The sequence below is a fragment of the Empedobacter sp. ULE_I140 genome, from assembly GCF_053482575.1.
The window spans coordinates 634,384-865,069 of sequence record NZ_JBQMTX010000001.1 but is presented as its reverse complement, the minus strand read 5'-3'; the positions used below and the strand labels follow the sequence as shown (position 1 = coordinate 865,069).

The following is a 230,686-nucleotide window of genomic DNA, read 5'->3' as shown; positions in this document are numbered from 1 at the left end:
AATGATAAAATAGTATAGTAATTTCATTATAAGGTTGTTAATTATGATGAAATTACTATAAATATTTTTATTCTACAAATATAGTATTAATTTATTTTTAAATTATTTATCACGTCAACCAACTTTTTAGTCAAGTTTTTACGGTTGAATTGTTGAACTTCCTCTTCGTTTGTTTCAAATTTTTGGTTTGGATTTTTCAACCACTGATTGTATATGGAAAGAATGTATGTTTTGATTTCATTTACTTGTTGATGAGAAAAATAATCGCCCGCTTTTGTTTTTTGAAGTATTTTTTCGACATCAGCATCTGCTGGACCAACCGCTAAAATAGGATTTCCAGTTGCCATATATTCGAATAATTTTCCTGGAATAATTCCTTTCGAAGCTACATTATCAAAATTTGTTAACAACAGAATATTTGCAGAATTAATCGCATTTAACGACTCTTGATGCGAAACATATCCGTGAACAATCAAGTTATTTTGTAAACTTTGTTCAAGAATTGATTGTTTGACATCATCGGCTAAAGAACCATAAAAATTAAGTTTAAAATCTTCTCGAAACGATTGATTTTCGTTGCTAATTTCGGCCAAAGCTTTCCATAAAACAATTGGATTTCGAAGCATTTCCAAACCTCCAGAATACGTCAAATGAAAATAGTTTTGATCTTTATTTGTTTGTTGTTTTACTTCTTCAAAACCATTTGTAATTACTTCTACATGTTTTGCACCAATCTTCTTGAAGTTCTCTCCATCTGCATAACTTGTTGCTAAAACAACATCTGCTTTTTGCATTACTTCACGTTCCAAATCTTTGTGTTTTTTTGCAGCCCAAGAAGTTAATTTCAATTCTTTGTGATAACTAATTTGCGTCCATGGATCACGAAAATCTGCTAACCATTTGAGATTTGGCATTTGTTTTTTCAGCTTCAAGCCAATTAAATGAAGACTATGAGGCGGACCAGAAGTTACAATCGTATCGATATTTTCTTTTTGTAAAAAGTTTTTTAAATATTCAGCAGAAGGATTTACCCAAAACTTACGTGCATCTGGAATAAAGAAATTCCCTCTTACAAAAACCGACAACTTCGACATAAAAGATTGATTTTCTTTTTTCTCGAAATGTCCACCTTTATAAGCTTTATTCTTTGGATTCAGTTTTTCTGCTAGCTGATAAGGTTCCCAAATTTTATTCTTGACGATTTTAACTTTTGGATTAATATCCTTGGCTAATGTTTCATCAAGAATTGGATAAGAAGGATTTTCTGGAATATAAACATAGGTTTCATATCCAAATTCAGGAAGATATTTTGTGAATTTCAACCATCTTTGAACACCAGGACCTCCCGCAGGAGGCCAGTAATAGGTGATGATTAATATTTTTTTCATTCTAAAATTAAGCCTTTTCTGCGGCTAAGTTTAAATTCTCTTTTATAGAACATTTTTTATATCCCAAATAAATACCTCCAGCCACAACGATTAAAAGTAAAATATTCGAAACTATCACAATCATATTTCCAGTAGAAATAACTTGTGGTTTAAATTCCATCACGATTGTATGATTTCCTTTTTGTACAGGAACTGCACGCAAAACATAATTCGCTTTTTCGATCGGAACTTCTTTTCCATCAACCGTTGCAATCCAACCGTGCGGATAATAAACTTCTGAGAAAACAGCAATTTGATCTGTATTAGAAGAAGATTTATACGTCATCTTCATTAGTGAATAATCAACCAATTCAATTTTCGCATTAGTATCTGCCGAAACATTCATGTTTTTATTCTCAACCAAATCTTTACGTAAAATTACCGTGTTATTAATTGGAGTAGAATTTATCGCTAAAATTTCATCATTTGCATTTTCTGTCCATTTGATATTTGAGGCTAACCAAACACTTCCCAAAGCTGTAGGATTTTGCTGTACTTGCGGCTCCGTTGGACTTCCATGAATAATGTATTTCGTATTCATCATATTCAATACATTAATCAAACCTGTTTCATCTTTGATTCCATATTTTTTCAATTGCGGATCTTGAGAAAAATAGATATCCACAACATCTTGGTATTTTCCTAATTTCGCCGCATGATAACCACCAATTGAAGGAACAAAATATGAAGTTCCAGCTTCATTAAATGTACTCAAAACCGTATTGTACACACGGAAATGTGATTTATCTTGTTTTGAAATATTTAATAATAAATTATTCAATGGAACTTTGTAAGCAATTTGCGCTACATTATTGTTGTTCTCTGCTTCAGTTTGTAAACGAGGCGACATTTCAGTTGGGAAAGGATTATCAACAATGTATTTAGATACAAAATTATCTTCGTTCAAATATCTTTTATTCACCGTAAATCCGTCAATAAAAGCCAATGCACCAATCGCTAAAATGACGATAATTGGTTTTTTGATAAACTTGAATAAATAAGCCAACAACAAAGCCATTGTGAACAAAACAAAAATCAATGTGCGAACTGTATCCGCTTTAAACATAGAAATTCTATCTTGAATTAATGCTTCATCTAATCGTTTTATTAATCCATCCCAAAGTCCGATTGCATTTGGATTTGCTTGCTGAATTTGTCCGATTAATTGTTCAGTCATTAATTTTTCATTCTCTGATGTAAATGGAAAAATCATTCCACCGAATAAGAAGAAAATAATTAGAATTCCGACTGTAGAACCACCAGCTATATAAAGTACTTTCTTTTTGAATTCATCTGATTCGTCAGAATTAAAGAAATAATATAAAGTCAAAATTGCTAAGAAAGGCATTGTAAATTCGGCAATTACCAAGATTGATGATACAGCGCGGAACTTATCATACATCGGGAAATAATCAATGAATAAGTTGGTAACGAATGGTAAATTTTTACCCCAAGCCAAAATGAAACTTAGAATCGTTGCTCCAACTAACCATTTTTTATAGGTCGCGTATTTTCCACGTACCATAAACATTCCGATAATAAACAAGAAAACGACTACAGCTCCCTGATATGCAGGTCCGGAAGTTCCTGGCTGATCTCCCCAATATGCACTTCTCGGTTGACTTGCCACAGCTTGAAAAACTTGCTGATTGAACTCGTCTTCACCAAGGCTATATTGAGTATTTTGTAATTCTGATGTATAATTCTTTAAATCTTCTGGATTCGTTTGCGAACCACCACCCATCAAATTTGGAATAAAAAGATTTAATGTTTCTAATTTTCCATAACTCCATTGTGTGATATAATCGTGATCTAATCCGTTCGAATTCTTTTTCAACAAGGTCATCTCAGATTTTCCACGAGTTGTTTCTTTACTGTATTCGTAAGTTGACAATAATCGATTTGCATTCAATCCTGCTGCAATAATTAAAGCGACAACTACTAATGCAGATGATTTTAAGAAATCTGGTAATTCTTTTTTCTTTAAACTATCAATAAATTGAACAATTGCAAAAACCAACATCGCTAAAAACAAATAGAACGTCATTTGAATGTGATTGGCTTGTAATTGCAATCCCATAAACAAGGTTGTAAGTACAAAACCTGCAATGTATTTTTTACGATACAATAAAAGAATTCCGGCAACAAAAGGCGCGAAATAACCAATTGTATGGAGCTTTCCGTTATGCCCTGCTGCAATCAGCTCAAAATAATACGAACTAAAAGCAAAGAAAATTGCACCAACTAAAGCATATTGCCATTTTTTGAAAAGCGTTAAGCCAAGAATAAAAAATCCTGTAAATAACAAGAAAATATAATCTGCTGGACGTGGTAAAAATCTGAAAACACCATCTATCGTTTTGATAATATCAAAATCATATTTTGCTCCAGTTTGATAGGTTGGCATTCCACCAAACATCGCATCAGACCAATAGACATTTTCTCCTGTTTTGTCTTGATACGTCAACATTTCTTGCGCACTACCCCTGTAGTTGATAATATCAGGTTGAATAACAGATTTTCCCGATAAAACTGGTGAACAATACACCAATGCAATCACTGCAAAAAGCAGCAATGAGATAAGAACGTAGAGTAAATTCTTTTTATTTTTCATCCTTTTTTTCTTCGATTATTTCGTAATCCACCGTTTCGGCGTCTATATTATATTTCGGTTTGTCGAAAGATGTGTTTGGTTTCGATTCGTTGTACGAATCATTTGAGTTTTGGTTCTGATTATAAGCATTTCTTTGCTGATTAATTGCTTCTTGAAAAACTTTTTTCACTGCAAATACTTTTCTTAAAAATCTAAAAATAGTTAAGAAAATAATACTTAAAATTATAATCCAAATAATTGTTTTCATTTTAGTTAACTGTTGTGACAGTTGTAACCGACTCAGTCATCGTTTGTTTTTGACCTTGCGCTTCTACTGTACGTTTTAATGTTTCCTTTTTCGTTAAATTAACTTTGTTGATCCAACCAGATTTAGTGTCCAACAAAATTTTTCCATCTACATTCGCACTACTATTCGCAGACATTGTAACACCTTGTTGCGACTCATTACCTTTCAAACTTTGCGTTCCATTTACAGTAATTGTCGTATTTGCAGGCTCAACACTTGCTAAAGTTCTTTTCATCGAAATATTTCCTTTCATTGGACCTTGATCAATTTTTTGACTATCGCTCCAAGATTCTTTAAGCGCTAAAGTTTTGTTAGGGAAAATATTCATCGTTTCTTCAAATTGAGAAGAAATTGCTTGTTTGTTTAATGAATTGTCGATAATCTGTGTAAAGAATTTAAACTCTTCTGCTGAAACTTGTTTCTTCACAGAGTTAAGAATTGAAGTTTTGATTCCTTCTAATCCATCAACGCTTACAACTTTTCCTTTCTGATCAACTTTCATTGTATACGTTTTTCCTGTCATAGCTTTGTAAATCGACCAAGAAACCGCAATATCTTTGTTCGCTGGTTTTGCAGCATTTGTGTCATACGAAATTGATTTTCCCGAAGGATCTGTCATTTTCTCGCTATATTGTTTAGATTTCACTTCTAATGTATACACACCATCTTTGAAATCTTTTACCGTATAATCAATTTGTTTTTTACTTTCACTTGACATTTTTTGAGATTGTTTCCCGTCCGAAGCCGTGTGAGTTGTTTTAATTCCCAACGTCATTGGATAAGTCTTTCCTATCTCCAAATTGTATTTGTATGCATATTTGTCATCTGCACCTTTTGTTATTGCAACAACTTCTGTTTCAGCAGGCGTTTCAGCGATTTTCAAAGAATCTGTTGTTTCTATTTTGGCAACTGTATCACCTTTTTCGTTCACAATTAATTCTTTTCCATCTTTATCTTTTCCTACGACTTTATCATCTTTTTTACATGAAACAACTGCCATTGCGACAGCCATCATGAATAGTAATTTTTTCATATCAATTTTATGTTTGATAATTGGTTTATTGCCAAAATCAATCCAAAAATAAGGATTTTAGTTGATTTTTTAACATTAAGATTTTAAAACAATCATATCTAGAAAATTAGATGATTGAAAAGAATTTATTGTCAATCTAGAAAATTATAAAGTATTACAAATTGTCATAATTAATAAATACAAAAAAAGCCTCCCAATTTGGGAGGCTTTTTACTATATAATCGAATAGATTATGCTTCTTCTGTACTTTCAGTTTCAGCAGCTGGTGCAGCTTCTTCTGTTTTAGTACTTTTTTTACTACGACGTGTAGTTGCTTTTTTCTCTACTTTCGCGTTAGTGTAGATATCATTGAAATCTACTAACTCGATCATTGCAGTATCAGCACCGTCACCTAAACGGAATCCAGTTTTGATGATACGAGTGTATCCTCCTGGGCGATTTGCAATTTTAGGAGCTACAGTTCTGAATAATTCAGTTACAGCTTCTTTATCTTGTAAGTATGAAAATACAACGCGACGGTTGTTAGTATCGTCTGTTTTAGACTTTGTCAATAAAGGCTCAACATATGTTTGTAATGCTTTAGCCTTTGCTACTGTTGTGTTAATTCTCTTGTGAGTAATCAACGCTATAGCTAAATTAGATAATAAAGCTCTTCTATGAGAGGCAGTTCTACCTAAATGGTTAAATTTTTTTCCGTGTCTCATTTTTTAATAAAATTATTCTACGTCTAACTTATATTTTACGATGTCCATTCCAAAGTTAAGACCTTTGCTGTCCACCAATTCTTCTAACTCTGTAAGAGATTTCTTACCAAAGTTTCTGAATTTCATTAAGTCAGACTTAGCGAAAGAAACTAATTCGCCTAATGTTTCAACTTCAGCTGCTTTTAAACAATTTAATGCTCTTACTGATAAATCCATATCTACCAATTTTGTTTTCAATAATTGGCGCATATGTAATGCTTCTTCATCATAAGTTTCACCAGATGCAACTTCTTCCGCTTCTAATGTTATTCTCTCATCTGAGAATAACATAAAGTGGTGAATTAAGATTTTAGCTGCTTCAGTTAAAGCATCTTGAGGTGTTATAGAACCATCTGTTGTAATTTCAAAAACTAATTTTTCGTAGTCAGTTTTTTGTTCTACACGATAGTTTTCAATTGCGTATTTTACATTCTTAATTGGAGTGTAAATTGAGTCAATTGCTATAGTACCGATTGGCGCAGAAGCCTTTTTATTCTCATCAGCTGGTACGTATCCTCTACCTTTTTCGATTGTAAATGTAATTGTTACGTTTACTTTAGCGTCTAAGTTAGCGATAACTAATTCAGGGTTTAAAACTTGGAATCCAGAAATAAATTTCCCTAAATCACCTGCTGTTAATTGATCTTGCCCTGAGATAGTAGCAGTTACAGTTTCAGCATCTGATTCATCAATTTGTTTCTTAAAACGAACCTTTTTCAGATTTAAAATGATCTCTGTAACATCTTCCACTACTCCTGGAATAGTTGAAAATTCGTGCTCAACTCCTTCAATTTTGATTGAAGTGATCGCATATCCTTCTAATGAAGAAAGTAACACTCTACGTAGAGCATTTCCAACTGTAATCCCGTATCCTGGCTCTAATGGACGGAACTCGAATTGTCCGAATTTAGAGTCAGACTCTACTAAGATTACTTTGTCAGGTTTGATGAAATTTAAAATAGTCATTTTATTAGTCTGATTTTAAGGTTTATTTAGAATATAACTCGACGATTAATTGCTCTTTAATATCTTCTGGAATTTGAACTCTTTCTGGAGCTTTTGTGAAAGTTCCTGATTTTTGTTCGTCGTTCCAAATTAACCAATCGTACTCGCTACGTGCGTGTAAAGAGTTTGTGATTGCAGCTAAAGATTTAGATTTTTCTCTAACAGCGATTACATCACCAGCTTTTAATTGGTAAGAAGGGATGTTCACGATTTCTCCGTTTACAGTTACGTGTTTGTGAGATACTAATTGACGTGCAGCACTACGTGAGTTTGCGATACCTAAACGGTAAACTACGTTATCTAAACGAGATTCACATAATTGTAATAATACTTCACCTGTAATTCCTTTAGAAGCATTTGCTTTTTTGTATAAGTTAGCAAATTGACGCTCTAAAATACCGTAAGTATATTTTGCTTTTTGTTTTTCAGTTAACTGAATAGCGTATTCTGATTTTTTAGCTCTTCTTTTGTTAGGTCCGTGTTGCCCTGGAGGATATTTCTTTTTCTCAAAAGATTTATCGTCACCGAAAATTGGTTGTCCAAATTTTCTTGCAATTTTAGTTTTTGGTCCTGTATATCTTGCCATGATTTGTTACTATTAAATATATTAAATAATTAAATTGAGAAAAATGATTATACTCTTCTCTTTTTAGGTGGACGACATCCATTGTGTGGTAATGGAGTAACATCAACGATTTCAGAAACCTCGATACCACCGTTATGAATTGTTCTAATAGCAGATTCACGACCTTGACCTGGTCCTTTCACGAATACTTTTACTCTTCTTAATCCTGCTTCGTATGCAACTGTTGTTGCATCTTGAGCAGCTACTTGAGCAGCGTAAGGAGTGTTCTTTTTAGATCCACGGAATCCCATTTTACCTGCTGAAGACCAAGAGATAACTTCACCGTTTTTGTTTGTTAAAGTAACGATAACATTGTTAAACGATGCTTGAATATGAGCTTGTCCAGTAGCTTCAATAACTACTTTTCTTTTCTTTACTACTTTCTGATTTTTTGCCATGATCCTATTTATTATTTAGTGGCTTTTTTCTTGTTAGCAACTGTTTTCTTTTTACCTTTTCTTGTACGTGAGTTATTTTTTGTTCTTTGACCACGTAATGGTAAACCTAATCTGTGACGAATACCTCTTTGACATCCGATATCCATTAAACGTTTAATGTTTAATTGGATTTCTGATCTTAATTCACCTTCTACTTTGAAAGTTTCATTGATCGATGCACGGATTGCGTTGATTTCTTCATCAGTCCATTCGCTAACTTTTGTATCTTCTGAAATATTATTTTCAGCTAAGATTTTAGAAGCACTGCTTCTTCCGATCCCGTAAATGTATGTAAGTCCGATTACCCCTCTTTTGTTTTTAGGTAAATCTACACCTGAAATTCTTGCCATAATTCTAAATAATTAACCTTGTCTTTGTTTAAACTTAGGATTCTTTTTGTTGATCACATACAAACGTCCTTTACGACGCACAATTTTACAGTCAGCACTTCTCTTTTTAATGGATGCTCTAATTTTCATCTTTGTAAATTTATTTATAATCCGATAGAGTTAACGTATCTACATTAACTCTATCACCAGTCGTTATTATTTCTTTTAGTATCTGTAAGATATTCTACCTTTCGTTAAATCGTAAGGAGACATCTCTATTTTAACTCTATCACCTGGTAATAATTTGATATAGTGCATACGCATTTTACCAGATATGTTACATGTTACAACATGTCCATTTTCTAATTCGACACGGAACATTGCATTTGATAATGCTTCTGTAATCGTACCGTCTTGTTCAATATGTTTTTGTTTAGCCATAAATCTTTTTAATAAAATCTTATTAGATATCTCTTGAAGTTCTACCTGAAGACATTAAACCATCGTAACGGTGATTTAATAAATATGTATTAATTTGTTGTACAGTATCTAAGATAACTCCCACCATAATTAACATTGATGTACCTCCAAAGAACATTGCTAAGCTCTGTTCTACACCTAATAATTTTACAATCGCTGGCAAAACAGCAAGCAAAGTTAGTAAAATTGCTCCAGGTAACGTAATTTTTGATAAAATTTCGTCTAAAAAATTTGCAGTTTCTTTTCCAGGACGGATTCCAGGGATGATTCCTCCGTTACGTTTAAGATCTTCTGCCATTTGGTTTACTGGGATTGTGATTGCAGTATAGAAATATGTGAAGATAATAATTAGTAATCCGAAGATCAAATTGTATTCCCACGTAAATGGATCTGCCATTTTCGCGAAGAATGCTTTTACTGGACTTCCTTCGTCTAAGAAATAGTTTGCCAATGTTCCTGGTAAAAACATAATTGCTTGTGCGAAGATAATAGGCATTACACCTGCTGCATTTACTTTAAGTGGAATATATGAACGTACAGAGTCTGTAACTGATCTCATATATGAACTACTTGAAGTTTGCGCTCTTCTTACATATTGTACTGGTACTTTACGCACCGCTGCAACAATCATAATACACATTGCAATAACTAGGATTAACCCTAACATTTCTATCAAGAAGAAAATACCGTTTGAAGGGTCAACTTCAAATGCATTAAATATTGCTTTTGGTAAGTCGGCTAGGATACCAACCATAATTAAGATTGAAATACCGTTACCTATACCTTTGTCAGTAATTTTTTCTCCCATCCACATGGCAAAGATTGTCCCTGTAATCAAAATGATTGTTGAAGGGAACCAGAACCAAAAGTTGGTTGGAGGAATTACATAGATAGCATATGATGAAGTTGGATCGTAAGGTAAAATTTGAGAAGTTACTAATGTAAGGTATGCTGGTGCTTGCACCAAACAAATCCCGATTGTTAACCATCTCGTAATTTGGTTTACTTTGTTACGTCCGCTTTCTCCTTCTTTCTGTAGTTTTTGGATGTAAGGTACTGCTAATCCCATCAATTGTATAACAATCGAAGCAGAGATATAAGGCATAATTCCTAACGCAAATACGGAAGCTCTCTTAAAAGAACCTCCGGTAAAAGAGTTTAATAATCCTAAAATTCCTGAATTTGCATTTTCTTGGTCTGCAACAAAACGATTAACCTCGTTAATATCGACACCTGGAAGTGGAATATGAGAACCGAATCTATAAACCAACAATAGAAGGATAGTTACAAGTAACTTATCCTTCAATTCTTTTATGCTCCAGATATTTTTTATGGTCTGTATAAACCCTTTCATCTATAAAATATATTCTTAAGCGTTAACTAATTCTACTTTACCTCCTGCATTCACAATAGCTTCTTGAGCTGTTTGAGTGAATTTATCAGCAGTAACATTAACAGTTGCTTTTAACTCTCCACGACCTAAAATTTTCACTAAGTCATTTTTGTGAGCTAATCCTAACTGAACTAATGTTTCTTTATTTAAAGTATCTGTAATTTTGTTGTTATCAACTAATTGTTGAATTGTATCTAAATTGATTCCTGTGTACTCAACTCTGTTGATGTTTTTGAAACCAAATTTAGGTAAACGTCTTTGTAAAGGCATTTGTCCACCTTCGAAACCGATTTTTCTTGAATAACCAGAACGAGATTTAGCACCTTTGTGTCCACGACCTGCTGTCAAACCGTTTCCACTACCTTCACCTCTACCTTTACGGAATTTATTTTGTACTGAACCAGCAGCTGGTTTTAAATTACTTAAATTCATTTTTAATAATTTTTAAAAGGTTAAAAGCGATTAAGCTCTTTCTACTACTACTAAGTGTGAGATTTTACGGATCATTCCTTCAATTTGAGGAGTTGATTCGTGCTCAACAACTTGATTCAACTTTTTTAAACCTAAAGCAACTAATGTAGCTTTTTGAGATTTATCACGGTTGATTGCACTACGTGTTTGTTTTACTCTTACTTTGCTCATTTTACTTTTTTTTAACCGTTGAATACTTTAGTTACAGAAATACCTCTTTGACGAGCAATAGTCTCTACAGAACGTAAGCTTAATAAAGCGCGGAATGTAGCTTTTACTGCGTTATGAGGGTTAGAAGAACCTTTTGATTTTGATAATACATCATGTACACCAACTGATTCTAATACCGCACGTACTGTACCACCTGCAATTACCCCTGTACCTTTAGATGCTGGACGGATGAATACTTGCGCACCACCGAAACGAGCTTCTTGTTCGTGAGGAATTGTGTTGTTAAATAACGGGATACGTACTAAGTTTTTCTTAGCGTCTTCGATAGCTTTAGCGATTGCAGAAGCTACGTCTTTAGATTTCCCTAATCCGTAACCTACTACTCCGTTTCCGTCACCTACTACTACGATTGCAGAGAAACCAAATGCTCTACCTCCTTTTGTTACTTTAGTAACACGTTGTACTCCAACTAAACGATCTTTTAAATCTAAACCTGTTGGTTTTACTCTTTCTACGTTTTTAAATCCTAACATAATTTCTTTCTCTTTTTTAGAATTTTAATCCACCTTCTCTAGCACCATCTGCTAAAGCTTTGATTCTACCATGATATACGAAACCGTTACGATCAAAAACTACAGTTTCAATTCCTTTTGCAATAGCTTTAGCAGCTAATGCTTTACCAACTGATACAGAAACTTCAGATTTTGTACCTTCTACAGCAACACCTTTTTCACGAGATGATGCAGAAGCTAAAGTTACTCCATTGTTATCGTCAATAATTTGAGCGTAAATTTCTTTGTTAGAACGGTAAACTGATAAACGAGGCTTAGTTTCTGTTCCAAAAATATTTCGACGCACGCGTCTTTTTATTTTTTGTCTTTTTTCTACTTTAGATAATGCCATTTTTCAATGATTTTTATGCAGATTTACCTGCTTTTCTTCTAATAATTTCTCCTACGAATTTAATTCCTTTTCCTTTGTAAGGCTCTGGCTTACGGTAAGAACGAATTTTCGCTACAATCATTCCTAATAATTGATTATCATGAGATGATAATGTAATAATAGGATTTTTACCTTTTTCTGTTAAAGTTTCAACTTTAATTTCAACAGGTAATTCAATAACGATATTGTGAGAGAAACCTAATGACAAATCTAATTTTTGTCCGTTGTTAGATGCTCTATAACCAACACCAACTAATTCTAATTGTTTTTTAAAACCTTCTGTTACACCAGTAATCATGTTATTGATTAATGAACGGTATAAACCATGTAAAGCTTTGTTATCTTTAGAATCGTTTGGACGAACTACAGTTAAAACTCCGTCTTCGATTGTTAAATCAAATCCTTCTTTTAACTCTCTTGTCATTGTAATGTTGTTACCTTTTACAGTAACTACGTTATCTTTAAATTCAACAGTTGCTGCTGCAGGGATGTTGATATGTGCGTGTCCTATTCTTGACATAATTTCTTAATTTTTTAAAAGATTAATAAACAAAACATAAAACTTCACCACCTACATTCTCTTGACGAGCTTGTTTATCTGTCATCACACCTTTAGAAGTTGAGATGATAGCAACACCTAAACCGTTTAATACACGAGGTAATTCTTTAGATCCTGCGTATTGACGTAAACCTGGAGTTGAAGCTCTTTTGATTTTACGGATAGCTGGCTCTTTAGTAACTTTGTCGTACTTTAAAGCGATTTTAATTGTTCCTTGAGGTTGATCTTGTCCTTCGAATTTGTAGTTCAAGATGTAACCTTGTTCAAATAAGATCTTAGTGATCTCTTTTTTAATTTTAGATGCAGGAATTTCCACTACTTTGTGTCCTGCCATCATTGCATTTCTAACGCGAGTTAGAAAATCTGAAATTGGATCTGTATACATAAATAATTCTATAGTATAGCGCGTAAGCACTACTTTTAAAATTAAACTTTTACCAAAATGCACTATGCATTTGGGTTGCAAATATATTGCATATTTTTTAATTACAAACTATTAATCTAAATAATTTATTTTTAATCGTTTTATAACTAGGGATTAAGACAAAACATGAAACTCAATCTTTATATTTATTTATCTTTTTAATCGATCTCAACAATTAATTCTTGATGTAATCTTCTATTTTTATTCTTAAAAAATAGCTGAAAGTCAAAACAATTTATATAAATTTGATTTGGCTTTAGGGGTATTCTGAAAAGAATTGAGAGAGTCCCTTTGAACCTGATACGGTTAACACCGACGTAGGGAAAAGCAATATCTATGCAATTATTTAATATTTGCAACGCTTTATTTTCAAAGAAAATCCTCTTTAGCCATTAATTGTTTCATCTAAAAAATTATCAATTAATGGAAAATCTAATTATTCAAAATTTACATGCTGTCCGGACAAAAAATCCGCTTGTTCACAACATCACCAATTTTGTGGTGATGAACAATACTGCAAATGCTCTTTTGGCAATTGGAGCATCGCCTGTTATGATACATGCACACAAAGAAGTGGAAAATATCGTCAAAATCTCAAATGCATTAGTCATCAATATCGGAACTCTTGATGATTATTGGGCAGAAAGCATGCTAATTGCAGCAAAAAAAGCAGATCAACTGAATAAACCTTGGGTATTAGACCCTGTTGGAGCTGGAATTTCAACTTTCAGAAATGAACTTATAAAAGAACTGCTTCGCTATCATCCTACTGTCATAAGAGGAAATGCTTCAGAAATTTTAGCTTTAGATACCTTCAAAGCTGTTCAGGGAAAAGGAGTCGACAGTACACATCAAAGTAATCAAGCGATAAAAGCAGCACACAATTTAAACCAGAAAATTGGATCTGTTGTTTGCATTTCAGGTGCTTCAGATTTTATTGTATCCAACAATCCGATAATTGAAATTAAAAATGGTCATGAATTGATGACTAAAGTTACTGGTTTAGGTTGTTCAGCAACAGCTAGCATCGGTGCTTTTATTGGCCTTAATAAAAATCCTTTCCTCGAAACGGTTAGCGGCATGGCCATATTTAGTTTAGCAGGTGAATTGGCACAGAAAAAAAGTAATGGCCCAGGAACCTTACAAATGAATTTGTATGACACGTTATACCATATATCTGCAGAAGAAATTCAAACAAATTTGAAAATCTCAGTTTATGAAGATTAATCCAACTTTTCCTTATCCTTTGTATTTAGTCATTTCTGAAAAAGATTGTACGCATCTTCATTGGTTAGATGTTGCAGAGCAAGCAATTATAGGTGGGGTTGATATCATTCAGCTTCGGGAAAAAAATTGCACTGTCAGCGAGTATATTTCAAAAGCTACAATATTAAAAAAAATTACGGACCACTACAATATCCCTTTGATTATTAACGATTCATTAGAAGTCGCAACCGCTGTTAATCCTTGGGGAATACATGTCGGGCAGTCAGATATATTACCTTCTGAAATTCACAAAAATGCACAAGCTCTAAAAAATATTGGTTGGTCTTTAGAAATTATCAAACAGTTGAATGATGATGAAATGAAATATGTACATCATTTAGGGGTAAGTCCAATATTTTCGACTCCAACAAAAACCAATACGATTACTGAATGGGGTTTTGAAGGATTAAAATTTTTGAAAACTAAAACATCAAAACCATTGATTGCAATTGGCGGAATTAATGAAAGTAATATTGCTAAAATCATACAAGCCGGTGCAGATAGTGTTGCAATTGTTTCTGCAATTTGCGGAAGCAAAAATCCAAAAAAATCTGCCCAAATTTTAAAACAAATTATTAACGAAAATGAATACCATCCAAAAAGCATATAGTGTCTTAACAATTGCCGGATTTGACGGAAGCGGTGGCGCTGGCATACAAGCTGATACCAAAACAATTTCCGCTCATGGCTGTTATGCAACAAATGTATTGACAGCCTTGCCTGTTCAAAATACACAAGGCGTACAAAATATTTACGAAATTCCTGCACAAGCAATTCGTGAACAAATTCAATCCATATTAGAGGATATTTATCCTGATGCAATAAAAATTGGAATGGTTCATAGTGTTGAATTGGTTCATATCATTTCAGAGGAATTAAAAAATTACAATAGACCGATTGTTTATGACCCTGTCATGGTTGCGACAAGTGGACATCGGTTAATCAAAGAAGAAACACTTGAAGCTTGCATAGAAAAGCTTTTTCCTTTGGCCACGCTTATCACGCCAAATCTTGATGAAGCAAGTATTTTGGTAAATCATAAAATTGATTCTGCTGAATTGATGCTTTCTTATGGAGAAACGATTTTAAATTTAGGTTGTCAGAATCTTTTATTAAAAGGCGGACATCTTCAGCAAGAAAAAATTATCAGTTATTTATTTCAAAAAGAACAACCTGTACAAAGTTATACCTCTCAAAAAATAGAGACAAAAAATACGCATGGTTCAGGCTGCACACTATCTTCTGCAATTGCGTGTAATTTAGCTTTGGGGGTTTCACTCACACAAAGTGTACAACTAGCACAAGAATATGTTGAACAAGCAATATTAGGAAGTAAAGACCTAACAATTGGAAAAGGAAATGGACCTCTTAATCATTTATTTAATCCACAAAAATTAAAAACCTATGACATTCACAACTAAAGCTTGGGAAACCATCGCGCCTATTTACAATGATATTCTAAATATGCCTTTTATAATTGAATTGCAAAATGGGTCATTACCAATAGAGAAATTTCAGTTTTACATGTTACAAGATGCAAAATATTTGGAACATTTTGGGCGAGTATTAGCTGCCATTGGATCAAAATCTGAAGACAATCAACAAGCCATTGACTTTTTCGAATTCGGAAAAAATGCATTAATTGTTGAACGTGCTTTACACGAATCCTATTTTGAGGATTTTGGATTATCGCAAAACATCATCATCGAAACACAACCTGTTTGTCACCATTATTCACATTTCTTAAAAAGTACAGCTGCATTCGAACCTATTGAAATTGCATTAGCTGCTGTTTTGCCTTGCTTTTGGATTTATAAAGAAGTTGGTGATGAAATCATCAAAAATCAAACAAAAGAAAATAATCCATATCAAAAATGGATTGAGACCTATAGTGGAGATGAATTTGGTGAAGGTGTAAAAAAAGCGAAAAGTTATGTTGATAAGATTGCAGAAGGAGCAACTGAAAAAATAAAAGAACAAATGCTAGAAGCTTTTGTCAAAGCAAGCGAATTAGAATTTCAGTTTTGGAATGCATCTTATGAAAATATCACATGGGAAAGAAAATAAATGCCATCTTTTTTGATTTTGATGGGGTAATCGTAAATAGTCAACAATTATGGGAGCTGATGTTTGATGAAGTCATTAAAATATATCGGTTGGATACGATATGTTTGGTAGAAAATGACGGAATGAATTTCACAACAAATGAAGCAATCCAATTGATGTTAGAAAATCAGCAACGCTTTACAAATCATTTGTACGAGGAAATAATCGATTGGACAGAAAAATTTTATGTCGAAAACTTTCATCAGTTTGTACAATTAAATGACCACGTTGCTGAGATGTTGGAACATTTAAAAGCCAATCAAATTCAAATTGTTCTTGTTTCCAATTCCTCTAGAAGACAAATTAAGTATGCTTTTCAACAATTAAAACTTCATTCCTATTTTGATCACACTATTTCAGCAGATGATGTTTCAAAAGGCAAACCAAATGCAGAACCTTATTTAAAAGCTTTATCATTATGCGAAAAGCAAAAGGAAGAAGTTTTAGTTATCGAAGATTCACTCACCGGAATTAATTCAGCAAAAGATGCTGGTTTAAATTATAAAATTTACAACAATTCAGATTTTTGTCTTCAGCCAAATTACATAGCTGATTTTAGGGAATTGATCAAAGAAATATAAACCTTACAAAAACAAAAAAATCCTTACTCAATAAAGAGTAAGGATTTAATATTTCTAAAGCTATTGGTAAATTACCAAGACGCTTTTTTAACACCTGGGATTAACCCTTCGTTCGCCATTTCGCGGAAAGTTACACGAGAGATCCCGAAAGTTCTCATGTATCCTCTTGGACGACCTGTTAATTTACAACGGTTGTGTAAACGTACAGGAGAAGCGTTTTTAGGTAATTTTTGTAATGCTTCGTAGTCACCAGCTTCTAATAAAGCTTGACGTTTCGCAGCATATTTAGCAACTAATGCTTCTCTTTTGCGCTCACGCGCTTTCATTGATTCTTTAGCCATGACTTCTTATTTTTCTTTAGTAAATGGTAATCCGAATTTAGATAATAAAGCTTTTGCTTCTTTATCTGTGTTCGCTGAAGTTACAAAGGTAATATCTAAACCTTGAATTTTCTTGATTTTATCAATATTAATTTCTGGGAAGATAATTTGCTCTTTGATACCTAAGTTATAGTTACCTCTACCGTCGAAACCTGTAGAAGAAATACCGCTAAAGTCACGTACACGTGGTAAAGCTGCAGATACTAAACGATCTAAGAATTCGTACATTTTCTCACCACGTAAAGTTACTTTAGCACCAATTGGCATTCCTTTACGTAATTTGAAAGCTGCTTCATCTTTCTTAGAAATTGTTCCTACTGCTTTTTGACCAGTGATTAATTCTAACTCTTCGATAGCGTAATCAACGATTTTTTTGTCAGCTGTAGCCGCACCTAAACCTTGAGATAAAACAATTTTCTCTAATTTAGGAACTTGCATAATAGATTTGTATCCGAACTCTTCTTTAAGAGCAGCTACAATCTCTTCTTTATATTTAACCTGCGGACGAGGTGTGTATGTTGTTGTACTCATCTTAGATAGCTTTTCCTGATTTTTTAGCAATTCTTACTTTTTTCCCTCCTTCTTCTTTGATCGCTACTTTCGTTGCTTTCCCAGTTTCTGGATCTACTAAAGCCAATTTACATAAATAGATTTGAGCTTCTTTTTCAACAACTCCACCTTGTGGATTTTGTGCGCTTGGCTTTACACGTTTTTTTGCAATATTAACCCCTTCAACGATAGCTTTAGCTTTGTCAGGGAATACGCGTAACACAGTACCAGTTTGACCTTTGTTAGATCCTGATAAAACGACTACTTTGTCTCCTTTTTTAATTTTTAACTTTGCCATGTTGTTCTATTATAATACCTCTGGGGCTAATGATACAATTTTCATATATTCTTTATCACGTAACTCACGAGCAACTGGACCGAATACACGAGTACCACGCATTTCTCCTTGAGTGTTCAATAATACACATGCATTATCGTCGAAACGGATATATGAACCGTCTTTTCTACGAACTTCTTTTTTAGTTCTAACTACAACAGCTTTTGATACAGCACCTTTTTTAACGTTTCCTGAAGGTGTAGCTTCTTTGATCGCAACTACGATTTTGTCACCTACTGATGCGTATCTTCTTTTAGTACCACCTAAAACGCGGATTACTAATGCTTCACGAGCTCCTGTGTTATCTGCAACTTTTAATCTAGATTCTTGTTGTAACATAACTTATCTTATTTAGCTCTTTCAATGATTTCTACTAATCTCCATCTTTTGTTTTTAGACAAAGGACGAGTCTCCATGATACGCACTGTGTCACCTTCGTTACACTCGTTATTTTCGTCGTGCGCTGTATATTTCTTCGTTTTTAAAACGAATTTCCCATAGAATGGGTGCTTTTGCTTCTTAGTTTCAGCTACAACAATGGTTTTTTCCATTTTGTTTGATGTAACTAAACCTACTCTTTCTTTTCTTAATTTTCTTTCCATCAGTTACAGATTACTGTTATGATTGTTTTTCGTTTAACACGGTATTCAAACGAGCAATTGTTCTGCGTAAGTCTCTAATACCGATTGGATTTGCTACAGGAGAAACAGCGTTTGTCAATTTTAATTGATCGTAGTTCGCTTGTTCTTCAGCTATTTTAGCTTGTAACTCCTCAACACTTAGATTTCTAATATCTGCTGCTTTCATTTTTTCTTAATTTTTGAAATTATTAATTTTGGAAATCACGTGCAACGATAAACTTAGTCTTAACAGGTAACTTCTGAGCTGCTAAACGCAATGCTTCAGTTGCAACCTCTACTGGCACACCTCCTACTTCGAATAAGATACGACCTGGTTGTACAGGAGCTACCCAATATTCTGGTGCACCTTTACCTTTACCCATACGTACCTCTGCTGGTTTCTTAGTAATTGGTTTATCTGGAAATATTTTAATCCATAATTGACCCTCTCTCTTCATGAAACGAGTTGCAGCAATACGAGCTGCCTCGATTTGACGTGCTGTAATAAACGCTTCGTCTAAAGATTTGATCCCGAAAGTCCCGTAAGCTAATTGAGTTCCTCTGTGAGAAACACCTTTCATCTTACCTTTTTGGGTTTTTCTAAACTTTACTCTTCTCGGTGATAACATATCTACTTAATTCTTTATGTTAGTTGTTAAACTAAATTATCGCTTTCTATTATTAGATCTTTCACCTCCCTTTCTGTTGTTGTCAGACTTTTTTTGTTTTTTCTGTAATCCAACTAAAGGAGATAATTCTCTCTTACCATATACCTCACCTTTCATGATCCATACTTTGATCCCTAAACGACCATAAGTTGTATGAGCTTCTGAAATGTGGTAATCAATGTCTGCACGGAATGTAGACAAAGGAATACGTCCATCTTTATAAGTTTCAGAACGTGCCATCTCTGCACCGTTTAAACGACCAGAGATTTGAACTTTGATTCCTTCTGCGTTCATTCTCATTGCTGATTGAATTGCCATTTTAATAGCACGACGGTAAGAAATACGATTCTCAATTTGACGAGCGATACTATCCCCTACTAAGATTGCATCTAATTCTGGTCTCTTAATTTCGAAGATGTTAATTTGAACCTCTTTACCAGTGATTTTCTTTAACTCTTCTTTTAATTTGTCAACTTCTTGTCCACCTTTACCAATAATGATACCTGGACGAGCAGTAGTTACAGTTACTGTAACCAATTTTAAAGTACGATCGATGTAAATACGAGAAACTCCGGCTTTAGACAAACGTGCTCTTAAATAAGTACGAATTTTTGCATCTTCTGCAATTTTATCACCGTAATCATTTCCACCGTACCAGTTAGAATCCCATCCTCTGATGATTCCTAAACGATTTCCGATTGGATTAGTTTTTTGTCCCATATTCTTAATCTTGTACTTTTTGTTTATCTTCTTTAGTTCCTAAAACCAAAGTTACATGGTTTGAACGTTTTCTGATTCTATGTGCTCTACCTTGAGGTGCAGTACGAATTCTTTTTAATTGACGTGCACTATCAACAGAGATTTCTTTAACATATAATCCAGCTTCTTCAACATCAGCTCCTTCATTTTTGATTTGCCAGTTAGCGATAGCGCTTAATAACAATTTCTCTAAACGGATTGAAGCGTGGTTTTTAGTATATTTTAAAATACCTAAAGCTTTTTGAATTTCAACTCCACGGATAATATCTACTACTAATCTCATCTTACGAGGAGAAGTAGGAACATTATTTAATTTCGCAAAAGCTACCTGCTTGTTAGCTTCTTTGATTCTTTCGTTACTTAATCTTTTTCTAGATCCCATGGCCCTTTACTATTTTTTTCCTTTGTTTTTAGCTCCGGCATGACCTCTAAAAGTACGTGTAGGAGCGAACTCACCTAATTTATGACCTACCATATTCTCAGTAACATAAACAGGAATAAATTGCTTTCCGTTGTGTACTGCGATTGTTTGACCAACAAAATCAGGAGAAATCATTGATGCTCTTGACCATGTTTTGATCACGTTTTTGCTACCGCTTTCTACGTTAGCAAGAACTTTCTTTTCTAATTTATAGTGGATGAATGGTCCTTTTTTTAATGAACGTGCCATAAATTATTTTTTTCTTCTTTCAACAATATATTTGTTAGACGCTTTCTTCTTGTCACGAGTTTTGTAACCTTTCGCTGGAATACCGTTACGAGAACGAGGGATACCTCCTGTCGCACGACCTTCACCACCACCCATTGGGTGATCTACAGGGTTCATAACCATTGGACGAGTTCTTGGACGACGACCTTGCCATCTAGAACGACCAGCTTTACCAGAAACTTCTAACTGATGGTCTGTGTTAGAAACAACACCTACTGTTGCTTTACACTCCACTAAAATCATTCTTGATTCACCACTTGGTAACTTAACGATAGCATATTTACCATCACGCGCAACTAATTGAGCATAAGTACCTGCACTTCTTGCCATAACTGCTCCTTGCCCTGGACGTAATTCAATACAAGAGATTACTGTACCTAATGGCATATTTTTAAGCTTCATAGCATTACCTACTTCTGGTTCTACGTTTTCACCTGAAACAATTACTTGTCCAGCTTTCAAACCATTTTGAGCAATAATGTAACGTTTTTCACCATCTTCGTAAGATAATAAAGCGATGAATGCAGTTCTGTTTGGATCGTATTGTACAGATTCTACAGTTGCAGCACCTTCTTTATCACGTTTGAAGTCGATGATACGATATTTTTGTTTGTGTCCACCACCGATATAACGCATTGTCATTTTACCAGTGTTGTTACGTCCACCCGATTTAGATTTTCCTTCAACTAATGTCTTTTCTGGCTTAGCATTTTTATCTACTGCCGCAAATTCATTAACCACTCTAAAACGTTGTCCCGGGGTGATAGGTTTTAATTTTCTTACTGACATTTTTTAATTCTTAAATTATCCGAACAACTCTATTTCTTGACCTTCAGCTAAGCTAACGATCGCTTTTTTCAACTTATTTGTTTTTCCAGTTTGAAAACCTGTTTTTGTGTAACGAGTTTTTACTTTTGGAGCAGATACTAAAGTACTAACAGAAACTACAGATACACCGTAAGTTTTTTCTACAGCTTCTTTAATTTGAATTTTGTTAGCTTTTGTGTCTACATAAAACGAATATTGCCCTAACAACTCACTGTTATTAGTTGCTTTTTCTGAAATTACTGGTTTAATTATGATTCCCATTTTCTTCGTCTTATTTTGTTAAATTTTCTTGAACTGTTGCTAAAGAACCTTCTAAAAATACGATTTGAGAAGCATTGATTAAATCAAATACATTTAATTCCTCAGTTGTAACAACTTTAACTTTTTGTAAGTTACGAGAAGATAAATATACATTGCTATTAGATTCACCTAATACGAATAATGATTTTGTGTTCTCTAATCCTAAATCAGTTAAAACAGTTTTGAACTCTTTAGTTCTTGGAGCTTCGAAAGAAAAGTTTTCAACAACTTTGATTTCATTCTCAGCTAACTTTTGTGATAAAACTGATTTTTTAGCTAATCTCTTTTGTGCTTTGTTTAATTTGAAAGAGTAGTTTCTTGGACGTGGTCCGAAAACTCTACCTCCTCCTCTAAACACTGGAGATTTGATAGAACCAGCACGAGCTGTACCTGTTCCTTTTTGCTTTTTGATTTTACGAGTTGATCCCGCAATCTCAGCTCTTTCTTTTGCTTTGTGCGTTCCTTGGCGTTGAGCTGCTAAATATTGTTTAACTTCTAAGTACACTGTGTGTGTAGAAGGCTCAATTCCGAAAACTGCCTCGTCTAAAGATACTGTTCTTCCAGTTTCTTGACCTTTGATGTTTAATACTACTACTTCCATCTTCTAACGATTACGTATGAATTTTTAGGACCTGGGATAGCACCTTTAACAATTAAAAGATTTTTCTCAGTATCCACTTTAAGTACTTTTAAGTTCTGAACAGTAACTTGTTTACCACCCATTCTTCCAGCCATACGCATTCCTTTGAATACACGAGATGGATCTGAACCAGCACCGATAGAACCTGGAGCTCTTAAACGGTTATGTTGACCGTGTGTAGCTTGACCTACCCCACCGAAACCATGACGTTTAACAACACCTTGGAAACCTTTTCCTTTTGAAGTACCTGTAATACTTACAAATTCTCCTTCGTTGAATAATTCAACGTTAACTTCTCCTCCTAGAGTTAAAGAGTTCACGAATTCTTCACCGTAAAACTCAACTAACTTTCTCTTTGGAGTCGTTCCTGCTTTTTTAAAGTGACCTTTTAAAGCATTAGTCGTGTTTTTTTCTTTTGCGTCATCGAAACCAAGTTGAGCAGCAACGTACCCATCTTTCTCTACGGTTCTGACTTGAGTAACCACACATGGCCCAGCCTCTACGATTGTCACAGGAATATTTTTCCCGTTCTCATCAAATAAGCTAGTCATCGCGATTTTTTTACCAATGATACCTGACATTTGATTAAAATATGTTAATAATTTGTTTAATATTTCAGAGAATGTGGACTTTCGACCACTAGAGATCTTCTCTAAAATTAGCATGCAAATGTATGAATTAATTTGTAAACAACAAACTTTCAATTGATTATTTTTCAAAAGTTTACAAACAGCGAAAAATATCAATCAAAGCATTCTTAATAGCAATTCATAAAAAAACCCTGAGATGTGCACGTCTCAGGGTTTATATTTATTTAAAATACAGCTAACTATACTTTAATTTCTACTTCAACACCACTAGGTAATTCTAACTTCATTAAAGCATCAACTGTTTTAGATGAAGAAGAATAAATGTCTAATAATCTTTTGTGAGCTGATAATTGAAATTGCTCGCGAGATTTTTTGTTAACGTGTGGAGATCTTAAAACTGTAAAGATTCTTTTGTGAGTTGGTAATGGAATTGGTCCATTAACAACAGCTCCTGTAGCTTTTACAGTTTTTACGATTTTTTCAGCTGATTTATCAACTAAAGAATAATCGTAAGATTTTAATTTTATTCTAATTTTTTGACTCATTTTTCTTGAATTAAGCGTTACCTTTTGCTTTAGCGATTACAGCTTCAGACACGTTTGTTGGTGCTGGAGCGTAGTGATCGAATTCCATTGTAGATGTAGCACGACCAGAAGATAATGTACGTAATGAAGTTACATATCCGAACATTTCTGCTAATGGAACCATAGCTTTAATAACTTTAGCGTTATTTCTATCATCCATTCCTGATACTTGACCACGACGACGGTTTAAGTCACCTACAATATCACCCATGTTTTCTTCTGGAGTTAAAACCTCTAACTTCATGATAGGCTCTAAGATTTGAGCACCAGCGGCTTTTGCAGCAGCTTTGTAACCCATTTGAGCAGCTAACTCGAAAGATAATTGGTCAGAATCCACAGGGTGGAAAGATCCATCTTTTAAAGTAACTTTTAACGAATCCATTTCGAATCCTGCTAAAGGTCCATTCTTCATTGCAGCTTTAAAACCTTTCTCAATAGAAGGGATAAATTCTTTAGGAACGTTACCACCTTTAATTTCTGAAACGAATTCTAAACCTACTTTTCCTTCATCTGCTGGTCCCATTTCGAAAACGATATCAGCAAATTTACCACGACCACCTGATTGTTTTTTGTAAACCTCACGGTGATTAGCTGGACGAGAGAATGATTCTTTGTACTCTACTTGAGGCTCACCTTGGTTAACCTCTACTTTAAATTCACGTTTTAAACGGTCAACGATGATATCTAAGTGTAACTCACCCATACCAGAAATAACTGTTTGACCAGAAGCCTCATCAGTTTTTACTTGGAATGTTGGATCTTCTTCAGCTAATTTAGCTAAAGCCATACCTAATTTATCAACGTCAGCTTTCGTTTTAGGCTCAACTGCGATACCAATTACTGGATCTGGGAAGTCCATAGACTCTAATACGATAGGGGCTTTTTCATCACATAAAGTATCTCCTGTTTTGATATCTTTGAAACCTACTGCAGCTCCAATATCACCTGCTTCGATTCTCTCGATAGGCTCTTGTTTGTTAGCGTGCATTTGGAAGATACGAGAAATACGTTCTTTGTTACCAGAACGAGTATTTAATACGTAAGATCCAGCGTCTAATCCACCTGAATAAGCACGGAAGAATGCTAAACGACCTACGAATGGGTCAGTAGCAATTTTGAATGCTAATGCTGCGAATGGCTCATCAACTGAAGGTTTTCTTGAGATAGGCTCGTCAGTTTTTGGGTCAGTTCCTGGGATCGCTTCTTTATCACTTGGTGATGGTAAGTAACGACATACAGCATCTAACATGAATTGTACACCTTTGTTTTTGAACGAAGATCCACAAGTCATTGGGATGATAGACATATCTAATGTTGCAGCACGTAATGCAGCGTGAACTTCTTCTTCAGTAATAGAGTTTTCGTCCTCCATGTACTTCTCTAATAAGTTCTCGTCATACGCAGCTACTTCTTCAATTAATTGACCACGGAATTGTCTTACATCGTCAACCATATCAGCTGGGATTTCAACAACATCAAATGTAGAACCATGATTCTCATCATGCCATACAATTGCACGGTTTTTAATTAAATCTACAACTCCTTTAAAGTCTGCTTCGTCACCGATTGGTAATACAATAGGAACAGCATTTGACCCTAACATTTCACGTACTTGACGACATACATTTAAGAAGTCAGCTCCTTGACGGTCCATTTTGTTAACGAAACCTAAACGAGGAACTTTATAGTTATCTGCTAAACGCCAGTTTGTTTCAGATTGAGGTTCAACTCCATCTACTGCTGAGAATAAGAAAACTAAACCATCTAAAACACGTAAAGAACGGTTTACCTCTACTGTAAAGTCAACGTGACCAGGAGTGTCGATAATATTAAAGTGGTACCCTTTAGCGTCTGGTAATGGTTTACCTTGTTCTGTTGGGAATGTCCAATCTACTGTTACAGCTGCAGAAGTAATTGTAATACCTCTTTCAGCTTCTTGCTCCATCCAGTCAGTTGTAGCTGATCCTTCGTGAGTTTCTCCAATTTTGTGATTCTTACCTGAATAGAATAAGATACGCTCTGTCGTTGTAGTTTTTCCTGCATCGATGTGAGCAGCAATACCAATGTTTCTTGTGTATTTTAAATCTCTTGCCATCTTGTATTAGAATCTAAAGTGAGAGAATGCTTTGTTAGCTTCTGCCATTTTGTGAGTATCTTGACGTTTTTTAACGGCAGATCCTTCCTCTTTAGCAGCTGCAATAATTTCTCCAGCTAATTTTTGAGCCATCGATTTCTCGTTTCTGTTACGAGAATATTTGATTAACCATTTCATTGCTGTTGAAATTTTACGGTCTGGACGAATTTCCATTGGAATTTGGAATGTAGCTCCACCAACACGGCGAGAACGTACTTCTACGTGAGGCATTACATTAGATAATGCTTCTTTCCAAATGTCTAATGAAGTTTTTTCTGCATCTTCTTTACGAGAATCTACGATTTCTAACGCATCATAGAAAATTTTGAATGCTACAGATTTTTTTCCGTCGTACATTAAGTTGTTTACGAAACGAGTTACTAACTGATCATTAAATTTAGGATCTGGAAGTAAAGGTCTTTTTTTAGCTCTTGTCTTTCTCATCTTACCTTAAATTTATTTTTTAGCATCTTTAGGACGTTTCGCTCCATACTTACTTCTACGTTGAGTACGTCCGTTTACTCCCGCAGTATCTAACGCTCCACGTACAATGTGGTAACGCACACCTGGTAAATCTTTAACTCTACCTCCTCTAACCAATACTATCGAGTGCTCTTGAAGATTATGACCTTCACCACCGATGTACGCGTTAACTTCTTTCCCGTTTGTTAATCTAACACGAGCAACTTTACGCATTGCTGAGTTAGGTTTCTTAGGAGTTGTAGTGTAAACACGTGTACAAACACCGCGGCGTTGTGGACATGATTCCAATGCAGCCGATTTACTCTTCTTGGTTAGTTTTTTTCTACCTTTTCTAACTAATTGTTGAATTGTTGGCATACTAATTAAATTTCCTTTTAAATTTGGATTAAACCCATTTTTTGGGCATGCAAAACTACAAATAATTTATACAAAAACAAATAATAATGGATTTATTTTACATTGATTTATAATTTTTTAAAGAATTATAAACTATATTTTACAGAATTTTAATTCAAGAATAACAAAACAAGTAAATTATCAATAAACCTAATTTTTGATAAGTGATAGTATCTTATCTACATCTATTGACAACAAAATTTATTAAAACTTTATCCTATATTATTTTTCTCTAAGCTAATAACTTTTCGTATTTTTAATTAATCTGAATATCATATAATTATCGATATATTTTAATAAAAACGTTCGCATAATATTTATTTAATGTTAATTTTACATTAGAAAAATTAATTTTGCACTTCAAAACATTATTGAATGTCGGTAAACTCATTTTTTAAATTATTTACTCCGAAGGATAAAGTATTCTATCCTTTGTTCGAGGAAGCTTCAAAAAGTTTAATCAAATTAGCTGAATTGTTACATGAATGTGTAAACGCTCCAGTTGAAGAACGCGAAGATTACATCGCGCAAATTTCTAAGATAGAAAGCAAAATTGAATATCTTACTCAAAAAACAAATTTAGAGTTAAGCAAAAACTTTATCACACCTTTTGACAGAGAAGATATTTATCAATTAGTAAAATCTATCGATTATGTTGCAGATAATTTAAATGGAGCAGCGAATCGTATCAATATTTATCAAGTAGATAAAATTACAAAATCTATCCGCAAAATTACAGCTGTTAACTTAGAGGCTTGTCAATTAATCGGAGAGGGAATTGAGCAATTGAAAGATTTGAGAAACGTAAATCGTATTTACGAAATATGTGAACGAATCAATAAATTAGAAAATAAATCGGATCGTATTTTTGATAAAGCAGTTCAGGAAATTTTCGAAAACGAAACTGATGTTAAAAATATCATCAAGTATAAGGAGGTTTTATCTTCATTAGAATCTGCAACAGACAAGTGTAAAAGTGTTGCTAACGTATTGGAAGCTGTAGCGGTAAAACATTCATAACCAAAACTTAATCTAAAAGATTATGACAGATTTTTTTTCAGCGTTTTCGAGCATGTTATCGTCTACGCCAGGAATGTTATTGATTACTATTATCGTCTTAGCTTTTGTTTTTGATTATATTAATGGTTTTCACGACGCCGCAAACTCAATTGCTACAATTGTTGCAACTAAGGTTTTAACGCCTTTTCAAGCTGTACTTTGGGCTGCCGCATTCAACTTTGCTGCTTACTTTATTTCAGTTTATTGGATTGGAGAATTTAAGATTGGTAACACTATTGCAAAGTCGATTAACGAGCATTTTATTACACTAGAAGTTATTTTAGCTGGAATTATCGCTGCAATTTCTTGGAACTTATTAACATGGAAGTTTGGTATTCCTTCTTCTTCTTCTCATACATTAATTGGTGGTTTCATTGGAGCTGCATTAGCTCACGCCGGTGGTTTTTCTGCTGGTGGAGAAGATGTAATTGTTTACAAAAAAGTAATTCCAATTATTTGCTTTATCGTATTAGCACCATTAATTGGTATGATTATCGCCTCGATATTAACCATAATCACGCTTCATATTTGCAAAAGAGCCAAACCTGCAAAAGCAGAATGGTGGTTCAAGAAATTACAATTAGTTTCTTCTGCTCTTTTCTCTTTAGGACATGGTATGAATGATGCGCAAAAAGTAATGGGTATTATTGGAGCAGCGGTTATCTTTTATCACATTAATGTCGATTTTGATCCTGAATATTTAAAAGCTGAAGATAAATTTCAATATTTTGTAGAACATTGGGGATGGGTTCCCATTACATCTTTCATCGTTATCGCATTAGGTACAATGGGTGGTGGATGGAAAATCATCAAAACAATGGGTTCTAAAATCACAAAAGTAACGCCATTAGAAGGTGTAGTTGCTGAAACATCTGGAGCAATGACGCTTTATATTTCTGAACATTTCGGGATTCCAGTTTCTACAACACATACAATTACTGGTTCTATTATTGGTGTAGGTTTAACGAAACGTGTTTCTGCAGTTCGTTGGGGAGTAACAATTAGTTTACTTTGGGCGTGGATACTTACTATTCCTGTCTCAGCATTATTAGCTGCATTAATCTATTATGTTGTAACGTTATTTATTTAAAATATCATTTCTAAAGGAGCTTAAATTAAGCTCCTTTTTTATTTTTGAAATAATTTTCGAAATTGATAAATGATAAGTTTAAGAAAGTTTTAAATTTGCGCCATGCAATTAACTGTATTATTTATCATTATCGGTTTAGCCATTTTATTTGATTTCTTAAATGGTTTTCACGATGCCGCAAACTCTATTGCAACCGTTGTTACTACAAAGGTTTTAACTCCAATTCAGGCTGTTATTTGGGCTGCATTTTTCAATTTTGTTGCTTTTTTCATTGCCAAATTTATCATTGGAGAATTCGGAGTTGCAGACACAATCGCTAAAATTATCAAAGAAGATGTTGTTGTCGCATTTGGCTCTAATCCATCTTTAGTTGTTATGGCAGCACTTTCTGCCGCTATTACTTGGAATATTTTAACTTGGAAATTAGGAATCCCTTCTTCCTCATCTCACACATTGATTGGAGGATTAGCTGGAGGTGCATTAGCTGCGACAGGTTATGATTTTTCTGCGATTAATAGTACAATTATCTTAACGATTATCGCTTTTATTTTGGTCGCTCCAATTATTGGTTTAGTCGCTGGTAATGTTATTTACATCATCACGCTGAATCTTTGTCGAAATGCAAAACCACATAAAGCAGATGCTTGGTTCAAGAAATTGCAATTAGTTTCTTCTGCGATGTTGAGTATTGGTCATGGTTTGAATGATTCTCAAAAAGTAATGGGAGTGATCACGTTTGCTTTACTTGCTAATCAAACTGCAATTGTTAATACGGATATGAATGATTGGATTTTGAATGATGTTTTCAATTGGAAACATTGGTTCATCACAACAAGTAGTACTGATATTCACGATTGGGTTCCGATTATGTGTTTCTCTGCAATTGCTTTAGGAACTTTAGGTGGCGGAATGAAAATCCTAAAAACGATGGGAAATAAAATTACAAAAATTACTCCTATCGAAGGTTTCACTGCTCAAACAGCTTCAGCTATTACATTATTTTTTACTGAACATATCAAAATGCCAGTTTCTACAACTCACGTGATCACAGGATCTATTATTGGTGTTGGAATGGTAAAAAGAGTTTCTGCCGTTCGTTGGGGAGTTACAATTAGTTTATTATGGGCTTGGATTTTGACAATTCCAGTTTCTGCATTTATTGCAACAGGTTTTTATTATCTATTTTCAATGTTTTTCTAACATTAAAATTTAATCATATAAAAAAATGGCTGTCAATTTTGACAGCCATTTTCTATTTATTTTAATATTTATTCTTGAATAATTATTTGCTAAAATCTTCTTTCAACAAATCGATTTTCGCTAACAACGCTTGTTGAACAGCTGGATAATCTTCTTTGTTAGAAAGTGGAGCATTTACAGAGAAATAATATTTAATCTTTGGTTCTGTTCCAGAAGGTCGACAAGCAACTTTACTTCCATCCTCAGTATAGAAAATCAATACATTTGACTTTGGTATTTCAATCGCTTTTTCTTCACCAGAAATTAAATCTTTGTCGATAGAAGATTGAAAATCTTTTACACGAACAACTTTAGAACCTGCTAATTCTTTTGGAGGATTTGATCTAAATTCCACCATCATTTTAGCAATTAACTCCGCACCTTCTTTTCCTGGTTTTACAATACTAATTAAATCTTCTTGATATGCTTTTCCGATTTCAAGATAGATTTCCATTAATTTATTGTACAATGAACTTCCGTTTGCTTTTTGTACAGCAGCAATTTCAGAAACTAATAAAGCTGTTGTAACAGAATCTTTATCGCGGATAAAATCTCCGACCATAAATCCGAACGATTCTTCTCCTCCTCCAACAAAACTTTCTTTGCCTTCGAATTTACGAATCATATCAGCAATCCATTTGAAACCTGTTAATCCAACTTTACAATCTACATTAAATTTCGCAGCAATATCATAGAAAATATCAGACGTTACGATTGTCGATCCGATAAATTCTTTTCCAATTAATTTACCTGCTTCTTGCCATTTTTCTAATAAATAGTAAGCCAAAACAGTGTTCATTTGGTTACCATTTAATAAAACAATTTCGCCTTCATTATTACGCGTTGCAACACCTACACGATCCGCATCAGGATCAGTTCCAATCACAACATCAGCTCCAATTTCATTCGCTAAAGCAACAGCCATAGTCAACGCTTCTGGTTCTTCTGGATTTGGCGATTTTACTGTTGGGAAATCTCCACTTGGAATTGCTTGTTCAGCAACTTGATGAACTTGAGTAAAACCAGCTTTTTCAAAAGCTTTTGGCGTAATTGCAACTGAAGTTCCGTGAATAGAAGTAAAAACTATTTTGATGTCTTTTTTACCTTCTTGCGTAAAACTTCCGTTCGCTACACATGCCTTAATAAAAGCTTCATCAATTTCTTTTCCAATATACGTTAACAATGCATCGTTACCTTGAAATTTGATTTCTTCTACTTTTACATTATTTACTTCATTAATAATTTCTCCATCTTGTGGCGGAACAATTTGCGCTCCATCATTCCAATAAACCTTATAACCATTGTAAATCGGAGGATTGTGGGAAGCTGTCAACACAATTCCAGCATCACAACCTAAATAACGAACTGTAAAAGACAATTCCGGCGTTGGACGAAAAGATTCGAACAAATAAACGTTGATTCCATTCGCAGTTAAAACATCTGCAACCATTTTTGCAAACGTATCCGAATTGTGACGAACATCGTACGCAATCGCAACTTTTTTCTCTTTATTCAGAAATTGTTGATTGATATAATTTGCTAAACCTTGCGTCGCTGCACCAAGTGTATATTTGTTTAAACGATTTGTACCTACACCCATTATACCACGCATTCCTCCTGTTCCAAACTCAAGGTTTTTATAAAAAGAATCGTCTAATTCGGTTGGATTGTTATCAATTAAATCTTGAACAGCTTTTCTTGTTTCCGCATCATAAGCGTCAGAAAGCCATAATTTAGCATTATCTAAACTTGAAGTCATTCTTATCTTTTATTTTTTTAATACTTGGGCGCGGTCGGCAATTTTTGTATCCTTATTAGGATCGCCCATAAAATTTACAATTGAGTTTCCTTTTGCAGAACCATATAAGGTTTGGCGTGCATTGATGTCTAATAAAGCGTTATCATCAGTCGTAAAATTAGCTTCATTGACCTCGTATTTGAACAAATTCAATTGTGCTTCACCATAAGCTTTCACTTTCATAGTTCCAGCAGTTCCTTCTAGCATAATATTAGATTGATCTTCCGCTTTTAAATCAAAGTTGTTTGTAATCAAAAAAGTTTGATTAATTCTTGCTTGATCCTTCGCATTCATTGTCAATTTATCGACATTCAATGTTCCAGAAGTAGTCAAAGAAGTTTGTTTATTTACATCAATCTTTTCTAAATCTCGTGTCACATAAACGTACAAATCGTAGGCGCTATAATGGTCTACATTTGATTTTTCTTTGATTGTAACCGCATTATTTTTTGCTTCAACTTCTAAATTGTCAATAATATTTTGATGCGATTCTACTTTAACTCCAGATTTATTCCCCGGAACTAAAATAACATTACAATTACACGAAACTCTCAAATCTTTGATATTATCAGCTGTATATTCTTTTTGAGCCGTTGCAGCACCTTCTCCATCAATTGATGATGAACACGAAGTTGCAACTAAACCTAAAAATCCTAATAAAAATATTTTCTTCATAGCAGTTGGTTATTTAATTAGTTTAAATTCAATTCTTTTTGAACTAAATACAATTGTTTTTCGCGATTATTACGAACAATTAACTCGCCCAAAAATCCCGCCAAAAATAATTGCGTTCCTAAAATCATAAAAACTAACGAAATATAAAAATAAGGACTATCTGTGATTAATCTGGCTGGTGTATGTGAAATATAAACTTTATATAATTTCTCGATTCCTAAATAAAATGAAGCGAAAAACCCTAAAATAAACATCAATGTTCCCAATAAACCGAAAATATGCATTGGTTTATTCCCAAACCTTGACGCAAAGAAAAGTGTAATCAAATCCAAGAAACCATTTACAAAACGATTTGCTCCAAATTTTGAAACACCATATTTTCGTGCTTGATGCTTTACCTTTTTCTCAATAATTCTCGAATATCCAGCATTTTTAGCTAAAACAGGAATATAACGGTGCATATCACCATACAGTTCAATATTTTGCGTTACTTCCCAACGATAAGCTTTCAAACCACAGTTAAAATCGTGCAATTTTACACCAGAGGTTTTACGTGCTACACCATTGAATAATTTCGAAGGAAGATTTTTTGTCAACTTATTATCTTGACGATTTTCTTTCCACCCCGAAACAATATCTGCTTTTTGATTTTTCAGCATTTTGTATAACGACGGAATTTCCTCAGGAAAATCTTGTAAATCTGCATCCATAGTAATCACAACATCCCCTTTCACTTCTTTAAAAGCCGCACTAAGTGCAGGAGACTTACCATAATTTTTACGGAATTTAATTCCTTTCACTTCTGTATTGAAGTTGGCAATATATTCGATAATTTGCCACGAATCATCTGTACTTCCGTCATCAACGAAAATAACTTCGAATGTAAAATCATTCTGTTCACAGACTTTTTTGATTCTGTAGAATAATTCCTCTAAGGAATCTTGTTCGTTCAATAAAGGAACAACAACTGAAATATCCATATGTTAAAAAACACGTTTTTTTAAGAATTGTGAAAACATCGCTGCAATTGCGATGTAGAAAGATAAGAAAATTGAGAATAATCCGAAGAAGTTTTTCACAGTAAATAAATTAAGTGTTTTATAATCATCCGAATTTCTGAATGTTTCGATATCTTTTGCGACTTTTGGATCAGACATATTAGACGTAAAAGTATCTAACAATCCTTGTTTCAAACTATCTTGTGCCCATTCTCCATAAGTATTGAAGAATACAAAAATAACAATCAAACTCATGATTCCGGCGAAGAAAATTGTGTAGAAACCAACTTTAAAACCTTCTTTAAAGGTCATTAATTCTTCTGAAGTTTGATGATTTTTTGCTTTATTTTTCGATAAATTGAAAATTGTTAAGAAACAATATAATGCATATAAAGGTAATACAATAAAACAGCAAATCATGAAGCTGTAAGTGTAATAATCTTTTACAGAAACTGTTCCGTTCAACGAAAAATAAAAGTAAAGTGCGAAAAACAATGCTAATGTAATTGCCGTAAGCACCAAAGAGTTTTTAAAAATTTTATTAAAACTAATCATTCTGCAAAGATAATTATATCTCGTAATTCTTTCTCTATTAAATTGTATGATTTAAAAAGGAATTTATCTTCATCAATTCTTTTCTTCGGTTACTTTTTACAATTTCAATTACTTTTTTAGTTCTAATTTTTATTTGTAAATCAATCTATTAATTCAATAAGACCTAAGTAACAAGAAAGTTTTTTCAATAAACACTTTTATTTTTGCAAAACTTTCTTACCTTTGCATCAGGCAAGTCCTACACAACCAGCTCCTGTTGAATCCTCCAGGACGGGAACGTAGCAAAGGTATACGGTCGTAGCGGTGTGATGTAGATCGCTTGCCTATTTTTATTTCTCTAAATTTCACTCCCACTTTTTTTTACCCCATTATTTATTCGTAAATTTGCAACCATTGATTTAAAGATTCAATGGAAACAAACAAAGCACCAAAGTACATTTTCGTTACCGGAGGAGTAACATCGTCGTTAGGAAAAGGAATCGTAGCATCATCATTAGGAATGCTACTAGAAGCAAGAGGATATAGAGTAACAATTCAGAAATTGGATCCCTATATAAATGTAGACCCAGGAACACTTAATCCTTACGAGCATGGAGAATGTTACGTTACGGAAGACGGTGCAGAGACCGATTTAGATTTAGGACATTATGAGCGTTTCTTGAACCGTGCAACGTCTCGTGCTAACTCAGTTACTACAGGTCGTATTTATCAAACAGTTATAGAAAAAGAACGTCGTGGAGATTATTTAGGAAAAACAGTTCAAGTTGTTCCTCATATCACAAACGAAATAAAACGCCGTATCAAATTATTAGGTAATACAGGTGATTATGATATCATCATTACTGAAATTGGAGGTACGGTTGGAGATATTGAATCTTTACCTTATATCGAATCTATCCGTCAGTTAACTTGGGAATTAGGAGAACATAATTCTTCTGTTATTCACTTAACATTAGTCCCTTATTTAGCTGCTGCGGGTGAATTAAAAACAAAACCTACTCAACATTCTGTTCGTACATTAATGGAAAATGGTATTCATGCTAATGTTTTAGTTACACGTACAGAGCGTCATTTACCAAAAGATGTAAAAGCTAAATTGGCTTTATTCTGTAATGTTCGCAAAGAAAACGTGATTGAAAGTATGGATGCAGACACAATTTATGAGGTTCCATTCTTATTACATGAACAAAATTTTGACGAAGTTGTTTTAAAAGGCTTAGATTTGCCAACTGATCAAGAACCAGATTTTACGGTTTGGAACAAATTCTTATCAAATCATAAAAATCCTAAAAACGAAATAGAAATTGCTTTAGTTGGTAAATACGTTTCGTTACACGATTCTTATAAATCAATTACAGAAGCATTTACACATGCTGCTGCAACTTGCGAAACGAATGTAAAAGTTCGTTGGGTATATTCTGGCGATATTACAGAAGACAATGTTGGAGAGCAATTAAAAGGAGTTTCGGGAATTTTGATTGCGCCAGGTTTTGGAGATCGTGGTATTTTAGGTAAAATAATTGCTGCAAATTATGCACGAAGAAATAATATTCCAACATTAGGAATTTGTTTGGGAATGCAAATTATGGCAATTGAATTTGCGCGTAACGTTTTAGGTTACGAAAAAGCAGATTCAGCAGAAATGGATTTAACAACGCCTTATCCAGTTATCAGTTTGATGGAAGATCAAAAAGATGTTTCGGACAAAGGAGGAACAATGCGTTTAGGAAATTGGAAATGTGAATTAACTCCTAATTCAAAAATTGAGAAAATTTACAACACAACCGAAATCTTAGAACGTCATCGTCATAGATATGAATTCAACAATGATTTTTATGATGAATTTGTTGAAAACAATTTTATTCCAGTTGGTAAAAATCCTGAAACAGAATTAGTAGAAATTTTAGAACATAATCAACACCCATATTATATAGGTGTACAATTCCACCCGGAATATAAAAGTACAGTTGCTTCGCCACATCCTTTATTTATAAGTTTTATCGAAGCTTCTTTATTGAATAAACAAAATGATTTATTAAATGCAACAAGAGAAAAAATTTGATTTTAACCAAACGATTGGTTTTATTTTAATTGCAATTCTTTTTGGCGTATTCTATTTTCTAAACAAACCTTCGGAAGCGGAGGTCGAAGCACAGAAAAAAGAATTAGTTCAAAAGCAAGAGCAAGCAAAAAAACAGGAACAATTAAATAAAACAGCTACAACACAAGCTTTTCAAACTGTAGATCCTACATTAGCAAAAGATGTTGAAGTTAGTAATGATAAATTAAAAGTTACTTTTTCGCCAAAAGGAGCTCAAATTTCTGACGTACAAATCGTTGGATATACAGCTTACAATGACAAAAAAGATGGACACAAAGATCCTTTACATTTGATAAAAGATGGATCAAGTAAGTTCAATTTATCATTCAAAACAAAACAAGGAGCTGTTCTTAATGTTTCGGATTTAGTATTTGTACCTCAAGTACAGAAAAATGCGAACAATACAATTGTGACGTTTACAGCCAATGCTCAAAATAGTCAAATTCAATACATCTATACATTAGGAGATTCTTATGGTATCGATTTCGAAGTTAAAACGCAAGGTTTATCTAACATCACTTCTGAGAAAAATGTAGATTTAGCCTGGACAATGGACGGTTTCAGTACTGAGAAAGGGAAAGATCAAGAAAAATATTGGTCACATACTTATTTTCAGTTCAAAGGAAACAAAGACATCGAATACGAATTATTTGGTTCTGACGAATGGGAAGAAGAGGAAGCTATTTCTTGGGTAGCCAACAAACAACAATTCTTCGCAACAGTTTTATCAAATGATGAAGGGTTTAAAACAACAAAAGGTGGTTCTAAAAACTCTGATAAAGAGGATTTAACTTATAGTAAACACTATCACTTAAACTCTAAATTAGAGTTAAAAAATAGTGAAATCAATTCTAAATTCACATGGGATTTTATTCCATTGGATTATAAAATGTTGAAAGATTACAACGACAAAGGATTCCAAAACTTAATTGACTTTGGTTGGGGATTATTTGGTTGGTTGAATAAATATTTCTTCTTGAACGTTTTCAAATGGTTAGCTTCTGTAGGAATCACTTACGGATGGGTAATCTTCTTGATGACAATCGTTGTAAAATTGATTTTATCTCCAATTATGTACAAACAATACCGTCAATCTGCATTGATGAAAGTTGTTCGTCCAGAGTTGAATGAAATCAACGAAAAATACAAGGATCCAAAAGATGCAATGAAGAAACAACAAGAAACAATGGCAATTTATCGTAATGCAGGAATCAATCCATTAGCAGGATGTTTACCAGCATTATTACAAATTCCTATTTTCTATGCGTTATTCCGTTTCTTCCCGAACTTAATCGACTTGAGAGGTGTTCCTTTCTGGTTCGTAGACGATTTAACAGCATTCGACGATTTAATCAAATTACCAGAATGGATTCCATTCCTTAATGGTCACTTAAGTGTATTCGCTTTATTATATATTGTTGCAATGATGATTTATTTTAAAGTTTCTGGATCTATGGATAACTTCCAAATGCCACAACAAGAAGGAATGCCAAACATGCAATTCATGAAATACATGATGTATGTAATGCCAGTTTTCTTCTTTGTATTCCTTAACAATTACGCTTCAGGTCTATCTTGGTATTATTTAGTATCCAATGCGATTAATATTTTCATCGTGTTATATATTAAGAAATATATGATTCACGAAGCGAAGATTCATCAAATCATCGAAACAAATAAAACGAAACCTAAAAAGACAGGTAAGTTTGCTTCGAAAATGCAAGAAATGATGAAACAAGCTCAAGAAATGCAAGAGCAACAACAAAAGAACAAAAAGAAATAATCACATTATATTTCAAATTCAAAAATCCGTTAATAATAATTAACGGATTTTTTATTCATTTAAGACAATAAAAAATTTAAGTATTCAATTTGTTACATACCAATATTTTATTCACTTAAAAATACTTTTATAGTGTACGTTATACACTTTTTATGAATAAATTCTTTTTTATTTATTATTTTCAGATTATTATTGTCTTAAAATAATAAATAACATGAATAATATTTACTCAATTAAAGACCAAACAGCAAATCCTGGACCTTTAGGATTATTTGGTTTTGCAATGACAACTGTTTTATTAAACATACACAATGCAGGTTTTTTCCCTGTTAATAGTATGATTATGGGAATGGGTGTTTTCTTTGGAGGTGGAGCACAATTTGTGGCTGGCGTTATGGAATGGAAAAAAGGAAACAACTTTGGTAGTATTGCATTCATGTCTTATGGTGCTTTTTGGTTAACACTTGTATTTATATGGTTAGCACCGATGTTTGGCGTAGAAAAACCGGACGGAAATGCAATGGGATGTTATTTAGGAATGTGGGGATTATTTACATTAATCAACTTTTTACAAACATTAAAAGGTAATTTGGTCGGAAAATTATTATTTGGTTCGTTAACCTTATTATTCTTGTTATTAGCAGCAGGTAACTTTACAGGAAGTCAAAGTATTTTACATTTTGCTGGTTGGACAGGAATCATCTGCGGATTTATTGCTTTTTACGAAGCTTCTGCAATTATGATTAATCAGAAATACGAAAAAGCAATTCTTCCTTTATAAATAATATGAATAAAAAAAATCCTTTATCAGAGACTGATAAAGGATTTTTTTTATAATTGTAATGAATTATTTATTAAACATTGGTGCTAATAATTTTTTCCAGATAAATAATAAAATTAATGATCCTAAAATTGAAAAAATCCAATCCAACGGACTGAAAAAACTCACTTCTCCATCATGAGAAATTCCTAAAATTGTACGCATATAAGCTCCTAAATATGCACCAACAATACCTATAAGTGCAGTTACCCAAAATCCTCCCGGATCTTTACCTGGCATTATTGCTTTAGCAATTCCAGCACAAATTAAACCGAACACTAAGTATACCAAAAAGCTCCAAACTCCGGTAATACCTAACATAACAAATGAAGTTGTCATCATAATTAATACTATTTTTTATGGTTTTAAAAATTGTTAAGTAAATCTTAACTAAAATCGTTCCAAAAAGATAAGAAAAGTTTTTATAAATTGTAAATTTGTAACACTATAAAATAAAATTTATGTCTCTAATCAAATCTATTTCAGGTTTTCGTGGAACAATCGGAGGAAAACCGGGAGATAATTTAACTCCTATAGACGCTGTAAAATTCGCAGCTGCTTACGGAACTTGGCTTAAGAATCAATCAAATCAATCAGAATATAAAGTAATTGTAGGTCGTGACGCTCGTATTTCTGGACAAATGGTTTCTCAATTAGTTTGTTCAACTTTACAAGGATTAGGAATTAATGTTGTCGATTTAGGTTTATCTACTACTCCAACTGTAGAAGTTATGGTGACACATTTACATGCAGATGGAGGAATTATTTTAACTGCTTCTCACAATCCAAAAGAATGGAATGCGTTGAAATTATTGAATGCAAAAGGAGAATTTGTTTCTGCAACAGATGGTGCGCAAATTTTAGCTTTCGCAGATAAAGATGATTATACATTTGCTAAAGTTGATGATTTAGGTTCTTATGAAACTTTTGATGATGCAATTGATTTACATATCGAGAAAATTTTGGCTTTGCCATTAGTGAATGCAAAAGCGATTCAAGAGAAAAATTTCAAAGTTGCGATTGATGCTGTAAATTCAACTGGAGGAATTGCAATTCCTAAGTTGTTACAACGTTTAGGTGTGATTCATTACGATATGTATTGCGAGCCAAACGGTCATTTCCCACATAATCCAGAGCCTTTAAAAGAACATTTAGGTGACATCTGTAAAAAAGTAATCGACGAACAAGCTGATTTCGGAATTGTGGTAGATCCAGATGTTGACCGTTTAGCAATTATCGACGAAAAAGGTGAAATGTTTGGAGAAGAATACACATTAGTTGCAGTCGCAGATTATGTATTATCAAAAACGCCTTCAGCAACAGTTTCTAACTTATCATCTTCTCGTGCCTTACGTGATATTTCTGAAAAATACGGTCAAAAATATTCACCATCAGCAGTTGGAGAAGTGAATGTTGTAGTTGAAATGAAAAACGTTGACGCTAAAATTGGTGGAGAAGGAAACGGTGGCATTATTTATCCAGAATTGCACTACGGACGCGATTCTTTAGTAGGAATTGCTTTATTCTTGACATATTTAGCTGAACAAGATAAATCAGTTTCTGAAATTAGAGCTTCTTATCCTGCTTATTTTATGGCGAAAAAGAAAATAGAATTAACACCAGAAATCAATGTTGACGAATTGTTAGTGAAAATTCAAGAAGTTTACAAAAACGAAGAAATCAATACGGTTGATGGAGTTAAAATTGATTTCCCTACAGAATGGGTTCATTTAAGAAAATCAAACACAGAGCCAATTATTCGTATTTATACTGAAAGTACCTCAGAAGAAAATGCAAATAAATTAGCTGATAAAATGATCGAAAGCATAAAAAATATCATCTAAAACAATCTATTTTAATTGTTTAACAAATGTGCAAAACTCTAACAATTCGTTATGATTTTTGCACATTTTATTTTGTAAATTAGTCTATCACTATGGACGAAGATTTTTTTAATAACGAGCTAATTGAAGGTTTTGAGCAAATGCTTGATAATCGTGAATATAAGTATTACGATTCGGAGGATTTGGTCGAAATTATTGAGTTCTATCTTGAAGTAAATGATAGCGAATATGCAAAACGTTCGTTGGATTTTGCAGAAAAAATGCATCCCGAGAATATAGATATCAAAATCAAGAGAATCGAATATTTTCTTACAACTGAGGATTTAAAAAAAGCTGCAAAACTCATCAAAGATTTAAAAGATTTAGCTGCAAACGAATTAGATTACCTTCTTGTACAAGCACGTTTTTGGGGATTGAAAAATATGCCTCGAAAAGCGATAAATTTTTATGAAGAAGCTTTGCAAATAGACGAAGAAGAAACTGATTTTATTTGCAATTGTATCGGAAATGAATATTTGAATTTAGATGAAGTTCATTCTGCGTTAATTGCTTTCAAAAAAGCATTGAAATTCAATCCAGAAAACGATTATACTTTCTACTCTATTATTCAATGCTACGAAGAAATTCATAATCCTGATGAATGCATCGAATTTTTAAAAGATTTTATTGACGATAATCCATATTCGGAAGTTTCTTGGTTGCAACTTGGTCTGTTGTACAATCACAAAAAAATGTATGACGAAGCTATAAATGCATTGGATTACGTGCTCGCGATTAATCCTAACTCTATTGTTGGTCATGCTAACAAAGCGCTTTCATTGGAAGAATTAGGAGAATATAATAAAGCAATAGAAACGCTAGAAGAAACATTAGAATTTGATGATTCGCCCGCTGTTACGCATATGAAAATTGGTGAATTGTACGAAAAGTTAGAGAAACCACAAAAAGCATTGAAAGCTTATCATATTGCGATAAAAGAAGATCCGCAATTGGATAAAGTTTGGGCAAAAACAGCTTCGCTTTACAACAAATTAGGAAATATAGAGGAAGCCGAATATTACATTCAGCGTGCAATAGAATTGAATGGCGATAGTTACGAATATTATACAGATTCAACTTACTATTTTCTGAAACAAATGAAGTTTGAAGAAGCTATAAAAAACCTTTCGAAATTGGTTCAATTAAAGCCTTTAGTTTTCCATACTTGGTTTGCTTACGTCGAAACTTTAATTGCTGTTGGCGAATACGAGGAAGCGATTGCAGTCTTATTAACAGGCGCTTTAAAGAATTTTAATCGTGCCGAATTTTTCTATCAATTGAGTAATGTCTATTATATTACAGAGCAAGATCAATTAGGAAATGAAGCGTTGCAAAATGCATTAAGTTTGGATCGAAATTTAAAAGAATCGATGATTGAATATTATCCGATTTTAGAAGAAAAAATCAATCAAATTTCTGGAAACAACGAATAAAATATAATTCTTAAGCCATCTTTTTAGATGGCTTTTTTCTTCACAGTAATATAACACAGGTTTGTACAAAAAAACTTAACTTTATGAAACTAAATAAGCCTTATGAACTTTGTCGCACATCAATATTTATCTTTCGGAAATCAATCGCTTCAAATCGGGAATTTGCTTGGTGAAACTGTAAAGGGAAAACAATATTTAGATTTTCCAGAAGATATTCAGAAAGGGATTTTATTGCATCGTTCGATTGATACATTTACAGATTCTCACGAAACTGTCAAACAAAGTTCAAGTTATTTTCACGAGACTCAACACAAATTTGCACCAATTATTATTGATGTGATTTATGATTATTTTTTGATAAAATATTGGAATAATTTTTCTGAAACTCCTTTCGAAAAATTCAAATCAGATTGTTATCAATTATTTAAGGATGAATACAATTCGTTTCCAAAAAAACTACAAGAAACCATTTTTTATTTGTTGAAATATGATTGGTTCGAAAATTATTCGACCTTAGAAGGCGTTCAAAAAACATTAAAAGGAATCGGAAGTCGAGCAAAATTTGAGAATAATTTGCATCAAATCATTCCAGAATTTGAAAAAAATTATACTAATCTCGAAACTGATTTTCTATCATTTTTTCCTCAAATCCAAACGCATTGCAAGAACTTTGTATTCGCTGATTCTCAAGTTTAAATTTCATTTTAAGAATTCGATAAAATTCATTAGTTTAGGGCTGTAAACAAACAGAAAACCACAATGGATTTAACTTTTAATAAAAGAGAGGATCATAACAAATTATTACTTTCTAAACTACGCCAAAAACTGAAACAAGTTTACCTTGGCGGAGGTCAAAAAAGAATTGATGCGTTGCATAGCAAAGGAAAAATGTCTGCAAGGGAACGTATTGATTATCTTTTGGACGAAAAAAAACCGAACATAGAGATTGGTGCTTTAACAGGAGATGAAATGTACAAAGAACACGGCGGATGTCCTTCGGGAGGTGTTGTTGTAAAAATTGGTTACATTTCTGGAAAACAATGTATTGTTGTTGCAAATGATGCAACTGTAAAAGCTGGTGCTTGGTTCCCAATTACAGGTAAAAAGAATTTGCGTGCGCAAGAAATTGCTATGGAAAATAAATTACCAATTATTTATTTGGTGGACAGCGCAGGTGTTTATTTACCAATGCAAGATGAGATTTTTCCTGATAAAGAAATGTTTGGTCGAATTTTCCGCAATAATGCAATTATGTCATCAATGGGAATTACTCAAATTTCTGCTGTGATGGGAAGTTGCGTTGCTGGTGGAGCATATTTACCAATTATGAGTGACGAAGCGATGATTGTAGACAAAACAGGTTCTATTTTCTTGGCTGGAAGTTATTTGGTAAAAGCAGCTATTGGAGAAGATATTGACAACGAAACTTTAGGAGGAGCAACAACACATTGCGAAATCTCTGGCGTGACTGATTATAAGGCAAAAGATGATAAAGATGCTTTGGATAGAATAAAGTCTATCGTTGGTAAAATTGGTGATTATGAAAAAGCTGGATTTAATCGAATTGAAGCAGCAAAACCTGCTTTAGATGAGAATGAAATTTATGGTATTTTACCTGAATCTCGCGCGGAACAATACGATATGTATGAGATTATTAACAGACTTGTTGATAACTCGGAATTGGACGAATATAAACCTGATTATGGAAAATCAATCATCTGTACGTATGCGCGAATTGATGGTTGGGCGGTTGGAATTGTGGCTAATCAACGTAAAATTGTGAAGTCTAAAAAAGACGGAATGCAGTTTGGTGGCGTGATTTATTCAGATTCTGCAGATAAAGCAACTCGTTTTATTGCGAATTGTAACCAAAAGAAAATTCCGTTAGTTTTCTTACAAGATGTAACAGGATTTATGGTTGGATCTAAATCTGAACATGGTGGTATTATCAAAGATGGAGCAAAAATGGTGAATGCAGTTTCTAATTCTGTTGTTCCAAAATTCACGATTATAGTTGGTAATTCTTATGGTGCAGGAAACTATGCTATGTGCGGGAAAGCATATGATCCTAGATTAATTGCGGCTTGGCCTTCGGCTCAATTGGCAGTTATGGGAGGTGAACAGGCTGCGAAAGTTTTGTTACAAATAAAAGAAGCGACTTTGAAAGCGCAAGGTGTAGAAGTTGATGAAGTGAAAAAAAAAGAACTTTTGAACGAAATTACAGCAAAATACAATGATGAAACAAGTCCTTATTATGCTGCGGCCCGTTTGTGGACAGATGGAATTATTGATCCTTTGGATACGCGTAAATGGATTTCGATGGGAATTGAAGCTGCAAATCATGCTCCGATTGAAAAACAATTTAATTTAGGTGTTATTCAAGTTTAGAAAAACGAAAATATTTTTAAAAATAGAAGAGAATCCAATTTAGGATTCTCTTTTTATTTTTTGAATATTGTTTGAAACATGTAAATCAAATCTTGTCGTAAACTCCAATTCTTTACATATTCTACATTAATCTTGACTTTATCTGGCCAAAGAATTTCATCATTATATTTGATTGGATCATTTACATTGGATAAAATTTCTTCTTCTTTACGATATTTTAATTGAGCAGGACCAGTAATTCCAGGTTTAACTTTCAACATCAATCTATCCTCTCCAATCAATTTATCCGCATAACCAGCGACATCAGGACGAGGACCAACAAAACTCATTTCTCCTTTTAGAATATTGAACAATTGAAGTAATTCATCCAATTTATAATCTCGAAGAATCTTTCCAATTTTGGTAATTTGATGTTGATCAGTTGTTATTGTTGATTTTGAAATACCTTTTATCGTTCTGATTTTATAAATATTGAAATACCTTCCATCCTTCCCAACTCTTTTTTGTGTAAAAACGCCAAATTGATTGGTATCGATAGAACTTATGATAATTAACAAAACAATTAATCCCACTAAAAAAATTAGTAGGATTAATGCAAGTATATAATCAAATATGTTCTTTAAGATCATTTCAATTAAAAGAATTTACTTTTAATTCGAGAAGCTAAACGTTTTATTTTTCCAAACGATGAATTATCAAAATTCTCATCTCCAGCAAAATATCCATAACCATAGCCATATCCGTAACCGTAGCTGTAACCATATCCGTAACCATATCCGTAACCGTAGCCAGTTTTAATTTGGAAATCGTTGAATATAATTCCGACATTCGAAACTTCACCTTCATCGTATTTATTCGAAATTGCATTGATAAAGTTTTTCTCAGAATAGTTGTAACGTGTTACATACAATGTACAATCTGCGTAACGCATCAAATCGTACGAATCTGTTACTAATCCTATTGGCGGTGAATCTATAATTACGAATTCATATTTCTCTTTCAACTCAGCAAATAATTGATCCATTCGATTACTCAAAATCAATTCTGAAGGATTTGGAGGGATTGGACCTGCTGTAATAATATCTAAATTTGGTAAAATTGTACGTTGTGTAATTTGATTTAACTCTAAATCACCCGCAACATAGTCTGTAACTCCTGTTTTATTATTAATGTTAAAATCATCAAAGATTTTTGGTTTACGTAAATCTAATCCAATCAGAACCGTTTTCTTATCCATAGAACCAAGTGAACTCGCAATATTCATCGCATTGAAAGTTTTACCTTCACCTCCAATAAATGATGTCACTAAAATCGTTTTGTTATGATCTTCAAGTCCTGGATTCTTGTATAAATATTTCAGATTAGAACGAATTGATCTAAACGATTCAGAAATTCCTGATTTTGGATTGTTGATTACAACTAAAGGCGAATTATCTCCTAAAGGACCAACTAAACCAATAATTGGAATATGTGTACGACTTGTAATATCTTTTAAAACACGAACTTTGAAGTCTAATAATTCTTTAATCACAACATAAATCAAAGGAATCAATAAACCAATTCCCAAAGCTATTAAATAATTACGCTGCGGATTTGGATAAATAGAACCTTGACCTTGATTTTTAGCTGGATCAATAATCGTGATATCAGATACGATAGATGCTAAAGATAAATCAGTTGTATTTAATTGATTAATTAAAGTTGAATATAATGTACTGTTTAATTCAAATCCGCGATTTGCTTCCACGAATTCAATTTCTTCATAAGGTAAATCTTTCGCTTTGAATTCAGATTCCGCCAATTTCGCGTTAATCATGGATAGATCTGTATTCAACTTTTGTAAATGTGCATTAACTACATTCGAAATATTATTTCTTGTTTTAGCTAATCGACGATCAATTTCTCTAATCTCATCAGTGTTCTCTTTATAAACTTTTAACATTTGCTCGCGCTGATTCTCAAGACCTTCTAATTGATCTACATTCGTCATGTAATAAGACACATCAAGACCGGCAATATTAAGAGCGATTAAATTATCAACACTACTCGATTTTTTAGGCATTAAACGATGTAATGCATTGATTTTCTCTTCTACAGTTACGCGTTCTTTATCTAATTCAGTAAGCTTCCCTAAAAGCTCACCTTTTTTTGTATCGAAATTATAAACTCCTGTTTTCTTCTGTAACTCTTGCAAATTGTTTGTTGCGCTATCTAGCTTAAGCTTTACTGCTGCAATTCGTTCTTGTAAATATTTACGTGTTTGGTAGGCTGATAAATTTCTTTCTGCTAATTCATTTTCTATTAAAACTTGAATTGAATTGTTTAAAATATCAACTGCTTCATTCAAACTTTCAGCATTTTTTGAAACAGCTATTATACTTGAAATTTTAGATGGATTTGTGACATTAAAATTCTGTACAGCTCTTCCTGTTGCATCTTTGATTGTGACTAATTTAAATGATATTGAGCTCTCAGAAAATGGTACATTTGAACGAGTCAACATGATTTTATAATTTTTACCTACCATCCATTGATTATAATAACCAATTTTAGGTAAATTCAACTCGTCAGACTTTATAATACTATCTTTAGTAAATTGATATAAAGAACCATTTTTGTTCTCGACTTCAAAATAAAAAGAGTTATGATCTTTAGGTTTTACTTTTACATCAACATATGCAACTTGTTGATGTAATGTATCAATATGAACATGAAAAGGAGCATCTAATTTATATATATTAGATTTTTTTAAACGTCCTTCTTCTGTATAGAAAATATAAGATTCTGCTCTTTTTACAACTTTCTCATTATGAATACGAGAAGTTAATGTATACGATAACCCATCAATTTTATTTGCATTTCCTCCCCAAATAAAATTAATAGAGTTAGAGGCTAATGAATTATTGGCAGAACTATTATCTTTAATTTTAAATGTTGTATTTGCTGTATAAATTTTGTTCAGCCTCCAATTATTAAGATAATATGCTACCGCCAACGCGATTAGCATCGAAATTATATATAATGGCCAAGCATTCAATAATCTTGGGATAAGCCTTTCTACATCAATAAAGTCAGATTGTTTTTTCTTAACTTTTTGATTAATTGTTGTATCTGCCATTATTATATTTTATCAAAGAATAAATAAACTCCTAAAATTGTTGCAATTGCTCCCATTACAGTAGTAACAACAGTAAGAGGATTTAGTCCTACACCCCATACTTTTTCTTTACGAGGATTAACAACAATAATATCATTATTCTGAATCCAATAATACTCAGAATTCATAATAGATTCTTTTGTTAAATCGACATAAACCTGCTTTGTTCCATCTAAATCTGTTCTAATAATTCGAACATTTTTCAAATCAGCATAGATATTATTCGTTCCAGATTGGGCAAAAGCATCTAACAACGTCACATTTTTTTTAGGTGCTCTAAATACACCTTGACCTGCTTCACCTACGATAGTATATTCTATTCCTGCTAAATTAACATCTATGAAAGTTCCTTTTTCATCGTAGATTTTATAGAATTCTTCTTGGATTTTCTTACGAGCTTGTTCAATAGTAAGACCTTCTAATTTTATTTTTCCAATACGAGGTAACTCAATTGCTCCGTCTTGTCTTACATACACACCATTTCCTCCTTGAGTATTATTACCTGAAGTAATAAAATCACTAAGAATTCCCATAGAAGCTCCTGCAGCAGAAGAAATATTAATTAAAATTTGATCATTTTTTTGAATATGATATTCAGGTTTTTCAAAAGAAATCTTACCATTTGCATCTAATTTTAAATTAGGATCTGGTTGAATTAGTTGAACATCTTTTAAAGATATACATGAAAACAAATTCATGATTATCAACAAAATGAAAGTTTTGGTTAAAGTTGATTTTAAGTTAAGCATTTTTATAATGATATTTTTTTATTCTTTTTTAATACTACAGCATATCGTAGAGAGACAACAAAACTAATTGATAAAACAATAAAAATCAAAAATAGTTTATTAATTTCAATATTTCTAAAATAATACCCAATGAATATAAAAAAAATGTTAATAAGTACTAATATTATTGAAGTTTGAATATGAGTAAACCCTAATTTTAAGAATTGGTGATGGAGATGGTTTTTGTCTGCCGAAAATGGACTTCTTTTTCTAAGAATTCGGATTGTAAAAACCGATAAAGTGTCTACGATTGGAATAACAAAAATAAAAAGTAATAAAACAGGTCCTGTTTTTAAACCTAAACTAGAGGTTTCACTAATGTATAAAAAGCGAATTGCCATAAAAGTTAAGATAAATCCTATCACCATAGAACCTGTGTCTCCCATAAATATTTTAAACTTTTTGGACAAATTATATCTTCCAAAACCTAGTAAAACAGCTAATGTACTAACAGCTAATATTCCTATTCCGTAATCAAATATTCTGTAGAATATATAAACAAAACACAAACTAATTACTATACCAATTCCTGAAGCTAAACCATCAATTCCGTCAATTAAATTGAATGCATTTATTAGTACTATAAATACAAAAATGGTTAATATAACTCCAACAAAATAAGGAATCTCGTAGATACCAAATAATCCTGAAAATGACTTAATCATTATACCAGAACCAAAAATAATTAAAATGGTACTTATTATCTGACCATATAATTTTTTATCTGGAGCTACGACTAATAAATCATCCATTAATCCAATAAAAAATAATATTGTAATTGCGGATAAAAAGAAAGAATAGTTAACACCTAATTCGGTTGCAAATATTGAAGTAGACACAACAATTCCAAAAAACAAAGCGACACCTCCTAAAGTTGGTACTTTATTTTCATGAGAACTTCTCTCTCCAGGCACATCCATCAATTGTTTTTTATATGATATTCGTATAATTTTCGGAATTGAGATCAATGTAATGATTAATGCAAAAAAATAGGCTCCCATTATGTTAATATATAAAGGAGAAATGTTTAGCGTATATAAATATTCTAATAATTTAAAATTTTCCATATTTTTTTAATCCATTAATAGCCCAAAAAAAAGTGTAATAAGACGATTTAAAAAAATTCATTTTTAAATAATATCTATAAACATTATATTGTTTTTTTGCAATTCGTAATTTATTTCGAGAAACTGAGTTGTTTCGAATTCTATAAATAGCTAAAGATTCATTGATAGCTCTTGCATATTTTATTTTACCTAACAAATCTATCCACATTGCATGATCTTCTCGAAGTTCTACATCTGGAACTGGTATTTTTCCAATTCGTTTTGAATCATATACAGATGTTAACATCGGAATAGGACAATTGTATAAAATTCGATTTCGATCTACTTTATCTACAGCAATAAAATCTGCTAACAATGGCTTTAAATTTTCATCAACACGCTTATAACTTGAATAAACTAACTCTTCATTATTCTCTATTAAATAATTAATTGTAGTTTCTAAAAAATTAGGCAACCATAAATCGTCACTATCTAGAAATGTTATAAATCTACCTTGTGCTTTATTCAATGCTAAATTTCTAGCATAGGCAGCTCCTTGATTTTTAGATTGAATAACTAATTTTATTCGTTCATCATTAAAAGATTGAATTATCTCAACTGATTTATCTGTTGAACAATCATCTACAATAATCCATTCCCAATTTGTATAAGTTTGGGATTTGATAGAATTGTAAGTGTCAGCTATATATTTTTCTGAATTATAGCATGGTGTTATAATTGATACTATTTCCATTTCCATAGCCCATAAACAGCTTCTTTATTAAAAATTGTTCTATAATTACCAAAATTCGATTTATGTGCTTGTTTAACTTGAAACCAAAAAATCAATAACACAGTATAAGATACAAAACTTACATAAATAAAATTTCTCTTAAATTTATCCCCATTAAATACATATACTAATCTACCAACTGTAAGCCCTAAGAAAACTAAATAAAATCCAGGTAATCTAACACCAAAAATTCCTTTTCCTAAAAAAAAGTATAATAAAACTCCAAAAACAAAAAGATTACGGAAATAACAATATAATTTATCTTCTACAGCATATTTGTTATAAATAATAATTGAAAGAATTGAAATAATCTTAACGAAATCACCTACTGCTACACCATCTCCTTGGTCATATAATTGACTTTGATAATCCTCAAACTTATCTTGCCCAATTGGCATATATTGCATAATAACCTCAATAATAGAATTTAATCCTGTATAGAAGCCTATGATAGAAAAAACAACTAACCAACCTATAAATTTTTCATCAAACTTCATTGGAGCAATCCAATATGCTAAAATGAATACAATAATCGACTCATGAAATTGAAATCCTATTGTAATACAAATTAAAAACTTGATTAAATTACGATCAATTACATATCGAATGGAATATAGTGCAATTGCATTTGCCAATCCTTGTCTAATATGAACGTGCTCTTCGAACATGAAGTTTGGCATTGCGTATATAAATAGCACTAAAAAAGGAAATCCTCCATACTTATAAAATGTCGAAGATTTTAAAATCAAGGATGTAGTTGCAACAGTTAACGTAAGCATTCCAAAATCAAAACCGTAATCAACTAGAATTTTGTTTAATCCTAAATAACCTTTTTCCATACTCGCCATTTCAGCAAATCGATCAAATTCTGACCAACTAGTACTTGCTAATAAGTTAAATGTATTAAAATAAGCCACCCAATCAGGACTCAAAGCATACCCTAATCCAGCAGTTAAACACATTATCACAACAATTAATACATATAATTGTGTACTAATCTTTTTATTAGAGAATTCTAAAAAAGATGCAACAAGTAGAAATGCAAATATGAATAAATAAATAAAACTCACTACCGATTAAAATTTAAGTAATAGTTGAGGATAAATCATGGCTAAATGGTAAAAAATTCTTTTTTTCAATGGTAATGAATTTAAATAATTTCTATCGAAACGTATATAGTTTTTAAGTTCCTTTTTTGTTAAGTTATTCGCCTTTAAAAAGTCATTCAAAACATTTAACATTTTACGCTTCAAATTTTTATCTTTCACATAAGCCAAATAAGCTAAATACGAATAATAACCTTGTATGATTTGAAAACGCTTTAGCTCAGTTGCAAATGTATTGTATTTACTCTGATAAAAATAATTTGTCACCTCATTTACAGCTACAAACATATCCAAACCTTTTTCTGTATGTGTTTTGCTTATAGAGTTTTGTCGTTCAAAATACTTATAAAAAGGTTCATTTATTTTAGAAATAATACTCGAATCTAAAACTAATTTCGGAATCAATTCTATATCCTCAAAATGAATTCCTCTTCTAAATCGATGATTCTCGAACAACGCTTTTTTAAAGATTTTATTACATGCAAAGCAACTCATTTCACCAAAAATGGTAAAATCTTCTACTAAAATTATTTTTTCTGGCAATTGAGGCGATTGCGGTAAATCACGAAATTCTTTACCATTTTCATTAACTTTTACCAAATCACACAAAACAATTTCAGATTCATCTCTTTCCGCCAATTCATACATTTTCTCCAACATCGCTAAATCAATGTAATCATCAGAATCAACAAAAGCAATGAATTCTCCTTTCGCTTTATCAATACCAGCATTTCTCGCATCACTTAATCCTCCATTTTCTTTCTGAATAGAAACTAAGCGCGAATCCTTAGAAACAAATTCATCAATAATTTCTTGAGAATCATCCTTAGAACCATCATTTACAACAATCACTTCAATTTCTTTCAACGTTTGATTCAATATCGAATTTAAACATTTCGAAAGATATTTTCCGGTGTTATAAACTGGTACAATGACGGATATTTTAGGCTGAATTGACATTATATTTTATCAAAAATTGATTCGTATTGTTGAATTATTTTTTCTTTACTAAATCGAGAATGAATACTTTCAATAATTTGTTCTTCTGAATGATTCTCTTGCAAAACTTCTTTAATTTTTTCTGCAAAACCTTTTGAATCTGAAATTGGAAAAACTTCAGCATTAATACCTTCTTGCACAATTTCATTGATTCCTCCTGGACAATTATTTGCCAAACTATAAGTTCCACAAGCTCCAGCTTCCAGCAAAACATTCGGAAAACCTTCGTAACGAGAAGAAAGTACAAACAAATCTGCATTTTTTAGGTAAACAAATGGATTTGAAACTTTTCCTTTAAACGTTACATTATTCAAACTCAATTCATCTTTTTGTTGAGCTAGTTTATCTTTAAAAGCTCCATCTCCAAGAATCGTTAAATGTATATTTTCTCCTTTCAATTCATTCATCACATTTAATAAAAGATCAAAACCTTTTCGTGGTGAAAGATTTCCTATTGCCACAATATTTTTATAGCTCGTGTCAAAATCGATAGTAATACTTTCTATTTTTAATCGATTAATTAAATCAAAATCAACTGGATTATTAATTTTTATAATTTTATATTCCGAAATTCTAAAATTCTCAATCAAATCATTTTTCATATCGTCACTTTGCGCAATAATTTGATGAAAATTATTATAAAATCGATAAAAGAATAAAATTTCTTTACGTTTTACATGTTCAGAAACTACATTTGTTTCTCTTGTAATAAACTTCGTTCTAGGAAACAAAGAAATGATTAGTGATAAAAAAGCTGAAATTTCCCCCCAACCTGTAAAAACAATTTCTGGTTTTAACTTTTTAATCAACGGAATAATTTTGAAAATCGAATAACGAATTCGAGAAACGTTTAATTCAATAATTTCAACATCATCTTTCAAATGATTTAAATAATAACCTTCTTTTTTAAACAACACCAATTTTGGACAGAATTTCGTTCGATCCAATTCATTGCAAAGCGTTGTAATTACTCGCTCCGCACCACCTTGATTAAGGTCTGGTAATATGAAAAGTATTGTTTTCAAAAAAAAATTTATTCAATTCTATTATTAATATAACCTTCCGTAGCTTTTTCGTTCGAAATAATTTGCATTGGATTTCCTGTCACAATCGAATTGTCTGGCACATCTTGCGTTACATAACTGTTTGGCGCAATCAACACGTTATTTCCAATTGTAATTCCACCAACAATTACGGCATTTGTACCAACCCAAACATCGTCTTTCAAAATTGGAAACCCTTTCGATTTCCCTCTATTTGTCTGACCTAACGTAACACCATGCGCAATATTACAATTTTTCCCTATTTTACATTTTGGATTAACGACAACGGTTCCCCAATGCCCTAAATTTAACCCTGATCCAATTTCTGTTCTTGCAGAAATTTGATAACCATATTTAATCGAATAACGACGCAACAACAAACGATAAACTAAACCTAAAGGATGTTTAGCAGAATATTGTTGAGCTTTTCTTAAACAATAAATAAAACGAAAACCTGGACTCATAAAACCTTTCAATAAAGGAGAATTTGTCCAATATCCAAAGTTTCGATAAAAATCTTTCTGAATAATTGTTTTCATAATTTAGTTTAAATATTTTTCAATTGAATTTACTGCATTCCCCAACTCAAAAGGTAATGTTTTTCCTTCAATGATTTGTTGATATTTATGGGCAATTTCAGGATTTTGAATAAAATATTTCATTCCATCATAAATTGCTTCCTCTTCATTATGGATAATATACCCTAATTCGCCATCATTCAACATTTCTCTAACTCCCGAAACATCTGTTGCTATAATTGGTTTTGCTAAAACCATCGCTTCAAACAAAACTGTTGGGTAACCTTCGTAACGAGAGGATAAAATATAATAATCTGCCTGAACAAAATAGGGATAAGGATTTTCTTTGAAACCAATCAAATGTGCAGTTTCTTCAACTCTTAATTCTTCAACCAATTTTTTGATATTCGGAAAATCGTAACCGTCACCAACAATCCAAACTTGATGTTGAAAACCTTCGTCTAGCAATCTGCGATGCGCTCTCAATAGACGATCAAATCCTTTTTGTGGAAAAACTGTTCCGATTGAAACAAATGTCGGTTGATCATTTTTTTTCTGAATCTCACAAGGTTCTAAAGCTGACTTTATAATTTCATTGACATCAATAGGATTATAAATACGAACCACTTTTTGTTTTTGTTCATCTGAATTTGCTAAACCTAAAAATAATTGATTAATCTTTTCTGAAATCACTAGAATTTGATCAAATTTGAAAAAATTTTTCAATCGTTCTGTTGTATATTCAGGAATATTCGACAAATCATTGTGAATCCAAACTATCTTTTTAGAAGATTTAATCGGAGAATTCAAAATATCATCTGCTATTCCATGAATTGCCGCAAACTCTATATCGTATTTTTTGTTTGGTAAAATAAATTTATAAAGCAACTTCGGAAACTTTGACAAAATCTTCTGATAAATCACTCGAAAAGCTTTTTGCGGAATATCCTGCGGACGATTTGTCGTAATCATTTCACCTTTATTCAAATAATAGATATTAATCCAAGACGGAACATCTTTGAGATATTTACCTGAATAAAGGTTTAACAATAAATCTATTTCGTATTTTTCTGCTGGAAGATTTTTGAGAAAAGTGACCAATACTTTTTCAGCACCTCCATGACGAAGTGAGCCAATACGTATTAATATTTTCTTTTTAGCTGACATTATTTCGCAGTCGATTTTCGTTTATATAAATAGAAATCTCTACCAGAAGGCTTGAATTTGTATATTTTGTCTAAAATAGGATTGTCAGATTTTGCTACATCTGCAACCTTAAATTCTTTGATCAATTCGTAATCATTATAAATGGATTTATCGGCCAATTCTCCTTTGAACATTGGCTTGAAATCTTCTAAAATATATTTCGGTTTTGCTTTATTGATAAGATTAGAAAAACCTACTTCTTTTCCATTTTTCACGATATTTTCTTCGGTTAATCTTTTATCAACTAAACCAACGTAATCAATTACTTTTAACTTAGAAAAATAAGGAATATAACCTGCTGGTTCTAGGAATATATAATTGTCTTTATTAGGCTCAATTGAATCTAAATACAAACCTATTTTACGTGCATGATTCCATTCTCCATGTCCTGTTGCAATAGAATGAACAGCTTGATAAGCTGTAAATGGAATAAAAAAGACGATAAAATAAGCAATTGATAATGATTTGTACTTTTCCGAATCTAAAACGATTAATATAATAGGCAAAAACAAACAGATTTGAGGAATCCAATAATACCAATCGAACCATGAGTTAGCCGCACCAAAAATGATGGTTTTTACAACTCCAAACAAGAATAAAAACGAAACTACTTTTCGTTTATCAACATTCCATTTTTTGTTTAATACAACCAAACAAACCAACGAAATTATAAATAATAAAATCGTTGAAAAGTTAAAGATAGATGTTGGAAATTTTATCATTCCAAAATAATTCGGCCCAAAGAATTTGAATTCAGTCCAGCGTTCTAATAATGTAGGATTTACGTAATTATTCTTTTTAGAAGTGATCGTGTTATTCACAATTTCTCCGAAGTAAAACCAGTTGAAAGCTACTGTAGACAAAACGGCTAAAATACCACCAATCATCAATGCGTTATTCCATTTACGTTGTTGAATTACATCATAAATAAATAACAATCCTAAGAAAATACAGGTGTCAATTCTAGTCCAAAGAATTAGGATCGGCATCAATATAAATGCCCAATTTTTTCTTTCTACAAAACCATATTTGATTAATGCCATATAGAAAAAGAAAAGCATTCCGAATTCCATTCCTAAAATTGACATTTTTATAGCAGGTGGTAAAAAACTAACAAATAAAATGAATAAAATAATCTTATTTGTTGAATTGAAAAATAGTTTTCCAAGCCAATATATACCAATTGTCAGTAAAATTGTATTAAAAATAAGAAGCGGATAAATGAAATTTCCTTCGCCAAAAATAGATTGAAAAATGACTCCAACAAAAACATATAAATGTGTTGTAGATGCTGATATTTTTTCGGCTCCGTTATAGCCGTAGACACCATACTCGATAATATTTCGAGCAACACGCCACGAAATTAAAGCATCTTCTTGTATATGGTGAGTAAAGAAAAAGATAGATTTTAGAAGTAAAATCAAAATTGAAGCAATCAGAATTTTACTTTTATTCAAAGAATCTTTCATAGTTATAGTTTGGTCGTGCAAATATAGTTTTATTAATTAAAACATCTAAAATTAGATTTTGTAGCGATCGAAAACATTGCTTCATCACCTTTTGTGTCACCAAAAGCTATGATTTGGTCATATAAAGACAAATCAATTTCTTTCTCGATTCTATTCTTTTTTTCCTGATAATTACAATTTGGTGAAGCAAATTTCCCTGTAAAAAAGCCTTGTTCATCATATTTTGCTTTGGTACAAATTAGTCCCATTTCATAATAATCAGCAAAAGGTTGAATCCAAAAATCGACTGAAGCCGAAACGATAAATTTGTCATTATAATTACTTAATGATTTAATATATTCATCAGCTTTAGAATAAATTAATTCTTGATGATTTTTTTCGAAATAATTTTGAGCTAATTGATTAATTTCAACATAAGATTTTCCTTTCAAAAATTTAGAAATAAACATTTCTTTTACAAAACCAGCATCAATTATCTTTAATTTCGAAACGATAAATAATGGAATAAATATCAGATAATTAATAAAGTAAACTTTAGGAAAAGAGAATTTCAAAAAATCGAATAAGGTATCTTTACAAGTTAACGTTCCATCAAAATCAAAAAGGTATAAATTGCGATTCATTACATTTTCATTTTTTTGAAAATAAATTCAGGAACATTACGAATTATCATCATAATTCCCCACCACAAAAATGTTACATAAACAATATTTTTCTTTTTGACATAAGCTTTATAAATAATATTAGCCGCTTGATCTGGTTGAGCAGTTAATGGTTTTGGTGTTTCAATATCAGCTGTCATTTGCGTATCCATAAATCCTGGAATAACTGTCATTACATGAACTTTTTTATGGAATAAATAATTTCTCAAACCAGCTAAATAAGCTGTGAAACCAGCTTTTGCAGATCCATAAATAAAATTGCTTTGACGACCACGTTCACCAGCTACAGACGACAATCCAATGATAGTTCCCGAACCTTTTGCTTCGAATTTCTGCGCAAAATGATTAATTAAGACAATTAATTTTGAGTAATTAACTTCTACTATTTGTTTCGTGTTCCAATCATCATATAAACCTTCTTCCGAATTTTTTCCTAAATATCCAGCTGCACAAAACAATAATTCAGAATCGATATGAGAAATTAAAGAATAATCGTTTTCTTTTGTTAAATCGAAATGAACAATCTCGCATTTTTGCTCATATTTTGCATAAAAATGTAGTGCTAACTTCTTTGTTTTTTCGATGTTTGATGTAAATAAATAAACCATCGGAAAACGTTTACCTTCTTTCAAAACCTTTTCTACAAAAGCTATTGCTACATCAGAATTTGATCCTATTACTATCATTTTTGCTTAAATCTATTGATACGTTCGTTTTGCATCGACTCGAATTTTGGAGAATCGATATGTTGTAAATAATCTGTCAAGGCTGGATTGGACATCGCGTCTTTTGTTCGGTAAATATGTCCTCCATAATCCATCACAATTTTATCTAAACTTGCAATTAATTTCTCTAATTTATTGTTTACTTTAAAGTCTAAAGCCAGTGTGTATCCTTTCATTGGAAACGAATTATAAGCTTTTGGATTATTATCACCAAACAATTTCAATACGACTAAAAAAGAACCATTTCCACTAGCAGCAATTGTTTCCAAAATCTTTCGCATTCCTTCTTTTCCCGTCTCCTTTGGAATCACAAATTGATATTGAATAAATCCATTTTTCCCATAAATACGATTCCAATTATGAACAGCATCTAACGGATAAAAAAATGTTTCGTAATCCACATAATTTTTCAAATGCTTTTTACCTTGTTTATTAAAATATAACCAATTGAAAATCTTAATTGATAAAGGATTCAACGCAAAATTTGGAAAGAAAAATGGAATATTTAAGTTTAATTTCTTCTTAATTTTTAAAGGATTCTTTTTAAATTTTTGAGGTAACTCATCTAAAGTCGCATGTTCGCCTCGCAACATAATCGACTTTCCTAAAGAAGTTCCTTTTTGTAAACAATCTAACCACGCAACATTATATGTCCAAGATTCAGAAGATTCGAATAGTTCGAAAATTTCATCTAAATTCTTTGCCTGAATTGCTTCATTTCGAATATATGCTGACTCAATTTTTTTCAACATAAATTTAGCAGAAATAACAATTCCTGTCAATCCCATTCCTCCTATTGTTGCCCAAAATAAATCTGTGTTTTCATTTCTTGAACAATGTAAAATATCCCCATTTTCGATCATTAAATCGAAATGAATTAAATGATCAGAAAAACAACCATCGATGTGATGATTTTTTCCATGAACATCTGATGCAATTGCTCCGCCAACTGTAATAAATTTGGTTCCAGGAGTGACTGAAATGAAATATCCTGCCGGAATTGAAACTTCTAAAATATCTGATAATAAAACACCAGATTCAACTTCTATAATGCCATGTTCGCGATCAAAATCGATAAATTTATTCCATTTCGAAGTTGAAATAATTGTATTTTGTAATGATGCATCTCCATAACAACGACCATTTCCTCTCGCAATAACTTCTTCATTTGAAAGAATTGCTTCCTGAAATTCTAAAACTGTAGTTGGAGAAACAACATTGGCTTTTATAGATGGATATAGTCCCCAATTGGCAACTGGGATTAATTTTTTATTTTCCATTGTTAAAATAAATCAATAAAACATAACAGATTCCCCACGTTACAATTAAAATTTGTAGAAAATGATCTTTAAAAATCAATTTAGTTGGAGATTCGGTTTTAGCAAATACAAATGTCTGTTGCAAATAGCGCAAAACAGCTGCAAAAACAAAGACAAAGGTATAAATAATATAATGGTGAAATTTGGATTGAGTTTCTGGAGAAAGAATAAACATCATGTAACAAATTACAGCGACAGTACAAGTTATGGATAAAGCTGAATTAAGAAAATTGAGATTATAACCATCTAGAGATTTCCTTGTAATTCCTTGTAAATCGGCATTAATTAATTCCCCTCTACGTTTTCCTAAAGCTAAAATTAGTGCCAAATCAAATACTAACAAAGTTGTCCAATCCGTTACAATTAAACTAGTCATATAACCACCAACAAAAACTCTTAGTAAGAATCCAAATGCTATAATCATCACATCAAGAATTGCAATTTGTTTTAACTTGAATGAATAAGCCAAATTCATAAAAAAGTAAATTCCAACAAGAATTGCGACATATTTATTTCCAAAAAAATAAATCAGAATTGATGTTACAATGACTAAAATAACAAATAGAATTAAAGCATTTTGCTTCGATATTTTACCACTTGCCAATGGTCTATTTTTCTTTTCGGGATGTTTTTTATCTTTTTCTATATCGACATAATCATTGATAATATAAATACTACTTGCCACAAACGAAAAGATTAAAAAGCCATAAAACGACTCAATAAACAAATCGATATTCAATAAATTTCCCGAAAAAAATATTGGTAAAAAAACAAATAGATTTTTTACCCATTGGTTAACTCGTATAAGTTTTAAATAGTTTAGCATTTTATTTTAATATTCTTTTGTAAAGTTTTATTAATTTTTTTTCAAAAAACTTATAACAAACTAATCCAAAAACGATAACAAATATAATTACAATAACAGGAGAGAAATATCCTAATTTGAAATTTTCATTTAAGTATTTCACAAAAACTACTCCTAAGTGATAATGAATTAGATACATACAATAAGAAGCTGCACCAATTTTTAATAAAAAGGGTTGTTCTAAAAATTTTAATTTTTCTGGTTTATACACAAAAAGTAATATAAAAATAAAAACAGAAACAGAAAATACAAGAATGCCAGAATTTAATTCTTTTAAAACAGATAGTCCTAATAAAAATATAATTATGTATAAAAATTTTTTATCTTTTGTTTGATAAAGTCTAAGTAAAAACATTCCTATAATAAACCAAATACATTCACTAAAAAGAGCTAAACATCTTGCGACAAGTCTATAATAATCGAGTTGAGATTCTGAAAAATAATTTAATAAATATGGACGTGCTGAATGAGAATAAAAAATCATTTGTAATGGCATCATTATGATACAAATTATTATAAAGTGTAATAAGTATTTTCTTTTATTCATAAAATACAATGTTCCTATTATAATATAAAAACATACCTCAACCCAAAGACTCCAATAAGCATTATCCAAATAATAATATTTAATTTCCCCAGAATATAAATCAAATACATGAGGATCAATAAAAGTATTTGCTATTAAATAGTTCCAAATATTTTTCGAATGTTCATAACCTTCTCCTGTATAAAAAAATGCAAAAAAGACAAACGTTAACGTGGAACAGATTATCATGGCTGGAGATAATCTTATAAATCTATTCTTTAGATAGGTTTTAAAATTATCCGTGCGTTCTAATGTTAAGGAAATTACAAAACCAGAAATCATAAAAAACAAAGGAACTCCAAATGCTCCGTAAAGAAATAATTCTCCTAATTCGGGATATACTTTTGAACTATAATAATGATGTATAAAAACCATTAGGATGGCAAGTACTCGTAGGCTATCAAATACTTTTATTCTACCTCTTTCCATTACTTCACCTTTATATAAATTAAGCTCAACGGATAAAGCAAGATTGATAACAATTTGAAATACTTCAAATCTTTATTAATTTCTGATAAACTTTTATGATTAATTATCGAATAAATTTGATAACCAACCAAATTACGGATTAAAGCTTTTGGATATTTGAAAAGTTTAGTCCCGTAAGAATTAAGAAAAGAACGATAACCTTCCATCAAGCCAAATGTGTTTTTTCCTGTCCAACGTGTATTGGAAACAGAAATTTCATCCGCTTCATCCAAATGATAGTTACGAACAACTTTATTAACAAATCGTGTTTTTACTCCATTCGCATCATATGTATTAAAAAATACCGATTGTGGAATGTAACCTTTGCTTTTGTAAGGTGAATAATTAAAGTTTTTCAACAATTGTTGATAAGTCTTTGTTATAAAAATTCCAAACTTATCTCCACGCACTTTATACTTGTAACGCATATCGAAAATAGAACCATCAAATCCATTATTTGGATATTGATTACCAACTATTTTTCCATCTGTATATTGCGACAATCCCATTACAGAAATATATTCGTCTTGACTTTTGATATTCTCTACCTCATCAAATAATGTTTGTAAAGCATTCTCTGGATAAGAATCGTCCGAATCTACAATCATAAAGTATTTAGAAGTCACTTTTTTAATTCCTTCAAAAACAGTAATGAATTTATGTTGATTTTCGTTCCAGAAATATTCAATATCAATTAAACCTTCTGATTGAAAATTTTCAACAATTTCTTTGGTATCATCAGTAGAACCATCGTCCATAATAATCCATTTAAAATCTTTGAATGTTTGATTTTTTAATGAATCATACACACGCGTTAACGTATGCGCACGATTATATGAAGGCGTGACAATGGTAATTTTAACCTCGTTCATTCTCAAGTTTGATTTGATATTGTTGTTCGAAAACTTCAGAAACTTGACGATAAATCTCTTTTTCATCAAATTTATTGTACGCATTTGCAGTTCCTTCAATAATTTTTTGAACCAAATCATGATTCGTCATAAAAGATTTCATCGATTCGTACATTTCATCTTCATTATATTGAATTAAAATTCCATCTACTCCATCATCAATCATTTCTGCGATTCCACCTACATTTGTCGAAATAATTGGTTTTCGCATGCACATTACTTCACCTATAACCAATGGATATGACTCGGATTGTGTTGGCAAAATAAAATAATCAGATGCCTTGATATAAGGATAAGGGTTGGTTTGAGAATCTAACAATAAAAAAGAATCTTCAACATTTAGTTCTTTACGTTGATTGATCAAATTTTCCATTTCGTTTCCTCCACCAATTACCGCTATTTTATGATTATAACCATCGTCTAATAATCGTTTATGCACCTTCATCAATGTATGATATCCTTTGCGATGATGCAGTCGTCCCATAGACGAAAAAACCGGTAAATCTGTTTCATAAGAATACTCAAAAAGCTCGGCTTTTTTCAAAACCTCATCCACTTTTATCACATTATAAATAACAGTCGATTTTGGATAGGTAACTTGATACAAATCATCAATTACTTGACGTGTTTGTTTCGAGCCAAAAATCATAAAATCAAAACGTTTCATCTTTTCAATTCTACTCAAAACTCGCTGTTGATCTTTATCATAGCCAACATCAGTATGAAACCAGCCTATTTTTCTTGATTTTTTATCAGGAGAATTTAACACCATATCAAATTCCGCATAACCAGGGGAAACTTCGATATCATATTTTTCTGGAACTTTTATTTTGTATAAAATTGACGGAAATTTATCATAAACTTCTAACTTCAATCGTCGCCAAACTAATTGTAATTTCTGCACAAAAGAATTAGAATTCATCTGCTCTTTTCCTTTTTCTACAACAATTAATTTTATATCAGTCGGAATTTCTTTAATCAATTCGCCTTGATACAAGTTAAGCATCAAAGTAAAATCGAATTTATCTTTTGGTAAGTTTCTCAACAAATCTAAAACTACTCTTGGAACTCCACCCATTTCTAATGAACGAAGTCTAAAAAGTACTTTTATTTTTTTAGGTTGATTTGACATTTGGTTAGTTTAATAAACAAAAATACAACATTGAGTTTGAATTGAATAATACAACAATCTAAAAACTCATAAAATAATTCTTAATTTTGCAGAAAAAGTAGAAAATGTTCAAAATTGGAACAAAAGTTAAAGTGATAGATGATAATATTTCGGGAACAATTACCAAATTGAAAGGTGATTTTGTTTACTTTAATGATGAGTTTGGTTTTGAATATGAGTATCACCAAGACGAAATCATCAAAGATATTGAGATTGACTATGAAGAATATCGAGATGAGGAAATCAAAGAGTTTTCGAAACCAAAGTTTAAGACTTTTCGCAAATCTCATCGTCATCCGTATTTAACGCGAGAAATTGATTTGCATATCGAAAATCTGGTTGATAATTGGCGTGATTTGGATAATGCGCAAATTATACAAACGCAATTAGATGTTGCTCGAAATGAGGTTGAACGTGCAATGTTTGAAAGTCAAATTCGATTGATTTTAATTCACGGTTATGGAAAAGGAATTCTGAAAAAAGAAATTACCGAATTGTTATATCGTTATACCAATATCGAATTCTATGACGCCTCGTTCAAGGAATATCACGGCGACGCCATAGAAGTTAAATTTATTTAAATATCTTATAATGATGAGAAGCTGAATTTAATTCAGCTTTATGTTAAAATCTTTTGATCCAATCCATCAAATCATAGTAATTTTGAGGAACAATTCCGTGTCCACTTCTGTATTCGTGGTATTCAAAATTAATATTCAAGGATTTTAAAAACTCGTCACCCATTCGTCCTAATTCAATTGGCAATACAACATCTTCTGTTCCGTGCGAAACAAAGAAATTTAAATTCGAAAAATCTTTCGATTGATCAAAATCTCCAATAATTTTAGCTTCTGGATAACCACTTAAAATAGCCACGTTTTTAATCTTTTCAGGATTATTTATCGAAATCGCATAACTCAAAATTGCACCTTGGCTAAAGCCCATCAATGTTACATTTGCTGCATCTAAATTCTCTTGATGAACAATTGCATCAATAAATTCAACCAATTTATTACGAGATTCTATTGCTTGCGTTTCATCCATCCATTTTTCATTGTTCACAAAATTGATATCATACCACGCATATCCGCCATACACAATATCATGCAACGCACGCACACTTACAATATGCGCATTCTGCGGCAAATCTTGTGCAAATGAAAACAAATCTTCTTCATTGCTTCCATAACCATGTATCAGCACAAAAAGAGGCGTTTTTTCAGTCGAAACAACAGGTAAACGTTCGATATATTTTATTTCATTCAATTCTTTCATACAAACTTATTTTTAGCGAATTTAATTCTAATTTTTCTAAATAAAATTATTTTCAGTTCAGTTAAAACCCTTCGAAAACACCCAAACCAAATAAAGCAAAATCATATTTAACAGGATCATTTGCATCCATTTCTCGCAATTTTGTATCAAGTTCTTTCAATGCTTTTGCATCATTTTGTTTTCGAGTCAGAATATTTAATTTTCGTGCAACATTTCCCGAATGTACATCCAAAGGACACGAAAGAATAGAAGTTGGAATGGATTTCCAAATCCCTAAATCAACACCTTGTTTGTCATCACGAATCATCCAACGCAAGTACATATTGATACGCTTTGCAGCCGAATTATTCAACGGATCTGAAATATGTTTAGTTGTTCGAGTTGGATGCTCTATCTCGAAAAAAGTTTGTTTGAAATTCGAAATTGATGCTTGCATCGAATCTGAAGTTTGATGTTTTGCAAAAACTTGTTCCAATCCTCCATGATTTTGATAAATATTACGAAGCGATTGCATGAAATATTTTAAATCTTCACTATTGAATGTTCTATGAACAAAACCATCCAAATTCTCAAAATCATTTTCAGAGAAATTCATCACAAAATCGTAAGGTGAATTTCCCATTAACTGCATCATTTTATTCGCATTATTGATAATCATTTTACGATTTCCCCACGCAATTGTTGCTGCTAAAAACCCAGCAATTTCGATATCTTCTTTCGCAGAAAATCTATGCGGAATCTGTACTGGATCAGAATCGATAAAGTCTAATGTATTATATTGAAGAACTTTTTCGTCTAAAAAATCCTTTATTTCTGTCATTTAGCAAATATACTAAGAAGTATAATATGTTATAGAGAATTAGAATTTCAATCCTAAGCGATTATCTATTCCTAAAGCTTTATAAATAATTTTTAAGTGATATTTTACGGTATTTTCAGAAATAAAAAGTTCTTCCCCAATCTCTTTATTTGTTTTTCCTTGTTTTACAAGTTCAATAATCTCTAATTGTCTTTCTGTTAAATTATAATCTTCTATATGAAGTAAATGCTCTCCTTTTTCGTTAGATTCTTTCATGAAATTCTCTAACTCAATTCGCATTCTGTTATTCTCTCTTTGTATAAATCGATTTTTCTCTTTGTTCGAATTATATAATTTTATTACAACTATAAGAAATGCAAAAACAGCAATCAAGCAAGTTATAAGTAAATAGCGAATTTTTTTCTCGTAATCAATTTCAATATTTTTTCGCTTGTCAAGTAATTTTTTATCAAGAATAGTTAATTTACCATTATAAGTATTGGTACTATATTTATAAGTAAGTTCTACAGCTATTTTCTGATAATAATATGCTTTTTCAAAATCTTTTATCTCTGCATAAAAGTGACTCATAATGTAATAAACAAACTTTTCATAAATCAACATTTTATATTTTTTTGAATAAAAAATAGCGTTATCAAATGCTTTTTCAGCCATTTGAGTATCTTTTTTAAATTCAGCTAAATCAATTAGTTTTATATAAACGGCTGCAACATGTTTCGGATTATCTATTTTGCCAAGTTCTATCGCATGGTTTAATGTTTTTTCTGCATTAACAAAATCTTTCTCTCGCATTTGTAATGTTGCAATTACATTATAATAGAATAATTGAGTTTCAGAATTTAATAAAGACAAGTCTTTTGTAGAAATTTCCTTTAATACTTTATCTACATCTTCCCATTTCTGATTATCAAAAGCAACAAATAATTGCTCTACCAACAAGCGTACTTCACCTATTTCTTTCAGCTTATTATCGTTCACTTCATCCAAATGTTCTTTTGCTAATTCTAAATTGCGCGCAACTTCAGGATAATTATATAACCTTTTATAGGTTAAAGATCTTTGTATATAAGCATTAAAGATGTCATAATGTGTAGATTTCTTATCCGTAATAACTTCTTCTAACCTTAATAAAGAAGTTTCATATTTGAATTGATCATTTAAAACTGAAATTTCATCATTCAATTTTTGTGGATCGATATTTTGGGCAGATAAAAAAGGAGTAGTAAGTAATAGAACAAAAAACAGTAAATTCTTAAACATTAAAAACAATAATTCTTAGAAGTTACAAATGTATCCTATTTTATTAAATCATTTTAATCGAAAAGATTTTACATACTATCAACAAATAAACCATCAGCCATCACCAATTTTCGATCGGTCATATTTGCTAATTCTTCGTTATGTGTCACAATGACAAAAGTTTGACCAAATTCGTTTCGAAGATTGAAAAATAATTCGTGTAATTCTTCTGCATTTTTCGAATCTAAATTACCAGAAGGTTCATCAGCAAAAACGACTTTAGGTTGATTAATCAACGCACGAGCTACTGCTACACGTTGCTGTTCTCCTCCAGAAAGTTGATTCGGTTTATGTGTTAATCGTTGCGAAAGTCCTAAATAGGACATCAACTCTTTTGCACGTTTTTCAGCATCAGCTTTTTTTGTTTTTTTGATAAAAGCTGGAATACAAATATTTTCTATTGCATTAAATTCTGGCAACAATTGATGAAACTGAAAAATGAATCCAATGTTCTCATTACGGAATTTAGATAAATCGCGATCGTTTAATTTCGTGATATCTTGTCCCGCAATCTGAATAGAAGTATTATATTTCTTTGGCTCAGAACTTTTTTCTAATGTTCCTAAAATTTGAAGCAAAGTTGTTTTTCCTGCTCCAGAAACACCAACAATAGAAACGATTTCTTTTTCTGCAATCGATAAAGAAACATTTTTTAGCACTTCTAATTCACCAAATTTCTTAACAATATTTTCTGCTTTTATCATGAGGTAAAGATATAAATTAAGTACTAAGTCTTAAATTATAAGTGATAAGTTTTTTTTGAATTCAAAATAAAGACATCCAAATTAAACTAGTTTTTAGTGTACTTGTTACGATTTAAAAATTATATAACAATTGTTTTGACTTTTTAAATCATTAATATTCGTATCTTGTAACCTCTAAATAAACAATATTAACCACTTTTTTAGCATAAGCTGATAAAATTAATATGGCAAAATTTAGAATACATCAACAATATTTTTATTTTTGTAATTGAAAAATCAAAAAAAATGAATCTTCACGAATATCAAGGAAAAGAAATTCTTAGTAAATATGGTGTAAAAGTACAACGTGGTATCGTTGCTACTACACCAGAAGAAGCTGTAGAAGCTGCTAAACAATTAACAGAACAAACTGGTACAGGTTGGCATGTCGTAAAAGCACAAGTACACGCAGGTGGTCGTGGAAAAGGTGGTGGAGTAAAGCTTGCTAAAAACTTGGACGAAGTTAAGGAAAAAGCAAACGAAATCATCGGAATGCAATTAGTTACACCTCAGACTTCGGCTGAAGGTAAAAAAGTTCATCAAGTTTTAATTGCTGAGGATGTTTATTATCCTGGTGAATCTGAAACTGAAGAATACTATGTTTCTGTATTATTAGATCGTGCAACTGGTAAAAACATGATTATGTATTCTACTGAAGGTGGAATGGATATCGAGGAAGTTGCTGAGCACACGCCAGACAAAATCTTTACAGAAGAAATTGATCCAGCTGTAGGAATCCAAGGTTTCCAAGCGCGTAAAGTTGCTTTCAACTTAGGTTTATCAGGAAACGCTTTCAAAGATGGTGTTAAATTTATCACTGCTTTATATAATGCATACGTTGCGATTGACGCTTCTATGTTCGAAATTAACCCAGTTCTTAAAACATCTGACGATCAAATTATCGCTGTAGATGCTAAAGTATCTATCGATGATAACTCATTATTCCGTCATGCAGATATCGCTGCTTTACGTGATACAAGAGAAGAAGATCCAACAGAAGTTGAAGCTGGAGAAGCTGGATTAAACTTCGTAAAATTAGACGGAAACGTTGGATGTATGGTTAACGGAGCTGGTTTAGCAATGGCAACTATGGATATCATCAAATTATCTGGTGGTAACCCTGCAAACTTCTTAGACGTTGGTGGTACTGCTGATGCTGAGCGTGTAGAAAAAGGTTTCCGTATTATCTTAAAAGATAAAAACGTAAAAGCTATCTTAATCAACATTTTTGGTGGTATTGTACGTTGTGACCGAGTTGCTCAAGGTATCTTAGATGCTTACAACAATATGGGTGACGAAATTAATGTGCCAATTATTGTTCGTTTACAAGGAACAAATGCAGAAATCGCTAAGAAAATGATTGATGAATCAGGTTTCGCTGTTCACTCTGCTATCACATTAAAAGACGCTGCTGATAAAGTAGAAGAATTAGTAGGTTAAGATTTAACTTATTTACAATATATAAAACCTCTCAAAGGATTCTTTGAGAGGTTTTTTATTGATAAAATTTTGTATTTTTATGTATACTAACAAGCTCTAATTTATAGTAACCAATATCTAAAGAATTTCTTTGATTTTATCTTACTCAAAGTCAAAAATAATACCTCTGTCAATCAGCTTAGTAATTTAGATTTCTATACTCATTATTGTATCATACATTTAGTTTCAATATTTGTATTGATTAAGATTTGAAATATAAATAGCCTTTCTACCAGTTGTTTCTTCTGAACTGACTAACTCATCATTTTTTAAATTCCTCATAACACCAGCGATAGCAACAGAAGTTATATCCTTTGGCACTAATTTCAACCGAAGTAACTCCTCTTTTATTTCAGCTACGGTTTTACCTTTATTAAGAAAATTAGTATTTACTATATGCTCCCTAATTTTTGATGTCAATTTTAAAGATTCTATTCTATCTTTAGGTAATTCATTTAGAGGTTTAAGAGGAATTCTAAAGTCTAATAATGTTTCTAATGGGTACTGAACGGCTTTTGCATATTCAATATATAAATCAATATCTTTTGCAATTCCTTTTTCAACTTTTAAAACTGAACTTTTCGAAATCTCAGTCATAAGAATAATATCATCAATTGATAAAAAAAGTTTCAAACGATGAGATCTTAACTTAGCTCCTATTTGCTCTCTATATTTAGAACCACTACTATTCATTAATGTCTATAGGTTTTTAATTAGAAAATAATTTGCATTTAATTAAAAAAGTATTATATTTGTTATAGCGAATTGATAATTAGTCTATAAAGACAAATTACTTACGATGGGTTCTCGGCTCAAAACGACCAATTTTACCTCGAGACTATCGTGGAATCGCTCCATGTCTAAAAAGTTTTGTACTTTCGTATATGGCATGGGCGGTTTTCACGTATGCTTTAGAGGTAACTTTTAAACTTTCGAGTTTTTAAGATGGGTTTGGTCGCCCTTGAGTCTAAAGTGTGAAGCCGCCTTGCTTTTTTTGCAAGTATTTCTTCATACACGAGAAACATCGTTCCATAAAACCCAACACAAAATGAGAACGAAACAATTTCCATTCATCCGTAAAAAACCACCAGACAAAGTCTGTTTGTTTTTTCCATTCTTTTAAAGAACAAACCTCCGTATTTATAGCATTTTTAAAACACGGGGAACGTAAAGCAAAGGGCTATCCTTTCTTTACACGCTCTCTATCAGAGCCTCGGTAAGGAGACTTTGACAGCTAGGTTATACTCTTTTTTTCGCACATTAAAAGTAATGCCTTTCATATCATTTTCCAAATTTATTGGGGCCTACCTTATTATTAGTATTTAGATGTTAGTATTTAGATTTTAGAGTTGTACGATGTAAAAAGTACATTGTATTATGTATTTGAGGTTGAGACTAAGGATGGGATTCTGAAACGAGTTCAGAATGACAGCGAATTTGAATATTGAAAAGGATGTAGAAAATGTCATATGATTTGGAGACGAGTGTCAAAAAGCTGAAAGTCATGGTTAAAATATTTTACTGTTTGCGTAGCAAATGATTTAAAATATTGAATGACTGAAACTAATTTTGACCGTCGAAAATCAAAGACAAGAGTTTTTTGATTACTTTTTTGCTCTCTTGCTCGAAGGGCACATGAATACCGATAATTAAAATAGATAAGCTATGAATAAAAAAGTGATAGAAAGATTTCTCGATACCTCGAAATGACATATTGAATGCGATTCTGAGACAAGCTCAGAATGACAGCTAAATGATAAGCTTTGATGAGTATCATATGATAAAAAGAATTTTACTTTCATTTTTTTTTCTTGATAAAAAAAACGAAACAAAAAAAATCAAGACCGCGATTTTCGACGTTCAATTACCATCTCACGCACTAAAAAGATTAAATGATTCGCATACGCTTACTAATCTTTTTTACGCTTGTTTCAATGGATTGAAACTCGTCTACAAATCGTATGTCGACTCTAAAATCCGTTATTAAAAAAGGATTTGAATATTGAAAAAAGGATGAAAAAAACCGACATTAAAACTCTCACGTTAAGAAAATGGTTAAATGTAACGTTAAAAAGGTTTTAGCCCGTAGGGTTTGTAAAATGTTTAGTGGAATGAGAACATTTTTAGTAGATAGGTTTACAGCCAAGTCTTTTTTCGTTAGTTTTTTTGACGCAAAAAAGTGACAAAAGATTTCTCGATACCTCGAAATGACAGTTAGTAATTGTCATTCCGAAGTAGTGAGAACGGATGAGGAATCTGCTAGCTTAAGAATAGCAAATTAAATGCGATTCTGAGACAAGCTCAGAATGACAGCTAAATGATAAGCTTTGATGAGTATCATATGATAAAAAGAATTTTACTTTCATTTTTTTTTCTTGATAAAAAAAAACGAAACAAAAAAAATCAAGACCGCGATTTTCGACGTTCAATTACCATCTCACGCACTAAAAAGATTAAATGATTCGCATACGCTTACTAATCTTTTTTACGCTTGTTTCAATGGATTGAAACTCGTCTACAAATCGTATGTCGACTCTAAAATCCGTTATTAAAAAAGGATTTGAATATTGAAAAAAGGATGAAAAAAACCGACATTAAAACTCTCACGTTAAGAAAATGGTTAAATGTAACGTTAAAAAGGTTTTAGCCCGTAGGGTTTGTAAAATCTTTAGTGAAATGAGAGCATTACGGCCAAGTCTTTTTTCGTTAGTTTTTTTGACGAAAAAAAGTGACAAAAGATTTCTCGATACCTCGAAATTACATATTGGATGCGATTCTGAGACAAGCCCAGAATGACAGCTAAATGATAAGCTTTGATGAGTATCATATGATAAAAAGAATTTTACTTTCATTTTTTTTCTTGATAAAAAAAACGAAACAAAAAAAATCAAGACTGCGATTTTCGACGTTCAATTACCATTTCACGCACTAAAAAGATTAAATGATTCGCTATCGCTCACTAATCTTTTTTACGCTTGTTTCAATGAATTGAAGCTCGTCTACAAATCGTATGTCGACTCTAAAATTCTTTGTTATAAGTGAATTTGAATATAATAAGAATAAAAATGTAGAACTTAATACGTATCACGTAAAACTAAAAAAATAACGTAAAACGTCATACGCATCACATAAAACACAAATAAAACCACTTTTATTATGCTAGAAAAAGAATTTGAATTATTAAAAAAAGGTAATTCTACTGCTTTCGAACGTATTTATGTCAGGTACAATAAACGAATCTTTTGGTTTGGTAAACAAATAATTGAGGATGAGTTTGTAGTAGAATGTTTGTTACAAGATGTGTTTCTGAAACTTTGGGAATATCGAGAGAAGATTGAATCTCCAAATCATATTTTTTTCTTTTTGAGGCTTGTAATGAAATACAGTTGCTATTCGCATTATGCTAAACCGAAGAATAAGTTTTTTAGAACTGTGAGCTCACTAGAAAGTTATGAGAATTATCAAAGTTATTTGGCTGGATATGATTCCGCTAATGTATTAGAAAACCTGAACGAACAAGAAACTCAACAGCACTATTTTGATCAAATTATAAAAGTATTACCCTTATTAAATGCTGAAAGAAAACATTTGATTGAACTCTGTTTAAAACATGGATTTAAATATAAAGCGATTGCTAAAGCAATGGGAAGAGGAATCAAAGAAACCAGTAATGAAATTAAACATGCTATTGATGATCTTAAGAAGATTTTAAATCACCAAGATAAGTTAATTATTAAAACCAAAACAGTCTCTACTGTAGAGAAACAAAATCAAATAAGCGAAACACAATCGTTGATTTTAAAACTTCGATGCGAGCGTAAACAATCTTTTGCAAATATCGCTGAAGAATTAGAACTGTCTCAAAAAGAAGTACACAATGAATTTATAGTCGCCTATAAATTTACCCAACAAAATAAAGTTCAATCCCTAAACTATTGATGATGGAGAAATCTACTTTAATACTCACTCGAAAAATACAGTTAATTGTTGATTTAGCTACCCAAGAAGAACGTCAAGAGGTTTTGGAAATACTTTATAAATGGAGAAACAGGTGTTATAGAGCCGCTAATTTGATCGTTTCTCATTTGTATATACAAGGGATGGTGAAAGAGTTTTTGTATCTTTCAGAAGGGGTTATACACAAGTTGGTTGATGAAAAGAAAGATGAAGCAGGAATCTTACAGCGTTCGCGAATAAATACCACTTATCGTGTGATATCAGATCGTTTTAAAGGAGAAATTCCGATGAATATATTATCTTGTTTAAACAGTAGACTACACAGTACGTTTAACAAAGATTACCAAGAATATTGGAGAGGAGAAGCTTCTTTAAAAAACTTCAAACGGGATATGGCATTTCCTTTTGGATTGGAAGGTATTAGCAAATTATCTTATCATCCTGAGAAAAAAAGTTTTTGTTTTCGATTGTTTCAACTTCCATTCAAAACCTATTTAGGAAGAGATTTTACAGGTAACAAAAAACTATTGGAACAAGTAGTAAATGGTGAAGTTAAACTTTGTACGTCGCAAATAAAAATAGAAAAAGGTAAAATATTTTGGTTAGCTGTTGTTGAAATTGAAAAAGAAAACCATCAATTACAACCCGAAAGGATAGCAGAAGCTTCCTTATCATTAGAATATCCATTGGTTGTAAAAGTAGGTAAATCTAGACTTTCCATCGGAACCAAAGAAGAATTTTTGTATAGAAGATTGGCAATACAAGCGTCTCGTAAACGAATACAAGTAGGAGTAACCTATGCTAAATCGGGCAAAGGAAGAACGAGAAAACTAAAAGCGTTAGAAAAAATAAGTGAATTAGAACGTAATTACGTACATAATCGATTACATGTTTACAGTAGAAGGTTAATCGATTTTTGCATCAGTAATAAAGCAGGAACACTTATATTATTGGATCAAGAAGAAAAGATAGAACTAGCCAAAGAAGAAGAATTTGTACTAAGAAATTGGAGTTATTATGAACTGATGACCAAAATAAAATACAAAGCAGAGAAAGCAGGAATTGAACTTATTATAGCATAAATTATAATTTTTGAGGGTGATTGTACACCCATAAGGTGAGGTTGATAACGAACACTCACTAAATGTAAATTACATATACAACGCGTGGGTTCACTTACTTTCATCAATAATTAATAGCAGATACTCTTTGGAGTTGCTAACTTTACGTAGACAAAATAAAGTTTGATTTTTAAGTCTTTATCTTTGAAATTATAGAAAAGGCACTCGTTACAGCACCGAATTTAAAATAAATTCTCTTTCAAGCTGCTTTGATACAACTTACTTATTCTATCAAATCGAAAAATCACTCAATATGACAACTAAAACTAGCTTTTTGTTTATCTGATTAATTTCGAAACAATGTCATTCCGACATTAGGAGGAATCTCTAAATGTTTTTAATTCTATAAAATAAAAACCTCCGCTCAAGTTATTGAGCGGAGGTTTCTTTTTACGCATATTTAGTAAAGTCTATATATCGTCAAAATCGATATTGGTAAAAGATTCAACTTGCGTTTCTTCTTTACTCACAACTTTATTTTTTGGATCAAAATCTTTCTGATGTCTTTCCGAAATTACCTCTTGTCCTTTTTGTGCAAAAACAAAATCCGTCGTTTCGTCTAACATTTCCTTGAAACTTTCAAAATCTTCTTTGTACAAGTAAATTTTATGTTTTTTGTAATACACATTTCCATCGTCCTGCGTATTTTTTTTACTTTCTGTAATCGTCAAGTAATAATCACCTGCTCTTGTTTCGCGAACATCGAAGAAATAAGTTCTTCTCCCAGCCCTTAATACCTTTGAAAAGACTCCTTCTGCATCCACCTTTTCTTGGTTTTCAAAATCATTCATAAGTCTAAATAGAGTTTAATTGTTAAATGTTTCCTAACAAATCTAAAAAAAATTAAGAAAACAACAACATTTTAAGCAAATATTTTCTATTATTTTATTAAATCTCTATTAATAAACTTAATCTAGCAGTTGTTTATTGTACAATTCGTAATAATAACCATGCTTATTTAATAATTCACTGTTCGAACCATTTTCTAAAACATGACCATCTTCTAAAACCAAAATCTGATCAGCGCGCTTAGCAGAAGATACACGATGCGTAATAATGATGGTCGTTTTACCATTAATTTCAGAAGATAAATTATTTAAGATTTGTTCCTCTGTTTCGGTATCTACAGCTGACAAACTATCATCAAATATTAATATTTTCGGATCATTCACCAAAGCACGAGCTATAGAAACACGTTGTTTTTGACCACCAGAAAGTGTCACTCCACGTTCTCCAACAACTGTTTCATAACGTTCTTTAAATAGATCAATATTATCATGAACAACCGCTTTCTTCGCAAAAACTTCAGCAGTTTGTTCATCAGTATCATCAGAACCAAACAAAATATTATTGGTTAACGAATCCGAGAAAAGGAAAGCTTCTTGCGGTACATAACCAATTTCTTCTCGAATAGATTCTACATTAATATCATGAATATTTTTATCATCAATCAAAATTTCACCAGAAGTCGGTTCCAGCGAACGCGCAACCAACAAAGCAATTGTCGATTTTCCTGAACCTGTTTTTCCAAGAATCGCTAAAGTTTCACCTTTATTAATTTTGAACGAAACATTATCCAACGCTTTAATTCCTGTGTTTTCGTAGATATACGTCACATTCTTAAATTCAATTGTACCTTCTACTTCGTGATTCACTAATTGTTTTTCTTTTACATCAGTTTCGGCATTCAAAAATTCGTTGATACGAAACATCGACGCTTCTGCACGCTGTACAACCATCGTAATCCAACCCAACGAAGTAAATGGCCAAATTAACATATTTAGGTAAAGGAAAAATTGAGCAATAGAACCAATATCCATTGTTCCTTCTATATATTTTACTCCTCCCAAATACAAAATCACCAAATTACTCACTCCAACTACAACAACCATCAAAGGTCCAAAAGCAGCTTGAATTTGAGCTAAATTAAGCGCACGTTTCTGATATTCATCTGCTTCAACTTCGTATTTAGATTTTATAAATTCTTCTGAATTGAATGATTTTATCACGCGAATTCCAGCAAAAGTATCTTGTACAGATGACGAAATCGTAGATTGTTGTTCTTGTACTCGCTTACTTTTCTTGTTAATATTTCGTGCAACATTATAGATTAACAATGATAAAATAGGCAAAGGAGCCAATGTATAAAGCGTTAATTGCTTATCAATTTGCAACATAAAATACGCAATAATCACAACTCGCGATACCAAATCAATCGGATACATAATTCCAGGTCCAAGATACATACGCACCAATCCGACATCTTCTGTAATACGATTCATCAAATCGCCCGTTTTGTGTTTTTTGTAAAAGGACAACGATAATTTTTGATATTTATCGTAAATCACATTTTTCAAATCGAACTCAATATAACGCGATGCCACAATAATCATTTGTCGTGTACCAACCGTCAGAACTCCTCCCAAAACTTTAAAAAAGAAAAAAGCCAAACTGGCATACATCAAACCATCTTTCAAAAGATCGAGGTTATCTGTTCCTTCTTTCTTAAAATTTCGTAACAATTCTTCAACTGTATTAATCGCTTCTCTAATATATGTAACGGAATAAACCTGCACCCAATTGGCACAAATCGTAAAAATGAAGCCCAAAAATATTCTCCATTTATACTTCCATAAAAATTTATTTAACTTTTGTAATGATTTCACAAAACAAAATTACATTCTTTTTTTTACCTTTGCATCAATTTATTAGACGTTATATCATTGAAATTATGTTGGGAAGAAGACAACTACGCGAAAAAGTAATGCAGAATATCTATGCTTACAATAGTTTAGGAACTGAAGGCGAAGAAAGAGCGGTCGAGAAAAATATGATGAAAAGTATCGATCAAATCTACGATTTGTACATTTATCTCCTAAATTTGATTAAAGTTCAAAAGGACATTGCAGAGCATAAAATTGAACTTGCAAAATCAAAAAACTTTCCAACCCAAGAAGATTTAAATCCAAATTTAAAATTTGTTCAGAATAAAGTATTCAAAATTATTGAACAAAATCTTGAATTAACTCGTTATTCAAATGACAACAAATTTTTACTTTGGGATATTTATGATTCTTATCCAAACAATATCTTTAAAAATTTGACAGAAAGCGAATTGTACAAAACATACATGAGCAGCGACAAACATTCTTTTGAGGAAGACAAAGAATTTATCTTGAACTTTTTCGTAGAATTTATTGCTGAATATGAAGATTTGCACGATTACTTAGAAGGAATTCAGATTACATGGGCAGACGATGTACATATTGCAAATGCGATGGTACACACAACGATAAAATCGTTCCGTCAAAACAGTTCTCCGTTGATTTCTTTGTTCAAAGTTTACAAAGATTTAGATGACAAAAAATTTACTGAAGAATTATTCCGTAAAACTATTCGTCACCAAGCAGAAACAAGAAAAATCATTGACGAAAAAGCTCAAAACTGGGAATTAGATCGTATTGCGACAATCGATTTGATTATTTTGGAAATGGCTTTGACAGAATTTTTATATTTCTCAAATATTCCTGCGAAAGTTACAATCAACGAATATGTAGAATTAGCGAAAAGTTATTCGACAGAAAAATCACGTGTTTTTGTTAATGGAATCTTAGATAAAACATTAAAAGAGTTAAAAGACAATAATAATTTACCAAAATACGGTAGAGGTTTATTATAATCACTATTTTTTCTTAATTTTGACTAAGACAAATAATTATAAAAATGAAAAGTAAATTATTTATTTTAGGTGCATTTGCATTATCATTCGCAATCAGCTCTTGTGGAGAGAAAAAAGCTAGCGATAATTTTACAGCAGAAGAAACAGCTCAACAAGCTGAAAATGTTGTAGATCCAGCTACAGCTCCAGTTTTAACATTAGCAGAAGCGAATCACGATTTTGGAGATGTAAAAGCTAACAATAAAGTAGAAACATATATCAAGTTCAAAAACGATGGTAAATCTCCATTAGTTATTCGCGATGCGTCTGCAACTTGTGGTTGTACCGTTCCTGAATTCCCTTCTACTCCAATTGCAGTAGGAGCTACAGATTCTATCAAAGTTGTTTACACAGCTGGAAACATGAACGGAAAACAACAAAAAACAGTAACTTTAGTAACAAACACAACAAATGGTCACGAGAAATTTGACATTTCTGCAAACGTTGTTGGAGCTACTGCAAATGATCAAAATGCGCAACAAGCATTTGGACAATAAGTATTAAATCGATAAAATATAAAAATGATTCAAACAATCTTTTTACAAGCTGGTGCACAAGGCGGAGGAATGTCTATGCTTTTGATGTTCGGAGGGATGTTCGTAATTATGTACTTTTTCATGATTCGTCCTCAACAAAAGAAAGCGAAACAAGAAAAACAATTTCAAACGGATATCAAACGTGGTGATCAAGTTGTAACAACTTCTGGAATTCACGGAAAAATCAACGAAATTTATGACGACGCTGTTATCATCGAAACTGGAGCTGGAAAAATTAAATTTGAAAAGGCTGCAATTTCTCGTGAATTAACTGCTGCACGTTATTCAAAAACGACTGACAAAGCTGAGAAATCAGAAAAAGCAGTTGAAGAAAAAAACTAAGTTTAAGGTTAACATATATTTAACTGATTGCCGAAGGAATTATTCTTCGGCATTTTTTTAACTTCAAACCATGAAAAACAACCAACCTTTTGTAGCAGGAATTACTGGCGGAATAGGCTCTGGCAAAAGTACAGCTGCAAAATTATTCGAAGAATTAGGTATTCCGGTATATAATTCTGATACAAGAGCGAAAACGATTCAGAATGAAAACTCTGAAGTAAAAGTTAAAATTATTGCGGCTTTTGGTGAAGAAGCTTACAATGAAAATGGTTTGAATAAACCATATCTATCAAAACAAGTTTTTCAGAATAATGAAAAATTGAAGCTATTAAATTCAATTGTTCATCCAGCAGTTTTCCAAGATTTTGAGGATTGGAAAAAAGCACAAAAATCGGACATTGTAATGAAAGAAGCTGCTATTTTAATAGAAAGTGGTAGTTACAAAGATTGCGATGTTGTGATAAGTGTAGTGGTCGATATAGAAACGCGAATTGCACGAACTATAAAAAGAGATGGTTTATCACGAGAAGAAATTCTTGCGAGAATAAACAATCAGATTTCGGACGAAGAACGAATCGCTAAATCAGATTTTATCATTGATAATAATGGCGATTTAGCTCACTTGAAAAATGAAGTGGAACAAACGTTTATCAAAATCAAAAAAATGATTTAATCGTCCAAATTTTAACAAAAAGATAGAAATTAGAAAAGATTAAACTATTTTTAATCATTCAATAAAAGAATAAATGAAAAAAGGATTTTATAAAATCTTAATCGTTATCATGAGTGTTGCGCTTATAGGACTGATAATTATTCAATTCTATTGGCTAAACTTGACAATTCAGAATGGTACAGACAGTTTTAACAACAATGTGTACCAAGCGATGAATTATACAACTGAGAAAATAAATAAAAACGAATTAGAGCGTTATTATAAGAAATTCAATAATATACAATCTGATTTAAAATCAAATAAAGATAAACCGCAAGTTGTAACCAATCAAGTCATCAAAGATTCGCTTGGTGTTACGTACGCATATGTAACGCGCTATGTGGTCGAAAAATCGATGTTGCCATCATCTGGAAAATACAATGACAGTTTAACGAAAGCGAATATTTATTCGCAAGAACGCGTTTTCAAAATAGACAAAGATTCTTCTGCAAGAGGAATTCCGAATCTGAATTTGAATTTTGAACACGCTTTACAAGACGGAACATTTACGCTGGAAAGTGCTGCTCGTTGGGATGCTGGTTCTACGCCAATCGACAAACGTGTGAATTATGCGATGTTAGATTCGATATTGAAAAACGAATTACGCAACAGAGGAATTCATCAAGCAATGCCAATTTTGGCAGTTTTGAAAAAAGATTCGACAGAAACAAATGTCAAGTCAAAAGATTTTGATCGCAATAAAATCGAGTTTATGGTTCCACTATTTTTGGATAGAAAGGATCATATCGAATATTATTTGGCAGCGAATTTTGTTAACCGAAATTTAGCCATTGTTGCACCAACTGTTCCAGTTATTTCGTTGACATTTATCTTAACCATGATTATTATTACGGTTTTCTCCTTGTCAATTTATTATATGCAATTGCAACGCAAAAGTTCGGAAATCAAGACAGATTTCATCAATAATATGACGCACGAATTCAAAACGCCTATTGCAACCATTAATATTGCGTCTGATGCATTGCGTAATGAAAAGATATTTACTGATCCGGAAAAGGTGAAATATTATGCAGATTTGATCAAACAAGAAAACAAACGTATGAATGCTCACGTTGAGATGGTCTTACGAATGTCAAAGCTTGATCGCAATCAAATGGATATGAATTTTCAGGAAGTAAATTTGAATGGTATTGTACAAAAAAGTGTTGAGCCGATAAGATTTATTGTAGAAGAAAGAAATGGTACAATATTTGAAGAATACAACGCAGAACAATCATTTGTAAAAGGAGATCCCTTCCATTTAGAGAATATCGTTATTAATGTATTGGATAATGCTCGAAAATACTCTCCAAACACACCGGAGATTAGAGTAAAAACATACAACAAAGACAACAATTTTTTAATTGAGATTTCTGATAAAGGAATGGGAATGTCGCAAAACGTTCTGAAAAAAATATTTGAACAATTTTATAGAGAAGAAACGGGAAATATACACAATGTAAAAGGTCATGGACTTGGATTGGCTTATGTCAAAAAAATCGTTCAGCTTCACGGCGGACAAGTTTGGGCAGAAAGTTCAGCAGGAAAAGGAAGTACTTTTTTCATTAAAATTCCTCTAAAATCATAGATCAATGAGTGATAAACAACGATTACTTTTAGTAGAAGATGATCCAAGCTTCGGAAGTGTATTAAAGGATTATTTGGTTATAAACGATTTTGACGTAACGCACGCAATCGATGGTGAGGACGGTCTTGCCAAATTTAAAGAAAGTGATTATGATCTATGCATCCTTGATGTAATGATGCCTAAAAAAGATGGTTTTACATTAGGAAAAGAGATCAAAGAACTAAAAAGTGAACAACCAATTATATTTTTAACAGCGAAAAACATGCGCGAGGATGTTTTGAATGGTTACAAAATTGGAGCAGACGATTATGTCTTAAAACCATTTGATTCAGAAGTTTTATTGTACAAAATAAAAGCTGTTTTACAACGTAATTCTGGCGAAGAAGAAAAATTTGAACAAGAAGATTTCAAAATTGGCAAGTTTACATTCAATGCAAAATTGAGACAATTAATTTACGATGGTAAATCACAAAAACTTTCGCCAAAAGAAAACGAATTATTACGTTTATTGGCTGTTTACAAAAATGATTTAATGCCTCGTGAGATTGCTCTAACACGTATTTGGCACGATGATAATTACTTTACATCACGTTCTATGGACGTATATATTGCGAAATTACGTAAGTATTTGAAGAAAGATCCAGCAGTAGAAATCGTGAATATTCACGGTGAAGGATTCCGACTTTTAATTCAGGAATAAGATTAATCTTTATAGAAAAAAACCTCAACATAGTTGAGGTTTTTTTGTGGTATTATATTTTTAATTATCGACTTCTGCTCCTAAATTTCTGTATTGTTGGCGAAAATTTTCAGCCCATTTAAACCATTCATCATATTGTGCATCAGGATGATTTTCTTTATCTAAAAAAGATTTGATATAATCATCAGAAAAATCTTTTGGATAATTTTGCATGGCGTCAAACTCTTTATTTAACCAAGCTTCGTTTAGAATTGAGTTTACTTTATCTATTGATAAATTAATATTATAATCATGGTATTGTCCAGATGCAGATGACTTAAAAGTGGTCTTCATTTTTTCATCTTTTGTTCGAGTGACCAGGTTTCTATTTTTCTTATTTTTTCCAAACCATACTGCAGCATTTTTAAGTTGAATTTTTTCATCCAAGTGATTAATAGAGTCTTTCCACATGTACAACCAATAATCTTTTTTGTAAACTCCCATTAGAATAGAGTTCAAAATCCAATATTTCCTTCTTGTATGATTATCTACTAAACCTAATTTATAAAGAATCGTAAAAAATTTGAATTTATTGAACATAAATAAATTCATAATAAATTGATTAGAAGTAAACGTTTTTAAAGGGTAAGTTGTTTCTAATTCATTAGAAAGAGATAAAACTTCAGAATAATTATCATCTGAATAGATACCTAAAATTCCAAGTTTTGTTAGATGAATATTATGTAATTTCATATAACTAACTAACTCATCGCAATTAATTTCTTTGGTAAACCAAACATCATCTTCTGTAATCAAAAAATAGTCTGATGCATTTTCAACAGCCTTTCTCCATGATTCAGTAGGAATATTGAAGCCATCGTTTATCAAATTATTTCCGATGTTAAACGATTTCTTCTCGTAATTTTCTGTTTTAAAAATTTCTACTTCGTATAAAGAGGATATTTTATCTAAATACTTCTGAGGAGTACCATCATCAACAATGATTACTTTATAGTTTCCTAGGACATTCTCTTTAATTGATTGTAAACAGCGATGCAAATAGTATGGACGATTATATGACTTTATAATTATATCCATTAATTTTTCAATTTATAAATAATCGCTTGTAATGTGGAAACTGGACTTCTAAAAAAACATTCAGCCAATGGAATTAAAAAAGCAGGATTTTTTTCATTTAATAAATAATTAAACTTTTTATACATCACTTCTGATCTAGATTTCCCTAAGATTTCCTTTCTTTTTTGTCCATAAATTTTTCGACGATCCAACGCTCTCTCTTTTATGATATGATGATCGCGGTAAGTGAGATAACTTTTTTTAAATCCTTGAGAAATTCCAGTCGGAGAGATACGATAAAAATAAAGTGGTTGCTCTACGAAATCTACTTCACCTACTTCCTCTACTTTATAATACCAATCTTGATCTAAAGCATTTCTCATCGTTCTGTCAATGTTACCATTTTCGATAAACTTCAATCTATTAAACACAAAAAAATGAGTCATTGCAGACTTTCCATATTCTAAATAAGTAATTCCATTTGGAATTTTAGTACTTGTTTTACAAACTTCTACAGGATTAAGATCTTTATCACAAATCCAATGTTGAGAATATAAACCAGCTAAAATTGGTTTTTCTTGTAAACGAGATAACATTACTTCTAATGCTTCTGGCACCAACGCATCATCAGGATCAATAATACCTACATAATCTGCTTTTGCAAGATTAATTGCATCATAAATAGCTTGTCCATAACCACCATTTTGTTTCTGTTGATAGAATGATATGCGCTCATCTTTCGGAACATATTCTTTAATAATTTCTACAGATTCATCCGTTGAACAGTCATCTAAAATTAACAACTCAAAATTTTCGAATGTTTGAGCTAATACACTTTCTATTCCTTTTCTCAAATAATGTGCATTATTGTAATTACACATTAATAAGGTAATCGCAGGTTTATTTTCGGACATAATTTAGTTTTTATTAGGAATATTCTTCATTTTGACCAAGGCAGAACCAAAAACTTGATGCATATCGTAGTATTTATATTCTGCTAATCGTCCACCAAAAATCACATTAGAAACTTCTTTACTTAATGATTTATATTTTGAGAATATTTCATCATTTTCTTGATTATTAATTGGATAATATGGTTCTTTATCCAAATTCCAATCATCAGAATATTCCTTTGTGATATATGTTTTGGATTGAGTACCATATTCGAAATGCTTATGTTCAATTATTCTGGTATATTTTTCATTATGCGAAGTATAATTTACAACAGCCACACCTTGATAATTTTCTTGCTCAATAATTTCGTTCTCAAAACGTAAACTTCTGTAATTTAATTGCCCAAATTTGTAATCAAAAAAAGCATCAATTGGTCCAGTATAAATTATATTTTCAGCAAGATTATTCCAATATTCTTTATCTTTAAAATAATCCGTATCAAGTCTTACCTCGATTCCTGCCAATAGTTTTTCAAAAATTTGAGTATATCCACCTATTGGAATCCCTTGGTATTTATCATTAAAATAATTGTTATCATACGTAAAACGAACAGGTAAACGTTTTATAATAAAAGCTGGTAAATTAGTTACTTTTGTGCCCCATTGTTTTTCTGTATACTCTTTTATAAGCTTGTTATAAATATCAATACCAACCAATGAAATCGCTTGTTCTTCTAAATTAGAAGGTTTTTCTACTCCAAACTCTTTTGCTTGTTTATTGATTATTTCTTTTGCTTCGCTTGGTGTAGAAACTTTCCATAATTGATGAAAAGTATTCATATTAAAGGGTAAATTATAAATTTCACCTTTATAATTGGCAATTGGAGAATTTGTATAACGATTAAACTCTGCAAATTGGTTGACATAATCCCAAATGTTTTTATCGTTTGTATGAAAGATATGAGCACCATATTTATGCACATTTATCCCTTCTATACTTTCTGTAAAACAATTTCCAGCAATGTGACTTCTTTTCTCAATAACGAGACATTTATATCCTTTTTTTGTTAACTCGTAAGCTGATACAGCTCCAAAAATACCTGCACCGATAATAAGATAATCATATTGATTATTCATAGAATTTAGTTTGATTTAGTTGGTAAATTTACAACTTTTCGTTGTATTAACTACTTTATTACAAGAATACTAAATTGTAAAAAAAAATACATTGTTTTTTTACTAAATTTGCACAACTAAACTTATCACATGCAAACTCCATTAGTCAGTATCAATATTCCTGTTTTTAAATGCGAAGATTATATAATCAGATGTTTAGAATCTGTAAAAAATCAAACGTATCAAAATCTTGAAATTATTTTAGTTAATGATTGTACACCCGATAATAGCATACAACTTATTGAAGAATTTCGCGCTAATAATACAGCTCTAAACATAAAGTTATATCATTTAGAAACGAATCAAGGCTTATCTGTTGTTCGCAATACTGGAATTGAAAAATCTACTGGAAAATATATTTATTTTTTGGATAGTGATGATGATATTACATTTAACTGTATCGAAAAATTAGTAGAAAATGTACTGATAAATAACACCCAAATGGTTATTGCTCAAAATCGTTGGATGAATACATTCGATAATACGACGAAAGATTTTGGTTTTCCAACAAAATCTCAATTAAAAATTTACGATTCAAATTCAAGTATTTTTGAAGCTTATTGTAAAGGTTCTTTTCCTGTTTCTTCTTGGAATAAGTTAATTGATTTGGTATTTATCAAACATCATAATATTTATTTTGTTCCTGGTTTATATGCGCAAGACGAATTATGGATGTTTCATTGCATGGAAAAGATAGACAGTTTATCTATTATTGATGATATAACGTATAATTATTATTTGCACGCTAATTCTGTCATTTTTAATCGAACTAAACGAAACTCTGAAAATCATCAAACTATTTTAGAATGGATTGTAAAATCTTATCAAAAAACAACTGATACAGATAGAAAAAGATTAATACGAGGTTGGATGATCAACTTTAAGAAATTGATTATTCAAATGCAATGGAAAGTCTTAAAAGACGAAGCTTATTTCAAAATAAATTATAATCGCATGAAAAAAGCACCATCTCTTACTTTTTCTGATTATTGTAGTTCTGATTTTACAAAAGAACAAAAAAAGGAAAATTTATTACTAAATCTTCCTACTAATATTGGGTTTAAAATCTTTAAGAAACGTTATGAAGGGTAAATGTATTGATAAATTAAATTCTGTTAAATGGAAACTTTATTATAAAATAAATTTATTAAAATTAAAATATATTGGTGATAACAAACAATTTATATATAAAAACTACGTACGTATAAAGATTAAAGAAGGAGAAGTGGATCAGGGTATTGACAAATTTATATGGTCTTATTGGAACACCTCAGAATTACCATCAGATATAGTAAATTTTATAAATTCTAATCGTAGAATTAATCCTAATTTTAAATATATAATAGTAAATGATTATAATCTCCAAGAATATTTAAATGATTTTCCTAAAGATATTAAGTTTCCAAGTGTACAACATAAAGCTGATTTAATTCGATTGTTACTATTAAATAAGTATGGAGGAATTTGGATAGATATCACAACTATTCTAACAAAATCATTAGATTGGGTCATTGCACTGCAACAAAATCATAAAACTGAATTTGTAGGTTATTATAATCCTCATATGATGAGAGATAATGATAGTTTACCTATGATTGAAAATTGGTTTATGGCTGCTCCAAAAAATTCTAAATTCATTAAAATATGGTTAAATGAATTTCTTGAAGCACTTAAAAGTGAGAGCCCTAGAGATTATTATCAAAAACATCATGATTTTGAAGACATAAGACAAAATATAAACCCTCCTTTTGATAGAACATTTACTATGCATTTATCAGCTCAAAAAATTTTACAACATAATCAATTTTCGTATTATTTAATAAATGCTGAAGATGATGGTCTCTATTTTAATTATTGTTCAAAAAATAGAGTTGAATATTGTTCAAATTTATTATTAAGAGGATTTTCAAATCTACCATCTGTAATTAAAATAACAGGTGGAGATCGTATAAAATTGAATGATTTTATAAATAAAAAAGTATTTTCTAAAAAATCAATTTTTTATACGTACAAAATTATAAATAATTATTAAAATCTGGCATCAACCTTTTGTCATAAATGATTTGTTTATGATACTTTAAAGATAGTGGAACCATTATTCTTGATAAAATGCTAAACCATTCGATAGGATAACCTTTATTAAAACCTCTGTCTATGCCTGGATTTTTTTTAAGTTCATCATAATATTTATCTAATCTATAATGCAATTCTTGATACCATTCTGCAACAAAAAGTGAATAAGGTTTACATATAAAACCACAATTCCCTATACATAATCTATAATATTTAAAAATATCTTTATTTAACTCAATATTATCTCCTTTCCCTCCCATTTTACTTGGATTAAACTCAGGATAGCCAGCAATAACTTTTTCTGAGTTAGATTCTAAATTTTCAAAAATTTCTATCCAATTATTATTATTTCTCTTTATATCACTATATCCTCCCCCATAATGATACATAAAATAACACCTTAAATAATCTGATTTATGGACTAATGAAAGATACTGATAAGCTGGATGTAAAGGAAAATCAGGCAGAATATAACTATTCAAATTTTTTGTTGTAATTAATTTAACTTCTATTCCAGTATCCTTTTTTAAAATATTTAAACACTCTATTCTATTATTTGTTATTTTATTTTCTCCTGTCCAAAAACAATAAATAACCCTATCTATTTTTTGATTACTTTTTACTGGATATTTATCATCTAAGTGATTATTTAAAAAGTGATTTTTATACTTATTAGAAAAATATTTGTACGGGATTACTTTATGATAACTAAGTCTATAAAATGATCTAACTTTGAGTAAGAAAACATAAAGAAATTCTAATTTAGTTCTTAAAATTTTTAGTAACCGTTCTTTCATTTTTTTAGTAAATAATATTTTAAATAAGTAAATAAACTTAAATTATTTCGAATTATTTTTTTTTGATTTGAGTTTATTTTTTCGGTATAATAAATTAATTTCTTAACAAATTTTATTTTTTCATACTTATTAAATCTTAATTCATATTCATTAAGTAAATCATTATAAAATATACTCATGGCAGTTTTTTTATACTTAACAACTTTAGCACTAACATTTGTTGTTAACTGTACTTCACTTCTTCTTATTCCAACAAATGCCTGATTTGATATTTCTAAACTATCCATCCCAAATTCAAAAACTAACATTGCATCACTTCTCCAAGCTAAGGGATATTTCCTAATTCCTCTTTTTTCAAAAACTTCTCGAGAAAATACATTTTCAGATATTGAAATCCAATAAATTTGATTTAAGTCATTTAATAAATGTTGTTTAGAATTAAGATTTTCTATTTGATTAAATTCTTTCAGTATTTTACTTTGTTCAGATATCTTTAACATCTTAAATCTTAACAAGTCGAAATTACCTTTTTTATAAATAATCTCATAAAAAGTTTCTACAAAATTATCACTGACTAAATCATCATCACCTAAAATTTGAATATATTCTTCTTCATTTGTTAATGCAATACACCTTTCCCATTGTTCAACTAATTTACCTTGGCCTCCATAATTTTCTTCAAATTTCAAATAGGTTAAATTAATTTTTTGTCTATATGATTCTATCAAAGTCGAAGGGTCTTCTGGACTATTATCATTCCCTATGTATAAATTAAATCTATTATCAGTTTGATTTGATAAACTTCGTAATGTTTCTTCAAAATACGTTAATTTATAGTATGGAATAACAATTGCTAATTTAATTTCATTCATAATATTGCTTTATCAAATTATTCAAATACTCTTTTTTGTCTTGTATAGAAAACTGATACTCCAATTCATGGATATCAATAGAATAATGTTCCCCTTTATTTTCCATTAACTTCATTGCAGGTTTTTGTAATATTTCCTCGAAGGCTTCTACTATTTCTGGTATAAAGTAATTTTCGGCATAAGCCACATTCACAATTCTATTCCAACGGTTAGACTGAATGTATAGAAGCGTAATATCCTTTACATCTTCAACATCAATCAGATTACGTGTCGCATGTTGGTGCACATTCAATTGTTGATTCGTTATAATTTGGCGATAAAGATAATTCATCAACAAATTGGGGTTTCCTCCTATTCCAACTGCATTACTAATTCTAAGAATAAGATAATTGGCTGTATTTTGTTTGATTACTTCTTCGATATGCAACTTATGCAGCACATATGGACTGTTATATTTTGAAGAATCGTAAATAGAACATGTACTAAAATAAACAAACAATTTGTTGGTATATTTTGCCATTGCTTCTTCAACTAAACTCTGTTCACGTAAAAACTCCTCTTCCCTTGTTTCAGAAGAATTAGAAACTCCCGAAGCAAAAAAAACTACCTCATCTGTATCTACTTCGGTAAATAAATTTGCAATTAATCCTTTCCCAATAATCATAATAAATGATCTAAAATAAGTTGCGATGCATTTCCATTTCCAAAAGGATTAATAAAATTATTATTTCCTTTTTGTAATTCGTTGTAAAATTCTTCTTTTATCATTTGCTTATTTGCACCAACTAATACACCACACCCACATGCTAAAACTTCTGGTCGCTCGGTTTCTTCTCGTAGTATGATAACTCTTTTCTGTAGAGTTGGTGCTTCTTCTTGAATTCCACCAGAATCAGAAATAATTAGTAGTGATTTCGCCATTAATTTTACCGCTTCTATATAGTTCAATGGTTCTATAAATTTTATATTTTGCGGAACAACATCAAATGTTTTGAAAATAAATTCTCTCGTTTTTGGATTAGGGTGTAAACTCCAATAAAATGTAATCAAAGGATTCTCAATAGCCAATTCTTTTATAGCCTCACAAATAGAAAACATATTTTCACTAATATTTTCTCTTCTATGGGCTGTTATAAAAACATCATTACCATACTCTAAATTGACATTTTCTTTGTCTAAAACATAGTGTAACAAATCAATAATTGTATTTCCTGTTATTACAACTTTAGATTCGTTAATGTTCTCTGCCAATAAATTATTAGCTGCTAAACTTGTTGGAGCGAAATTAAGATCCGATGTTAATGAAACTACTCGTCGATTATATTCTTCTGGAAACGGGAAGTGTATATCATCAGTTCTCAGTCCAGCTTCTATATGGTAAAATTTCCTTTTCTCTACAAATGCAACTACAGATGATGCTAAAACAGTAAAAGTATCTCCTTGTGCTATAATTTTTTCAATAGATTCCTCTTTTACTACTTCTGCTATATCATTAATTAATTTAGCTAAAAGGTTTGAATTTGAAAATTCACTAGATTGAACTTTTAGATTATAATTTGCCTTAAAATTAAACAAATCTTCCATCTCTGTTAGCATAGATGTATGCTGACCTGTATTAATTGTAATAAAGTCAATTTTTCGTTTCTGGGCTTCTAATATTAATGGATAAATTTTTAGAAATTCTGGTCTTGTGCCGTAAATTATTGCAATCATTATCGTTTACTAAAAAGATTATTTAATACATACCTAACGATCATTCTAAAAGGTATTTGATTTAATACTTTATCAACCTCAATCATTTTATGATTAAAAATTACATTATGCACTTCCTTTTTCCCATTCTCTATTTCTGAAAAAACTCTAGTTTTATAGTACGCATGGACATAATCTTTGAAAGGATTTGGATAATCTCTATCATGCCAAGTTCCTACAAAATGATGAGATGCATAATTCTTAGGTAAATCCAAACAAAAATAGGTAGAAGGGTAAATTACGATTCCATCTTTACCTTCTTGTAATTCATCTCGATTTGGATCAATGCCATATTCTTTTACTAACAAATCTGATACAAACACAGTATTCGTTGTTAAATCAAAACTTGTTTTTTCATTGTAAAAATCTATTACACGTTTAGCCCATGGATGTCCTTTTTCTGTAGCCCATAATGCTGTAAAAGGCGAACCTTTGATTTCAAACCCTGAAAATGCGCGATGAACTAAAAATTCGTCTAATGAAAACTTGACTTCTACATCAATATCCATATAAATCCCTCCCATTTCATACAAAGCTAATGCACGGGCATAATCAGAAACAAATGCCCATTTCTTTGATTCAGCAGCTAACTTTACATATTCACAACAATTGATATCAAAATTGGTTTCATTCCACTCAATTATTTCATAATCAGGAAGGGCTTTTTTCCAACTTTCTAAACAGATATAAAAAGATTCTGGCTTTGGATTTCCTCCAAACCAACAGTAATGGATTATTTTGGGGATCATTTAGTATTAAAAATTAATTAAACCTTTAAATTGATTTTTTAAATACAATAATGGTGATTTAACATCAAGTAACTGTTGAAAAAGAAGTTTTTGGTAAAATAAATTAAATATATTTAACTTACTAACATTTAATTCATTTTCGATTCTTGATCTCATTGAAATATTTAAAAGATTCTTATATCGATAAGAATTATTTTTTGTTATTAAATCTTTATATACATCGTATGTAAATTTTATCTTTTCTCTTTTATTTTGAGACATAAAAACATTGTTTCCATGTATTCGATAAACAGCATCAAAATCCTTAGTATATAATCCTAATCCATGATCTAGTATATGATGTTTTATATGAGTATCACAATAATATTCATATTTAGATCTAATATTTAGATCTAATGCAGATGTTCTAAAAACTATTGTCATTGTTTGAATACGCATAAATTCTTCAAAATCTCTTTGAGAAAATTTAAACATTCCCATTCCCTTAAAAAAATCTTCTCTAAAATAAGGACAATCTACAGTTTCTCCGTTATTATATAATTCTTTATATTGATGACATGCTAATACTACATCTGGATTATCTTCTAAAATATCTATTTGTTTTTGCAATTTATTTTCATCTGTCCAATAATCATCGCCTTCACACATTGCAATATATTTAGCACTTGATTCTTGACACTTTTGTAATGTAAAAATAAAATTAGGCATCCAACCTAAATTTTTTGGTTGAGAAATAAATTCTACAAAATCTTTTTTAGGATGATTCTTTAAATAATTATCTACTACCTTTTTTGTATTATCTGTAGAACAATCATCAGATAAAATCACTTTATACTTAAAAGTTGTTTTCTGATTTAAAACATTCTCTAGAGCCTCAATAATATAATCTTGTTGATTATATGAAATCATGAAGACACTAACTAAATAATCTAATTCCATATTAAAGATATTTTTTTATAAGATTATTTTTAATAAAAAACATATAATTTAATAAACCTTTGAGCTTGTATTTCAAATAATAACTATATTTTTCATTTGAAAAAAAAACACTTCTTTTACTGAACTTTCCTAATCTTATATTATTATCAAGATTTCTTCTAATAAAGCCTGTAAACTTTATAATTTTAGGATATGGATTAGAATTTTCTAATAATATTGTAGAAACAAATTTTTTATAATCCATTTTTCTTCCAAAATAATAAAAATGAGGCATATCATTAGCTGACATCATTAATAATCTATAATCTTGAGACTCTCTCATTAACTTTATAGCAGAGAGATAAGGAAGAAGATAATCTTTAGCTTTTCCAATATTTTGCATAAAGTCTAAATTGTCTTTTATCTCATTAAAATAATTTACAGGATTTGGAGAAGTATAACATTTCAAATAATCTTCATACCATCTATTTATAAATAAGGAAGATTTTGTAGTCGCTAAAAAATAATTTTCGAGTATAGGATATTTTAAATTACTAGTACTTATATCAGAATAAAATCCAATTAATTCTGCTTTATGATTCTCTTGAAGTAATTCTAACCAATCAAAATTATCAGTTATATATGTACTAGCATCTATCCAAACACCTCCGTATTGCTTTAGTAAAGCTAACCTTATCAAGTCTGAATAATTAGCTATAGGAAAATCATCTCTTCTTTGTGGAAGATTTTCTAAATAATATTTTAAATTATTATCATTTAATACATTTATTTCATATCCTTTTAATTTAGATTTTATTGTTTTTAAACATATATCAACTGTTTCTGAACTTAGCCCATTCCAATATATCCAAACTATTTTAGGAATATTTTTTTTAATTTCATCAATATGCCCCCATTTAATAATATTTATATCATTCATTTTGAGTTTTATTTATTAAAAATGACGCTATTTTATAATGTTTAAATCTTATTAAAATTAATATTAAATAAAGTCGTTTATTAGTTCTATTAAAGAATTTAAAATTTTGTTTTACAAAACTACTTGCCTTACTTAAATTATCTAATCTCTCTTCTTCATCAATATTCATAAAAAAATCCTGAAAGATCCAAGTAAAATTTCTATTAATATATTTTTTTGATAATAAATTCAATTGATCTTTATTGATCATTTTTCTGAGATAACATCTATTTAATAGTTCTAGTCTTAAACACACCTTCATCAAAAAATCTTCAATTTTCTTTTTTTTATGAATAGCTGAATTTTCTCTTTTTACATAATTATAATTAGCCGATTCTAAAGTAATAATTGTTTTTATTTTTTCTAAATACTGATAATAAAATTCTTCATCTTCAAATAGTTTTTTATCAATATCAAATTTTAAATTATTATTAATTATAATACTTCTTATAAAAAATTTATTCCATAAATAACCATATTCAAAATCTACTTTATCATAAAATAAATGAAAGAAATCTTCATCAAGTTTATAATGACTACTTTCAAAATTAAATTTTAATGTTCTACATCCATTTAATTCATCATAAGCATTTTGAATTATAATAAACTCTTCATTTTCAGGAATATTATTCACAAAATCTTGTAAATATTTTGAATCTACCCAGTCATCAGAATCTATAAAAACCAAATAATTTCCTTTAGACTCTATAATACCTAAATTTCTTGCATTTGAAACTCCTTTATTTATGATATTTTTTATAAAAAATCTATCATCTTCTCTTACAAACTCTAGGCATATGTCTAAACTATTATCTGTTGATCCATCATTAATCAACAATACTTCAAAATTAGTATATATTTGATTCTTGATAGAATTTAAACATTTTTTTAAATATTCTTCTGTATTATAAATAGGTACTATTACAGATATTAAAGATTTTTTAGTATCCTTATTAACTTCCATTTTACAGTTTCTTTTAAGTTAAACAATTTTGAATGTTGTTTTTTATCTTCAACCAATTCAACTTGTTTTGGTAAATAGTTATTGAATAATAGTTTTTTACGGTAAATTTGATTAATCTGTTTAAGAATTGTTTCACTGCTTTTTAATCCTAATTTTTCAATCTTATCATCATTAAAATCAAACCTAGCAAAGTGATAGAAGACTAATTCTACATTATCGTTTACCATAAATCTGCCTTGTTGTGTAATTGATATCTTTCGTTCAACATCAACATTCCAATAGGCAACATTATAACCTAAATGTTTTAATGTATATAAACTATCTGTAAACAATACAGGAACAAGATTTAACCATGTTTGATCACAATATAAACCTCTCTGTAAATCAACAATACAATATTCTTTCAACATTCGTTTCCACCAATCAATAAATTGTTTAGAATACTGATTATTTTTTATTGCAAAAAAACCTGCATTAAATGTTCCATATGTTAAAAATGAGATGTTTCGTTCTATTTCTTTATTAAACTCATTAATCAAAATATTATGAGGGGTTAATATTATAGACGATTGCTGTTCATTATTATTTAATAATGTTTGAACATCTGCTAAAGGAGAGAAAAAATACAAGTCTGCATCTAAATAAATTAAGCCATTGGGTTGATCTTTTTCTAAAATAAATTCCGCAAAAAAAGGTTTTAAAGCACAAGCCATAGAGAAGTTATCATATTGACTTCTCATAATTGTATAATCACCTTGATTAAGCTTATTTGATAAAATATATTTATATCCTGAAAATAAGTCAGAATTAATTTGATGAAACTCTTCATTTTCTTTTTCTCCAAAAAGACAAATATAAAACTCAATATTAGGATGTAATTGAATAAAATTATCAGCTAAAGTTTTTGCTTGTGGTAAATAATTTTCACTAATAATTGTAAATGCTTTAATTGCCATTTTAATTAATTCGTTTTAATATTAGTTTTTTTAAAAGATAATAGTTATAAATAGCTGGAAAATTCTTTAATAATTCAGGCTTTCTAAAAATTTGATTTAATCCATACTTTGTAATAAAACTATCAAATATCCAATGGTGATAAGAAATATTCCATTTTATTTTATACTTATTTTTAATATAATTTAAAACAATAAAATATTCTTTAAATCTTCTTATTTCCTCTTTTGTACTTTTGGTTGTTCTTGTAGTTTGTTGATGTTGTCTAAAATTATTCAACTCTTCAGAAATAAAGCATAACTCTCCTTTTTCTAATAATTTCACCCAAAAATACCAATCACCAGCATATTTCATTTTAGAAACAATCTCATATGTTTCTTCTTGAATTTTACTCTTCTTAAAAATTATTCCACTTGCATTAGGTAAAGTATTTCTATAAAATAAATAGTTTTCTATTTCTATTTGTCCATTTTCACAATAATTATTTTCCCAATTTCTTGCTCCTATATATCCCCAATCCAATCTTCCAATTTTATTAGAGTTTTCATCAATAAGATTCGAAGCCGAATATGCTAAAACAACATCTTTACAGTTTTCTATTGTAACACATAATTTTTCTAAAAAAAATTGTTCTGCTACATCATCACTTTCTGCTAACCATATCCATTCACCTTTTGATAAATCAATTCCCTTTTTCCATTGTCTAAAAGTTGAACCCGAATTTTTCTCATTATAAACTATATGAGATACTTTCGTGTGATCGCGATATAATTCAATAATTTCTTTACTATTATCAGTGGAACAATCATCCAAAATAATAACTTCAAAATTTTGAAAAGTTTGATTTAAAATACTATCAATACGTTCTTTAAGGTAAGATGAATGATTATAATTTGGGATAATTACAGATACTTTTGGCATAATCTCAATATTTTTTTATAATAACTCAACTAATTATTAATTATCTCCCAATACAAGCCAATACTTTATCAATTAACTTATATCTTTTAGAGTTCAATTTTTTGTTTTTTTCAACTAACTCTGTATTTAAATTTAATATAATATTATTAAATTGATTAATTTGTTCGTTTTTGAATTGTAATCTTGATTTTACAAAATTCACTTTTAGATTATCATCTATTATTTCATATAGTCTAAGACAAGCTTTCAGTTCATTTTGAATCATATGACTTAAATCTTTTGTCATACTTTCTGAATGAACTCTATAATAAGCTTGCCGTTTATTAATCATCATTATTTTAGGTGATGTTTTTAGTGTTTCTAACCAAAAAAACCAATCCTCTTTTGCTTTTAGATCTTCATTAAAATTACTAATAATATTACACCTAAATAAGCCACAATGAATAGGAATAGAAAATTTTAAATCCCAATTAAACAGTATTGTTTCATAAGAGATCATTTCATCTATAAATACACAATAATCATTCAAAATTTTATCTTCTTCGAATAATTGATAATTACTTATTAAAATGTCATTAGTATGAAAAAAAATAGATGCGTCTAAAAATTTGTTGTGATCTATTTTATCATCACAATCTAAAAATTGTATCCACTCGCCTTTTGCTTTCTCTATACCCGCATTTCGGGCAGATGACAAGCCTCCGTTTTCTTTTTTGAGATAAATAAAGCGTGTATCTTTTTCTACCCAACGTAGTGCAACTTCTTCTGTATTGTCTGGAGAACCGTCATTTACAATAATACATTCCCAATTTTGATAGGTTTGATTTAAGACTGATTGTAGACATTCGTCCATATAAATAGACTGATTGTAGCAGGGAACAATAACGGATATAAGTGGTTGGTTCATTTAGGTAAATTGTTAGGTACAAATATAATCAATATTCATTATCAGATAATTATTCATGCTCAAAAACTATAGAAAAGACTTTCAGTGGATATACAGTGGATATAAAATGGATATACAACAAGCTTAGAAACCATATAGAAAAGACTTTTAATTACTATAAAAAACACGACAATAGGCAAAATGATGCAAAACTAGGCAAATTTCGGAAGCAGATTAGCTTACAATCAAAAGTTAAAGCAACTTTGAGACATTAACAAAAAATTCACCATTATGGGAAAAGTAAATGATTCATTATTATCAGGCACATCAGGACGCACAGGGCGTATCGTAGTAGCCAATGTTTTTGGAAATGAAATTTCTAAAATTAGACCTCGAAAAAGAAGCAAAAAACCTTCTCTAAAACAGCAGATGATTCAACAACGTATGAAAAAATGTGCAGAATTTATGGCCTCATATCGTTCGTTTGCATGTAATCATTTTGGCAGAAGAGTTGGTATGACATCTTGCTACAATTTGGCAATGACCAATCTACTCGAAAATTTTGTAATTAATCATGCGAACCAAAGTTTCAACATCAATTATCCAGCAATAAGTTTTGCAAGAGGAAACCTATTAGGTATTATTGGCGTTACATTTAATATGCCATCTACAGATTCTTTAGAAATCAATTGGCAAAACAACGCTGGATCAATTACTGAACGTGAAAATGATTGGCTACAAGTGCTTTTTGGAGTAGAAGACCAGTCGAACACCATCTTCTTAGAAAATGTAGCAATGCGCAGTAGCGAAACTTACACCGCCATCATTCCACCTATAGAAAATGGAAATACTGTACACGTCTGGCTTTCTTTCAGGTCAGAAGATAACAGCGATGTTTCCAATACGTTTTATGCAGGTTCTTTAACAACCTAAAGCTTTCTTCAAATCAGCATTGACGCCATTAAAAGCTCAATGCTGATTTGTATAAAACAACAATATATTTTGATTACTCAAAGTTTATCATTAACTTAACTGTTTTAATTTAAACACATTAACAAATGTCTGAGTAATTATTCAATAATCTAAAAAACTTAAAACAATGAAAAATTCTACTTATTCACAACATTATTTGTATGCGCTACAAAAGACCACAAAAAAATTAATCCGAAAAAACATAGATCAACTCATCTTTACTGATGATGATATATTATGTGATGAAGAAGTCATGAAAATACTGAAAATTTCGAAAAGAAGCCTCTTCGATTACCGTAAAAAAGGACTTTTACAATACATTAAGATAGGTGGTCGATATTATTACATTCGCCTATTTTTATATTTAGACTTACTGCATCTTTACCAAATTCCATTAGAACATGATGACGATGGATAGCTATAAAATTGGCTTGAAAATTTTCAAATTATAAGGTGGTAATAAAAAGTACTAATCTTAAAAAAATCTTGATATTAATTTATAAAAATAAATGGGTAAATTGTATTTTATTGCCATATCTAATCTTTTAATTTTAAATGGATAGTTATTATATAATACTTTTAATTGTGATTCAAATTGATAATTATTAACATATTTAATATACATTTTATTATTTATGATATGTTTTGCAACTCCTATTCTATCAAACATTAGTTTCAACTTCAAATCTTCTAATTCAATTCTTTCCGCTTTTGTTTTAGAAATATTATTTTCGTGTTGCCTATAATAAGCTAACTTTTCGGGAATATATCCAATGAAATATTTTTCATTAATTTTCAACCATCGGTAATAATCCTCAATAATAAATTCAGAATCGTATTTTCCTGTATGTTTTACAACATCCAATCTCATCAAAACTGTTAATGCTGCAATCCTGTTACCTTTTATCAATTCTTGTCTAAAAAAAAGTGGATCAACTAATCCTAATTGATTATAGTCAGCAATATCAACAATGATATCTGATTCCTCATCTATAGAAAATGTATCCGTAAACACCATTCCATACTCATCTCCTAATTCTTCTAACTTTGTAACAGATTTTTCGATGGCTTGTGGATGTAGAAAATCATCAGCAGCAATTAACTTAATGTATTTTCCTGTGGCTAACTCAATGCATTTATTCAAAACCGTAGCCAGCCCTGTGTTTTTGGTATGATAATTCTTTTTTGCGGGATAATTGTTTTCTTTTAACCAAGTTTCAAAAACCTCAACAGAATTGTCTGGTGAGGCATCGTCCGCGACAATCAATTCTATATTAGGGTAAGTTTGAGCTTTGATACTATTCAAGTTCTCTTCAATGTATTTCGATTGGTTATAAGAAACAACAACAATGGTGACTAAAGGAGATTCCATTTGTTAAAACAGATTCACTACATTAATAATCTCGTTTACTTCATCATCTGTCAATACAGATGAGATTGGCAAGCTCAAAACTTCATTGTGCATTTCTTCTGAAATAGGAAAAGATAAATCATTCATTTCCTTATATGCCTGTTGTTTGTGAGGCGGTATTGGGTAGTGAATAATCGTTTGAATACCTTTTTCTTTTAAATAGTTTTGTAGCGCATCACGCTCCTTTGTACGAATTACGAAAACATGCCAAACGTGTTCTTCTTCGTCCTGTGGATTTTCCGGTAATGTAATTTTAGGATTCTTGATTTCAGAAATAAAACGTTTTGCAATCTTGCGGCGGGCTTCATTTTCTTGGTCAATATATTTCAATTTTACATCTAATACTGCAGCCTGCAATTCATCTAAACGAGAATTTAATCCTTTGTAGATGTTTACATATTTTTGGTTAGATCCATAATTAGCAATTGCACGAATAGTTTTTGCAAGTTCGTCATCATTTGTTGTAACTGCACCAGCATCTCCTAAGGCACCGAGATTCTTCCCTGGATAAAAACTAAATCCTGCTGCATCTCCCAAATTTCCAGATTTAATATCTTGCCAAGTTGCTCCAATTGCTTGTGCATTGTCTTCAACAATTTTTAGGTTATGTTTAGCTGCAATAGATTTTAATTCTTCACTAAAAACAATTCTTCCTTGTAGATGAACAATCAAAATTGCTTTTGTTTTTGGACTAATCGCTTCTTCAATCTTCACAATGTCAATGTTAAAATTAGTGTCATCAGGCTCTACCAAAACTGGAACCAAACCGTTGTCAGAAAGCGCTAAGATAGAGGCTATGTAAGTGTTGGCAGGTACGATAACCTCGTCACCAACCTTCATAATACCTAACTCTATATATGCTCTAAAAATAAGACGTAGAGCATCTAAACCATTAGCAACACCAATTGCATATTTTGCACCAATATAGTGAGCTAAATTATTCTCGAAGTTCTTCACTTCTTCTCCCATTAGATACCAACCCGAACGAAAAACATCTAATAGTTTTTGTTCAATTTCTTGTTGATATATTAGGTTTATTTTTTGTAAGTCTAGGAATTTGATCATTATTTATAGATATAGTATGATTTTGTAGAATCTATTTTACTTCTAGTTTTGATTATCGTACTGGTATATGTACTTTTAAAAAATCCATCATCAAATCGTATAGCAGGATTCTTATCAATTGCGAATGTTACTGAATTATCTCTTGTGCTTTTATCAATTTTATTACTTGGAAATTCTACATCCATTTCCCATGATGCGCGATTGTAATAAGATTTCGTCATGATATCCATCATTGGATTTCCAGGTATAAAGATAACTTTTTTATATTTTTTAGAAATTGTAATTCCTTCCTTATAGTTCAAATAAATTTCTTGAGGCATAAAAATCCCTGATACAATAGGTAAATCATTACAGTAAACGTAAGGAGTTTGTTCAAAGTTTTTATTAAAATAAGGATGCATTAGTCTTATATAGCTGAAAACTGACAACGTCAAAATGCAACCTATTAATAGAAATCTATAAGTTAAATAATCTTTGAAAATATACAGAAAAATATAGCCAATTAAAAAAATAGGACTATTGTATCCCCAAGATAAAGAAGAACACCACGCAATAACAATGATAAGTAACCCTGAAATATTAACTTTCTTAAATTTAATAAATAAAACGACAAAATAAACAAATAATATATTGATGTAATTGGCTGGTATATGCTGATTTATTGGGGATAGATAAGTTATAAATAAAGTAAAAGCAGAAATATAAAATAGTATAGTCGTAAAGGATGTGCTATTATAAAACCAAACAAAAATCAGAAATACTAAAAACAATATATTTTTTAGCGTAGTGTTGAAAAAATAAGTTTTTACTCCTGCCTGAAAAAGTTGCTTCAGGCTAGATGAATTACTCGTCTGTTGAATAAATAAATTAAAGTTATTGAATAAATCATATTTATAAGAAATGAATACAATACATAGTATAGTAAAAAGGAAAAACAAAAAGTCTTTCTTTTTAATTTTATATCCATTTTTGTATAGTAAAACTAAGTTCACAGCAATTGTGAATGCCGCGAAAATATAAAAAGATTGCTTTGATGAAGCAGCGATTAAGCTTAGTATGATAGAGGATAAGAAATATTTTCTTTGACAAAAATAAATAGCAATTACTCCAAAAAAAATTCCGTCTACTGTATGCCACGGCATTAAATTGAAATAATGAATAAATAAAAAAAATATAAGGAGCGTGTAGATTTTGTAATACTGGGTAACATTTGCAATCTTCATTAAAAAAAAGCTAATCAATAAAGATTCTAATACAAAAATGAACCTAGATATTAATAGTAAATAATGAGAATCTTTAGAAATTACTTTAAGCAATAAATCCCAAAAAATAACATTTCCAAAAGGTCTTACTAAGTCGAAGTCTTTGTAAAGAGTCTGTCCTGCGTCAATACGTCCAATGAAAGACAAAATAAACCCCGAATCAATATTATCTAAACCATAAATGCTACTAAAAATAACATAAAATACTGTTAAAAAACATAATAAAAAAAACAGAATTTGATTTCGATCGTTAATGTGCGGCATATTACGTTTTTCTTAAAAATTTTGCTGGATTACCCACCCAAATTTCATTATCTGGTACATCTTTAGTTACCACACTTCCTGCACCAATCATCGCATTTTCACCGATTGTAATTCCTGCTAATATGGTTGCATTAGCACCAATCGAAGCACCTTTTTTTATTACTGTTTTTTTTAATTCAAAATTAGAATTCTTTGAACGAGGAAATAAATCATTTGTAAAAGTAACATTGGGACCAACAAAGACATTATCTTCTAAAGTTATTCCGTCCCAAATTTGTACACCTGGTTTTATAGTAACATTATCACCTATTACAACATCATTTTCAATAAAAACTTGACAATTAATATTGCAATTATTTCCTATTTTAGCCCCTTTTAAAATAACACAAAATTGCCAAACAGAAGTATTTTCTCCTATTTGGGTGCTTTGTACATCGGCTAATGAATGAATTTTAGGCATTATTGTAATTCTTAAATTCCTCAAAATCTCTAAAATAATCTTCTTCTGTATAATGTTCAGAAGCTAAACATAAAAGTACGGCATTATGTGTAAAATGAATATCTCTCCAAATTAAATTAGGAATGTGTAAACCTTTACTTGGATGATCTAAAACGAAAGTTTCTTTATTTCCATTCTGATCTTCGGTATTAAAAGTAATGGTTCCAGAAACAGCAAAAATAACTTGTTCAAGATTTTTATGTGCATGACCACCACGCACTACGTCTTGTGGTGTATAATATGTCCAATAAACCCTTTTTATATCAAATGGAATATTTTTTTGAGCTTCAGCAATCGTTATATAGCCAAGTTCTGATGAACCTATTTTATCTAGAATTATGATTTGAGGCTTCATAATTGAAAATCAATTTTATAATCAAAATTAGGACGAATAATACCTGGATAAATATGTGTTTTTGTCCCTACTTTTACATTCTCTACTTCAAAACCAATTAAATTATCTATATTAAACAATGCTTCAGATTGATTTTTGCCAAATATTAGTTTGAAATAATAATTCCCAGCATTCAACATACCAGCAGGCATATCAAATTCTATAGTATAAATTCCTGATTTAGAATCATTATTAACTGAAATTAATTTAGCAACATGAAATACAACAAGTTCTTCAAAATTACGCAATTCAAAAGTTGCGTCAAGATTAATATCAGATTGGGTATTACAAAATTGAAGTTTGATACGAATACCAGATTCAACATCTATTATTTTTCCTTCTATCGGCTTTGCTGAAAACTCAAGAATTTTAATGTTAGTATTCCCTACAGCTTCATCCAAATTTTGAGCAATATAGCTATTCGATAATTCGTAATCTTTTTGGTATTCTAAAATAGTTTCAAGCATATCACCTTTATAACTCACTTCTCCATATTTCATTAGAATACCTGTATTACATAACTCTTTTACTGCCGTCATATTATGACTCACAAACAAAATAGTACGTCCTTCACCTTTTGTAACATCGCCCATTTTTCCCAAACATTTCTTTTGAAATTCGGCATCACCAACAGCAAGAACCTCATCAACAATCAAAATTTCTGACTCTAAATGCGCTGCAACAGCAAAAGCTAAACGTACATACATCCCAGATGAATAGCGTTTTACTGGTGTATCTATATAACGTTCTACACCTGCAAAATCAACGATTTCATCAAATTTTCGTGTGATTTCTTTACGCGTCATTCCAAGAATTGCTCCATTCAAATAAATATTTTCACGACCTGTCATTTCTGGATGAAAACCTGTACCAACTTCTAACAAAGAAGCAATACGTCCTTTGTATTTTATAGAACCGGTTGTTGGTTTTGTAACGCGAGAAAGTAATTTCAATAATGTTGATTTACCAGCTCCATTTCGACCAATAATCCCAACAGCTTGCCCCTGTTCTACTTGAAAATTAATATCTTTTAAAGCCCAAACGTAATCCGAATCTCCTTTTTGAGTACGGTCATTGGCTTCTCCAATCTTAAGATATGGATCTTCTTGCCCTGTTATATTTGCCCACCAACGTTTAATATCATGTTGCAATGTTCCAGTACCCACTTCTCCTAAACGATACTGTTTTGAAACATTTTCAACATCTAAAACTATATTTTTTGACATCATTAAATTCTTAAAAATTAAACAGTATCCATAAATGATTTTTCAACTTTATTGAAAATTAATGTTCCAATAACTAAAAGTACAAAAATCACCAATGTTGAGTAACCTAATAAACCAATTGTAAAATCTCCTTTTCCTAAAAATCCATATTTGAAACATTCAAATATTCCCGTTAGAGGATTTAGTTCTACCAACCATCTGTATTTATCAGGAAAAGATGATAAGGGCATAATGACCGGTGTTGCGTACATAGCTAATGAAACTCCAAAACCTAATAACATATTCACATCTTGATATTTCGTTGTCAAAGATGATAAAATCATTCCTGTTCCTAGTGCAAATGCAGCCATTAAAATAATTAAAAATGGTGTTGCTAATAACCACATATTTGGTTCTATAGATGCACCAGTAAAATAATAATACAACACAACTATAATAAATAATGTGAACTGAACACCGAATCGCATTAAGTTAGACGTTACAACAGAAAGCGGCATGACCAAACGAGGAAAGTAGACTTTTCCAAAAATAGAAGCATTCCCTCTAAATACTGAAGCTGTTCCTGTAAGACAAGAAGAAAAATAATTCCAAAGTATATTTCCTGCTAAATAAAAAGCAAACATTGGAGTCCCATCAGTTGATAAACCTGCCACTCTTCCAAAAATAATAACAAACATTACTGTTGTAAGAATCGGATTGATAAAAAACCAAATTGGTCCTAAGATGGTTTGTTTAAAAGACGTAATAAAATCACGCTTCACCAACATATAAACCAAATCTCGGTAACGCCAAACTTCTTTTAAATTTAAAGAAAATAAACTGTTTTTTGAAGTAATTACGTTAGACCAACTTTGATTTGTTTCTGAGTTTAAACTCATAAAATAAATAAATTTAGGTTGTTTAAAATTTTTAGGTTCTTTTTCCAAAACCTAAAACTATTTAATTATATTGTTTTTCGTAATAATTTTGGTAATCGCCAGATGTTACATTGTCTAGCCATTCTTTGTTGGATAAAAACCAATCAATTGTTAGACTCAAACCTTGCTCAAACGTCACACTTGGTTTCCAGCCTAATTCTTCGTTGATTTTAGTCGCATCAATTGCATAACGCAAATCGTGTCCTGGACGATCTTTCACAAATGTGATTAATTGTTCTGAAGTTCCTGCTTCTTTACCCAATTTTTCGTCCATTTGCTTGCACAATTCTTTTACCAAATCGATGTTTTTCCATTCGTTGAAACCTCCTACATTATAAGAACCTCCATTTTTTCCTTCGTGGAAAACTAAATCAATCGCTTTTGCATGATCGATCACAAATAACCAATCGCGCGTATATTTTCCATCTCCATAAATTGGAAGTGGATTTCCATTCAAAATATTATGAATACACAACGGAATTAATTTTTCTGGAAAATGATTTGGTCCGTAATTGTTTGAGCAATTTGTCATTACAATTGGTAAACCATACGTATCATGATATGCTCTCACAAAATGATCTGAAGATGCTTTTGATGCAGAATAAGGTGAATGCGGATCATACGATGTTTCTTCCGTAAAGAATCCTTCATCTCCCAAAGCTCCGAAAACCTCATCTGTCGAAACATGATGAAAACGTTTTCCTTCGAAATTATTGTTCCAAATCGTTTTGGCAGCATTCAATAAGTTTACTGTTCCAATCACATTCGTCATCACAAAATCCAACGGATTTGTAATAGAACGATCCACGTGAGATTCCGCTGCTAAATGAATAACACCATCTGGTTGATGTCTTTCAAAAACTTCTAATATATGTTTTGCGTCAGTAATATCAGCTTTTACGAATTCGTAATTTGATTTACTTTCGATATCTTTCAAATTCTCTAAATTTCCTGCATATGTCAACGCATCAAGGTTGATAATCTTCATTTCAGGATATTTTAAGACAAATTCTCTTACAACGTGAGAACCGATAAATCCAGCTCCACCTGTAATTAAAATAGTTTTCATAGTATTTTATAGTTGTTATTTTTAATCGTTTCCAAACAAATCTCGGGTATAAACTTTCTCTTTCACGTCAGCTAATTCAGGTGCATTTCGATTCGAGATAATCACATCACATGCTGCCTTAAAAGCTTCAAAATCATTCATCACTTTCGATCCAAAGAAAGAATCTTCTTTCAGAACCGGTTCATAAACCACCACTTCAATTCCTTTTGCTTTAATACGTTTCATTACTCCTTGAATTGCTGATGCTCTAAAATTATCTGAACCTGATTTCATAATCAAGCGATAAACACCAACTTTCTTAGGATTTTTAGCGATGATAGAATCTGCAATAAAATCTTTTCGCGTTCTGTTTGCATCAACAATTGCTTGAATAATATTATTCGGAACTGCATCATAATTAGCCAATAATTGCTTCGTATCTTTTGGCAAACAATAACCACCATAACCAAACGATGGATTGTTGTAATGCGAACCGATACGAGGATCCAAACCAACCCCTTCGATAATTTGTTTACTATCTAAATTGAATGTTTGCGCATAACTATCTAACTCATTAAAATAAGCGACACGCAATGCTAAATAGGTATTCGAAAATAATTTGATTGCTTCAGCTTCTGTTGAATGTGTAAACAACGTCGGAATATCTTTCTTAATTGCTCCTTCTTTTAACAAATTCGCAAAAACTTCTGCTCTTTCGCTTTGCTCACCAATAATAATTCTTGAAGGATATAAATTGTCGTATAAAGCTTTTCCTTCTCGCAAAAATTCAGGAGAAAAAATAATATTTTGATAGTCTAATCGTGATTTTAAATCTTCAACAAAACCAACTGGAACTGTCGATTTTATAATAACTACAGCATTCGGATTAAATTGTTTAACATCCTTTATAACCGATTCTACGCTTGATGTATTAAAATAATTTGTTTTTGGATCGTAATCTGTAGGCGTTGCTACAATCACATATTCTGCCTTTGCATACGCAGTTTCTTTGTCTAAAGTCGCAAGAAAATTAAGTTCTTTATTCAGCAAAAAATCTATAATTTCTTTATCTTCAATTGGAGATTTTTTTGCATTGAGCATTGCAATCTTTTCTGGAACAACATCTAACGCCACTACCTCATTATGCTGAGCTAATAAAATTGCGTTAGACAAGCCAACGTAGCCTGTTCCCACTATTGCTATTTTCATTTATGGTTATTTAAAATTAGTTTAAGAGAACAAATTTAGTGAAATTCTCTCAATTCGAATACCAATTTACTAAAAATGAGCAAATAGACAAGCTTATTTACGTTTATAAAACTGTAAAAATTGTTATTTCATTTTCAACGAACCGATTATCTAGTTCTTCATTTGTCAAACTGGAAAAAATTTCAGTCAAAATTAGTTCTGTTTTAATATTCAAATTAACTTTACAAAAGTTAAAAATATAAACGTAATGTCTGTAAATAAAGAAATCAAACGTATCACTACCGAAACTGTGCGTAACATGAAATTTACCGGAGAAAAAATTTCGATGTTAACGGCTTACGATTTTACAATCGCTTCGCTTGTAGATGCGGCTGGAACTGAAGTTATTTTAGTTGGTGATTCTGCGGCTAATGTAATGGCTGGTCACGAAACTACTTTGCCAATTACTTTGGATCAAATGATATACCATGCACAATGTGTCGTTCGTGGAGCAAAACGCGCTTTAGTTGTAGTTGATTTACCTTTTGGTACTTATCAATCTGACCCACAAAAAGCCTTAGAATCTTCAGTTCGAATCATGAAAGAATCTGGTGCACATGCAATCAAATTAGAAGGAGGGAAAGAAATCGAAGAATCTATTCGTCGTATCGTAAATGCTGGTATTCCTGTTATGGGACACTTAGGTTTAACTCCTCAGTCTATCTATCAATTTGGTTCATATAAAGTGCGTGCAAAGGAAGATGCAGAAGCAGAAAAATTAATTAGCGATGCTAAATTATTAGAAGAATTAGGATGTTTTTCATTAGTAATGGAGAAAATCCCAGCTGATTTAGCTGCTAAAGTAACAGCCTCTGTTAATATCCCTACAATTGGAATTGGAGCAGGAGCTGGTTGCGACGGACAAGTTTTAGTTGTACATGATATGTTGGGATTAAACAACGAATTCAAACCAAAATTTGTTCGTAAATATTTAAACTTAGAAGATCAAATTCACCAAGCAATTGGACAATATGTTGCTGATGTAAAATCGGGCGACTTTCCAAATGCGAATGAACAATATTAGAAATTAAGGTTAAGGTTGAGATTGAGGAAAAGACAAAACTCAATCTTAACCTCTTTCTAAACTTAATCTTAGTCTAAACCTTAAACTTACCACATGCCTTATCACGATTTCACAGAAATGCCAATTTGGATAAAAGCAATGAATATCGCTGTTCAAGTTTTTGAGTTAAGTTCAAATTTACCTCGAACAGAAGATTATGGGTTAACATCACAAATAAGACGTTCTGCAGAAAGTATTTCAGCAAATATTGCTGAAGGTTTTGGCAAATCTAGTATTAATGATAAAGTTAAATATTATGAAATCGCAAAAGGTTCGGCTTTCGAAACAAAATCTCATTTGTATTATGGACAGAAAGTTGGATATTTTAACGAAAACACAATAAATCTTCTTCTTGAAGAATTAAATGCTACAATTTTTGAGATTAATAAACTCAAAAAAGCATTAAAAATTAAATAAATTCTAATTAATTAGGTTGACTTTTCCTAAGTCTTAACCTTATTCTCAATAACATGAATCCAGAAATTTTATTCGAAGACAATCATTTGTTAATCATTAACAAAAAAGCGGGCGAATTAGCACAAGGAGACGAAACGGGAGACATTCCACTTATCGATAGTCTAAAGGACTATATAAAACAACGTGACAATAAACCTGGAAATGTTTTCTTAGGTTTAGTTCATCGATTAGATCGACCTACTTCTGGTGTGTTGATTTTTGCCAAAACTTCGAAAGCCTTAACGCGTATGAACGAAATGTTTCAGAAACGAAACATTGACAAAGTTTATCGCGCGATTGTACAGAGTAAACCTCCAAAAGACTTCGAAAGATTGGAACATTATCTAAAGAAAAATCCAAAAAATAATAAAACAACGGTTTATTCTAAACCAACGCCTGATGCTAAAAAAGCAATTTTAGAATACACCTATTTAGGCGCTTTGGATACTTTTCATTGTGTCGAAGTGAAGTTATTTACAGGTCGTTCACATCAAATTCGCGCGCAACTTTCTTCAGTTGGTTGTCCTATCAAAGGCGATTTGAAATACGGCGCTAAACGTTCTAATCCTGATGGAAGCATTTGTTTACATGCGCATCGCATTACATTTGAGCATCCTGTCAAAAAAGAAGAAATAACAATCGTAGCTCCAGTTCCGAAAGATGTAATTTGGCAAGCAACGAACAAATTTAATTCGTAAATTTGTCGCTTATTTGTTTGTCAAATGAACAACATTTTTTATTTCATAATTTTTCAAATTTCGCGTTTACCTCTTTCGGTTTTATACAGATTTTCGGATTTTTTGTTCTTTCTGTTGTACACGGTTATTGGTTATAGAAGACGTGTCATTAGAACAAATTTAGAAAACTCTTTTCCCGAAAAATCTCAGGAAGAAATCAAAGCTATTCACAAGAAATTCTATGCTAATTTTTGTGATTATTTGGTCGAAACCTTAAAAAGTTTTTCTATTTCTCAAGAAGAATTGGACAAACGATTTACATATTCTAATCTCGACATTTTTAATGAAATAAAAAATGAAAAACGAGATGTCATGATGATGTGTGGGCATATTTTTAATTGGGAATGGTTTATTGGAACAGTAAAACATCTACCAACAAAAGAAAGTGCAGCTGTTTATCATAAAATTCGAAATCCTTTTTGGAACGATAAAATCAATGCTATGCGTGGTCGTTTTGGCACAAAAGCGTTGGACATGAAAGATGTGTTGCGTTTTATGATGAAAACTCCAAATGATGGAGAATTAGCGTATTTATTTGTTGCTGATCAAAGTCCAAAACAATCAGCTGTTCACTATTTTATTGATTTCCTGAATCAGAGAACGCCTGTTTTTAATGGTTTTGATAAAATTGCACGCCGCAAAGATATGGCTGTTGTCTTTTGTCAAACCGAAAAAATAAAACGCGGTCATTATCACACAACTTTTATTCGACTACAACCTCAACAAGATAAATTTGAAGAAAATGAAATTGTTCATCAATTTTTTCATCATTTAGAACAAACCATTCAACAACATCCAGATAATTGGCTTTGGAGCCACAAACGTTGGAAATATGCCGATTTGTAATTTTAAATATTCATGAAAACAGCAATTGCAATCCTAAATTGGAATGGCGAAAAATTATTGCCTCAATTTTTACCTTCGGTTATTAACAATTCTAAAAACGCAACAATTTATGTAATTGATAATGCGTCGACTGACAACTCAATCGAATTGTTGACAACTCAATTCCCTTCTGTCAAAATCATTCAGAACAAGGGAAATTATGGCTTTGCACAAGGCTATAACGAAGGTTTAAAAGAAATTGATGCAGAATATTTCTGTTTATTAAATTCGGATGTCGAAGTAACTGAAAATTGGATAGAACCAATTGAAAAATTGTTTGACAACAATCTTGACATCGCCGCAATTCAACCCAAAATATTAGACTACAAAAACAAAGAGTATTTTGAATATGCCGGTGCTGGAGGAGGTTTCATTGATAAATTTGGTTATCCATTTTGTCGAGGACGTGTTTTTTCAACTTTAGAAAAAGACAATGGGCAATACAACGACACCACACAAATTTTTTGGGCTACGGGTGCTAGTTTATTCGTTCGAAAAAAAGATTTCTTTGAACAAAATGGTTTTGACGAAGAATTCTTTGCACACATGGAAGAAATCGACTTGTGTTGGCGATTAAACAATACTGGACGAAAAATTTATTATTGTGGAGAATCGACTGTTTATCATTTGGGCGGTGCAACTTTGGATAAAGCCAATCCAAAAAAATGGTATCTAAATTACCGAAATAGTTTGTGGATGATGCTTAAAAATCTACCTGCAAACAAACTTTTTCCGATGCTTTTCACACGTCTTTCAATGGATGGAATTGCTGCTGTTGCCTTTTTACCAAAACAAGGACTTCCACATGTTTGGGCTGTTTTCTTATCACATATGCATTTTTATTTTGGTTTTATAAAAATGTATAAAAAGCGTCAACAAAATCAAATAAAAAATTATTCGGATAAAGAATTATTGCCATTTCAGTATTTCGTACAAAAACGTCAGTACTTTAAGGATTTAAAATAATCTGTCTTCAAATATTAAATCATTTCTTAAAATTTCTATAAATTTTTAATTCTATTATTGTAGAATATAAAAATATTACTATCATTGTAGAACAAATCAAACTACAATGAAAAAAATAGTTACATTATTTACTTATTTCGTTCTACTTACCACGATTTCTTTTGCACAAAAACTTGAAGTGAATTATCAAGAGATTGTAAAAGTAAATGCAGAAGAATTTAAAGGTTCTGTAAAATTTTCTACAAATGGTAAAGAAAGCACAATTCCGACTGATGTTTACAATGACATGATTAAGAATATGCAAGAGCCAAAAGATTTTATCTTAACAATCAATGAAAACGAATCATCTTACAATAAAGTCGAAAAAATAGATAATCAACAAGGAGGAAACGGGATGAGAGTTTCGATGAGTTTTGGAGATTCAGGAAATGGTTTATTCAAAAATTTAACTACAAAAGATTATTTGAAAAGTGTAAAATCATTTGACAAAACTTATACAATAAAAGATAAATTAACCGAATACAAATGGCAATTAACACGCGAAACAAAGAAATTAATTGGTTTTGATGTCAAAAAAGCAACCGCAATTGTGGATAGCACAACAACTGTAACTGCGTGGTATGCTCCAAGTATTGCAATAAAAGATGGACCTGGAATTTACAATGGTTTGCCTGGTTTGATATTAGAAGTCGAAATCAAAAACTCAAAAAATAAAGGAATCGAAAGTAGTACTATTCGTGCAACAGAAGTCAAAGAAGTGCCAAATCTAAAACCAATTGAAAAGCCAAAAGATAAAAATACAATCACCAACGAAGAATATAAAGCGTTGAGTGAAAAAGCAATGGAAAGGTTAAAACAGATGAGCTCTGAAGGTGTTAGTAAGGATTAAAGAAAATATTTTCATCCTTCATTAAACATTTTATACTATTTCTTGTCTAAGAGCTATAATCACATTTAAAATGAAAAAAATAATTTCAGTTTTTGTTTTACTAATTAGTTTTTCGGCCTTTGCGCAACAAGAAAAAGTAGAAATTTCGTACACAACACGTATTATTTTGCCAGACGATTTTACCTTTCAACCTCCTGGAGGTGGCAATGGACGTACGATGCCAAAAGAAATGCAAGAGCAATTCAAAAAAAATATTCAGGAGCCGCAAGAAGCTAAGTTGACTATTTTGGGAGATGAATCTTTGTATAAAATGGTTGAAAAAATATCAAACGATCAAAGTCAAGGAATAAGAAGTCCACGTGGAGGCGGAATGCGAATGATGTCGATGAATGGAGATAATATTTATAAAAATAGTACAAATCATCTGCTTTTAAAAGAGCAAAACATGATGGGAAAAAGTTATGTTGTGAAAGATTCTTTGCAAAATTTTGATTGGAAATTAACGCGCGAAACGAAAACAATTTTAGGCAACGAAGCCAAAAAAGCAACTGCTATTATTGATAGTGTTCAAACAACAGTTTGGTACATTCCAACATTGAAATATAAAACTGGCCCAGAAAATTATTGGGGATTACCAGGTTTAATCGCAGAAGTACAAACAGAGATTAACAGAGGAATGTTTAAAGGTTCTAAAATTATTTCTTTGACAGATATCAAAACATCAACAAATACAAAACCAATCGAAAAACCAAAAGATAAAGGTGCTATTTCTCAAACAGAATTTGATAAATTGATGCAAGAACAACGCTCACGTTTCGAAGAAATGAGAAATTCTGGCGTAAATAAACGAGATTAAGGTTTCTTAAAATTCGATTAATTTTCATAAAAATTGGTTCAATTTCATATTATAAAACTTATATTTAATTCTAAATTAATCTTAAGAAATAAAATACTATGAAAGCTTTAATCATCGTAGATATGCAGTACGATTTTTTACCAGGAGGTTCGTTGGCTGTGAATGATGGAGATAAAATTATCGAACGCATAAATAAATTGCAAGAAAAGTATGATGTTGTTGTGGCAACGCAAGATTGGCATCCAGCAAATCACAAAAGTTTTGCTTCGCAACACACAGATAAACAACCTTTTGATGTAATCGAATTAGGTGGAAATCGTCAAGTTTTGTGGCCAGATCATTGTGTACAAGGCACTAAAGGAGCAGAAATACACAAAGATATCAAGCAAAATAAAATAAGTGCAATCATCCGAAAAGGTATGAATCCAGAAGTAGATTCGTATAGTGCTTTTTTTGATGTGAATAAAAAGAATCCAACAGGGCTAAATGGATTTTTGAAAGATCATAATGTAACGAGTGTATACATTTGCGGTTTAGCAGCTGATTATTGTGTGTATTACACAGCAAAAGATGCTTTAGCATTGGGATATACAACATATATTTTAGAAGGAACAACAAAGGCTATTAACCAAGAACTTTTTGATGAATTGAAAGAAGATTTTATCAAAAAAGGAGGAAATGTCTCGACGTATTTATTATAATATTATCAATAAATCGTTAGATAAAAATGTCATTTGAAAATCCTTAACTTTTTGAATGACATTTTATTTTTTAAAATAAATTCAAAAAATATCTGTAACATTAGTCAACAAAAGCAGACTAATTAAACAAATACAACAATTATGAAAAAAGCAATCTTAACATTTGCCTTAGGAATTATCACAACTACAGTTTCTATCGCACAAGACAATAAAACACAAAATATCGATGCAACTTATGTTTGCGAAATGAAATTGGATTATGACAAAACAATGGCACAAGTTCCTCAACAATATCGCTCACAAGTTGGTCCAATGTTGAAAGCTGAAATTGATGCTGGTGTTTTCATGAACTATTTCTTAAAAAGTAATTCAAAACAATCAACTTTTGTATTAGAACAAAAAGTAGGAAATGCTCAATCTCAAGGAGGAATGATTGCTCAACAAATGGCATCATTCGATAATAAACCAACTTATAAAGACTTTACAGTAACTCCAAATTTGTATTACAAAGAAGTTGATATGGGGGCAAAACAATATTTGATTAAAGACCAAATTCCTGATTACAAATGGAAAATTTCTCGTGAGAAAACTGATATTGCAGGATACAAAGCAACAAAAGCAGAAGGCGTTATGATGGATTCTATTCCAGTAACAGCTTGGTTTGCGCCAGAAATTCCAATAAAAGATGGACCAACTTCTTTAGCTGGCTTACCTGGTTTAATTGTAAAAGCTCAATTTGATTACCAAGGAACAACAATGATTTTCACTTTAAAAGAATTAAAACTTTCGGATAAAGAATTAAAAGTTAGCATTCCTACAAAAGGTGAAACTGTAACGCATAATCAATTCATGAAAATTGTAGAAGATATGCAAAAAAAGATGAAAGAAATGATGAATAGCGGTGTAGATACCCAATAATTCATTAAACAAAATATAAAACACATCTGTTTCTAACACATAAACAGATGTGTTTTACAAAAACTCTATTTTGAGTCATCAACTAAAAAATACATATGAAGAAATTACTCTATATAATTTTATTTACTTCAGCTGCTCTAATCTCATTTGCACAAGAATGTAAATTAAAAGGTGCTGTTGCAAATGATGCTGGAATTCCTGTTACAGATGCTTCTGTCTCTATTTTTGATAGTAAAAACGAAGGAAAAGGTTTTGTTTTTACAAGTAACATGGGTGAATTTGAATTCAAATTGCCTTGTGGACAAAAATATGATATCGAAATTGAGCAAGCTGGTTACGAAACATATGTAGAAAATGTTGATTTGACTGAAAATGTCAACAAAAAAATAAAGCTTAAACAAGGAAAAGAAATTTCCTTAAAAGAAACAATCGTAAAAGCTCAACAAGCGATCAAAGTAAAAGGTGATACAATTGAGTTTGATGCAGATTCTTTCAAAGTTGGAAATGAGGAAACATTAGAAGATATTCTTAAAAAATTACCTGGAATTGAAGTTCAAAATGGAAAGGTAATGTACAAAGGTAAACCTATGTCGCAAGTAACAGTTGGTGGACGTGAAGTTTTGGGTGGTAACGAAAAATTATTGAACAAAAATTTACCTTCGGATGCGGTTTCTAAAATTCAATTAAATACTAAGTTCAAGTCAAATCCGTTTGCTTCTTCCTTACAAGAAGATGACGAACAATTCTCGTTAAACATCGAACTAAAAGATGATATGAAACGTCTTGCATTTGGTAATGTAACGTTAGGTGGAGATGCGGACAAACATACAGATGCGCAAGCAAAGATTTTCTATTTCTCAGAAAAAACAGACGGAACATTAATCAATGATTTTAATACATTCGGGAAACAAGTTTTTGATCAAGATGATTATATGAGCTTCTTTGGTGGATATTCTGAATTTAATTCTGAAGGAAGTATTTATTCATTAAGAGGAAATTCGAACAATCTAAACTTGATGACAAAAAATGATGCACCGAGTATGAATACCTATAATGGTGCTGTGCATTTTGGTGTTGAACCAAATAAGAAATTAAAAATCTCTGGTTTTGGTTTACTTAATACCAATAATATTCGTTATGATTCTAGCGAAGAAAAATATTATAACAATATTAAAAACCCTTATACAACTGTCGATCAGGAACAAAATAAGAGCAATATTTTGATGGGAATGTCCCGTTTACGTTTAGATTATAATCCGAATGATAAAGGACAAATTAAATATCGTTTAAACTTTAATTATTTAGATAGCGAAAACGAAAAATTAATTGATACGTACTACGAAGGTCAAAAAAATAGCTTTAGAAATGTTAATTCTGAACAAAAGAATTACTCTTTATCACAAACTTTATCTTATATCCGCAAAGTTGGTCGCGATGATAATGTTGGTTTATATTTCCGTCATCAATATCAAAAAGACACACCAGATTACAATGTTTTATCAACAGCAAATCCGTTCTCATCTTTTAATTTATTCAAGAATTTATCTCAAGTAAATAATCAATATAATATCAATCAAGATCAAAACTTTGTTTTGAATACTGTTCAATTATACGGAATTTACAATCACTTGTTGACAAATACATCTAACCTTAAAGTAAAAGTTGGAACAAATTTTAGTACGCAAGATTTTGATAATAAAATCTATGATTTTCAGAAATTAATGAATGATAATTCATTAATCAGTAATACAGATTTAGATTACAACGAGACTTTTGCTGATGTAACGTTGACAAAGAAACTAGGAAACTTTCAAGTAGATGCTGGTGCGGGAGTTTCGTTCTTTAATGAGAAATCGAAATACCAAGATGGTGAAAAATTAAATCGTTCGGAAACGAAATTTTTACCTCACCTGAATTTGCAATACAAGTTCAACAATGCAACAAGTGTTCGCGCAAGTTATTCACAAAACTATAGCTATCCGTACACAAAAGATTTTAATGACTCGTACACGATTCAAAGTTACCAATCGATTTTCTATGGAAATAGAAACTTACGACAAGCTTTGACGCATACAGCAAGTCTTAATTTTAATCATTTTAACTCGTTCACATTCTTTAATATTTTTGCGAATTTGAGTTATACATTACAAGAAAAAAGTATACAAACGCAATCTGTTTTAAACCGTGATTTTATTATCTCTGGAAACGATACAATTGTAAATAACTATCAGTTCAATACCTTAATTAATTCTGGTAATAACCAAGAAACTTATTCAGGATATTTCATGATTGGGAAACGTTTTGCTAAATGGTACAATGCACGATTAACAGGTAATATTTCTACTTCTAATTATTATACCATTACACGAAATATTGAATATGAAAATGGAGTTGTTAAAAATGATGATTTGAACAATGTAAACAACAAAAGTTTTAATCAAACATATAATTTAGAGAACTCATTCACATTCAAAAAGAAATTTGAATTGAAGGCTGGGGTTAATTTAAACCTAAGTAAATATCAATCATTATCTGAACAGAAATTTACGAACTGGCGTCCATACGGGGAAGCTGCTTGGTCCGCTACAAGTAAATTATTAGTTCAAACCGATTTCTCTTATCGTTTACAATACCGTGATGGAGTAGAAATAAATACAGCAAAAGAGTGGAATGCTTCTGCGCGATACAATATTGCGAAGAAAACATATTTAACGCTTACAGGTGGAAATTTATTAGGAAACAACGTAATTGTTTCGAATGGATTTAATGATAACTACATATCGACTACAACTAAAAATGTTTTGGGAAGATATTTTATCGTGAGTTTACGATATAAGTTCTAAATCAATAGATTACATTTTTATCATAAAATTTAACGAAACGCGTCTACTTTGTAGACGCGTTTTTTTTATAAATAATTTTTGTACTTTTAATCTAATCAACTAAAAATAAATAAATGGAAAACCCTACTACCGAAATTTATAAAATTATTCAACCAGAAAATTGGACAAAGAGTTTAACAGACGAACAAATTATTGAACTTTCTAAAGAAACTGATTTCTCGAAAAATATTTTAGATGAAGGACGAGATTATTGTTACTTTTTGGACAAAAAATTTTATGTAACACGTGAAAAACATATCGAGTATGTTAACATGTCTTACACCTTAACCGATCCTGCAAATTTAGAAAAAGCTTCTACTTTCGATACAATTGTCGAAGAAAACGAAATTTATTTGATTCATAGAATTTCTGTGATTCGTGATGGAGAGTTAATTGATAAATTAGCAGATATCACTGTAAAAGTTTTAGATAACGAAAATGATAGCGGTTCTGGCGTAATCAACAAAAGCAAAAAAATTAATATTTCGATCAAAGATTTGCGTTTATATGATATTCTTGTATTAGAAGATGCAAGAGAAAAAATATTTACTGATAAAGATTTTGTCCGCAAAGAATACAGCCGATATTTATGGGTTAGCCCTGATTCGTATTGGGCATATGGAAATTATACGTTCGAATTAATCAATGAGCGTGATGATGAATTTGTTTACAAGAAAAACTTCTTCCGTGACCAAAATGGAAATGTAATCGAACCTGAAACAGGAACAATTTCTTCTGGTGGTTCTTACGTTTTTGAGTTAGTAAATTATCTTAACCCAACAGATCCAAATCGCGAGATTTTTCCTTACATCGATTTTGCAACAAAAAGCACGTGGGAAAAGCTTTCAAACTTTATTTCGCCTTATTACGAAGAAGTGCTTAACAAAGCTAATCTTGAAAGTTTCGCACCAAATCTGATTGAAAAATTAAATGAATTTTCTGACATCGAAGATAAAATTGAATATGCGATAGAATATGTTCAAAACCATATTTATTATATCTACAATGCCGATGAAATGAGCGGTCACAAACCTCAAGAAGCAGAAGTAACTTATGCAAATAAACAAGGAGATTGCAAGGCAAAATCTATTTTATTGAAAGTTATTTTTGATTATCTAGGATTAGAATCTTCAATCATTTTACTGAATTATAATACTGATTTCTATTTCAAATATTATCTCCCTTCGTTGTTGGCTTTCAATCATGTGATTGTAAAAGTGAAACATAATAATGAGACATATTACGTTGATGCAACAATGCGTAATGAGTATGGTTACTTAGAAAATAGAAGCTTTATTTATTTTGCGCATTATTTAGAAATTAAACCAAATCAGACCTTACAAATTCGCGAACCTTACAAATTTCCTAAATTTTGTATAGATGAAAAAGTCAGTGTAGTTGCAAAAGGAAACGAAGGTTATTTAGAATCTCAATCGATTTATCGTTACAATCGTGCAAATAATATGCGCCGATATTTCAAGAATACCAACAAGCGCGAAATTATTGATAGTTGGAATAGTTTCTTTTATTATGCGTTAAATTATAGTGCAGATCGCCCTGAAATGGATTTGAGAGAAATTTTTAAAGACACTTCGATTGAAATTGTTTCGGATGATAAAAAGCTGAACGAATTAACGATAAAATATAAAGCACGAATCGAGAATCCATATTTTAAAGATAAAGTAACAAACGAACGCTTCTTGATGTTCTTTGATCGAAATATCCCGAAGAATAATGTGAGAGATTTTATTCACGAAGATGCAAGTTTTTGGCATAATTTCGATAGTGAAAAGTATGAAATAAACTTATCAACCGATCAAAAAATTGATACAAAAGAAAAGTATACGATTCAAGAATCGACGATTAATGATAAATATTTCACCTACTCAAGTAGAAAGAAAATTACAGCGAGCGGAGGAAGTGCTTACATTGAATACAATCCTTCGACGAATCATGAAATTACGATGGAAAATTTCGAGGAATTCCGAAATAATCATTACACAATTGCAGATAGTAATTATGGTTTAGGTATTGATATTATCGAATCAGGATTAATGAATATGCTAAAATTTAAGATGAAAAAAGCTTTCAAATAATCAATCAAAAACTCCTGAAAAATAATTTTCAGGAGTTTTCTTTATTTAATCACTTGCGGATAATCAAACAAATTATTCGGATCATATTTCTTTTTCAACTTTTGCAAACGAACCAAATTATTTCCGAAATAAGCATTATTTGCATCAGGAAAATTGATATCTGGATAATTTCGGTATTGTTTTACATTTCCAAGATTTCTTAATAATTGTTGCACTTCTTCAAATGATTTTGTCAACTTTTCTTCTTGCGAAGGTAAATCCCAATATGCTTGTAATTCGCTTAAATAATTAATATCACGATGCGGATAAGCAGAATCTGAAACTTTGACTTCATTTATTTTTCCTCCCAAAGTATTTATCTGATAAATCATTCCTTTAGAAGCAACAACTTTTGCAAAAATATCTTCCAAACCTTTTTCTATATCTTCAATTCCTGAGTACAAACCAGCCGAAGAATTTTTGAAATAAATTGGTTCTGTTACACCATAATAATTTTTGAGTGCAGCAGCCAGATTTCTATTTTTCATCGGTTTGTAATCATTCGCTAGTGGAATTAAACTCGAAAATGTTTTCTCAAAATCAGTTTGATTTGCTGCAAAATTAGTAAATAAAATCGTTAAAAATTTTCCATTCAACACAAAAGCCGAAAAAGCTTCGTTGGGTAACTTTTCCGTTGTTTGAAACCAAAGCCGAATTAATTTAACAAATTTATCAGAAGTCAAATTATTAAATTTCATACGATATCCACTGAAAGATTGTGGTGCTGGATAAGTTTTGAAATGTAATTCTGTCACAACACCAAAATTTCCATTTCCGCCTCCTTTACACGCCCAAAGTAAATCTGGATCTTTATCAGAATCGATTATATTTCCTTTGTAATCGATCATTTTTACACGAAGCAAATTATCACAGGTCAAACCATATTTCCGACTAAAAAAACCGTAACCACCGCCCAAAGTCAAACCTCCAATAGCGACAGTTCCACACGAACCAGCTGGAATAATTCTTTTCTTAGGTAAAAAATTCGCATAAATTTCCTGCAACAAACAAGCTGGTTGTAATTTCACTTTATTCTCGTGCAACCACGTAATTTTATTCATCAATCCAAGATGAATCAACAATCCGTTATCAACATTCGAAAAACCTTCAAAACTATGTCCTCCACTTCGAATGGCAATTTTTAGTTTCTTTTCGTTTGCTAATGCAATTGCTTTTTTTATTCCAGTTTCAGATTTACAAACTGCTATAATTTTCGGAAATTTCTCAATTCTTTTATTGAATGATTTTCTGTATTGATCATACTTTTCATCATCTTTTGTCAAGATTATTAAATCATCATCCAAAAAATCATCAAACGAATAAAAAGACATAAAAAAAATTCCTAAACTACCTGTACCAAGCAGTTTTAGGAATTCTCTTTTTGTATAATTTGATTGTAACATAGCTAAAATTGGTTTAGCTAAAGATACAACTATTTGATATTATTCTCTTTTAACCAATTTCTATAATTCTCAGCATTTTTCAAATGTTCCTGATAATCATTGGTATAAATGTGGTAACCTGGTTTTTTAGGATCTGCAACAAAGAAAATAAAATCGTGATTTGCTGGTGATAAAACCGCATCAATTGCTCCTAAATTTGGCAAACAAATTGGCGCTGGTGGTAAACCTTTGTTACGATATGTGTTGTAGGCATTCGACGACCACGTCCATTTTTTATACACACGTTGCACTTTTTGATCCCAACCATTTTCCATTTTGTACGCATAAATAGAAGTTGGATCGGCCTCTAAACGCATATCTTTCGCCAAACGATTCATATATGCACGTGCAACTTTTTGTTGTTCATCCATATTATCAGACGATTCCAATTGCACAATAGACGCCAACGTTGTGACTTGCAAAGGTGTCATGTTGAGCGCTTTTGCTTTTGCCAAACGATCTGCATTCCACACTTTGTCGTGTTGCGCTACCATTTTGTCCACAAACTTTTCTGGTGTTAATCCCCAATACACGAAATACGTGTCTGGGATAAAATATTGCTTAACTGTTTCGTCGTTTAACGTTGTATCGTTTTTTTCTTTCACAAAATCGCGAATAGCCGTCAAAACTTCGATAGAATCCATATCAATTTGCTTGGAAACTGATCCTGCTAAATGATAAATTGTCGGTTCATTTTTAATACGAAGCTTCACTTCCTCTTGCTCTCCTCCTTGCAAACGATCAATAATATCGCGGTTAGAATCTGAGCTTGAGATTTTATATTTTCCAGATTTTATCGTTGCTGGATAATCTGCATCTTCTGCATATTGTTTGAACAATTTTTCATCCTTCAAAAATGGTTTTAAAGAATCTAAAACTTGTTCAAATTTAGCTCCACGAGAAATATAAATATAACCATCTTTGGTTGCATTCCCTTTGAAACCGTCTATAAATGTACATCCTACAAATGCGAATGAACAGATTAATATTAATACTAAATTTAATTTTTTCATTGGATTGAATTAAATTTCAATTTCACCTTCAAAAACTTTTACTGCTGGTCCATTTAACCAAACATTGACAAAGTTATGATTATTTTCTTCAAAATTTACAGATAAATCTCCACCCATTGCTTTTACTTTGATATCTTTTTTGTCTACCAAATTTTTGACATAAGCAGAAATCGCTGCAGCCGTAATTCCTGTTCCGCAAGCTAAAGTTTCGTCCTCTACTCCACGCTCATACGTACGAATTGTAAGACTACTATCTGGCATAACTTCAACAAAATTTACGTTAGATCCTTTCTCAAAATAAGGCGCACCATTACGAATTGCTTTTCCTTTTTTGTAGACATTAATATCTTCCACATTCTCCACAAATTCTACGTGATGCGGCGAACCTGTGTTCATAAACAAATATTTGTCGTGATCTTCCACTTCATTTACATCAATCATCTGTAAACGAATAACTTCTTGATCTACGATACCATGATGCAAACCATCAATCGCATTAAATGTCATTTTGTCATTGGCAACATCCAAATCATTTGCAAATCGAATAATACAACGTCCTCCGTTTCCGCACATTGTACTTTCATTTCCATCTGAATTGAAATACACCATTCTGAAGTCTGAATTTTCATCATTTTGTAACAAAATCAAACCATCAGCTCCAATCCCAAAATTACGATCACATAGCCTATTAATCAATTCTGTAGAGATTGGAAACGTTTTTTCTCGATCATCAATCATGACAAAGTCATTCCCAGCTCCTTGATATTTATAAAATTTTAATTTCAACTTCTTTAATTTTAAACAAAGTAAAGACATTTTTGTCACTCTTAACTAATGTTATAAAAGATTTATAATATAGTGTTAACATGCGTTAAACGGTTTGAAATGTTAAAATTTTGGTCTTAAATTTGATTTAATCTAAAACATTAAAAACTTATATAATAAAGATGAAAAAATATACAGGATACTTATTAGTTGGATTAGTGAGTTCTATGACAACTATGGGAGGTTTTTATTTGATGAACGAAAATGGAAGTAATCCATTTATTACAAATGCGAGTAATCAGAAAAACGGAGACTTTGAATTTGTAGATTATAAAGGAAATTATGGATATGATGCGCCAAACTTTGTACAGGCATCTAACAAAGCAGTACATACCGTTGTGAGTATCAAAAATTATTCAAATCAAAGACAGCAACAACAGCAACAAATGTTTGATCCGTTTGATTTCTTTTTTGGTCAACCAGAACAACAACAAAGAGGAAGACAACAACAGCAACCTGATCAAGATCAACCATCTGGAATGGGTTCTGGTGTAATTATTTCTCAAGATGGATATATAGTTACAAATAATCACGTGATACAAGGTGCTTCTAAAATTGAGGTGACATTGAATAATCAAAAAAGTTATATTGCCGAATTAGTTGGAACAGATCCAAGTACAGATATTGCCTTATTGAAAATTAGTGAAAAAGGTTTACCATTCACAAAATTTGTCGATTCTGATGCCATTAATGTTGGAGATTGGGTTTTAGCAGTTGGTAATCCATTTGGACTGACTTCTACTGTTACAGCAGGTATTGTTTCAGCAAAAGGTCGTAGCATTAATATTTTAGGTAAAAATTCTGAATCACCAATCGAATCGTTTATTCAAACCGATGCAGCGATTAATCCAGGAAACTCTGGTGGTGCTTTGGTGAATGCTAACGGAGATTTAATTGGTATCAATACAGCTATTTCTTCGCCAACAGGAGCTTATTCTGGTTATGGATTTGCTGTTCCTGCAAACTTGGTGAAAAAAGTTGTGGAGGATATCAAATCATACGGAATTGTACAACGTGGATATTTAGGTATCAAAGGTTTTGACTTATCGAATGAAGATGCTGTAAAACAATACAACAAACAATTCAAGAAAAATATTAAAACCGATAATGGAGTAATGGTAACTGAATTGGTTGCGAAAGGATCTGCAATTGATTCTGGAATCGAAGAAGGCGACATCATTACAGCTGTAGATGGAAAACCAATTACATCTTTCTCATCATTATCATTCATCGTAGGTAGCAAACGTCCTGGTGACAATGTTGCACTTACTGTAAGACGTGGAAACTCTGAGAAAACATACAACATTACATTGAAAGATGCTAAAGGAAGCACTAAAGTGAGAAGCAAATCTGACTTAACGCCAACTGAAGTTCTTGGTGCAGAATTTGAGCCATTAACAGAACGTCAAAAAGATAGTTTTGGAATCAATTATGGTGTAATGGTAAAACATCTAGATAATGCAGGAAAATTAGCTGCTGCAGGTGTTCAAGAAGAATTTATTATCTTATCAATCAATGATAAAAATGTAAGTTCACAAGACGATATCGAAAAAATCTTAAAAAATTATAAAGGTCGCGTATCAATTAAGTTTGCAGATTATTACGGACGAATCTATACAAAAGGATTCACGATGGATTAAAATTTTGAGTCGATTTTAAATTTTAATAAATCATTATAAATAGCTACAACTTATCTTGTTGTAGCTATTTATCTTTACACTAAATTTAATTTCAAAACCAAACGTATGACTTTAAAGAAAATCAGTACAATCTTCATTCTTTTATTCTCCTCTTTTGCATTCAGTCAAAACTTATTTGGCGTTTCAGGAAGTTATTCTAATCAATCTGGGAACTTTGCCAAACTAGGTCTGTTTTACACATTTGGATTAGGTGACACATTTCTTACTCCACGAATAGACGCCAACATCAACATGGCTTATATGCGAGATAATTTCCATGTCATTCCAGAAATTGGCGTTACAGGATTTCTTGCTTCGAGTGGATCATACATTTTTCCTTTTGTGGAAAGCGAATTTACTCCTTATAACATTACTCCAAAAGTTGGATTAACATTTATGACTTTGATCGATTTTGGGATTGGTTATGGTTTTAAGATTAATAAAAAAGATAGTTTTAAACCTATCAAAGGTTTTCAATTTTCAATTGGAGTAAATATACCTCTCAATTTGAAATAAAAAATCATTAATGATGATGAAAATTTATTTTTTGGGAGAAAGCTAAATAATTCATTAATTTTATCACATGAAAAAGTTCATCGCAATCTTTGTTTTTATCATTAGTTTTCAAGCGAAACCACAACAAAATTTATCCGATTATTTTACAATTAATCTTGGTTATGAATATTGGAACGGAAATTACGGAAAAGTTGGAACAGATTTGTTCTTAGTACAAGATAATAACAATATTTTGACGTTTAGCGCCAATGCTAATTTGGGTTATATGAAAGACAAATTTCGTGTAATTCCAGAAGTTGGAGCTGGATATATGTTCAATTTTCGCAACAATACTGGTGATCCATATAGCTCTAACTTTAACTCTGCTTTTTATGTTATCCGTACTGAAGTTTCTCCGTGGACAATTACTCCAAAAGCTGGTATCGCAGTTTTGAGCATTGTAGAGTTAAATGCTGGCTATTCTTTCGAGTTTAGAGAAAATAAGGATTTTAAAGATATGAGCGGTTTCCGAGCTGGATTAACTATTCACTTGCCGACTCAGCTTTTTTAGCATTTCTAATACTTTTACGCAATTCTTTCAAACGAATATATAAATCTGAAGTCGACGCATTTTCTTCAATTGCATTAAAAATAAAGACACCTTTATCAATATAAAAGAAGATGATAGCTTCGTGATCTGCTACTTTAAAAGCATTTGTAATCCCATTTATTTTGTTCTCAACCCAAGATAATTTGCATGTTTTCAAATCAAAAATATGATCTTCATTACCCAAAATATCTTTGAAGATTAATTGTTCTCCTTGCGCATACAACACACCACTTCCTTGAAAAGATTTCATTTTAAGAAATCTACCTTGCGGACGCCCAATATTATAACGTACAACAGCCTTTAGATCTACCTGATCTGGTAAACTTTTCAGCGTATGTTGTTCATTTTTCTCTCTGACTTTCGCATCAGATACGGCAATAACAAAGAATATCGAAACAAAAATTCCGAAAATCAAAAATATTATTAGGATTGATATGATTGGTGCCATAATATATTAAATGTTAAGTAAAGTTATAAAAAAGCTTGAATTAATATCTAAATAAACCTTTTTTTTTACCTTAGCTTCGCAAACTGATAAAAATTACGAATGAATAAATTAATTTGGTTGTTATTTCCCGCCACAATCTTTGCTCAAAAAGGAGAAACACAAATAAAAGTTAATGCGTTAACAATGCCACTTGCAATGGTAAATCTTGGTGTTGAACATGCAATCACAGATAGAATAACTTTACAAGCTGACGGTTTTATCTCTCCTTGGAAATCATTTGCAGGTAATCATTTACAAATGTATATGGCTTTTGGTGAAGGTAGATATTACTTTGATAAATCTTTTAGTAAATTTTATATAGGTCCAAACATTGGAGTTGGTTTCTTTGATATTCAAAAATGGAATTATTGGAACACTGATAAATATCAACGTGGAGTAGCAATCTTAACAGGAGCTACAATAGGTTATCAAGTAAAAATTAACGAACATTGGGGATTAGATGTTTTTGTTGGTGGAGGACACTCTCAAGGAAATTACAAAGGATATTATAAAGAAGATTCTCCTAATTTGGGACGATATGATTCTGCGCAATCATTTAATAAAAGTGGGGAGTGGCTGCTTTACAAAGGCGGTGTAATGCTTACTTATAAATTTAAACGAAAAAAATCCAACTAAAATTAGTTGGATTTTTTATATCTAGTATTATTTTACTCTTACACAGGCGTATTCATATCGAAAGCCTCTAGATATTCGGCAACACGTTTTACAAACATACCTCCTAAAGCTCCATCCACAACACGGTGATCGTAAGCATGAGATAAGTACATTTTATGACGAATTGCAATCATATCTCCTTGCGGAGTTTCGATAACAGCAGGTTTTTTCACAATTGCACCAACAGCCAAAATAGCTACTTGAGGTTGAGGAATAATTGGCGTTCCTAATGTATTTCCGAAAGAACCAATATTTGTAATTGTATACGTTCCTCCCTGTATTTCTGCTGGTTTCAATTTATTATTACGCGCACGATTTGCTAAATCATTAACCTGAGAAGCTAACCCCGCTAAATTAAATTGATCTGCATTTTTGATAACAGGAACAATTAAATTTCCACTTGGTAAAGCAGCCGCCATTCCAATATTGATATTTTTCTTCTTAATAATTTTATCTCCATCAACCGAAGCATTAATCATTGGGAAATCTTGAATTGCTTTTGCTACAGCTTCGATAAAAATTGGCATGAAGGTAATTTTCTCACCATGTTTTTTCTGAAATTCATTTTTATTTTTATCTCTCCACAACACAATATTCGTCATATCAACTTCTACGAAAGACGTTACGTGAGGAGCAATTTGTTTTGCTTGTAGCATATTTTGCGCAATAATTTTACGCATTCTATCCATTTCGATAATTTCGTCTCCTTCACCAACAGAAATTGGCGCAGATTGCACTTGCGGTGCTTGAGGTTGAGCAACTGGTGCAGCAACAGAAGTCGTAACAACTGTTTTCGCTGGTTGATTTCCTCTATTTTTAACGAAATCCAAAATATCATCTTTCGTTACACGTCCGTCTTTTCCTGAACCTAAAATTTGATCTAACTCAGCCTGAGAAACACCTTCTTCTTTCGCAATAGATTTTACTAAAGGAGAATAAAATTTATCATCTGACGAAGTAATAAGCGTTTCAGTTTTGATTGTTGCAACTTCAGCTTCGATAGATTTTGCTGCATCAGCAATTTCCTGATCGCTATTTGTATCTACTTCTTCTACCGAATCAGCTTGTTCTACAACTCTATCAACAGACAAAATTGCGATAGGCTCACCTACTTTTGCAATTTTGTCTACTGGAACTAAGATTTCTTTTAAAACTCCTGCAACTGGCGAAGGAACATCAGAATCTACTTTATCTGTTGCGATTTCTACAACCGATTCATCTTCACTAATCGAATCGCCAATATTTTTGATCCAATTTGTTACAGTAGCTTCCATTACACCTTCTCCCATAGAAGGTAGAATTAATTTATAGTCAGACATTCTTGTGTTATTTGCTAAATACAAATCTAAACATTTTTTCGATTCAAAAAAATACTGTTAAAAAGATTAATGTATTTTATTTTTAAATTATTCGCATTAATATCATAAATAATTATCAATTTAATAATTGATCTAACATTTATAAGATTATTTTTAATGATTTGATAGTTTTGATTGCATAAAAAAATCCCCCAATCTAAGATTGAGGGACTTTTTGAAATATTAAGAATGATTCTTAAGCTTCGTAAGTTGCAGTACCGTTGTTAACTTGAGGTTCTTTGATTTCACCAAAGCTTTTCTCAAAGTTAGTTACGTTTTCTGCTAACGATTGAGATAATTGTTTTGCTTGTAATGGAGACAAAATAATTCTTGATTTTACTGATGGTCTAGCACCTGGTAAAAATTGAACGAAATCTACAACGAACTCAGATGGTGAGTGGTTGATGATTGCTCCTGTAGCATAAACACCTTGAGCTACTAATTCGTTTAACTCAATGTTTAATCCTTCGTTTTGTTGATTTTCTGACATTATAATTCTTGTTTTGCGTTTATTAATTCCTCGTATTCACGGTTAGATCCTACGATGATGTTTTGATACTCTTTTAATCCAGTTCCGGCAGGAATTAAGTGTCCAACAATAACGTTTTCTTTTAATCCTACTAAACCGTCTACTTTACCAGCTACAGCTGCTTCGTTAAGAACTTTTGTAGTTTCCTGGAACGATGCCGCAGACATGAAAGATTTAGTTTGTAAAGATGCTCTTGTAATACCTTGTAAAACGGCTTCTGCTGTTGCAGGTAAAGCCTCACGAGCTGTCACTAAGTTTTTGTCTTCACGTTTTAATTTAGAGTTTTCGTCACGTAATTCGCGAACTGTGATGATTTGTCCTGGACTTAATGTGTCAGAATCACCAGCATCTTCTACGACTTTCATTCCAAATAAACGATCGTTTTCTTGCATGAAATCGTCTTTGTGCTCTAAACTATCTTCTAAGAATCTTGAATCTCCTGAGTCTACAATACGAACTTTACGTAACATTTGACGTACGATAATTTCGAAGTGTTTGTCATCAATTTTTACCCCTTGTAAACGGTATACATCTTGAATCTCGTTTACTAAGTATTCTTGAACCGCTGTTGGCCCTAAGATTCTTAAAATATCTTCTGGTGTAATTGCTCCATCTGATAAAGGCTCACCTGCACGTACGAAGTCATTTTCTTGAACTAAGATCTGTGCTGATAATTTAACTAAGTAACGACGGATTTCACCATTTTTAGATTCAACGATGATTTCACGGTTACCACGTTTTATTTTACCAAAAGAAACAACTCCATCCATTTCACAAACAACTGCTGGATTAGATGGATTACGAGCCTCTAACAACTCTGTAATACGAGGTAAACCTCCTGTAATATCGCCAGATTTAGCTGACTTACGAGGAATCTTAACTAAGATTTTACCTGCATTAATTTTTTCACCATCATTTACCATTAAGTGTGCACCTACTGGTAAGTTATATGTTTTTTCTTCACCATCAATAGTGATAACTCTTAACGCTGGAACTAATTTTTTATTACGTGATTCAGAAATAACTTTTTCTTGGAATCCTGTTTGCTCATCGATTTCAATTTGGAAAGTTACCCCTTGCTCTAATTGTTCGTATTCGATTTTACCAGTAGATTCTGCGATGATTACCCCGTTATAAGGGTCCCAACTTGCAATCTCTTGACCTTTTTGAACTTTAGCTCCGTTTTTAACAGATAAGATAGTACCATAAGCGATGTTAGTTTGTTGACGAACGTTTCCTAAATCGTCAATTACTTTCATCTCTGTAGAACGAGAAACAACTGTATCTACTTTGTTACCTGCATCATCTGTCGATTCAACAGTACGTAAGTCATCAAACTCAATTGTACCATCAACTTTAGCATTAATTGTATTTTGCTCAGAAACGTTACCCGCAGTACCCCCAACGTGGAAAGTACGTAATGTTAACTGTGTACCAGGCTCACCAATAGATTGCGCAGCAACTACACCAACTGATTCACCTTTCTGAACACCTTTACCTGTAGCTAAGTTGCGTCCGTAACATTTAGCACAAATTCCAGTTTTTGCTTCACATGTTAATGGAGAACGAACTTCTACATTTTCAATACCAGCTGCTTCTAAGGCATCACCAATATCTTCTGTAATAATGTTACCAGCAGAAATGATTAATTCACCATTATCTGGGTTGTAAATATCATTTAATGAAGTACGACCTAATACACGAGAAGATAAACTTTCGATGATTTCTTCTTTTTTCTTAAGTGCAGATACTTCTAAACCTCTTAATGTACCACAATCTTCGTGCATTACGATAACGTCTTGCGCAACGTCAACTAAACGACGAGTCAAGTATCCAGCATCGGCAGTTTTTAAGGCAGTATCGGCAAGACCTTTACGCGCACCGTGCGAAGAAATAAAGTACTCTAAGATAGACAGACCTTCACGGAAGTTAGAGATAATTGGGTTTTCGATGATATCCCCACCAGTAGAACCAGCTTTTTGAGGTTTAGCCATCAATCCACGCATACCTGATAACTGACGAATTTGCTCTTTAGATCCACGTGCTCCAGAATCAAGCATCATGAATACAGAGTTAAATCCTTGTTGATCTTCTGTCATACGTTTCATTACAATTTCTGTTAATGTCGCGTTTGTTGTTGTCCAAACATCAATAACTTGGTTGTAACGTTCGTTATTTGTAATAAGACCCATGTTATAGTTCATCTTAATGTTCTCAACTTGGTTGATCGCACCTGAGATAAGGTCTTTCTTTTGTTCTGGGATTAAGATATCTCCTAATGAGAATGATAAACCACCCTCGAAGGCATTACGGTATCCTAATTGTTTCATATCATCTAAGAAAGCAGCCGTTGTAGGGAAATCTGTAATCTTGATAATTTTATTAATAATTGTACGTAACGATTTTTTCGTTAATACTTCATTAATATAACCTACTTGTTTCGGAACGATTTGGTTGAATAACACACGTCCTACAGAAGTTTCGATTAATTGATTTTCTATCAACTCCTCTCCTACACGAATTGTTCCTTTTACACGAATTGGCGCGTTTAAGTCAACAGCTCCTTCGTTGTATGCAATTTGAACTTCTTCATCTGAATAGAAAGTTAATCCTTCTCCTTTTACTGTAAATTGGTGGTCTGTACGACGAATTTTCGTCATGTAGTAAAGACCTAAAACCATATCCTGAGAAGGTACAGTAATTGGAGAACCATTTGCAGGATTCAAAATATTTTGAGAAGCCAACATTAATAATTGTGCTTCTAAAACAGCTTCTGGTCCTAATGGTAAGTGAACAGCCATCTGGTCACCATCGAAATCGGCATTGAAGGCAGTACACACTAATGGGTGTAAACGAATTGCTTTACCTTCGATTAATTTCGGTTGGAATGCTTGGATACCTAAACGGTGTAACGTAGGGGCACGGTTTAATAAAACTGGATGACCTTTGATTACATTTTCTAAAATATCCCAAACAACTGGCTCTTTTCTATCGATAATTTTCTTAGCCGATTTAACTGTTTTTACAATTCCACGCTCGATTAATTTACGAACTACGAATGGTTTGTATAATTCAGCTGCCATATCTTTTGGTAAACCACATTCGTGTAATTTAAGTGTTGGTCCAACAACAATTACAGAACGAGCAGAATAATCTACACGTTTACCTAATAAGTTTTGACGGAAACGACCTTGTTTACCTTTTAATGAATCAGATAATGATTTTAACGGACGGTTACCATCAGCTTTTACAGCAGATGCTTTACGCGTGTTATCAAATAATGAATCAACCGCTTCTTGTAACATACGTTTTTCATTACGTAAGATTACTTCTGGCGCTTTGATTTCCATTAATCGTTTCAAACGATTGTTACGGATAATTACACGACGATATAAATCATTTAAATCTGATGTTGCAAAACGACCACCATCTAATGGAACTAACGGACGTAATTCTGGTGGAATAACCGGAATAACGCGCATTACCATCCATTCTGGACGGTTTACGTGGTGCATATTTGACTCACGTAACGACTCAACAACTTGTAAACGTTTTAACGCTTCTGTACGACGTTGTTTAGAAGTTTCGTTGTGTGCTTTGTGTCTTAATTCGTAAGATAACTCATCTAAATTGATACGAGATAATAGGTCTTCTAATGCTTCAGCACCCATTTTCGCAACGAATTTATTAGGATCTGTATCTTCTAGATATTGATTCTCGATTGGAAGAGTTTCTAAGATATCTAAATACTCTTCTTCTGATAAGAAATCTAATCTATTTAATTCTTCACCTTCTGGTCCTTTTGCGATACCTGGTTGAATCACTACATATCTTTCATAGTAAATTACCATGTCTAATTTCTTAGATGGTAATCCTAAGATGTAACCAATTTTGTTTGGTAATGAACGGAAATACCAAATATGTGCAATTGGCACAACAAGATTGATGTGTCCAATACGCTCACGACGAACTTTCTTTTCAGTAACTTCAACCCCACAGCGGTCACAAACGATACCTTTATAACGGATTCTTTTATATTTTCCGCAGGCACATTCGTAATCTTTTACAGGTCCAAAGATACGCTCACAGAATAACCCGTCACGCTCTGGTTTGTGCGTTCTATAGTTAATCGTTTCAGGTTTTAAAACTTCACCTTTAGATTCTTGAAGAATCGATTCTGGAGAAGCTAACCCGATACGGATTTTTGAGAATTGACTTGTTTTATTTTTTGTTGACATATAGAAATGTATCTAACAATTATATTATTATAACGAAAAAGGTAGAATAATAGGTTGCCCTATTATTCTTCCAAGTTTATGTCTAATCCAAGACCTTGTAATTCATGTAACAATACGTTAAATGATTCTGGAATACCAGGTTCTGGCATTGGCTCTCCTTTTACGATTGCTTCGTAAGTTTTCGCACGTCCAATTACGTCATCCGACTTAACTGTTAAGATTTCGCGTAAGATATTAGATGCACCGAATGCTTCTAATGCCCAAACCTCCATCTCTCCGAAACGTTGTCCACCGAATTGTGCTTTACCTCCTAATGGTTGTTGAGTAATTAATGAGTATGGTCCGATAGAACGCGCGTGCATTTTGTCGTCAACCATGTGTCCTAATTTCAACATGTAAATCACCCCTACAGTAGCTTTTTGATCAAAACGTTCTCCAGTATTACCGTCATATAAATATGTTGTACCGTGTTTTGGAATACCTGCTTCTTCTGTGATGCGATCGATATCAGCGATTTCAGCACCATCGAAGATAGGTGTAGCAAATTTTTGACCCATTTTAAGTCCAGCCCATCCTAATACCGTTTCATAAATCTGACCGATATTCATACGAGATGGTACCCCAAGTGGATTAAGTACGATATTTACTGGCGTTCCGTCTTCTAAGAAAGGCATATCTTCGTCGCGAACGATACGTGCAACAATACCTTTGTTACCGTGACGTCCTGCCATTTTATCCCCTACTCTTAGTTTACGTTTTTTCGCAATGTAGATTTTTGCTAATTTAACGATACCTGCAGGTAACTCGTCTCCAACAGAGATTGTAAATCTTTCGCGGTTAAGTGCTCCTTGTAAATCATTGTACTTAATTTTGTAATTATGTAACAATTCTTTTACTAATTCGTTCTTATCCTCGTCTGTTGTCCAAAGAGACTCTGCTCCAGTTAAATTTAAGAAATCTTCAACATTAGATAAGATTTTTTGTGTGTATTTTACACCTTTCTTGATTACTTCTTCGTTCAAGTCGTTGTAAATACCTTGAGAAGTTTTTCCGTTTAATAAAACGTATAATTTCTCTAATAAAATCTCTCTTAATTCGTTGAATTTAACGTCGTACTCAGCTTCTACACTATCAATAATAGCTTTGTCTTGAGAACGTTTACGTTTATCCTTAATACTACGTGAGAATAATTTTTTGTCGATAACAACACCACGTAATGATGGAGAGGCTTTAAGAGAAGCATCTTTTACATCACCTGCTTTGTCACCAAAGATCGCACGTAATAATTTTTCTTCTGGAGTTGGATCAGATTCTCCTTTTGGAGTAATCTTACCAATCAAGATATCACCAGGTTTTACTTCTGCTCCAATACGGATCATACCGTTTTCGTCTAAGTCTTTTGTAGCCTCTTCCGAAACGTTAGGAATGTCTGAAGTTAATTCTTCCATACCTAATTTTGTATCACGTACATCTAATGAATACTCATCGATGTGGATAGATGTAAACCAGTCTTCGCGAACAGCTTTCTCAGAGATTACAATGGCATCCTCGAAGTTGTATCCTTGCCAAGGCATAAAGGCAACAACCATGTTACGACCAATTGCTAATTCTCCTCCTTCTGTTGCATAACCTTCAGATAAAACTTGTCCTTTCTCTACACGATCACCAACTTTTACAATTGGTTTCAACGTAATTGTAGTTCCTTGATTCGTTTTTCTGAATTTTGTTAAATTATATGTTTTCTCAGCAGTATCGAAGCTTACTAATTCTTCGTCTTCTGAGCGATCATATTTAATTGTTATAATGTCAGCATCAACATAAGTTACTGTACCTTCACGTTCTGCATTTACTAAGATTCTTGAATCTTTTGCAACTTGTTTTTCTAATCCAGTACCTACAATTGGTGCTTGAGGTTTTAATAATGGAACTGCCTGACGCATCATGTTCGATCCCATTAACGCACGGTTGGCGTCATCATGCTCCAAGAAAGGAATTAATGATGCTGAGATAGATGCAATCTGGTTAGGTGCAACGTCAATTAAATCAACTTCTGCTGGCGTTACAACAGGGAAATCCCCATCTTCACGAGCAGTTACACGTTCAGTAGCAATAGTACCATCGTCTGTCATGTCGATATTGGCTTGAGCAATTACTTTTGATTCCTCCTCTTCCGCAGTTAAATAGATTGGTGCTGATTCGACGTCCACTTTTCCATCTTCTACTTTTCTGTACGGTGTTTCGATGAACCCTAAGTTATTAACTTTAGCGAATACACATAATGACGAAATCAAACCAATGTTTGGTCCCTCAGGAGTTTCAATTGGACATAAACGTCCGTAATGAGTGTGGTGTACGTCACGTACCTCGAATCCCGCTCTTTCTCTTGATAAACCTCCAGGTCCTAATGCTGATAAACGACGTTTGTGTGTAATCTCTGATAATGGATTTGTTTGGTCCATGAACTGAGATAACTGGTTCGTTCCGAAGAATGAGTTGATAACAGATGATAATGTTTTAGCATTAATCAAATCGATTGGTGTAAACACCTCGTTGTCACGAACATTCATTCTTTCACGGATAGTTCTAGCCATACGAGCTAAACCTACTCCGAATTGGCTAGCCATTTGCTCACCTACCGTTCTTACACGACGGTTAGATAAGTGGTCGATATCATCCACCTCTGCTTTAGAGTTGATTAATTCGATTAAGTATTTAATAATCGAAATGATATCTTCACGAGTCAATACTTGTACGTCCTCGCTAATGCTTAAGCCTAATTTTTTATTTAATCTGTAACGACCTACTTCACCTAATGAATAACGTTGATCAGAGAAGAATAATTTGTCAATAATTCCTCTTGCTGTTTCCTCATCTGGTGGCTCAGCGTTACGTAATTGTCTATAGATATACTCTACTGCCTCTTTTTCAGTATTAGTAGGGTCTTTTTGTAAAGTATTATGGATAATTCCATAATCAGCAGAATTGATGTCTTCTTTGTGTAATAAAATCGTCTTAACACCAGAATCTACGATTTGATCGATGTGATCTTTCTCTAAGATTGTTTCACGGTCTAAGATAATTTCATTACGCTCGATAGATACAACTTCTCCTGTATCTTCATCTACGAAATCCTCGTGCCATGTATTTAATACACGTGCAGCAAGTTTACGACCTACAACTTTCTTTAAATTAGCTTTATTAACTTTTACTTCTTCTGCTAAGTCGAAAATTTCTAAGATATCTTTATCTCTTTCGTATCCGATAGCACGTAATAAGGTAGTTAATGGTAACTTTTTCTTACGATCGATGTAAGCGTACATTACGCTGTTGATGTCTGTTGCGAACTCAATCCAAGATCCTTTGAAAGGAATGATACGAGATGAGTACAATTTTGTACCATTCGCGTGGAAAGATTGTCCGAAGAATACCCCAGGAGAACGGTGTAATTGAGATACAATAACACGCTCTGCACCATTAATAATGAATGATCCTGAAGGAGACATATAAGGAATTGTTCCTAAGTATACGTCTTGCACTACAGTTTCGAAATCTTCGTGTTCTTCGTCCGTACAGTACAATTTAAGACGAGCTTTCAATGGTACGCTGTACGTTAATCCTCTTTCGATACACTCATCAATTGTGTAACGTGGTGGATCTACGAAATAATCTAAGAATTCTAAAACAAACTGATTGCGAGTATCCGTAATTGGAAAATTCTCAGCAAATGTTCGGTAAAGACCTTCATTTTTTCGTTGGTCAGGTCTTGTTTCCAACTGGAAAAAATCTTCAAACGATTTGATCTGAATGTCAAGGAAATCTGGGAACTGAGCGACTGCTTTTGCAGAAGAGAAGTTCAATCTTTCTTTTTTCTCAGTCGAGTTGCTTAATGTTGCTTTAGTGGCCAATTTCGAATGAATTTTGGTTTATATAATGACTTTATGCGTAAAAAGGTTTAGACCTAACACGTCCTGTGTTAGGTCCAAACCTATATTTTTGAGTAATAAAAATTACTTCAATTCTACTACTGCACCAGCTTCTTCTAGCTGTTTCTTTAAAGCTTCAGCTTCGTCTTTAGAAACTGCTTCTTTAACTGTTGCTGGAGTTGAATCTACTAAATCTTTAGCTTCTTTTAATCCTTTTCCAGTTAATTCTTTAACTAATTTAACAACTGCTAATTTAGATGCACCTGCTTCTTTTAAGATTACGTCGAATTCTGATTGCTCTTCAGCAGCTTCACCTGCTCCACCTGCAGCAACAACTACAGCAGCAGCAGCTGGTTCGATTCCGTATTCATCTTTTAAGATTGTAGATAATTCATTAACTTCTAAAACTGTTAAGTTTACTAACTCTTCAGCTAATTTTTTTAAATCTGCCATTTTAATGCTTTTTGTTTTTTAAACTTTTATTTGATATGAGTGTGTCTTATTCTTCTGAAGCTCCTTCTTCTGCTTTTGCAGCCTCTTTGTTCTCTAATTGAGAAACAACAGTTTTGATTGGAGATTGAAGTAACATGATGATGTCTGCGATTAATTCTTCGCGAGATTTCAATGCTACTAATTGTGGTAATTTGTCATCACCTACGAATGTATTATCTTCAATCCAAGCTCCTTTTAAAATAGGTTTTTCAGATTTTTTTCTGAAAGTATCGATTACTTTAGCTGGTGCATTACCAACTTCAGCAGTCATTAATGCTGTATTTCCTTTTAAAGATCCGTAAAGCTCTTCGAAGTTTTTGTCTTCGATTTGCTCCATAGCTTTCTTTAATAAAGTGTTTTTTACTACGCGTAAAGATACATTGCTTTTGAAGCAAGCTCTTCTTAATTCAGTAGTATTAACAGCGTTTAATCCGTCGATATCTGCTAAGTAGATGATTTTTGCTTCTGCTAATACAGCTTGCAATTCATCTATCATATTTGCTTTATCTTGTTTTGTCATTGCCATAATCTACTAATTTTAAGCGTTTACACTTTTTGGATCTACTGATACACCTACAGATTGAGTTGTAGAAAGCGTGATGCTTTTTACATATGTTCCTTTAGCAGCTGTTGGTTTTAATTTAATTAAAGTTTGAATTAACTCATTCGCATTTTCTTTAATTTTATCAGCATCGAAAGATACTTTACCAACTGCAGCGTGGATGATTCCGTAACGATCTACTTTGAAGTCGATTTTACCTGCTTTTACTTCAGAAACGGCTTTACCTACTTCTAAAGTTACAGTACCTGATTTTGGGTTAGGCATTAATCCACGAGGTCCTAAAACACGTCCTAATGGTCCTAATTTACCCATAACAGCTGGCATAGTAACGATAACGTCAACATCTGTCCAACCTTCTTTAATTTTTTGTAAGTATTCGTCTAATCCTACATAGTCTGCACCTGCTGCTTTAGCTTCTGCATCTTTGTCTGGAGTAACTAATGCTAATACTTTTACATCTTTACCTGTTCCGTGTGGTAATGAAACTACACCACGAACCATTTGGTTAGCTTTCTTAGGATCTACACCTAAACGAACTGCTATATCTACAGAAGCATCAAACTTAGCGTAGTTAACTTCCTTTACTAATGATGATGCTTCATCAATAGAGTAAAGTTTGTTTTTTTCTACTTTAGCTAATACTTCTTTTTGTCTTTTTGTTAACTTTGCCATTTCCTAAAATGTTTTAATTATTCTGGAGCTTGCCCACCTTTTACAGTTATACCCATAGAACGTGCAGTTCCAGCAACCATTTTCATAGCAGATTCAACAGTAAAACAGTTCATGTCCGCTAATTTGTCTTCAGCAATAGCTCTAACTTGATCCCAAGTAACAGTACCAACTTTTTGACGGTTTGGTACACCTGATGCTTTTTTCAATTTCGCAGCTTCCATTAACTGAATAGCAGCTGGTGGAGTTTTAATTACGAAATCGAATGATTTGTCTTGATACACAGTAATAACAACTGGTAACACTGCACCTTGTTTTTCTTGTGTACGTCCATTAAATTGTTTACAAAACTCCATGATGTTAACACCTGCAGCACCTAAAGCTGGCCCTACTGGTGGCGAAGGATTTGCTTGTCCTCCTTTAACTTGAAGTTTTACAACTTTTTCAATTTTTTTTGCCATTTTTTTAATTCTTAAAATTAAGCGTTATGTGGAAGCAGCCTAAATTTCTACTTTTAATTTGTTGATAGATTGATTATGCAATCTTTTCAACTTGGTTAAAACTTAACTCTAGTGGTGTTTTACGTCCGAAGATTAAAACCATCACTTCAAGTTTACGTTTATCTTCAATGATTTTTTCAACTGTTCCGTTGAAGCCATTGAATGGTCCGTCGATTACTTTTACAGTTTCTCCTACGATGTAAGATATTCCTAAGTTTGTATCAACGTTTTCTGCTAATTCGTCAACTTTACCTAACATTCGGTTAACTTCCGATTGTCTCATTGGTACAGGATCACCTCCTTTCGTTGCACTCAAAAAGCTAATTACACCTGATGTATTCTTTACCATGTGAGGAATTTCCCCTACAAGTTCGGCTTCTATCATGATGTAACCAGGAAAGTGTACTTTTTCCTTTTGATATTTTTTACCGTTACGGATTTGAATCACTTTTTCCATAGGAACAACAATTTGTCCTACATAATCATTCAAATTTTGGTACTGAATTTCTCTTTCAATATAATCCTTAACTTTCAGCTCTTGTCCAGCTACAGTCTTGATTACATACCATTTCTTTTCACTCATGATTCTAATTACTAAACGGGATATTTTACAAACTAAAAAGCGCCGTAGATAAAGTTAAGCACTTGTGTGAATAATGTATCTACCGCATATAAAAATATAGCTAACAAAACTGTAGCTATTGCAACAATAATTGTGTCTCTTTGTAGATCTGAGAATGATGGCCATGTAACATGATCTTTAAATTCTACAAAGGAATCTTTAAAATATTGTACGACTTTCATATCGTTTTCATTTAGCACGGGCACAAGGATTCGAACCCTGATCAACGGTTTTGGAGACCGCTATTCTACCATTGAACTATGCCCGTAGATAAAAAGAGTGGTAATCATTGAAGATTACCACATCTTCTATATTATATTTTGACTAATTAGTCTAAAATTTCAGTTACCTGACCAGCACCAACTGTACGTCCACCTTCACGGATTGCGAAACGTAAACCTTCGTTTAATGCGATTGGTTGTAATAATTCAACTGTAATAGTTAAGTTATCTCCTGGTAAAACCATCTCAACTCCTTCTGGTAAGTTGATTTCCCCTGTTACGTCAGTTGTACGTACGTAGAACTGTGGACGGTAACGGTTATGGAATGGAGTGTGACGACCACCTTCTTCTTTAGTTAAGATATAAACCTCAGCTTTGAATTTTTTGTGTGGTTTAACAGATCCTTGTTTTGCGATAACCATACCACGACGGATGTCAGTTTTATCAACACCACGTAATAATAAACCTACGTTATCACCAGCTTCACCTCTATCTAAGATTTTACGGAACATTTCAACACCTGTTACAGTAGAAGTTAATTTTTCTTCTCCCATACCAACGATGTCAACTGGATCCCCAGAGTTAATTACACCAGCCTCGATACGTCCTGTAGCAACAGTACCACGACCTGTAATAGAGAATACATCCTCTACTGGCATTAAGAATGGTTTATCTTGATCACGAACTGGTTGCTCAATCCACTCATCAACATTGTTCATTAAGTTTAATACAGTTTCAACCCATTGAGGCTCACCGTTTAATGCACCTAAAGCAGATCCTTGGATAACTGGAGTGTTATCTCCGTCATATTCGTAAGAAGATAATAAATCTCTTACTTCCATTTCTACTAACTCTAATAACTCAGCATCGTCAACCATATCAACTTTGTTTAAGAAAACAACGATACGAGGAACGTTTACTTGGCGACATAATAAGATGTGCTCACGAGTTTGAGGCATTGGACCATCAGTAGCAGCTACTACTAAGATACCACCATCCATTTGAGCAGCTCCTGTAACCATGTTTTTTACGTAATCCGCGTGACCTGGACAGTCAACGTGTGCGTAGTGACGGTTAGCAGTTTCATACTCTACGTGAGATGTATTAATTGTAATACCACGCTCTTTTTCTTCTGGAGCATTATCGATTTGATCGAAAGCTTTTGCTTCTGAATAACCAGCATCAGCTAATACTTTAGTAATCGCTGCAGTCAAAGTTGTTTTACCGTGGTCAACGTGACCAATAGTACCAATATTTAAGTGCGGCTTATTACGGTTGAAAGTTTCCTTTGCCATTTTACTTTTTATTAATTTCTATTGTTATACTTAAATTAAAAAAATAACTTTAAATTATTTTCAAGTGTAAAAGTACACTTTTTGATTTATATAAAGATATTAATTTTTGACTCGCGTTAACCTTGGTTTAAATGAGTTTCAACAACTACTTAAAAGATTAACTATACTGGACGAACCAGAATTTGAGCGGGAAACGGGACTCGAACCCGCAACATTCAGCTTGGAAGGCTGACGCTCTACCAATTGAGCTATTCCCGCATTCACTTCTAAAAAGCTTTGCAAATTTAAAGATTAAATCCTAAACCACAAAAAATTTTAAAAATTAAGTTTGTGGGGAGAGCAGGATTCGAACCTGCGAAGGTTACCCAACGGATTTACAGTCCGTCCTCGTTGGCCGCTTGAGTATCTCCCCGCCTTATTTTTTTTGTTCTTCTAAAAACCTTGAGCCGATAGAGGGACTCGAACCCACGACCTGCTGATTACAAATCAGCTGCTCTAGCCAGCTGAGCTACATCGGCATTTTTGTTTTTAAAAGCGTTATTTAAAAGAACAGTCCGTTAAATATGTTTGTTTAACGGACTGCAAATTTACGTTGTTTTTTGAATTAACCAAATTTTTAGGTTCTTTTTTTAGTCAATTCCCTATTTTTTATCTTTCGCTAATTTTTTCTTTTTTTCTGATAATTAATTTTTTTAATGTATCTACCGCTAAATCAATACATTCTTCAAAAGATTGTCCTGTTTTACTTACAACAATATCATCTCCTGGTACTTCTAACTTAATATCAACTGTCTTGTTATTTTTTTCTGCAGTATTCTCTAATTTAAAAGAAACATTCGCTGCAATGATTTTGTCTGACAAAGTTTCTAATTTTTCTAATTTTTTCTCTAAATACTCCTCTAAACCTGGTTTAGTATTGAAGTTTACTGCTTGAAAGTTAATTGTCATAATTACTCTTTTTTGTTCTCACGCGGGTGAGCTTTGTTAAACACTTTTTTTAAATTTTCTATACTCCCATGTGTATAAATTTGAGTCGATGACAAACTTGAATGCCCTAAAATATCTTTTACTGCATTCAGATCTGCTCCTGAATCTAACATATGAGTCGCAAATGAATGCCTCAACATATGAGGACTTTTTTTATGTTTTACACTTATAAGACTAAGATAGTATTTTACTTTCGAATAAACAAGATTATCGTACAAAGGTTTTCCTTTTTCTGTTACAAAAACATTCGTACATTGTAAAGTAATTTCGTTATGTTTTCTAGTGTTATAATTCGCCAAATCCTCTAACAGAAAGGTAGAAATAGGAATTATGCGTTCTTTATTTCTTTTTCCAAGAACTTTTATAGAAAGTGTATTCGGATCGATATCATTTTCTTTCAAACCAATTAATTCGGCACGTCGAATTCCTGTTTGATACATTACATCAATCATTAATCGATCACGTAAACCTTCGAATGTGTCAGGGAAAAATTCATCATTATTCAACAAATCATTCAATTCTGCTTCTGTAAAAGGTACTAAAACTTGTTTATTTTGTTTAAGTGAATGAATTTGCTCGATTGGATTAATGGAAAGATGATTTTCTTTGACCAAATATTTATAAAACGTTCGTAAAGCGCTTAATTTGCGATTAACTGTTTTCTCAGACTTTTCTAATTCTGATAAATGCATCACAAATGCACGAATATGATTTTTTGTTGCAAGTTGTATTTCCGACGAATTTTCTTCTTGTTGATAGAACTCAACAAAATCGTCCAAATCTCTTTTGTAGCTGGTAATTGTTAGCGTAGAATATTTCTTCTCTAGCGCTAAATAATCTAAGAATAGTTGAATAAATTCCATAAAAAAACCTATTCATCAAAGTTACAACTTTAATAAATAGGTCAACAGAAATTAATTTCTTTATATCGTTTAAAACGCCAATTTATGCTTCCTCCTTTTCGATTAAGGCTTGTTTGTAGATTGCTCTACTCATCTTAATTCTATTTGTAACAGAAGGTTTTGTAAATTGTTGACGTGCTCTTAACTGACGTACAACACCTGTTTTATCAAATTTTCTTTTGTATTTTTTTAGAGCTCTTTCGATTGACTCTCCGTCTTTTACTGGTATAATCAACATAATTTTATCTATTTCTTTTTGAGATGGCAAATATACAACTCTTTAGTAATTAAACAAATCGTTTTGTATTAATCTTTCAAAATATTTCTTCCAATCACTAATTTTTGGATCTCAGTTGTTCCTTCACCGATTGTACACAACTTAGAATCACGGTAGAATTTCTCTACTGGGAAATCTTTTGTATATCCGTATCCACCAAATATTTGTACTGCTTCATTCGAGATTTTAACACAGGCTTCCGATGCATAATATTTTGCCATTGCACCTTCTGTCGTCATTGGTTTTTTATGATTTTTTAAATAAGACGCTTTACGAATTAATAATTCTGAAGCTTCGATTTCTGTAATCATTTCAGCCAATTTAAAGTTAATTGCTTGGAAATTTGCAATTGCAGTTCCAAATTGATGACGCTCTTGTGCATATTTCAATGCTGCTTTATAAGCTCCTTTCGCAATTCCTAAAGATAAAGCTGCGATCGAGATACGACCACCATCTAAAATCTTAAGTGCTTGCTTGAAACCATCACCAACATTTCCTAAACGATTTGCATCCGAAACACGTACGTTATCGAAGATTAACTCTGCCGTTTCCGAAGCACGCATTCCTAATTTATTTTCTTTTTTACCCGATGTAAAACCTGGCGTTCCTTTTTCTATTACAAAAGCTGTCGCGTTATTTTTAGCTCCTTTCTCTCCTGTTCTTGTCATCACAACCGCAACATCACCAGAAATTGCATGTGTAATAAAGTTTTTTGCTCCATTAATCACCCATTCATCACCATCTTTTACAGCTGTTGTAGACATTCCTCCAGCATCAGATCCTGTGTTGTGCTCTGTTAATCCCCAAGCACCAATCCATTCTGCTGTTGCTAATTTTGGTAACCAACGTTGTTTTTGTTCTTCGTTTCCGAATTCTAAAATATGATTTGTACAAAGTGAATTATGTGCCGCTACAGACAAACCAATAGAAGGATCAACTTGTGAAATTTCATCTACAATTGATACATATTCATCATATGACAAACCACTTCCTCCATATTCTTCTGGAACAACGATTCCCATGAATCCCATTTTTCCAAGTTCTTTGAAAACTTCAACTGGAAAAGTTTGAGCTTCATCCCACTCCATTATATTCGGTTGAATGTATTGTTTTGCAAAATCTCTTGCCGATTGCGCGATTAATGATAAATTTTCATTTTCTAAGAAATCCATTTTTTTGAGTTTTTTTGTTTTTTTATGACTTTCCTCCAAAAGTAATAAATTTCTATTAAGTGAAAAGTTTTTCTTTTACGATTATTTTTACTCATTAAAAATAATTGACTATCAGCGTGTTTAAGTTAATAATATCCTTAAAAAAAACAAATGTTTAAAGTCATTTTCGGAAATGATATTTGACATTTTAATTCAGATGAATTAATCCGAGTTTTGTTTCGAAAAATAAAATAAACATTATGAAAAAAGGACTATTAATATTAGGAGCAATCTTTGCATCAGCAATTTCATTTGGACAAGAGGCTAGTGAATTACATATGCGTGTAAGAGCAACTGGTGTAGTTCCTATGGAAGATGCTAAAATAGAAGCAATAGGTGGAAATGTAGCAGTTACAAACAATCTTATTCCAGAAATTGACTTTACCTATTATATTACAAAAAATATCGCGGCCGAATTAATCTTAGGAACATCTAAACACGAAGTTGTAGCGGTAAATACTGCATTAGGAAATTTAGATTTGGGACGAGTAATGCTGTTACCTCCAACTCTTAATGTACAATATCATTTGTATCCAACCAAAAACCTAAAACCTTATGTTGGTGCTGGAATTAATTATACAATCTTCTATGATCAAGGGCAAGGAAAAGGGAGAAACGCAGCCGTAACTAGTGTAGATTACAAAAACAATGTAGGTTTCGGATTTCAATTAGGATTTGATTACAAAATCAATGATAAATTATACTGGAACGTAGATGTTAAAAAATTATACTTAAACACAGACGTTACAGTTGGTGCAGCTTTAGACAAACAAGTTTATGTACCAGCAGATGTAGATCTTAATCCTTGGTTAATCAGTACTGGTATTGGTTTCAAATTATTCTAAAATCGACCTTTTATATATATTATGATTTTTTATTAACCAACTAAAAGATCAAAAAGAGAAGCAATTGCTTCTCTTTTTTTATTTAATATAACCCGTTGTGCATTTTAAATAATTTGGGTTTTTAGATTATTAATATTTCGATTAAAGTATGTTTTATTAATGTACTGAACCACAGTAAGAGCAGTAATTTTAGCTAAAATTCTGGTTTTAAACCCTTCGAAAGTCTTTGCATAATTTCGTCTAATCATAAACTGATCACATAGTTGAGAAAATAACGTTTCAATTCTTTTTCGATACTTTTTGAATGGACAAAACTGAGGTTTATACTCTTTTTGATTGGATCTTTTCGGTGTTTCTAATCGAATATTAGCTTCATTAAATAAGTCAATTTGAATTGTTTGCGACAAATAACCTTTGTCCCCAAGTAGCAAACAATCATACATTTGAGTTTTAACATCTTTCAAAAAATGAATGTCATGAACAGATGCGGGACTGATATCAATACTCTGGAAAACACCATTTAAAGAACAAATAGCATGAAGTTTATAGCCATAAAAAGACATTTGCTGAGAAGCACAAAAACCTCTATTTGGTGCACTATACTGATGTTCTTTGCAAATTTTCGAGCGATTAATTCTTGCTATTTTACACACTTCCAACGGCATACTATCAACTATGAAACAATTTTCAAATTCATTAAATTCTTTCGCTAATTTGAGGCGAATACTATTAATTTGCTCTGATAATCTACGTTTTCTACGATTGTAAATACTACGCTCAATTTTACAACTTAACGCATTAGGAAGATTTCGAAATAAATGATTTTCACTATCAATACCCATAAATTCAGCTGTTAAGACAAGACTGATGAGTTCTAAATCAAAAAGTTTAGGTCTTCTACGTTGATAAATTAAAAGTGTATCTGTTGATATTTTTCGAAGAACTTCCAATATTCTTTCGTAATTTGCAAGTAAGTTGTTCATTGTAAATGTTTTGTAATTAAAACAATTTACTGATTTTCAATCAAATGAACAACTTTATTCTTTATTAATCAAAATGCACAACGGGTTTAATATAATTTATTTTTACTCCTCCACTCTTTTATCTTCGATGTGATTTGTTCGAAAATATTCTCGAACCGAGACAAAAGTAGGCTCTATATGCACTAATACATCTTTTACTTGTGGCATTTTAGCTTGTACAGCATCTTTCAGATCATGACTAATTTTATGTCCTTCCACCACCGAAATCGTTCCATCGACTATTGCATGTAAATCGACATAATAATTCATTCCATTCTTACGCACATTACATTTTTCAGTCGCCATAACACCCGGAACATGCGAAGCGATTTCTCTAATTTGTTCAATTTCATTTTCGTACAATTGCTCATCCATAATTTCTCCCAACGCAGGTCGAAGGATTTTGTACGCATTATATAAAATAAAACTTGATGCAAAAAGTGCTGCAACATCATCTGCTGCCTCCCAACCTGGTCCCATTACCAATGAAATCGAAATTCCGATAAACGCCATTAACGATGTAATTGCGTCCGAACGATGATGCCAAGCATCTGCTTTTAGAGAAGAACTATTGGTTTCAACACTTTTTCGCATTACATACTGAAACGATAATTCTTTGAATAAAATAATTCCTCCAAGAACTAATAAGGTAAATGGTTTGGGCTGATGATGTGGTGTAATAATATTGTTAATACTTTCTTTTGCAATGATAATCGCAGAAACAATAAGGAAAGTAACCACTAAAAATGTGATTAACGCTTCTGCTTTTCCGTGTCCATAAGGATGATTTTCATCTGCAGGTTTTGCAGAATACTTTAGTCCAAAGAAAACAAATATAGAAGAAAAAACATCTGCCGAAGACTCGATTGCATCTGCAATAAGTGCGTAAGAATTCCCAAAATAACCAGCCAAAAACTTAATTCCAGCCAAAGAAGCGTTTCCTACAATACTAAAAATTGAAGCTTTGATTGCTTTTTCCGAATTATCATTCATACCAAAAAAATAAGCCCTACAAATGTAAGGCTTATTCTAATTTTGTATCTCGAAAATATTATTTTTCTAAGAATGGGTATTTGTAATCTTTTGCAGGAACAAATGTTTCTTTGATTGTTTGAACAGAAGTCCAACGTAACAAGTTCATTGCAGAACCTGCTTTATCATTTGTACCAGAAGCACGCGCTCCACCAAATGGTTGTTGACCTACAACTGCACCTGTTGGTTTATCGTTGATGTAGAAATTTCCACAAGCATTTTTCAATGCTTTAGCAGCTAATTCTACAGCAGCACGATCTTTCGCGAAGATTGATCCTGTTAATGCGTAAGCAGAAGTTTCGTCAACTAATTTTAAAGTTGCTTCAAATTCATTTTCATCATAAACATAAACTGATAATACAGGTCCGAAGATTTCTTCTACCATTGATTCATATTTAGGATTCGTTGCTTTGATAACTGTTGGTTGAACAAAATATCCAACTGAATCATCATAAGTACCACCTATTACAACTTCAGCTTCAGAAGATGCTTGTGCACGATCGATATATGCTTTAGATTTTTCGAAAGAGTTTTTATCGATAACTGCTGTCATGAAATTAGAGAAATCCTCTGGAGATCCTAATGTAACAGTTGCTAACATTTCTTTCATTTGTTTCTCAACTTCGTTCCATAAGTTAGATGGAATATAAGCACGAGAAGCAGCAGAACATTTTTGTCCTTGGTACTCGAATGCTCCACGAACCAATGCTACAGCAACTTCTGTTGGACAAGCTGATTTGTGAACCATTACAAAATCTTTTCCTCCTGTTTCTCCTACGATACGTGGATAAGTTCTGTAATTATTAATGTTATCTCCAATTTGTTTCCATAAAGTATTGAAAACTTTTGTAGAACCTGTGAAGTGTAAACCTGCAAAATCTTTATGTTCTAAAACTGTTTTTGCAGTTTCTGCTCCATCAGTTAAGATCATGTTGATTACCCCGTCTGGTAATCCAGCTTTTTTGAACACTTCCATTGTTACTTTAGCAGCTAAAGTTTGTTTATCAGAAGGTTTCCAAACTACAACGTTCCCCATCAAAGCCATACAAGATGGTAAGTTACCAGCAATTGCAGTAAAGTTGAAAGGTGTAATTGCAAAAGTAAACCCTTCTAATGGACGATAATCTACACGATTCCAAATTCCAGGAGAAGAAATTGGTTGATCTGCATAAATTTCTGTCATGTATTGTACATTGAAACGTAAAAAGTCAATCAACTCACAAGCTGAATCAATTTCTGCTTGCATTGCATTTTTAGATTGACCAATCATTGTTGCAGCATTTATTTTTGCACGGTAAGGACCAGCAATCAAATCTGCAGCTTTCAAGAAAATTGCCGCTCTATCTTCCCAAGGCATTGCAACCCAAGCTTCTTTTGCAGCTAAAGCTGTATCAATCGCTTTTCTTACATCATCTTGTGTTCCTTCGTGGAAATAACCAACAACTTTTTGGTGGTCATGTGGAGGACGAATTTCTTTTTTATTTCCTGAAAAAATTTCTTCAGAACCAATGTATTGAGGAACTTCAGTTACCTCGTTAAACATTTTTTTGTAAGCGTCTAATAATTGCGCACGCTCTGGTGTTCCAGGAGCATATGATTTTACCTCTTCGTTAACAGCGTGAGGAATTTGAGCAAATGATTTTGACATTTTGATTATTTTGTTTGTTTATACTTTTCAAAGTTCAAATTTAAGAAAAATAAATGGAAATGTTTCAGTTCAGATAATTAAGTCTTTTACCACTTTAAACATAAAATCATCCATTATTCTTCCTTTTTATTTTCTTTTTTATCTTTTGTATGAAGAATTTGATTTTCGATATTCTCTAAATATTGGATTTGCATTTCCTGTATTTCTAATAATTTCTTATTCTGATGAACCAATAAATGATCTATTTTTTCGCTTAATAATTTTATTTCCAATTCAGCTTTCAAGTTAATTTTATAATCATGTTCGGCTCTATCACGGTCTTTATCTTCTTGACGATTTTGACTCATCATAATAATTGGAGCTTGTATTGCTGCTAAACAAGACAAAATCAAATTGAGTAAAATAAATGGATAGGGATCAAAACCTTTGTTGTGCAACATCCAAAAATTAAGAAACATCCAAACCAATAAGAAAATAAAAAACGAAATAATAAATGTCCAACTTCCTCCAAAAGACGCTACTTTATCTGCGATTCTATCGCCTGTTGTCAATGGCTTTGATGTATTTTCTTTTATATTTTCGGAAAGAATAGAATTATCACGAATTGCTTCTACTACATCTTGATCCAATTTTTCCATTTCACCTTTTTCTTGCGAAATCAAATTTGCAAAAAATTGACGACGATATTTATTCAATATTTTTATCGAAACATAATCTTCTTCGGTAATTGCTGGATAATCTTGCTCAATCAATTTAAAAATCTCTTGCTGAATTTCTTTTCCTTTTACAGCTTCGTAGCGATTAATTGGTTCTTGAGTTACAAAACATTTCATAATAATCTATTTTAGTCAAAAATCACATCACAAAAAACGCTCCTAAAATTAGAAGCGTTTTAATTATTAAAAGTTATTTGTGTAATAATCGAAATATTTACAATTTGATTTTATTTCTTGATATGTTTTCGTGTCCGAATATTGTTTCAAATTTTTAAAATTAGAACGATAATTTGCCACTTTAAACGCTAAAATTTTATCTTCGTTGTCATATTGATTTTCGTACAAACGTTTCAACACAGGATCTTTTGCATTATAAAATCTTCCTTGTTCATTCTTAGACAATGCAAATAAAATTTGCGCTTTCATTTCTTTGTCTTTTGTCGAATCAAAAGCTTTTTTCAAATAATTTTCTGACGGCGTAAAATTATCTACGTAGTTTCCACCCCAACCGAAACTTTTGTAAAAGAAGTTGCTTGTCGCTTCATATTGATCACCATAATTATTAAATTTTGGTCCATTATCATTGTTTCGATCAAATGTCAACAAATAACGATAATAGCCTAAAGTCGTCGTATTGTAAAAGAAATTCCCCAACAAATAATTCGCTTTTGCAGCTTCTTCGGTATTCTTCTTTGCTATTTTATTCAATTCAATCATCGCATTTGTCAATTCTAATTTTGACATTTTTGGTTTGATAAATTTAAATTCATTCAAATAAGGAGTTGCGATCACTTGATTTTCGTCACAATTAAAACATTCAATCTTATTATATCCAAAGATTTTATTCGGAATATTATGATAACCATCAAACTGATTTTCTACCCAAGTTTTGCTTTCTTTTTCTGTTGTATAATCGTAATCATAAACAAAATAAGCACTTTCTGACGTGTGATATTTTTGATCAATCTTCTCAAATTCTTTTTTCGCCAAATCAAATTTCATTTCGCCTAAATACAATGTTCCTTTGAAATCGGCTAAATAATCTGATAATTTAAACTGAATTTCTTTTGATTTTTTTGTTCTCCAATCCCATGAACTCGATTTTACTTTTGCATTAATCAAATATTTTTCGAAAGCTGTTTTATTCGATTTTTTATCCAATTTATCTAAATCATTGATAATCGCCCAATCTGGATTTGAACCTAATTGTGTAATTTCATTATGAATCAAAAATGCTTTTCCTTTGTCACCTTGCAAAAAATATCGATTTGCTAAAACATCTAAAATCACATTTTTCAAGTTCATTTTTTGATCATCTTCATCCGAATAACCATAGACATCTTCTGGTAATTTTGGATATTCATAATTCAAAATCGACGCATATTTTTGCATCAATTGATTCTCAAAACTATCTGTAATTTTCTTTTGTTCGAAAATTTCTAATAAAATTTCAATCACTTTTTTCTGTTGTTGAAATTCTTTCGAAGTTGAATTTACTTTGGTTAAATACGTTTTTGTTTCCGCAAAATTTTTGTTCAATAAATTCAAATATGCCACCGATAATTTCCAATATTCTTTGTCGTCAGCTTTTATCGCTTGTGATTTTGCCAGAGCAATCAATTCATTAATCTGAACTTCATCTTTTGAATCTTCGGGGTTACTGTAATAATTGCCATTTGTTTTTACAGGTAAATATAAATCTGTATATTTTTTTCGTTCTTGAGAAGAATTCCAATAATAATCTTCAGGATTTTGTTGCAAATATTCGCGTTCAATTAAATTAATAGAACGTGCAAATAAAATTCTCGCTTGTGGCGCATTTACATCATTCGCAATAATTTTTTTCGCAGGAGCTAACGGATTCGAAAAATCATTATAACCAATCAATAAATACAAATCATTTTTTTCTTGAATCGTTTTGGCATTGGCTAACATTTTCTCATAATTCAAATCTTCTGTCACGCGCATCGATTGATAAGCACTCATTTTTCGATCATTCGAATGAGAAAAAACTTCGAAAAAGTCATAATTCGCCTGAATATAATTTCCAAGTGCACGCTCCGCTCCACCTTTTTGATCTAACGCATAATAATACATCGAATTTTTGAGTCCTTGCGACGCCACATACATATTAAAATAATTGATAGCGTCTTTATATTCGTGGAAATAATGCGCAAAACGCACCAATTGATAACCGTAACGAACTTTTAATTCTTTGTCCGTTTCTGCATTCCAACTTTTCTTTAGAACCTCAAGAACTTTTCTATAGTTTAGATTATTGACATTTTTTTCTGGACGATCTACATACGACCATTCACCATTATCGATATAATAAAAAGCCATATAAGGCTCTAAATACTTGGCATACGACAAGTAAAGTAAACTTTGCTTATTCTTTTTTACCCAATCTGTTGTCGCAAAATTATAGTTCGTATTGGACGATTTTCCATTCTTTACCATCAAATCAATTTCTTGTTTCGATACTTTAAAAACCAACTCAAACGCTTGCTGATAGCTAATTCCTAACGTTTTTTGCCAATCCAAAATATTCTCATTCTTTTGATTTGCATCCATCGTATAATATGGATTATCCAACGTCATCAAAAATGGCTGATATTGAGGCGCTTCGCTTAAAGTTTGCGAAAAAAGATTGTAGTAATAATAATCTTCTCCACCTCCATCAGCACACGCAAATACTTTGGTTAAACCAAAAGTTAAGCATAAAGTAAGTACTATTTTTTTCATAATTGTGTTGGTATTGTTTTCAAAAATTTTGAGTCTAAATGATAATAAATCAAGCGATAATTGTAAGATAATTTTGTATCGATAAATGATTTTGTTTCAATTAATAATTCAGGAGAAATCATTTCAACTTTTATTGTAAAACCTTTGCTCACATAAAAATTTCGTACAAAAAAATCATCTTCCACTTCATAAAATCCATTTCTGATTTTCTTTACAGGTTTTCCTATCAAATCTTGCTCCGAAAAAGAATTGATTAATTTTATTTTTCCTTGATGATTTGTCAAAATTGCCCACGAATAAATTGGCAAAGCAACATCTAATTTGATTGGATAATCGTTCAAGTTTTTTAAATAATCTTTTGCTATTTTCAAATCTAAAATCGAATTATTTTCAGATTGATCAGTTGGATTTTCGGTTGCATAACACATCAAAACCATTTTATCCAAAGGCGGAACTCCTTCTTTGTCTTTAAATTTGACTTGATGCAAACGCAAAGTTGCCGAAAGTTTTTTGCCCGAAATATGTTTCAATTCCGACAAAAACATAAAATAATTTTCGCGCGTAGATTTCGTCCAATCACAATCTATCTGAATTTCATTGAAACTTTTTAGATTTCCTCTTTCAGCCGTTTCACTCAAAAAATTATACACATCTTTTGCTAAAATTTTGATTTGATCTTTTGATGTATTCAGAAAAGTTTGATTGGTAATAAAAACCGTCGGAATATAATTGACATTGAGCTTCGTTGCATCAAAATTCTGAATAATTCCAACTGGAGAAATTTTATTCAACTTTTTATCCACATCAAAAAAACGAACATAAATATTTTCCACTTTTAGTGAATCAACCGCTTTTTTCTCTGTTTCATTCACCGAATAATTACTTCGCCAATAATAAAAATCAATTGGTGATTTTTTGGTTTCAGAAGTACATCCAACCAAACTAATTATCGTAAACAGTATTAAAAATCTAAATAAAAATTTCATACTCAAATTTAACTCAAAATCTATAAATCACAATCGATGAAAATAGTGAGATTTTATCAAATTAATTGTCGAAATTTATCCTCTATAATATTCTTAAAAAATGAATGATAAAAATTTTCAGCGTGTAATCGAAATGTCTTTTGCAAGTGTTTATCCGCATTACATCACAAAAGCAGAAAAGAAAAACCGAACAAAAACGGAAGTTGATCAAATTATTTTTTGGTTAACAGGTTATACTGAAAAAGATTTGGAAGAAATTTTAACGAAGAAAACTAACTTTCATGATTTTTTTGAAAATGCACCAAAGTTTAATCCAAATGCAACTAAAATAAAAGGTGTGATTTGCGGTTATCGTGTGGAAGAAATTGAAAATCCATTGATGCAAAAAATTCGATATTTAGACAAATTAATCGATGAATTAGCCAAAGGAAAAATAATGGAAAAAATTTTGAGAAGTTAAGCTACTTATCTCCTCGAATTTCCAGTTCCATATCCCATCAACACATCGTATCGTTGTCCCCAAGGGCGATAGTAAAACAATGCTTGATATTGATTTTCGGTTTGCCAAAAACTTCCGCTCACATAACTTGGATCGATTTTGCCTGTTTTGGTATTTTTTACGACATATTGATAATTGTAATAACCTTGTTTCAAGAATAATTCGGTTACCCAAAATCCTGCATCGTCTTTTTCTAATTTCGAATTTTCATCAATTTCCCAATTATTAAAAGCACCTACAACATACGGAACGTATAATCCATTTTGATCTTCGAAAGCATCTAAGGCAAAATAAACCCATGAATAATCTGCTTCAGAATTTGCTGCATATTCGTTTCCATAACGGTTATTTCGGATATAAAAATTTCCATTAATGTCTGGATAATCATCGTATGGTAAATTATACTTCGGAATATCTGCACGCAAAACAGTATGGTAAACACTATCTTTTCTGAATGTTTTTTCTGTTGTCAAACTCGGAACTTCTAGATTTTTATTATCAAACCAATTGTATTCTGCACCACCATCAAACAAAATATTGGTATCATTATATGTTAACTGATTTGGACGAGAAAAAGATGGTTGATTGACAAAATAACCTTCGTTCCAATTGTTATTTTTCATCAAAAATAATTTTGCGCCGTCAGGAACTTCAGTCAAATTTTGTGTTCCGCTCGAAACTTGAACTTGCAAACGCTGATTCAATTCTTTTATTGTTGGATTATTGTAACGAGAAACCATCACGCCAACATCCGCAATTGGTTGATAAACGGCAAAACGTTTCGTGAAAACTGGATTCGAATCATTTTCTAAATACACTTTCAACACATAATTTCCAGGCAATTTTACATTCATTTGCTCATTCGGAAATTGAATTTGATAATTGGTATATTTTTGATACGTATTGAATGAATTTTTATATGTTCGCGCATAATCAGCATTAACACCATTTAGAAATTCGGTTTGAAAAATATTCGATTCAGACCAATCTGCATTTCTATGTTCAATAGAATATTGATAACGCTTATAACCTGCGTTGATATCATCAAAAAGAAAAATTAATCTTTCGCTAGAACCTAACTTGATAATGGGTGTATTATCGTTTGTTTGCGGATTAAAAATTTGAACCGTCTTGATATTCTTTGGAGGAATTATATCCTGAAATTGTCCAAAAAGAACAGAAGTCAATAGACAAAGTATGATCGAATAAAATTTCATTTTCATTATAATTTTGATGGTTAAAAATACAAAAAAAGCGCATGCCTTTTTTGAAAAAGACATACGCTTATTATAACTCTAAAATTTATTTTTTAGTACAAAGCAGGAAACTCATTTGGTTTCGCTTCGCGCATCAATTCATAAACTTGTTCTGTAATATCATCAACAGAAGGTTTTGAGAAATAATCTCCATCAGTCGCATACGCAGGACGGTGAGCTTTCGCTGTAATCGTCAATGGTGCGCTATCTAATGTAAAATATCCACCTTGTTTCTCGATAATTTCTTGTAACAAGAATGCACTTGCTCCACCTGGAACATCTTCGTCAACAATAACTAAGCGATTCGTTTTGTTCAAACTTTTTGCAACATCTCCATTGATATCGAAAGGTAATAAAGATTGCGCATCAATTACTTCAACAGAAATACCTAATTGCTCCAATTCTTTCGCTGCATCCATCACAATTCTCCACGTAGAACCGTATGTTAACAACGTTACATCTTTTCCTTCTTTTGTAATTTCTACTTCACCAATTGGCGTTGTAAATTCACCGATATTAGTTGGTGCAGGCTCTTTCAAACGATAACCGTTCAAACTTTCTACAACAATTGCAGGCTCATCTGCTTGCATCAATGTATTGTAAAAACCTGCTGCTTTTGTTAAATCACGTGGAACTAAAACATTCACACCACGAACCAAATTCAAGATTCCTCCCATTGGCGAACCTGAATGCCAAACACCTTCTAAACGGTGACCACGAGTTCTGATAATCACAGGCGCTTTTTGACCTCCATTCGAACGATAAAGCACAGTTGCCAAATCATCAGAAATTCCTTGTAAACAATAAAGGATATAATCTAAATATTGAATCTCCGCAATTGGACGTAAACCACGCATCGCCAAACCAATTCCTTGACCAAGAATTGTTGCTTCGCGAATACCTGTATCCGAAATACGATCGATTCCATATTTTGCTTGAAGACCTTCTAAACCTTGGTTTACATCACCAATGTTTCCCGCATCTTCACCAAAAACTAATGCCTTTGGATATTTTTCGAAAATTTTATCGAAGTTATCACGAACAATTACACGACCATCTTCTAACGCTGGATTTTCTCCAAACTCAGGTTTTACTTGTGGAACTTGAGTTGCAGTACCAGAAACTAATTTAGTCGAATAAATTTCTTCTTCGCGTTTCATTTTAACATCTAACCAAGAAATTAATTCAGTTTTAGAAGTTAAATTTTCTGAACGAGTTAAACGAATAACTTTACGAACAGCTCCATAAACATCACGTTTGAAAGGGCTTTTCTTTGATTTTAGATTACTAATTTCAATATTGATAAAAGCTCCGTTTGCACTTTCTGAAGCAACTTTAGTCAATAATTCTAACGCTTCATTTTTCAAATCCAAAATTGGATTCAAATAATCGTCCCAACATTGTTTTTGAGAAGCTTTAACTTCAGCTTTAACATCAGCTTCTAATTGATCCAACTCTTCCGCAGAAATAATTGCTTCCGAATGATCTGCAAATGCTAAAATATATTCACGGAATTTTGAGATTCCATCAAATTCTTTTTCCCATGTCAAACGCTCCTCTGATTTATAACGCTCGTGCGAACCAGAAGTCGAGTGACCTTGCGGTTGCGTACATTCTTGCACGTGTACAATACACGGAATGTGATGCTCACGCGCAAATCTTTCTGCACGTGTATACGCTTCAATCAAAGCAGGATAATCCCACGCTTTTACAGTAATAATTTCGTAACCTCTTTCCTCTTCCGTTCTTCCGAAACCTGATAATAATTCAGAAAGATTCGATTTTGTGCGTTGAAATTTAGCTGGTACAGAAATTCCGTAACCATCGTCCCAAATAGAAACAACCATTGGCACTTGCAAAACTCCACCTGCATTTATCGTTTCCCAAAAATGACCTTCAGAAGTACTTGCGTCACCAATTGTTCCGAAAGCAATTTCATTTCCGTTTACAGAAAATTGTTGATCTTCGTCTGATTGAGGAACATTTCTAAAATATTTTGAAGCTTGTGCTAAGCCTAACAAACGTGGCATTTGACCAGCTGTTGGCGAAATATCAGCACTCGAATTTTTTTGTTCTGTTAATTTTTTCCAAGAACCATCTTCATTTAAAGAACGTGTTCCGAAATGAGATGTCATTTGACGACCTCCTGATGAAGGTTCTTTCTCTAAATCTGTTAAAGCGTATAATTGTGCAAAAAATTGTTCAACAGTTAATTGACCAATTGCGAACATAAATGTTTGATCGCGATAGTATCCAGAACGGAAATCTCCATTTTTGAATACTTTTGCCATTGCAATTTGTGGTAATTCTTTTCCATCACCAAAAATCCCAAATTTTGCTTTCCCAGTAAGTACTTCTCTTCTTCCTAAAAGACTTGCTTCACGAGACATAAAAGCCGTCTTGTAATCATTAATGATTTGACTTTTAAACTCTTCGAAAGTAATTTTATTTACCTCTTTTGTTTCCATTTCTTTTGTTTGTTGCATCACAAATTTAACAAAAGATTTGTAACTTACACCATACAATTTGCGTCTAACGAATAGATTATAGAATTGTATCATCCAATTAATAACTATAAAAATAAATACATGAAAAAAACTTTACTGAGTATATGTCTGGTTTTTGCCTTTGCAAATTCACCATACTTAATGGCTCAAACGAAATCTGGAAACGCAACTTTTGTGACGCAAGTAGAAGGAATTAAGGAATACAAACTACCAAATGGATTACAAGTTTTATTAGTCTCTGATCAATCGCAAAGTAATGTTGTAGTAAATATTGTTTACAATGTTGGTTCTAAACACGAAGGTTACGGTGAAAAAGGAATGGCGCATTTGTTAGAACATATGTTGTTTAAATCAACAAAAAACTTAGGTGATATCAAGAAAATGTTATCTGACAAAGGTGGACGTGCAAATGGAACGACATATTATGATCGTACAAATTATTACGAAGTTTTCCCATCAAGCGACGAAAATTTACGTTGGAGTTTGGAAATGGAAGCTGATCGTATGATTAATGCAACCATTAAACAAGAAGATTTGGACAAAGAATTTTCGGTTGTACGTAATGAATTTGAAATTGGTGAAAATGATCCGTCAAGTGTTTTAATGGAACGCGTTATTTCTGCTGGCTATTTATGGCACAATTACGGAAAATCTACAATTGGATCTAAAGAAGATATTGAGCGTGTAAAAACACCACAGTTGCGCAAATTCTACGAAAAATATTATCAACCAGATAATGCAACCTTAATTATTGCTGGAAAATTTGACGAGAAAAAAACGATGGAATATGTGAATCAGTATTTTGCTTCAATTCCAAAACCAACTCGTGTTTTAGACGAAGTTTTAACAGTTGAACCAGCGCAAGATGGTGAAAAATTTGTTGAAGTAAAACGTGCAGGAGATTCCCAATCGGTTGGTGTTATGTATCACGTTGCAGCATATAGCGATAAAGATTATGCAGCAATTGATGTTTTAAATAATATTTTAACTTCAGATCCTTCGGGATATTTGTACAAATCTTTAGTTGACACACACAAAATTGCTTCAATTTGGGCGTATAGTCCAGAAGTTCGTGATGCAAGTTTCTTCTATATCGGAACTGAAATTCCAAAAGAGAAAAACATCGAACAAACGAAAAATGATATTCGTGCAGAATTAGACAAAGTTGCTACAATTAATTATACTGATCAAGATGTACAACGTGCGAAAGCAAGTATTGTGAAAAACATCGAAAATCAAAAAAATAATACGATTAATTATGCCATTGGTTTAACAGAAATTGTTGGTGCGGGTGATTATCGTTTAGGTTTCTTATACCGCGATAATATCGAAAAAGTAACCAAAGAAGATGTAAAACGTGTAGCTGAAAAATATTTTAAAGCGAATAATAGAACAGTTGGAACTTTTATTCCGACAAAAGATGAAATTCGTGTAAAACCAGCTGAATTAACGAATAAACAGATTACAGAATTAGTTTCGAATTACAAAGGTCGTGCAGTTGAGAAAGAAGCAAAACCATTTGAAGCTTCAATCAAAAACTTAAAAGCTCATTATGCAGAAGGAAAATTGAACAATGGTCTAAAATATGGAATCATCGACAAAGAAATTAAAGGTGAAAAAGTAATTCTTTCATTTAATTTACCTGTTTCGAATGAAAAAGATTTGGCAAACAAAGGAATGATCGGTCAATTAACGGCTGAATTGTTAATGTCTGGAACGAAGAATTTAACAAAAGAACAAATCAAAGATCAATTAGATGCTTTAAAATCTTCGGTTGGATTTAGATTTGGAGGACAAAATTTATCTGTAACAATTAATACGTACAAAAATTCATTAGACAAAACAATGGATATCGTGCGTCAAATCATTACAGAACCAACTTTTCCTGAAGCTGAATTAGCAAAATCTGTAAATGAATACACAACATATTTAGATGCAAATACAAACGATCCGCAAGCATTAGCCTTCAACGAAATTAGTCGTTTAACATCTAATTATCCTAAATCTTCTATTTTTTATACAGCTTCTTTTGCTGAAACAAAAGATGATTTAAAGAAAATCAAACAAGCTGATTTAGTTGATTTTTATAAAAATATTTTAGGTGCACAAAATGGTGTTGTTTCTATTATTGGAACAAATGACAAAGCGAAAGTTGAAAAATTATTAAACGATACTTTTGGTAAATGGAATAGCAAATCGAAGTACGAAAAAGCGTATCCAACTTTTACAGCAACGAAAAAAGAGGATAAACTTTATAACATTCCAGACAAAGAAAATGCTGCTGCAGTTGGATCAATTAACTTCAAAATGAATCGTGAAAGTGCTGATTACGCCGCAATGGTTATGGCAAATGAAATGATTGGAAGTGGAGGATTTTTATCTGCTCGTATTCCAATGCGATTAAGAGAAAAAGAAGGAATCAGCTATGGTGCAGGTTCATATGTTTCGATTCCAAACGATCCTAAAAACGATGTAGCTTCTTGGGGATATTATGCATTTTTAAACCCTACAAAACGTGAAGCAGTTGAAAAAGCATTGAAAGAAGAAGTTGCAAAAGCATTGAAAGATGGTTTCACAGCGGACGAATTGAAAACAAATATTGTAAGTTGGAAAAACGGTCGTACAACTTCTTTGGGAACTGACGGAACTTTGTTAGGCTTATCGAATGGTTATTTATTGAATGGAATTACGTTTGATGAATTTGATAATTTAGAGAAAAAAGTAGATGCTCTTAATGTAAACCAAGTAAACGAGGTTTTCAAAAAGTACATTTCTTTAGATAAATTAACTTCTGTTTACACAGGAACTTTTGATAAAAAGTAAATACAATTCATATTAATTAAAAAAAAGCTTCAGAATAATCTGAAGCTTTTTTTATGATTTATTTAGAATAAGAATCTGCATAATTATTCATTTTCGGTCTAAAATGTGAAAAAATTTGTTAAAAAATCCTCATTTTAACATCATACTAAGTTTTTGGCATCATAATTTCTTAACACTAAAAACAATAAAAAAACAATTAACCTTAAATAATAGTTCATATGCAAGGATTAGAAGAAAACAATCAACCAACAAACAAAGGAAAAAATGGTTTAGTAGTTCCTTTGGCATTAGTCGGAATCTTATTAGCAGGAAGTGTAGGATATAATATTTATCAAGCAAATCAGATCGGAAATCTTGAAAAAAATGAATCTTTAAATTCTCAAATCCTTAAAAACGAAACAGGTCAAAAGGATCAAATTCGTAAACAATATGATTCGATTTTAAACGACTATACACAATATAAAGCACGCATCGAAGATCGTAACAATTTATTGAGCGATAAAGAAAATATGATTCAGTTAAAGAATCAAGATATTCAAGAAATTTTAGATAAAGACAATCCAACTGCAGAGGAAATGAATCGTGCTCGTAAAATGATTAACGATTTAGAAGGAAGTGTAAAAAATTACAAATCTGAAGTTGCTCGTTTACAAAAAGAAAATGCAATTCTTGTACGTAGCGTTGACGAATTAAATAATAAAAATTCTGCTTTAACAACAGACAACAACAATTTAAGAGAAAACAATAAAGAGTTAACATATAACTACGAAACAGAAAAAAGTGTTCGTCAAAAAGACAATGCAATTTCGAAAGGAAAGATCAATGAATTAAGTTCAACTTTATCTGTTTCTAATCAACAAATCAAAGGAATTCGTGTAAGAAATAGCGGAAAAGAAGTTGAAAAAACACGTGCAAAACGTATTGATAAAATTCGTGTTTCTTTTGATGTAGATCGTAATTCGAGAACAGAATCTGGAGACAAAAAATTATATGTTGCTATCTATAATCCTGACGGAACATTAGGAAGATATGGAAATGCGCAAGGCGGACAAATTGAATTGAGATCTGGAGATACAGTTAATTTCTCTGATGCAATCAACTTTAATTACACAAACGGACAAACAAAAAATATTACGTTTGATTGGGAAAACGAGGAATTCCAAAAAGGAGTTTACACGTTCAATGTTTACGAAAATGGATTTAAGATTAGTCAAGCAAAAATAACCCTAAACTAATTATTGACACAAGACTAACCAAGAAAGCTCAGCAATTGCTGAGCTTTTTTTGATTTAATATATCTTTTAAATATTATCGTTTCAAAAGATTGATACTAACAGTTGCCAATTCACTGTTTGGATATTTTTTGAACAATGTTTTATCTGGAACTAAACCAGTTTCTTGACAAATTCGATGAAAAACATCGACTTCTACAATATATTGATCCGAAAATCCATGCGTTGCATCATACGCTGTTGCAGGTGTATTTCCTAAATTCTCCGCCGTTAAATCTGGAGCAATCGTATGTAATTCGATCAATAACAAACCAAATTTATCTACATAAGGCGCCCATTTTTTGAGATGATTCAATAAATTTTGTTCCACATCATTATTTGACAATCGTTTTCCTCTAAACGCAAAAGCTCCTGTAGAAGCACTAATTCGATTTGTTTTGATATCTTCTACATCTTCCCAAATTCGATTATGATCTAAAAATGTTCTAATGTTTAATAAATCACTCAACTCTATTGAATAATCATTTTTCAAATCTGTTGCCAAACGATCTGGATCACCAATATCACCCCAAATCACTTTTGCCCAAATATCATTTTTAATTAAATTGGCACGCGTTACTTTCAGCGCTGCTTGATTATAATCTGCACCAACCAAAAAAAGTGGATATTCGTCGAGATGTTTTCCCCGTAAGGTTTGACGTTCTATCACATCATACAAATGTTGTAAAAGCGCTCCATTCCCGCATCCCATATCCAAAATTCCTTTCGGTTGCTCTTCTATTGGACGATTAAAAATATCTACAATAAACTCATCAATCACTTTGAAATAAGTGGAATGCGCTCCTCCACTACCCCAAACATTCATTTCGCGATTCACGTGTTGTTCATCTTCGCCTTCGGTAATTTCACGCAATTTTGTTGGCGAACCAAAAAGCAAATCATTCAACTTCGCGAACATTGGTAAATAAGAAACTGTAACACCATAAGATGTTGCACGGCGCGCAAAAAATAATCCTATTTCTGTGAATTTATAGTTTTTTTCGTGTTTTGTAAACCAACCTAATTCGGTTAATCGTTCCAATATTTTCTCGAAAGTTTGTGGGTTTTTGTGAAATTCATCTGGATTGAAAGAAGCTTCCATAAAGTATTTATGAAACAAACCACTCATTCCCATTCGCACAATAATTGGTCCAACTAAAACGCCTTCGATATGTTTGGTAATTTGATAATGCAAAGGTTTTTCAAGAAACTCTTCGTCGTCAGCAGTCATCAAATAAGTTTTATATTTATCAAATAATTTAATCCATTTTTTACAAAATTCATCCGAAAAATCATGTTGATTAATTACTTCATTTTCTGCCAAAAAAACAGCTAAATCATGGTAAATATCAACATTAGTAAATGCGCGATCTGAATATTTATTGGTTTGAATCTCGACGCTATTTTCTGCATTATTCACTGAATATTCTAACATATTCTGCGAAGCCAACACACGCAAAGCAACATTTAGATAACCTTCGTTTGCCTGAAATTCGTTTGTCAATTCTTCTAACTGTATAGTTTTACGCTCGACGATATAATGCAAAGCTCCTTTTTTAGCCAAAGCACTTAATACCGGAGCCGTTACCAAACCATCGAGATGTCTAAAAATTAACGATCTCAAATATTTTTTATCCATTTTGGGCGATTTTTTCTACTATAAATATATTGAAAATTGCGAAAAGTTGATGTGAAGGTTATTGTAAAATTTTAAAAATTAGAAATTAAAAAAAACCTCATCTATTGACAAGGTTTTTGATGTATTTGATTAATCAATTTTGATAAAATTACCATTCAAATCAAATTTCAAATCGACATTATTTTGTAACAATTCTACTTTTATTTCTTTGTCTTTTGTATCCATTTCAATTGATTTCGCATCGATTTTAGGATATTTTGATTGAAGATATTTTTGAATATTATCTGGGAAAAATTTAATCGGAATCGCTTTTCCTAAACCATTTTTCACCTCCTTCCAATCACCATTATCTGTAAATTCTATTTTTGTTCCGTCTTTCAACTGAATATTATATGTTGTGATATTGCGTTCAACTTCTTTTATCGCATTCACAAACTCCATATTACCAAAGTTTTTCGAAACAAAATTTTGTGCATTAATAGGTAAACTATTTGCTGAAATCACCGTTTCATTTGGATCAATATTTACCGTTTTTTGTTGACCATTATCTTGTAAAACCTCATAAGTATTTTGTGAAGTCGATGACTCTGGATGATTCGCAATATCACTTTCCGAAACAATTGGCTGTTCTGCAACTTCAGATTTACTTGTGATAACTTCTGAGTTTTCTGTTTTCTTCGATTCACACGAAGAGAAAACTAAGCTTAAAATGGCGGCTGTTGATAAAATTATTTTTCTCATGATTTGGATTTTAAACGTTTATCAACAAGCATTATACCATAAAAAAAGCTGATTAAAAATTTAACCAGCTTTTAAGAATTTATTTTTTCTTCTGAACTAAAATCAGGTATTCCCAAGGTTTTAATTTCAGTTTTGTTGTTGCATCAAATGTAACATCTTCGTTGTTCATAAAGTTTTTGTACACACCATTAATTGGAACTATAATTTCTTTATTTGCTTTCGTAAAATTCGCAATAAAATAAGCTTCTGTCGTATTTTTATGACGTTGGAACGCTAAGATAGATTTATCATCAGATGTTTTCAAACGTTCGTAAGAAGCCGCTTTTTTCGCTCCATTAAATGCTTCATTTGTGATTTTAAGTTCTCCTAACTTTTCATAAACGCCACGCATTTTTGCTGTTGGATTACGATCAATAGAATCTTTGACAAAGAATTTTAAACGACGATTAAAATCTTCTTCTTGTCCATTATAAATCAATGGAATTCCAGGTAAAGTATACGTTAATGCAGCAAATGTTTCGACCGCATCACCCATTCTTTCGTATTCAGTTCCAGCCCAAGAATTTTCGTCATGATTTGATGTGAATAATAATTTGTAATCATCTGCTTGCCATTTTTTCGGAATCGAATCCATGTACGCATCAATCGCAGAAACATTCTTTTTACCTTTTGCAATATCATTCATGATATGATGAATTTCCCATCCGTAAGCGGCGTCAAATGCATCATTTGCTAATAATTCTGGTTTCTCCGTTTCAGCTAACATAAAAATTTCGCGACCATTTGCCAATTGCGGTTTTGCTTCATTCCAAAAATCTGTCGGAACTTCGTGCGCCATATCACAACGGAAACCATCAATTTTGAAATCATCTAACCAATATTTCATATCGGCAATCATCTGTTTGCGCATTTCTTTGTTATCGAAATTTAACGCCACAACATCCGACCAATCGTAAGGAGAATGCATTTTCCCGTTCTTATCTTGTTCGTACCAATCAGGATGTTGTTTTACCCAAGGATGATCCCAAGCCGTGTGATTCGCAACCCAATCCAAAATCACATAGATTCCGTTTTTGTGCGCTTCATCAACCAATTTCTTAAAATCTTCGGCATTTCCAAATTCTGGATTGATTCCTCTATAATCTTTGATCGAATAATACGAACCTAAACCTTCTTTTCGATTTTCTTCTCCAATTGGGTAAATGGGCATAATCCAAAGGATTTTAACCCCTAATTTCTTGATATTCGAAATCTCTTTTGTAACCGCTGCAAAAGTTCCTTCTGGTGAAAACTGACGAACATTCACTTCATAAATCACAGAAGTTTCTGCCATATCAGCCGTAAAAGGCAAAATGCTTTGTTCTTTCCTTTCAGTTTTAACGTCTTCTGACATTGTTTCTTTTTTGCTTTCACAACTTGTTAAAAACAAAGTTGTCATCAAGGTTAAACCAACTATTTTTTTTATCATTTTTCTTCTATTACTTCTCAAAAAACTAATTCACTTTTTCCAATAATACAATATTGGAAGTCGTATTCAATTCTAAATTTCCGTTCACAACTTTTCCAGAAAAACCTGAATAAGCATCGCGAACTTTGGTACCATCTTTCCAAACAGAACTTACATTAATTGTTTTTTTTCCAATTGGCATTTCCAATCCAATCACCACTTCGTCTGTCTTATATTTTCTTGTAAAAATATACGGAGAATTTTGCAAATCTGTTTGATTTCCTGCTCCAACCGCTGGATGATTTCGTCTAAATTGTCCTAATTTTTGGTAATGATTCAATAATGATTCCGTTTCTGAATTTGGTTTAATATCTTCCCAGTTCATATTCGAACGAAGATTTGCATCTCCATCAACACCTTCAATCTCTAACGGACGAGCCGTTTCGTCTCCATAATAAATTTGCGAAATCCCTGGCGCCAATAACAATCGAGTTCCTGCATCCCAAGTATTTTGACGATTTTTATCAAAAGGCGAACCGTCATCGTGCGAGGTAATGTAGCTCATCACAGACTTTCCTTTCATCTTATTTTGAAGAATATCATTGTATCGATCAAAAACAGTTTGATTAGATTCTTTTTGAGTTGAACGCAAATCGAAATTGATTAATGCATCAAATCCATTCTCGAAATAATTAACTGTTTTATCAGGAAAATTATATTGCTGACCATCATTAATCGAATATCCATAAACTTCTCCTAACAAGAAAAACTTATTTTGATCCAATACTTTTGTAGGATTATTCGTTTTATATTCTGCGAAAGCATCTTGACAAATTTCTTCGAATTTCTTCCAAACATTTTCTTCCGTATGTTTCACCGTATCGACACGATAACCATCAATTCCATACTTTCTAATATAATCTGAAAGCCATTTCATAATGTAATATTTCGGTGCTTTTGGAAGATTATATTTCGCGAAAAAAGCATTCAATTCAGCAACTTCTTTGTCTAAACGACCTTCTTGCGACCATTTTGCTAACAATTGCGGGGGCAACATCACATCATTTTCTGATTCCGTTAAAATGTCTGGAAGATTTTTTACCAACGTACATTCAATCGTCGTTTTGTAAGACTCATAAGTACATTGTGGCGAAACACGAACCCAATCAGCAGGAAACACACCATCCGAATTTGTAACTGGACCTGTGTGATTAATCACCGCGTCCAACATAATACGAATGCCTTTCGCATGTGCTTTGTCTACTAATTCCTGTAACTCTTTTTCAGTTCCCCAGTTTTTATCAATCGACGTCCAATCTTTTGTCCAATAACCGTGAAATCCATATGTTTTTCCTTGTCCTTCATCAACATATCCATGAATTTGCTCCACAATCGGTGTCATCCAAATCGCATTAACTCCTAAATCTGAAAAATAATTATCTTCGATTTTATTGATTACCCCACGAAAATCTCCTCCTTCAAAACCTCTTAATTTAGATGTTTTAGCAGTTCTCCCGTAATTAACATCATTCTTTTTATCTCCATTCTCGAAACGATCGGTCAATAAAAAATAAATATTTGCACCATTCCAAACAAATAGTTGTTTTTCTGAATGATTTGTCTGCGTAGCTTGTGTTGTTGTTTTTGAACAAGAGCTTAAAAACAATGAAGCTATTCCTAACGTGAAAAGTATTTTTTTCATACTAAAAAGTTTTGAGTAGTAAGTTTTGAGTATTGAGTAACAAGTTTCTCAATACTCATCACTCATTACTTATTTAATTTCTTTGATACTAATTGCAAAACCTCCACCAGCTTGAGATGTTAAATCTAAAACAGATTTTGAATCAACCTTTTTTGTTTCAATTTTATAGGCTTGTGGATTTGTTTTGTAATGCGCATCTTTTGCATCTGCATAAATTTTCGCTTCGTATTTTTTTCCTTTATCTAAGAAATCTAATTTAATTTTTGTTGAACGAGGCGTTTCACCATTTACATTTCCAACAAACCAATTGTTCGAATTTTTATCTTTACGCGCAATTGTTAAATATCTTCCTGGTTCAGCTTCCAAATAATTAGAATCTTGCCAATCTACAGGCACATCTTTGATGAATTGAAATGCATCAGAAAATTGTTTGTAATGCTCGATAATATCAGCAGCCATTTGTAAAGGAGAATACATTGTCACGTATAAAGCCAACTGATTTGCAATCGTAGAATTAACGTGAGAATGATTGTTTGGATTTAATTTTTTCACATCCATTTCGAAAATACCAGGCGTGTAATCCATTGGTCCACCTAATAGACGTGTGAAAGGTAAAACCGTTACGTGATTTGGTTTAGAACCACCGAAAGCTTGGTATTCTGTTCCACGTGCAGATTCGTTTCCGATTAAATTTGGCCATGTACGCGCAACTCCTGTAGGACGAACCGCTTCGTGTGCGTTGACCATTATTTTATAATCAGCCGCTTTTTCGATTGCATATTGATAATGATTAATTGTATTTTGGCTGTAATGATAATCTCCACGAGGAACGATATCACCAACATATCCACTTTTTACAGATGTATAACCATTATCGTTCATGAATTTATATGCTTTATCCAAATGTCTTTCGTAATTACGAATTGATCCCGAAGTTTCGTGATGCATCATAATTTTTACACCTTTTGATTTTGCATATTCATTTAATGCTTTTACATCAAAATCTGGATAAGGCGTTACAAAATCGAACACATAATCTTTGTGATTTCCGAACCAATCTTCCCAACCTTCGTTCCAACCTTCTACCAATACCGCATCGAAACCATGTTTTGCAGCAAAGTCAATGTAATTTTTTACATTTTCGTTATTAGCCGCATGTTTTCCATTTGGTTTTGCGTTTTTATAATCCGTTATTCCTAATTGCACTGTAGAAAAATCGTCTGTATAAGCCCAAGAACCACGACCTGTAATCATTCCCCACCAAATACCTACATACTTCACTGGTTTGATCCATGAAGTATCTTCAATCTTTGATGGTTCATTTAAATTATATACTAATTGTGGCCCTTTAAACGCAATATCTGCCGCATTATCACTTGCAATAACTGTTCTCCAAGGTGTATTAAAAGGCGCTTGTAAATATCCTTTATCACCTAATGCATCAGGCGTTAACCACGATTCAAATACTAAATTTTTATCGTTTAAATTTAGATTCATTGCTGGATAATTGATTAAAGCTGCTTCATGAATGTTGATGTATAATCCATTCTCAGCTTTCATCATTAATGAAGTCTGAACTCCTGTTTTAGAAAATGATTTTTGTGATGCATTTCCAGTATAGGCTTGATCAAATAATCCTCTAATTTCTGATAACTTTGATTCTGTGTAATCATATTCTTGCGTATCATAGTCACCCGGAATCCACCATGTTTTGTGATCTCCTGCCATAGCAAATTGAGAATGCTCTTCTTTTATCACAAAATATTTTAAATTCTTTTGCTCAGGAAATTCGTAACGGAATCCTAAACCATCATCAAATAATCGGAATCTAATCACCATTTGACGATCTGTTTTCGGTTGAGAAACTGTAACTGCTAATTCATTAAAATTATTTCTGATTTTAGCTACTTCTCCCCAAACTGGTGTCCACGTTTCATCAAAAGTTGAAGTCTTTGTATCTACGATTTGAAAACCAGATACAAAATTTGTAAATGCATTTTTATCTCCGACTTGATTTTCCCATTCAAAACTCATTTGATTGTTCGCTTTAAATTCGAATCCTAAAGTTGAAGGTTTAATGACATCTTTCCCTTTGTATTTTAATTGATACGTTGGTTTTCCATCTTTCGATAAAGAAAAATCTAATTTGAAATTTCCATTTGGTGATTTCAATTCTTGACCGTAAACGACGCTCATCATTGAAATTCCTAACGCTATAATTGATTTTAAGTGTTTCATTATAATTTGTTTATTTTTTATATCTATAATTTTTTGTCTTTTTGAGATTGCCGAAGAATTAATTCTCCAATATTCTTTTCTTGATAAAAAAGTATTCAAATTGTCAAGCTAAATTTATTTCAGCTTCTCATCATCTTTAATTTGATCCTGCACTTCGACTTCGCTCAGTGACCTATTCAAGATTACTTTAAATAACATTCTAAGCTTATCAAAGAAGCTTAAAAATACACTTCGACAAGCTCAGTGTGACAATTTATTAATGAGAATTGAAAGAAGTTCTACGTAAAACGTATCACGTAGAACTTAAAACATTTTCTACTTTATTGGAAAAATCGAAATTGCTGTTCCTCCACTCGCCGCTAAATTCAATTTCAGTTTTGATTTTGAATTTACTTTTACTTTTTTGATGTCGTATGCTTTTGGATTTTTATCCCAATGTGCATTTTTCGCATCTTGGTAAATTGTTGCTTCGTAAGTTACTCCAGGCGTTAAGAAATCTAATTTAATTTCAGTTTTTCGAGGATTTTCATCTGTAATCGCACCTACAAACCAATTCTCCCTTCCTTTTGCTTTACGCGCTACTGTTAAATAATCACCAGGCTCAGCTTCTAAGTATTTTGTATCGTCCCAATCCACTGCCACATCTTTGATGAATTGGAAAGCATCGGCATACTTCTCGTAGTTTTCTGGTAAATCGGCAGCCATTTGTAACGGAGAATATAACGTCACATATAAAGCCAATTGTTTCGCTAAAGTGGTATGCACTTTTGTATCACGACCAACATTATACACTTTCATTTCTGTTTCAAAAATACCAGGCGTATAATCCATAGGACCACCTAACTGACGTGTGAAGGGTAGAATGGTTTCGTGCGCTGGAGGATTTCCATAACTCCATGCATTAAACTCGTTTCCTCTCCCTGCCTCAGCAGCAATATAATTTGGATACGTACGGTGATAACCCGAAGGACGAGAACTCTCGTGTGTATTGACTAAAATTTTATTTTCAGCGAAACGCTCTACCGTCCAATTGAAATGATTGACCATTGTTTGTCCATCGTGATATTCTCCTCTTGGAATGATGCGACCAACATAACCTGTTTTTACTGCAGGATATTCGTAATGTTTCATTACCTCCATTGCACGGTCAAAACGACGTTCGTAGTTGGCTACTGAACCAGAAGTTTCGTGGTGCATAATCATTTTTACACCTTTTGATTTTGCATAAGCAGAAATTTCTTTGATATCGAAATCAGCATAAGGTGTTGTGAAATCGAAAACATCTTCTTTCCAGTTCCCATACCAATCTTCCCATCCTTCATTCCAACCTTCCACTAAAACTCCGTCGAATCCGTGTTTCGCTGCAAAGTCGATGTAACGTTTTGTATTTTCTGTAGTCGCTCCGTGAGGAAATTTAATTGCCTCCTGTCCGACTTGGTTTTGTGCGTTTTGAGTTCCTTGACGATCCCACGTTGATTTCCCAACGTGCATTTCCCACCAAATTCCGACATATTTCATTGGTTTAATCCAAGATGTATCTTCAATTTTTGATGGTTCATTTAAATTTAAAATCATTTGAGGACCTTTCCCTACGATATCTCGGGCATCATCTGATACCATTATTGTACGCCAAGGTGTGTTGAAAGGCGCTTGTAAATAAGCTAAATCTCCAATTGCGTTTGGTGCTAAATGCGATTTGAATTGATAGGAGTTTTTATCAAATTCTAAATGCATTACTGGATAATTAACCACTGCAGCTTCGAAAATATTTAAGTAAATATTATCCGAAGTTTTCATTTGTAATGGCGTTTGAACTGAATTTGGTTTCCCAATTGATTTCACTCCAATCCCATTATTCATATCAATTTTACTGTGATCGATTCCTGAAATCTTCGATTCGATGTATGTATATTCTTGTGTATCGAAATCACCAGGTAACCAAAATGTTTGATGATCTCCTGTTAAATTAAATTGTGTTTTTTCTTCTTTTACGACAAAGTAATTTAAGTTTTGTTGCTTCGGAAATTCATAGCGAAAAGCTACACCTTCATCAAAAACTCGAAACGTAACATTTACATTTCGGTTAGTAGAAGTTTGCGTTAATTGAAACGTACCTTCGTTATGAATATCTTTAATTTCTTTGTATTCTCCTAAAACAGGTTGCCAAGCATCATTTACTGATTTAGTCGTATAATTTGTAACTGTAAATCCGTTTTCTAAAGCTTCTGCATCTTTTAAAATGAAACCTAATGTTGAAGGTTTTACAATTTCTTTTCCTTTATAAGTTACCGAATACGATGGTTGACCATTAGCTGTTAATTCGAAGTTAACTTTTACTTCCTTTGATGGCGATTCAATGATTTGGGCATTTAATGCGCCTATGGCAAGTAAAGTAAATATAGTTGTTGTTAATTTTTTCATTTGCTTTTTACGTTGTACGTGATATGTTTTACGTTATACGATTTTGTTATTCTGAGCTTTTTAAGAATTATAAAAAACATTTCGACAAGCTCAGTGTGACAGTAATTCTATTTCATCAATTCAATAATCATCGAAGATTTTCCATCAATTGTGATTTCACCGTTTGGATGAATTGTGAAATCTTGATTCGATAAAATATCTTTTCCAGTATGATATCCTTTGATCGATTCTTCAAAACGATCCAATTGGAGGGTTTGCTTATCTAATTTATTATTTAAAATCACCATTACCGATTCGTTGTCATTGTATCGGAAATACACATAGACATCATTGATTGGTGCATAATGTTTGGTTTTACCGGAATGAATCACCTCTTTATTTTTACGCCAATTGAATACTTTCGCTGTAAAATCATAGAACGCTTTTTGCGTTGCTGTTCGTGAATTTGGATTAAATGCATTTTGTGTATCAGACTTCCAACCACCAAGAAAATCTTGACGAATTGCTGCATCTCCACCAGTATTTTTATCTCCAGCCATACCGATTTCAGTGCCGTAATAAATTTGTGGAATTCCACGAACCGTTCCGATTAAAGTCGTTGCTAGTTGATACGGCTTAATATCTCCTTTGTAGATTTCGTTCCAACGTTCGGTATCGTGATTTTCAAAAAAGACCAATAAATTATTGATGTCTGGATATAAGAAATCATTCGTGAATGATTCGTAGATTTTCACCAAACCTTTATCCCACGATTCTTCTTCCTGAAAAGCTTTCGTCATATTTGCATACAACGAAAAATCCATCACCGCTGGTAAATTCGAATTGTACCCCGCCATTTCACCGATTTTCGAATCTTTTTGCCAATACGATACATGAGCTGGCGAATGCATCCACGCCTCTCCTACTACATTTAGATTGGGATATTCATCTGTAATTGCTTTTACCCAAGTTGCCATTCCTTCTTTGTTATTGTAAGGATATGTATCTACACGTAAACCTCCTAATTCGGCATATTCTATCCACCAAATGGCATTTTGAGTGATGTACTTTAATACTAATGGATTTGCTTGATTGATGTCTGGCATCGTCGTATCGAACCAACCATTTAATGCGCCTATTTTATCAATCTCTGAAGCATTAGGATCAAATTGGGTTGTTGTTCTATAATTCGAACGACGGAATCCATTTTCTCCTTCTGGAAATGTATGGATCCAATCTTTTGAAGGTAAATCCTGAATCATCCAATGTGAGATTCCCCAGTGATTCGTGACATAATCTTGAATCAAATACATTCCACGTTGATTCAATTTCTGAGACAATTCACGGTATTCTTCGTTTGTCCCGTAACGACCATCAATTTTATATAAATCGGTTTGAGCATACCCGTGATACGAATATTCTTTTTCATTGTCTTCGTTTACTGGAGTTAACCAAACTGCAGTGGCTCCTAAATTTTGGATATAATCTAAGTTGTTGATAATTCCTCGTAAATCTCCTCCGTGACGACCACCTGGCAATTGACGATTAACTTTCTCACGCAATTCTTTTTTCGAATCATTGCTTTCATCTCCATTGGCGAAACGATCCGGCATAATTAAATACACCACATCTTTTGATGAAAACGATGAACGATTCACTGAATTTGGTTGACGATCTTTTAACTCGTATGTATACGAATCAACGATTTTATTTTTGTTTTTGATGTTAATTTTGAATGATGATTTGTTTACTTCATTCGTATTAATCGTTACAAAAACATAATTTGGATTTTCAGTTTTCTGTAAATTTTGAATTTTTACATTATCCGATAATTCAATATTGTATTTACTAATATCTTTTCCATAAACCAGAATTTGAACTTCTGGATTTTTCATTCCTTTCCACCAAAACATTGGCTCTACTTTTTGAATCTGTGCAAAAGCAAATGTTGATAGGAAAGATGATAATAATAGTATTTTTTTCATGTGTTTTGTTTTTTAGATTCCTCCATTCTGCGGAATGACATTTACTTTATTGTCGTTAATGAACTTGTCATTCTGAGTTTATCAAAGAATCTTTTTAAATTCTCTGTCCAGCTGAACTTGTTTCAGCTTCTCATTCTCTGCTTCATGCGATCCTGAAATGAATTCAGGATGACTTTTTTAAAATACGTTTTCAGAATAAACTTAGAACTTAAAACATCTATTCTAAATAAAAATACCCTGAAAACCGAAGCCTTCAAGGTATTAGATTCCCTTTATTAAATCGAAGGCTGAACAACTACTTTCTGGTCGAAAACATAAACCTCTAACGGTTCTGTTCCTTCCAGTTCAAAAATTGTTTCTCCTTTATTTACAATAACTTTTAGGATTTGATGACGGAAATTGACTTTGAACGAAAAACCTTCCCATTGTTCTGGTAAACGCGGCTCAAAATACAATTGATCGTTTTTCACACGCATTCCACCAAATCCTTCTACAATCGACATCCAAGTTCCAGCCATAGATGTGATGTGTAATCCTTCGTGAACTTCTTTGTTATAATCATCTAAATCTAAACGAGAAGTTCTCAAATAAAATGTATATGCTTGCTCCATTCTTCCTAACGTTGCTGCTTGGATGGAATGAACACAAGGCGATAATGATGATTCGTGAACCGTTAATGGTTCGTAAAAATCAAAATGTTTTTCTAATTGATCTTTCGAAAATTGATCTTCGAAATAATAGAACGATTGTAAAACGTCTGCTTGTTTGATATAAGCTGAACGTAAAATTCTATCCCAAGACCATTTTTGATTAATCGGACGTTCTTCTTTTGGTAATTCAGAAACAGGTGTTAAATCTTTATCCAAGAAACCATCTTGCTGTAAATAAATTCCTAATTCTTCACTGAATGGAAAATAAATATTCTCTGCAACTTCTTTCATTTCTGCTAATTCAGCATCAGTAATACTTCTCTTTGCAGCGATTCGAGCGAAATCCTCTGGATAATTTGTTTTGACGTTTTCAACTTGTTCCAACAAATAATTCATACACCATTGTGCACAATAATTTGAATGGAAATTGTTGTTGACATTATTTTCATATTCGTTAGGTCCCGTAACTCCTAACATCACATATTGTTTTTTGTCGTTTGACCAATTCACACGCTGTTTCCAAAAACGTGCAATTCCTAATAAAACCTCTAAACCAGCTTCTGGAATATACGTTTGATCTCCCGTAAAACGAACATAGTTGTAAATCGCAAATGCAATAGCTCCATTACGGTGAATTTCCTCGAATGTAATTTCCCATTCGTTATGGCATTCTTCACCATTCATCGTAACCATCGGATACAAAGCTGCACCTTTGTTGAAGCCTAATTTTTCTCCATTTTCAATCGCTTTATCCAATTGATTAAAACGATACATTAATAAGTTTCGCGCAACTTCTTGATTTTTTGTTACCATGTAAAATGGCAAACAATATGCTTCTGTATCCCAATATGTAGAACCTCCATATTTCTCTCCCGTAAAGCCTTTTGGACCGATATTCAAACGCTCATCTTTTCCAGAATACGTTTGATTTAATTGAAAAATATTAAAACGAATACCTTGTTGCGCTTTTGTATCACCTTCTATAGTGATATCAGCCATTTCCCAAATCTTTGCCCAAGCTTCTTTTTGGTTTATTAACAATTGTTCATAACCTTGTTCATTTGCTTGAGATAATACATTTTCGGCAGCGTTAATTAATTCATTTTTAGGATGATTTGTCGAAACTACATAACCTCCAAATTTCTCAATTGTCGCGGTATCATTCGCTTTTACCTCAACTTCATATGTAAATTCTACTTTTGTTTCAGTTTTAACATCACTTGTTGGTGTATTTTGTTGATAACTTCCATTTACCAAGATTTTATTCTGCATAAATGTTACGACTTCAAAATGAGTTTTGAACGTACGCGCTTGTACAAAACCTTGTTCACCTTTAATTTCAGAAAAAATTGGTTCCCAAAAAATCTCTTCCCAGTTCGCATCTTCGTTCTTTACAGCTGCATCAACATAAGGTTTGAAGACAATTTTCGCATCATCATTGATTGGTTTGATGTCATATTTAATTGCTCCTAATTCATCTAAATCAGCAGAAAGAAAACGTCGAACAAAAACCTCAATTTCTAATCCTGAAGGTAAAATCGCAATAAATGAACGATCCAATAAACCTTCTTTCATATTCAATTCGCGACGGAAATTTTTAACTTCTTTACAAGTGTTTAAATCAAATTTTTCACCGTTAATTTCGATGTCAATTCCAATCCAAACTGGCGCATTTAATACTTTTGCAAAATATTCTGGATAACCGTTTTTCCACCATCCCACTTTTGTCTTGTCAGGATAATAAACGCCGGCAATATAGCTTCCTTGAAATGTATCACCTGAATAAAATTCTTCGAAATTGGCACGTTGTCCCATTGCTCCATTTCCGATAGAAAATAAACTTTCAGACGATTTTACACGATCTTTTTCAAACCCTTCTTCGATAATTGACCACGCATTCGGGATGATATAATCTTGATTCATTTTGTTTGTTGTATGTAGTTTGTATAATTATTGATTGATTAATTCGACCAAGAAATCCTCTGAGATTTCAGTAAAATTTTTAAAGTTGTATTTCGCTTCATTCAAAACCGAAGCTTCTCCAATACCGATGCTTGTCATTCCTGCTACATTTGCTGCTTCAATTCCTGCAACAGAATCTTCAAATACAATTGAATTTTCGTTTGTTTGATTCGCTTTTTTCGCTCCAACGATAAAAACTTCTGGATCTGGTTTTGCGTTAGAAACATCGTTTCCATCTACGATATCATCGAAATAATTTAGAATATTAACTTTCTCTAAAATTGGACGTGCATTTTTAGAAGCTGATCCCAAAATAATTGGTTGATTGTTTTCTTTTAGAAAGTTTAAAACGTCCATAACGCCTGGTAAAATTTCAGAATCGTCCATCTTATCAATGTATTCTAAATATTCTTTGTTCTTCTGAATTAACCATTCGTTTTTCTGCTCATCAGAAGCTTCAACATTTCCCAATCCAAGAATAATTTCTAATGATCGCACACGAGAAACACCTTTCAATAATTCGTTATGTTCGTGCGTAAAATCGATGTTTAGATTATTCGCTAATTTTTTCCATGCTAAATAATGGTACTTTGCAGTGTCGACGATGACACCATCTAAATCAAAAATAAATGCTTTAGTTTTCAAAATGATTATGCTTTGATTGGTTCATCCACATCTTTTACGCGCGTTACAAAAAGTGCTGCAATAATTAGCGCAACACCGCTGGTAACAATGGCGAAAATTGGATTATCGTGATATAAATATTTTACAATTGGACCGCCTAACAATGCGTTGACGATTTGAGGCATACAAATGAAGAAATTGAAAATTCCCATGTAAACACCCATTTTTTTCGCTGGAATTGCTCCCGCTAAAATTGCATAAGGCATCGATAAGATACTTGCCCAAGCGATTCCTACTCCGATCATGGAAAGGATTAGTAATTTTGGATCGTGAATAAAATAGATTGAAATTAATCCTAATCCTCCACAAATTAATGAAATAGCATGTGTTGTTTTTCGACCAAATTTTAAGGCTATTGCTGGTAAAAAGAAGGCGAATATTGCAGAAATTCCGTTGTAAACTCCGAAGATAATTCCAACCCAATCCCCTGCTTTTTGGTACGTTTCTGAATGTGTATCACTCAAAGACAAACCGTACACATGATGAGCGATTGCAGGCGTAGCAAATACCCACATACCGAATAATGCAAACCACGTAAAGAACTGTACCAAACCTAATTGTTTCATCGTTTTTGGCATATTCCCAAAATCGGTAAAAATCTGTGTTAAGCTTGCTTTTTCTTCAACAATTGGTTCTCTACCTTCTGCTTTTTCGAAAGCGTCTAATTCTTCTGGCGAATATTCTTTTGTTGTAAAAATGGTAATTAAAACGGTTACAATAATTGCAATTGCTCCAATAATGAATGATAAAATTAAGTGAAACGGAACTTCTCCTTCCGCTGCAATACTTGAAACACCAAACCAGTTGCTCAAAATATAAGGCAACCACGAACCGACAACAGCTCCTAAACCAATAATTACAGTTTGAATTGAATATCCTAATGTACGTTGATCCGAAGGCAACATATCTGCTACAAATGCACGCATCGGTTCCATCGCGATATTGAATGAAGCATCCATTATCATCAAGAATCCAGCACCCATCCATAATGCAGGCATCAATGCCGTAAATGCACCTGCTTGTGGCATTAAGATTAATCCGAAAGAAGCCAATAAAGCTCCTACTAAAAAGTATGGTTTTCTTCGTCCAAATTTAGACCAAGTATTATCTGAATAATGACCAATAATAGGTTGAACAATCAATCCCATTAGCGGTGCAACAATCCAAAACCAAGACAATTCGTGCACATCGGCACCAAATGAACTTAGAATACGGCTCGCATTTGCGTTTTGCAAGGCGAAACCCATTTGAACTCCTAGATATCCGAAACTTAAATTCCAGATTTCAAGAAATCCTAATCTACGCTTTCTCATTATCGTAATTTTTTTATGTATTTTACGATAAGCGTTTTATGCTTATCAAAACTATATTTTTGTAATTTGAGAAGTAAAAATATGTTTTGATTTGTTTACAATGTTAAAACTTTTTTTTGGGATTATTGCAACTGTAACAATTATTTAACCAAAAAAAACTTACTAAATCGTTGTAGTTTCTCTGTGTAATAATTCTGTTCCGACAACTTCGGTAATGTAATGCTCATGCTCGTTTTCTGACTCTAATTTTTGAATCAATAAACGCGCTGCAATCTCACCCATTTTGAATGCATTTTGTTTGACTGTAGAAATGCTTGGAATTGAGTTCTTGGAAATTACACCATCTGTAAAAGCTATTAAATGTAATTCTTCTGGCACTTTGATTCCTTTTTTCAGTGCTGCTCTCAACACTTTTACGGCATATAATTCATTTACTGCCATTACTGCGTCAAATTTATTTTTTTCGAAAAACTCATCAATCATAGTGTCCAACTGACTCTCGTCTTCTACACGCAAAATCAAGTTTTCGTCAACTGCAATTCCATTCGCTTCTAATGTTCTTTTATATCCTTCGGTTCTTAAGCGTCCAACACTTATATAATCTGGCGTTGTGATAAAACCGATTTTCTTGCGTTCTTTACTTATAAAATACTGAATTGCTTCTTGTGTCGCAAGTACATCATCAATAATCACTTTATCAGTATAAACCTCACGCGTTACACGGTCGAACATCACAACTGGCATTCCTTGGTTGATGATTTCTTTGATATGATGATAATCTTTTTTGGCTTGAGTTTCTTTCGAAAGAGAAATCACAAATCCGTCTATACTACCCGCTGCAAGCATCTCCATATTAATCACTTCACGTTCGTACGATTCATTTGACAAACATATTAAGACATTATAACCATATTGATTGGCTAAATTTTCGATTCCACTAATTACCATCGCAAAAAAATCGTGAACGATTTCGGGAATAATCACGGCAATGGTTTTCGTTTTACGATTCTTTAGACTTAATGCTATATTATTCGGTTTGTAGTTGTATAATTTTGCAAATGCCTGAATCTTTTGTTTCGTTACAGCACTAATCTCTTCGCTATTTTTCAACGCCTTAGAAACCGTTGATATCGAAACATCTAACTCTTTTGCAATCTGTTTTAATGTCAAATTCTTTTTCATAATCTTCTTTCTACCTTAACCATCAATCTTATTCTACTAATTTCCGTCTTTTTTATTAAAAATTAACATGCTATAACAATTAATTTAATTATTTATTAACACGAAAACGTTTTCGTTTAACTAGTTAGTGTATTACATACACAATCAATCAATTAAACAACTTATATTTGGTAATGAGAAGTAAAAATATAAATTAATAATTAACGAAACAAAACAAAAAATATATGAGGATTTTAAAACAATCTCTTCTAGCATTAGTTTTATCAAGCCCTGCTATTTTATCTGCACAAACTGCGATAAAAGGAACAGTACAAGATAGCGCTAATAACACGGTTTTAGCTGGTGCAGATGTTTCGAACATTACAACAGGAGAATCGACAGTTTCTGATGAAAAAGGAAATTTTACATTAGAAGCGAACGATGGTGATATAATTGTTATCAGTTTTTTTGGTTATGACGATCAAGAAATAACTTTTGCGGGACAAACGCAATTACAACTTCGTATGTCTAAAACGACAGAAAACTTGAAAGAAGTAGTTGTAATTGGATATGGTACAGCTAAAAAAGAAGATGTCACAGGTTCTGTAAATCAATTAAATTCAGAAGATTTCAACAAAGGATCAATCACTTCTGCGCAAGAATTAATGACAGGGAAAATCGCTGGTGTTGTGGTAACATCTGCTGGTGGAGCTCCTGGTGACGGTCAAAACATTATCATTCGTGGTAATAGTTCGTTATCATTAAACTCTCAACCATTATATGTAGTTGATGGTGTTCCTTTATCTGAAGTAAATATTGGAGGTTCTCGAAATCCTTTGGATTTCTTAAATCCTAACGACATCGAAACGATGACTATTTTGAAAGATGCTTCTGCAACTGCCATTTATGGTTCTCGTGCTGCGAATGGGGTTGTAATGGTTACAACTAAAAAAGGAAAAGGAAAAAAATTCCGTTTTAATTATAATTCAATTACATCAATTTATCAACCAGAAGGTTATATTGATGTAATGAATGCAGATCAATTCCGTGAATTGGTAAAATCTGTAGGAACAGCTGACGAAATTTCTCGTTTAGGTAACGCAAATACAGATTGGCAAAAAGAAATTTATAGAACAGCTGTAGGTTTTGATCACAACTTTAGTGCAACAGGAAATATTGGAGGTAAAATGCCGTCTCGTTTTTCTATTTCTAACACAGATCAAGATGGTATTTTGAAAGGAGATAACATCAATCGTACAACAGCTTCTATGAACTTAAGTCCATCTTTCTTAGATGATCACTTAAAATTTGAATTGAATGCTCGAGGTTCTTATATCGAAAATCAATTTGCAAACAGAGGTGCAATTGGAGCTGCTTTAGAGTATGATCCAACTCAACCAGTTTATTCTGGAGCAAATATATTTGGAGGTTACCACACTTGGATGGACGGATCTGTTAAACACAATTTAGCGCCAACTAACCCAGTTGCATTAATCAACGAAAACAGAGATACATCAGAAGTTCGTCGTTTTGTAGGAAATGCAAAAATGGATTATAAATTACATTTCTTACCATCTGTTACTGCAACAGTTAATGTAGGTTATGATATTTCTAATGCGAATGGACGTAATGTAACAACTGCAAATATGCCAAACTCTTCTTTGACATGGGATGGTTCTAAAACAACATTTAGCGCACAATTCTACAACAAATTATTTGATGCATATTTAACATTCAACAAAGATTTTGGACAACACGGATTAACTGTTGTTGGAGGTTACAGTTATCAATACTTTAATACATACAACACCAATTACGATAGTGAATTAGAACAACAAGGTTCTGATCAATTTACATTCGTAGACCGTGATCACTATTCTTTACTATCATACTTCGGACGTTTAAACTATAATTTTGATAATCGTTACATCTTAACAGCTACTATGCGTGCAGATGCTTCATCAAAATTAAGCCATGACAACCAATGGGGTTATTTCCCTTCTGCAGCTATTGCATGGAATATCTCTAAAGAAGAATTCTTGAAAGGAAGTTCTGTTGTAAATGATTTGAAATTACGTGTTGGATATGGTAAAGTTGGTAATGTGAACGGATTAGGAAACTTCCAATTCTTAACGCGTTATCAAGGATCAGAATCAACTGCTTATTATCAATTTGGTTCAACATTCTATCAAACTTATCGTCCTCAACCATTTAATGGTGATTTAAAATGGGAAATTTCTAGTACATTAAATGCTGGTATTGATTACTCTTTATTCAAAAATAGAATCTATGGTACATTAGACGTTTACAAGAAAAAAACAAGTGATTTAATTGCGAGTGTTTATGTAGATCCATTTACAAACTTTGGAAATATGATCGATAAAAATATCGGTGATATGGAAAATAAAGGAATCGAATTTAGCATCAATGCTGATATCGTAAAAACAAAAGATTTTGATTGGTCTTTTGGATACAACATCGCTTTTAATGATAATAAAATTGTCAACTTACCTACTGATAATTTAACAGGTGGTATCGATGGAGGAACTGGTAACAATATTCAAATTCAACGTGAAGGAGATGAACCATTTAGTTTCTACGTATACAAACAAATTTATGATGCAAACGGAAAGCCTATCGAAGGAGCTTACGAAGATTTGAACAACGACGGAATCATCAACGAAAAAGACCGTTATATTCACAAAAGTCCTTTCGCAAAAGTAACAATGGGATTCAATACATTCTTCCGTTACAAAAATTGGGATTTAAGTGCAACTGCTCGTGCTAATATCGGAAACTATGCTTACAATAACATGGCTTCGTCTAAAGGTTACAGCAAAAAAGCGACAGGAAATGGTCAAAACTATTTATCTAATGTGCTTTCAAGCTACTACAACACAGGTTTCACAAGTATCACAGAAACTAATTTGTTAAGTGACCACTTTATAGAAGATGCATCTTTCTTCCGTATTGATAACATTACATTAGGTTACAACCTAAAACAAGCAATCAAAGGATTAGATATTCGTCTTTATGGAGCGGTTCAAAACGTAGCTGTATTCACAAATTACAGTGGTTTAGATCCTGAAATTTACCGCGGAATTGATAATAGTTTTTATCCAAGACCGAGAACGTATGTATTTGGTTTAAATGTTAATTTCTAAGAAAACTACAATGAAAAAGATTAAAATTTCAACATATATTTTAGCTGCGGCATTGGCTTTCTCTGTTTCTTCATGTCATGATGATTTAGATTTAATGCCAAATGATCCAGATACTTATACACAATTTGATGTATTCAAAGATGTTGCTACTGCAAAATCTGCTTTAGCAAAAGTATATTCTTCTTTAGCACTTACTGGACAAAAAGGTCCAGCGGGAAGTGGAGATATTCAAGGTATTGACGAAGGTGCTTCTCAATATACTCGTTTAATGTTCAACTTAAATGTATTAACAACAGACGAATCTATTGTTGGCTGGGGAGATCCAGGTTTACCAAACTTGCATGAGATTTCTTGGGGAGCAAGTAACAGTTTTGTTGAAGCGATGTATTATCGTTTAGCACAAACCGTTTCTTTCTCTAATTCATTTATTGCAAACGCTGAAGCTTTATCAAGCACAACTCCAGAAGTGAAAGAATATGTAGCTGAAGCGCGTTTCATTAGAGCATATGCTTATTATAGCTTAATGGATTTATATGCGAATGTTCCGTTAGTAACAGAAGTTTCTTCTGAATTACCGAAACAAAGCAATCGTAAAGAGATTTTCACTTTCGTTGAAAGCGAACTAAAAGCTATCGAAGCTGAATTAAAAGCTGGTCGTACAAACGAATACGGACGTGTAGACAAAGCAGCTGCCGAAGCATTATTATCTCGTTTATATCTAAATGCAGAAACTTGGATTGGTGAAGCAAAATATACAGAAGCCATCACTTATTCTAAATTGGCTATGCAAGCTGGATATACGCTTAACATAACTGATGGAAATAAAAATGGTTCTGCTTATGACGAATTATTTTTAGCTGATAACAATACGAATGGCGCGCAGAACGAAGCTATTTTCGTTTTAAATTTTGACGGAAATAATTCTCGTACATATGGAGGTTCTACTTTCTTAGTAAAAGCTGCAATTGGTGGAAAAATGACAGCTGCTGATTATGGTGTAAATGGTGGATGGGGAGGTCCTCGTTCTACAAAAGCATTGGTGAATCAATTTACAGATGCTGTAACAACGAAAGACAGTAACGGAAATCCAACTGCATGGAAAGATAAACGTGCGATGTTCTTTACAGATGGACAAACATTTGAAATTAACAACATAGGTACATTTGGAGAAGGTTATGCTGTTTACAAATGGTCAAATAAACGTTCAGACGGAAAAAGTGCAAACGACGCAACAGGAGAATATGTTGACACAGATGTTCCTATAATTCGTTTAGCAGAAGTTTATTTAAACTATGCCGAAGCTGTTTTACGTGGAGGAACTGGTGGTGATCGTGCAACTGCATTGAGCTTAATCAACGAATTAAGAACTCGTGCATACGGAAATACATCAGGTAATATTACTGACGGACAATTAAACTTAGATTTCATTTTAGCAGAAAGATCAAGAGAGTTGTACTGGGAAGGAACGCGTAGAACGGATTTAATTCGTTTCAGTAGATATACAAATAATTACAATTGGCCTTGGAAAGGAGGCGTTCAAAACGGAACTTCTGTAGATGCTACAAAAGCTATCTTCCCAATTCCAAACAATATTATTGTCATTAATCCAAACTTAACTCAAAACCCAGGTTATTAAGATGAAAAATTTTATAAAATATATTTCGTTAGCTTGTGCGAGTATTTTTGCCTTAAGCGCATGTAACGATGATGAAGATATCATCAAATTAGATCCCTCAAATTTTGTTGCACCGAAAGTAGAAACACCTGCTTCATCAACAATTGAATTATTAGAAGAAAATGCTGCAAATACAGCAATGACATTTAATTGGAGTGCCGCAAATTATGGAACAAATACTCCTCCTAAATATGAATTACAAATTGATGTAAAAGGAGATAATTTTGAAAATCATCAAGTTCTTACTTCAACTTCAACATTAACAGCTGATGTTACCGTAAAAGAATTGAATTTAGCAGTTATTGCTTTAGGATTAGAACCTTTTAAAGAAGGAGAAATAGAATATCGTATTGTCTCTACAGTTGGTACTCCTGGTTCTCAACAGTTAATTTCTAATGTCAATATATTAAAAATAACGCCATATCCAACAGATTTATCTACAAATTGGGGTGTTGTTGGTTCTGCTACTCCTAACGGTTGGGACGGGCCAGATGTTCAATTTTGGAAAACTGATGTTACAAATGTATTTGTAGCGTATACAGATTTAAAAGCTGGTGAAATCAAATTCCGTCAAGACAACAAATGGGAGTTAGATTATGGTGGATCTAATGGAAAACTTGAAAAAGGAGGTAAAAACATCGCAGTAGATGCCGGTACTTACAAGATAACTATGGACTTAACAAATCTAACTTATAAATTAGATAATTATTCTTGGGGATTAGTAGGTGACGCTACAGCATACGGATGGGATGGTCCAGACCAAAAATTGTCTTATGATGGTACTTTAGATGCTTGGACTATTACTACAACATTAAAAGATGGAGAATTTAAATTCCGTTTAAATAATGATTGGGGAACAAATTTTGGTGGTACAAGTAATGCAGGAGAATTAACAGACAAAGACGGTACTAACATCAAAATAAAAGCTGGGAAATATAAAATCACAGCTAATTTCAACAAGAAAACTTATACAGTAGAAGCTCAATAAAATTTTTTCTCATCAACAAATAATTTTTTAAAAGCCATTAAAATTCAATTACGTTTTTTAATGGCTTTTTTCTAAAACTACACAAAACATGAAAAACATTCTATCTATTTTAATGCTTTTAATGGTAATATCTTTTACCAAAGCACAAATTACAACAACTCCTTCACCACCCGAAGCAAACCAAGCAGTTGTAATAAACTTCGATAAAACAGGAACAGGTCTTGCCAATTATTCAGGAGATATTTATGCGCATACAGGCGTAACTATTGATGGAAAACAATGGGAAAATATAATTGAAAGTTGGGGAAATAATACCACTCAACCCAAATTAACTTTCGTTTCTGGATCAACCTACAAATTAGAAATCCCTACATCTATTTATCAATTCTATGGAGTTGATACTTCTAAAAATATTACAGCAATAGATGTTGTTTTTAGAAGTGCAGATGGAAAACAACAAACTACGGATCTTTCTATTTCGGTAGGTTCTTTCAAAGTTACTTTAACTAATCCGCTCGAAAATTCAATTACAAATGTTTCTTCAGGATCAAGTTTTAACATCAAAGCGATAGCTACAAAATCTGCTAATTGGACATTATCTGCTAACGGAACTCAAATTGATGCATTAAATAATTCAACTTCTTTTGATAAAAATTATACCATTTTACAAAATCAGAATTATACATTAAATGCAACTTTTAATGGTCAAACAATAAGCAAATCTTTTACAATTAATATCAAACCAACGGTTAAAGATGTAGCCATTCCATCTAATTTACATGAAGGAATTAATTATTTGAATAATGATTTTACAAAAGCATATTTGGTTTTATACGCTCCACAAAAAGAGTTCATTCATGTAATCGGAAGTTTCAATAATTGGCAACTTTCTGATCAATATGTGATGAATCGAGATACAACTAACAAGGATTTATATTGGATTGAATTATCTAATCTTAAAGCAAGTGAAATCTATACGTTTCAATATCGAACAAGTGATGGAATCAAAACTGCAGATCCTTATTCGACTTTAGTTTTATCGCCTTATGATGATCCGTATATTACCGCAGCAACTTACCCAAATATGCCTGTATATCCTACTGGACAACAATTTGAAGTTTCGGTTTTACAAACAAATCAAGCAAAATACAATTGGAAAGTTTCAAATTTCAATCGCCCAAATAAAGAGAATTTGATGATTTACGAATTATTAATTCGTGATTTCAATTCGACAAAAACATGGCAATCTTTAATTGATGATTTTGATTATTTCAAAAAATTAAACATCAACGCAATCGAAGTTATGCCCGTAATGGAGTTTGAAGGAAATATTTCTTGGGGTTATAATACAGCTTATCATCTTGCTTTGGATAAAGCTTATGGACCAGCAGATAAAATGAAAGAGTTCATCGATTTGTGTCATCAAAATGGAATTTCAATCATTTTAGATGTTGCTTTAAATCATGTTTATGGTCGATCTCCGTTGGTTAGAATGTGGATGAATGATCCCGACAATGATGGTTTTGGAGAACCAACTACTACAAATCCTTATGTTAATCAAACCTCAAAACATAGTTACAATGTTGGATACGATTTAAATCATCAATTAACACCAACTCAAAATTATGTACAACGTACATTAAAACATTGGATTGAAGAGTTCAAAATTGATGGATTTAGATGGGATTTAACAAAAGGATTTACACAAAATTGTACACCTTCTGATGAAACTTGTACAAACGGATATCAGGCTGATCGTGTAGCAATTTTAAAAAAATATGCAGATATGCAATGGACAATTGATCCGAATTCCTACATCATTTTTGAACATTTAGGAAATAATGGTTCAGCACAAGAGGAAACAGAATGGGCGAATTATCGCATTAACGAAGGTAAAGGAATTATGCTTTGGGGTAAAGCGACTAATAATTTTAATCAAAATACAATGGGATATGCTTCGGATAGTAACTTTGATTGGTTGAAGCATACTGTAAAAGGTTTTACGAAAAAACATTTGGTTGCCTACGCAGAAAGTCATGATGAAGAAAGAATGATGTACAAGAATTTACAATATGGTGCATCATCAGGAACTTATAATGTAAAAGATTTAAAAACTTCTTTAGAAAGACAAAAAGCTTTAGGTGCCGTTCTATTTACGATTCCTGGTCCTAAAATGTTGTGGCAATTTGGAGAATTAGGATATGATTATTCGATCAATCATTGCGAAGATGGAACAAATAATGACGGATGTCGCACCAATCCAAAACCTATTCCAAGCGAAATTGGTTACTTAACAAATGCCGATAGAAAATCTGTTTATGAAGTTTGGTCAAAAATTATTGGTCTTAAATTAAACAACAAAGTTTTCGAAACTGATAATTATACAATTACATCTGGAGATTTAAAACCGCGTATTCAGATTACAAATAATTTATTATCGTCGTCTGATTTATATGAGGTAATTGTTATTGCAAACTTCACAACAAGCACTCAAGCAATTGCGCCACTTTTTCCATTTACAGGAAATTGGTACAATTTGATGGACGAAACAACGCTGAATGTCACCAATACAAATTCATCATTTACAGTTAATCTAAATCCAGGTGAATTTAGAATTTTCGGGAATGCAAAAGCAAATTTATCAACAGATAATATTGAGGTTAATTCAGAAAAAATCTCTGTAACTCCAAATCCAGTTTCTTCCTCTTTTTCATTAAATATTAATTCAGAAAAAGTAAAAATTTATGATTTATCAGGAAAGTTGGTCAAAGAATTTTCAGGAAAATTTTCAGCAATACATCAATTTAACATCAAAGAATTACCAAAAGGTATTTACATTCTTGACATTGAAGCTAAAAATCGAAAATCGTCGGCGAAACTGATTAAAAATTAATTTTAAAAAAAGCCATTAAAATTCGTTTTGATGGCTTTTCATTTTCACAAATCGTTGAAAAATCAATAACTTGTCGGTTAATTTACACCATGACAAAAAAGAAAAATTCTACTTGCCATTTTTTCCTTCGCTTATACGCTGGGATTTGCCCAAACCAACAAACAAGTTTTATTTACAATCAAAAATCAATCGGATGTCAAATGTTATCGCATTCAGAGTATCATTACATCAGCAAAAGGAATATTGATTGCGGCAATCGACGAGCGTGTTCCAAATTGTGGCGATTTACTTTACAATCCTAATATCAATATTGTGATTAGGAAAAGTGATGACAAGGGAAAAACATGGTCAGCAATCAAGCGAGTTATCGATTTTCCAGATCAAGAATCTGCTTCTGATGTATCGATGGTTTTGAATGAAAAGACAAAAGAAATTTATCTTTTTTACAATTACATGAATCAAAAAAATTGCGAAAAATGAATTTCGATTACATTTTGTAAAAAGTGCTGACAATGGAGAAACGTGGTCAAAACCTGTTGATATTACAGACCAAATTACGCCAACGGAATGGAAAAAAGATTTTAAATTCATTACTTCTGGTCGTGGCGCATACACAAAAGAAGGTTGGATTTTGAATACATTGGTTCGATTGAAAGACGGTGTTTACGTATTCGGAAGTAAAGATCATGGAAAAACGTGGGAACGAATTTCGAGTGTTGCAGATAAAGCAGACGAAACAAATATTGTACAACTTCCGAACAAAGATTGGATGTTAAATGCGCGCGTTCAAAATGCTGGTTTCCGTAAAATATTTATCTCAAAAGATCAAGGAAAAACGTGGGTTTCTAAAATGGAAGAACAATTAATTGATCCAATTTGTAATGCATCGACATTAGTTTTAGGAAAAAATATTGTGTTTAGTAATTTGCATGATTCAAAAGATCGTCAAAATCTGGGATTGAAAGTAAGTAAAGATCAAGCGAAAACATGGAATTTTATCAAAACTATTGAACCAAATTCTTCGGCTTATTCCGTTTTAACGAATATATCAAAAAATAAAGTTGGTATTTTTTATGAAGCTGATGATTACCAAGATATGTTTTTTGAAGTAGTTGATTTAAAATAAATTCAATCATAAAAATATAAAAAAACCTCATCAAATGATGAGGTTTTTTGTTGCTTAAAAATTAAGCTTAATATTATATTTTTCGTAGAAATTCTCGATGTGAGCAACTGCTTCTTCTGCTGTATCAACCAAACGGAAAAGATCCAAATCTTTCTCAGAAATATAACCTTCTCTCAAAACTGTTTCTTTGATCCAATCAATTAAACCTGACCAATATTCAGTTCCAACTAACACAATTGGGAAACGTCCTGTTTTCTTCGTTTGTACCAATGTCATCGACTCAAATAATTCGTCTAACGTCCCAAAACCTCCTGGCATTCCGATAAATCCTTGTGAATATTTCACAAACATTACTTTTCGTGCAAAGAAATAATCGAAATTAATTTCATATTCACGGTCGATATATTTGTTCAAGTCTGTTTCGAAAGGCAATGTAATTCCCAATCCAACAGAAGTTCCTCCACCCTTTTGCGCTCCTTTGTTTGCAGCTTCCATAATTGCCGGACCTCCACCAGTAATTACACCAAAACCTATTTGCGTTAATCGATACGCAATGTCCTCTGCTAATGCATAATATGGATGATCTGGAGAAGTACGTGCCGAACCAAAAATAGACACGCAAGGTCCTATTTTAGACATTACTTCGTAACCATTTACAAACTCTGCCATAATCTTGAACAACGCCCAAGAATCATTTATTCTAATCTCATTCCAATCTTTTGGTCGAAACGGAGATTGTATTCTATCGTCTTCTTTTTCTTTATCTGTCATAGTATCTTAAATAAAAAAACCGCAACAAAAATGCTACGGTTCAATATACAAATTTATTGTTTCTTCATGATTAATCTCTACTCATAAAAATTCTCAAAATATACCAAAACAATAACATTAATGAAGCAAATAACGACAATGCCGCTGCAACATACTGTTGTGTTCCGAACTCATATTTTAATTGGTGAGTGTTGTACAAAATTGCTCCACCAGCTAAGGCGCACATTCCAACTGAGAACCATAATCCTAGATCGAACCCGAATAACATCCCTGCAATAATCAATCCAATTGCTAAGAAAAATCCTATAGTTAATGCTCCTCGTAAAATAGAGAAATCTGCTTTTGTTAAAAATACAATAGCTGACAATCCTACAAATAATCCGCCTGTTACTACAGCTGCTTGTTTTATCACATAAGTTCCGCCATAATACAATGCGATGTAAAGCATTGGTACAAAAATTAAAGCTTCTGCAACTATATATAAAAAGTAGCCTAAATATTGTTTAGATTTTGAAATCGATCCGTACGCCATTTTTTGAGCAACCCATGTAATTCCCATGAAACCTGCTAATAAAATAAGCCAAAGATATCCAGAAGTTAAACTCAACATGAAGCTTACTAATGCTTCTGATTTTAACATCAAAGATTCGATTAAAACAAATACCAAAACTCCTCCAGCAACGTGTCCGTAAGTATGTTTATAGAAATTTGCCCTTTCTACGCTCGTTGCCTCTGCAACCAATTGGTTTTGTTGATATACGTGTTGATTTTCCATATTCGTAATTTTTATAGGTTTTTCAAATTCAATTTATAAGGCTAAAATACTAATTTTAAATTATTTCTTAGCTCACTATTTTTTGGGAGTTTTTTACTGATTTTATCCAATCGATTAATCCGATAAATGATAAAATCAATAAGACAATATATTGCACAGAAGTGATAACTGCTCCTTTGTAAATCATTAATGGAATCATGATTAAATCGCCGATAATCCAGAAATACCAGTTATCAATTTTTCGTCTCGCCATCATCCACATTCCAATCAAAAAGATAGCGGTCGTCGAAGCGTCTACAAAATCAATTTTGGAATAATGTAATTTACATTGGTTTATAAAACTGAAATCAAAACCATTTTGAATAACTGGACGAAAATAATAAATCGTCAAAATAAAGATAAAACTCAACGCGAAAAGTAAAGTTGCGTACAGATATTCTTTCTTCGTTGCCCACGAAACATCGACATGTTTATGATCTGCTTCGAGATTTTTTTGCCACAAAATCCAACCATAAATCGCCATTGAAGTATAGTAAACATTAATAATTGTTTCACCATATAATCCCCAATTAAAAAATAAATAAATGAAAATAAATGTTGAAATAATTGTAGTTGGATAAACCCAAATATTGCGTTTGTAGGTATAATAAACTGAAATAATTCCGAAAAAAGTTGCTATCGTTTCGAGCAAGATATTCAACGTAGAATAGGTTTTGTAAGGCGCAAGGATATAATCAATAAAATCGTTCATTCTTAAGTTGTGAGTTGTGAGTTGTGAGTTGTGAGTTAAAAATAATTCATTCTAAATCAAAAATCTAAATTCGTAATTCTAATTTTAAACTTCGACTTATTCATAATCCAACACCCAAACCAAATAATATTCACCAATCATTTTATAGAATGCATGATATTTTCGAGATTTTACATCATCCGAAATCCAACAAATAAATTGTTTATTTTCTATTAATTCAAATTCTTCTGCACGATAATGATTCAGAAAATTCCAAAGATTTCCACCATTCAATTTGTACAAACCTTCTTTCATTCCCCAAATTACATGCAAATATTCAGTTTCATGTTCTTGAGGTATCCAAGCTATTTCATCTGGACGGGCAAATTTATGTTTGATGTTCAAAATTTTTCTTGGTCGAGACAATTCAATATCTATCCCAATATTATATTCGCTCACGCCAACAGAAACCAATCCATAGGAATGTGTGATGGAAATTTCTTTATTTGTAGGTAAAAAAGGTTTTCCTCTTTCGTCATAATTTACATCATAATCCAAGTCCAATTTCTTTAGACAAGCGCGCAAACCAAGATATTCTCTGGCCTGTTTAGGTCGAAGATTATTATATTTTTCTATTCTATAGTCCTCTAAATGAAGATATTCTAATAATTCTTCATTCGATTCTGTTACATTCCACGTAATAATGCGGGTATGTTTAAAATCGTTAATATAATCGATAACGGGCATTTTATTAATCGAAATTTGTTTGTAAATTTGTTCCTTATAAACTTAAAAAAAAAGTTAGTTAAATATATCAATTGATGGATACAAAAACGCAATACATTCCATACAAAGTTAAAGATATTTCTTTAGCTGAGTGGGGAAGAAAGGAAATTACGTTGGCTGAGGCAGAAATGCCTGGGTTGATGGCTATCCGTGAAGAGTACAAAGCTGCTCAACCTTTGAAAGGTGCTCGCATTGCAGGTTGTCTACACATGACAATCCAAACTGCAGTATTAATCGAAACGTTGGTTGCTTTAGGAGCTGATGTTACATGGTCGTCATGTAATATTTTCTCTACACAAGATCACGCTGCTGCTGCAATAGCTGCTGCTGGGATTCCTGTGTATGCTTGGAAAGGGATGAACGAAGAGGAATTCGATTGGTGTATCGAGCAAACATTATTCTTCGGAGAAGATCGTAAACCATTAAACATGATTTTGGATGATGGTGGAGACTTAACGAATATGGTGATTGATCGTTACCCAGAATTGGTTGCTGAGATCAAAGGATTATCAGAAGAAACAACTACGGGTGTACACCGTCTTTACGAAAGAATGGAGAAAGGTACATTGCCTATGCCTGCAATTAACGTAAATGACTCTGTAACAAAATCTAAATTCGACAACAAATACGGATGTCGTGAATCTGCAGTAGATGCTATCAAACGTGCTACTGACTTGATGATCGCTGGTAAACGTGTTGTAGTTTGTGGATTTGGTGATGTTGGGAAAGGTACAGCGGCTTCTTTCCGCGGTGCTGGAGCAATTGTTACAGTAACAGAAATCGACCCTATTTGTGCTTTACAAGCATCTATGGAAGGTTACGAAGTAAAAAAATTAGATACAGTGGTTGCAAACGCTGATATCGTAATTACGACTACTGGTAACTTTGGAATTGTACGTGCAGAGCATTTCGAGAAAATGAAAGACAAAGTAGTTGTGTGTAACATTGGTCACTTCGATAACGAAATCGATATGGCTTGGTTAAACGGAAACTACGGAAACACGAAAGAAGAAATTAAACCACAAGTTGACAAATACAACATCAACGGAAATGACATCATCATTTTGGCTGAAGGACGTTTAGTTAACTTAGGTTGTGCAACAGGACACCCTTCTTTTGTGATGTCAAACTCTTTCTCTAACCAAACTTTAGCTCAAATCGAATTGTGGACAAATTCATCAGCTTACAAAAATGAAGTATATACTTTACCTAAGCATTTAGATGAAAAAGTTGCAGAATTGCATTTAGCTAAATTAGGAGTAGAATTAGAAGTTTTATCTCAAGAACAAGCAGAATACATTGGTGTAACGGTTGAAGGACCATTTAAACCAGAATATTATAGATATTAATTAATTTTAATTCAAAATTTTTATTTGAAAAAAGAAAAAAGCACTTAACTATATGCCCTCGCCCTGAACAAGCGAGGGCTTTTTTGTTAGTCATTTTCTACGCCAGAAATTGATTCAAGTTCATTATTCAATTTATTTAGCTCTTCCTTTGTTGTATATTTTTTAGGAATATTTTTCTTAAATTAAATGTCGCTTCTTTTTTATTTTTTATGATTGATTTTGAACATTTAAAATTTGTTAATCTTATTCTTCAAACTAATAAACTAATGCTTAATCATTTTTAAAATATTATCTTTAAATCACTATTGAATAATTTTATTACTGATTATGATTAAAAAATGTTTACAACTTGGATTCGTTTTAATTGGTTTTTCTTCACTTTTTGCACAAACTGAAAAACCTTCAGAAATATTCTGGAAAAATCTCGAAAAACATTGCGGTAAAGCTTACGAAGGCAAATTGCCCGAACATATTACGCGCGATGATTTTGCAGGTAAAAAATTAACCATGCATGTAAAAAGTTGTTCTACAAACGAAATTAAAATTCCGTTCAATGTTGGTGATAATTATTCGAGAACGTGGATTTTGACTAAAAAAGATGGAATCATCACGCTAAAACACGATCATCGTTACAAAAATGGAACTTCGGAAACAATTACATTTTATGGAGGAACAAATACAAATTATGGTTTCAAAGATTTTCAGATGTTTCCTGCCGATCAAGAAACTGCAACGTTAATAGATTATGCTTCGACAAATATTTGGTGGATTACCTTAGATGATAAAACGTTTAGTTACAATTTGCAAAAAGCTGGTTCTAAAACACCATTCCATGTCTATTTTGACTTGACAAAAGAAATTGAAACTCCGCCAGCACCTTGGGGGTGGGGAACACCACGATAATAAAAGAGCTGAAAAGCTCTTTTATCTTTTTATCAATAAATCAGCGTTTACAGATGGTTTTGCTCCCAAAGGATTTTTCTCAAAACCTCCATTTGTCGTTAAGTTTCTTGTAAATCCATTCGACAAAATAACACCACTTAAACAAACAAATTCATCAACCAATCTTTTTGTTATCAAAACACTTATATAAAATTCATCATTATAACTAATATTATCATCGGTTAAATCAAGTTTGTACGATTGATTTACAATATCACTTGGAGAAATCTCAATATTATTCTTTTCAAAAAATACATTATCAACAGGAGTATTTTTAGACGATTTATATAGTTTTAAATTTAATTTAAAACTTTCTTCTTTTGGAGGATATGAAAAATTAAAATTAATCGCTTTTACAATAAAATCTTTCTTAGGAGCATTCACCTGAATAAAACTTTCTATGATCGGTTTATTCCATTTTACACTATCTTTTATTGTAGAAAATTGAAGGCAAATACTTTTAGATTTTGTTTCTGGACCAACACGTTTCAAGCGAAATTTGCTTTTATCATACAAAATCGTTTCGTGTAATTCTATCGTATCTTTTTTATAATCTTGCGCATTTGCAAACGTTATAAAACATAAAAAAAAGAAGTAAATTTTTGTCATCTATTGGTTTTAAAATCATTTATCAATTTTATAAAATATAGATGTTCAAAATTCATAAAGGTTACACAATAACATGTTAAAGTTTCAATTTGGATATTAAGAATAATTTTATTATCACATCATTTTTTTGCATAATTTTAATAAAAACTGAAATTTGAATGAAAATTAGATTATTACTTTCAATAATTTTTGTGTTTACTTTTTTACAAATTCATGCACAAAAAAAGGAACTTTCTTTGTCTGAAAATGTAAATAAAGAAACTATCTCATTTCAATTTATCAAGAATTTAGTTGTTGTTCCAATTACATTTAATGGTCATCAAATGAATTTCATTGTAGATTCTGGACTTAAAGAAACTATTTTATTCAGCCAATATGACAAAACAATCAACAAAAACAATCTTCGCCAAATTAATTTAAAAGGTCTAGGAAAAGATAATGCTGATACAAAAGGATTTTTTTCATCAAAAAATCAAATCGTTTTAGGTCAAAATTATTCTTCAAACAATATGGATATTATCGTGATACAAGACGAGAATTTCAACCTCTTTTCTCGGTTAGGAATTGATGTTCATGGAATAATTGGTTCTGAATTTTTTAAAAACTATCCAATTCAAGTAGATTATGCAAAAAGAAAAATCACCATTTATAAATCTATTCTTGAAGTTAAAAAATTAAAGAAATTTCAATCAAATCCATTAGAAATAAGTCCAGAAATAAAACCTTTTACAACTGTTGATTTTACGCATCAAACAACTTACACAAATCAAAAAATGTTGATAGACATTGGAAATAGTGATGGTTTGTGGCTTTTCGAAAATCAGATTGAGAATTTAGCACCTTTACAACATGTATTTTCGGATGAATTGGGCAAAGGTTTTAATGGTTCTATTAATGGCAAACGTGGAGTTATAGATGCCGTAAACTTAGATAAATATAAACTTAATCAACCTTTAATTGCTATTCCAGACATCGAATCGATCCAATATCTTAACTTAAAAAATAATCGAAAAGGTTCTATCGGCAATGAAATTTTGAGAAGATTTACAATTATTTTAGATTATAAAAATCAGTTGTTTTATTATAAACCGAATCGAAATTTCAAAGATGCTTTCCACTACAATAGAAGCGGATTAACGATAATTCACGATCAATTTGAGTGGAAAAAAACATCGGTTAGAATGACATTCAACACAAACGATGTTGATAAAGACAATGGTACTACAACACAAAAGATCAATTACCAATTTGAAATGAAACCTGTTTATAAAATAGAAGCGGTTCGTAAAAAATCGAATGCAGATTTAGTAGGTTTGAAAGCAAATGATATACTTACAAAATTGGATGGAAAACAAGTGAATAAAATGAGTTTAAATGATATCGAAAAATTCATGATTAAAAATGAATTTCAGCAAATTTCTGTAGAAATTCTCCGAAATAATGTTCCAATGAAATTTAAGTTTGTACTTGATATTCCATATTAAAAAAAGAGTAACTTTTGGTTACTCTTCTAATTGATGTAATATATTTTCTAATTCTACCAGATTCTTTTTATAATAAGTAGAAATCCACCATTTTAATAATAAAACGCAAATTAAAACATAGAAAAATAGTGTAAGAAAAATATAAAGATAAAACTGAAATTTGTATTCAAATTGCAACGAGTTTGGATGCTGGATATACGAAATACCAATAACCATCAACACTAAAATAGAAATCAAGTACGAATAAATACTGTAAATATCAATCGCAGATTTGTAATTATAATAAAACCAATTGATGTTCTTTAGCGAATTATATTCCAAATGATAAGATCGTTTATAAAACTTGAAAATATAAATAAACGGTACCAAAAAAGACAACGAAATACACAACAATGTCCACCAAATTGTTGGCGTATTTGCATCAAATAAGAAAGGAAAAGCATATAAAAACAATAATCCTAATGATTGAAAATAAAATTCTTGTTTCAATGTTTTTCTTACTTTATCAATAATGGTATTTGCTTCTTGATTAAGTTCAAGATTTGGATCAATTTTCACTTCATCTGAAGATTGATTGTCCCATTGTTTTTGTAATTCATCAAAATTCATAACCGTATTTTTTTATGATGATTTGTATTTTTTCTTTCGTTCTGTTCAATTTCACACGTGCATTTACTTCCGAAATTCCCAAGTTGATACTAATTTCCTTGTGATTTTGCCCTTCCAAAAACAGAAAAATCAATGCTTTCTCTACTTTATTTAATTCATGAACTGCTTTGTAAAACAATTCGAGTTGCGTTTCTTTTTCACCAGAATCCACCTCATCTACTTGATCAATATTTTCTAAAAAAGTATGACGATCTGCTTTTCTCTTTTCTTTTCTAAAATAAGTTAACGCCGTATTCAACGAAACGCGGTACATCCATGTCGAAAATTGAGACTTACCTTCGAAACGATCAAAAGATTTCCATAACTGCAAAACAATCTCTTGTATCAAATCATTTTGATCTTCAGAATTATCCATATACATCATAGCGATTTTGTGTAAAATCCCTTTGTGCTGATCGATTAATTCTAAAAAAAGAGTTTGTTTAGCTTCCAAAATCGTTACTTTATTTTTTTCAACGCAACTTGTTCATCATCGATAAATAAAATACAATTGACTCCGAAAAATTCTTGCAAAATATTTACTTTGATATTTAACTTTTCATCTTTAGAATTTTTCAAATGCCCCGTTAAAATTGGCGCAGAAAAATAGTTAATTTGATAATCTTGTAATTTGTCATTTACAAAAAGTTTTTCGCCAGAAAACCAATTATTCTCGATTCTGATAACATTATTTTCAACTGTTGCTTCCCAAATAGATTTCATCGTTTAATTATTTTAGTGTTTACTAGTAAGTAGAAAAAAAATAAAAACGTTACAAACTTTTTTGAAAAATATTTAGAATAGAGAAAGAATTAATGCAGAAATGTATAAGCCAAAACCGAAAATAAAATGTGTGAGTAAACTGCGAAAACGCATTACATTTGGCGATGGAAGTTTGGAAGATGCAAGTCCGAGCCCAAATGCTGGTTGCATAATAAAAAAAGGTGCTACAATTGTAAACAATCCTACAAATAAAGCGGGAAAAACGGTCGGATGATTTAACCATTCTACCCCAAAAATCACGACTAATAAAATAGAAAATGTAATTCCGATTAAGTAATGCGCCAACCAACCGATAAAAATTTCATTTTGAATTGGTTTTGAATCAAATATTTTATCATGTGTAAACTTTCCATTTGCAAAATGTCCAATCCAACGTCCTACAAATCTATAATCCAAAGATTTAATATTGAATAATTTCAAAATAAAAGCCCAAATATCCATCACAATTGTTGCACCAACGCCAACCAATATTGTTTTTATAATTATCTCCATCGTTTATTTTTTTAATAAAGATAGATTATTTCTTAATTAATGCAACTTAATCGCATTAATATATTTCAAAATATTTCCTTAAAATTTCATTTCTAACCAAATCGGTAAACTGAATTCTTCTAATAAATGAGCCAATTGAAATTCTTTGTAGTTTTCTTTCGTTATCCACGCCATTTCTTCTATCTCAGAAGCGATTTTAAGCGTTTCTAATGATTTTAATTTAACATGAAATACATTTGCATAAACTTCGGTATTAACTTCATTAACGGCAATAGAAGTGTGTTGCCCTAAAAATGAAACATCGTGCTGTAGAATATCAACATTAATCTCTTCTAAAAATTCGCGTCGAAGTGTGGTTAATAATTCTTCATCTTGTTCTCGTTTTCCACCAACCATCTGAAAAAATTTCGATTTCTTTTTTCGGACAGCTAACATTCTACCCGTTTCATCTGTAACCAAGGCGTTCACCAAATAAATATGATTCATTGTTATGCGTTATGCGTTATGCGTTATGCGTTATGCGTTATGCGTTATGCGTTATGCGTTATGCGTTATGCGTTATGCGTTATGCGTTATGCGTTATGCAAAAATAAAAAGTTTGGAGCAAAAAAAAGCCTCACAATAAGTGAAGCTTATAAAAGTTGGCGATCCGGACGGGACTCGAACCCGCGACCACTTGCGTGACAGGCAAGTATTCTAACCAACTGAACTACCGGATCAGTCTGTTTTTTTATTTATAATTTTCGATCGCACTAAAATAGAAAAAGAAATAGATGCGATCCGGACGGGACTCGAACCCGCGACCACTTGCGTGACAGGCAAGTATTCTAACCAACTGAACTACCGGATCAGAAAATTATAAATTGATATATTTTTTATGAATTTTTATAAAAAATTGCGATCCGGACGGGACTCGAACCCGCGACCACTTGCGTGACAGGCAAGTATTCTAACCAACTGAACTACCGGATCAGAAATTATAAAAAATATATTGTGTAAAAGAACGAACTTTTTGCGATCCGGACGGGACTCGAACCCGCGACCACTTGCGTGACAGGCAAGTATTCTAACCAACTGAACTACCGGATCAAAATCTGTATCGATTTCGGATTGCAAATATAGGCGGTTTTCTGATAAAACCTAAACTTTTTTCAAAAAAAATCTCGGAAATTTTGCATCCGAGATTCTTTTATTTCAAAATCAGCGATTTAATTTATTATAAAATCGCGTTTAATTTTTCTACTAATTGCTCTTTTGGAACAACTCCAACAACTTTGTCTACTACTTCTCCGTCTTTGAAGAATAAAATTGTAGGAATGTTGCGAATTCCATATTTTGCTGCAACTTCTTGGTTTGTGTCTACATCAACTTTACCAATAACTGCTTTTCCTTGATATTCTGTAGCAAGCTCTTCCACAACTGGACCAACCATTCTACAAGGACCACACCAAACAGCCCAAAAATCAACCATTGCTGGTTTTCCTGACTCTATAATATCTGATGCAAATGATGCGTCTGTTACTTCTAATGCCATAATCTTATATTTTTTTTATCTAATCTTAAGTTTACAAATCTACATAAAATTTTATTCTTGAAAAATTTCGTTCATATTATCTATCAATTATTCAATAGATGAAACGAATAATTAATTCAGTTTGAATGTAATTTCCTGCAATTCATCTAATTCTTTCAACAAATCTCGACAAATGTTAATTTTGATTTTACTTGCTGGTAAATCTAAATTATTCAAATAATCTTTTGGATCAATTAATTGAATTTTTAATAATTTATCTCCTTGATATTTGAACATAATATCTGATAATTTGCTAAATGTTTCTTCCGAAAATTCTGGAACTTCAATCTTCACCGTCATTTTTTCGGCTTGTTTTTCAACAATTTCATTCAACAACAAAATATTTGTGATGTTTTTATACACACGACCTTGCGTTACATTTCCTTCTTTGTCTTTGAATTCTTTTTTCGAGATATTCAATTTCAAATTCAAGAACATATTTTCCTGCATAAAGTGTCTATATTTCATATAATCGCTACCAAAAACCATGATATCCATCGAATCGGTGTAATCACTAAACGTAAAAATACCAAATTCGTTTCCATTTTTGGCAATTCTATGTTGAATATTTGACATCATTCCACAAATTGAAACTTCTTTGTTGACAAAATTATCTTCATTCGCATTGATATCAGAAATACTACAATTTGAAGCCATTTTCAACTCATGTTTGAAATCATCCAAAGGATGCGAAGAAATATAAATTCCAACAACTTCTTTCTCTTTCGACAAACGTTGTAACATATTCCATTTCTCACAATCTGGCAACATCGGAACCACATCTTCTACAACAGAATCACCACCAAAATCGCCAAATAAAGAGGTTTGAGCAGAGTTTTTTTGCTCTTGAAAATTTGCTCCGTATTTGATTAGTTTTTCCAAATTAGTTGTCGTATTTTCGATATAAAAATAACGTCCACGATGAAATTCAAACGAATCAAAACCTCCAGCTAAAACTAAGTTTTCGATTGTTTTTTTGTTCACTGTTCGCAATTCGACACGTTTAACAAAGTCGTATATATCTTTGAACGGACCATTTGCTTCACGTTCAGAAATTATCGAGTTTACTGCGGCTTGCCCAACACCTTTTACAGCTCCCATTCCAAAACGAATCTCGTAATTTTCGTTTACATTAAATTTTGTAATGGATTCGTTGATATCTGGTCCAAGAACCGCCAATCCCATTCGCTTACACTCTTCCATAAAGAAGGTCACTTGCTTGATATCATTCATATTATTTGAAAGAACAGCCGCCATATATTCTGCTGGATAATGTGCTTTCAGATAAGCTGTTTGATACGCTACCCATGCATAACACGTCGAGTGCGATTTATTGAAGGCATAGGATGCAAAGGCTTCCCAGTCTGTCCAAACTTTTTCTAAAATCTTAGGATCATGCCCTTTTTCTGAAGCTTGCGCAACAAATTTTGGTTTCATTTTATCCAAGACAGCTTTTTGCTTTTTCCCCATTGCTTTACGCAAAACGTCGGCATCACCTTTCGAGAAACCTGCTAATTTTTGCGAAAGCAACATTACTTGCTCCTGATAAACCGTAATTCCGTAGGTTTCTGATAAATATTCTTCCATCGCATCCAAATCGTACTGAATTGGTTCTTCACCATTTTTACGGCGAACAAACGACGGAATATATTCGATAGGCCCAGGACGATAAAGGGCATTCATGGCAATTAAATCCGCGAAAACTGTCGGACGTAAATCCTTCATGTATTTTTGCATTCCGGGTGACTCGTATTGGAAAACCCCAACCGTTTCGCCACGCTGGAAAAGCTCATATGTTTTTTCGTCGTCAATCGGAATTTCATCCGGATTGATTTCGATTCCTGTTCTCGCTTTTACTAATTTGATGGTATCTTTAATCAAGGTTAAGGTTTTCAACCCCAAAAAGTCCATCTTCAATAATCCGGCACTTTCTGCAACCGAGTTATCAAACTGCGTTACATATAAATCTGAATCTTTAGCTGTTGTTACAGGTACGAAATTCGTAATATCATCTGGCGTAATAATTACCCCACACGCGTGAATTCCCGTGTTACGAACAGAACCTTCTAAGATTTTTGCTTGCTGAATAGTTTCCGCAGCTAAATCGTCTCCATTCGATAAACGTTTTAATTCGCTTACAGCATCAAACTCTTCTGGTTTTAAGGCTCCTTTTAATGCAGCTTCATCTAAATTGAAGATTTTAGATAACTTCATATTCGGAATCAAACCTGCAACACGGTTCGCATCAAACAATGGTAAATCCAATACACGCGCCGTATCTTTAATCGAAGATTTCGCCGCCATTGTACCATAAGTGATGATTTGCGCTACTTGATTTGCTCCATATTTATCAATCACATAATCCATTACCAACGATCGACCTTCGTCATCAAAGTCGATATCGATATCGGGCATAGATACACGATCAGGATTTAGGAATCGCTCAAAAAGTAAATCGTACTGAATTGGATCTAAATTGGTAATCCATAAACAATAAGCAACTGCTGATCCTGCCGCCGAACCACGACCTGGACCAACCGATACGCCCATTTTACGCGCCGCAGCAATAAAATCTTGTACAATCAAGAAATAACCAGGATAACCTGTTTTTTCAATTGTGGCTAATTCGAAATCCAAACGTTCTTTAATTTCGTCTGTCAATTCTGGATAACGAATTTTTGCACCTTCGTAGGTTAAATGTTTTAAATAAGCATTCTCACCTCTTTTCCCTCCATCTTCATCATCTTCTGCGTGATGAAATTCTTCGGGAATATCAAATTTTGGAAGTAATACATCTCGATAAAGCGTGTATTCTTCTATTTTATCAACAATTTCTTGAATATTAATAATTGCTTCGGGAATGTCTTGAAACAATTGTTTCATTTCTGCTTCCGACTTAAAATAATATTCTTGATTTGGCAAACCAAAACGGAATCCACGACCACGACCAATTGGCGTTGATTGTTTTTCTGCATCGCGCACACACAACAAAATATCGTGTGCATTCGAATCGTCTTGATTGATATAATACGTATTATTTGTCGCAACAACTTTTACATTGTGTTTACGCGCAAACGCAAGCAAAGTCTGATTAACACGATCTTCATCTTCTTGTCCGTGGCGCATCAATTCGATGTAAAAATCATCACCAAACTGCTCTTTCCACCAAAGTAAAGCTTCTTCGGCTTGCTTTTCACCAAGATTCAAAATTTTGTTTGGAACTTCACCTTGTAAGTTTCCAGACAAAACAATTAAATCTTCTTTATATTCTTCAATAATCGCTTTATCAATTCGAGGCACGTAGTAAAACCCATCAGTATAAGCCTTCGATGCCATTTTTGCTAAATGATGATAACCATTTTTGTTCTTTGCAAAAATTACAATTTGATAGCCATTATCCTTTTTTGTTTTGTCTAAATGATTTTCACAAACAAAGAATTCGGAACCAATAATAGGTTTTAAGATAACTTCCGTTGGTTCTGCTCCGTCAGCAATTAACTCTTCATTCTTTACTTTTGCAGCTTTATTATGATTTTGTACTTCTGCATTAAAATGAAAAGCTCCCATCATATTTCCATGATCGGTAATTGCAACTGCAGTCATTTTATTTTTTGCCGCAGCACTCACCAAATCGTTTACAGAAATAGTCGATTGAAGAATTGAAAATTGTGTGTGATTATGTAAATGTGCAAATTTTGCTTTCTCGAATTGTGCTAAAACTTCTTCCGAAATATCAATAACCTCATCTCCTCCATCTTCTTTGGCTTTAATTTTCGCAATTTCTTGTGAAGCTTTTTTAAGATTTACGTGATTTAGTCCAACTGGCTGAATATTTGTTTCATTAATTGCATTAAATCGAACAAAATATTCATCTTCAACTTCTAACTCGTTTTTTGTAAAAATACCTTTACGAATCAACTCGAAAAAACAACGCGTAGTTGCCTCCACATCGGCAGTTGCGTTATGCGCTTCGCCAAACGGAACACCAAAAAGATATTGATGCAATTCCGTTAACGTTGGTAATTTGTAACGACCTCCACGACCTCCAGGAAGTTTCAATAACTCAGCAGTCACCTCGGTACAGGTATCCAAAACAGGTTTTTCGGCTAAATTATTTTCATAATTCAGACGATAAAATTCGGCTCCCATAATGTTAATATCGAAACCTAAATTTTGTCCAACAATAAATTTAGCTTTACCTAAAGCTTCGTTGAATTTATCTAAAACTTCTTTTAATGGAACACCTTTTTCGGTTGCTAAATCAGTTGAAATTCCGTGAATACGTTCAGAATCATACGGAATATCAAAACCATCTGGACGCACCAAATAATCTTGATGTTCAATAATTTGCCCCATTTCATCGTGCAATTGCCAAGCGATTTGTATACAACGCGGCCAGTTGTCGGAGTCAGAAATCGGCGCATTCCAATCTTTCGGAAGACCAGTTGTCTCTGTATCGTATATTAAGTACATTGAGTTTTCGTTTGAATCTGTAAATTTACGAAATCTTAGCAGAAGATTTTCTTAAGATAAGTTAAGAATAATTATCTATTTTAGATGTTCAAATCAACGAAAATGAAAAATATTTTCATCATTAATGGAAGCACAAGCGAAAATTCATCTAATCAAAAAATCATAGAAAATTTTATTTCTTCTACATCTCAATATTTCAAATGTACTGTTTTTGATGAATTAAAAACTCTTCCTCATTTTGATCCAGAACGTTCTATCGAAAATACGCCGCAAGAAATACTTGGTTTTAGAACTGAAATAGAAAAAGCTGATGGAATAATTATTTGTACGCCCGAATATATTTTTAGTATTCCGAGTGGATTAAAAAATGTATTAGAATGGTGCGTTTCTACAACTATTTTTGATGGAAAACCTTTAGGAATTATCACTGCGTCTGCAAATGGAGAAAAAGGACATGAAGAATTGCAATTGATAATGAAAACGTTGATGACAAACTTCAATAATGAAACAACTTTACTCATTCAAGGTGTTAAAGGAAAAGTAAATTCGGAAGGAAAAATTATTGATAAAGTAACTTTACAACAATTGGAAGAGTTCATCGTAGCTTATAACCAACTATTAACCTAAAATATGTTTTACGTTTATACTATTGCAATACCACTTTTGATTATTTTGACTTTTTATTTCGTTGAACGAAAAATATTCAAAATAAATAACCTTCTCATTTTAGTTTTTTTATTCTGGCTTTACTTGATTAGCTTATTTTTTTTACAATATTTTAAAATTTTAAATGATTTTTGGAGTTTATACTCCATTTTACTCTTCTTACTTCCAATCACTATTATTGTATTAATTATAAAAATTGTAATGATTATTCTAAATAATTTTAAAAAATAAATGAAACAAAAACTAATCTATATACTTTATTGGTCAGCAATATTTACTGTTTCAATATCAATGTTTGTGTATGGAATTGTAAAACCTACTCAATTCACAAATATGGATAACAGCATTAATAATCATCTTTCTGAAGGTCATCGATTGATGTGGAATTTTTATAGTTTTACCAAAGGGTATCCAATAATCATCGGAATTTTTGAAGTGATTGGTGCAATCACATTACTTTTTAGAAGGACAAGAATTTTTGCATGCTTGTTATTAACTACAATTTTAATCAATATTATTCTACAAGATTATTTCTATGAAATTGTTGCGCTAAATTCTTCTATTTTTTATCAAGTTTTAGTCTTTGTTATCTTAATTATTGACAAAGAAAGAGTGATTGAAATTTTTTCGAAACTATTTGAATTAAAAACTAAACTAAAACCAAACTGGATTCTAATCATTATAAGTTTTATACTTGCAATTGGCTTTAAATTTATTGAAACAAAAGTTTTATAACCAAAAAAGATGAACTTAATTCAGTTCATCTTTTTCTAAAATTTCTTCCGACTCAAAACTCATTTTAAGTTTGATGAGTTCATCTTTTATATTTTCTAATCGCTTCACAACATCTATTTCATCTGTTGTTGTCGCAATTCCTTTTTTACCAATCGCTTGTTTTGCACCTTCTAACGTATAGCCTTTTATTTTTACCAAATAATAGATATTCTTGAAACAATCAATATCATTTTTGGTAAATAATCGATTTCCTTTTTTGTTCTTTTTGGGTTGAATAATTTCAAATTCTTTCTCCCAAAATCGAATCAACGATGCATTTACATCAAAGGCTTTGGCGACTTCGCCAATCGAGTAATATAGTTTATCAGGCAGGTCTACGTTCATTATCAGCGTTTAATCCAAAGATAATGACAATTTTTTAGAGTTTTGATAAATTTTAATGAAATCGTCTGGATCTACATCATTGTAGAAATACATAATTGGATCTACAGGTTCTCCATTCTTGTGAATTTCGTAATGCAAATGCGCTCCTGTCGACAATCCAGTCGTCCCAACATAACCAATTACATCGCCTCTTTTCACTTTTTGTCCACTACGAACTTTCGCACGAGACATGTGAGCATACAAACTTTCGTAACCATTTCCGTGTTTCAAGACCACCATATTTCCGTAACCCGAATTAAATTCAGAAACTTTTACAGAACCATCTCCAGTTGCATAAATTGGTGTTCCTGTAGAAGCTGCAAAATCTAAACCTTTGTGCATTTTATTCACTTTCAAAATTGGGTGAAAACGAGATCCATAACCAGAAGCTAATCTACTTACATATTTATCTGCAACAGGTTTTAGAACTGGCATTGATGATAAATTGGCATCTTTTACACCAGCAGAACGAAATACTTCGTCCAACGATTTTGATTCAATTTCGATTTTATCAATCAATTTTTCGATATCTTCTGCTGTATAATTATCAATTTCTTTGTTTACAGAATCGATATTTTCATTGACACGCATATCATAAATTGTACGATAAATATTGCGATCTTTTTCTTCGATTTCTGTCAAAGCCTCTTCAACTTCTTTGAATTTTTTATGTAATTGCTGATTTTCATTTTCCATTCTTTCCAACTCAGCCAATAATTTGCTTTTGTCGTCTTTGAATTTCCCTGCTCTCGATGCGTATTCAGAATCATTAAAATGATAACCAATCATTCCAGCAGATATTGTCGATAGACATAAAAATAGTAATACGTATAATGCTGTTTTAGGAGTTTTTTGGACTCTTTTCTTCGCCCAACTCATTAAAAATTTCACAGAATTATACTTATAGTTTTTATTTTCCATTACTTAACCAACCTTTTATTATCTTTGTAAAACGTTTGCAAAGTAACGAATATTGTACGAGTAAACTTGTTAATCAAATGATAAAAATAATTTAATTAAATGAAATCCAAAGATATAAGAAAAGAATTTCTGCATTTTTTTGAGACAAAAGGCCACTTAATAGTAGACTCTGCGCCGATTGTTTTGAAAGACGATCCGACATTAATGTTCAATAATTCGGGGATGGCACAATTCAAAGAATATTTTTTAGGAAACGGAACTCCAAAAAGTAATCGTATCGCGGATACACAAAAATGTCTTCGTGTTTCTGGTAAACATAATGATTTGGATGATGTAGGAAAAGATACTTACCACCACACGATGTTCGAAATGTTAGGAAACTGGTCTTTTGGTGATTATTTCAAAAAAGAAGCAATCGCTTGGGCGTGGGAATTACTAACAGAAAAATACGGAATCTCTAAAGATCAAATTTATGTAACAGTTTTTGAAGGTGATAAAGGTGACGGAACATCATTAGATGAAGAAGCATTAGAACTTTGGAAACAACATATTGCTGAAGACAGAATTCTTTACGGAAATAAAAAAGATAATTTCTGGGAAATGGGTGATATCGGACCATGTGGACCATGTTCTGAAATTCATGTTGATATTCGTCCAGAAGCTGATCGTTTAGCTGTTGATGGTAAAACATTGGTTAATATGGATCATCCACAAGTTATCGAAATTTGGAACTTGGTATTTATGCAATACCAACGTAAAGCTGATGGTTCTTTAGAATCTTTACCAGCGCGACACATCGATACAGGAATGGGATTTGAGCGTTTAGCAATGGTTTTACAAGGAAAATCATCAAATTATGATACAGATGTTTTTCAACCAACAATTCAAAAATTAGAAGAAATTTCTGGTGTAAAATATGGCGCAGCAGAAAAAACAGATATCGCGATTCGTGTTGTAGTTGACCATTTACGTGCAGTTTCTTTTGCAATTGCAGACGGACAATTACCATCAAACACAGGAGCTGGATATGTAATTCGTCGTATTTTACGTCGTGCTATTTCTTACGGATATCGTTTCTTAGGTCTTAAAGAGCCTTTTATCTATAAATTATATCCAATCTTGAAAGCTGAAATGGGCGATTTCTTCCCAGAATTAGTAAAACAAGAAACAATTGTAACTGGCGTTATTCGTGAAGAAGAAGCATCTTTCTTACGTACAATTGAACAAGGATTAAATCGATTAAATCAAATCATTGAGCAATTAGGAGATTCTAAAATTGTTCCTGGTGATGTGATTTTCGAATTATATGACACGTTTGGTTTCCCTGCAGATTTATCTCGTATTGTAGCAGAAGATCACGGTTTCACAATTGACGAAGCTGGTTTTGAAGCTGAAATGGCGAAACAAAAAGAACGTTCGAAAAAAGCAACTGCTTTATTAACGGATGACTGGGTTATTTTAGATGATAAAGGAAACGAAACCTCTATCGCTTATGATAACACAGAAGCTGAAGTAAAAATTACACGTTACAGAAAAGTAAAAAATAAAAAAGGAGAATTTTTCCAATTAGTATTCAATCAAACGCCATTCTATGCAGAATCTGGAGGACAAATTGGTGATACAGGATCAATTTCTACTTTGAATGAAACAATTGAAGTTGTTGACACGAAAAAAGAAAATAACTTAGTAATTCATTTCGTTGAAACTTTACCAGAAAATGTAAACGCTACATTCAATGCGAAAGTTGACACAGAAAAACGTAATGAGACAACTAAAAATCACTCTGCAACACACTTAATGCACGAAGCTTTACGCGAAGTTTTAGGAACGCACGTAGAACAAAAAGGTTCGTATGTTGGAGACGATTATTTACGTTTTGACTTTTCTCATTTCTCTAAAATGACAGATGAAGAATTGGCTATTGTTGAGCAAAAAGTAAACGATAAAATTGCAGAAGCTTTACCATTAATCGAAAAAAGAGATTGTGATATCAACGAAGCTATTGCTGATGGAGCTATGGCTCTATTTGGTGAAAAATATGGTGATAAAGTTCGTGTCATTCGTTTCGGATCTTCAATCGAATTATGTGGTGGTACGCACGTAAAAAACACAGCAGATATTCGTTTGTTCAGAATTTTATCTGAATCTTCTACTGCTGCTGGTATTCGTCGTATCGAAGCAATTACATCAAACAAAGCAATCGAAGCATACAAAGATGCTGAGAAAAATTACAATGATGTTTTAGCTGCACTTAAAACGAAAAATGATGCGGTAAAAGCGGTTCAACATTTATTAGATGAAAATGCAGAATTGAAAAAGCAATTAGAGTCTTTTGTTGCGCAACAAGCTGCTGCTGAGAAAGCGACTTGGAAAGCTGCGATTAAAGAGATTAATGGTGTTAATTTCTTAGCGGTTAAAACGAATTTAGATACAAATGCCGCAAAACAAAATGCAATTGATTTAACAAAAGAAATCGAAAATGCATTTATCGTTGTTGGTACGAATGATGCCGTAAAACCATCGATTACAATTTCTATCGCAAAAAACCTTGTAGATGAAAAAGGTTATAACGCAGGACAAATTGTAAAAGAAATCGCGAAGCACATCAATGGCGGCGGAGGTGGACAAGCTTTCTTAGCTACAGCAGGTGGTAAAGAGGTTTCTGGATTAGATGCTGCACTAAAACAAGCAGAGGATTTTGTTAAATAATAAATCTCTATTATAATACTTTAAAAGCGACTTGGTTTATCAAGTCGCTTTTTTTTTATTTTTATAATTCTATTTTAGAATTAACACTTTTAACTTTTTTATCTTGAAAGAGATCAAATTATTGATTGCCGTTAGTATAGTTGCAATTGTTTGGGGAACAACTTTCCTCGGAATTCGTATAGCTGTAGAAACTATTCCTGGTTGGTTTGTTGTTGAAATTCGTCAATTTTTGGCAGGACTAATTATGCTAATTATTTTACTATCTAAAAAGGAATTAAAATAGATTGGCTGGAAAAATTTGTCTTATCAACTTATATTTTCAAGTTTGATGTTAATCGCTGCAAATGGATTAACTACTGTTGCCGAAGAAAATTTATCGAGTAGTTTAGCTGCATTAATCAGCGCAACCTCTCCTATTTTAGTCTTTTCAGGAAGTATTTTTATTGGTTTACAAAAATTTAGTTACCGCGGATTATTAGGTGTTTTACTTTGTTTTTGCGGCGTAATATTTATTTTTTGGGATGGAATTAAAGAATTAGCAAATCCAGAATATAGAACCGGAATTATTTTACTTTTTTGTGCGATTACAGGTTGGGCAACAGGAACTATTTTCACCAAGAAAATGAATATTCAATCTAAAAATATTTCTCTCAATCTTTTTTACCAATTTATATTTGCTGGAATTGTTCAAATTATTTTTGCATTCGCTTTTACTAAAAATTATAATTTCGAAAATTGGAGTACAAAAAGTATTTCTGCCATGCTTTATTTAGCTGTTTTTGGTTCTGTGATTACGTTTTTTTCATTTCATTATGCGTTGACCAAAATTTCTCCAATACAAGTTTCTATTCTTTCTTATTTCAATACTATTATTGCAATAATTTTGGGTTGGTTAATATTAGACGAACAAATTTCATCAAAGTTTATCGTCGCTACTATTCTAATTATTCTTGGTGTTTTTATTATTAATTATAAGCCAGAAATGTTCAAAACTAAACGTTTAAAAGCAGATTAAGAGTTACGTAATAAAATTTATCTTAATATTTTTAAAAGAAATCAATCTTACTTATGCTATACTGGTTCAAAAAAGTAGTGGTAGAAAATTATGCAAACTTCACGGGAAGAGCTCGTAGAAGTGAATTTTGGTATTTTTCGCTTTTCAAATTAATTATCCCAATTATTATATTAATTCCTTGTATTATTCTGACAATTGTTTTTAGTAATAATGTATACGCACCCGCATTTATGGGTAGTTTTCTTGTATTTTTTTTAATTTTTGAAATTCTTTTAATTATTCCCACTCTCGCCGTAAGTGCAAGACGTTTACATGATATTGGTTACAGTGGATGGCTGCAGTTAATTTCATTAATTCCTGGTGGTGAAATTGTTTTATTAATCTTCTTTTTAATGGTCACTCAACCAATGACTAATCAATAGGGACCAAACCCAAAAGAAACTGATGATTCTATCAACGAAATAGGAAACGATTTAATCGAAAGATATTAAAACTAAAAAGCGAGATTAATTCTCGCTTTTTAATTGGATTAATTTTATCCATTGTTTTAGATTATATCTTCTAAAAATTCCGAAATAACGTTGATTAAAAGAGTTCACCCAAATCGAATTGTCTTCACAATAAATCACAACTGTTTCGATATAATCTCTTCTTCGGTAATTGTATTTATAAAAAATATTTCGTTCCGAATATTCAAAAAGAAACAAATCTTCTTCGTCGAATGATTGCGTAAAATTATGTTGACGCTGCGCTAATTTTTTGATTAAATTAATATTCTCACTCAACGATTTTGATGTTTTAATTTCTACAAAAAATCTGTCTTTAATTGTCGTTATTATTCGAATTCCAAAAATTACAATCATTGAAATAAAAATAATATTGATTTCACTTGATGCATAAATAAAGAATAAAACAAGTGCAAACATCAGCCCAAAATCTAAATAATTCCAAATTTCGAAAGGTAGAAAATATTTATCATCAACCTTTTTGAGTTTTGTTTTATGATGAAATGTGGAAAGATTATTTGTATTCATAAGTTTTAGATTTCTCTTAAAAATAAGAAATATTATCGAATTGAAACAATCTTAAATGAATAATAATTAACTCTTTTTATTAAAACAAGAAATTTTAATTATAAAACAAAAACATTCGAATCATTTTTGTAATTTTGCACCTCAAAAATTAAGTAATAAATACAATTCAATAAAATGGCAAACATTACATTCACAATGATTAAGCCTGATGCAGTTGCAAAAGGACACATCGGAGATATTTTAAAAGACATTACTGACGCTGGTTTCAAAATCAAAGCAGCTAAAATGACTCAATTAGCAAAACAAGATGCTGAAGCATTTTACGCTATCCACGCAGAGCGTCCTTTCTTCAAGGATTTAGTTGAGTTTATGACTTCTGGACCAATCGTTGCTGCAGTTTTAGAAAAAGATAACGCAGTTGCTGATTTCCGTACTTTAATCGGTGCTACTAACCCAGCTGAGGCTGCAGAAGGTACAATCCGTGCTAAATATGCTGAATCTATCGATGCTAACGCTGTTCACGGTTCTGATTCTGACGAAAATGCTGCTATTGAAGCTGCTTTCCACTTTGCTGCGAAAGAAATTTTCTAATCGAATAAGATTACAAAACATTATACAAATCCTTCTGAAAATATTCGGAAGGATTTTTTTTGGCTCAAAATTTACTTACCTTTAAATCAAATTCTAAAAAATGAAAAAAATAATTTTAGCCACATTTACAATCGCAGCTTTTGTTGTGTCAAGTTGTAAAACTAAAGTAGAAAAAGTAAAAGACGAAGAAAATTCTAAAGAATATAAAGTTGAAATTGAAATCGGAAATGTTTCAGCAGAAAATTCTATTCAATTTGAAGGAACATACAAAGGAATTTTGCCTTGTTACGAGAAAGATTGCAAAGAGATTGAAATGGAAATAAAATTATTACCAAACAAAGGATATGTCTATTCTACAAAACGTTTGGGGTTAGATAAAATGGCTATTATGACAACTGGAACTTTTCAGTTTAAAGAAGATGGAAATACAATTGTTTTTCCTGAAATTGCCAATGTTCCGAATGCTTTTTTGGTTGAAGAAGGAAAAATTACTCAGTTAAATAAAAATCAGAAGAAAATAGAGTCGGCCGATTCTGCTAAATTTGTTTTGACAAAAGAAAAATAGATAAAAAAGGTTTCGATATGAAACCTTTTTTTATTGTAATAATTTTAGATTTTTCATTGCGCTAATGCTACATTCAGAATGACATTTCTTCAAATAACTCTACCTCAACTCCAATCGACAAACGAAGTTTACTTTTTCTTGATTAACAATTTTAAACTGAATTAAATGTTCAGTTTCTAATTTCTGAATTTCTATTTCGTCATGTAAACTTAATTCTTTCAAGAAATTCATATCAATCGCTTTGATACGATGTTTTAATATAATTTCAGGATCAATAGTATTCAAACACCAATCCAAATATTTGGTATTATTTGCGTGTTTTACGATATCTAAATCAGAAAACTGAACTTTATATTGAACAACTTCCGTTGGTTCAAAATCAATGTTCAAAATCGAATTCTCAATTTCAGTTGGTTTCAGATTTGGAAAACGTTCAATGTGAGATGAATCAATTTGAAGAATATCAGGACGACGTTTTTCTGTATTGAAAACCGCCCACAAACTTGAAGCTCCAATTAATTTTTTTCCATTTTTCTCGATTGTAAAATCACGAATAGATTTTGCACCTTTCAAAACTTCAATCCATGTTTTCACGTCAACAAAATCTGTCCAAGAAGGTAATTCATCAATCTCAATTCGAAGTCGATTCATTACCCAAGATTGATTAAATTCTTGTAAATCAAAGAAACCTAAACCTCCTTTTATCGCGTGTTCTGAAGCAGTTAATTGAAAAAGATTTGCCATTTCAGACAATTTCATCTTACCTGTCGGATCACATTGAGAAAAGTAAATCTCCCAATTTTTCGTATAAATTGATTTAAAATCTTCTGCTATTGGCATCGATAAAGTTTTGAATCTATCATTCTAAAATTATTTTCCTAATTTCTTTTTCATATCCGCCATCATAACCGCAGCTACACCAGCTTCAACTCCTTTATTTCCATGTTTTCCACCAGAACGATCAATTGATTGCTGTTCATTTTCGTCTGTTAAAACACAAAAAATAATTGGCATATTGTGTTTGATATTCAAATCTTTTACACCTTGCGTCACACCTTGACAAACATAATCAAAATGCGCTGTTGCTCCACGAATCACACATCCAACAACGATAATTCCGTCCAAATCTGGATGAGTTTGCGCAACTTTATCAGCTCCATAAATCAACTCAAAACTACCAGGAACTTCATATAAAGTAACATCATCAGGATTTGCGCCCAAATCAATCAATGTATCTTTTGCTCCATCTCGCAAATTAAATGTGATATGATTATTCCATTCAGATGTAATGATTGCAAACTTAGAGCCCGCTACATTTGGTAATTCTGCTTTATTATATTGAGATAAATTTTTATTTTCTGTTGCCATTTTGTTTAAAATTTGAATGGTAAAATTACAAAAATGATTTAGGATAAACTTTGATTTGAATCAATAAAAAAAGCCGAACAATTTGTTCGGCTTGTAATTATCTTTTGAAGTGAATTATTTCGCAGTTTCAGAAGCGTATTTTAAACGCTCAATAAACTTCGCAGTTTCACCATTATTTGCATTTGGATATTTATCCTCTAAAGCTTGAAAATATTTTAAAGCATCAGCATTTTTACCTAATTCCATTGCAATTTCACCTGCTTTTGTGTAATAAGTTGATTGTAAAGTTTCAACTTCTGTCGCTTCAGCAGCTTTTACATAGTAAGGTAAACCTTCTTCTAATTTGTTAGAAGCAACTAATGCGTTTCCTAACATACCATATTTTTGCGCTAACATCACATTGTCATCTGTATCAAAATCTTCTAATAATTTTACAGCAGATGCGTAATCTCCTAATTTATAATAAGAACTTGCCGCTTTGAAACGTGCTAAATTACCAGCATCAGTATTTCCATATTCATCAACAATTTGTTGTAAACCTTGGAAACTTCCTGCGCTACCATTAAGAGCAACGTTAATAGAATCTTGATCAAAAAGACGTTCTGCTTGAACCATTTCTTTGAAAGCGTCTTCTGATTTAGGTTCTACGACTAATTTTAAGTAAGCAAAATAACCTAAAACAGCTACAATAATTACTCCTAAACCAATACCAATTGCTTTAGCATATTTTTCAACAAAAAACTCTACGTTGAAAGCTGTTCTATCTAATTTTTCTACGAATTGCTCTGTAGCGAATTCTTCTTTTTTATTATTTTTTGCCATTTTAATAATTTACGAGGTTGCAAAAATACAATTTGGAACAAATATATCCAATAAATTTATTTACAAACAACCTTTTAGAATAAATATGCTACTGATAAGTTCAACATTTGCGGACGATTTTCTGTTCTATATTGTCCATTTGATCCGTTCAAAATGTCAGATCCAACTTTTCCTAAACCAAATTCGTAACGTAAATCGAATAATAATTTAGAAACTTCTACACCTGCACCAATTTGCATTCCGACATTAAATTCATCTTGTTTTGCAGTTGTAAAATCTTTTACAGATAATTTATCATCAAAATAGTATGAGAAAACTGGTCCTGCTTGAACGTGTCCGATTCCTAGAAATCTTTTTCCAACATTTACAGGAATATCTAAACGTTTCTTTGTAATACCAATATCTTGAGGTTTATCATTTTTATCTAATACATTATATTCATTTTTGAACTGAGTATATAATAATTCTGGCTGAATGTAAATTCCTGCTAAAGAAACACGCGCTAAAGCACCCGCTTGAAATCCAGCAGAAGCTTTTCCATCTCTCTTGAAAATATTTCCAGCATCTTGCCAAACTTTTCCTTTATCTGTATTGAAAACAGCTCCACCTTTGATACCAAAATTGATATTTTGTGCTGTTGCAAAATTTGCAGCTAAACCTACAATTGCAGTTAAAATTAATTTTTTCATAGAATTTTTATTTTTATTGATTTATTATTGTTCTTTTAATAAAGCTTCTCTTAATTTCTTGAAAAGATTCGACGAATATACAAAATCAATTACATTTGGATTATCAGCCACCAAAATCTCCTCTTTTGTCCCTTCCCATTCCAAGAAACCATTTTTTAGGAAAACAATATGATCTCCAATTTCCATTACCGAGTTCATATCGTGTGTATTTACAACGGTTGTTGTGTTGTATTCTTTTGTGATATCATAAATTAATTGGTCGATAACTAACGCCGTTTTCGGGTCAAGACCAGAGTTTGGTTCATCAGCAAACAAATATTTTGGATTATTTACAATCGCGCGTGCAATCGCCACACGTTTTTGCATTCCTCCTGATATTTCTGACGGATATTTTTTAAGCGCTGTACGAGATATTTCGACACGATCTAACACTTCACGAGCACGTTTTTCAGCACCAGCATTTGACATGTCCGAAAACATTTGCAATGGAAATTTTACATTTTCGACAATATTCATCGTATCATACAAAGCCGAACCTTGGAAAACTACTCCAATTTCTGAACGTAAACGTTGTTTTTCTTTGTAATCAAACTCGATCATATTATCTCCTTCGTACAAAATTTGACCTGAAGTTGGCGTTAATAATCCAATCAAATTTTTCAAGAAAACTGTTTTTCCAGAACCACTTTGACCAATAATTAAACTAACTTTTCCTTTCTCGAAAGTGACAGAAAAACCTTTCAGTACTTCTACTGCATCAAATGATTTTCTGATATCTTTTACTTCAATCATTAGCTCAAAATTGTTTGTGTTAATATTAAATTGATCACAATAATTGCTACTGATGTCCATACAACAGCTGTTGTTGCAGAACGACCAACTTCTAATGAACCACCTTTAACTTTATAACCATAATATGCCGGAATTGTTGCGATAACAAACGCGAATACCATTGTTTTAAGAAATGTATAGACAAACAATTTTGTTGCCATATTCATTTGTAAACCTGTAATAAAATCGGCCGCTGACCATAGTTTTGTAAAAACACCAATGTAGTAACCTCCTAATAATCCAAATCCGATAGAAATCATAACCAATAAAGGATTGAAAAAAACACAGGCTATAATTTTTGGTAAAATCAAGAAGTTTGCAGAATTAATCCCCATTACATCTAACGCATCAATTTGTTCGGTAACACGCATGGTTCCGATACTCGAAGCGATGTACGAACCTACTTTACCAACTAAAATTAGCGACATAATGGTTGGAGCAAACTCTAATACCAAAACCACTTTGGTCGCATAACCAATGTAAGCATCTGGAACAGGAATAGAAGCTCCCTGAAAGTTTTGTGCCATTTGTATTGCTACAACTGCACCCATAAATGTTGAGATAAAGGTTACAATTCCCAAAGAGTTGACACCTAAATCATATATTTCTCTAACGGTCAATTTCCAGAAAACGCTCAGTTTTTGAGGCTTGCTAAATACTTTACCCATAAGCATAAAGTATGACCCTAAATTTTCGATTAGTTTCATTACGACAAAATTAATATTTTTATTGGAAAGGCTTTTTATTTATCTTGCACAATGTGAATTTAGAACATTTAACTTCTTATCTCCCTCATAATGCAGACTTGTATGTAAAAAAGTGGTTAGAAAATCATTTTATAACGTTAAAAATTACAAGAAGACGTGAAACTAAGTTGGGAGATTATCGCAAATTGGTCGAAAATAATCGTCATCAAATTACAGTGAATGGCGACTTAAATCAGTATGCTTTCTTTTTTGTTTTTACACATGAAGTGGCGCATCTCAAAACTTTTGTTCAGTTTGATTCGCGTAAAATAAATCCGCATGGAAAAGAATGGAAAACCATTTTTGGGCATTTATTATTAGAATCTATTCACGTTTATCCCGAAGAATTGCAACCGTATATTCTTCATCATGCCAAACATCCAAAGGCAAGCTTAGGAGCGGATGTTAATATCTCAAAATATATTATAGATGATAAAAATCCTGCTCAAATTTATCTTGAAGATTTGGAGGATGGCTCAATATTTTCGATTGGAAAAAGAATCTTTAAAAAAGAATCTAAACGAAAATTAAGGTATCTTTGTTTAGAGTTGAAAACCAAGAAAAAATATTTGATAAACGCAACTGCAACTGTAAATAAACTTTAAAAGACAATCATGAATAATAAAGATAACTACGCTGTTATTCTTGCCAGTGGTACAGGAGTGAGATTATGGCCTTTGAGTACGATTAAGAAACCAAAACAATTTCATGATTTATTAGGAATCGGAAAAACTTTTATTCAATTAACATATAATCGCCTAAAAAAAGTCGTTCCACAAGAAAATATTTTCATTGTAACTATTCAAGATTATAAAGAGATTGTAAAAGAACAATTACCAGATTTTGAGGATAAAAATTTTATCATCGAACCAAGAGTCATGAATACCGCAGCTTGTAATTTATTGGCCGCAATGACAATCCAACAAATTAATCCAAATGCAAAATTGATAATTTCTCCTTCAGATCATTTTATTTTTGATGAAGATGAATTTGTAGAAAAAGTAAATCTTGCTTTCGAGGATGCTGACAACGATCGATTGATTACTTTGGGAGTAGCTCCAACACGACCAGATGTTAATTACAGTTACATTCAGTTCATCGAAAATACAACCCCTATTAAAAAAGTAAAATCTTATATCGATAAACCTGATTTAGAATTCGCCGAATCTTTTATAATGAGTGGTGAATTTATTTGGAATACAGGAATCTTAATTTGGTCTGTAGATAGCATTATAAAAGCGTTTCAGCAACATTTACCTTCGATGCAAGAAACTTTGAAAAAGTATTTTGATCTTGATCGTTCTTTACAAAATACAGAAACTTTAAAGCCTATTTACACAACGTTAGATGTAACTTCTATCAACAAAGGAATTTTAGAGCAAGCAGATAATGTTTATGTCATTCCGACAACTTTTGGCTGGAGTGATATTGGAACTTGGTCGGCTATCAACGAAAAATATAAATATACAGGTGAAGATCAGGACGAAAATAACAATACATTATTATGTAAACACTTTTCTGGTTACAACGCCAAAAATAATTTTATTTATTCTACGCAAGATAAAGCTATTATTATTGATGGATTAGACAGTTATGTGGTTATTAATTCGGAGAAAGGATTACTCATTTGTCCTCGAAGCAATGTACAGTTTATAAAAACTTATGTGAGCGATTTAAAATTACAGAAAAACGGAGAAAAATATTGTTAATAAAAAAAACTCTTCAAGAATCTTGAAGAGTTTTTTTTATGTATTTATAATTTTAATCTTTATCGAAGTGTAATCACATTTTGACCAACTTTGTATCCATTTTGGTAAATATCAATTTTATATTCACCTTTTGGAAAATCATAATCAACCCAGTCAAAATTAACTCTTGAACCAGACATATTATTGTAATTAACTTTTACACGATCAGAATATTCTACAGAAGATCCAGAACGTAAAGTTGTTTCACCAGCATCAGCCCCTTTAAATTTTCCTATCTCGCCGCTTGGTTTATAAATAGATACATACAATTCTTTGGTTTCTGAAGTCGCATTCAAGTTTTTATCCAAATCAAAGGATACTCTAACCTTATCAATTCTTCTTGCTCGCGTTGTTTCCACTTCTTTTCCGCTTGATTTTACTCGCAAACCTTTAATCGTATAATTTGAAATCGATAAAGTAGAATTTGTTTCTTTGATTAAATTCTGATGATTTTCTTTTTCAGTACTCAAATTTGATTCAACAGTTTTTTTCTGCTCATTCAAATGAGAATTTTCCGAAGTTAACTCTGTATTCTTGTTTGTCAGCTTTTTATTTTCGTCTTTCAAGCGAACAATTTCTTCTTTATAAACTTTAATATCTGCTTGTAAAGAGGTTATCAAACGTTTAGCACGTTGCAATTCTCCACTTGTAATTCCTTCTTTATTTAAGATTGATTGAATCTCTTTTTGTTTCTCCAAAATCAATCGATCTTGATAACTTAAAGAAGAATCTTTTTTTACAACACGAGTTTTAGCATCATCAAAATCTGATCTAATTATACGTAATTCTTGTTTCAGAATTTCTCTAGATCGTTCCAAATCATTGATATCACTTTGCATTTCTATCGAAGATTTTGCATTTGCTTCTTTAGAATATACAATATACCCAATAGCTAATAACAAGGATACTGCTAAAACAGCAATAATAATATTCTTTACGAATTCATTTTTATGTTTAGGGTTTGTAGAGGGCTCGAGATCTTTGTATTCAGTCATTTTAATTATTTCGAGGAAAAATTATTGAATCAAAAATTAAACCAATTTTATAATAATCAATAACTAATGTTAAATTTAACATTTATAAATTGTAATAAAACTTGATAAATAAAGACTTTTTAATCGTTTGTCTCTTTTTTAATATCTTCAGAAGCTTCGTCTAATTTATTTTCGGCTTTTGTTTTTAACTCATCAGCTTTTTCTTCCAATTCTGTTTTTTCTTCTTTAAAAGTTTCTTTCAAATCCGAAACTTTCTCTTTCACAAAAGCACTTGTTTCTTTCATTTGCTTTTCCGCAATATCTTTTACTTCGTTATAATCTTGCTTCGATCTTTCTTTAAAATCTCTAGCGGCTTCTTTCGATTGTTCTTTCAAATCACCCGAAGCATCTTTTATATTATTGATTGTTTTACGCGCAAAATCCGATGCGTCATCTGCAATCAATGTTCCTGCTTTTTTTACAGTTGCCGAAACATCGTCAAATTTATCTCCCGCAACATCAATCGCAGTTTCTGTTTTTCCTAAAATTCTTTTCAAAAAAGTTCTAAGTCCCATAATAATTTATTTTGTTGAATATTTTCAGTTTAAATTTACAGCTTCATTCGCAATTTTAGGATGAATTAATTTAATTTTTTATTTAAAAATATGAATTTCAATTATTTTAAACGATATTATCTCGGAATTTTAATGTTCAGTTTACTGACTATTTTTAGTTGTAATCCGAAGAAAAATCAATCCGAAACACATCAAAATACTTCATTCGAAGAAATATCCTTCAAATATTCGACCAAAAATAAAAACTTTGTCAGCGCGCATCGTGGAGGAAGTGGAATACATGGTTTTCCCGAAAATTGTATCGAAACTTTTGAACATCTTTATCAAAAAGGAATTCAAATTTTTGAGATTGATGTTGCCGAAACAAAGGATAATCAACTTATTTTAATGCACGATAATTCGTTGCAACGAACAAGCACAGGGCGACAAGATGTCAATCAAGTTGACTTAAAAACCATTAAGGAATACTTTTTGGTAGATGATTTTGGACAACAAACGTCATACAAAATTCCGACTTTTGCAGAAGCGTTAAATTGGGGAAAAAGTAAACCAATTTATTTTATGGTTGACATCAAAAAAGGTGTTGATTATCGTGATATTGTAAAGACAATAGAACAAGAAAACATGCAAAAACAGGTTGTTTTGGTGACGTATACAGTTGGTCAAGCGAAAAAGTTGCATCAACTTGCGCCAGATATGTTATTGTCTGTTTCGATGCGAAACGAACGAGAATTTAATGAAATGATGAACAGCGGAATTCCGACTGACAAAATGGTTGCATTTACGGGAACTCGACGCAATGACAAATCATTTTTAAATAAAATTCATGACAAAGATATTTTGGTCATTTTTGGAACGTTAGGAAACTTAGACAAAAGTGCTTCGGCGAAAAATGGACAACTTTACCGCGATTTAGAAAAAGATGGTGTCGACATTTTTGCAACGGACAGAGCAATGGATGTACATCAAACGATTAATAAAAATTAAATGGAAACAATATCACTTAAGGATTCAAATTATTTCTCAAAATTGATGTTAAATTATATCAATCAAGACAAGAATTTGAAAGACTTCTACAACCTATTTCCAACCAAAGAAAACTATATAAAACAAGCTCAAAATAAGCTTGAAAATTATAAAAATAGAGAAATTCTTGTTGACCAAATTTCGAAACAATTAAATCATTTAGATTTATCGGAAAAGCAACAAAATAATCTACAAAAATTAAGAGAAAAGAATACAGTAACAATTACGACTGGGCATCAATTAAATTTATTTACAGGTCCAATTTTCTTTTTTTATAAGATTTTGCAAGTCATCAAAGCGTGCGAAGAATTGAACAAAGAACAAAGTGAAATCAATTTTGTTCCGATGTTTTGGATGGCAACTGAAGATCACGATTTTGAAGAAATTAATCATTTCAAATTTGGAGATCGAATTATTCATTGGGAAAAAGAGTTTGGCGGACCAGTTGGACGTTTATCAACAGATGGTTTACAAAAAGTTTTTGATTCATTTTTGTCATTAATTCCAAATGGAAAAAAGAAAACTGAATTACAAAATCTAATTGAAGCCTCTTATTTATCGAATGATAATTTGACGGATGCAACACGAAAATTGGTTCATCTATTGTTCAAAGATCATGGATTGTTGATGATTGATGGAGATGATAAAGAATTGAAAAAAGTGATGATTCCGACTTTTGAGGAAGAATTAATTGAGTCAACATCATTCAAAAAAGTAATTCCTCAAAATGAGAAATTAGAACAATTGGGTTATTCTATTCAGGTAAATCCTCGTGAGATAAACTTGTTTTATATCAATCAAAATAATTCTCGTGAACGTATTGTTGAACAAAATGGAACGTATTTTGTCAATAACACTTCAATCAAATTTTCGAAAGAAGAAATTGTTGCCGATTTACATCAAAATCCAGATAAATTTAGTCCAAATGTGATTTTGAGACCTTTGTACCAAGAAACAATTTTACCAAATGTTGCCTATGTTGGTGGCGGTGGCGAAATGGCTTATTGGTTACAATTGAAAGAAATGTTCAATCAATTTGAAGTTGATTTTCCACTTTTAGTTTTGAGAAATTCATTATTAATCCGAACTGAAAAACAACACGAAAAACAACAAAAATTAGATTTATCAAACGAAGATTTATTTTCGAATAGTTTAGCAATCACAAAAAAACGTTCGATAAATTCGTCAGAAATTGCTCCAAAACTTCCTGAATTGGAAGAAGAATTAAAAAGCATTTTTGATCGTTTGGAACATTTGAGTTCGTTAACAGAATCTTCTTTTGCGGATATGATACAAGCGCAGCGTACAAAACAGTTGAAAGGTTTTGAGAAAATAAAACAACGTTTGGTGCATGCTGAAGTGAAAAAAAATGAGGATTTATTGAAGAGAATCGAGCAATTACTGAATGATCTTTCTCAACAAAATGGTTTGCAAGAACGTGTGAAAAATTTTGCTGATTTTGATTACATTAATGTTCAGTATTTCATTGATTTTATTGAAGATAGTCTTCGACCTTTTGATTTCGAGTTCATCATAAATACATTGAAAGAAGAACTTTAAACAAAACATAATTTGTATATTTGACCACGAAAATTCATCTAAATGAAAAAAATATTAGCTTTATTGTTATTTGTTGGTGCATCAGCACTTTATGCTCAACAAAAAACGCATACAGTTCAAGCAAAAGAAACCGTTTACGGAATTTCGAAACAATATGGTGTTTCGCAAGAAGAATTGTATAAAGCCAATCCTAAAATTGAAAAAAATGGGATTCATCCAGGTGATTTGATTGTGATTCCAGGTAAAGGAGCTACGACAACCAAACCAACTGAAACCAATACACAAACGACTACGTCAAACATAAATACTTCGGACGATAATTATCAATATATTACAATTGAGCCGAAAGAAACGGTTTACAATTTGACAAAAAAATATAAAATTTCGGAAGAAACATTGAACTCATTAAATCCTCAAATCAAAGAAAGAGGTTTAGAAATTGGTGATGTGATCAAGCTTCCGAAAGATGTGTCAAACAAAGTTTTTTCTGTTCCAAAAGGAACACATTTAATCAAAAAAGGAGAAACTTTATACACATTAGCAAAACAATATAATGTAAGTGTTGACGATTTATATGCAGAAAATCCAGCTTTACAAACAGGTGTAAAAGAAGGAATGGTGATTACGATTCCTAAAAAATCTGGCTCTGTTGTGATTGAAGAAAATACAATCAATTATGTTGTTCAGAATGGAGATTCGGCTTACGGAATTTTAGAAAAATATAATACGAATTTAGATGAATTGTTGCGCTTAAATCCTGATTTAATCAATGGTTTAAAAGCTGGAATGACTCTTAAAATTCCATTGCAAAAAAATGCTAAAATCATCAAATACGGAACTGCTGGAAAGTTGAAACGTGCTAACGATAACGAAATTAATGTTGCGATTATGCTACCTTTTGATGTTGCAAATAATCCGCAATTGAAAAATTCGCAAGCGATGCAATTTTTTACTGGAGCTAAATTAGCGTTGACTCGTTTGGCGAAAAAAGGTAAAAATGTAAATGTAAAAGTGATCGATACGAAAAGCGGAAACTTACAAGATATTTTATCAACAACAGATTTCAGTAAAACAGATGCAGTTATTGGTCCGTTGAATACGTCTGATGTTACGGAAGTTGCGAATTTCTTTAGCAATTCTGGTATCGCCGTGATTTCGCCTTATGCAAATGATGATTCGTTAAATTCTTTCAATGATTTATTGATTTCTAATCCAAAAGATGAAGTAATTGCAGATCAAATCATCGAAGAAATTGGGAAAAACTTTGCTGGAGAACAAGTTTATTTATTAACAAATCGTGACGATCAAGAGTTAGCAAGTTATACGAAAAAACAATTAGAAAAACAGTTGAAAGCAAATGTTGTCATTGTAGATAGTGTTGCAAAAATTGTTCAACCACACGATAAAGTTAACGGTGAAGATTATTATACGCCAATTATTACGGTTTTAGTTGGTGATGATGATAATTTGGGAAAACAATATTTAGAAAAATTAAAAACATTTAACAAAGACAATATCAAAGCTTACGGAATAAAATCGGTTTCGGTTTATGATGTTTATAACGCAGATAATGCAAAAAATATCGATGCATTCCGCGAATTTGGTTTTGTGTTTAGTACTGCGCGTTTAATCAATACAAGAGATACGGAAGTGCAAAGTGTGATCAAAGATTTCAAAGAAGTTTATTGTGAATTTCCGACGCGTTACGAGCAATTAGGTTACGATGTAACGTATGATATTGTGGACAGAATGAATAATAAAGGTGATGTTACCAACAATATTACGACAGAAAACACACGTTTGGCGTCAAAATTTGCTTACAAAAAAATAAGCGGAAGTAAAGCTTATACGAACGATGCGAGCCGAATTGTACGTTTACCTAAAAAATAATTTTATCAAAAATTATATACCAAAAAGCGATGCTAAATTTTAGTATCGCTTTTTTCTTTTTATCAACATTTAGAATTAAAACCTTGAATTGAACGGATTTTTTCTAAATTTGACTATGCACAAACTTAAAGACAATTTACTCGTAAAAGTTATTCTAGCCATTGTACTCGGAATTGTACTCGGTGGAATTATCCCAGAAGCTGTTGGTCGTATTTTTATGACTTTCAATGATTTTTTTAGCGAATTACTTAACTTTTTAATTCCATTGATTATTGTCGGATTAATCATTCCATCGATTGGAAGATTAGGACAAACAGCCGGAAAATTATTATTAGCAACTGTTTTAATCGCTTACGGATCAACTATTTTTTCAGGATTATTAGGCTATTCTGTAAGTATGTCTGTATTTCCAAGTTTATTAGAACATCAAACTGGTCAAATTAATTTAGCCGAAAAAGCAAAAGAATTTGCACCGTACTTTTCGATAGAATTTCCTCCATTATTTGGTGTAATGCCAGGTTTAGTTTTTTCATTTCTTTTCGGAATCGGATTATCACGATTAAAAGATTCAACTTTTGGGAAATTTGCAGATGATTTCGAATCAATTATTACGTATTTAATTCAAAATTTAATCATTCCATTATTACCAATATTCATTTTCGGAATCTTCTTGAACATGTCATATTCAGGGCAAGTGGTAACAATTATGAATGTATTTTTGAAAATAATTGGTGTAATTTTCGTGCTACATGTTTTCTTGTTAGTGCTTCAATTTACAATTGCCGGAATTATCGCAAAAAAGAATCCTTTCACTATGTTGAAATTGATGTTACCAGCGTATTTCACAGCCTTAGGAACACAATCTTCTGCGGCTACAATTCCTGTAACAATTGCGCAAGTAAAGAAAATTGGAGTTCGCGACGAAATTGCCAATTTCGCAGTGCCGTTGTGTGCGACAATTCATTTATCTGGTTCGATGTTAAAAATCGTTTGTTGTTGTATAGCATTAATGCTAATTCAAGGAATGGAAATCGATTTTATTCAATTTTTTGGATTTATGATGATGCTTGGTGTCGCAATGGTCGCAGCGCCTGGAGTACCTGGTGGAGCAATTATGGCAGCAATAGGAATTATCGCTTCGATGTTAGGATTTGATGCAGAAAATCAAGCATTAATGATTGCACTTTATATTGCAATGGACAGCTTTGGTACTGCAGGTAATGTAACGGGAGACGGTGCAATTGCCGTAACCTTAAATAAGTTATTTAAGAAAGAAGTTCAATAAATAAACTATTAATGATATAAAAGAAGCGTTCTAAAATTAATTTAGAACGCTTTTTTAGTTATAAAAATATATAAATGAGGAATGTACTTGTTGATTAGAACCCTACTCCACCACCTTGATTTTCTGTTTTATTTCTCTGAGCTTCTGCACGAGAACGCACTTTTCCACCGAAATTATACGTAAAACCAATATTTAATGTTTGAGCTTCCCAACGGAAATTGCCGTAACCTCTTGCAGGATCGTACATTTCTAAACGTCCGTAAAATGTTCTGAAAATATCACTTACACGAGCACTTAAAGCAGCTTTACCACCCATAAATGTGTAACGTGCACCTAAATCCATACGCCACATATCTTGCATTTCTCCTTGTACAAAACGGTATTTACCTGAGTACATAAAGAAATGTTGTAAACTAATTGATTTCGTTACTTTGAATGTGTTGTTCATACGAGCTGTCAAACGATTAGCGTCTATTTCTGCTGTGTATGGATTTTTAAATTCATCCATTCTGGCAACAACCATTGTATTGTGTGTAAAATCTCCACTAATATTTGATGACCACCATTTTCTTGGAACAAGATTAAACGCTAATTCGAAACCATATGCATTTACTTTATCGTAGTTTTCATATAATTGGATGAATTTTTCTGAATTTGTATCATCAACCAATACACTACGGAAAATATTATCTTGTACATGTCTGTAAAATACATTAGCCGAAATAGAATTTTTACCAATTCGTTGTAAATACCCAACTTCAAAATTATCTGTGTATTCAGGTTTTAATTCTGGATTTCCAATGCTTGACATTAATGGAGTTGACCATTCTGCTACTGGAGATAATTGTCTGATTCCTGGACGATCTATTCGACGGCTATAATTCAACGAAACTTGTCCTTTTTCTGATACATCGTATGTTAAGAATGCAGATGGAAAGAAATCTAATTTATCTTTATCAATATTCTTCGTTTCTTGATTGTAAAAATAATTTCCTTTGTCTTTATATTGTTCTGCTCGTAATCCTAATTGCATACCAAATTTCCCGAATTTTTGACCATAATTTACATATGCAGAAAGGAAATCTCTCGTGAAATCAAAATCTGTACTAGGGTCAATTAAGCTGTTTTCGATATCAATTCGTCTATCAGTTAGCAACGTATTGTTATTTTTTTCGCGACGAAATTGCAATCCTGCTTCTATTTTTCCGCCATCTTTTATTTGATTTGTATAATCTAAATTAACACGAACATTATCCGTTTTAGAATCACGATCTTCGTAATAATTTTCTGTTTCAGGATAAGTATTGTGCATATTTCGCCAATCCGTATTTGTCGCTTGAGAGAAAAATGCATCTAAAACAATGTTGTGGTCTTTTTTATCGAAATCACGTTTAAAGTTTAAACTATAGTCTTGACTTTTCCAATCTCCATGAAAATCAGAATTATTTGGGTGAAGAGTATTGACATCTGTTTTTATAATGTCCGAACCAATTTCACCATGTCCTTTTCCAAACCATTGATTGGTATAAACTGTTAAAGCTGTTTTATCATCAATAAACCAGTCAAATCCGAATTTAGCTGCTTGACTTTCATCTTTATTCAAAATATCGATCGCTTGCCAACGTTTAGAATCATAATTATCTAAGTATCCATGAAATTCGCTTGGACGTTTGTTGTAGCTATAATTTCCAAAAAAGTTAAATGAACCTATATTTACATTTGCAGTTAATGAATTATTGAAACGACTTTTTTTACCTTGTTCATAACCTGTATTTAACGTAACATTATATCCTTTTTTCTGACCTTTTATCATGACAATATTAATGATTCCAGATTTCCCGTCTGCTTCATATTTTGCAGAAGGATTGGTTATAATTTCTACACTTTTTATTTGATTAGAAGGAATTTGTTTTAATACTTCCGAAGCTGATAAAGAAGAAGGTTTACCGTCGATATAAATTTTTACATTTTCGTTTCCTCTTAGAGATAACTCACCTGTTTGTTGATCCACATTAACAGACGGAATGTTATTAAGAACAGCAGCTGCGTTCGCTCCAGCAGACACTAAATCATTTCCTACTTCTACAACACGTTTGTCAATTTCGTTGCGATATTGCGAAACTTCTGCACGTACAAAAGCACCTTTTAATTCTACTGTCTCAGTAGATGAAGCTTGTAAAACAATATTTCCTAAATTTAATTCACCTCCTTTTACTTCTGCTATTGTCACAGATTGTTGGTAGCCAAATTCTGTAATTACCAAACGATAATTTCCGTCTTCTAAATCTGGAATTTCAAATGTTCCATCTTCATTAGCATAAACTTCATCAAATAATTCTTTTGAATCAGCTTTAAAAATCTGAATTGCAGCCATAGCTACAGCTTCATTTTTTGCATTTTCAATCTTTCCCTTCACAGGATGATGCTCCTGCGCAAATCCGTAAATAGAACAAACGGAGAAAAGAATAGCTAAAGTAATTTTATTTAATTTCATAGTTGATATTTTGCATAGTAATATGTTTTACATAATACAAAGTTATAATGATCCGAACTTTTACCTAATTAGACGTTTTTAAATTTATTCTGTTACAGAAAATGGAAAATATTTATAACGTGAGCGATAAATACGTAAACACATTGAACGATAACATTTTCCTAATAAGACGCAAGAATTAAAAAATTGTTACAACAATTATAATTTTTTTTAAAATTTTATTTCCTCAACTGAAAAACTTACTTTTATCATTCAATTAATATTAATTCAAAAATTGCTAAAACATTGAGTTCAATTGTCATATTAGGCGCAGGTAATGTTGCATTTCATTTAACTCGTGCATTAATCGAAAACACTTGCAATGTTCGACAAATATTCAATAGAACATTAGAGCATGCCAGAGAAATAGGCGAAGCAAATAGAATTTCGTACACTGATAAAATATCTGAAATTGAGAAAGCAGATGTTTACATTATCGCAAGTGCGGATTCTGGTATTGAAGAATTTTCGCATTATATCCCATACGATGATGTATTAGTCGTGCATACATCAGGTTCGTCGCCAATGTCTGTGTTGAAAGGAGATTATCGTAAAGGTGTTTTTTATCCGTTGCAAACTTTCTCGAAAGAAAGAACGATGCGTTATGATAATATTCCATTTTTTATCGAAGCCGAAAATCCTGAAGATTTAAAAACATTGAACGATTTAGGAAATCGTATTTCCAATGAAGTTCATGAATTAAATTTTGCGAGCAGAATGCAAGTACATATGACAGGTGTTTGGGCAAATAATTTTGTGAATCATTTATATTACATCGCTGGAAATATATGCGAACAGAATAATGTACCGTTCGATGTTTTGTTGCCGCTAATCCAAG

Annotated in this window: 222 protein-coding genes, 8 tRNA genes, 1 other RNA gene, 1 pseudogene and 1 riboswitch (2 of these 233 running past the window's edge); of the genes and pseudogenes, 72 read left to right on the top strand and 160 right to left on the bottom strand. The window is 31.9% G+C overall.

Going from position 1 to position 230,686, the window contains the following annotated elements:
• The 19 genes from ACTS9J_RS04170 to rpsH all read right to left on the bottom strand — a co-directional run.
• Window positions 1-27 carry the 5' portion of a GLPGLI family protein gene (locus tag ACTS9J_RS04170; protein ID WP_291074832.1) on the bottom strand. Its footprint begins 819 nt before the window's first position, so the window shows 27 of its 846 coding nt (coding positions 1-27); its start codon is at window positions 25-27; its stop codon lies beyond the left edge, outside the window.
• 59 nt (window positions 28-86) lie between these two features.
• The gene (locus tag ACTS9J_RS04165; protein WP_448352909.1) at window positions 87-1,388 is read right to left on the bottom strand and encodes a glycosyltransferase; all 1,302 of its coding nucleotides are present in this window, start codon (window positions 1,386-1,388) and stop codon (window positions 87-89) included.
• 7 nt (window positions 1,389-1,395) lie between these two features.
• Window positions 1,396-4,041: a YfhO family protein gene (locus ACTS9J_RS04160; RefSeq protein ID WP_448352908.1), complete on the bottom strand. Its 2,646-nt coding sequence runs from the start codon at window positions 4,039-4,041 to the stop codon at window positions 1,396-1,398.
• Window positions 4,031-4,288, bottom strand: a complete 258-nt coding sequence (locus ACTS9J_RS04155; RefSeq protein WP_286495358.1) for a hypothetical protein — start codon at window positions 4,286-4,288, stop codon at window positions 4,031-4,033. The genes ACTS9J_RS04160 and ACTS9J_RS04155 overlap by 11 nt, the downstream gene beginning before the upstream one ends.
• Before the next feature lies 1 nt (window position 4,289).
• Window positions 4,290-5,360 (bottom strand): DUF6263 family protein, encoded by a 1,071-nt coding sequence (locus ACTS9J_RS04150; RefSeq protein ID WP_286495357.1) that lies wholly within the window; start codon window positions 5,358-5,360, stop codon window positions 4,290-4,292.
• A 230-nt stretch (window positions 5,361-5,590) separates the two neighbouring features.
• Window positions 5,591-6,064: a 50S ribosomal protein L17 gene (rplQ, locus tag ACTS9J_RS04145; protein WP_038335555.1), complete on the bottom strand. Its 474-nt coding sequence runs from the start codon at window positions 6,062-6,064 to the stop codon at window positions 5,591-5,593.
• Window positions 6,065-6,076: 12 nt separating this feature from the next.
• Entirely contained in the window at window positions 6,077-7,069 is a 993-nt protein-coding gene (locus ACTS9J_RS04140) for a DNA-directed RNA polymerase subunit alpha (protein ID WP_038335552.1), read from the bottom strand.
• A 22-nt stretch (window positions 7,070-7,091) separates the two neighbouring features.
• Complete coding sequence (gene rpsD / locus ACTS9J_RS04135) at window positions 7,092-7,694, bottom strand: 30S ribosomal protein S4 (RefSeq protein WP_038335550.1); 603 nt, start codon at window positions 7,692-7,694, stop codon at window positions 7,092-7,094.
• A gap of 47 nt (window positions 7,695-7,741) precedes the next feature.
• A complete protein-coding gene (gene rpsK / locus ACTS9J_RS04130; protein WP_019974178.1) occupies window positions 7,742-8,131 on the bottom strand; it encodes a 30S ribosomal protein S11 in 390 nt (129 codons plus the stop codon).
• Between the two features lie 11 nt (window positions 8,132-8,142).
• Window positions 8,143-8,520, bottom strand: a complete 378-nt coding sequence (rpsM, locus tag ACTS9J_RS04125) for a 30S ribosomal protein S13 (protein ID WP_038335547.1) — start codon at window positions 8,518-8,520, stop codon at window positions 8,143-8,145.
• A gap of 12 nt (window positions 8,521-8,532) precedes the next feature.
• Window positions 8,533-8,649 (bottom strand): type B 50S ribosomal protein L36, encoded by a 117-nt coding sequence (ykgO, locus tag ACTS9J_RS04120; protein ID WP_013598490.1) that lies wholly within the window; start codon window positions 8,647-8,649, stop codon window positions 8,533-8,535.
• A gap of 75 nt (window positions 8,650-8,724) precedes the next feature.
• The gene (gene infA / locus ACTS9J_RS04115) at window positions 8,725-8,940 is read right to left on the bottom strand and encodes a translation initiation factor IF-1 (RefSeq protein WP_019974180.1); all 216 of its coding nucleotides are present in this window, start codon (window positions 8,938-8,940) and stop codon (window positions 8,725-8,727) included.
• A gap of 22 nt (window positions 8,941-8,962) precedes the next feature.
• On the bottom strand, window positions 8,963-10,333 hold the full coding sequence (secY, locus tag ACTS9J_RS04110) for a preprotein translocase subunit SecY (protein ID WP_038335544.1): 1,371 nt from the start codon (window positions 10,331-10,333) through the stop codon (window positions 8,963-8,965).
• A 15-nt stretch (window positions 10,334-10,348) separates the two neighbouring features.
• A complete protein-coding gene (gene rplO, locus ACTS9J_RS04105) occupies window positions 10,349-10,804 on the bottom strand; it encodes a 50S ribosomal protein L15 (RefSeq protein WP_114999016.1) in 456 nt (151 codons plus the stop codon).
• A gap of 30 nt (window positions 10,805-10,834) precedes the next feature.
• Complete coding sequence (rpmD, locus tag ACTS9J_RS04100; protein ID WP_038335538.1) at window positions 10,835-11,014, bottom strand: 50S ribosomal protein L30; 180 nt, start codon at window positions 11,012-11,014, stop codon at window positions 10,835-10,837.
• Window positions 11,015-11,025: 11 nt separating this feature from the next.
• Window positions 11,026-11,547: a 30S ribosomal protein S5 gene (gene rpsE / locus ACTS9J_RS04095; RefSeq protein WP_114999014.1), complete on the bottom strand. Its 522-nt coding sequence runs from the start codon at window positions 11,545-11,547 to the stop codon at window positions 11,026-11,028.
• Between the two features lie 16 nt (window positions 11,548-11,563).
• The gene (rplR, locus tag ACTS9J_RS04090) at window positions 11,564-11,917 is read right to left on the bottom strand and encodes a 50S ribosomal protein L18 (protein WP_114999013.1); all 354 of its coding nucleotides are present in this window, start codon (window positions 11,915-11,917) and stop codon (window positions 11,564-11,566) included.
• A gap of 13 nt (window positions 11,918-11,930) precedes the next feature.
• Window positions 11,931-12,476 (bottom strand): 50S ribosomal protein L6, encoded by a 546-nt coding sequence (gene rplF / locus ACTS9J_RS04085; protein ID WP_219034155.1) that lies wholly within the window; start codon window positions 12,474-12,476, stop codon window positions 11,931-11,933.
• Between the two features lie 22 nt (window positions 12,477-12,498).
• Complete coding sequence (gene rpsH, locus ACTS9J_RS04080; protein WP_019974187.1) at window positions 12,499-12,900, bottom strand: 30S ribosomal protein S8; 402 nt, start codon at window positions 12,898-12,900, stop codon at window positions 12,499-12,501.
• 287 nt (window positions 12,901-13,187) lie between these two features.
• Window positions 13,188-13,280: riboswitch (TPP riboswitch) on the top strand.
• Between the two features lie 82 nt (window positions 13,281-13,362).
• On the opposite strand from rpsH, the gene thiM reads away from it, so the two are divergent.
• The 5 genes from thiM to ACTS9J_RS04055 are packed head-to-tail and all read left to right on the top strand — an operon-like array spanning window position 13,363 to window position 16,892.
• Complete coding sequence (gene thiM / locus ACTS9J_RS04075) at window positions 13,363-14,166, top strand: hydroxyethylthiazole kinase (RefSeq protein WP_291049352.1); 804 nt, start codon at window positions 13,363-13,365, stop codon at window positions 14,164-14,166.
• Window positions 14,156-14,815 carry a thiamine phosphate synthase gene (gene thiE / locus ACTS9J_RS04070; protein ID WP_038335526.1) on the top strand — a complete coding sequence of 220 codons (660 nt, stop codon included), beginning with the start codon at window positions 14,156-14,158 and terminating at the stop codon, window positions 14,813-14,815. Before thiM ends, thiE begins: the two co-directional genes overlap by 11 nt.
• Window positions 14,790-15,626, top strand: a complete 837-nt coding sequence (gene thiD, locus ACTS9J_RS04065) for a bifunctional hydroxymethylpyrimidine kinase/phosphomethylpyrimidine kinase (protein WP_038335524.1) — start codon at window positions 14,790-14,792, stop codon at window positions 15,624-15,626. The genes thiE and thiD overlap by 26 nt, the downstream gene beginning before the upstream one ends.
• Window positions 15,610-16,272, top strand: a complete 663-nt coding sequence (tenA, locus tag ACTS9J_RS04060) for a thiaminase II (protein WP_038335522.1) — start codon at window positions 15,610-15,612, stop codon at window positions 16,270-16,272. The genes thiD and tenA overlap by 17 nt, the downstream gene beginning before the upstream one ends.
• Window positions 16,257-16,892 (top strand): HAD family hydrolase, encoded by a 636-nt coding sequence (locus ACTS9J_RS04055; RefSeq protein WP_125349695.1) that lies wholly within the window; start codon window positions 16,257-16,259, stop codon window positions 16,890-16,892. Before tenA ends, ACTS9J_RS04055 begins: the two co-directional genes overlap by 16 nt.
• 71 nt (window positions 16,893-16,963) lie before the next feature.
• On the opposite strand, the gene rpsN is transcribed toward ACTS9J_RS04055, so the two are convergent.
• The 18 genes from rpsN to rpsL form a co-directional block, all read right to left on the bottom strand.
• Complete coding sequence (gene rpsN, locus ACTS9J_RS04050; RefSeq protein WP_019974193.1) at window positions 16,964-17,233, bottom strand: 30S ribosomal protein S14; 270 nt, start codon at window positions 17,231-17,233, stop codon at window positions 16,964-16,966.
• 6 nt (window positions 17,234-17,239) lie between these two features.
• On the bottom strand, window positions 17,240-17,803 hold the full coding sequence (rplE, locus tag ACTS9J_RS04045; RefSeq protein ID WP_038335516.1) for a 50S ribosomal protein L5: 564 nt from the start codon (window positions 17,801-17,803) through the stop codon (window positions 17,240-17,242).
• Between the two features lies 1 nt (window position 17,804).
• A complete protein-coding gene (rplX, locus tag ACTS9J_RS04040; protein WP_038335509.1) occupies window positions 17,805-18,119 on the bottom strand; it encodes a 50S ribosomal protein L24 in 315 nt (104 codons plus the stop codon).
• Between the two features lie 9 nt (window positions 18,120-18,128).
• Window positions 18,129-18,497 (bottom strand): 50S ribosomal protein L14, encoded by a 369-nt coding sequence (rplN, locus tag ACTS9J_RS04035; protein ID WP_019974196.1) that lies wholly within the window; start codon window positions 18,495-18,497, stop codon window positions 18,129-18,131.
• Window positions 18,498-18,505: 8 nt separating this feature from the next.
• A complete protein-coding gene (gene rpsQ / locus ACTS9J_RS04030) occupies window positions 18,506-18,760 on the bottom strand; it encodes a 30S ribosomal protein S17 (RefSeq protein WP_019974197.1) in 255 nt (84 codons plus the stop codon).
• Window positions 18,761-18,776: 16 nt separating this feature from the next.
• Window positions 18,777-18,965 carry a 50S ribosomal protein L29 gene (gene rpmC, locus ACTS9J_RS04025; protein ID WP_038335494.1) on the bottom strand — a complete coding sequence of 63 codons (189 nt, stop codon included), beginning with the start codon at window positions 18,963-18,965 and terminating at the stop codon, window positions 18,777-18,779.
• Window positions 18,966-18,987: 22 nt separating this feature from the next.
• On the bottom strand, window positions 18,988-19,407 hold the full coding sequence (gene rplP / locus ACTS9J_RS04020) for a 50S ribosomal protein L16 (protein WP_038335490.1): 420 nt from the start codon (window positions 19,405-19,407) through the stop codon (window positions 18,988-18,990).
• Window positions 19,408-19,443: 36 nt separating this feature from the next.
• Window positions 19,444-20,166, bottom strand: coding sequence for a 30S ribosomal protein S3 (rpsC, locus tag ACTS9J_RS04015; protein WP_019974200.1), 723 nt, complete (start codon window positions 20,164-20,166; stop codon window positions 19,444-19,446).
• A gap of 4 nt (window positions 20,167-20,170) precedes the next feature.
• On the bottom strand, window positions 20,171-20,587 hold the full coding sequence (rplV, locus tag ACTS9J_RS04010; RefSeq protein WP_019974201.1) for a 50S ribosomal protein L22: 417 nt from the start codon (window positions 20,585-20,587) through the stop codon (window positions 20,171-20,173).
• A gap of 9 nt (window positions 20,588-20,596) precedes the next feature.
• Entirely contained in the window at window positions 20,597-20,875 is a 279-nt protein-coding gene (rpsS, locus tag ACTS9J_RS04005; protein WP_019974202.1) for a 30S ribosomal protein S19, read from the bottom strand.
• Window positions 20,876-20,878: 3 nt separating this feature from the next.
• Complete coding sequence (rplB, locus tag ACTS9J_RS04000; protein WP_038335472.1) at window positions 20,879-21,703, bottom strand: 50S ribosomal protein L2; 825 nt, start codon at window positions 21,701-21,703, stop codon at window positions 20,879-20,881.
• A 15-nt stretch (window positions 21,704-21,718) separates the two neighbouring features.
• The gene (rplW, locus tag ACTS9J_RS03995) at window positions 21,719-22,003 is read right to left on the bottom strand and encodes a 50S ribosomal protein L23 (protein WP_038335466.1); all 285 of its coding nucleotides are present in this window, start codon (window positions 22,001-22,003) and stop codon (window positions 21,719-21,721) included.
• Window positions 22,004-22,013: 10 nt separating this feature from the next.
• Window positions 22,014-22,643, bottom strand: a complete 630-nt coding sequence (gene rplD, locus ACTS9J_RS03990; protein WP_038335460.1) for a 50S ribosomal protein L4 — start codon at window positions 22,641-22,643, stop codon at window positions 22,014-22,016.
• Window positions 22,634-23,263: a 50S ribosomal protein L3 gene (gene rplC, locus ACTS9J_RS03985; protein WP_038335606.1), complete on the bottom strand. Its 630-nt coding sequence runs from the start codon at window positions 23,261-23,263 to the stop codon at window positions 22,634-22,636. The genes rplD and rplC overlap by 10 nt, the downstream gene beginning before the upstream one ends.
• 248 nt (window positions 23,264-23,511) lie before the next feature.
• The gene (gene rpsJ, locus ACTS9J_RS03980) at window positions 23,512-23,817 is read right to left on the bottom strand and encodes a 30S ribosomal protein S10 (protein ID WP_019974208.1); all 306 of its coding nucleotides are present in this window, start codon (window positions 23,815-23,817) and stop codon (window positions 23,512-23,514) included.
• A gap of 10 nt (window positions 23,818-23,827) precedes the next feature.
• Window positions 23,828-25,951 (bottom strand): elongation factor G, encoded by a 2,124-nt coding sequence (gene fusA, locus ACTS9J_RS03975; protein ID WP_219034156.1) that lies wholly within the window; start codon window positions 25,949-25,951, stop codon window positions 23,828-23,830.
• 6 nt (window positions 25,952-25,957) lie between these two features.
• Window positions 25,958-26,434, bottom strand: coding sequence for a 30S ribosomal protein S7 (gene rpsG, locus ACTS9J_RS03970; RefSeq protein ID WP_019974210.1), 477 nt, complete (start codon window positions 26,432-26,434; stop codon window positions 25,958-25,960).
• A 12-nt stretch (window positions 26,435-26,446) separates the two neighbouring features.
• Entirely contained in the window at window positions 26,447-26,830 is a 384-nt protein-coding gene (gene rpsL, locus ACTS9J_RS03965) for a 30S ribosomal protein S12 (RefSeq protein WP_019974211.1), read from the bottom strand.
• Window positions 26,831-27,244: 414 nt separating this feature from the next.
• On the opposite strand from rpsL, the gene ACTS9J_RS03960 reads away from it, so the two are divergent.
• From ACTS9J_RS03960 to ACTS9J_RS03950, 3 genes are all read left to right on the top strand, one after another.
• Window positions 27,245-27,889: a DUF47 domain-containing protein gene (locus tag ACTS9J_RS03960; protein WP_038335434.1), complete on the top strand. Its 645-nt coding sequence runs from the start codon at window positions 27,245-27,247 to the stop codon at window positions 27,887-27,889.
• 22 nt (window positions 27,890-27,911) lie between these two features.
• Window positions 27,912-29,018 carry an anion permease gene (locus ACTS9J_RS03955; protein ID WP_448352907.1) on the top strand — a complete coding sequence of 369 codons (1,107 nt, stop codon included), beginning with the start codon at window positions 27,912-27,914 and terminating at the stop codon, window positions 29,016-29,018.
• Window positions 29,019-29,120: 102 nt separating this feature from the next.
• Window positions 29,121-30,218: an inorganic phosphate transporter gene (locus ACTS9J_RS03950; RefSeq protein WP_313252628.1), complete on the top strand. Its 1,098-nt coding sequence runs from the start codon at window positions 29,121-29,123 to the stop codon at window positions 30,216-30,218.
• Window positions 30,219-30,300: 82 nt separating this feature from the next.
• Here the strand turns inward: ACTS9J_RS03950 and ACTS9J_RS03945 are convergent, their stop codons facing one another.
• Genes ACTS9J_RS03945 through ACTS9J_RS03930 form a run of 4 tightly spaced genes read right to left on the bottom strand, consistent with a single transcriptional unit; the run spans window position 30,301 to window position 34,247 of the window.
• Window positions 30,301-32,016, bottom strand: a complete 1,716-nt coding sequence (locus tag ACTS9J_RS03945; protein ID WP_448352906.1) for a phospho-sugar mutase — start codon at window positions 32,014-32,016, stop codon at window positions 30,301-30,303.
• Between the two features lie 9 nt (window positions 32,017-32,025).
• Window positions 32,026-32,730 (bottom strand): GIN domain-containing protein, encoded by a 705-nt coding sequence (locus ACTS9J_RS03940; RefSeq protein ID WP_448352905.1) that lies wholly within the window; start codon window positions 32,728-32,730, stop codon window positions 32,026-32,028.
• Window positions 32,731-32,747: 17 nt separating this feature from the next.
• Window positions 32,748-33,710, bottom strand: coding sequence for a glycosyltransferase family 2 protein (locus ACTS9J_RS03935; protein WP_280049177.1), 963 nt, complete (start codon window positions 33,708-33,710; stop codon window positions 32,748-32,750).
• 3 nt (window positions 33,711-33,713) lie between these two features.
• Window positions 33,714-34,247, bottom strand: coding sequence for a DUF4199 family protein (locus ACTS9J_RS03930; protein ID WP_185655198.1), 534 nt, complete (start codon window positions 34,245-34,247; stop codon window positions 33,714-33,716).
• 265 nt (window positions 34,248-34,512) lie between these two features.
• Between ACTS9J_RS03930 and ffs the strand changes: the two genes are divergently transcribed.
• The 4 genes from ffs (at window position 34,513) to ACTS9J_RS03910 (ending at window position 38,948) form a co-directional block, all read left to right on the top strand.
• Window positions 34,513-34,611: signal recognition particle sRNA small type (gene ffs, locus ACTS9J_RS03925), an RNA gene on the top strand.
• An 81-nt stretch (window positions 34,612-34,692) separates the two neighbouring features.
• Complete coding sequence (locus ACTS9J_RS03920) at window positions 34,693-36,345, top strand: CTP synthase (RefSeq protein ID WP_221853939.1); 1,653 nt, start codon at window positions 34,693-34,695, stop codon at window positions 36,343-36,345.
• Complete coding sequence (gene yidC / locus ACTS9J_RS03915) at window positions 36,323-38,167, top strand: membrane protein insertase YidC (protein ID WP_448352904.1); 1,845 nt, start codon at window positions 36,323-36,325, stop codon at window positions 38,165-38,167. The genes ACTS9J_RS03920 and yidC overlap by 23 nt, the downstream gene beginning before the upstream one ends.
• Before the next feature lie 214 nt (window positions 38,168-38,381).
• Window positions 38,382-38,948 carry an acetate uptake transporter gene (locus ACTS9J_RS03910; protein ID WP_286495352.1) on the top strand — a complete coding sequence of 189 codons (567 nt, stop codon included), beginning with the start codon at window positions 38,382-38,384 and terminating at the stop codon, window positions 38,946-38,948.
• 66 nt (window positions 38,949-39,014) lie between these two features.
• Here the strand turns inward: ACTS9J_RS03910 and ACTS9J_RS03905 are convergent, their stop codons facing one another.
• Window positions 39,015-39,329, bottom strand: coding sequence for a GlsB/YeaQ/YmgE family stress response membrane protein (locus ACTS9J_RS03905; RefSeq protein ID WP_313252636.1), 315 nt, complete (start codon window positions 39,327-39,329; stop codon window positions 39,015-39,017).
• A 119-nt stretch (window positions 39,330-39,448) separates the two neighbouring features.
• Between ACTS9J_RS03905 and glmM the strand changes: the two genes are divergently transcribed.
• The 4 genes from glmM (at window position 39,449) to ACTS9J_RS03885 (ending at window position 44,691) form a co-directional block, all read left to right on the top strand.
• Window positions 39,449-40,831, top strand: coding sequence for a phosphoglucosamine mutase (glmM, locus tag ACTS9J_RS03900; RefSeq protein WP_448352903.1), 1,383 nt, complete (start codon window positions 39,449-39,451; stop codon window positions 40,829-40,831).
• 92 nt (window positions 40,832-40,923) lie between these two features.
• Window positions 40,924-42,303: a tetratricopeptide repeat protein gene (locus tag ACTS9J_RS03895; RefSeq protein ID WP_448352902.1), complete on the top strand. Its 1,380-nt coding sequence runs from the start codon at window positions 40,924-40,926 to the stop codon at window positions 42,301-42,303.
• A gap of 102 nt (window positions 42,304-42,405) precedes the next feature.
• Entirely contained in the window at window positions 42,406-42,999 is a 594-nt protein-coding gene (locus ACTS9J_RS03890; protein ID WP_448352901.1) for an acyl carrier protein phosphodiesterase, read from the top strand.
• 63 nt (window positions 43,000-43,062) lie between these two features.
• Window positions 43,063-44,691 (top strand): acyl-CoA carboxylase subunit beta, encoded by a 1,629-nt coding sequence (locus tag ACTS9J_RS03885; RefSeq protein WP_448352900.1) that lies wholly within the window; start codon window positions 43,063-43,065, stop codon window positions 44,689-44,691.
• A 53-nt stretch (window positions 44,692-44,744) separates the two neighbouring features.
• Here the strand turns inward: ACTS9J_RS03885 and ACTS9J_RS03880 are convergent, their stop codons facing one another.
• Genes ACTS9J_RS03880 through ACTS9J_RS03795 form a run of 18 tightly spaced genes read right to left on the bottom strand, consistent with a single transcriptional unit; the run spans window position 44,745 to window position 63,484 of the window.
• Entirely contained in the window at window positions 44,745-45,320 is a 576-nt protein-coding gene (locus tag ACTS9J_RS03880) for a sugar transferase (protein ID WP_448352899.1), read from the bottom strand.
• Window positions 45,321-45,325: 5 nt separating this feature from the next.
• Window positions 45,326-47,809 carry a polysaccharide biosynthesis tyrosine autokinase gene (locus ACTS9J_RS03875; protein WP_448352898.1) on the bottom strand — a complete coding sequence of 828 codons (2,484 nt, stop codon included), beginning with the start codon at window positions 47,807-47,809 and terminating at the stop codon, window positions 45,326-45,328.
• A 2-nt stretch (window positions 47,810-47,811) separates the two neighbouring features.
• The gene (locus tag ACTS9J_RS03870; RefSeq protein WP_236688208.1) at window positions 47,812-48,597 is read right to left on the bottom strand and encodes a polysaccharide biosynthesis/export family protein; all 786 of its coding nucleotides are present in this window, start codon (window positions 48,595-48,597) and stop codon (window positions 47,812-47,814) included.
• Window positions 48,598-48,599: 2 nt separating this feature from the next.
• On the bottom strand, window positions 48,600-49,703 hold the full coding sequence (locus tag ACTS9J_RS03865; RefSeq protein ID WP_448352897.1) for a glycosyltransferase family 4 protein: 1,104 nt from the start codon (window positions 49,701-49,703) through the stop codon (window positions 48,600-48,602).
• Window positions 49,690-50,436, bottom strand: a complete 747-nt coding sequence (locus ACTS9J_RS03860; RefSeq protein ID WP_448352896.1) for a glycosyltransferase family 2 protein — start codon at window positions 50,434-50,436, stop codon at window positions 49,690-49,692. The genes ACTS9J_RS03865 and ACTS9J_RS03860 overlap by 14 nt, the downstream gene beginning before the upstream one ends.
• Window positions 50,427-51,545, bottom strand: a complete 1,119-nt coding sequence (locus tag ACTS9J_RS03855; protein WP_448352895.1) for an EpsG family protein — start codon at window positions 51,543-51,545, stop codon at window positions 50,427-50,429. Before ACTS9J_RS03855 ends, ACTS9J_RS03860 begins: the two co-directional genes overlap by 10 nt.
• A 6-nt stretch (window positions 51,546-51,551) precedes the next feature.
• Window positions 51,552-52,541: a glycosyltransferase family 2 protein gene (locus ACTS9J_RS03850; RefSeq protein WP_448352894.1), complete on the bottom strand. Its 990-nt coding sequence runs from the start codon at window positions 52,539-52,541 to the stop codon at window positions 51,552-51,554.
• The gene (locus tag ACTS9J_RS03845) at window positions 52,541-53,605 is read right to left on the bottom strand and encodes a glycosyltransferase (protein ID WP_286474921.1); all 1,065 of its coding nucleotides are present in this window, start codon (window positions 53,603-53,605) and stop codon (window positions 52,541-52,543) included. Before ACTS9J_RS03845 ends, ACTS9J_RS03850 begins: the two co-directional genes overlap by 1 nt.
• Before the next feature lie 8 nt (window positions 53,606-53,613).
• A complete protein-coding gene (locus ACTS9J_RS03840) occupies window positions 53,614-54,162 on the bottom strand; it encodes a serine O-acetyltransferase (RefSeq protein WP_286474923.1) in 549 nt (182 codons plus the stop codon).
• 3 nt (window positions 54,163-54,165) lie between these two features.
• On the bottom strand, window positions 54,166-55,308 hold the full coding sequence (locus ACTS9J_RS03835) for a glycosyltransferase (RefSeq protein WP_280062058.1): 1,143 nt from the start codon (window positions 55,306-55,308) through the stop codon (window positions 54,166-54,168).
• Window positions 55,308-56,816, bottom strand: coding sequence for a hypothetical protein (locus ACTS9J_RS03830; protein WP_038335316.1), 1,509 nt, complete (start codon window positions 56,814-56,816; stop codon window positions 55,308-55,310). Before ACTS9J_RS03830 ends, ACTS9J_RS03835 begins: the two co-directional genes overlap by 1 nt.
• Window positions 56,817-56,848: 32 nt before the next feature.
• On the bottom strand, window positions 56,849-57,439 hold the full coding sequence (locus ACTS9J_RS03825; RefSeq protein WP_286474928.1) for an HAD-IB family phosphatase: 591 nt from the start codon (window positions 57,437-57,439) through the stop codon (window positions 56,849-56,851).
• The gene (locus tag ACTS9J_RS03820) at window positions 57,439-58,164 is read right to left on the bottom strand and encodes an SDR family NAD(P)-dependent oxidoreductase (RefSeq protein ID WP_180905875.1); all 726 of its coding nucleotides are present in this window, start codon (window positions 58,162-58,164) and stop codon (window positions 57,439-57,441) included. Before ACTS9J_RS03820 ends, ACTS9J_RS03825 begins: the two co-directional genes overlap by 1 nt.
• Window positions 58,161-59,483, bottom strand: coding sequence for an FAD-binding protein (locus ACTS9J_RS03815; RefSeq protein ID WP_448352893.1), 1,323 nt, complete (start codon window positions 59,481-59,483; stop codon window positions 58,161-58,163). Before ACTS9J_RS03815 ends, ACTS9J_RS03820 begins: the two co-directional genes overlap by 4 nt.
• Window positions 59,473-60,348: a UbiA prenyltransferase family protein gene (locus ACTS9J_RS03810; RefSeq protein WP_448352892.1), complete on the bottom strand. Its 876-nt coding sequence runs from the start codon at window positions 60,346-60,348 to the stop codon at window positions 59,473-59,475. The genes ACTS9J_RS03815 and ACTS9J_RS03810 overlap by 11 nt, the downstream gene beginning before the upstream one ends.
• 1 nt (window position 60,349) lies before the next feature.
• Window positions 60,350-61,402 carry an acyltransferase family protein gene (locus tag ACTS9J_RS03805; protein ID WP_291098625.1) on the bottom strand — a complete coding sequence of 351 codons (1,053 nt, stop codon included), beginning with the start codon at window positions 61,400-61,402 and terminating at the stop codon, window positions 60,350-60,352.
• Window positions 61,402-62,313, bottom strand: coding sequence for a glycosyltransferase family A protein (locus ACTS9J_RS03800; protein WP_448352891.1), 912 nt, complete (start codon window positions 62,311-62,313; stop codon window positions 61,402-61,404). The genes ACTS9J_RS03805 and ACTS9J_RS03800 overlap by 1 nt, the downstream gene beginning before the upstream one ends.
• Entirely contained in the window at window positions 62,300-63,484 is a 1,185-nt protein-coding gene (locus tag ACTS9J_RS03795) for a glycosyltransferase (RefSeq protein WP_448352890.1), read from the bottom strand. The genes ACTS9J_RS03800 and ACTS9J_RS03795 overlap by 14 nt, the downstream gene beginning before the upstream one ends.
• Window positions 63,485-63,588: 104 nt before the next feature.
• On the opposite strand from ACTS9J_RS03795, the gene ACTS9J_RS03790 reads away from it, so the two are divergent.
• Entirely contained in the window at window positions 63,589-64,104 is a 516-nt protein-coding gene (locus tag ACTS9J_RS03790) for a hypothetical protein (protein WP_219035330.1), read from the top strand.
• Window positions 64,105-64,147: 43 nt separating this feature from the next.
• Here the strand turns inward: ACTS9J_RS03790 and ACTS9J_RS03785 are convergent, their stop codons facing one another.
• The 4 genes from ACTS9J_RS03785 to ACTS9J_RS03770 form a co-directional block, all read right to left on the bottom strand.
• Window positions 64,148-64,798: an alpha/beta hydrolase gene (locus ACTS9J_RS03785; protein ID WP_448352889.1), complete on the bottom strand. Its 651-nt coding sequence runs from the start codon at window positions 64,796-64,798 to the stop codon at window positions 64,148-64,150.
• A 61-nt stretch (window positions 64,799-64,859) separates the two neighbouring features.
• The gene (locus tag ACTS9J_RS03780; protein WP_114998946.1) at window positions 64,860-65,618 is read right to left on the bottom strand and encodes a TIGR02757 family protein; all 759 of its coding nucleotides are present in this window, start codon (window positions 65,616-65,618) and stop codon (window positions 64,860-64,862) included.
• 39 nt (window positions 65,619-65,657) lie between these two features.
• A complete protein-coding gene (locus tag ACTS9J_RS03775; RefSeq protein WP_291098611.1) occupies window positions 65,658-66,878 on the bottom strand; it encodes a LuxR C-terminal-related transcriptional regulator in 1,221 nt (406 codons plus the stop codon).
• A gap of 68 nt (window positions 66,879-66,946) precedes the next feature.
• The gene (locus ACTS9J_RS03770) at window positions 66,947-67,621 is read right to left on the bottom strand and encodes an ABC transporter ATP-binding protein (protein WP_448352888.1); all 675 of its coding nucleotides are present in this window, start codon (window positions 67,619-67,621) and stop codon (window positions 66,947-66,949) included.
• Between the two features lie 285 nt (window positions 67,622-67,906).
• Between ACTS9J_RS03770 and sucC the strand changes: the two genes are divergently transcribed.
• Window positions 67,907-69,100: an ADP-forming succinate--CoA ligase subunit beta gene (gene sucC, locus ACTS9J_RS03765; RefSeq protein ID WP_180905863.1), complete on the top strand. Its 1,194-nt coding sequence runs from the start codon at window positions 67,907-67,909 to the stop codon at window positions 69,098-69,100.
• Window positions 69,101-69,325: 225 nt separating this feature from the next.
• Here sucC and ACTS9J_RS03760 read toward each other — a convergent pair whose 3' ends face one another.
• On the bottom strand, window positions 69,326-69,832 hold the full coding sequence (locus tag ACTS9J_RS03760) for a hypothetical protein (RefSeq protein ID WP_448352887.1): 507 nt from the start codon (window positions 69,830-69,832) through the stop codon (window positions 69,326-69,328).
• 2,463 nt (window positions 69,833-72,295) lie between these two features.
• Here ACTS9J_RS03760 and ACTS9J_RS03755 point away from each other — a divergent pair.
• Together ACTS9J_RS03755 and ACTS9J_RS03750 are read left to right on the top strand one after the other, a co-directional pair.
• Entirely contained in the window at window positions 72,296-73,078 is a 783-nt protein-coding gene (locus tag ACTS9J_RS03755) for an RNA polymerase sigma factor (RefSeq protein ID WP_448352886.1), read from the top strand.
• A 2-nt stretch (window positions 73,079-73,080) separates the two neighbouring features.
• Window positions 73,081-74,178, top strand: a complete 1,098-nt coding sequence (locus tag ACTS9J_RS03750; RefSeq protein ID WP_448352885.1) for a hypothetical protein — start codon at window positions 73,081-73,083, stop codon at window positions 74,176-74,178.
• 449 nt (window positions 74,179-74,627) lie between these two features.
• Here ACTS9J_RS03750 and ACTS9J_RS03745 read toward each other — a convergent pair whose 3' ends face one another.
• Both ACTS9J_RS03745 and ACTS9J_RS03740 read right to left on the bottom strand, forming a co-directional pair.
• A complete protein-coding gene (locus ACTS9J_RS03745) occupies window positions 74,628-75,008 on the bottom strand; it encodes a PUR family DNA/RNA-binding protein (RefSeq protein WP_314546855.1) in 381 nt (126 codons plus the stop codon).
• 117 nt (window positions 75,009-75,125) lie between these two features.
• Window positions 75,126-76,883 (bottom strand): ABC transporter ATP-binding protein, encoded by a 1,758-nt coding sequence (locus ACTS9J_RS03740; protein ID WP_448352884.1) that lies wholly within the window; start codon window positions 76,881-76,883, stop codon window positions 75,126-75,128.
• Here ACTS9J_RS03740 and nusB point away from each other — a divergent pair.
• From nusB to ACTS9J_RS03710, 6 genes are all read left to right on the top strand, one after another.
• Complete coding sequence (gene nusB, locus ACTS9J_RS03735) at window positions 76,874-77,896, top strand: transcription antitermination factor NusB (RefSeq protein WP_448351489.1); 1,023 nt, start codon at window positions 76,874-76,876, stop codon at window positions 77,894-77,896. The two genes, ACTS9J_RS03740 and nusB, sit on opposite strands and share 10 nt — an antisense overlap.
• 44 nt (window positions 77,897-77,940) lie before the next feature.
• Window positions 77,941-78,432 (top strand): DUF1573 domain-containing protein, encoded by a 492-nt coding sequence (locus ACTS9J_RS03730; RefSeq protein ID WP_114998927.1) that lies wholly within the window; start codon window positions 77,941-77,943, stop codon window positions 78,430-78,432.
• A gap of 24 nt (window positions 78,433-78,456) precedes the next feature.
• A complete protein-coding gene (yajC, locus tag ACTS9J_RS03725) occupies window positions 78,457-78,813 on the top strand; it encodes a preprotein translocase subunit YajC (RefSeq protein WP_125350678.1) in 357 nt (118 codons plus the stop codon).
• A 70-nt stretch (window positions 78,814-78,883) separates the two neighbouring features.
• Window positions 78,884-79,486: a dephospho-CoA kinase gene (gene coaE / locus ACTS9J_RS03720; RefSeq protein ID WP_448352883.1), complete on the top strand. Its 603-nt coding sequence runs from the start codon at window positions 78,884-78,886 to the stop codon at window positions 79,484-79,486.
• Window positions 79,487-79,559: 73 nt separating this feature from the next.
• A complete protein-coding gene (locus ACTS9J_RS03715; RefSeq protein WP_038331121.1) occupies window positions 79,560-81,113 on the top strand; it encodes a sensor histidine kinase in 1,554 nt (517 codons plus the stop codon).
• A gap of 4 nt (window positions 81,114-81,117) precedes the next feature.
• A complete protein-coding gene (locus tag ACTS9J_RS03710) occupies window positions 81,118-81,813 on the top strand; it encodes a response regulator transcription factor (protein ID WP_019974263.1) in 696 nt (231 codons plus the stop codon).
• A 60-nt stretch (window positions 81,814-81,873) separates the two neighbouring features.
• Here ACTS9J_RS03710 and ACTS9J_RS03705 read toward each other — a convergent pair whose 3' ends face one another.
• Genes ACTS9J_RS03705 through glf form a run of 3 tightly spaced genes read right to left on the bottom strand, consistent with a single transcriptional unit; the run spans window position 81,874 to window position 84,899 of the window.
• On the bottom strand, window positions 81,874-82,890 hold the full coding sequence (locus ACTS9J_RS03705; protein ID WP_448352882.1) for a glycosyltransferase family 2 protein: 1,017 nt from the start codon (window positions 82,888-82,890) through the stop codon (window positions 81,874-81,876).
• Window positions 82,890-83,783, bottom strand: coding sequence for a glycosyltransferase family 2 protein (locus ACTS9J_RS03700; RefSeq protein ID WP_448352881.1), 894 nt, complete (start codon window positions 83,781-83,783; stop codon window positions 82,890-82,892). Before ACTS9J_RS03700 ends, ACTS9J_RS03705 begins: the two co-directional genes overlap by 1 nt.
• Window positions 83,784-83,786: 3 nt before the next feature.
• A complete protein-coding gene (glf, locus tag ACTS9J_RS03695; RefSeq protein WP_448352880.1) occupies window positions 83,787-84,899 on the bottom strand; it encodes a UDP-galactopyranose mutase in 1,113 nt (370 codons plus the stop codon).
• Between the two features lie 129 nt (window positions 84,900-85,028).
• On the opposite strand from glf, the gene ACTS9J_RS03690 reads away from it, so the two are divergent.
• Together ACTS9J_RS03690 and ACTS9J_RS03685 are read left to right on the top strand one after the other, a co-directional pair.
• Window positions 85,029-86,030, top strand: coding sequence for a glycosyltransferase (locus ACTS9J_RS03690; protein ID WP_448352879.1), 1,002 nt, complete (start codon window positions 85,029-85,031; stop codon window positions 86,028-86,030).
• Window positions 86,020-86,970, top strand: coding sequence for a glycosyltransferase family 32 protein (locus ACTS9J_RS03685; RefSeq protein ID WP_448352878.1), 951 nt, complete (start codon window positions 86,020-86,022; stop codon window positions 86,968-86,970). Before ACTS9J_RS03690 ends, ACTS9J_RS03685 begins: the two co-directional genes overlap by 11 nt.
• Here ACTS9J_RS03685 and ACTS9J_RS03680 read toward each other — a convergent pair.
• From ACTS9J_RS03680 to ACTS9J_RS03630, 11 genes are read right to left on the bottom strand one after another with little or no spacing between them, the layout of a single operon-like run.
• A complete protein-coding gene (locus ACTS9J_RS03680; protein ID WP_448352877.1) occupies window positions 86,954-87,808 on the bottom strand; it encodes a capsular polysaccharide synthesis protein in 855 nt (284 codons plus the stop codon). The genes ACTS9J_RS03685 and ACTS9J_RS03680 overlap by 17 nt on opposite strands.
• Window positions 87,805-88,680: a glycosyltransferase family 2 protein gene (locus ACTS9J_RS03675; protein WP_448352876.1), complete on the bottom strand. Its 876-nt coding sequence runs from the start codon at window positions 88,678-88,680 to the stop codon at window positions 87,805-87,807. The genes ACTS9J_RS03680 and ACTS9J_RS03675 overlap by 4 nt, the downstream gene beginning before the upstream one ends.
• Entirely contained in the window at window positions 88,673-89,344 is a 672-nt protein-coding gene (locus ACTS9J_RS03670; protein WP_448352875.1) for an NAD-dependent epimerase/dehydratase family protein, read from the bottom strand. Before ACTS9J_RS03670 ends, ACTS9J_RS03675 begins: the two co-directional genes overlap by 8 nt.
• Window positions 89,341-90,393: a non-hydrolyzing UDP-N-acetylglucosamine 2-epimerase gene (wecB, locus tag ACTS9J_RS03665; protein WP_448352874.1), complete on the bottom strand. Its 1,053-nt coding sequence runs from the start codon at window positions 90,391-90,393 to the stop codon at window positions 89,341-89,343. The genes ACTS9J_RS03670 and wecB overlap by 4 nt, the downstream gene beginning before the upstream one ends.
• Entirely contained in the window at window positions 90,393-91,181 is a 789-nt protein-coding gene (locus tag ACTS9J_RS03660; RefSeq protein ID WP_448352873.1) for a glycosyltransferase family 32 protein, read from the bottom strand. Before ACTS9J_RS03660 ends, wecB begins: the two co-directional genes overlap by 1 nt.
• A gap of 6 nt (window positions 91,182-91,187) precedes the next feature.
• Window positions 91,188-92,120 (bottom strand): glycosyltransferase, encoded by a 933-nt coding sequence (locus tag ACTS9J_RS03655; RefSeq protein WP_448352872.1) that lies wholly within the window; start codon window positions 92,118-92,120, stop codon window positions 91,188-91,190.
• A 1-nt stretch (window position 92,121) separates the two neighbouring features.
• Window positions 92,122-93,039 carry a capsular polysaccharide synthesis protein gene (locus tag ACTS9J_RS03650; protein WP_448352871.1) on the bottom strand — a complete coding sequence of 306 codons (918 nt, stop codon included), beginning with the start codon at window positions 93,037-93,039 and terminating at the stop codon, window positions 92,122-92,124.
• On the bottom strand, window positions 93,032-94,042 hold the full coding sequence (locus tag ACTS9J_RS03645) for a glycosyltransferase family 2 protein (RefSeq protein WP_280037858.1): 1,011 nt from the start codon (window positions 94,040-94,042) through the stop codon (window positions 93,032-93,034). The genes ACTS9J_RS03650 and ACTS9J_RS03645 overlap by 8 nt, the downstream gene beginning before the upstream one ends.
• Window positions 94,009-94,998 (bottom strand): glycosyltransferase, encoded by a 990-nt coding sequence (locus tag ACTS9J_RS03640; protein WP_448352870.1) that lies wholly within the window; start codon window positions 94,996-94,998, stop codon window positions 94,009-94,011. The genes ACTS9J_RS03645 and ACTS9J_RS03640 overlap by 34 nt, the downstream gene beginning before the upstream one ends.
• Before the next feature lies 1 nt (window position 94,999).
• Window positions 95,000-95,917: a glycosyltransferase family 2 protein gene (locus ACTS9J_RS03635; protein ID WP_448352869.1), complete on the bottom strand. Its 918-nt coding sequence runs from the start codon at window positions 95,915-95,917 to the stop codon at window positions 95,000-95,002.
• Between the two features lie 40 nt (window positions 95,918-95,957).
• A complete protein-coding gene (locus ACTS9J_RS03630; protein WP_448352868.1) occupies window positions 95,958-96,824 on the bottom strand; it encodes a glycosyltransferase family 2 protein in 867 nt (288 codons plus the stop codon).
• 270 nt (window positions 96,825-97,094) lie between these two features.
• On the opposite strand from ACTS9J_RS03630, the gene ACTS9J_RS03625 reads away from it, so the two are divergent.
• Both ACTS9J_RS03625 and ACTS9J_RS03620 read left to right on the top strand, forming a co-directional pair.
• Window positions 97,095-97,736, top strand: a complete 642-nt coding sequence (locus ACTS9J_RS03625) for a DUF6266 family protein (protein WP_448352867.1) — start codon at window positions 97,095-97,097, stop codon at window positions 97,734-97,736.
• Window positions 97,737-97,902: 166 nt separating this feature from the next.
• Complete coding sequence (locus ACTS9J_RS03620) at window positions 97,903-98,193, top strand: helix-turn-helix domain-containing protein (RefSeq protein WP_038331103.1); 291 nt, start codon at window positions 97,903-97,905, stop codon at window positions 98,191-98,193.
• A 57-nt stretch (window positions 98,194-98,250) separates the two neighbouring features.
• Here ACTS9J_RS03620 and ACTS9J_RS03615 read toward each other — a convergent pair whose 3' ends face one another.
• The 9 genes from ACTS9J_RS03615 to ACTS9J_RS03575 form a co-directional block, all read right to left on the bottom strand.
• Window positions 98,251-99,147, bottom strand: a complete 897-nt coding sequence (locus tag ACTS9J_RS03615; RefSeq protein WP_448352866.1) for a glycosyltransferase family 2 protein — start codon at window positions 99,145-99,147, stop codon at window positions 98,251-98,253.
• Between the two features lie 3 nt (window positions 99,148-99,150).
• Complete coding sequence (locus ACTS9J_RS03610; protein ID WP_448352865.1) at window positions 99,151-100,251, bottom strand: DegT/DnrJ/EryC1/StrS family aminotransferase; 1,101 nt, start codon at window positions 100,249-100,251, stop codon at window positions 99,151-99,153.
• Complete coding sequence (locus ACTS9J_RS03605) at window positions 100,251-101,777, bottom strand: hypothetical protein (RefSeq protein WP_448352864.1); 1,527 nt, start codon at window positions 101,775-101,777, stop codon at window positions 100,251-100,253. Before ACTS9J_RS03605 ends, ACTS9J_RS03610 begins: the two co-directional genes overlap by 1 nt.
• A 1-nt stretch (window position 101,778) precedes the next feature.
• Window positions 101,779-102,237 (bottom strand): acyltransferase, encoded by a 459-nt coding sequence (locus ACTS9J_RS03600; RefSeq protein ID WP_448352863.1) that lies wholly within the window; start codon window positions 102,235-102,237, stop codon window positions 101,779-101,781.
• Window positions 102,230-102,631, bottom strand: a complete 402-nt coding sequence (locus tag ACTS9J_RS03595) for a sugar 3,4-ketoisomerase (RefSeq protein WP_448352862.1) — start codon at window positions 102,629-102,631, stop codon at window positions 102,230-102,232. The genes ACTS9J_RS03600 and ACTS9J_RS03595 overlap by 8 nt, the downstream gene beginning before the upstream one ends.
• Entirely contained in the window at window positions 102,628-103,896 is a 1,269-nt protein-coding gene (locus ACTS9J_RS03590) for an ABC transporter ATP-binding protein (RefSeq protein ID WP_448352861.1), read from the bottom strand. The genes ACTS9J_RS03595 and ACTS9J_RS03590 overlap by 4 nt, the downstream gene beginning before the upstream one ends.
• 17 nt (window positions 103,897-103,913) lie before the next feature.
• The gene (locus tag ACTS9J_RS03585; protein WP_280045514.1) at window positions 103,914-104,774 is read right to left on the bottom strand and encodes an ABC transporter permease; all 861 of its coding nucleotides are present in this window, start codon (window positions 104,772-104,774) and stop codon (window positions 103,914-103,916) included.
• A gap of 61 nt (window positions 104,775-104,835) precedes the next feature.
• Window positions 104,836-105,882, bottom strand: coding sequence for a dTDP-glucose 4,6-dehydratase (gene rfbB / locus ACTS9J_RS03580; RefSeq protein ID WP_448352860.1), 1,047 nt, complete (start codon window positions 105,880-105,882; stop codon window positions 104,836-104,838).
• Between the two features lie 21 nt (window positions 105,883-105,903).
• Entirely contained in the window at window positions 105,904-107,070 is a 1,167-nt protein-coding gene (locus tag ACTS9J_RS03575; protein ID WP_448352859.1) for a nucleotide sugar dehydrogenase, read from the bottom strand.
• Between the two features lie 247 nt (window positions 107,071-107,317).
• Here ACTS9J_RS03575 and panB point away from each other — a divergent pair, with 247 nt between their 5' ends.
• From panB to ACTS9J_RS03520, 11 genes are all read left to right on the top strand, one after another.
• Window positions 107,318-108,133 carry a 3-methyl-2-oxobutanoate hydroxymethyltransferase gene (gene panB / locus ACTS9J_RS03570; RefSeq protein WP_125349417.1) on the top strand — a complete coding sequence of 272 codons (816 nt, stop codon included), beginning with the start codon at window positions 107,318-107,320 and terminating at the stop codon, window positions 108,131-108,133.
• A 93-nt stretch (window positions 108,134-108,226) separates the two neighbouring features.
• The gene (locus ACTS9J_RS03565) at window positions 108,227-108,589 is read left to right on the top strand and encodes a four helix bundle protein (RefSeq protein WP_180905832.1); all 363 of its coding nucleotides are present in this window, start codon (window positions 108,227-108,229) and stop codon (window positions 108,587-108,589) included.
• 53 nt (window positions 108,590-108,642) lie between these two features.
• A complete protein-coding gene (locus ACTS9J_RS03560; RefSeq protein ID WP_280049736.1) occupies window positions 108,643-109,326 on the top strand; it encodes an RluA family pseudouridine synthase in 684 nt (227 codons plus the stop codon).
• 24 nt (window positions 109,327-109,350) lie between these two features.
• Window positions 109,351-110,211, top strand: a complete 861-nt coding sequence (locus ACTS9J_RS03555) for a lysophospholipid acyltransferase family protein (protein WP_448352858.1) — start codon at window positions 109,351-109,353, stop codon at window positions 110,209-110,211.
• Window positions 110,212-110,223: 12 nt separating this feature from the next.
• Entirely contained in the window at window positions 110,224-111,216 is a 993-nt protein-coding gene (locus ACTS9J_RS03550; protein ID WP_448352857.1) for a glycosyltransferase family 2 protein, read from the top strand.
• Window positions 111,217-111,322: 106 nt separating this feature from the next.
• Window positions 111,323-112,105 carry a GLPGLI family protein gene (locus ACTS9J_RS03545; RefSeq protein ID WP_280045507.1) on the top strand — a complete coding sequence of 261 codons (783 nt, stop codon included), beginning with the start codon at window positions 111,323-111,325 and terminating at the stop codon, window positions 112,103-112,105.
• Between the two features lie 70 nt (window positions 112,106-112,175).
• Window positions 112,176-112,961: a GLPGLI family protein gene (locus ACTS9J_RS03540; protein ID WP_448352856.1), complete on the top strand. Its 786-nt coding sequence runs from the start codon at window positions 112,176-112,178 to the stop codon at window positions 112,959-112,961.
• A 98-nt stretch (window positions 112,962-113,059) separates the two neighbouring features.
• A complete protein-coding gene (gene pncA, locus ACTS9J_RS03535; RefSeq protein WP_114998876.1) occupies window positions 113,060-113,662 on the top strand; it encodes a bifunctional nicotinamidase/pyrazinamidase in 603 nt (200 codons plus the stop codon).
• Between the two features lie 141 nt (window positions 113,663-113,803).
• Window positions 113,804-114,580 carry a GLPGLI family protein gene (locus ACTS9J_RS03530; RefSeq protein ID WP_280035293.1) on the top strand — a complete coding sequence of 259 codons (777 nt, stop codon included), beginning with the start codon at window positions 113,804-113,806 and terminating at the stop codon, window positions 114,578-114,580.
• A 95-nt stretch (window positions 114,581-114,675) separates the two neighbouring features.
• Complete coding sequence (locus ACTS9J_RS03525) at window positions 114,676-117,423, top strand: TonB-dependent receptor (protein WP_448352855.1); 2,748 nt, start codon at window positions 114,676-114,678, stop codon at window positions 117,421-117,423.
• A 113-nt stretch (window positions 117,424-117,536) separates the two neighbouring features.
• Complete coding sequence (locus ACTS9J_RS03520) at window positions 117,537-119,558, top strand: hypothetical protein (protein WP_448352854.1); 2,022 nt, start codon at window positions 117,537-117,539, stop codon at window positions 119,556-119,558.
• A 41-nt stretch (window positions 119,559-119,599) separates the two neighbouring features.
• Here ACTS9J_RS03520 and ACTS9J_RS03515 read toward each other — a convergent pair whose 3' ends face one another.
• From ACTS9J_RS03515 to dapF, 3 genes are read right to left on the bottom strand one after another with little or no spacing between them, the layout of a single operon-like run.
• Entirely contained in the window at window positions 119,600-121,000 is a 1,401-nt protein-coding gene (locus tag ACTS9J_RS03515) for an FAD-dependent oxidoreductase (protein ID WP_448352853.1), read from the bottom strand.
• A gap of 29 nt (window positions 121,001-121,029) precedes the next feature.
• The gene (gene mltG / locus ACTS9J_RS03510; RefSeq protein ID WP_448352852.1) at window positions 121,030-122,052 is read right to left on the bottom strand and encodes an endolytic transglycosylase MltG; all 1,023 of its coding nucleotides are present in this window, start codon (window positions 122,050-122,052) and stop codon (window positions 121,030-121,032) included.
• A gap of 9 nt (window positions 122,053-122,061) precedes the next feature.
• Window positions 122,062-122,838: a diaminopimelate epimerase gene (dapF, locus tag ACTS9J_RS03505; protein ID WP_448352851.1), complete on the bottom strand. Its 777-nt coding sequence runs from the start codon at window positions 122,836-122,838 to the stop codon at window positions 122,062-122,064.
• Between the two features lie 161 nt (window positions 122,839-122,999).
• On the opposite strand from dapF, the gene ACTS9J_RS03500 reads away from it, so the two are divergent.
• From ACTS9J_RS03500 to ACTS9J_RS03490, 3 genes are all read left to right on the top strand, one after another.
• Window positions 123,000-124,517: a Do family serine endopeptidase gene (locus tag ACTS9J_RS03500; protein WP_286479125.1), complete on the top strand. Its 1,518-nt coding sequence runs from the start codon at window positions 123,000-123,002 to the stop codon at window positions 124,515-124,517.
• Window positions 124,518-124,622: 105 nt separating this feature from the next.
• Window positions 124,623-125,072 (top strand): hypothetical protein, encoded by a 450-nt coding sequence (locus ACTS9J_RS03495; protein WP_448352850.1) that lies wholly within the window; start codon window positions 124,623-124,625, stop codon window positions 125,070-125,072.
• 67 nt (window positions 125,073-125,139) lie between these two features.
• The gene (locus ACTS9J_RS03490; protein ID WP_448352849.1) at window positions 125,140-125,622 is read left to right on the top strand and encodes a hypothetical protein; all 483 of its coding nucleotides are present in this window, start codon (window positions 125,140-125,142) and stop codon (window positions 125,620-125,622) included.
• Here the strand turns inward: ACTS9J_RS03490 and ACTS9J_RS03485 are convergent.
• Entirely contained in the window at window positions 125,594-126,109 is a 516-nt protein-coding gene (locus tag ACTS9J_RS03485; RefSeq protein WP_291047749.1) for a hypothetical protein, read from the bottom strand. The two genes, ACTS9J_RS03490 and ACTS9J_RS03485, sit on opposite strands and share 29 nt — an antisense overlap.
• Window positions 126,110-126,208: 99 nt before the next feature.
• Here ACTS9J_RS03485 and ACTS9J_RS03480 point away from each other — a divergent pair, with 99 nt between their 5' ends.
• On the top strand, window positions 126,209-126,784 hold the full coding sequence (locus tag ACTS9J_RS03480) for a DUF3575 domain-containing protein (RefSeq protein ID WP_291047747.1): 576 nt from the start codon (window positions 126,209-126,211) through the stop codon (window positions 126,782-126,784).
• A gap of 38 nt (window positions 126,785-126,822) precedes the next feature.
• Here ACTS9J_RS03480 and ACTS9J_RS03475 read toward each other — a convergent pair whose 3' ends face one another.
• The 19 genes from ACTS9J_RS03475 to ACTS9J_RS03385 all read right to left on the bottom strand — a co-directional run bounded on the left by ACTS9J_RS03475 (window position 126,823) and on the right by ACTS9J_RS03385 (window position 144,570).
• Window positions 126,823-128,142, bottom strand: a complete 1,320-nt coding sequence (locus ACTS9J_RS03475) for a dihydrolipoamide acetyltransferase family protein (protein ID WP_291059149.1) — start codon at window positions 128,140-128,142, stop codon at window positions 126,823-126,825.
• Between the two features lie 235 nt (window positions 128,143-128,377).
• Window positions 128,378-128,671: a DUF3467 domain-containing protein gene (locus ACTS9J_RS03470; protein ID WP_038331074.1), complete on the bottom strand. Its 294-nt coding sequence runs from the start codon at window positions 128,669-128,671 to the stop codon at window positions 128,378-128,380.
• Entirely contained in the window at window positions 128,671-132,948 is a 4,278-nt protein-coding gene (gene rpoC / locus ACTS9J_RS03465) for a DNA-directed RNA polymerase subunit beta' (protein WP_291047741.1), read from the bottom strand. Before rpoC ends, ACTS9J_RS03470 begins: the two co-directional genes overlap by 1 nt.
• Before the next feature lie 62 nt (window positions 132,949-133,010).
• The gene (gene rpoB, locus ACTS9J_RS03460) at window positions 133,011-136,853 is read right to left on the bottom strand and encodes a DNA-directed RNA polymerase subunit beta (RefSeq protein WP_125349434.1); all 3,843 of its coding nucleotides are present in this window, start codon (window positions 136,851-136,853) and stop codon (window positions 133,011-133,013) included.
• Window positions 136,854-136,955: 102 nt separating this feature from the next.
• On the bottom strand, window positions 136,956-137,324 hold the full coding sequence (gene rplL, locus ACTS9J_RS03455) for a 50S ribosomal protein L7/L12 (protein WP_019974307.1): 369 nt from the start codon (window positions 137,322-137,324) through the stop codon (window positions 136,956-136,958).
• Window positions 137,325-137,370: 46 nt separating this feature from the next.
• Window positions 137,371-137,883 (bottom strand): 50S ribosomal protein L10, encoded by a 513-nt coding sequence (rplJ, locus tag ACTS9J_RS03450; protein ID WP_125349460.1) that lies wholly within the window; start codon window positions 137,881-137,883, stop codon window positions 137,371-137,373.
• A gap of 18 nt (window positions 137,884-137,901) precedes the next feature.
• Window positions 137,902-138,597, bottom strand: coding sequence for a 50S ribosomal protein L1 (gene rplA / locus ACTS9J_RS03445; RefSeq protein ID WP_448352848.1), 696 nt, complete (start codon window positions 138,595-138,597; stop codon window positions 137,902-137,904).
• Between the two features lie 17 nt (window positions 138,598-138,614).
• A complete protein-coding gene (gene rplK / locus ACTS9J_RS03440) occupies window positions 138,615-139,055 on the bottom strand; it encodes a 50S ribosomal protein L11 (protein ID WP_038331069.1) in 441 nt (146 codons plus the stop codon).
• A gap of 73 nt (window positions 139,056-139,128) precedes the next feature.
• Window positions 139,129-139,677: a transcription termination/antitermination protein NusG gene (gene nusG / locus ACTS9J_RS03435; protein WP_219033762.1), complete on the bottom strand. Its 549-nt coding sequence runs from the start codon at window positions 139,675-139,677 to the stop codon at window positions 139,129-139,131.
• A gap of 32 nt (window positions 139,678-139,709) precedes the next feature.
• Window positions 139,710-139,898: a preprotein translocase subunit SecE gene (gene secE / locus ACTS9J_RS03430; protein ID WP_038331172.1), complete on the bottom strand. Its 189-nt coding sequence runs from the start codon at window positions 139,896-139,898 to the stop codon at window positions 139,710-139,712.
• 15 nt (window positions 139,899-139,913) lie between these two features.
• Window positions 139,914-139,984, bottom strand: a tRNA-Trp gene (locus ACTS9J_RS03425).
• A 60-nt stretch (window positions 139,985-140,044) separates the two neighbouring features.
• Window positions 140,045-141,232 (bottom strand): elongation factor Tu, encoded by a 1,188-nt coding sequence (tuf, locus tag ACTS9J_RS03420; protein ID WP_038331067.1) that lies wholly within the window; start codon window positions 141,230-141,232, stop codon window positions 140,045-140,047.
• Between the two features lie 185 nt (window positions 141,233-141,417).
• Window positions 141,418-141,490, bottom strand: a tRNA-Gly gene (locus ACTS9J_RS03415).
• A gap of 73 nt (window positions 141,491-141,563) precedes the next feature.
• Window positions 141,564-141,644, bottom strand: a tRNA-Tyr gene (locus ACTS9J_RS03410).
• Window positions 141,645-141,676: 32 nt separating this feature from the next.
• Window positions 141,677-141,750 (bottom strand) — tRNA-Thr (locus tag ACTS9J_RS03405).
• A 130-nt stretch (window positions 141,751-141,880) separates the two neighbouring features.
• A complete protein-coding gene (gene hpf / locus ACTS9J_RS03400; RefSeq protein ID WP_038331066.1) occupies window positions 141,881-142,180 on the bottom strand; it encodes a ribosome hibernation-promoting factor, HPF/YfiA family in 300 nt (99 codons plus the stop codon).
• 2 nt (window positions 142,181-142,182) lie between these two features.
• Window positions 142,183-143,082 (bottom strand): tyrosine-type recombinase/integrase, encoded by a 900-nt coding sequence (locus tag ACTS9J_RS03395; RefSeq protein WP_448352847.1) that lies wholly within the window; start codon window positions 143,080-143,082, stop codon window positions 142,183-142,185.
• An 82-nt stretch (window positions 143,083-143,164) separates the two neighbouring features.
• Complete coding sequence (gene rpsU, locus ACTS9J_RS03390) at window positions 143,165-143,359, bottom strand: 30S ribosomal protein S21 (RefSeq protein ID WP_038331168.1); 195 nt, start codon at window positions 143,357-143,359, stop codon at window positions 143,165-143,167.
• 68 nt (window positions 143,360-143,427) lie between these two features.
• The gene (locus ACTS9J_RS03385; RefSeq protein WP_038331167.1) at window positions 143,428-144,570 is read right to left on the bottom strand and encodes an acyl-CoA dehydrogenase family protein; all 1,143 of its coding nucleotides are present in this window, start codon (window positions 144,568-144,570) and stop codon (window positions 143,428-143,430) included.
• Window positions 144,571-144,809: 239 nt separating this feature from the next.
• On the opposite strand from ACTS9J_RS03385, the gene ACTS9J_RS03380 reads away from it, so the two are divergent.
• Window positions 144,810-145,454, top strand: coding sequence for an OmpW/AlkL family protein (locus ACTS9J_RS03380; RefSeq protein WP_125349437.1), 645 nt, complete (start codon window positions 144,810-144,812; stop codon window positions 145,452-145,454).
• A gap of 104 nt (window positions 145,455-145,558) precedes the next feature.
• Here the strand turns inward: ACTS9J_RS03380 and ACTS9J_RS03375 are convergent, their stop codons facing one another.
• The 6 genes from ACTS9J_RS03375 to ACTS9J_RS03350 all read right to left on the bottom strand — a co-directional run bounded on the left by ACTS9J_RS03375 (window position 145,559) and on the right by ACTS9J_RS03350 (window position 153,603).
• Window positions 145,559-146,437 (bottom strand): IS982 family transposase, encoded by an 879-nt coding sequence (locus ACTS9J_RS03375; protein WP_219034401.1) that lies wholly within the window; start codon window positions 146,435-146,437, stop codon window positions 145,559-145,561.
• A gap of 102 nt (window positions 146,438-146,539) precedes the next feature.
• Window positions 146,540-147,469, bottom strand: coding sequence for a cation diffusion facilitator family transporter (locus ACTS9J_RS03370; protein WP_125349438.1), 930 nt, complete (start codon window positions 147,467-147,469; stop codon window positions 146,540-146,542).
• A 58-nt stretch (window positions 147,470-147,527) separates the two neighbouring features.
• Window positions 147,528-149,156: an L-glutamate gamma-semialdehyde dehydrogenase gene (gene pruA / locus ACTS9J_RS03365; protein ID WP_313304422.1), complete on the bottom strand. Its 1,629-nt coding sequence runs from the start codon at window positions 149,154-149,156 to the stop codon at window positions 147,528-147,530.
• A gap of 113 nt (window positions 149,157-149,269) precedes the next feature.
• Window positions 149,270-149,989, bottom strand: coding sequence for a DUF1003 domain-containing protein (locus ACTS9J_RS03360; RefSeq protein ID WP_291047729.1), 720 nt, complete (start codon window positions 149,987-149,989; stop codon window positions 149,270-149,272).
• 66 nt (window positions 149,990-150,055) lie between these two features.
• Entirely contained in the window at window positions 150,056-152,617 is a 2,562-nt protein-coding gene (locus tag ACTS9J_RS03355; RefSeq protein WP_291047727.1) for a hypothetical protein, read from the bottom strand.
• On the bottom strand, window positions 152,614-153,603 hold the full coding sequence (locus ACTS9J_RS03350; RefSeq protein ID WP_291047725.1) for a hypothetical protein: 990 nt from the start codon (window positions 153,601-153,603) through the stop codon (window positions 152,614-152,616). The genes ACTS9J_RS03355 and ACTS9J_RS03350 overlap by 4 nt, the downstream gene beginning before the upstream one ends.
• 100 nt (window positions 153,604-153,703) lie before the next feature.
• Between ACTS9J_RS03350 and ACTS9J_RS03345 the strand changes: the two genes are divergently transcribed.
• Entirely contained in the window at window positions 153,704-154,063 is a 360-nt protein-coding gene (locus tag ACTS9J_RS03345; protein WP_219033767.1) for a DUF2200 domain-containing protein, read from the top strand.
• Window positions 154,064-154,068: 5 nt separating this feature from the next.
• Here ACTS9J_RS03345 and ACTS9J_RS03340 read toward each other — a convergent pair whose 3' ends face one another.
• Window positions 154,069-155,319: a type IX secretion system plug protein gene (locus ACTS9J_RS03340; RefSeq protein ID WP_448352846.1), complete on the bottom strand. Its 1,251-nt coding sequence runs from the start codon at window positions 155,317-155,319 to the stop codon at window positions 154,069-154,071.
• A gap of 92 nt (window positions 155,320-155,411) precedes the next feature.
• Window positions 155,412-157,826, bottom strand: coding sequence for an alpha-ketoacid dehydrogenase subunit alpha/beta (locus tag ACTS9J_RS03335; RefSeq protein ID WP_448352845.1), 2,415 nt, complete (start codon window positions 157,824-157,826; stop codon window positions 155,412-155,414).
• Window positions 157,827-158,006: 180 nt separating this feature from the next.
• Here ACTS9J_RS03335 and ACTS9J_RS03330 point away from each other — a divergent pair, with 180 nt between their 5' ends.
• Window positions 158,007-160,688: a M16 family metallopeptidase gene (locus ACTS9J_RS03330; protein ID WP_448352844.1), complete on the top strand. Its 2,682-nt coding sequence runs from the start codon at window positions 158,007-158,009 to the stop codon at window positions 160,686-160,688.
• 218 nt (window positions 160,689-160,906) lie between these two features.
• On the top strand, window positions 160,907-161,923 hold the full coding sequence (locus ACTS9J_RS03325) for a hypothetical protein (protein WP_038331054.1): 1,017 nt from the start codon (window positions 160,907-160,909) through the stop codon (window positions 161,921-161,923).
• Between the two features lie 73 nt (window positions 161,924-161,996).
• Here ACTS9J_RS03325 and ACTS9J_RS03320 read toward each other — a convergent pair whose 3' ends face one another.
• From ACTS9J_RS03320 to ACTS9J_RS03270, 11 genes are all read right to left on the bottom strand, one after another.
• On the bottom strand, window positions 161,997-163,598 hold the full coding sequence (locus tag ACTS9J_RS03320; protein WP_221853989.1) for a class I SAM-dependent methyltransferase: 1,602 nt from the start codon (window positions 163,596-163,598) through the stop codon (window positions 161,997-161,999).
• Between the two features lie 129 nt (window positions 163,599-163,727).
• Entirely contained in the window at window positions 163,728-164,339 is a 612-nt protein-coding gene (locus ACTS9J_RS03315) for a PepSY-like domain-containing protein (RefSeq protein WP_286495093.1), read from the bottom strand.
• Window positions 164,340-164,418: 79 nt separating this feature from the next.
• Window positions 164,419-165,807, bottom strand: a complete 1,389-nt coding sequence (locus tag ACTS9J_RS03310; protein ID WP_448352843.1) for an alpha-amylase family glycosyl hydrolase — start codon at window positions 165,805-165,807, stop codon at window positions 164,419-164,421.
• Window positions 165,808-165,832: 25 nt separating this feature from the next.
• Complete coding sequence (locus ACTS9J_RS03305; RefSeq protein WP_448352842.1) at window positions 165,833-167,488, bottom strand: alpha-amylase family glycosyl hydrolase; 1,656 nt, start codon at window positions 167,486-167,488, stop codon at window positions 165,833-165,835.
• 69 nt (window positions 167,489-167,557) lie between these two features.
• The gene (locus ACTS9J_RS03300; protein WP_448352841.1) at window positions 167,558-169,726 is read right to left on the bottom strand and encodes a glycoside hydrolase family 97 protein; all 2,169 of its coding nucleotides are present in this window, start codon (window positions 169,724-169,726) and stop codon (window positions 167,558-167,560) included.
• 315 nt (window positions 169,727-170,041) lie between these two features.
• Complete coding sequence (locus ACTS9J_RS03295; RefSeq protein WP_219033777.1) at window positions 170,042-172,147, bottom strand: glycoside hydrolase family 97 protein; 2,106 nt, start codon at window positions 172,145-172,147, stop codon at window positions 170,042-170,044.
• Window positions 172,148-172,254: 107 nt separating this feature from the next.
• A complete protein-coding gene (locus ACTS9J_RS03290) occupies window positions 172,255-174,111 on the bottom strand; it encodes a glycoside hydrolase family 13 protein (protein ID WP_448352840.1) in 1,857 nt (618 codons plus the stop codon).
• A gap of 275 nt (window positions 174,112-174,386) precedes the next feature.
• Entirely contained in the window at window positions 174,387-176,684 is a 2,298-nt protein-coding gene (locus ACTS9J_RS03285) for a glycoside hydrolase family 65 protein (protein ID WP_114998830.1), read from the bottom strand.
• Between the two features lie 27 nt (window positions 176,685-176,711).
• Window positions 176,712-177,368: a beta-phosphoglucomutase gene (pgmB, locus tag ACTS9J_RS03280; RefSeq protein ID WP_221853995.1), complete on the bottom strand. Its 657-nt coding sequence runs from the start codon at window positions 177,366-177,368 to the stop codon at window positions 176,712-176,714.
• 5 nt (window positions 177,369-177,373) lie between these two features.
• Complete coding sequence (locus ACTS9J_RS03275) at window positions 177,374-178,720, bottom strand: MFS transporter (RefSeq protein ID WP_038331042.1); 1,347 nt, start codon at window positions 178,718-178,720, stop codon at window positions 177,374-177,376.
• Between the two features lie 162 nt (window positions 178,721-178,882).
• Complete coding sequence (locus ACTS9J_RS03270; protein ID WP_038331040.1) at window positions 178,883-179,902, bottom strand: LacI family DNA-binding transcriptional regulator; 1,020 nt, start codon at window positions 179,900-179,902, stop codon at window positions 178,883-178,885.
• Window positions 179,903-180,126: 224 nt separating this feature from the next.
• On the opposite strand from ACTS9J_RS03270, the gene ACTS9J_RS03265 reads away from it, so the two are divergent.
• From ACTS9J_RS03265 to ACTS9J_RS03240, 6 genes are all read left to right on the top strand, one after another.
• Complete coding sequence (locus ACTS9J_RS03265; protein ID WP_448352839.1) at window positions 180,127-183,045, top strand: SusC/RagA family TonB-linked outer membrane protein; 2,919 nt, start codon at window positions 180,127-180,129, stop codon at window positions 183,043-183,045.
• Window positions 183,046-183,055: 10 nt separating this feature from the next.
• On the top strand, window positions 183,056-184,681 hold the full coding sequence (locus ACTS9J_RS03260; protein ID WP_038331160.1) for a RagB/SusD family nutrient uptake outer membrane protein: 1,626 nt from the start codon (window positions 183,056-183,058) through the stop codon (window positions 184,679-184,681).
• Between the two features lies 1 nt (window position 184,682).
• On the top strand, window positions 184,683-185,708 hold the full coding sequence (locus ACTS9J_RS03255) for a SusE domain-containing protein (RefSeq protein ID WP_448352838.1): 1,026 nt from the start codon (window positions 184,683-184,685) through the stop codon (window positions 185,706-185,708).
• A gap of 88 nt (window positions 185,709-185,796) precedes the next feature.
• Entirely contained in the window at window positions 185,797-188,601 is a 2,805-nt protein-coding gene (locus ACTS9J_RS03250) for an alpha-amylase family glycosyl hydrolase (RefSeq protein WP_188319574.1), read from the top strand.
• A gap of 243 nt (window positions 188,602-188,844) precedes the next feature.
• Window positions 188,845-189,081, top strand: a complete 237-nt coding sequence (locus ACTS9J_RS03245; RefSeq protein ID WP_257468011.1) for a sialidase family protein — start codon at window positions 188,845-188,847, stop codon at window positions 189,079-189,081.
• Window positions 189,059-189,727: a sialidase family protein gene (locus tag ACTS9J_RS03240; RefSeq protein WP_349676201.1), complete on the top strand. Its 669-nt coding sequence runs from the start codon at window positions 189,059-189,061 to the stop codon at window positions 189,725-189,727. Before ACTS9J_RS03245 ends, ACTS9J_RS03240 begins: the two co-directional genes overlap by 23 nt.
• Window positions 189,728-189,781: 54 nt before the next feature.
• Here the strand turns inward: ACTS9J_RS03240 and ACTS9J_RS03235 are convergent, their stop codons facing one another.
• The 4 genes from ACTS9J_RS03235 to ACTS9J_RS03220 all read right to left on the bottom strand — a co-directional run bounded on the left by ACTS9J_RS03235 (window position 189,782) and on the right by ACTS9J_RS03220 (window position 192,750).
• On the bottom strand, window positions 189,782-190,498 hold the full coding sequence (locus tag ACTS9J_RS03235) for an LOG family protein (RefSeq protein WP_219033784.1): 717 nt from the start codon (window positions 190,496-190,498) through the stop codon (window positions 189,782-189,784).
• Between the two features lie 70 nt (window positions 190,499-190,568).
• On the bottom strand, window positions 190,569-191,273 hold the full coding sequence (locus ACTS9J_RS03230; RefSeq protein WP_052217477.1) for a Bax inhibitor-1/YccA family protein: 705 nt from the start codon (window positions 191,271-191,273) through the stop codon (window positions 190,569-190,571).
• A gap of 67 nt (window positions 191,274-191,340) precedes the next feature.
• A complete protein-coding gene (pnuC, locus tag ACTS9J_RS03225) occupies window positions 191,341-192,024 on the bottom strand; it encodes a nicotinamide riboside transporter PnuC (RefSeq protein WP_219033785.1) in 684 nt (227 codons plus the stop codon).
• A gap of 96 nt (window positions 192,025-192,120) precedes the next feature.
• Entirely contained in the window at window positions 192,121-192,750 is a 630-nt protein-coding gene (locus tag ACTS9J_RS03220) for a 4'-phosphopantetheinyl transferase family protein (RefSeq protein WP_038331028.1), read from the bottom strand.
• A gap of 74 nt (window positions 192,751-192,824) precedes the next feature.
• On the opposite strand from ACTS9J_RS03220, the gene ahcY reads away from it, so the two are divergent.
• Together ahcY and ACTS9J_RS03210 are read left to right on the top strand one after the other, a co-directional pair.
• Window positions 192,825-194,138 (top strand): adenosylhomocysteinase, encoded by a 1,314-nt coding sequence (gene ahcY, locus ACTS9J_RS03215; RefSeq protein ID WP_038331025.1) that lies wholly within the window; start codon window positions 192,825-192,827, stop codon window positions 194,136-194,138.
• 327 nt (window positions 194,139-194,465) lie between these two features.
• Complete coding sequence (locus ACTS9J_RS03210) at window positions 194,466-195,041, top strand: hypothetical protein (protein ID WP_291047693.1); 576 nt, start codon at window positions 194,466-194,468, stop codon at window positions 195,039-195,041.
• 21 nt (window positions 195,042-195,062) lie between these two features.
• Here the strand turns inward: ACTS9J_RS03210 and ACTS9J_RS03205 are convergent, their stop codons facing one another.
• The gene (locus ACTS9J_RS03205; protein ID WP_291047691.1) at window positions 195,063-195,689 is read right to left on the bottom strand and encodes a hypothetical protein; all 627 of its coding nucleotides are present in this window, start codon (window positions 195,687-195,689) and stop codon (window positions 195,063-195,065) included.
• A 158-nt stretch (window positions 195,690-195,847) separates the two neighbouring features.
• Here ACTS9J_RS03205 and ACTS9J_RS03200 point away from each other — a divergent pair, with 158 nt between their 5' ends.
• The gene (locus ACTS9J_RS03200) at window positions 195,848-197,173 is read left to right on the top strand and encodes a PDZ domain-containing protein (protein WP_448352837.1); all 1,326 of its coding nucleotides are present in this window, start codon (window positions 195,848-195,850) and stop codon (window positions 197,171-197,173) included.
• 18 nt (window positions 197,174-197,191) lie between these two features.
• Here the strand turns inward: ACTS9J_RS03200 and ACTS9J_RS03195 are convergent, their stop codons facing one another.
• The 11 genes from ACTS9J_RS03195 to dnaE all read right to left on the bottom strand — a co-directional run bounded on the left by ACTS9J_RS03195 (window position 197,192) and on the right by dnaE (window position 205,142).
• Complete coding sequence (locus ACTS9J_RS03195; protein ID WP_291047685.1) at window positions 197,192-197,782, bottom strand: hypothetical protein; 591 nt, start codon at window positions 197,780-197,782, stop codon at window positions 197,192-197,194.
• The gene (locus ACTS9J_RS03190) at window positions 197,772-198,203 is read right to left on the bottom strand and encodes an RNA polymerase sigma factor (protein ID WP_409410629.1); all 432 of its coding nucleotides are present in this window, start codon (window positions 198,201-198,203) and stop codon (window positions 197,772-197,774) included. Before ACTS9J_RS03190 ends, ACTS9J_RS03195 begins: the two co-directional genes overlap by 11 nt.
• Window positions 198,204-198,280: 77 nt before the next feature.
• Window positions 198,281-198,544 (bottom strand): hypothetical protein, encoded by a 264-nt coding sequence (locus tag ACTS9J_RS03185; RefSeq protein ID WP_291047683.1) that lies wholly within the window; start codon window positions 198,542-198,544, stop codon window positions 198,281-198,283.
• 72 nt (window positions 198,545-198,616) lie between these two features.
• Entirely contained in the window at window positions 198,617-199,096 is a 480-nt protein-coding gene (locus ACTS9J_RS03180; protein WP_291047682.1) for a DUF2938 domain-containing protein, read from the bottom strand.
• Window positions 199,097-199,174: 78 nt separating this feature from the next.
• Complete coding sequence (locus ACTS9J_RS03175; protein ID WP_291047681.1) at window positions 199,175-199,582, bottom strand: NUDIX hydrolase; 408 nt, start codon at window positions 199,580-199,582, stop codon at window positions 199,175-199,177.
• Window positions 199,583-199,738: 156 nt separating this feature from the next.
• Window positions 199,739-199,815 (bottom strand) — tRNA-Asp (locus ACTS9J_RS03170).
• A 57-nt stretch (window positions 199,816-199,872) separates the two neighbouring features.
• A tRNA-Asp gene (locus ACTS9J_RS03165) sits at window positions 199,873-199,946 on the bottom strand.
• Between the two features lie 48 nt (window positions 199,947-199,994).
• Window positions 199,995-200,068, bottom strand: a tRNA-Asp gene (locus tag ACTS9J_RS03160).
• Between the two features lie 43 nt (window positions 200,069-200,111).
• Window positions 200,112-200,185 (bottom strand) — tRNA-Asp (locus ACTS9J_RS03155).
• 127 nt (window positions 200,186-200,312) lie between these two features.
• Window positions 200,313-200,630 (bottom strand): thioredoxin, encoded by a 318-nt coding sequence (trxA, locus tag ACTS9J_RS03150; protein WP_038331009.1) that lies wholly within the window; start codon window positions 200,628-200,630, stop codon window positions 200,313-200,315.
• A 111-nt stretch (window positions 200,631-200,741) separates the two neighbouring features.
• Window positions 200,742-205,142, bottom strand: a complete 4,401-nt coding sequence (gene dnaE / locus ACTS9J_RS03145; RefSeq protein WP_291047679.1) for a DNA polymerase III subunit alpha — start codon at window positions 205,140-205,142, stop codon at window positions 200,742-200,744.
• Between the two features lie 102 nt (window positions 205,143-205,244).
• Here dnaE and ACTS9J_RS03140 point away from each other — a divergent pair, with 102 nt between their 5' ends.
• A complete protein-coding gene (locus tag ACTS9J_RS03140) occupies window positions 205,245-205,769 on the top strand; it encodes an NADPH-dependent FMN reductase (protein WP_115001941.1) in 525 nt (174 codons plus the stop codon).
• Window positions 205,770-206,039: 270 nt separating this feature from the next.
• Window positions 206,040-206,543 carry a hypothetical protein gene (locus tag ACTS9J_RS03135; RefSeq protein ID WP_038331001.1) on the top strand — a complete coding sequence of 168 codons (504 nt, stop codon included), beginning with the start codon at window positions 206,040-206,042 and terminating at the stop codon, window positions 206,541-206,543.
• 15 nt (window positions 206,544-206,558) lie between these two features.
• On the opposite strand, the gene ACTS9J_RS03130 is transcribed toward ACTS9J_RS03135, so the two are convergent.
• Together ACTS9J_RS03130 and ACTS9J_RS03125 are read right to left on the bottom strand one after the other, a co-directional pair.
• Window positions 206,559-206,927, bottom strand: coding sequence for a MerR family transcriptional regulator (locus tag ACTS9J_RS03130; RefSeq protein WP_038331000.1), 369 nt, complete (start codon window positions 206,925-206,927; stop codon window positions 206,559-206,561).
• Window positions 206,928-206,936: 9 nt separating this feature from the next.
• On the bottom strand, window positions 206,937-207,887 hold the full coding sequence (locus ACTS9J_RS03125) for a M23 family metallopeptidase (RefSeq protein ID WP_038330999.1): 951 nt from the start codon (window positions 207,885-207,887) through the stop codon (window positions 206,937-206,939).
• A 99-nt stretch (window positions 207,888-207,986) separates the two neighbouring features.
• Between ACTS9J_RS03125 and alaS the strand changes: the two genes are divergently transcribed.
• The 3 genes and pseudogenes from alaS to ACTS9J_RS03110 all read left to right on the top strand — a co-directional run bounded on the left by alaS (window position 207,987) and on the right by ACTS9J_RS03110 (window position 212,033).
• Window positions 207,987-210,596, top strand: coding sequence for an alanine--tRNA ligase (gene alaS, locus ACTS9J_RS03120; protein ID WP_291047676.1), 2,610 nt, complete (start codon window positions 207,987-207,989; stop codon window positions 210,594-210,596).
• Between the two features lie 103 nt (window positions 210,597-210,699).
• Window positions 210,700-211,611 (top strand): annotated as a pseudogene (locus tag ACTS9J_RS03115) (DMT family transporter).
• A gap of 53 nt (window positions 211,612-211,664) precedes the next feature.
• A complete protein-coding gene (locus ACTS9J_RS03110; RefSeq protein ID WP_291063679.1) occupies window positions 211,665-212,033 on the top strand; it encodes a DUF805 domain-containing protein in 369 nt (122 codons plus the stop codon).
• A gap of 84 nt (window positions 212,034-212,117) precedes the next feature.
• On the opposite strand, the gene ACTS9J_RS03105 is transcribed toward ACTS9J_RS03110, so the two are convergent.
• Window positions 212,118-212,645 carry a hypothetical protein gene (locus tag ACTS9J_RS03105; protein ID WP_448352836.1) on the bottom strand — a complete coding sequence of 176 codons (528 nt, stop codon included), beginning with the start codon at window positions 212,643-212,645 and terminating at the stop codon, window positions 212,118-212,120.
• Between the two features lie 174 nt (window positions 212,646-212,819).
• Between ACTS9J_RS03105 and ACTS9J_RS03100 the strand changes: the two genes are divergently transcribed.
• Window positions 212,820-213,236, top strand: coding sequence for a nucleoside-diphosphate kinase (locus ACTS9J_RS03100; RefSeq protein ID WP_038330990.1), 417 nt, complete (start codon window positions 212,820-212,822; stop codon window positions 213,234-213,236).
• A gap of 100 nt (window positions 213,237-213,336) precedes the next feature.
• Entirely contained in the window at window positions 213,337-213,801 is a 465-nt protein-coding gene (locus tag ACTS9J_RS03095) for a copper resistance protein NlpE (protein WP_171622569.1), read from the top strand.
• A gap of 99 nt (window positions 213,802-213,900) precedes the next feature.
• On the opposite strand, the gene ACTS9J_RS03090 is transcribed toward ACTS9J_RS03095, so the two are convergent.
• The 6 genes from ACTS9J_RS03090 to ACTS9J_RS03065 form a co-directional block, all read right to left on the bottom strand.
• A complete protein-coding gene (locus ACTS9J_RS03090) occupies window positions 213,901-214,641 on the bottom strand; it encodes an acyl-[acyl-carrier-protein] thioesterase (RefSeq protein WP_448352835.1) in 741 nt (246 codons plus the stop codon).
• Between the two features lie 30 nt (window positions 214,642-214,671).
• A complete protein-coding gene (gene ribH / locus ACTS9J_RS03085; protein ID WP_125349547.1) occupies window positions 214,672-215,169 on the bottom strand; it encodes a 6,7-dimethyl-8-ribityllumazine synthase in 498 nt (165 codons plus the stop codon).
• Between the two features lie 114 nt (window positions 215,170-215,283).
• Window positions 215,284-215,991 carry a tetratricopeptide repeat protein gene (locus tag ACTS9J_RS03080; RefSeq protein WP_125349548.1) on the bottom strand — a complete coding sequence of 236 codons (708 nt, stop codon included), beginning with the start codon at window positions 215,989-215,991 and terminating at the stop codon, window positions 215,284-215,286.
• Between the two features lie 74 nt (window positions 215,992-216,065).
• Complete coding sequence (locus ACTS9J_RS03075; protein WP_448352834.1) at window positions 216,066-216,680, bottom strand: porin family protein; 615 nt, start codon at window positions 216,678-216,680, stop codon at window positions 216,066-216,068.
• 24 nt (window positions 216,681-216,704) lie between these two features.
• On the bottom strand, window positions 216,705-217,472 hold the full coding sequence (locus ACTS9J_RS03070) for an ABC transporter ATP-binding protein (protein WP_291063670.1): 768 nt from the start codon (window positions 217,470-217,472) through the stop codon (window positions 216,705-216,707).
• Window positions 217,472-218,218 (bottom strand): MlaE family ABC transporter permease, encoded by a 747-nt coding sequence (locus ACTS9J_RS03065; protein WP_171622564.1) that lies wholly within the window; start codon window positions 218,216-218,218, stop codon window positions 217,472-217,474. Before ACTS9J_RS03065 ends, ACTS9J_RS03070 begins: the two co-directional genes overlap by 1 nt.
• 53 nt (window positions 218,219-218,271) lie before the next feature.
• Here ACTS9J_RS03065 and ACTS9J_RS03060 point away from each other — a divergent pair, with 53 nt between their 5' ends.
• Window positions 218,272-218,862 (top strand): SprT-like domain-containing protein, encoded by a 591-nt coding sequence (locus ACTS9J_RS03060; protein ID WP_291063668.1) that lies wholly within the window; start codon window positions 218,272-218,274, stop codon window positions 218,860-218,862.
• Between the two features lie 9 nt (window positions 218,863-218,871).
• Window positions 218,872-219,966 carry a mannose-1-phosphate guanylyltransferase gene (locus tag ACTS9J_RS03055; protein ID WP_291063666.1) on the top strand — a complete coding sequence of 365 codons (1,095 nt, stop codon included), beginning with the start codon at window positions 218,872-218,874 and terminating at the stop codon, window positions 219,964-219,966.
• A gap of 59 nt (window positions 219,967-220,025) precedes the next feature.
• On the opposite strand, the gene ACTS9J_RS03050 is transcribed toward ACTS9J_RS03055, so the two are convergent.
• Window positions 220,026-221,000 carry a hypothetical protein gene (locus ACTS9J_RS03050; RefSeq protein WP_280035376.1) on the bottom strand — a complete coding sequence of 325 codons (975 nt, stop codon included), beginning with the start codon at window positions 220,998-221,000 and terminating at the stop codon, window positions 220,026-220,028.
• A 119-nt stretch (window positions 221,001-221,119) separates the two neighbouring features.
• On the bottom strand, window positions 221,120-221,554 hold the full coding sequence (locus tag ACTS9J_RS03045; protein WP_038336372.1) for a hypothetical protein: 435 nt from the start codon (window positions 221,552-221,554) through the stop codon (window positions 221,120-221,122).
• 90 nt (window positions 221,555-221,644) lie between these two features.
• Here ACTS9J_RS03045 and ACTS9J_RS03040 point away from each other — a divergent pair, with 90 nt between their 5' ends.
• The 4 genes from ACTS9J_RS03040 (at window position 221,645) to ACTS9J_RS03025 (ending at window position 227,315) form a co-directional block, all read left to right on the top strand.
• A complete protein-coding gene (locus ACTS9J_RS03040; RefSeq protein ID WP_448352833.1) occupies window positions 221,645-222,541 on the top strand; it encodes a glycerophosphodiester phosphodiesterase family protein in 897 nt (298 codons plus the stop codon).
• The gene (gene bshC, locus ACTS9J_RS03035) at window positions 222,542-224,140 is read left to right on the top strand and encodes a bacillithiol biosynthesis cysteine-adding enzyme BshC (protein WP_448352832.1); all 1,599 of its coding nucleotides are present in this window, start codon (window positions 222,542-222,544) and stop codon (window positions 224,138-224,140) included.
• 42 nt (window positions 224,141-224,182) lie between these two features.
• Window positions 224,183-226,030: a LysM peptidoglycan-binding domain-containing protein gene (locus ACTS9J_RS03030; RefSeq protein ID WP_448352831.1), complete on the top strand. Its 1,848-nt coding sequence runs from the start codon at window positions 224,183-224,185 to the stop codon at window positions 226,028-226,030.
• 115 nt (window positions 226,031-226,145) lie between these two features.
• On the top strand, window positions 226,146-227,315 hold the full coding sequence (locus ACTS9J_RS03025; RefSeq protein WP_291096011.1) for a dicarboxylate/amino acid:cation symporter: 1,170 nt from the start codon (window positions 226,146-226,148) through the stop codon (window positions 227,313-227,315).
• A gap of 94 nt (window positions 227,316-227,409) precedes the next feature.
• Here the strand turns inward: ACTS9J_RS03025 and ACTS9J_RS03020 are convergent, their stop codons facing one another.
• Entirely contained in the window at window positions 227,410-229,809 is a 2,400-nt protein-coding gene (locus tag ACTS9J_RS03020) for a TonB-dependent receptor domain-containing protein (protein WP_448352830.1), read from the bottom strand.
• 285 nt (window positions 229,810-230,094) lie between these two features.
• On the opposite strand from ACTS9J_RS03020, the gene ACTS9J_RS03015 reads away from it, so the two are divergent.
• On the top strand, window positions 230,095-230,686 hold the 5' portion of the coding sequence (locus ACTS9J_RS03015) for a Rossmann-like and DUF2520 domain-containing protein (RefSeq protein WP_291096015.1). The gene runs 173 nt beyond the window's last position; the window shows 592 of its 765 coding nt (coding positions 1-592); it begins with the start codon at window positions 230,095-230,097; its stop codon lies off the right edge, out of view.

Bases quoted from the DNA above. Each gene is read 5' to 3' on its own strand.
- ACTS9J_RS04165 (WP_448352909.1), bottom strand. From the start codon at position 1,388: ATGAAAAAAATATTAATCATCACCTATTACTGGCCTCCTGCGGGAGGT.
- ACTS9J_RS04160 (WP_448352908.1), bottom strand. From the start codon at position 4,041: ATGAAAAATAAAAAGAATTTACTCTACGTTCTTATCTCATTGCTGCTT.
- ACTS9J_RS04155 (WP_286495358.1), bottom strand. From the start codon at position 4,288: ATGAAAACAATTATTTGGATTATAATTTTAAGTATTATTTTCTTAACT.
- ACTS9J_RS04150 (WP_286495357.1), bottom strand. From the start codon at position 5,360: ATGAAAAAATTACTATTCATGATGGCTGTCGCAATGGCAGTTGTTTCA.
- rplQ (WP_038335555.1), bottom strand. From the start codon at position 6,064: ATGAGACACGGAAAAAAATTTAACCATTTAGGTAGAACTGCCTCTCAT.
- ACTS9J_RS04140 (WP_038335552.1), bottom strand. From the start codon at position 7,069: ATGACTATTTTAAATTTCATCAAACCTGACAAAGTAATCTTAGTAGAG.
- rpsD (WP_038335550.1), bottom strand. From the start codon at position 7,694: ATGGCAAGATATACAGGACCAAAAACTAAAATTGCAAGAAAATTTGGA.
- rpsK (WP_019974178.1), bottom strand. From the start codon at position 8,131: ATGGCAAAAAATCAGAAAGTAGTAAAGAAAAGAAAAGTAGTTATTGAA.
- rpsM (WP_038335547.1), bottom strand. From the start codon at position 8,520: ATGGCAAGAATTTCAGGTGTAGATTTACCTAAAAACAAAAGAGGGGTA.
- ykgO (WP_013598490.1), bottom strand. From the start codon at position 8,649: ATGAAAATTAGAGCATCCATTAAAAAGAGAAGTGCTGACTGTAAAATT.
- infA (WP_019974180.1), bottom strand. From the start codon at position 8,940: ATGGCTAAACAAAAACATATTGAACAAGACGGTACGATTACAGAAGCA.
- secY (WP_038335544.1), bottom strand. From the start codon at position 10,333: ATGAAAGGGTTTATACAGACCATAAAAAATATCTGGAGCATAAAAGAA.
- rplO (WP_114999016.1), bottom strand. From the start codon at position 10,804: ATGAATTTAAGTAATTTAAAACCAGCTGCTGGTTCAGTACAAAATAAA.
- rpmD (WP_038335538.1), bottom strand. From the start codon at position 11,014: ATGAGCAAAGTAAGAGTAAAACAAACACGTAGTGCAATCAACCGTGAT.
- rpsE (WP_114999014.1), bottom strand. From the start codon at position 11,547: ATGTTAGGATTTAAAAACGTAGAAAGAGTAAAACCAACAGGTTTAGAT.
- rplR (WP_114999013.1), bottom strand. From the start codon at position 11,917: ATGGCATTATCTAAAGTAGAAAAAAGACAAAAAATAAAAAGACGCGTG.
- rplF (WP_219034155.1), bottom strand. From the start codon at position 12,476: ATGTCAAGAATAGGACACGCACATATCAACATCCCTGCAGCAGCAACT.
- rpsH (WP_019974187.1), bottom strand. From the start codon at position 12,900: ATGTATACAGATCCAATTTCAGATTTTCTAACTCGCGTTAGAAATGCA.
- thiM (WP_291049352.1), top strand. From the start codon at position 13,363: ATGGAAAATCTAATTATTCAAAATTTACATGCTGTCCGGACAAAAAAT.
- thiE (WP_038335526.1), top strand. From the start codon at position 14,156: ATGAAGATTAATCCAACTTTTCCTTATCCTTTGTATTTAGTCATTTCT.
- thiD (WP_038335524.1), top strand. From the start codon at position 14,790: ATGAATACCATCCAAAAAGCATATAGTGTCTTAACAATTGCCGGATTT.
- tenA (WP_038335522.1), top strand. From the start codon at position 15,610: ATGACATTCACAACTAAAGCTTGGGAAACCATCGCGCCTATTTACAAT.
- ACTS9J_RS04055 (WP_125349695.1), top strand. From the start codon at position 16,257: ATGGGAAAGAAAATAAATGCCATCTTTTTTGATTTTGATGGGGTAATC.
- rpsN (WP_019974193.1), bottom strand. From the start codon at position 17,233: ATGGCTAAAGAATCAATGAAAGCGCGTGAGCGCAAAAGAGAAGCATTA.
- rplE (WP_038335516.1), bottom strand. From the start codon at position 17,803: ATGAGTACAACAACATACACACCTCGTCCGCAGGTTAAATATAAAGAA.
- rplX (WP_038335509.1), bottom strand. From the start codon at position 18,119: ATGGCAAAGTTAAAAATTAAAAAAGGAGACAAAGTAGTCGTTTTATCA.
- rplN (WP_019974196.1), bottom strand. From the start codon at position 18,497: ATGTTACAACAAGAATCTAGATTAAAAGTTGCAGATAACACAGGAGCT.
- rpsQ (WP_019974197.1), bottom strand. From the start codon at position 18,760: ATGGAAAGAAAATTAAGAAAAGAAAGAGTAGGTTTAGTTACATCAAAC.
- rpmC (WP_038335494.1), bottom strand. From the start codon at position 18,965: ATGAAAGCAGCAGATATTAGAAATCTAAGTGTTGAGGAGTTACAAGCT.
- rplP (WP_038335490.1), bottom strand. From the start codon at position 19,407: ATGTTATCACCGAGAAGAGTAAAGTTTAGAAAAACCCAAAAAGGTAAG.
- rpsC (WP_019974200.1), bottom strand. From the start codon at position 20,166: ATGGGACAAAAAACTAATCCAATCGGAAATCGTTTAGGAATCATCAGA.
- rplV (WP_019974201.1), bottom strand. From the start codon at position 20,587: ATGGGATCTAGAAAAAGATTAAGTAACGAAAGAATCAAAGAAGCTAAC.
- rpsS (WP_019974202.1), bottom strand. From the start codon at position 20,875: ATGGCACGTTCATTAAAAAAAGGACCATTCATCCACTATAAATTAGAA.
- rplB (WP_038335472.1), bottom strand. From the start codon at position 21,703: ATGTCAGTAAGAAAATTAAAACCTATCACCCCGGGACAACGTTTTAGA.
- rplW (WP_038335466.1), bottom strand. From the start codon at position 22,003: ATGGGAATCATAATTAAACCAGTAATTTCAGAAAAAGCAACTAATAAC.
- rplD (WP_038335460.1), bottom strand. From the start codon at position 22,643: ATGGAAGTAGTAGTATTAAACATCAAAGGTCAAGAAACTGGAAGAACA.
- rplC (WP_038335606.1), bottom strand. From the start codon at position 23,263: ATGTCAGGTATCATTGGTAAAAAAATCGCGATGACTAGCTTATTTGAT.
- rpsJ (WP_019974208.1), bottom strand. From the start codon at position 23,817: ATGAGTCAAAAAATTAGAATAAAATTAAAATCTTACGATTATTCTTTA.
- fusA (WP_219034156.1), bottom strand. From the start codon at position 25,951: ATGGCAAGAGATTTAAAATACACAAGAAACATTGGTATTGCTGCTCAC.
- rpsG (WP_019974210.1), bottom strand. From the start codon at position 26,434: ATGAGAAAGACAAGAGCTAAAAAAAGACCTTTACTTCCAGATCCTAAA.
- rpsL (WP_019974211.1), bottom strand. From the start codon at position 26,830: ATGCCAACAATTCAACAATTAGTTAGAAAAGGTAGAAAAAAACTAACC.
- ACTS9J_RS03960 (WP_038335434.1), top strand. From the start codon at position 27,245: ATGTCGGTAAACTCATTTTTTAAATTATTTACTCCGAAGGATAAAGTA.
- ACTS9J_RS03955 (WP_448352907.1), top strand. From the start codon at position 27,912: ATGACAGATTTTTTTTCAGCGTTTTCGAGCATGTTATCGTCTACGCCA.
- ACTS9J_RS03950 (WP_313252628.1), top strand. From the start codon at position 29,121: ATGCAATTAACTGTATTATTTATCATTATCGGTTTAGCCATTTTATTT.
- ACTS9J_RS03945 (WP_448352906.1), bottom strand. From the start codon at position 32,016: ATGACTTCAAGTTTAGATAATGCTAAATTATGGCTTTCTGACGCTTAT.
- ACTS9J_RS03940 (WP_448352905.1), bottom strand. From the start codon at position 32,730: ATGAAGAAAATATTTTTATTAGGATTTTTAGGTTTAGTTGCAACTTCG.
- ACTS9J_RS03935 (WP_280049177.1), bottom strand. From the start codon at position 33,710: ATGGATATTTCAGTTGTTGTTCCTTTATTGAACGAACAAGATTCCTTA.
- ACTS9J_RS03920 (WP_221853939.1), top strand. From the start codon at position 34,693: ATGGAAACAAACAAAGCACCAAAGTACATTTTCGTTACCGGAGGAGTA.
- yidC (WP_448352904.1), top strand. From the start codon at position 36,323: ATGCAACAAGAGAAAAAATTTGATTTTAACCAAACGATTGGTTTTATT.
- ACTS9J_RS03910 (WP_286495352.1), top strand. From the start codon at position 38,382: ATGAATAATATTTACTCAATTAAAGACCAAACAGCAAATCCTGGACCT.
- ACTS9J_RS03905 (WP_313252636.1), bottom strand. From the start codon at position 39,329: ATGATGACAACTTCATTTGTTATGTTAGGTATTACCGGAGTTTGGAGC.
- glmM (WP_448352903.1), top strand. From the start codon at position 39,449: ATGTCTCTAATCAAATCTATTTCAGGTTTTCGTGGAACAATCGGAGGA.
- ACTS9J_RS03895 (WP_448352902.1), top strand. From the start codon at position 40,924: ATGGACGAAGATTTTTTTAATAACGAGCTAATTGAAGGTTTTGAGCAA.
- ACTS9J_RS03890 (WP_448352901.1), top strand. From the start codon at position 42,406: ATGAACTTTGTCGCACATCAATATTTATCTTTCGGAAATCAATCGCTT.
- ACTS9J_RS03885 (WP_448352900.1), top strand. From the start codon at position 43,063: ATGGATTTAACTTTTAATAAAAGAGAGGATCATAACAAATTATTACTT.
- ACTS9J_RS03880 (WP_448352899.1), bottom strand. From the start codon at position 45,320: ATGATCTTAAAGAACATATTTGATTATATACTTGCATTAATCCTACTA.
- ACTS9J_RS03875 (WP_448352898.1), bottom strand. From the start codon at position 47,809: ATGGCAGATACAACAATTAATCAAAAAGTTAAGAAAAAACAATCTGAC.
- ACTS9J_RS03870 (WP_236688208.1), bottom strand. From the start codon at position 48,597: ATGCTTAACTTAAAATCAACTTTAACCAAAACTTTCATTTTGTTGATA.
- ACTS9J_RS03865 (WP_448352897.1), bottom strand. From the start codon at position 49,703: ATGGAAAATTTTAAATTATTAGAATATTTATATACGCTAAACATTTCT.
- ACTS9J_RS03860 (WP_448352896.1), bottom strand. From the start codon at position 50,436: ATGGAAATAGTATCAATTATAACACCATGCTATAATTCAGAAAAATAT.
- ACTS9J_RS03850 (WP_448352894.1), bottom strand. From the start codon at position 52,541: ATGTCAATTCAGCCTAAAATATCCGTCATTGTACCAGTTTATAACACC.
- ACTS9J_RS03840 (WP_286474923.1), bottom strand. From the start codon at position 54,162: ATGAAAACAATTATTCAGAAAGATTTTTATCGAAACTTTGGATATTGG.
- ACTS9J_RS03835 (WP_280062058.1), bottom strand. From the start codon at position 55,308: ATGTCAGCTAAAAAGAAAATATTAATACGTATTGGCTCACTTCGTCAT.
- ACTS9J_RS03830 (WP_038335316.1), bottom strand. From the start codon at position 56,816: ATGAAAGATTCTTTGAATAAAAGTAAAATTCTGATTGCTTCAATTTTG.
- ACTS9J_RS03825 (WP_286474928.1), bottom strand. From the start codon at position 57,439: ATGAATCGCAATTTATACCTTTTTGATTTTGATGGAACGTTAACTTGT.
- ACTS9J_RS03820 (WP_180905875.1), bottom strand. From the start codon at position 58,164: ATGATAGTAATAGGATCAAATTCTGATGTAGCAATAGCTTTTGTAGAA.
- ACTS9J_RS03815 (WP_448352893.1), bottom strand. From the start codon at position 59,483: ATGGAAAATAAAAAATTAATCCCAGTTGCCAATTGGGGACTATATCCA.
- ACTS9J_RS03810 (WP_448352892.1), bottom strand. From the start codon at position 60,348: ATGCTAAACTATTTAAAACTTATACGAGTTAACCAATGGGTAAAAAAT.
- ACTS9J_RS03805 (WP_291098625.1), bottom strand. From the start codon at position 61,402: ATGGAAAGAGGTAGAATAAAAGTATTTGATAGCCTACGAGTACTTGCC.
- ACTS9J_RS03800 (WP_448352891.1), bottom strand. From the start codon at position 62,313: ATGAACGAGGTTAAAATTACCATTGTCACGCCTTCATATAATCGTGCG.
- ACTS9J_RS03795 (WP_448352890.1), bottom strand. From the start codon at position 63,484: ATGTCAAATCAACCTAAAAAAATAAAAGTACTTTTTAGACTTCGTTCA.
- ACTS9J_RS03790 (WP_219035330.1), top strand. From the start codon at position 63,589: ATGTTCAAAATTGGAACAAAAGTTAAAGTGATAGATGATAATATTTCG.
- ACTS9J_RS03785 (WP_448352889.1), bottom strand. From the start codon at position 64,798: ATGAAAGAATTGAATGAAATAAAATATATCGAACGTTTACCTGTTGTT.
- ACTS9J_RS03780 (WP_114998946.1), bottom strand. From the start codon at position 65,618: ATGACAGAAATAAAGGATTTTTTAGACGAAAAAGTTCTTCAATATAAT.
- ACTS9J_RS03775 (WP_291098611.1), bottom strand. From the start codon at position 66,878: ATGTTTAAGAATTTACTGTTTTTTGTTCTATTACTTACTACTCCTTTT.
- ACTS9J_RS03770 (WP_448352888.1), bottom strand. From the start codon at position 67,621: ATGATAAAAGCAGAAAATATTGTTAAGAAATTTGGTGAATTAGAAGTG.
- sucC (WP_180905863.1), top strand. From the start codon at position 67,907: ATGAATCTTCACGAATATCAAGGAAAAGAAATTCTTAGTAAATATGGT.
- ACTS9J_RS03760 (WP_448352887.1), bottom strand. From the start codon at position 69,832: ATGAATAGTAGTGGTTCTAAATATAGAGAGCAAATAGGAGCTAAGTTA.
- ACTS9J_RS03755 (WP_448352886.1), top strand. From the start codon at position 72,296: ATGCTAGAAAAAGAATTTGAATTATTAAAAAAAGGTAATTCTACTGCT.
- ACTS9J_RS03750 (WP_448352885.1), top strand. From the start codon at position 73,081: ATGGAGAAATCTACTTTAATACTCACTCGAAAAATACAGTTAATTGTT.
- ACTS9J_RS03745 (WP_314546855.1), bottom strand. From the start codon at position 75,008: ATGAATGATTTTGAAAACCAAGAAAAGGTGGATGCAGAAGGAGTCTTT.
- nusB (WP_448351489.1), top strand. From the start codon at position 76,874: ATGATTTCACAAAACAAAATTACATTCTTTTTTTTACCTTTGCATCAA.
- ACTS9J_RS03730 (WP_114998927.1), top strand. From the start codon at position 77,941: ATGAAAAGTAAATTATTTATTTTAGGTGCATTTGCATTATCATTCGCA.
- yajC (WP_125350678.1), top strand. From the start codon at position 78,457: ATGATTCAAACAATCTTTTTACAAGCTGGTGCACAAGGCGGAGGAATG.
- coaE (WP_448352883.1), top strand. From the start codon at position 78,884: ATGAAAAACAACCAACCTTTTGTAGCAGGAATTACTGGCGGAATAGGC.
- ACTS9J_RS03715 (WP_038331121.1), top strand. From the start codon at position 79,560: ATGAAAAAAGGATTTTATAAAATCTTAATCGTTATCATGAGTGTTGCG.
- ACTS9J_RS03710 (WP_019974263.1), top strand. From the start codon at position 81,118: ATGAGTGATAAACAACGATTACTTTTAGTAGAAGATGATCCAAGCTTC.
- ACTS9J_RS03705 (WP_448352882.1), bottom strand. From the start codon at position 82,890: ATGGATATAATTATAAAGTCATATAATCGTCCATACTATTTGCATCGC.
- ACTS9J_RS03700 (WP_448352881.1), bottom strand. From the start codon at position 83,783: ATGTCCGAAAATAAACCTGCGATTACCTTATTAATGTGTAATTACAAT.
- glf (WP_448352880.1), bottom strand. From the start codon at position 84,899: ATGAATAATCAATATGATTATCTTATTATCGGTGCAGGTATTTTTGGA.
- ACTS9J_RS03690 (WP_448352879.1), top strand. From the start codon at position 85,029: ATGCAAACTCCATTAGTCAGTATCAATATTCCTGTTTTTAAATGCGAA.
- ACTS9J_RS03685 (WP_448352878.1), top strand. From the start codon at position 86,020: ATGAAGGGTAAATGTATTGATAAATTAAATTCTGTTAAATGGAAACTT.
- ACTS9J_RS03680 (WP_448352877.1), bottom strand. From the start codon at position 87,808: ATGAAAGAACGGTTACTAAAAATTTTAAGAACTAAATTAGAATTTCTT.
- ACTS9J_RS03675 (WP_448352876.1), bottom strand. From the start codon at position 88,680: ATGAATGAAATTAAATTAGCAATTGTTATTCCATACTATAAATTAACG.
- ACTS9J_RS03670 (WP_448352875.1), bottom strand. From the start codon at position 89,344: ATGATTATTGGGAAAGGATTAATTGCAAATTTATTTACCGAAGTAGAT.
- wecB (WP_448352874.1), bottom strand. From the start codon at position 90,393: ATGATTGCAATAATTTACGGCACAAGACCAGAATTTCTAAAAATTTAT.
- ACTS9J_RS03660 (WP_448352873.1), bottom strand. From the start codon at position 91,181: ATGATCCCCAAAATAATCCATTACTGTTGGTTTGGAGGAAATCCAAAG.
- ACTS9J_RS03655 (WP_448352872.1), bottom strand. From the start codon at position 92,120: ATGGAATTAGATTATTTAGTTAGTGTCTTCATGATTTCATATAATCAA.
- ACTS9J_RS03650 (WP_448352871.1), bottom strand. From the start codon at position 93,039: ATGAATGATATAAATATTATTAAATGGGGGCATATTGATGAAATTAAA.
- ACTS9J_RS03645 (WP_280037858.1), bottom strand. From the start codon at position 94,042: ATGGAAGTTAATAAGGATACTAAAAAATCTTTAATATCTGTAATAGTA.
- ACTS9J_RS03640 (WP_448352870.1), bottom strand. From the start codon at position 94,998: ATGGCAATTAAAGCATTTACAATTATTAGTGAAAATTATTTACCACAA.
- ACTS9J_RS03635 (WP_448352869.1), bottom strand. From the start codon at position 95,917: ATGCCAAAAGTATCTGTAATTATCCCAAATTATAATCATTCATCTTAC.
- ACTS9J_RS03630 (WP_448352868.1), bottom strand. From the start codon at position 96,824: ATGAACCAACCACTTATATCCGTTATTGTTCCCTGCTACAATCAGTCT.
- ACTS9J_RS03625 (WP_448352867.1), top strand. From the start codon at position 97,095: ATGGGAAAAGTAAATGATTCATTATTATCAGGCACATCAGGACGCACA.
- ACTS9J_RS03620 (WP_038331103.1), top strand. From the start codon at position 97,903: ATGAAAAATTCTACTTATTCACAACATTATTTGTATGCGCTACAAAAG.
- ACTS9J_RS03615 (WP_448352866.1), bottom strand. From the start codon at position 99,147: ATGGAATCTCCTTTAGTCACCATTGTTGTTGTTTCTTATAACCAATCG.
- ACTS9J_RS03610 (WP_448352865.1), bottom strand. From the start codon at position 100,251: ATGATCAAATTCCTAGACTTACAAAAAATAAACCTAATATATCAACAA.
- ACTS9J_RS03605 (WP_448352864.1), bottom strand. From the start codon at position 101,777: ATGCCGCACATTAACGATCGAAATCAAATTCTGTTTTTTTTATTATGT.
- ACTS9J_RS03600 (WP_448352863.1), bottom strand. From the start codon at position 102,237: ATGCCTAAAATTCATTCATTAGCCGATGTACAAAGCACCCAAATAGGA.
- ACTS9J_RS03595 (WP_448352862.1), bottom strand. From the start codon at position 102,631: ATGAAGCCTCAAATCATAATTCTAGATAAAATAGGTTCATCAGAACTT.
- ACTS9J_RS03590 (WP_448352861.1), bottom strand. From the start codon at position 103,896: ATGTCAAAAAATATAGTTTTAGATGTTGAAAATGTTTCAAAACAGTAT.
- ACTS9J_RS03585 (WP_280045514.1), bottom strand. From the start codon at position 104,774: ATGAGTTTAAACTCAGAAACAAATCAAAGTTGGTCTAACGTAATTACT.
- rfbB (WP_448352860.1), bottom strand. From the start codon at position 105,882: ATGAAAACTATTTTAATTACAGGTGGAGCTGGATTTATCGGTTCTCAC.
- ACTS9J_RS03575 (WP_448352859.1), bottom strand. From the start codon at position 107,070: ATGAAAATAGCAATAGTGGGAACAGGCTACGTTGGCTTGTCTAACGCA.
- panB (WP_125349417.1), top strand. From the start codon at position 107,318: ATGTCTGTAAATAAAGAAATCAAACGTATCACTACCGAAACTGTGCGT.
- ACTS9J_RS03565 (WP_180905832.1), top strand. From the start codon at position 108,227: ATGCCTTATCACGATTTCACAGAAATGCCAATTTGGATAAAAGCAATG.
- ACTS9J_RS03560 (WP_280049736.1), top strand. From the start codon at position 108,643: ATGAATCCAGAAATTTTATTCGAAGACAATCATTTGTTAATCATTAAC.
- ACTS9J_RS03555 (WP_448352858.1), top strand. From the start codon at position 109,351: ATGAACAACATTTTTTATTTCATAATTTTTCAAATTTCGCGTTTACCT.
- ACTS9J_RS03550 (WP_448352857.1), top strand. From the start codon at position 110,224: ATGAAAACAGCAATTGCAATCCTAAATTGGAATGGCGAAAAATTATTG.
- ACTS9J_RS03545 (WP_280045507.1), top strand. From the start codon at position 111,323: ATGAAAAAAATAGTTACATTATTTACTTATTTCGTTCTACTTACCACG.
- ACTS9J_RS03540 (WP_448352856.1), top strand. From the start codon at position 112,176: ATGAAAAAAATAATTTCAGTTTTTGTTTTACTAATTAGTTTTTCGGCC.
- pncA (WP_114998876.1), top strand. From the start codon at position 113,060: ATGAAAGCTTTAATCATCGTAGATATGCAGTACGATTTTTTACCAGGA.
- ACTS9J_RS03530 (WP_280035293.1), top strand. From the start codon at position 113,804: ATGAAAAAAGCAATCTTAACATTTGCCTTAGGAATTATCACAACTACA.
- ACTS9J_RS03525 (WP_448352855.1), top strand. From the start codon at position 114,676: ATGAAGAAATTACTCTATATAATTTTATTTACTTCAGCTGCTCTAATC.
- ACTS9J_RS03520 (WP_448352854.1), top strand. From the start codon at position 117,537: ATGGAAAACCCTACTACCGAAATTTATAAAATTATTCAACCAGAAAAT.
- ACTS9J_RS03515 (WP_448352853.1), bottom strand. From the start codon at position 121,000: ATGTTACAATCAAATTATACAAAAAGAGAATTCCTAAAACTGCTTGGT.
- mltG (WP_448352852.1), bottom strand. From the start codon at position 122,052: ATGAAAAAATTAAATTTAGTATTAATATTAATCTGTTCATTCGCATTT.
- ACTS9J_RS03500 (WP_286479125.1), top strand. From the start codon at position 123,000: ATGAAAAAATATACAGGATACTTATTAGTTGGATTAGTGAGTTCTATG.
- ACTS9J_RS03495 (WP_448352850.1), top strand. From the start codon at position 124,623: ATGACTTTAAAGAAAATCAGTACAATCTTCATTCTTTTATTCTCCTCT.
- ACTS9J_RS03490 (WP_448352849.1), top strand. From the start codon at position 125,140: ATGAAAAAGTTCATCGCAATCTTTGTTTTTATCATTAGTTTTCAAGCG.
- ACTS9J_RS03485 (WP_291047749.1), bottom strand. From the start codon at position 126,109: ATGGCACCAATCATATCAATCCTAATAATATTTTTGATTTTCGGAATT.
- ACTS9J_RS03480 (WP_291047747.1), top strand. From the start codon at position 126,209: ATGAATAAATTAATTTGGTTGTTATTTCCCGCCACAATCTTTGCTCAA.
- ACTS9J_RS03475 (WP_291059149.1), bottom strand. From the start codon at position 128,142: ATGTCTGACTATAAATTAATTCTACCTTCTATGGGAGAAGGTGTAATG.
- ACTS9J_RS03470 (WP_038331074.1), bottom strand. From the start codon at position 128,671: ATGTCAGAAAATCAACAAAACGAAGGATTAAACATTGAGTTAAACGAA.
- rpoC (WP_291047741.1), bottom strand. From the start codon at position 132,948: ATGTCAACAAAAAATAAAACAAGTCAATTCTCAAAAATCCGTATCGGG.
- rplL (WP_019974307.1), bottom strand. From the start codon at position 137,324: ATGGCAGATTTAAAAAAATTAGCTGAAGAGTTAGTAAACTTAACAGTT.
- rplJ (WP_125349460.1), bottom strand. From the start codon at position 137,883: ATGACAAAACAAGATAAAGCAAATATGATAGATGAATTGCAAGCTGTA.
- rplA (WP_448352848.1), bottom strand. From the start codon at position 138,597: ATGGCAAAGTTAACAAAAAGACAAAAAGAAGTATTAGCTAAAGTAGAA.
- rplK (WP_038331069.1), bottom strand. From the start codon at position 139,055: ATGGCAAAAAAAATTGAAAAAGTTGTAAAACTTCAAGTTAAAGGAGGA.
- nusG (WP_219033762.1), bottom strand. From the start codon at position 139,677: ATGAGTGAAAAGAAATGGTATGTAATCAAGACTGTAGCTGGACAAGAG.
- secE (WP_038331172.1), bottom strand. From the start codon at position 139,898: ATGAAAGTCGTACAATATTTTAAAGATTCCTTTGTAGAATTTAAAGAT.
- tuf (WP_038331067.1), bottom strand. From the start codon at position 141,232: ATGGCAAAGGAAACTTTCAACCGTAATAAGCCGCACTTAAATATTGGT.
- hpf (WP_038331066.1), bottom strand. From the start codon at position 142,180: ATGACAATTAACTTTCAAGCAGTAAACTTCAATACTAAACCAGGTTTA.
- ACTS9J_RS03395 (WP_448352847.1), bottom strand. From the start codon at position 143,082: ATGGAATTTATTCAACTATTCTTAGATTATTTAGCGCTAGAGAAGAAA.
- rpsU (WP_038331168.1), bottom strand. From the start codon at position 143,359: ATGTTGATTATACCAGTAAAAGACGGAGAGTCAATCGAAAGAGCTCTA.
- ACTS9J_RS03385 (WP_038331167.1), bottom strand. From the start codon at position 144,570: ATGGATTTCTTAGAAAATGAAAATTTATCATTAATCGCGCAATCGGCA.
- ACTS9J_RS03380 (WP_125349437.1), top strand. From the start codon at position 144,810: ATGAAAAAAGGACTATTAATATTAGGAGCAATCTTTGCATCAGCAATT.
- ACTS9J_RS03375 (WP_219034401.1), bottom strand. From the start codon at position 146,437: ATGAACAACTTACTTGCAAATTACGAAAGAATATTGGAAGTTCTTCGA.
- ACTS9J_RS03370 (WP_125349438.1), bottom strand. From the start codon at position 147,469: ATGAATGATAATTCGGAAAAAGCAATCAAAGCTTCAATTTTTAGTATT.
- pruA (WP_313304422.1), bottom strand. From the start codon at position 149,156: ATGTCAAAATCATTTGCTCAAATTCCTCACGCTGTTAACGAAGAGGTA.
- ACTS9J_RS03360 (WP_291047729.1), bottom strand. From the start codon at position 149,989: ATGAAATGTTTTGTAACTCAAGAACCAATTAATCGCTACGAAGCTGTA.
- ACTS9J_RS03355 (WP_291047727.1), bottom strand. From the start codon at position 152,617: ATGAAAAAAATAGTACTTACTTTATGCTTAACTTTTGGTTTAACCAAA.
- ACTS9J_RS03350 (WP_291047725.1), bottom strand. From the start codon at position 153,603: ATGAAATTTTTATTTAGATTTTTAATACTGTTTACGATAATTAGTTTG.
- ACTS9J_RS03345 (WP_219033767.1), top strand. From the start codon at position 153,704: ATGAATGATAAAAATTTTCAGCGTGTAATCGAAATGTCTTTTGCAAGT.
- ACTS9J_RS03340 (WP_448352846.1), bottom strand. From the start codon at position 155,319: ATGAAATTTTATTCGATCATACTTTGTCTATTGACTTCTGTTCTTTTT.
- ACTS9J_RS03335 (WP_448352845.1), bottom strand. From the start codon at position 157,826: ATGGAAACAAAAGAGGTAAATAAAATTACTTTCGAAGAGTTTAAAAGT.
- ACTS9J_RS03330 (WP_448352844.1), top strand. From the start codon at position 158,007: ATGGCTCAAACGAAATCTGGAAACGCAACTTTTGTGACGCAAGTAGAA.
- ACTS9J_RS03325 (WP_038331054.1), top strand. From the start codon at position 160,907: ATGCAAGGATTAGAAGAAAACAATCAACCAACAAACAAAGGAAAAAAT.
- ACTS9J_RS03320 (WP_221853989.1), bottom strand. From the start codon at position 163,598: ATGGATAAAAAATATTTGAGATCGTTAATTTTTAGACATCTCGATGGT.
- ACTS9J_RS03315 (WP_286495093.1), bottom strand. From the start codon at position 164,339: ATGAGAAAAATAATTTTATCAACAGCCGCCATTTTAAGCTTAGTTTTC.
- ACTS9J_RS03310 (WP_448352843.1), bottom strand. From the start codon at position 165,807: ATGATAAAAAAAATAGTTGGTTTAACCTTGATGACAACTTTGTTTTTA.
- ACTS9J_RS03305 (WP_448352842.1), bottom strand. From the start codon at position 167,488: ATGAAAAAAATACTTTTCACGTTAGGAATAGCTTCATTGTTTTTAAGC.
- ACTS9J_RS03300 (WP_448352841.1), bottom strand. From the start codon at position 169,726: ATGAAACACTTAAAATCAATTATAGCGTTAGGAATTTCAATGATGAGC.
- ACTS9J_RS03295 (WP_219033777.1), bottom strand. From the start codon at position 172,147: ATGAAAAAATTAACAACAACTATATTTACTTTACTTGCCATAGGCGCA.
- ACTS9J_RS03290 (WP_448352840.1), bottom strand. From the start codon at position 174,111: ATGAAAAAAATACTATTATTATCATCTTTCCTATCAACATTTGCTTTT.
- ACTS9J_RS03285 (WP_114998830.1), bottom strand. From the start codon at position 176,684: ATGAATCAAGATTATATCATCCCGAATGCGTGGTCAATTATCGAAGAA.
- ACTS9J_RS03275 (WP_038331042.1), bottom strand. From the start codon at position 178,720: ATGAGAAAGCGTAGATTAGGATTTCTTGAAATCTGGAATTTAAGTTTC.
- ACTS9J_RS03270 (WP_038331040.1), bottom strand. From the start codon at position 179,902: ATGAAAAAGAATTTGACATTAAAACAGATTGCAAAAGAGTTAGATGTT.
- ACTS9J_RS03265 (WP_448352839.1), top strand. From the start codon at position 180,127: ATGAGGATTTTAAAACAATCTCTTCTAGCATTAGTTTTATCAAGCCCT.
- ACTS9J_RS03260 (WP_038331160.1), top strand. From the start codon at position 183,056: ATGAAAAAGATTAAAATTTCAACATATATTTTAGCTGCGGCATTGGCT.
- ACTS9J_RS03255 (WP_448352838.1), top strand. From the start codon at position 184,683: ATGAAAAATTTTATAAAATATATTTCGTTAGCTTGTGCGAGTATTTTT.
- ACTS9J_RS03250 (WP_188319574.1), top strand. From the start codon at position 185,797: ATGAAAAACATTCTATCTATTTTAATGCTTTTAATGGTAATATCTTTT.
- ACTS9J_RS03235 (WP_219033784.1), bottom strand. From the start codon at position 190,498: ATGACAGATAAAGAAAAAGAAGACGATAGAATACAATCTCCGTTTCGA.
- ACTS9J_RS03230 (WP_052217477.1), bottom strand. From the start codon at position 191,273: ATGGAAAATCAACACGTATATCAACAAAACCAATTGGTTGCAGAGGCA.
- pnuC (WP_219033785.1), bottom strand. From the start codon at position 192,024: ATGAACGATTTTATTGATTATATCCTTGCGCCTTACAAAACCTATTCT.
- ACTS9J_RS03220 (WP_038331028.1), bottom strand. From the start codon at position 192,750: ATGCCCGTTATCGATTATATTAACGATTTTAAACATACCCGCATTATT.
- ahcY (WP_038331025.1), top strand. From the start codon at position 192,825: ATGGATACAAAAACGCAATACATTCCATACAAAGTTAAAGATATTTCT.
- ACTS9J_RS03210 (WP_291047693.1), top strand. From the start codon at position 194,466: ATGATTAAAAAATGTTTACAACTTGGATTCGTTTTAATTGGTTTTTCT.
- ACTS9J_RS03205 (WP_291047691.1), bottom strand. From the start codon at position 195,689: ATGACAAAAATTTACTTCTTTTTTTTATGTTTTATAACGTTTGCAAAT.
- ACTS9J_RS03200 (WP_448352837.1), top strand. From the start codon at position 195,848: ATGAAAATTAGATTATTACTTTCAATAATTTTTGTGTTTACTTTTTTA.
- ACTS9J_RS03195 (WP_291047685.1), bottom strand. From the start codon at position 197,782: ATGAATTTTGATGAATTACAAAAACAATGGGACAATCAATCTTCAGAT.
- ACTS9J_RS03190 (WP_409410629.1), bottom strand. From the start codon at position 198,203: ATGTATATGGATAATTCTGAAGATCAAAATGATTTGATACAAGAGATT.
- ACTS9J_RS03185 (WP_291047683.1), bottom strand. From the start codon at position 198,544: ATGAAATCTATTTGGGAAGCAACAGTTGAAAATAATGTTATCAGAATC.
- ACTS9J_RS03180 (WP_291047682.1), bottom strand. From the start codon at position 199,096: ATGGAGATAATTATAAAAACAATATTGGTTGGCGTTGGTGCAACAATT.
- ACTS9J_RS03175 (WP_291047681.1), bottom strand. From the start codon at position 199,582: ATGAATCATATTTATTTGGTGAACGCCTTGGTTACAGATGAAACGGGT.
- trxA (WP_038331009.1), bottom strand. From the start codon at position 200,630: ATGGCATTAGAAGTAACAGACGCATCATTTGCATCAGATATTATAGAG.
- dnaE (WP_291047679.1), bottom strand. From the start codon at position 205,142: ATGTACTTAATATACGATACAGAGACAACTGGTCTTCCGAAAGATTGG.
- ACTS9J_RS03140 (WP_115001941.1), top strand. From the start codon at position 205,245: ATGAAAAATATTTTCATCATTAATGGAAGCACAAGCGAAAATTCATCT.
- ACTS9J_RS03135 (WP_038331001.1), top strand. From the start codon at position 206,040: ATGAAACAAAAACTAATCTATATACTTTATTGGTCAGCAATATTTACT.
- ACTS9J_RS03130 (WP_038331000.1), bottom strand. From the start codon at position 206,927: ATGAACGTAGACCTGCCTGATAAACTATATTACTCGATTGGCGAAGTC.
- ACTS9J_RS03125 (WP_038330999.1), bottom strand. From the start codon at position 207,887: ATGGAAAATAAAAACTATAAGTATAATTCTGTGAAATTTTTAATGAGT.
- alaS (WP_291047676.1), top strand. From the start codon at position 207,987: ATGAAATCCAAAGATATAAGAAAAGAATTTCTGCATTTTTTTGAGACA.
- ACTS9J_RS03110 (WP_291063679.1), top strand. From the start codon at position 211,665: ATGCTATACTGGTTCAAAAAAGTAGTGGTAGAAAATTATGCAAACTTC.
- ACTS9J_RS03105 (WP_448352836.1), bottom strand. From the start codon at position 212,645: ATGAATACAAATAATCTTTCCACATTTCATCATAAAACAAAACTCAAA.
- ACTS9J_RS03100 (WP_038330990.1), top strand. From the start codon at position 212,820: ATGGCAAACATTACATTCACAATGATTAAGCCTGATGCAGTTGCAAAA.
- ACTS9J_RS03095 (WP_171622569.1), top strand. From the start codon at position 213,337: ATGAAAAAAATAATTTTAGCCACATTTACAATCGCAGCTTTTGTTGTG.
- ACTS9J_RS03090 (WP_448352835.1), bottom strand. From the start codon at position 214,641: ATGCCAATAGCAGAAGATTTTAAATCAATTTATACGAAAAATTGGGAG.
- ribH (WP_125349547.1), bottom strand. From the start codon at position 215,169: ATGGCAACAGAAAATAAAAATTTATCTCAATATAATAAAGCAGAATTA.
- ACTS9J_RS03080 (WP_125349548.1), bottom strand. From the start codon at position 215,991: ATGGCAAAAAATAATAAAAAAGAAGAATTCGCTACAGAGCAATTCGTA.
- ACTS9J_RS03075 (WP_448352834.1), bottom strand. From the start codon at position 216,680: ATGAAAAAATTAATTTTAACTGCAATTGTAGGTTTAGCTGCAAATTTT.
- ACTS9J_RS03070 (WP_291063670.1), bottom strand. From the start codon at position 217,472: ATGATTGAAGTAAAAGATATCAGAAAATCATTTGATGCAGTAGAAGTA.
- ACTS9J_RS03065 (WP_171622564.1), bottom strand. From the start codon at position 218,218: ATGAAACTAATCGAAAATTTAGGGTCATACTTTATGCTTATGGGTAAA.
- ACTS9J_RS03055 (WP_291063666.1), top strand. From the start codon at position 218,872: ATGAATAATAAAGATAACTACGCTGTTATTCTTGCCAGTGGTACAGGA.
- ACTS9J_RS03050 (WP_280035376.1), bottom strand. From the start codon at position 221,000: ATGACTGAATACAAAGATCTCGAGCCCTCTACAAACCCTAAACATAAA.
- ACTS9J_RS03045 (WP_038336372.1), bottom strand. From the start codon at position 221,554: ATGGGACTTAGAACTTTTTTGAAAAGAATTTTAGGAAAAACAGAAACT.
- ACTS9J_RS03040 (WP_448352833.1), top strand. From the start codon at position 221,645: ATGAATTTCAATTATTTTAAACGATATTATCTCGGAATTTTAATGTTC.
- bshC (WP_448352832.1), top strand. From the start codon at position 222,542: ATGGAAACAATATCACTTAAGGATTCAAATTATTTCTCAAAATTGATG.
- ACTS9J_RS03030 (WP_448352831.1), top strand. From the start codon at position 224,183: ATGAAAAAAATATTAGCTTTATTGTTATTTGTTGGTGCATCAGCACTT.
- ACTS9J_RS03025 (WP_291096011.1), top strand. From the start codon at position 226,146: ATGCACAAACTTAAAGACAATTTACTCGTAAAAGTTATTCTAGCCATT.
- ACTS9J_RS03020 (WP_448352830.1), bottom strand. From the start codon at position 229,809: ATGAAATTAAATAAAATTACTTTAGCTATTCTTTTCTCCGTTTGTTCT.